Here is a 230,686-nt window from a genome sequence, read left to right on the forward strand (position 1 = left end):
ATCCTAATAACATTGAATTAAATCCATTGGGAGTAAGCAAAGCAAGTGGACTTCAAGCCTTATGTGAGTGGAAGGGGTTTGAAATGTCTGATGTTATAACAATGGGTGATAGTCTAAACGATCTGGCGATGATTCGTGCGGCAGGACTTGGTGTAGCGATGGGAAATGCGCAAGAGGTTGTAAAACAAGAAGCGGATGTTATAACGCTAGCTAATGACGAAGATGGTGTAGCGAAAATAATTGAAGAATATGTTCTAGCAACATAAGATGTTGCATGCCTCACCAACAACAAGAATAATAAACTATCGATCAAAAAACAGGAAGGAAATTTACTTTGGCAAAAAAAGATTCTTTAATTAAAGGTACATTAGTATTGGCTATCGCTGCTTTTACTGCACGATTCTTAGGAATTTTCCAGCGCGTCCCTCTTCAAAACATGCTTGGCGACAATGCAATGGCTACCTATGGTATTGCTAATTCTATTTATTTTCTATTACTCATGATAGCAACAGCAGGTATACCTGTGGCTATCAGCAAGTTAGTCTCAGAACGGATGGCAATGGGGAAATTTGCAGAGGCTCATCGCATTTATGTTGCAGCTGTTAAATTTGCTATTGTTGCTGGATTGGTAATGACAACATTTCTTTGGTTAGCTTCTGATTATTACGCGATATACATCGCAGAGGACAAGGATGCCGGGTTAGCTATTAAAGCCCTTGCCCCTGCTTTATTGTTTTTTCCTGTCATCGCAATTATGAGAGGTTATTTTCAAGGTAGACAACAAATGATGGGGAATGGAATTTCACAAATCATCGAACAAATAGTGAGAGTAATTGTTGCAGTAGGACTTGCTTCTTTATTGTTATTTATAGGTTTTTCAGAGCAATTGGCTATCGCAGGTGCTACATTTGGTGGTGTAGTTGGGGGAATTGCAGCATTGTTAGTCATGTTGTTTTATTGGCGAAGATTAAAAAAACAAGATTTGAAGGTACATAAAGATAACAACCTGCAAACCAATGCTACAGCGTCATTATCTTACAAAAAAATCTATCAGATGATTTTTAAAATCTCAGGTCCTGTTATTCTTATTTCGATCGCTGTACCTGCCATAAATTTTATTGACTCATCAACTGTAATTTCATTGCTGGAAGGGCAGCTAGGTTATGACAGTGCGAAGGAAATGTTGGGGATTTTGCAAAATAGAGCTCAGGCGGTAGCAGGTCTTCCGATCATCTTCTCCATTGCAATTAGTCAGTCCATTCTACCTATTATTTCATCAGCATATGCGAAAAAGGACTTACAAATGTTAAGTGGTCAGACTTCTCTTGCATTAAGATTGTCCGTTCTTTTCAGCTTACCAGTAATCTTAGTGTTATGCATAGCAGCAGAGCCTATAAATGGATTACTATTCAAAGATACTTTAGGAACCGAAGTTATTATATATCTTACAGCAAGTACGATTTTTCAAGTTATGATGATGACTTCAGGTACTATATTAATGGGATTAGGGCAGTTTAAAAGACCTATGATTCACGTTTCACTAGGCATTATTTTGAAAGTAATAGGGAACTACTTATTAGCTCCTTGGTTGGGGATTGTTGGAATTATCTTATCAACCGCAATCAGTTTTTCTATTGTTATGTTTTTAAACTTAATGTATTTGAAAAAAACAGTTTCATACTCAGTTTTAGGAAAAAGGTGGATTGGTACGATCATTACCTCTTTACTTTTGATAGGGATAGGGTATTTGGTTATTCTTTTCAATCACTCCGCCATTCAATTATCCATTGAAAGGTTGAATTATGCAGTTCATTCTATAATTCTTGCTCCAATCATTGGCATCTTATATTTATTATTTATGATTAAGTTTAAGGTAATAACAGAGAGTGATATTCGTCATTTACCTGGTCCAATTCAGAGAGTTATGCAAAAGGTATTTCGTATCATTCATCGTTAATCATTTGCAAACAGCATATTTCCAGCCATGACAGCCAACTCAATTTTATTTAAAGCTTGGCAATAATTTTGTGTCATTTCAATCGTGATGGGTGGTTTTACTTTTTTGAAATATTTCAAGACAGAAAGATCCTTGAACCAATCTTCATGCGAAGTAGGCTGAAAGGGGATATCTGACCATATATGAACTAATTGAGGGCTGAACAAAGGTTCAGCTCCTTTTTTTATATTGCATCCTATAATTCTCTGTTTCTTATAATCTGACTTATTTTTTTTGATTTGTAAAAATAGCTGAGGCCAGTAATCCATACGAGACCCCGTGTGTGGTACTTGTAACGAAAATCTTACGATCGCTTGATGTTGTTTTTGATAACAGAACAATATAACATAGAGTTTTTTACCTACTTCAATTCTTTCATGGAGATTTGCGAAATCTTGTACAGTTAGACCAACTAATTCCACCTTTTTCTTATGTTTAGAAGATATCATTGGGAAGATCACTTGATTTAATTGCAGCAAGGATTGAGCCTTAAAATAAAATTTATCAATTACTTTTTCCTTGAATTGAGGATTTGAAATGACTCTATTCTCAATGTAATTTTGCTCATTGATAATAAGTGCAACGGTTAGCAACGTTGATTGCCCTTCATTCCAATAAAGTTCCCAGAATGGGCGCATAAATTTAGACACGTGGAAAGCATCGAGTAAATGAAATAAGTTTTTTTTCAAATGTTGACTTTCTTCAAACAACAATAGCTGAGGGTAAGCATCTTGAAAAATAAGTGCATTCGCTCGTTCTAACATTAGAAATGTGGCCAGTCTTTTTTCATAGCTTAGTAAATGGGGGAGAAACTCACCTTTTAAATCGGTCATGTTCCAACCACCATTTCTAGATACCATGTGAGCTAGAAGTGCCCAGTGAAGACTTGGGTTTCGTTTGTAGATTTCTAAATAGGCTTGAGTGCGTGTTACGTTGTTAAGATTATTCGCCTTCGTTGTTTGTTGTATTTTATTTATAATTTTTTGCTCTAGTTTATTGTAGTTGGGTTTAGTGTATATAGGATGTCCTAATGCTCGCTTTAATTTTTTTTGGATATTTTGCAAGTCTTTTTGCTCATACCTTAAAGGTGTGTATTGTTTTTTTAGTTCTATGAAGTTAGGAAAATTCTTTATGATATATTTTGTTTCATAGAAAATCTCTTTAAACATTGCACCACCTTCTTTCTCGATATGATTATTCCCCATTGACAAAAAATCATGATTTTTTCATCTTGCTCTGAATAGGTATGTAAGAGTATATGAATATTTGGTAAAATAGGTGTGAATAATTTACATACCAATGTGATAAAAAGGTATAAAGATATATAAATGAATTAGGAGTGAATAGATCATGGAGAAAATAACAAGTCAAAAACAATTTAGTGAATTCATATCCAGGGAAGAGCCGACAATTGCTGTGTTCAAAGCAGATTGGTGCGTAGATTGTCGTTTCATAGACCCATTCATGCCAGAGGTAGTTTCTAAATATGGAGGGAAAGTTCATTTTATTGAAATTGATTCAGAACAATTCCCAGATTTAGTGGATCAGTATAATGTGTTAGGTATTCCAAGCTTCATTGCATTTCATAATCAAAAAGAGCTCATACGTTTCGTAAATAAATTAAGAAAAACACGAGAAGAAATTGAAGCCTTTGCAGATCGAGCTATAGAAGTTGCTGGCGCAATGCAAAAATCATAATTTATCATCTTTATGTTATTTTGTTACGAAGTTCGTCGCTTTTTTTGTGGAAGGGTTCATTTCCACATAGGCGGCGAATTTTTTAAAGTATTCTTTTTTTCTTCACTTTTTAAGATTGACCAATATGGTATTCTCATCTATTAACCGATATAATGATAGTGGTCGTAATAGAAGTTGTTCAAAATGTAGGTACAATCTTCTAGATGCTGAAATCTGAACTTTTTGAACATGCAATTATACATACATAGAGAAGGGTGAAAAAATTGGGTAAAGGATTAAAATGGCTCGCTACGATTACATCGATAGGGATGTTTATTGTTTTGCTTGCAGGGACATTGGTGACGAATACTGGATCGGAACTAGGTTGTGGTCATGACTGGCCATTGTGTAACGGTAAATTCATACCATCATTTACAATATCAACGATGATAGAATACAGTCATCGAGCTGTAACTGGTATTGAAGGAATCTTAGTTTTATTAACACTAGTTTTAGTCATTAGAACGTTGAAACATCGAAAGGATGCATTATTGTATGCATGGGGAACACTGTTTTTTACAGTGGTACAGGCTATCATGGGAGCAATGGCTGTGAAGTGGCCTCAATCAGATCCTGTATTAGCTCTACACTTTGGAATTTCATCCTTAGCATTTGCGAGCAGCTTGCTTCTTGCAATGATTATATGGAAAATAGATAAGGAAGATCAGAAATTATACACTAAATGGGGCGAACCTATTACAATTGATCATAAGCCTGTAGGTAAGAGTTATCGAATATTTGTGTGGTTAACCGTAATATATGCGTACATCGTCATATACACGGGAGCTCTTGTGAAACATACGGAATCAGGTTCAGCTTTTGTACAATTATTCCAAAATACATTCCAAACTTTATTTGGAAAAGTAGGCGTTGCACTTACACATATTTTCTCAGCAAGTTTATTATTTGTATTCATGTTGATCGTCGCTCATTTTGCCTATAGAACATACCATCATATTGAACCTATTCGTAAAGCAGGATTAGTCTCACTTGCCTTGATCGTTGCTCAAATCATTAGTGGTGTGTTATTAGTTGTAGCTATAAGTAATGATACTTGGTATCTAATTGCTATTATGCTGCATACTTCGATTATTTCAGCTTTGTTTGGCGTGCTTTGTTACTTATGCATGTTAGTTTGGCAGTGGAGGGAGAAAATTTAATGATTCAAGATTTAAGATCATTCATTGAGATATTAAAAAAAGAAAATGATGTTGTAGAAATATCCGCACCGGTTGATCCAAATTTAGAGATCGCTGAGATTCATAGACGTGTGATAGATGAAGGTGGACCTGCTTTATTATTTACTAATGTAAAGGGCAGCTCTTTTCCTGTTGTAACAAACTTATTTGGGACAAGCCGTAGAGTGGATTTAGCCTTTGGTCCCAAACCAGAGTTGCTTATGAAACAAATTATAGGAGCAATGGATACACTGCTTCCTCCTACACCAAAAGCGCTTTGGAAAGAGAAAGATTTAATATTTGATATGCTGAAAATTGGCACAAAAACAGTTTCTAAAAGCGAAGCTCCTGTAATGGAGGTATTAAAGAAACAAAAACCGTTAAGTGATCTTCCAGTAATTACAAGCTGGCAGGAAGATGGCGGACCCTTTTTTACTCTTCCACTAGTGTATACAGAGCACCCTGAAACGAAGGATCATAATCTTGGTATGTATCGCATGCAGGTATATGATGACCAAACAACAGGCATGCACTGGCAGATTCATAAAGGCGGGGGATTCCATTATCATGAAGCTGAGAAAAAAAATGAACATTTTCCTGTGACTGTATTTTTAGGAGGACCACCAGCGCTTATTGCTTCAGCTATTGCACCTGTACCAGAGCATTTACCAGAGTTATTACTAACTTCATTGATTTTAGGGAAAAAGTTAAAAACAGCTGAAAATCCTATCGGGGAACATCGCCTGATAGCGGATGCTGAGTTTGCAATCCACGGAAAGGTTCCACCACACTTTCGCAGACCAGAAGGTCCTTTTGGAGACCATTATGGATATTATTCATTAATTCATGATTTTCCTGAGTTAAGAATTGAGCATATATGGCATAGAAAAGATGCTATTTACCCCGCAACCATTGTAGGAAAACCCAAACAAGAAGATTATTACATGGGTGAATTTTTACAGCGATTATTATCACCAGCATTCCCAATGGCAATGCCTGGAGTAAAACAATTGTGGACCTATGCAGAAACAGGTTTTCATCCATTGGCGGCGGCTGTGGTTAGAGAAAGTTATTCTAGAGAAGTTTTAGCAAGCGCTTTTCGTATTTTTGGAGAAGGTCAGCTTACACTAACAAAATTTTTAATATTAACAGACCAAAATGTGGATTTAGAAAAATTTCCACAATTATTTGAATCTGTCTTAGAAAGATTTGAACCAAAAACAGATTTGTTTATTTTTAATAAAACCTCACATGACACTTTGGATTATACAGGGAAAAAATTAAATCATGGCAGTAAGGCTGTACTGATTGGTGTCGGAGAACCAATTCGACAACTACCTGGTGAATACACGAATGGAGATTTAACAGGAATATCGAAAATAGCTCCATACTGTAAAGGTTGTTTAGTTATTTCAGGGAAAAGCTATAAAGATGAACCTGAATTAGCAGCACGAATTTTAAAAGCAAACAAAGAAAAGCTTAAAAAATGGCCAATGGTGATATTGGTTGATGATGCAGATATTACAAAGGATCAAACCTCTTTTTTATGGACAGTATTTACTCGATTTAATCCAGCGACAGATATGTATGCTGATAGCGAAATACGTCAGCATCATCTAAATTATGAACTTCCAATTGTTATTGATGCAAGGATGAAACCTGGATATCCTGATGAATTATTTCCACGGGAGGACATTGTAGAACTAGTGTCCAAACGCTGGGGAGAATATTTTGGATAAAAAAATAAACCTTTTGCCACACATCGTATTTGCACTAGTCTATTTCATTTGGGGGATTAATATTGCCTCTATGAAAATAGGGGGGTTAGAGTGGGACCCTTTGGTTTTTAACGGTATCCGATTTTTGATTGTATTACCCATTCTATGGACAATCACTTATCTATCGTTTAAATCTAACAACATCATATTTTCCATAAAGAAAAATGATTTGTTATTGGTGGCAGGTTTAGGTGTATTAAATGCGGTTGGAATGGAAGCCATGCTTTCTTATGCACTGCAATATTCTACTTCTGCAAATGGAGCGGTATTAGGTAGAGGCTTTATGCCTGTTGTAACTGCTTTATTTGCACTTTTGTTAAAAGAGATTAAATTGACTAATCGAATTTTATTTGGCTTGCCAATTGCTTTTTTTGGTGTAGTCCTGATGATGTTAGGAAATAACTTGCACTTTGGGATTGATACACTTAGAGGTGATGTATTACTTTTGACTAGGGCATTTTTTGGAGCAGCTTATCTAATTGGTATGAATCATCTTTTGAAGAAGTACCCTATCACTCTGATTATTTCTTTAGAGATGACCGCAGGTGCGATGAGTTTATTACCTTTTGTTATTTTAAATGTAGATGTGGTTTATCTTCAGTCCATATCTGTGATAGGCTGGATTAGTTTAATCTATACTTCCATTATAGCTACAGTTATCGCGTTTTATTTACATCATTTCGGTTTAAGGAAACTTGGTTCTTTTAAAGCCTCAGTTTATGGATTTTTACTTCCTATTACTGCAGCAGTAGCTGGGTTTGTTATATTGCAAGAACGTTTAAGTTTAATACAAATTTTAGGGGCAGTTGCTGTGTTATGTTCTATGTATCTTATACAAAAAGAACGTTACAAGATTTCAGTTGAGAATGGGTAGAATAGAAATGAAGTAAACTGTGAACAACTGATATGAAGGAAGTGTTAATATGTATGATCATTCATTTAAATTACCTGATCACAAGAAAGAAGGGGACTTTTTTCATATCAATCAAGCTATTGAAAAGTTTAGTGATTTACTTATCCAGCTAGATGAAATTGAGGATTTACCAGATAGATATATTCGAATTAAACTTTTAGCAGAAGCATTTATTATTTCATTGAATGAATTAGAACAGAGTGTGTTTTCAAGTAAAAAATATAGTGAAAAAATTCACAAACTATACGAAGAGGACATGGATTCGGAGGAATTAAGACATTATTATTTGCATATTTATTATTATAAAAATGCATTTATTCGTATCTTTTCGATTTTAGATAAGTTAGGGTATTTTTTAAACGATTTATTGGAATTAAATACAGAGCAAGTAAAACCAAGGTTTTCTTATTACACTGCTTTAAGACAAATGTACAGCTTAAAAAAACATTCTTCTTTGCAGAAACTGTTGTACAATATCAAAGTAGACTATAAAGAACCCATGAAAATTTTAAAAAAAAGAAGGAATTTAGAGATTCATTATATAAATGTAGAAATGTTGGATGATTTAGTAAAAACAGATGACGTTTCCACAGAAAAAGTAACCATAGAAAATGTGAAAAATAATATTTATATTTTACAACAAGGTTATAAAATGGTGTGTAAATCTTTACTTGAAGTCTTTAAATATTCGACTTTTATGATGCAAAAAAAAATGAAGACCAAAAGATAATGATTGAAAAGTGAGAGGGGGTTGTGTGGATTTTATGTTGGAGAATAAAGTTGCTCTAGTTACTGGCAGTGCTAAAGGGTTGGGGAAAAAAACGGCATTGGCCCTTGCAGAGTTAGGATGCAATGTTGTTGTTAATTTTGTACATAGTAAAACAGAAGCAGATGATCTAGTAAAAGTGATTAAAGATATGGGAGTGAAATCAACAGCAATACAGGCTGATGTATCTAAATTTGAGCAGCTGCAAAACATGATACTCCAAATAGAAGAACAATTTAGCGGTGTTGATATATTAGTAAATAATGCCGGTCCATATATTCATGAAAGAAAGCTGTTTTATGATTACTCCCTTGAAGAAATGAATTATTTAGTTCATGGCAATTTTTTAAGTGTAATGCAGTTGGACCATTTAGTGCTTCCTAATATGAGAAAGAAAAAATGGGGGAGAATTATTCACTTCGGTTTTGGACTTGCCGCAGAGTCAAGAGGGTGGCCTCATAGAGCAGTTTATGCAGCAGCTAAAGTAGGATTGGTGTCTTTCACCAAAACATTGTCTGTAGAAGAAGCAGAGTATGGAATTACAGTGAATATGATTTGCCCAGGTGATATTCGTGGACAAAACAAAGAAAAGGAAATTAAAGATGTTGAGACTGTATATGATGAGAAATCGCCAAGAGGAAGATCAGGGACTGGAGAAGACGTTTCGAGAGTAATCACGTTTTTGTGTCAGCCGCAATCTGATTTTATTACAGGAAATATCATGGATATTTCAGGTGGGTTGGATCCGATTCGACCTTTTAGATGATTCATAAACCATTTTATTGAAAAATAAAGAGCCGTCCGTTAAATGGCGACTCTTTTTAATTGATTATGAAAATAGCACATAGAGCACTTTTAGGTTGAGCTTTGTTCAGGGGCCCGCAAAAGTAATAAGTATAAGCTACTTAGATTCACTTCACTTTGTGATTCTTTCTAGCTATGGGGTCCCCGAAAAGTATTCGGAGTAAACTTCGAAGCTATACTTCACTTTTTGGGGTGTTTCTTAGAATACTTGCTCTACTTCAGTAATACCTTCAACTTCTTCAGTAAGTGCTCTTTCAATCCCTGCTTTAAGTGTAATTGTTGAACTTGGGCAGCTGCCACAAGCACCAACTAATTTAAGCTTAACTATACCATCCTCAACATCTACTAACTCACAATCTCCTCCATCACGTTGAAGAAATGGGCGGAGTTTATCTAAAACTTCAAGTACCTCATCGTACTGCTTTTGTTTTTCTTCTACATTCATTTGATTCATCTCCTTCCTTCTATTATTATATTACAATAAGTAACTATTGCAAATGGTTCCTTTTAACTTTACTAATCTGAGCAAGATTTAGATAAAATCAAAATAAGTGTAAGCTTCTTAAAATTTTTTAACGTATAGTAGGTGATATCAATGAGACCCATTATTGAGTTTTGTACCAATAATATGCATTTTGGCACTGATAAAATTATGAAGGAGTTAGAAAAAAATCCCGAATACGATGTGATTGAATACGGTTGTTTGGGAAATTGTGGAGTATGCTCCATGGAACCGTATGCTCTCGTAAACGGGGATTTAATTACTGCTGAGACTCCAGACCAATTAAAAGAAAAAATTGAAACAGCGATAGAAGAATATTTAAAAATGTATGATCTAGATATTTAATTCATTTTTCTCTTTATCCAAAATGATGTTTAGACATCCAGAGAACTCCGCTTTTTAATACTCTAGGCACTCTGCCAATCATGACTGTTTTTTTGCCCATAACCCCAAATCCTTCTTTTTTACCTAAAGAACCTAAAACTCCTTTTAACTTGATTTTACCAAGTTTGGGAGTTTCATCTTTCCAAATGGCTTGAATAACTTCAGCAACTTGCTTGCCTTGCGCTTCTGCAGCTTGAGCACTTGGTGAAAAAGGTAGACTGGCACAATCACCAACAACATATATGTTTGGATTTGTAGGGACTTGATGATATTCATTTAGTATTACTCTACCTTGTTTATCCTTTTCAAATTTTAGGTTTTGAACTAATTTTACAGGTTGTATTCCAGCAGTCCATACTGTAATATCTGTATTTATTTTTTCATCTTGGTTATGTATAATTGTCGGTTCTACTTCTGTAACACAGATATTTCCACGCATTTCAATTTCATGCTCTTCAAACCATGCTCTTACGTATGATTGCAATTTTTTAGGGAAAGGTGAAAGTATGCTATCGCCTCGATCTATAATCCGAACATTAAGATCAGCTCGGCTTTCTCTTAGTTCAGCTGCGATTTCAACCCCGCTTAATCCGCCTCCTACAATTGTGACATGACCATATGGTTTGATGTCATTCACTTCTTGATACGTTTTTCGAGTTTCCGATAAGGATTGAATACTGTTTGTATATATATCAGCACCTGGAATACCATGGTAACGATCAGTACATCCTAGGGCAATAACTAATTGATCATAAGAAATTGGATCATCATTTTGCAAGTAAACAAGCTGATCCTCTGTGTTTACTTCGATAATTTCTCCGTATTTAAGTGTTAATCTAGAATCAATTGGGAATTGAACCCGAATGTCCATGTCGGAGATGGTACCCGATGCTAAAGCATAATATTCAGTTTTTAAACCTTGATAAGGCATTCGATCTACTAATGTGATATGAGCATCATCTGGAAATTGATCATTTAATAATTCAATAACAGTTGATAAACCTCCATACCCACCACCTAATATTACAATATTCTTCATTGCATTTTTCCTTTCATCCAAATCTTTCTTCATTTTTCTATTTTATATAAAATAGAGGATATTTTGGCCTTATTTTTAATAAAACTTGGTATTTCGTTAAAAATAGAGGAAAATGTTAGCCTTATTTTAAGGAATTGAGCTAAAATTATAAAGATGATATAAATAAGACCTTTAAGTTCCTCTATTTTTTCATTTATTGATCTAAATTGAAGAATAAGACCCTCAAATTCCTCTATTTGTCTCATTCCATCACTCTGTAAATTAAAGGGACTCCGAAGACTTTTCCAGTAAAAAACTACAAAGCTAGATCACACACATTTGGGAAATCACTTCGGGCTCCGCAAAAGTAATTGAATATAGCTCCTTCGTTTTGCATCACTATTTGTGAATGTTTTCTGGGGTGGTCTTAGCTTTTCCCTATTCGTAAACTTTAATCTCGTTATAAAAAGTATCTCTTTCTACAGGGATACGATCAGCACCTTTGATTAACCAGATTAACTCTTCTCGAGTCAAACCTTCCTGAGATAAAGCTCCAGCAGCATGGCTGATTCGTTCTTTAATTAAAGTGCCATGAACATCAGATGCACCAAAAGTTAATGACATTTGAGTTAATTGAGTCCCTATATTAATAAAGTATGCTTTAATATGTGGAAAATTATCTAACATTAAACGGCTGATTGCCATCGTTTTAATATCCTCAAATGCAGATGTACGTCTTTTGATACTTGCATTCACATTCTTAGGTTGAACTGCCAAAGGAATAAATACCATAAAACCATTTGTTTGATCCTGCAGTTCTCTTAAATAAACCATATGCTGTAAACGTTCTTCTAAAGTTTCAATAGATCCATACAGCATGGTTGCATGTGTTTTCATTCCTACTTGATGGGCAGCACGATGAACATCTAACCATTGCTCTGTTGTTGCTTTGTTGACGCTCATTTTCTTACGATATCTTTCAGATAAAATTTCTGCACCACCGCCTGTAAGTGTTTCTACACCTGCTTCTTTTAAAGCAATCAGTACTTCTTTTATACTTAACCCACTGATTCTTGAGAAAAATTCAACTTCAGCAGCAGTGTAAGCTTTCATCGTTACATTTGGGAAGTGGTTTTTCAATCCTTTAATAGAATCTAAATAATACTGAAATGGAACTGTGTGATTATGGCCTCCAGTGATATGGAATTCTCTAACCCCTGGATGGTAATGTTTTTCAGCAAACTCTATTACTTCATCTGGACTATAAGTAAATGCACCTTCTTCTCCAGGATTTCTTTTGTAACCACAGAACGCACAAGTAGCTTCACATACATTTGTAAAATAAAGAGTCATATTTTCAATAAAATATACTTTTTTTCCGTTCTTTTTTAAATTCACATGATTCGCTAATTGACCAATCGTTAAAATATCATCAGACTGATATAAATAAAGTCCATCTTTCAAACTGATTCGCTCACCATGTTGAACTTTTTCAATAATGGATTTCATGCGTGTGTCTGGATGGTCTGCAATTAAGTTCATCAAATTAGTTCTCCTTCCTGTTTTCATAATAAATATATATAAGTTCAAAATTAAAAGGTTAAAAATGCAAAGAATGTTGCTTAAACAACCATTCTCTAGCTTTATTCTAAATAACACCCTATTCATTATAAACTTAGTGTCCATTACGGGCAATACGAAAAATATATCCTAATGTTGTTACCAAATATGTTTCTTAGTATAATATACTTATCAGATGCATTAAATCTGCAATAAAGAGATCATATATAAGCTGTTCCAATAAAGAGAATCTTGCTTTCAGACTAGTGCCGATGCACTGATCCTGCTATTACCACATGGACGTGGTAGTTTTAGAAGGGATGTAAACCAAATTGTTAGCTGTTATCTCCCCCTAGAAGAAGAGGGAGTCTTACAGGATGAGAACGTGATAAATCTTAAAGGAGGAAAAGTTATGATTAATATTTCTAGTACAGCATTTGAAAAAATAAATGAAATGTTATCTGCTGAAGAATCACCTGACTTATTTTTACGTATTGGAGTTAAATCAGGAGGTTGCAGTGGTTTCTCATATGGAATGGGTTTTGACAATGAGAAGGCAGATGATGATAAAGTTTTAGATATTGACGGGCTAAAGGTTGTTGTTGATGAAGATAGCATCAAATATTTGAATGGATTAAATGTCGATTATAAAGAGTCCGCTATGGGTGGAGGATTTACAATTGATAATCCAAATGCTTCAGCAACATGTGGATGTGGAAGTTCATTCAGAACAGAAGCAGATGCAGGACAACCAAGCGAGTGTTAATACTAAAGGAAATGCAGTAACATTCTAATTTAATATGATACTTTAAAAAACCTTTTCGTTAGTAAGGACTACACACAATACTAATGTGAAGGTTTTTTATTACTTTTTTGAGACTAGAAATTAGAAGAGATGTTTAACTAAAGTAGTTTTTGGTGGGATGAATTTCTAAATTATCCATAAAGGAGGTTTTTTGTAAGCGTTGTCATTTAGGCGACAAGATTTAAATTATTTTAATTAAATTAAAAAGGAGATGGGGTTCATGATCGCATTTTTAGTCATTATTATTTTATTTTTAGGTTTTTGTGCAGTTTCAGCATATTTATTGATGTTAGGAGTAATCAAGGATACAACAGAATATGATCACAAATATCTTTGGAATGATCATAAAAATATAAATCATTAGAAAAAGATTTCTCTTTGCTTCATATACATATATTACTCACTTAATAAAGGGGGAGTAATATAATGTGGCCTTTTTTGATTATTATTACTTTGTTTTTATCTTTTTGTTGCTACGGTGCCTATCTGCTTATGTTAGGAGTGAAAAAAGATACTGCATTGTACGATCAAACATACCTATGGCATGAATTTAATATAAGCTTGGAAGAAATGAATTTAAAGAAGAATAAAGAGAAGTAATTACACAAATGCTCAAAAAAAGAAGAGGGAAACCACTGTAGAAGCTGATGAAGCAATATAGATTCATCAGCTTCTTTTGCGGAAAGCACGTCTTTCAGCATATTCAGTACAATGTCTGCAGACGACGACAGGTTCATTATGGTCGTTAAAGTATTTTCTTGCATCCACGGCCTGTTTTCCACAAATTGCACATCTTTTGGGTTTGAAAAAATTTTTAAACCATTGAAACATTTCATCACCCTCCCCAATAACAAGAACACTTGTTCTTGTATGTGTTATTTGTTATTATTATCATAAAGAGAATCTTACTCTCAGTTGTAAACCATTTTGTTAGTTTCTACATGCTGTATATTTTGAAGAAATGGGCGTCTTACAGAATGTTGAACATAAAAAATTTATTTTACAGGTGATTTCAATGAAGTTGTTAACTGATGAAAAGTTGTTAAAGACCTATGCGTTAGCTTTAAAGTTAAAATTAGATCAAGATTTTATTCAACTATTGTTGGAAGAATGCACCAGAAGAGGTTTAACAGTTAAGGATGGAAGCAACCAAAAAGAAATTAATGAGAGCAGTGTACTATATTCTATACGCCTGAATTACTAATATACTGTCTCACTAACGATTTTATGAAATTCAGAATCACATAATTCACAATAAGCAAGATGCACACATTGATGATTTTTCAAATCTGGATAGCCATTTGCAGTTTTTAATTCGTCAATATTCAAATAAGCGGAATATGGTCCCATAAAGTCTCCAATTCGACCATAATCTTTGGCTTCTTGATTACATTTAGAGCAAATTGCATTTAAATTTGATAAACCATTGCAAACTGAACAAAAAGACATAGGGTATCCCTTCCTTTTAGAATTAATTCTTCAAGAAGTAGGATACCCTATATTTTAAAATTTCATATTACTGCTATGTCCTGGAGACAATTTAGCATCAGGATCAATATATACTTTTGCATTATTGATGGCTGTTGGAGCTTCTCCAAACCCTACTGCGATCAGTTTTAGTTTTCCTGGATATGTTGTGATATCTCCTGCAGCAAAGATTCCTGGAATATTTGTTTCCATTCTTGAGTCAACTACGATAGATCCTTTTTCAATATTTAAGCCCCATTCAGCAATAGGACCTAGGGAAGAAACGAACCCATAATTAACGATAACTGTATCTACGTCTAAATCAAACGCTTCATCTGATTTAACATCTCTAATTGTTACTTTTTCAATTTTATCTGTTCCATGGAGTTTGCTAATTTCTTTAGGTGTAAGGACATTTACTGAAGAATTCATTAAGTTGTCTACACTATGTTCATGTGCTCTAAATTTATTTCTGCGATGAATAATTGTCACTTCTTTAGCAATCGGCTCTAGCATTAATGCCCAATCTACAGCAGAGTCACCGCCACCGCAAATCAATACTTTCTCATCTTTAAATTCATTTAGATCTTGAATAAAATAACGTAGATTCTTTTTTTCAAATTGTGATGCTTCTGGCAGATCTAATCTTCTTGGCTCAAAAGCCCCAATTCCACCAGTAATAATGATGGCTTTTGCCATATGTACTGCTTGATCAGTTGTGATTTCAAACAAACGCTCTTCTTTTTTCTCAACCTGCAGCACCTTTTCTTCTAAACAAACTTCCGTAGGGAAGTGTTTCATTTGTTCCTTTAAGTTGTCAATTAATTCTTGAGCTCTTACTTTAGGGAAACCAGCAACATCATAAATAAATTTTTCTGGATATAATGCTGATAACTGCCCCCCTAATTGAGGCATACTTTCAATGATTTTTACAGAAGCATGTCTCATACCTCCATAAAAAGCGGCGAACATTCCTGCAGGTCCACCACCGATTACGGCAATGTCTACGATTTCATTATTATGTTGTATATTTGACACGAAAATTGCACCTCCGAGAATTTGAACCTTCCGTATTTCATTATAAACTTACCATTATTAAAAGAAAACCTTTTTGAAAAACAGTTTGAGTATTAATCTATACAAAATTTATATGATTATCATAACATATCGTTATTGATTATAAGTGGATAGTATAGTTTGTGATTTATGTTACGAAATTAGACAAATTTCTCTTGCTATTTTTGATTGATCGTTATATTATTACGATTGGATAAGTAAATGAGGTATAATTCACATAAAATTTTATCTGGGTGGGTAAAATAAAATTAATTTATCATGGGATTGTTTGTGCATTTTTTCACAACTCATTTATAAATACGGAAAAATAAAAAGAATGGATGGGAGTATATTTATGAGTCAAATACCTAGAATAGTCATCGTTGGTGCAGGATATGGGGGGATTGTAACATCTATTCGTTTACAGAAAGAACTAAATTATAACGAAGCGGATGTAACATTAATTAATAAACATGATTATCATTATATAACAACACATTTGCACATGCCTGCTGCAGGAACGGATGATCCTAAAAATGCAAGAGTGGATATTTCTAAATTAATCGATGAATTTAAAGTTGATTTTATTAAATCTACAGTTGTTGAAATTAATTCAGAAGAAAAGAAAGTCATTTTAGAGGATGGCGCAGTCTCTTATGATTACTTAGTTATTGGATTGGGTGGAGAACCAGAAACATTTGGGATCCCGGGTCTTAAAGAATATGCGCTTAGCATTCGCAGTATAAATAGCGTAAATTATATTCGTGAACATATCGAATACATGTTTGCAAAATATAAAAATGATGAAAGCCGCAAAGATTATTTAACTTTTGTAGTCGGTGGTTCAGGTTTTACAGGGATTGAGTTTGTAGGTGAACTAGCAGATCGACTTCCAAAACTATGTAATGAATTTAATGTAGACCCTAGTTTGGTTAGAATTATTAATGTTGAGGCAGCACCTACTGCATTGCCTGGATTTGACCCTGATTTAGTGAAGTATGCAATGGATGTTTTAACTGAAAAAGGTGTAGAGTTTATGATTTCAACACCAATTAAAGAATGTACACCTGATGGTGTTATTTTAGCTACAGGGGAAGAGATTAAATCTCAAACTGTTGTTTGGACAGGTGGAATACGTGGAAATAGCTTAGTTGAGAATGCTGGGTTTGAAGCGGTAAGAGGTCGTGTAAAGGTTGATGAATACTTAAGAGCTCCAGGGTTTGATGATGTATTTATTATTGGGGACTGTTCAGTAATGTTTAAAGAAGATGGAAAACCATATCCACCAACTGCTCAAATTGCGATGCAGCAAGGTGCAACGTGTGCATATAATTTGGCAGCCAGCATAAGAGGAGATAAATTAAAAGCATTTAAACCGCAAATTAAAGGAACGGTTGCATCTTTAGGTAAAGGTGAAGCTATTGGCGTAGTCGGAGAGAAAAAAATAAAAGGTTATACGGCTGCTATTATGAAAAAAATCATTGATATCCGTTATTTATATATTATCGGGGGTATCCCACTTGTATTAAAGAAAACACGCTTATAGGTTTGAATCGGCTTTAATAGAGGAGGTTGTACGTAAGTGAAACATTGCAGTGTACAAGTTAGAGGATTATTAACAAGAGATGAATTGGATCGTTACAATGCTTTGATGGACGTAGGGCATTATTTAGAAGATCAAAGCAGGCATGATCTGGCTTATACGGTTCAAAAAGAAATTGATTATCTCGTGCAACCAGCAATTGAACGTTTGAAGGAAAAAAGCCGACAAAGAGATCGTGAAACTGAAGAATATTTAAAACAAAAAGAAGAGCATAGTTAAGATTAAAAACACCGTCTGAAAAATCACAGACGGTGTTTTTTAATGAAAATAGCTACCTTCATTTTATATTGCTTTAGAAAGCGAATTACTTAAGTTTTTTTAAAGCCTCTATTGCTTCTGCTGGTTCCATTCGTTTTGTATAATCTGCACTTGCGAATCCAGCAACAATTTTTTTGTTTGTATCAATGACATAAGTTGCAGGTATTGGCATCGTCCAAGTTTCATCATTATTTCTTTTTCCTAAATCATTTTGAAATACATTTCTGTATATTTCTTTTATATAATCAGGAAATTGAAAAGTCAGTTGGTAATCCCCAGATGTTTTGTTTCCAATATCACTTAAGACTTGAAATGTTAAGTCATGTTTTTCCTTTAAGGTTAATGAGTAGTCTGGTTCTTCGGGACTAATAGCAAACAATTGAGCGTCTTGGTCATTAATTTCATCCATTTTTTGCTGATAAGATCTTAGTTCTAAATTACAATAGGGACACCACTCACCACGATAAAATTTCAGTATAACAGGTCCTTTACTTAATTCTTCATACAAATGAACTTCTTGTCCTACCGCATTCTTCAGGGTAAAGTCTGGTACTATTTCTCCAACTTTTAATCCTTTTGGATGATCTGATTCATCTAATTCGTTTATAGATTGGGCGATCTTCTGTAATACCTCAGGTGGCATATTTTTTAAGTTTTCTTCTTGAAATTGCTTTATATCTTGAGCTAAGGTCATATTTAACACTCCTTTAGAAAATGAATAACTTTTTGAAACTTGCAAATCAATAGTATCATAGTGATAAATAAAAAAATGTTAGATAAATTACATAAGAAGTTTATTTCTAAATATAAAATAAACCCTAACTCATATTGTTTGAAATTAATCTATTTGTATTCAAATCATCTATGTGGCAATTTGTAGTTTAAAATAAAAAAAACGAGCATTTCAGCCCGTTTTATGCATATTTTAAACTTCTAACATCTTCAATAATTTGTCTTTATCCACTAAATTACCTATAAAAAATTCACCAAACTCACCAAATCGAGCACTAACTTCATCAAATCTCATTTCATACACAAGTTTTTTAAATTGCAGTGCATCATCTGCAAACAAGGTAACTCCCCATTCCCAGTCATCAAATCCGACAGAGCCTGTAATGATTTGTTTTACCTTCCCTGCATATTTTCGGCCAATCATTCCGTGACTTCTCATCATTCCACGACGTTCTTCCATACTTAACATATACCAGTTATCATTGCCTTCACGACGTTTGTTCATTGGGTAGAAACATAAGTGGTTCGCCTTTGGTAAAGTTGGCTTCAATCTTGCTACGATTTCAGGATTTTGCATAGGGTCTCCATCACCCTGAGCCATATAGTTGCTTAATTCCACTACAGAAACATAAGAATAAGTTGGAATTGTAAACTGTGCGAATGTTGTTTTATTAAATGCATTTTCTAATTCATTAAGTTCTTCAAGCGTTTCACGCAAGTGCATCACAACAAAATCTGCTTTTTGACCTACGATACTGTAAAGCGCAGTACTGCCTTGTTTCTTTTCCTCTGTAATCGTCCAGTCATGTATAAATGAAAGGTACTCATCCTCAGCTTGTTTTCTTTCTTCTGGTGATAGGCTTTTCCACGCATTCCAGTCTATTGCTCTAAAATCATGCAACGCATACCATCCTTCTAGGGTTGATGCTGCTTCACTCATTCCATTCACTCCTCTAATTTAAACTATATATGTAGAATTGTATTTCTCAGATTTCCCCATTATTTTAAACGAAACAAACATCAGTAGCAAATTTTTAACCTTTAAAATGTACAGGATGATGCATGAAGCTAAGATAGTTCATAAATTGTTTACAAATTTAAAAATAATAAGGGAAAAACAATGATCATATTGACTTTGACTAAAAAAATCTTGTAAAATACTAGATGTTCTTAATACATTGAAATAAGGGGTTAACAAAATGAACGCCGACGTTGATATTATTCAATTGCCTATATTGTTTGCTTTAAATTTTGTTTTGTTTTTTGGTATCGGGTTTATTTTAAACATGTTGTTAAAAACAACTTGGTTTCCAGTTTACGTGTATATATTTGCTGTTCTTCCATACATAGTATATCGGTTTTGGAAAAAAGGAGAGTCTTTGTTAACGAATCTTGCATATTATCAAATTACAGATTACATCACAATTATTGGTGGTTTAATAGGGGCAATTTTAGGTGGATTAGCCATAAAGAAATTAAGAAGTCAAGGTTATAAGATGTTTTAACAAATGTAATCTAATATTTTGAAAAACAGTTCCTGTTTATATAGGAGCTGTTTTTTTATCACGTTCTCATGCTGTAAGACTCCCCCTTCTTCAAGAAGGAGATAACATCATAATTCCACCTGATAAAGTCATCTAACTTTCAGCGTGTGATATAAAATCTCCCACTGAAAGCAAGATTCTCTTTATAACAATGAAAGATTCGAAGTCATTTCCCAATGGTTCCGATATGAGCTAAGTTATTATAGGCATTTATTGGTTAAGTAAAAACGACAGTAAAGGTAAAGATAATCAATAAGAAATCAATGAAGATGGAGGAAGAAAGAAATGCCTTTCAAAAATGTGAATGGAATTAAAATGTATTATCAAGTAAAAGGGACTGGAATTCCTATAATTTTCATTCATCCTCCATTGCTTACTTGTTCCAATTTCCTATATCAATTAGAGCAGTTATCTGAGCAATTTGAAGTCATTACATTTGATGTTAGAGGTCACGGTTTAAGTGAAACCTCAAAGGAGCCTTTAAGTTATTCATTAATCGTTGAGGATATTGTTCAATTATTACATTTTTTAAAAATAAAACGCTGTTATATCAGTGGATATTCGACAGGTGGTTCTGTTGCTTTGGAAGCGATGTTATCATATCCAGAACATTTTTATGGTGGGATATTAATTAGTGCAATGTCTGAAGTAAGTGATATAAAGTTAAAGAGTAGAATAATGATGGCAGTGGGTTTAACTACAATTCGAGCTAAAAATTTGCTTGCCTATGCGATTACTCGTGGAAATGCTGATATTAAACAAACATTTAAACAGTTATTTAGGCAGTCAAAAAGAGGAAACGTACAAAACATGAAACAATATTATCAATATAGTCTTTCCTATAATGTTTCTGAAAAACTTCAATATATTCAATCCCCTCAGCTGTTAATTTATGGAGATCAAGACAAAGGGTTTCATAAATATGCTAAAATACTTCATCAAGGCTTGCCACATAATGAATTGCATTTTCTTGCTGGAAAAACACATCAAATCCCTACAAAGGCGGCTCTTCATATGAATGATTTAATTTCGAATTGGATTATTGAACACCAGAGATTATTATGCACTCAAAACGAAGATTTTGCGGATTTTGATTTTTGCAACACGTTAAAAAATACTGAGAAGGAATTCGATTACCTTCATTAAAAATTTATATTCCTAAAGTTATTCTTAAGTATAGAATTATCCAAAGTTTCACTTCACTCTTACATGTGGATTTATGTTAAAATAAAGGATACTATAATCTCTGCTGATTAGTTTAAAGAGATTATAAATCTCTATTAGATGGTGTGTTTTAAATATATGAAAATATTAAATATATTACATTTTACTGAAAATCACAGATTTTATATTTACCGTGATTTTTCTATGAGTTTAATGGATACTTATATGTTGAATAATATATATCAGCCTATGATTGGATTAAGTGCAATAAGTCTGTATCAATTTCTATATCAACAAGTTCCTCCAGATCGATTAGGATACTCTGATGTAGAGCAGCAAAGAAAGCTATTTTTATTTTTAGGAATTGAGCCTAGTGAAAGAGGAAGAAAATTTTTAATAGATCAGTTTTCAAAATTAGAAGCTATTGGTTTGCTCCAATCTTATCGAAAGTATATTTTAGATAGCGATGATTATGTATATGAATATAAATGTCTTCCAGCATTATCTCCTAAGGAATTTTTCAAAAATCAGCATTTGACATTATTACTGAGAGATAAGATTGGTAAACATACGGTAATTTCCTTAAGAGATTCATTTAAGGAAAAGCTGCCTGCAGAAATCTCTACTGAAGAAATATATTCAGAAAATATATCTGTTCCTTTTTATGAATTGTTTCAGTTGAATACACAAGTGGTAGATGATGAATTAGAGCAAGCTGAGCTAGAAGTTGGAGTATCTTTACAGGTTATACATGATGATGTGGATTCAAATGATGAAATTTCTTACGCAGATTTAATAAGCAGGACTCCACGATCTAACTCAGTTAATCGTCCATATATTGAAAATTTAAAATATGAACCCGAACAATTAAAAGCTATTAATTATGTGATTAAAAAGTTCCATTTGACATTGGAGGAAATTAGCAGCTTGTTAAATGAAGATGGTGTCTTTTCTTCCGATGGCAGTTTAGTGATCGATGAATTGCAAAAAAAAGCGAATTCAAACTACAGACAGGATAAAAAACGTGAAGATAACCGTGAACGTTTTTTAAGTAAGAGCACAGAAAATGAACGTGCTCCTTATGAAGAAAAAATAGTAGATACAGCTTATTTTCTAGATGTGCCAGAACGATTTAATGGCCAATGTGATATTCAACAATATAATATGATGTTATGCAATGCTCCGTATACACATGTACTTAAAAGTGTTTTTCCAGGTTCTATTCCAGATCGGATACTAGATATTTTTGATAAAATAGATATGAACTATAAGCTCAATGAAGAGGTTATTAATGTATTAATCCATTATCTTCTTTCTCATCATTTAGATTGGAATAAAAACTTTATAGATTCAATTGCAGCAGATATGTTAGGTAAACAAGTGAAAAGTTTCGAACAGGCTGTTAAATATATTCGTAATAAAACAGAAGTAAAGGAAAAATTAGAAGCAAATAAAACAAACAAAAACTACAAAAACAGAACATATTCCTCAAGGAATTATCAAAATCAGAAACCTAAAATACCTATCATGACATATTCAGATCAGCAAGATGCAGTATCGACAGAGGAATTAGAAAAGCTTAAAAAGCTAGCTGCAGAATGGGATGGAAAATAACGGAATTCATAATTAGAAGGGAGGAAATAATTTATGCAGTCATTATCTGAGATTGTAAATGTGATTCCAAAGTCTAGAGCACAAGAAGCTAAAGATAAAATGCAAACTTTATTAAATGATCCGTTAATTTTAAAATTCAAAGAAAAACATCCAGAACTTTCAGAAGAAGATCTAAAAATTCATATGAATCGTTTATATGAATTCGTAAAAGAATACAAACAATGTTCAAACTGTCCTGGTTTAGAAAACTGTCCGAATGATTTTAAAGGCCATTATACGAAGCTTACTGTACAATCATATAATGAATATTCCCAAATCACGGATCAAAAAATAGCATGCAAAAAACTAAAGGCTTATGAAGCTCAAGAGAATATTCGTAAAAAAATACGCAGTTTTTATATTGATGAACGGGCTTTAAATGAAGGATATTCTTTAAATGACATTATGCAAAAAGATGCACAGCGATTACCAGCCATCATAGCATTAACAGATTATATGGAACAAACAAAGAGAGAGGGTTTGCAAAAAAAGGGTTTATATTTATCAGGAACTTTCGGTACAGGGAAAACCTTCTTAATGTGTTACATGTTGAATGAATTGGCAAAAAGCGGACACACGGGTGTGATAGTATACGTTCCTGATTTTATAGAAGATTTAAAAGAAATGATGAAGGATAGTGTTAGATTAAAAAATACAATAGAAATGTTGAAAACAACGGATTTATTAGTATTTGATGATTTAGGTGCGGAGAATATAAATTCATGGGCTAGAGATCATGTATTAGGGGCAATCCTGAATTATAGGATGAATCGAAAACCAACTTTTTATACTTCTAATTATGATATGAACGGATTAGAAAAACATTTTAGCTTTACAAGCAAAGATGGAGAAGATGAGCTTAAAGCTCAGCGTATCATGGATCGAATTGAACCATTTGTACAAGTAATAGAAGTAAAGGGTACCAATAAAAGAAGAACTAATGAATTGTAGAGTTTAAAAATGAAGAAACCCTCGTTTTTGATTTGGATTCAAAAACGAGGGTTTTTATATTAAATGGACATAAAATTATGTATCATTTAGCAATTACAGATAAAATGGTTGCAATGATTCCGATAGTAAAGAAAATACCTGCAGATACTGCAAACCCGACACCAACATCTATAAAATCATTTCTTGGCTCTTCATTTACGTGCAATTCAGGTTGTCTTGCTTCGCTCATTTGTAATTCCCTCCTATAATAACTCAATTAGTATTAAGTATACCTAACCCAGTACATACTGTAAAGTTCTTGAAAGTGACAATTATAAGTCAACTCGCATAAAATACCCGATTGTGATTATAATAAGTTTGAGCATTTAGCATAAATTATAATCATTCTAATTTAGATTTGAAATTAACTAACTTTATGTTATAATGTACAAATGATATGAGAAATTATTCATTTAAATAAAGGAGGGAACTGTTGCGAAATATTTATAAATGGTTCAAAGATTTATAATGTTTTGGCAACGGATCAGTCATGGCTATAGTAAATGTAACAGATCAATCATTTAAAGGGGAAGTTGAAAGCACTGGAACTGTATTAGTTGACTTTTGGGCACCTTGGTGTGGTCCATGTAAAATGGTTGCTCCAGTACTTGAAGAATTAGATCAAGAAATTGGCAATGATTTAAAAATCGCAAAAGTGAACGTGGATGACAATCCTGAATCTGCTTCTCGTTTCGGTGTAATGAGCATTCCAACATTAATCGTATTTAAAGATGGGGAACCTGTAGATAAAGTAGTTGGTTTCCAACCGAAAGACGCTTTAAAAAGTGTTGTTTCCAAACATCTTTAATATATAAAACGGATAAATACAAAAATAATCCCTTTCCAAAAGAGGGATTATTTTTTTTGAAATAAGAATACTAGTTGGAGAAAACCCCCCGCTGAAAGTGAATGAACTTTATGCTATGATTAAATAGAAACATATGTACTTAATAGGAATAAACATTTTTTTTTCAATATATAAGTTGTGGGTATTTGAGGGGGGAAACATGGATGAGTGAATTAGAAAAAAGACAAAAGATTCTAGAAAAAATAAAACATAAACTTTCACTGCTTCCTGATCAGCCTGGATGTTATCTAATGAAAAATGGTAATGGGGACATTATCTATGTAGGTAAAGCAAAGGTTTTAAAAAATAGAGTAAGATCTTATTTTTCTGGAAGCCATGATGCAAAAACACAAAAACTAGTGAGTCTGATTGAAGACTTTGAATATATTGTCACATCAAGCAATAAAGAAGCTTTAATCTTGGAATGCAATCTGATTAAAGAACATCACCCACGTTACAATGTCATTTTAAAGGATGACAAAACGTATCCCTATATAAAAATAACAAACGATACACACCCACGGTTAGAGGTAACAAGAACAATAAAAAAAGACAAAGGTAAATATTTTGGTCCATATCCGAGTGCGTTTGCTGCTCAACAAACGAAGAAGTTATTGGATCGGTTGTATCCTTTGCGAAAATGTAAAACCATTCCAGATAAAGTTTGTTTATATTATCATCTGGGGCAGTGTGTTGCACCTTGTGAGTATGAAGTAGATCAGAAGCAATATGAAGATATGGTTCAAGAAATCACGAAATTTCTAAATGGTGGTCATGAGCAAATTAAGATTGAATTAACAAAACAAATGCATGCGGCGGCTGAAGAACTTCAATTTGAAAAAGCAAAGGAATTTAGAGATCAAATTAAACATATCGAAGTTTTAATGGAACAGCAAAAAATTACGATGAAGGATAATGTGGATCGTGATGTGTTTGGTTATGCAATAGATAAGGGCTGGATGTGTGTGCAAATTCTGTATGTCAGACAGGGAAAAATGATTGAACGTCATGCATCCAGATTTCCTTATTACGGTGATGCTTACGAAGATTTCGTTTCATTTATTACACAATATTATAGTGAAAATCCTGCTTTGCCTAAAGAAATTGTATTACCGGATAGAGAAAATATAGAAGAGGATCAAGAAGAAAAAGAGGGCATTAAGGAGGATTTACAATCATGGTTAAATGTAAAGGTTCTTCTTCCTAAACGAGGTTTGAAAAAGCAAGCAGTCATCATGGCAAATGACAATGCAAAAATTGCTTTAGAAGAAAAGTTTAAATTAATTGAACGTGACGAAGAACGTACAACGAAAGCAGTGGAAAACTTAGGAAAATGGTTAGGTACAGATCCAATCCATCGCATCGAAGCCTTTGACAATTCTAATATTCAAGGGGCAAATCCAGTATCTGCAATGGTTGTTTTTGTGGATGGAAAACCAGAACGAAAAGAATACCGCAAATATAAAATTAAAACAGTTAAAGGTCCAGATGATTATGGATCTATGCGAGAGGTTATCAGAAGAAGGTATGAGAGAGTATTAAAGGAAAACTTGCCTTTGCCTGATTTAGTTATTGTTGATGGAGGTAAAGGACAAATATCAGCAGCTATTGAAATATTGGAAGATGAGCTTGGATTATTTATTCCAGTATGTGGTTTAGTTAAAGATGAAAAACATAAAACAGCACAGCTTATGGTAGGAAATCCACCTGAAATCATTCCAATCCCACGAGATCAACAGGAGTTTTATTTATTGCAAAGAATTCAAGAAGAAGTTCATCGTTTTGCGATTACATTCCATAGACAATCAAGAAGTAAATCGATGGTGGCTTCTCAGCTTGATTCCATTCCTGGGATAGGTGAAAAAAGAAGAAAGAAATTATTAAAACATTTCGGATCATTAAAAAAAATCCGAGAGGCATCTATTGAAGATTTCAAACCTCTCGGAATAGGGGATAAACTTGCCGGTGAAATTATGTTGGCTCTTCGACAGGAGCAGGACGGTTCCTCTTAAATCTATGGTGGAACTTAAACATGATATACGCAACAATGGCAGGTAATACGATATAAAATAGTGATAAAAACGCATATTTAGTGAAATCCAAATATAAAAGTTGTAATGAAAATAATATGCTGTCCACTATCGCATGTGCAAATACAGCTGTCATAAAACCGAACTTCAAGAAGATGTATCCAAATATAAGTCCAATAATAGTAACTTCAATAAATCGAGTGTATGCTGGGTATATAGGGTACGCTGTATGCCCTATTGCCCAAATCATACTAGTTATGAAAACGGCAATGATGGTACTTCTAAAGATTTTTTGGAATAGCGGTATTCCAAACCAACGATAAATGATTTCCTCCGATATGGCTGCTGCCCATGCGATGAGCGGCATTAAACCTGGCATCAAAAAGTTATAAGGAGAAAAAGAAGGATCGCTGGCAGACCAAACATCAAAAAAGGTTTCTCCAATAAAATAAAATATACTTTGCACTGCTAATATAATAATAGCAAATAAATAGCCAAATCCCATCGCTTTCAACGCGTGTTGTCCGTAGCTTAAATCTTTTCTATTTGGCCACAATGCTTTGCTTTTGTTGTTCCAAAGACCGTCTGCTGCAACGGACGTAAGATATAAAATGATACTAAGAATCAAATAAATAAGAATAGAAATACACACAATAAAAACAGCATTAAAATTACTGATTTCTATGGGGGACATAGCTCGATAGACAGGATACATATTAATATTTGTGATGGTATAAATGATTAGAAAAATAAGGGTTAACCATATACCTTTAATAAATGAAATTCGTTTTCTAAGAACAATTGCTATTATTAGGGCAATAATCCCAAATAAAATGTTAAATCCAATAGAAAGCCAAGACATAATTGCAGCTTTAAAGTCTTGTTCTTCCATCCAACTTATAAATGAGTCGGGGAGTACAAAGTTCGATTCAAACGATTTCACTTCATCTTGCATGATAGTTAGATGAAGTTGGAGTTTAGCATCCTTAATTCCACCATCATAACTCTCATATATGTAATTGCTTAATTCGTAGTCACTTTGTGGTAAAAGGTAAAAATTATCTATGTTATATCCCTGCTCTGCTATAAACAACTCTGCTATCTTTTGTTTTGCATCATCAGTCATAGTTGCTTTAGCATTCATCTTCCAACTGATGATCTTACCACTTATCATGTCTATATTAACTAGATATTTTTCTAGCACATCATGGTTTGAGATCTGAACTTGAAAATAATCAATAGGGATTGATTCTCCATATAATTCATTGTACTCCGATACCAATTTATTTTTTTGAAGATATCCGCTTAATTGCTTATTAGTTTGAAAAGTAAGTAAGATTTCAACTTGATTTAAGTCCACATCGAATTGCTCATTCACAAACTGCATAGCAATTTCTTCAGCTTGCTGTATACTGATTGTGCTTGCATCTTCATGAAGTACCTCTTCATTGTTTTCGGATGGTAAAACACTCATAGTTAAAAAGACAAATAAACTGATTACAGCAATGATAATGATATTTCGAGTTGAATGCCTTTGCTCCATAGCCCAATCTCCTTTTTGATATTCTGACTTTTAGAATATCATAGATTTCCAATTGTTACTTATTTTTTATAATAATAAAGTACTTTTTGGATATTATGATTTTATGATTTTTATTTCTTATACGTTTGGTATTGTACTTTCACGGTTTGAATCCAATTTTGAGTAGTCGGGTCAAGTAAATCCCAGTTTTTGTAAATTAATGAGGTGGTCCTAACTGTCTGTTTAAGTTCTTTAAAGTTAATAACCATGAGGTCATTATCTTCAATTAAACTATCTCTCAAATAAGAATGCGGCAACAATGTGGCAGCACGTAAAGTAGAGACCAAACGTAATATCGCCTCGAAAGAATCAATTTCCATTTTGATTTCTGGATATACTTTATAATGATGGAATAATTCTTCCATTAATATACGGTACAAAGTACCTTTAGAAAATAGAATCATAGGTAACTTATCCAGATCTTCTGTGTTGACTATTTTTTGTACAGACAACTCATGTTCTTTTGGAATGACGAGTTGTAAATAATCATCAAACAAAGGTTCACAATGAATGTCCTTATCCTCTACTTTTGAAGCAACTAATCCAAAATCAACTCTATCCTTCTTAACAAGGGTTAGGATTTCATGTGTTTTTCCAGTAATAGCCTTTATATCCGTTTCAGGTGAATCCTTTGTAATGAGCTGTATAAGTTCAGGTAATGTAGATTGAAGTGTAGTTAAACTAGCACCGATAGTAACACTTTTTTTAGTCCCATTTTTATAATCGGATACCGCTTTTTGAAACTTTTTATCTAATTCAATCATTTCAAGGGCATACTCATATGTAATGAAACCTATTGGGGTAAGTTTAAGTCGGTTACCTGTTCTATTAAATAGTGAGACACCTAGCTGCTCTTCAAACTTGCTGATTTTTCTGGATAAAGCAGGTTGTGAAATATTTAATTTTTTGGCTGCTTGATTTAGACTGGCTTCCTCAACTACGGTTGCAAAGATATGCATGATTTCCATCAAATCAATTCCTTTATGCAAAATTGTTATAATTAATTATAAAATAAATGCACTTCCATTATAAGCTATAAAGTTGTAATATAATAATTGTGTCTATTTATTTACGATAACATGAATAAAAATTGAAAAGTAAAAAATGAATTATTTATGGCGGCACAACAATGAAAGGGGAACACAGTTACATGAAATTAAATTCATTCTATTCTCGTAAGCTGCATTCACTGTTAGGTGTAATTCCACTAGGCTTATTCTTAGTTGAACATATGCTTACGAATTATGAGGCTTTTAGCGCTGGCAAGGAAGGATTTATTGAGCAAGTAGTATGGCTAAACAGCTTGCCTTTAGTTTTATTTTTAGAAATTTTTGGGATTTGGCTTCCGTTATTGTATCATGGCGTTTATGGTTTGTATATTGCATTCCAAGCTAAACATAACGTGAACAATTATGGATATGTTCGTAATCATATGTTTATGTGGCAAAGAATTACGGGTGTAATTACTTTGATTTTCGTAGTATGGCATTTTTCTGATACTAGATTACAGGTTGCTTTAGGCAATATAGGACATGAAGACTTAGCGGCACATATGCATAATACTCTTTCTAGTCCAATATGGTTTGCGCTGTATATTGTAGGTATTATAGCAGCATCATTCCACTTTAGTAATGGAATGTGGTCTTTCTTAGTTAGCTGGGGAATTACAGTAGGACCAAGAGCACAAAGAGTATCTTCTTACATATGGATGGGCGTTTTTGTGATCTTATCCGTATTATTTGTACTAGCTTTAACAGCATTTACAGATGAATCCTTTGCATTTTCAACATTAGAATCAGTACAGAACCAATTAGGTTAAGAGGGAGTGAACAAGAGTGGCAAATTCTAAAATTATCGTAGTAGGTGGAGGATTAGCAGGGCTAATGGCAACTATTAAAGCAGCGGAAGCCGGAGTTCATGTAGACCTCTTTTCCTTCGTACCAGTAAAAAGATCACACTCCGTATGTGCACAGGGTGGTATTAACGGAGCTGTAAATACAAAAGGGGAAGGCGATTCTCCGTGGGAGCATTTTGACGATACGATATATGGAGGAGATTTCTTAGCAAACCAGCCTCCAGTAAAAGCGATGTGTGATGCTGCACCTGGTATCATTCATTTGATGGATCGTATGGGCGTTATGTTTAACCGTACACCAGAAGGATTGTTGGATTTCCGTAGATTCGGAGGAACCAAACATCACCGTACCGCTTTTGCGGGTGCAACAACTGGACAACAGTTATTATATGCATTAGATGAGCAGGTTCGTCGTTATGAAACAGCAGGTTTAGTAACAAAATATGAACATTGGGAGTTTCTTTCTGCAGTTGTAGATGATGGCGGAGTATGTCGAGGCATTACAGCACAAAACCTGCGCAGCATGGAAATCACTTCTTTTGTTGCAGATGCAGTTATTTTGGCGACAGGTGGACCAGGAATTATATTTGGAAAATCTACAAACTCTGTCATTAATACAGGAACAGCGGCAAGTGCGGTATTTCAACAAGGTGTTGATTATGCAAATGGTGAATTTATTCAAATCCATCCAACGGCAATTCCTGGAGATGACAAGCTTAGATTAATGTCTGAATCTGCACGTGGTGAGGGTGGTAGAGTATGGACATATAAAGACGGGAAACCTTGGTATTTCTTAGAGGAGAAATATCCGGCTTATGGTAACCTAGTCCCAAGAGATATTGCAACAAGAGAAATTTTTGATGTTTGTGTAAATCAGAAGCTAGGTGTCAACGGTGAAAACATGGTTTACTTGGACTTGTCTCACAAAGATCCAAAGGAACTTGATGTAAAACTAGGCGGCATTATTGAAATTTATGAGAAGTTTATGGGTGATGATCCTCGTAAAATTCCAATGAAAATTTTCCCTGCGGTTCATTATTCCATGGGTGGATTATGGGTAGATTATAATCAAATGACGAACATTCCTGGATTATTCGCGGCTGGAGAAGTAGATTATCAATATCATGGTGGGAATCGTTTAGGAGCAAACTCCTTGCTGTCCTCTATCTTTGGAGGTATGGTTGCAGGTCCTAAAGCGATTGAATATATTAAAGGTTTAGAGAATTATGCAGAGGATGTATCATCTAAAGTATTTGACAGAGAAAGTAAGAAACAAACTCAAAAATATGATGATATCTTAAAAATGGATGGTACGGAGAATGCTTATAAGCTTCATAAAGAGCTAGGGGAATGGATGACAAACAACGTTACGGTTGTCCGTTACAATAAAAAATTACAAGAAACAGATGATAAAATTGTAGAATTGATGGAGCGTTATAAAAATATTAATATCAATGATACAGCAGGATGGAGTAACCAAGGAGCATCATTTACGCGTCAGTTGTGGAATATGTTAGAACTTGCACGTGTAGTGACAATCGGTGCATTAAAGCGTGATGAAAGCCGTGGAGCACATTACAAACCAGACTTCCCAGAACGTAATGATGAGAAATTTATGAAAACAACAAGAGCTTCCTTTACTCCAAATGGACCAAGCATTAATTATGAAGAAGTGGATGCATCTTTAATAGAACCTCGTTTACGTGACTATTCTTCAGATAAGAAGAAAGGAGCCAAAAAATGAGTACAGAAACGCAAAATAAAGCGATAAAGTTTGTAGTAACTCGTCAAGAAGACCAAAGTTCAAAACCTTATAAAGAAGAGTTTGAAATTCCTTATCGTCCAAACATGAACGTGATTGGTGCGTTGATGGAAGTGCAAAGAAATCCTGTAAATGCACAGGGTGAACAAACGACACCTGTTTGCTGGGAATCCAACTGTTTAGAGGAAGTTTGTGGCGCATGCTCTATGGTGATTAACGGCAAACCTCGCCAAGCATGTACAGCATTAGTAGACAAATTAGAGCAGCCAATCAGAATCGAACCGATGTCAACATTCCCTGTAGTAAGAGATGTTGTTATCGATCGTGGACGTATGTTTGAATCACTAAAACGTGTTAAAGCTTGGATTCCGATTGATGGTACGTATGATTTAGGTCCAGGACCTCGTATGGCTGAATCAAAACGTCAATGGGCTTATGAATTATCTAAATGTATGACGTGTGGAGTATGTTTAGAAGCTTGTCCTAATGTAAATGAAAAAACAGACTTTATGGGTCCGGCTCCTTTATCACAAGTTCGTTTGTTTAATGCACATCCTACGGGTGAAATGAACCAAGAAGAACGTTTAGATACCATTATGCAAGATGGAGGGCTCGAAGGCTGTGGGAATTCACAAAACTGTGTGATGTCCTGTCCTAAGGGAATTCCACTAACTACTTCTATAGCTGCGTTAAATAAAGATACAACAAAACAATTATTCAGAAAATGGCTTGGAATGTAACACATATAATGAACCCCCTAACTTTACATTGGAGTTAGGGGGTTTATTTCATTCTTGAATAATGAATCTACTTCTTAGCAGTTTCACCTTTATAGAGTATATAGAATCATGCCAACGCTACTTTATTATCCTGCATTGAAAACATGGCACTAATATTGAATTGAACATCATCATGATGCTGATAAGCATTTTTTTTAGGGTCAAATTTATAATCAAGCTTCCATATGTCTATGTGATGGATCGTTTCATTTAATGAGCTGATAAAATAATCGATGCCCTTATTTGTCATTGTAGGATGAATAGAAACTCTTACCCAATCTGGTTTGGCAGAGTTCATTCCAGTATCGATTTTATCCTTGATGATTCTTGATAAGCTTGGGTTATCGTTCTTCCAGTAGTTGTAGATTCAGTGTGGGTATTAGCAACATATGGACCGAATTGGTAAGTGATTTTGCCTTCAATATCTTCATATAGCCTACCACTAGCAGTGAGATATTACGATTTAATGAACAAATAAAATTACACAGAAGCACCATGTAATTTATTATCAATAAACATAATTGTTTTGAATCATTTATGGATTAGTTCTTTATCAAATAGATTTTCTGTAATAGTAGGCTCAAGCAGAGTAGATACTTGTTGAACGAAATTTTTCATTTGTTCATCTTTAAGTCGATAAGACACTTCAAGTCCTTTTCTTTGACCTACGATAATACCTGCTGTTCTTAGCTTCTGTAGATGTGTAGAGACGGAGGACTGAGGGAGGTTCATACAATTTTCCATAAATGAAACATTACAATTACCCTTTTTTAATAATCCCATCACAATACATAATCTAACGGGGTGTCCGATTACTTTCAACATATCAGCAGTGTTTTGAAATTCATTAAATTCCATCTGGTTCGCATCCTTTGAATTAACATTATTATATTTAGATATTACGATGTAATGGATGGGTTGTAAAGATTTATTTTAAAGAAAAAAATTCCAAATAAAGAAACCAAATGAGAATATTAGCGGTGGTATCTTTATGTGATTGATTGAAAATCTCAGAATATATCGTTAGTATATGAATAGTAGCTTAGGAGAGGAATTATGGGAAAAATTTTATCACGTTCTCATGCTGTAAGACTCCCTCTTCTTCAAGGGGAGATAACAGCATAATTTCACCTGATAAGGTCATCTAACTTTCAGCGGGAGATATAAAAACTCCCATTGAAAGAAAGATTCTCTTTATTGGTAGAAGATGATGTTTCTATAAGTGATATGGTTAAAAACTATTTAAATAAAGAAGGATATGATGTAGTTTCCGTTTAGACACTTATTTGTGTCTTTATTCTTTTGTTTATTATAATAGAGGTGAGGTGATGGAGTTGGAAACAACAGAGCAATTAGAGTTAATGCTAAAAGAAATTGAATCCTGGGAAAAAGAACAAGATGATTTGTGGTTCTGGGAAAAGATAGGGAGAATCCCTTTTTTAATTTTAGATAAAATTACACCTAAATTTATACATAAAAAAATAAATTTAATTTTGGAGGAACTAGGAAGTTATATTGATAATGGTGGTAAATACTTAACAAGTCAAAAACAAGTACTAAAGCGATTTTCAAAATATAACATAGACATTGATGTTAATGAAATGAATGAAACTCATTCCACCATACCAATAGAAATCATGGATCGTGTATCACAAGAAATTAGGAAGTCTCACAAAGATATTGCCACTTTGCAAGGTGCTACCACAGGTTTTGGAGGCTTTATCACATTAGCAATAGATATCCCTGCTATTCTAGGTTTATCATTAAAAACATTGCAGGATATAGCAATTTCATATGGTTATGATCCAAGGAATAAAGAAGAACGAATATTTATTATTAAATGTTTACAGTTTGCTTCCTCTGACATTGTAGGAAAGAAAGCAATCCTAAATGATTTAAAAAACTTTAATAGTAGGGATAAGGAAAAAGAAGCCCTTTCTCAAATTCAAGGGTGGAGAGAAGTGATATTGGTTTACAAAGATAATTTTGGCTGGAAAAAATTATTTCAAATGATACCGATAGCTGGAATGGTTTTTGGTGCTTTTATAAATAAACAATCCATCGAAGATGTAGCTGAGGCAGGCATCATGTTGTATAAGAAAAGGAGAATAATAGAAAGATTAACAAGTCATCAGCTTGAAAGTTAAAAAAATGAAAGTACTACACCCATCTAAGCACTTTTTAATAAGGAATACTTCCCTGCTAAACCTGCCACTCCAAGAGGCAAAAGCAGGATCAGTGGATCCTGCTCTAGTCTAAATTCGAACACCTCCATGTGGGTAAATCAAAAACAGTCTCGTGCTGTGACAAACAACTGCACCAGCTCATCCAAGAACCGGTCACTCTGCATGAAATCATCCTGATTTCATAAATAAGAAAAAAAGTATTTTATTTTAAGGTATTTATGGGTTTGGATCAAAATAGGGGAAAATGAGGGTCTTATTTCTCTGATTTGTAGTGTAAAATAAGAGAATCTATCAAATAAGGCTAATATTTCCCTTTTTTTATATAAATATAGTTAAAATTGGTGAAATAAGGGAATCGAATTCCCTTATTTTCTTTTGTTCTATTAAAGCTAGCACATAGTGAAGAATCATAAGGTCCATCACAGGATGTGCTGGTGCCGAAGTAACCACATAGACGTGGCTTATTCGACCTAGTACTTTTTGGAGATCCCCAGAATCATATGATAGGGGTTCGATGATATCTCGGAGAGTGTCGAATATGAGTTTTTGTTCACTTTTAACTTATACTTCTTAAGAATTTCTTCATTTTTATATGAAGAGAAAGTTAAGAATTAACAATTATACTTAATAACAGGTGAATTAGGAAAAGAGGTGTAAAGATTGAGTATACATACCGTTTTGGTTTCTGATGATGACAAGGAGATTAGAGATGGGATAGAAATTTACTTAAAAAATGATGGTTATCGAGTTCTTAAAGCAGCTAATGGAGTTGAGACATTAGAATTACTTAATAATAATGAGGTGCATTTAATCCTACTAGATATTATGATGCCTCAGATGGACGGGATTGCAGCAACCTTTAAAATACGTGAGAAGTATAACATCCCCATCATTATACTTAGTGCGAAAGCAGAAGACTCAGATAAAATTCATGGACTTTCTGTCGGAGCTGACGACTATATAACGAAACCCTTTCATCCCATGGAATTAATGGCACGTGTAAAATCGCAAATGCGTAGGTACATACAATTAGGAACATATAACAATAAGCAAAAAAAAGATGAAGTAGATGGATTAGTACTTGACCAAGAGGCAAAAGAAGTAAGGGTTGACGGAAAATCAATTAAACTTACTCCAATTGAATATAAGATTACAGAGCTATTATTGCAAAATGCAGGGCGTGTTTTTTCCATTAGTGATATTTATGAACGTGTTTGGGAGGAACCAGCTTATAACGCTGAAAACATAGTTGCAGTACATATACGAAAAATACGTGAAAAAATAGAAGACAACCCTAAAACGCCTCGTTATGTAAAAGTTGTTTGGGGAATTGGTTATAAGATTGAAAAATAAAACTGTAATCTCCATGAAAAATAGTGAAAAAGTAACCTTAGGCAGTAAAGGAAGGTGTTTTTATGTTGCGTAAAAACTTTTTTAAAACAATCAGTTGGTGTTTGTTAGTGAGTATTATTTTAGTGACTATGGTCTCAACCATTGAGAAAGCCGACAAGTATCTAAGTTATGATGATTATTTTGAGACGGATGTATTTAAGAGTGACTATTATGACTTTTTAAATATATTAGGTCCAATTGAATTGAATACCATTGATGAGGTTGATAAGGAAAACTTGAAAAGGTTAATCAGTATTTCACCAACACAAATAAGTGATTTTAGAAATTCCAAAGGCAGTTTAAGCGAACAGTTGAACCATATTCAAGCAAAATATGATCAACGTATTACAGAAGCAAAAGCTTCTAACAATGAAATTGTTACAAAAGCGCTCACACAAGAAAGGGATCAAAAAGTAGAAGAAATACAAAAAATATTTTTAGATGATGATTATGTTAAAGAAAAAATAAAAGCAAAGATGGAAGATAGTATTGATTTATATGTAAAAGATTTAAAATCTCGCTATAACAATTTACATTCAGAATATAGTTACTTTGCGTATGAGCTTACGAATGTTGAAACAGGTGAAACATTTTCGAATGGAAAATTTTTAGAGAAGGCAGCATTTGTTAAAGAATATAACAGTGAAAATGGTTATTTAAGTGCTGATAAAGTTTTGAAGTATATTAATGGACATGAAGTTAATGGATATGAAGTTGTAGATCAATTGGTAGGTACATCAATTTTGCAGCATGAGGGGAAAATCACGATCCCAATATCAAATGCACTCAGCATGGATAATTTCCAATATTTTAAAAAAGAAAAATTAATTCTTTTAGTATTCATAGCCACAGGAATCGTTTCATTGTTCATGATATTATTTTTATTCAGGTTCCAAAAATCATGGTTTCTTATAAACAAATCCATTAGAATACTTCTAGAAAAATGGCCATTGGAAATTCCAGTGCTCCTGTTATTAACAAATGCATTATTCATTTATTTGGTTTCTTTTATATTGATGCAGGATTATTTCAGACATTTTCGTTATGGATATTTTAGAGATATTTTATCAACATTGTGTTATCAACTAGTCCTTGTGGGTTCAATTTGGATTGGTGTTTATCTGATTGTTTGGATAATTGAAGAAATGAAAGACAAACCTGCCTTCTCTATGAAAATAAAAAAAAGCTTTACCGTCAAACTGCTCCATTCTATGAAAATGAATTTATTTAAAGTTCCTAGTGTGATAAAAGATGTTTTTTTTAAAACATCTTTAGGTTTTCAAGTCTTTGTAATTTTAGTTATCATTTTTTTCTGGGGTTTTATAACCATGTTTGTCGTTTTGGACAATGAAGATCTAATTTCAATATATAGTATAGGTGTCATTTCCATCGGAATTCCTACAGTTTTTTTACTGTTCAAAAAAATAGCTTACTTAAATCGTTTGATTATCACAACAGAGAAAATGGTTGAAGGCAAATTACTTGAACCTATTCCTGTGAAAGGAAATTCTGCAATTGCGAAACATGCAGCAAATTTAAATCAGCTTAGAGTTGGGTTTAAAGCCTCCATTACAGAACAAGCTAAAAGTGAACGGCTAAAAACAGAACTGATTACAAACGTAAGTCATGATCTACGGACACCTCTGACATCAATTATTACTTATACTGATTTATTGAAAAATCCGAAGTTAGCTGAAGAAGTGAGAAGTCAGTATGTCAAAATATTGGAACGAAAATCACACAGGATGAAAACACTGATTGAAGATTTGTTTGAAGTATCTAAAATGGCTAGTGGTAGTTTAGAGCTTCATAAGCAAGAAGTCGACTTAACACAGTTATTGCAGCAAGTTCTAGGTGAGCATCAAGATGAGATGAGTGAATCCAATACTGAGTTTAGAATAAATACTCCAGCTGAACCTATTATGGCAAATGTAGATGGTCAAAGATGGTGGCGCGTGTTGGATAACCTAATCGTAAATGCAATGAAATATTCATTACAAGGAACTAGAGTATATGTTTCACTAAAACATGAAAATGGACAAGCCGAATTTGTGATCAAAAATGTGACTAAATATGAGTTAGGGGAGAATATTAATGAGTTACTTGAAAGGTTTAAACGAGCTGATACATCAAGACACACTGAAGGTTCTGGACTAGGATTGGCTATTGCTCAATCTATTGTTGATTTGCATGGAGGCCTTCTTAAGATTGACTTAGATGGGGATTTGTTTAAAGTTACCGTTCAAATACAAGCAAGTACTACATATTGGAATAAGGATTAAATTTAGTAATACAATATGTGCAATTTGTAATGAATTAGAATTAGGTACTAAAAAAAGATAGTACTTACCAATAAAACCTGCTGATGATAACATGAGCTTAAATTTAATCTGGTTTCATTTACATTTTTTAAAATGATTGAAGGGTTTCACTAAATGCTTACGTCTAAATGAATAGTTACGTAACAACAAATCTTTCCATTATAAAAAACCGGCAGGTGATAATAAATGAAAAATGTTTTAATTTTATCAGAAGGTTTTGGTGCAGGTCATACACAAACTGCAAATGCGATAGCAAAAGGTTTAAAACAATCTAATTCTAATATACAAACACATGTATTGGAGCTTGGTAGTTCGCTTCATCCATTTCTTGCTCCAGTTATTTTAAAACTTTATAAACAAACGGTTTTTTCTCATCCAAAGTTATATGGAAAACTATATCAAACACAAAATAAAAGGGTTACTAAACGTGCTGCTCAACTAGCACTGCATAAAATTTTTTATACTGAAGCGTATGAACTTATTCAAAAATATAATCCAGAGAAGATCATCTGTACCCATCCATTTCCAACTATGGTCATATCCAGACTCAAACGATTAGGTCTAGATATCCCTCTAATTACAGTTATAACAGATTATAATTTACATCAGGCTTGGCTGACTAAAGAATGTGACACTTATTTTATATCCAATTCAGAAATGAAAGATAAAATGATTCAAAATGGTATACCAGCTAGTAAAATTGTAGTTTCAGGCATCCCAGTAGATCCAGATTTTATGACCTCTTATAGTAAACAAACCATTCGAAAAAACTTTAATTTAGAAAAAATGCCCACTGTATTAGTGATGGGTGGTGGATGGGGAGTGCTCAATTACGAAGACTTATTAAATGAGCTATTGTTTTGGAAGGAAAAAATTCAAATTATTATTTGTTTAGGTAATAATGAAAAGGCACTGAACGAATTATCATCAAATTCTCTTTTCCAACATCCAAATATTAAATTACAAGGTTTTACTAAAAATATTAATCAATTAATGGAAGTCTCTGATTTATTAATTACGAAACCTGGAGGAGTCACTTCAACAGAAGCGATAGCCAAACAATTACCTATGTTATTTTTCAATCCAATTCCGGGTCAAGAAGAAGAAAACTGTAAATTTTTCGTAAAGAATAATTTGGGTATGAGAATTAATACATTTGATCAATTAAATGAACGACTAAGTCAATTGATTACAAATAAAATCAAAAATTCGGAGTTTATTGCGTCAAAATATGAATATAATGCTAATCAATGTATGGATCAGATTAACCATTGTGTGCAGCAAAAAGTCGTTTAAAACTTTTTTCTAATTGTTTTCGTTATAGTATGTGCAGGGTATTGGACAGTGACCTTCGTCTATTAATATGAGAAAACAAAAGGAGCTAGTCAGACATGGTAGTAAAAAAGATACTGATTTTAACAGAAGTCGTTACATTAAGTGTTGCGTTATCGATTATTACTTTTGCAGTATCCTTAAACTAATTCTTAGAAGTGTTCTAAGAAGTAAAGTTTGTTAAAGAAAATGGTATGCAAGGTTGGTATTTACTAGACTTTAAGGCATAAAGGAACGATCATCAATGAATAAAGGACTTAGAATTATAAGATATTATTTTATTCGTTTGTTTCGCTTGAAAAGCGGTACTTCAAAGATTTCTCTTGGGTTTTCGTTAGGTTTTATTCCATGTTGGTTCCCGACCTTTGGCATTGGAATTATGATATCTATTGCTCTAGCAAAATTATTTAAAGTGAATATAGTATCCTCGATGATTGCCGCTTCTTTAGGCGCTTTCGTTTGGCCCGTATTATTTTTCTTAGATTATCAAACAGGCACTTTGATATTTTCAAGCTCATTGAAGGATGCTGGATCTTCATTTGTAGTTGGAGCCATATTGAACAGTTTTATATTTATGTTGATTTCATACGTTGTATTTTATAATATTTTTAAAAAATATCGATTGTTTTTGTTAGATAAATTAAGAAGTAAAACGAAAACGATTAGAAACATAACAAAAGTGAATGTAGCACGGTCCCCCAAAAAAACAAAGGAAACAATGTAAAAAAACACCATTGAATGGTGTTTTTTTATGTATATATACTTGAAGCATTTATTCTTTATTTTGTTGTTTCTGCTGTAAAAACTCCTTGCCATATTCCCCGTGATCATGAATATTGGCATGCTCAACTTGAATGGTTGTATGTGTGATCCCATATTTTTCTTTTAGTGTTTCATTAGCGGCTAAAATAACACAAAATGGCTGGATGTTTTCATCTATGAAAACATGAGCTGTTAAGGAATAATGTTCAGTGGAGATTGCCCATAAATGCATTTCATGAACATCTTCAACCCCTTCGACTTTACTTATTTCTGTACGGATTTCCTCTAAATCAAACTTATTAGGTACAGATTCCATAAGTATAAAATAAGACTCGCGGATAATTTTAGCTCCTCCGGTAAAAATAATACCACCAATAACTAAACTGATTAAAGGATCAAAAAAGACTAAACCTGTAAAATAAATTAATATAGCGGAAACGATAACCCCTAAAGAACTTAACAAGTCCCCAATGAAATGCCACAAAGCACTCTGAACATTTAAGTTTTCTTCTTCTTTAATACTTCTGCTTAAAATAAAAGTTAAAACAACATTCACTATAAAACCGATGATTGCAATGATAAGCATAAGTTGAAAATTAATTGGCTCTGGATTAATAAACCTTCTAATCCCTTCTATAAAAATACCAATGGCAATGACGGCAAGTGCTAATCCATTTAAAAAGGAAGCAACGATTTCAAAACGAAGGAAACCAAAGGTATACTTTGAATTTGGCGGTCTTGTTGCTAAATAAATAGCTGTCATGCTCAAGCCTAGAGCAAATACATCTGAAATCATATGTGCAGAATCAGATAATAAAGCTAGTGAATTCGACCATATGCCTCCGATAATTTCTACAATAGTAAAAAATAAAGTAATGAATAAAGTCGCCCATAATGTTTTTTTAGATTTAGATTGCTCTTTGACATGCGCGAGATGGTGATAATCATACATATAATATCATCTGCTTTCGTAATTTTTTTCAGTGACATAACTATATCATAAGAAAAAAATTAGGGGAATACTTGTTTTATGATATTATTGGGTTAATTTAGGCTAATGTGCCGTGGAAATATTTTCAATTCTTGAATAGAATGATATAATTAATCTTAAATAATAATGATTTAAATTAAGCTTGCATAGGTTGAAATAAGAATTAGTGCTGCTATCTCTATAGATGGCAGCTTTCGTCTTTTATTGGACTGTTTTGCAATTGATTATTCTTCTCATTGATCGAAATGGAGGCGTGAAACAAATGAATGTAGATTTAAAAGCATTATCTGAAAAAAGACAATCAAATCAGCGCAGTAAATTGAAAGCTATATATGTTAATTTAATTCCTCATATTCAATTAATTGCAGCTCTTTTAAGTGGGGTTTTCATTGTTACAGGTTGGATTTTATCTGATTTATTTTCATCTACAGCTATTATGTTCTTTGTAATTGCCTACTTAGTTGGTGGATATCAAAAAGCAAAAGAAGGTATTCTAGATACGATTAAGGACAGAAATTTGAATGTAGAAATGCTGATGATATTTGCGGCAATAGGATCAGCAATCATAGGCTATTGGATGGAAGGTGCAATTCTGATTTTTATATTTTCTTTAAGTGGTGCACTTGAAACGTATACTATGAATAGAAGCAACAGAGAAATTTCAGCTCTGATGGAGCTTCAGCCTGAAGAAGCTTTGATCGTAAAAAATGGTACTGAAACTAAAATTCATGTATCTATGCTAGTTCCTGGTGATGAAATCCTCGTAAAACCTGGGGAAAGAATGCCAGCAGATGGTTTCATTATTCGAGGACAATCCACTGTGGACCAATCGGCAATTACTGGAGAGTCCCTTCCAGTCCAAAAAAAGTTGAATGATGAAGTATTTTCAGGAACAGTAAATCTTCAGGGGTCTATTACCATTAAAGTCACTAAATTAAACAAGGAAACTCTTTTTCAAAAAATTATTCAGCTTGTACAAACTGCACAAAGTGAAAAGTCACCATCACAATTATTTATAGACAAATTTGAAGGCATATATGTAAAAGTAGTGATTGCAGCCGTTTCTTTAATGATGTTCATTCCTCATTATGTATTGGATTGGACATGGAATGAAACGATATACCGAGCCATGATTTTATTAGTTGTTGCCTCTCCTTGCGCCCTTGTTGCGTCCATCACCCCAGCTACTTTATCAGCGATATCCAACGGAGCCAAATTAGGAATACTCTTTAAAGGTGGGGTTCATATCGAAGGGCTTTCAAAAATTAGAGCTATAGCATTAGATAAAACAGGTACCTTAACAAAAGGGGAACCAGAAATTACAGATCTCATTCTTCGAGAAGGGATATCTCAAGCGGATTTTTTAATTTATACTGCTTCCATTGAAAATCATTCTACTCACCCTCTAGCACAAGCGATAGTCAATTATACCAAATTAGAGAAACAGCTTCAGTTATTACAACCTGATTTCATTGAAGATATTCCAGGTCGAGGTGTCACAGGAAAAGTGAGTGATAGAGAATGGAAAATAGGAAATGCTGAATTTGTAGGGGATGATATTTCTAAACAATTTTTGAAAATGAATCATAATAAGTTTACTAAAAGTGGGAAAACACTTGTGTTTATAGCAGATTATCAAGGAATTGTTGGTGTCATAGCTTTAAAGGATCGGATAAGGGAGCAATCTAAAGAAGCGATTCATGAGTTTAATAAGTTGGGAATATATACTTTTATGCTCACAGGCGACGATGAGGATACAGCTAGAACCATATCAAAAGAGATGTCGGTAGATGGACACATTTCAAGATGTTTGCCAGAAGATAAATTAAAACATGTAAAGGAATTAAAAAAACGTTATGAAAATGTGGCAATGGTAGGTGACGGAATTAATGATGCACCTGCGCTTGCTAGTGCTAATTTAGGGATTGCAATGGGAACAGGGACAGATGTTGCTTTAGAGACAGCAGATATTATATTAATGAAAAATGATTTATCTAAAATTCCTAAAGCAATATATTTATCTAAAAAAATGAACAGAGTGATAAAACAAAATATTGTGTTTTCATTGGCTGTCATTGGGATTTTAATATGCTCTAATTTTTTGCAAATCTTAGATTTGCCTTACGGAGTTATCGGACATGAAGGAAGTACAATTTTAGTGATTTTAAATGGATTGCGGTTGTTAAAATTGAAATAACAGTTAGATTAACTTTCCCTTATTTAGTGTAGATAAGCAAACTGGATAAGGGAGAGAAGTAGAATGGACAAATAAAAAATGTTTGTTTTACATATTATCTGAATAGGATTGACAAGAAGAATAAATCTGAATTATGATTATTATATTCTTAATAACAACGTTGTTAATTAAACAATATAGAAAGGGGAAAACAAACAATGCAAAAGCACCAAACTCAAGCAAAATCGAAATTTAGTTCACCACTTGAATGGGGTGAAGCGGCTTGTAACTCTATAATGAAGACCTACCAACCAGAACAACTTCCTCCTGCAAATCGTTGGCATTATCACCAAGGAGTTTTTCTTTACGGAATGTTGAAATTGTGGGAGCAGAATCAAGACTATAACTTGTTTCAATACGTCAAGGGATATGCAGATCACTTAATTGATGCACAAGGGAATTTCTTATTTAACAGAGCTGAGTTAGACTCCATACAAGCTGGGGATATTTTATTTTCTCTTCATAAACAAACAGGTGATGATCGTTATCGCTCAGCGGCAGATAAGCTTCTATCCTTATTTGAAACTTTTAATCGTACATCTGAAGGTGGGTATTGGCACAAGGATAGATATCCGTATCAAATGTGGCTAGATGGTTTGTATATGGGTGGTTCCTTCGCCATGTTGTATGCGAAGTATTATGGTAAAACAGAATTATATGATATGGTCCTTGAACAAGAAAAGTTGATGCGTAAACATACGAAGGATGATCAAACGGGATTATATCACCATGCTTGGGATGAAAGTAAGAAAACACCATGGTCAGATTCAGTAACAGGTAAAGCGGCAGAGTTTTGGGGTAGAGCCATTGGGTGGTACATATTTGCATTAACAGATTTTCTTGATCTATTGCCTGATAATCATACTGGCAGAAGTGAAATTCAACAGACTTTAAAGGATGTTATATCTGCTGTGATAGAGGTTCAGGATGTAGAAACTGGATTGTGGTATCAGGTTGTTGATAAAGGGGGTCACAAAGATAATTGGCTTGAAACGTCGTGTTCTAGTTTGTTTGTTTATGCCATCGCGAAATCTATTAATAAAGGGTATATTGATTCAACATATAGAGAAGCTGCAGTAAAAGGATTTGATGGATTAATTTCTAAAATGTATTTTAATGAAAAAGGCCAATTTATCATGCCTGATATATGTGTAGGTACCGGTGTTGGAGATTATCCACACTATATAGGAAGAGAAAAATGTGAAAATGATTTACATGGTGTGGGCTCATTTGTTTTGTCATGTGTAGAGATGAATAAGTTAACTTCTTCCTAAAAGTATCTCCACTTCATTTTTATGGATGAATATCCCTCAAAAAAGTAGAGTTTTAGAACTTTTTATATACTTTTATGGGATATTCTTTCATTGACACTGTTTTATAATTCTACCTATTATATAATAAGATACATGAAGGAAAATAGATGAAATCGATTTGTAAACGCTAACATAATATTGTACCAAATAGAATAATGGGAAGATTTGATACTATACTTAGAAAGTTAATAACTCAGGAAACAGCTTGATAAACAAATAGAAAAAAGGGGTTTTCATATGAAGAGAAAGAGTTTATTAACGAAGTTGATCATATTCGGATGTATTTTAAGTATAATTCCTGTCCTGTTTGTTGGAACATTTTCATATATACAGTCATCTAAACAAGTTCAAAAACAAATTAACTTAGGTGAAATTCAATACATAAAACAATTAAATTTAAATATAGAACAAATTTTTGTAACCTTAAATCATACATTAAACAACCTGATTGATTCTACAGTGATGGAACAAGCACTGCATAGTGATTTGAATTACAGAGAGTTTCAACTATACAATAATTTAAGAAAAGAGATTAGCCATTTACAATCTTTTGATTCAAAAGTATCGGATGTTGTTATATTAAGTAAAGAAGAGGATTGGCTTGTCAAAAATTCTGGTTTATATCGACTAAAGGATCACGATGATTACAATAAGTACATGGAGTTCTTTGAATTAAATGCAAATTCCAATTGGGAATTGCTTAATTCTAACGATTTTTCGGATAATTTTTTTAATGCTAGTTGTGAATATTCTATTAGTTTAGTGAAAAAATTGCCAGTTAGGGCATCAAATAAAGATGGATTGGCTTTTGCACATATTCCTACTTGTAGTATTTCTGAAATGATTACTAAGGAACGTGAATTTGATAAAGTAATGATAATAGATGATAGTAACCGTATTCTAGTACATGAAGAACAAGATATGATTGGTAAGTCATTAATAGAAACCACTTATTTTAATGAAGAAATTGATTTTGATCAGAACTCTGGACAATTTCATTTGACAGTTGACAATCATGAATATACAGCCACTTATTATAAATCAGATTTCAATGGATGGATTTATCTTTCTGTAGTATCCTTAGATAATTTGACAGTGGAATCGAAGAAAATAGGTTGGTTTACTATATATATCTGTGTTTTTATTATTTTGATTTCTATATTATTCGTTTGGTTAACAACTAGAAAACTGTACTCCCCGATTGGAAAGTTAATTCAATTCGTTCAAGAACGTTTACCTAATGAAAATGAAAAACCGCAAAGTGAGCTTCAATTTATTGAAAAACATATGCAAGAATTATTTTCCTCCAATTCAAAACTTGAAGATGAGATTCGAGATCATAAACAGCAGGTACGTTCCTTATTTATAAGCAGATTATTAACAGGAAATATTCGTTCTTCAGAAATGACTGGTAAGTTAGAGTACTTTGGATTACAGGAGAGGGTACACCTGTGGAAAAGAATTGCGATGTTATCTGTGCAAATAGATTCAATTGAAAATACAAGATTTGAAAATAAAGATGTTGATTTACTATACTTTGCTATTTCAAATATCGTTGAAGAGATTATTTCAAAGGACAATCGTTTACCGTCTGTTTGGATTGATCAAACCCTGTCTGTTTTAGTTGGATTTGAAGTTGAAGATATAAAATTAAACAATGACAGAATATATAAATTAACAGAAACGATACAAGGACATATTTGGGTTTATTTGGGTTTATCCGTAAGTATAGGGATCAGCTTAATGTATGAAGACATAAGTTTCGCTCCAAGAGCTTATCAAGAAGGGCTGGAAGCGTTGAAACATAGGATAAAATTAGGCACTGGTGTTATTATCCGTTATGGTAATGTAAGTTCTACAAATCATTCTATTGTGATTCAATATCCACAGATTCCGGAAATGGAACTTCTAGATGCGATCAAACTTTCTGATCAAGAAGAGGCCATTACACAGTTGAACAGTTGGATGGATATCGTATTTAATCAATCCCAAACTCTAAATGAATATCAAGTATATTTAATGAGATTGTTAAACAATATAATGATTATGATGCAGGAAGCTAGTATCCCATATGAACAAATTTATGGGCGAAGAACCCCACCTCATGAGGAATTATTAAAATTGCAAGTTCGTGATGATGTTGAAGATTGGTTTAAAAATAGATTAGTGCTTCCACTGATACAAATATTTGGAGATAGAAGAGATTCCTTATATCAAAATCTTTCTGAGGAAATGATTGATATGATTCATACACATTATGATAAGGAGCTAACATTAGAAGAATGTGCTTCTAAATTACATTACAATGCGAACTATTTAAGTAGTGTATTTAAAAAAGAAACAAACTCTACTTTCAGTGAATACTTATCTAATTATCGTTTTAGAATGGCAAAGCAGTGGTTATTAACATCTGAGATGACAATTAAAGAAATAGCGGATCGATTAAAATATAATAATTCCCAAAACTTTATACGATCGTTTAAAAAACAGGAAGGAATGACACCAGGACAATATCGTAAAAAGTACAAGGATTAACATTTATCCCGTATCAACAATTCTTAAGGTATAGTAACCATAATCATTTTATTAGATTAGTCTATAAACCATTGCAAATAAGGCGTTTTTACAAGAAAACGAATGTACACATGAGAATGTGATTATATACGAAATGAAAAGAGTGAGATTATGATTATGTTGTAAAATCAAAAAAATGGAGGTCGAAACATGAATAAAGTGAAAAAAATTCTCACTCCAATCAGCGTATTAGCATTATCTGTTGGTTTATTCGCAGGGTGTCAAAGTAGTACTCAAGAAGCTGATCCGTCACCAAAAGAAAGTACAGAAGAAAACACTACAACAGAAAGTAATACAGAAACTGAAGAAGTAAAAGATCCAGTTAGCATTACAATTATGGCTCCATTAAAAGAGCCAGAGACTCCGCCAGATCTACTATTAAATGAGATAGAAAAGATGACAAATACAGAACTAGAATATCAATTTTTCCCTGATGAGAACTATGAGGAAAAATTAAATACTTCCTTAGCTACAGAAAGTTTCCCGCAGGTTGTTTATTTGAAAAACGCAAATTCATTTTTATTATTTAAAGAAGCGATACGTGATGAACAGTTTTGGGAACTAGGACCTTACTTAAGCGAGTTTGATAACTTGAGCAAATTGAAGGAAACAACTTTAAATAATACAAAAGTAGATGGGAAATTGTACTCTCTATATGTAGGCAGACCATTATCACGTGCTGGGGCTATTTATCGTCAAGATTGGGCAGATAATCTGGGGATAGATTCACCTACGAATGTTGATGAGTTATATGAAATGTTTAGAGCTTTTACTGAAGATGATCCTGATGGAAATGGTTTGGACGATACATTTGGACTTACTGACCGAAATGATCTTGTATACGGAGCATTTAAAGCAGTAGCCTCTTGGCATGGAGCACCTAATAACTGGGGAGAAAAAGACGGTCAACTGTTACCTGAATTCATGTTTGATGAATATATCGAAGCAATGGATTATATGAAGAAGGTACATGAAGCTGGTTACATGAATCAGGATTTCCCTGTTACAAGTAAATCGGATCAAAGAAACCTTTTCTATAATGGTACTGCAGGTGTGTATATCGGTACGATGTCTGATGTAAGTACAATCAATAATGAAACAACGAAGAACTTCCCAGATGCAGTGATGGATGTTCAAAACTATATTGAAGGTCCGGATGGTAAGTTCGGTACTTGGTCTGCACCTGGATATGGGAACCTTGTTCTTTTCCCGAAATCATCTGTAAAATCTGAGGAGGAACTGAAAGAAATTCTTGGGTTCTTTGATCAAATGATGTCAGCAGAGATGTCAACGTTGATGTACTGGGGAATTGAAGGTGAACACTATGAAGTAATTGATGGTAAAGCTTCTGCGTATGCTGATAAAAAAGATCAAATTAAACGTGAGGTTAAGGCATTTAAGGACAGTGTGATTGGAGAAGTAGCAACAAGTGGAAGGTTAGATGGATATTATGAGTTACCTGCACGTATTAAAGCTGAAGAAATGATCATTGACAATAACGATTATCTAATATTTGACCCAGCAGCAGCTTTAGATTCCGATACGTACGCTGAAAAAGGTGCTAGACTTCAAGATTCAATTAATGATGCAACGTATAATTATATTTTAGGAGAAATTGACCGTGCTGGTTTTGAACAAATAGTGAATGAATGGAAACAGAATGGCGGAGATGACATCATCCAAGAAATTAATGATGCTCGGAATGCTTTAAATTAATATTAATCTACTAGAAACGAACCTTGCTCTTTTGATGAGTGAGGTTCGTTTTTTTTACTTGCATTTTAAGAATTTATAAAAAATTTAATTGAATAAAGTATAAGTGCAACTACCCCTCTGTCTTCACCTATAAGGCTTTTCAATCGGCGAGTTTTCTTTAAAGGAATCGACTTCATTTTCTAGGGTAATGTTAATGCAACTAATCATTATCTTAGATCACCATGGAATAATTACTCTAAACCCTTGATATAACAAGGTTTATGGGATGATGATTATAGACGTTATTTCTATTTCTAATGTAAATTGATTTGTATAGAGAATAAATATGCAGAAAGGAAGAGGGCAATGAGTGACATCCATTTAAATAGTGATATCCAGTTTAAACAAAAAGCTCCCTTAAAGCAGAGAAAAACAGGTTCAGAACGTTGGAGACGGATAAAGAGAAATAAGCTGCTTTATTTAATGATTTTACCAGGTGCCTTATTTTTTATTACTTTTAAATATGTACCGATGTACGGTTTGGTGATTGCGTTTCAAGATTATAAACCTTATAAAGGGATTTCAGGAAGCGAATGGGTTGGTTTTGAGCATTTTAATACTCTATTTAGTGATCCGCAGTTTTGGCAAATTTTTGCGAATACATTGATTTTGTTTGGATTGAATATATTATTCTTTTTTCCAATTCCGATAATATTAGCATTAATGTTAAATGAAGTACGCCATTCTCTTTATAAACGAACGATTCAAACTCTCGTATACATCCCCCATTTTATGTCTTGGGTTATCATTGTTTCTATCAGTTTTGTAATGTTAACACTGGATGGCGGTCTAATTAACGATTTGATCGTATGGATGGGTTTTGAAAAAATTAATTTTTTATTAAGTCAAGAATGGTTTAGACCGATGTATGTGCTTCAAGTCATATGGAGGGAAGCAGGTTGGGGAACAATTATCTACTTAGCTGCAATCGCTTCAATAGATCCTCAATTATATGAGGCAGCTCGAATGGATGGGGCTAGCAGGTTGAGACAAATATGGCACATCACTTTACCGTCGATCCGCAACGTCATTATTCTGTTACTTATTTTAAAAATTGGAGATATTTTAGAGCTTGGATTTGAACATGTATATTTGCTTCTAAATCCAGTCAACAAAGAAATTGCAGAGATATTTGACACATTTGTATATACTGCTGCATTAAAAAATGGACAATTCAGTTATGGTACTGCTGTTGGATTTTTTAAATCCTTTGTAGGGTTGATTATGGTTATGGCAGCGAATAAACTTGCTAAAAAATTTGGTGATGAAGGTTTATATTAAAGTGGACTTTTTGAACAACGTAAATAAGGAGGATTTAATATGGTAGAGGATAAAAAACTAGGCAGTAGGTTATTTCATATCACAAACTATACTTTATTAGGCTTCATTGGATTAATCACAATTCTCCCTTTTATTCATATTATTGCGGGTTCTTTTACAACAACTGCAGAACTTGCACGTAAACCCTTTGTACTCATACCAACGGATTGGAGCTTGGATGCTTATCGATTTGTTTTTTCTACAGATACGATTTTTAGAGGGTTGGCTAATTCCATTGGTATTACTTTTTTTGGAACTATGTTTAGTATGTTTATCAGTTGTTTAATGGCTTATGGATTATCAAGGAGAGATTTAGACGGTAGAAACGTGATTATGTTTTTTGTGGTTTTTACAATGTTATTCAGCGGTGGGATGATTCCTACCTTTTTAGTAGTAAAGGAACTTGGACTTATAGATTCTTATCTTGCGCTCATTATTCCATATACGATTAATGCATTTAATATGATTATTTTAAAAAGTTTCTTTCAGAATTTGCCTGAAGGTCTTGAAGAATCTGCAAAGATTGATGGGTGTACTGATTTCGGTATTTTCTTTCGAATTGTTCTTCCGTTGTCTATGCCTGTGCTTGCTACGATTTCATTATTTTATGCGGTTACTTATTGGAATACGTATTTGCCGGCTATCCTATATTTAAATGATTCAGATAAATGGCCTGTACAGGTTATTCTTAGACAGATCGTTGTTCTTGCAACTGGATTAAACGTGGATGATTCAGGGTTTGAAGATTCTGCACCACCTTCTCAGGCTGTAAAAATGGCGGTCATTGTAATTGCTACTCTTCCAGTATTGTTGGTTTATCCTTTCTTACAGAAGCATTTTGCTAAAGGAGCATTTGTAGGGTCAATTAAAGGTTAGGTGATATGTATAGATGAATAACAATCAAATGTTAACAGAGCTGTTAAATGAGGTTGATCTCTTATTTGAAGATTTTTTTACTTGGCTTGCAGGACAACACGATGTTGAAAGTGGTGGATTTTATTATGCAAAAAGTTCTGTTTCAAATGAAAGGTTTAAACCAGATATTGAATCTACCGCACAAGCGCTTAATATATTAATTCGAAATGATTTATTAAAGGAAATGCCGGTTCAAATGCAAAATAAAATGATTCACTTTTTTCAATTCAAACAGAACCAACAAACAGGGTATTTTTATGATGAAAATGAGGATATGAAAAAAGATGAGGTCATGGTTCATAGAGCAATAAGTTATTCGGTAGGCGCTTTAAGAAAATTAGGGAATAACCCTTTGTATCCGCTTCTCTTTAGGGCAAATGCAGCACCTAGTTATGTTAAAAGTCCAGAAGCTTATGTGAAGAAATGGGACAGTATTGATATGAGCAACAGCTGGAGAGGTTGTGACCTTTTGGCCAATACCTGCTTCTATATGTTAGATATGCCTGAAACAGATAGAGAGCCATATATTACAAAAGCAATTCAATATCTAGAACAAATCCAAGATCCTAGTACAGGTTTATGGGGAGAAGGTAGTTTGTATGTGAAAATATCTGGAACATTTAAACTTCATACCTTTTATAACAAATTGAATATACCGATGCCAAGAACGGATAAAATTTATGAGAGTATATTGCATTGTTTAAGGTCAGAGGATGCGGTGGATATGTGTTATATCCGCAATCCGATTAATTTATTGTCCTATATGAAACTAAATATCCCAAATAACGAATTGAAAGAAATCATTGAAATTTCAATTAAAAATATAAAAAGGTTAAAACGAAAAGATGGCGCTTTTTCTAGGGAGCTTGAACATTCACCATCAGCTCCAAATGTAGCACAAATCAAACAGGGTGAATATTATCCCAAAATGCCGCCGCCCGTTCATTTAAGTCAAGGTTTGATTGAAGGAGATATGAATGCCAGTACACAAGCTACATTAATTAGACTTCAACTCTATCAATTGTGTCAATTAAATGCAGCAAGATTAAACCAGCAACTCTCATTTTATTCGTATATTTCATGAAGGAAGGGTATACATGCTGAGAAAATTCAGTATTTCAAGTGAGAAGAAATTTTCTAAACAGGCAGTATGGACGTTAACTAATCATGCTGTATATCAATTTGCGAATTCATTATCTCTTATATTTATAAATTTATACTTGTGGCGTTTGACGAATAGTCTTTTGATTAATGGTTTATTTAATCTTTTCACATTGCTTTCAGCGCCAATCGGTACGATGTTAATGGGTAGATTCGCCAAACAAAAAGATCGACTTGTTGTATATCGTTATGGAATATTACTAACGGCCATTTTTTATTTATGCATCTTAATCACACAAGAGAAGATGGTAGATTATTTTTATATTTTCGCGATTTTGAAGGGAATTTCAACTGCTTTTTATTGGCTTGGTTATTTTACCTTAATGTTTGACGTATCAAACAATCAAAATCGACATCGCTATTTAGGATGGAACCTGATATTAACACATATCGCAACTTTAGTTGGTCCCATAGCAGCGGGTACGATTATTAGTCAATCTGATGCATTATCTGGATATTCTTTGGTTTTTATGATTGCATTTTCTTTGTTTTTAATGGCTGCGGTGGGCAGTTTTAAAATGGATAAAAGTGAATTGCATCATAAAAAATACTACATGAAATATTTACCGTTGATGCTAAAAAAACGCCCGACACTTTTAAAAACATTACTCGGTTGGTTTATTATAGGTTTTCCTCAAGGAATTTTAATGTATATTCCTTCTATATTATTGTTTGATGTTATTCAAGATGAAGGTTATATAGGCAGTTTAAATGCCGTTTTTCTTGCAATATCGATTCTCTCAAGTTATACGATAACTAGAATTGCTAAAATTGAATTCACAAAAATGTATTTATTGATTGCAGGTTTAGGCTTTACATTTGCTTCTATGTTTGTTGTTTGGGAGCTTTCGATCTATACGTTGATATTATTTATGTCCGTTCATGCTGTGTTTAAACCGTTACAAGCGAATTCATATGCGGCTCATTATTATCAATGGATCGGAGAATTACCTTTAAAGCAGCATTTCAGAGTGGAGTCTATTGTTATTCGAGAGACAATTATCAATATGGGAAGAGCATTAGGTGTTTTCATTTTTATGATGTTATCTCAGGAGTTAAATTCGGTTTCGCTTCCTTGGGTACTTTGTTTCGTGTTGATGTTTCAATTGATTATACCCAGTTTAGTAGAGGGACCCTATTTTCTAAAAAAAGGAGTGGATTTTCATGATAAAAACAGGCGTGTGGGAGGAAGTGGATGAAGGGGTTTCAAGAAAAATACACCCTCCGGGAAAACATATGATGATGATGGAGGTTCGTTTTCATAAAGGAGCTGAAGGAGCTCAGCACAGCCATCCACATGAACAATACACATATTGTTTAAAAGGAAAAATGGAATTTACAATCGATGGTGAAAAAAAAGTACTGCAACAGGGGGATACACTACATATTCCATCAAATGCATTACATGGAGTCATTGCACTTGAACCAAGTATTTTACTAGATACCTTTTATCCACTAAGAGAGGATCTATTACATCCAGAAAATAATTGAAATGGAGGCAGAAATGATGTCATTTTTTAATATTACAGATTATGGGGCAAAAGGGGATCATACTTTGAATAATACTGAAGCAATTGCTTCAGCCATTGAAGATTGCGCTTCAAAAGGAGGAGGTACGGTTTATATCCCTGCAGGTACTTTTTTGACAGGACCGATTGCACTTCGTAGCCATATCACATTATTTCTTGAAGCAGGAGCAACGCTGCTATTTCAAGATGATTTCAATCAGTATCCTCCTGTAAAAACAAGATGGTCTGGTTATGAATGTTATGGTTTTCATCCATTAATCTACGGTTATGGTTTAACTAACGTAAGCATAAAAGGCAGTGGAATCATCGATGGTCAAGGAGAAGCTTGGTGGAAGGTCAATCGAAAACTGCGTAAAAAAGAACATTATGTATCTGAACGAACAAAGGAAATTGCACAATTAAATCGCAGTTTAACAGATTCCGTGCATAACAACATTGTGGAATGGGAGTCTCAATTTTTCAGACCTCCTCTGCTTCAATTGATGCATTGTGAACAAGTGACGTTGGAAGGTGTAACATTACAAAACTCTCCGTTTTGGAATACCCATTTGGTATATTGCGATAATGTAAATGTTCATGGCGTGAATTTTAAAAATCCTTCAAACACGCCTAATGGAGATGGCTTCGACATAGACTCATGCTCAAACGTAAGAGTTTCCGATTGTCATTTTGATGTAGGTGATGATTGCCTTTGTTTAAAATCTGGGATTAATGAAGATGGTAGAAGAGTAGATAGACCTACAGAGAATATAACCGTTACGAATTGTACAATGCTGCATGGACATGGCGGTGTTGTATTTGGAAGTGAAAATTCTGGAGGAATTCGTAATGTGACCGTTTCAAACTGTGTTTTCATAGGGACAGATCGTGGTATCCGTATTAAAACGAATCGTGCGCGTGGCAGTTATATACAGAATATATTAGTGAACAACATTTATATGGAGGACGTATTTTGTCCACTTGCGATAAATTCCTTTTACAGACATGGGGTAGATGATAGAGATCCAAACATGAACAATCCAGATGCAATTGAGGTTACTGAAAAAACACCTCGAATTAAACATATTCAAGTGAAAAACGTAACTGCAAAAAATTGTCGTGCTGCAGCTGGTTTTATTTATGGTTTGCCAGAAATGCCAGTTGAGGAAGTGACACTGTCTCATGTGCATATCGAGATGACTAAGGACCCCAACGAGATTGGAGGGGAACCTGACATGGTGAAAGAAAAAAAAGTCATGGCAGGCGCGGGGATTTATGGAAAGCATATACATGATATCGTGTTGGATCATGTTCGTGTGGAAACTAGACAGGGAGAAGCGCTATTACTTGAACAAAGTTCGCAGGTAGAATTAAATTACCTCGCTATGAAACATAGACATGAACGGGCCCCAGTTGTTACGTTAAATCATGTAAAAGAAATATATATTGAAGGTAAGGATGCATTTCGTGCAAATAAAGCAGACTATCTTCAATATGATGCGGATACTTGTAAAGAAATTATTTATTGCGGTGAAAAGTTATAAATGGAATAGTCTATCTATTGTTAGCCGTAGAAGTCCGAATAATGAGTTCAGGATCTAAGGAAACAACGTTTGAAATTTCCTTTTTTTCTGAAAGCAGTAATAGCTGCTTGGTGATATGATCCGCAATGGTTTCTAATGGGACACCTACAGCCGTGATAGGAACATCAAGTTCAGCCATTTGTGGTATATGGTCATAACTTATGATTGAAATATCACTAGGTATTTTTAAATGAAGTTCGTTCACTGCTCTTAAGAGTCCACGTGTGATGTCATAACTTCCGCATATGACAGCTGTTGGCCGACGTGACTCATTTTGTAGAACTTCTTTAGCAGAAGAATAACCGCTGTATAAATCCATATCGCTTGTTCTAATTAACATATGATCTTCCACTGTTTTTCCTAAACTGTTCATTGTTTTGATAAAGGCTTCAACTTTTTGTTCCTGCAACGGATCTTTTGTTGAAACATCTCCAATGTACGTAATGTGCTCATGCCCTAAGTGAACGAGGTGGTCTACTGCAAGTGATATGGCTTTGCCACGGTTAGCATCAACGGTAGGATAAATTTGATGATCTGATATACCGTAATATAGAAGGGGAATATTTGAAATTGGGGCAGTGCGTATAAAAGTACCTTCTAAATCATCAAAAACAAGAATGGCATCCACATGAATGCGATTAAAAGCTTCAATTGCAGAATCAACCTTATTAATAGACAGTAAAGTTGTATAGGAGTACTCTTCTAATTTTGTATTTATTTGGGTAATTAAAGCAGATAGTGTCACTCTTTCTACTGATGGCCAAACTACGCCAATGGTCCACATTTTTTTAGATACTAAACTCCTTGCTAAGTTGTTAGGTTGATATCCCATTTCTTTGGCAACATTTAATATCTTTCTTTTGGTTTTTTCTGTAACAAGTGGACTGTTTCTCAATGCTTTTGATACTGTTGAAAAACTGACGCCTGCTTCTTTGGCAACATCTTTTATCGTAACTGACATGTTTTAATCTCCTTATATCTTTCAAATAATTATTTATGAAAACATGATGATCGTTTTATCGGATTTAACGAGTAGTGGGCTTAGAACCGCTATAAAGATGATTATATAAAATAATGCAAGAAATTAAAATAACAACGTTGTGATCCAATCCTGAAATTATAGAATTGTAGAATAATCTTTAGTGAAGATAAATGGTATTGGAGTGTGCTAAACCCTATATTAAACATAGTTCTAAGTAAATGATTGTATGCGTTATCATCATTCTATGAGTATAATCAATTTCTAAAACTACTATTTATATGAATTTAAGGAGGAATCAACGAATCATGATGAAAAAAATCTGCACCATTGGTTTAATTTATTTTATGGCAGTATTTACGGTATTAACATCTTTTGCAGCTCCCATTAGTTTAGTTAACGCGGAAGATGGTACGGAAGAGATTGTTGTTGTGGATGCTAATTTTAATGAAGATGTAGTTGGCGGCGCTCCATCAGGTTTTGATGTCTCAGAAGGAGGAGGTACAGTTACTGTTGTTGAAACAGAAGCTTCTAATCGAATTGTGTTTTTAGATGATACAAGTGATTCAACCAATGTAGCATTAAGCACAAACTTTGAAGCATTGGGAAATTTGGTAACTGTAGATATGAAGTTTATGCAGCCTTCATATACGAGTTCAACAAAGGTAGCTAGATTAAAAGGGAAAGGTCAAGCAGCTGTCATCATTGAAACAAAAAAGGTGGATGATGTAAACAGCATCACTTATCGCCATTCAGGTGATACATATGAGCCATTGATTTCAGTGGAGGACGGTGTTTGGTATGATATTCAGATTGTATCTGATATAGCCGAACAATCAGCAGATGTATACATCAACGGCGAGCTGAAAATCGAAAATGCTCCATTTTATAAAGCAGCAGAACAAATTGATTTCTTTGAAAGTTTTACACCTAATAGTAGTACTAAGGGTCATCAAGTAGATGATATTGTTATTCAAGGTTTTCCAGCAGGATCAGATGATGGAGGAGGAGATGACGGAGGAAATCCACCATCAGAGGAAGGGATTTATGAGGCAGAGTATGCAGTAGGTTCAGGCACAATCGTAGATAACAAACATCCTGGATACACTGGAGAGGGATTCGTTGACTTCAATCCAAATCAACCTGGGGGATATTTAGAATGGACAGTTGAAGTGGCTGCAGCAGATGAATATAATCTTGGTTTCAGATATTCACATGGTAAAGACGATAATCGTCCAGCAGAAATTCAAGTGAATGGAGAAGTAGTTGAAGCAGTTCTTGAGTTTCCTTCCACAGGTGATTATACAAATTATAAATATGTGGGTGTAAATGTAGAACTGGGTGAAGGACAGCATGTCATTCGCTTGACAGGAACTGGTCCAGACGGCGGTGCAAATATTGATCATTTACGCGTGATTGATTCGGATTTAATAGATGAAGAAGAACCGGAAATTGTAACAGAAGAAGTGGAACTATCCGAATTATTGGATGATTCTATGATTACAAAATTGGTTGAAGATAACGTTTTACTTCAAGGAGAAAGAGATCTAACTCAGGATATTACAAGGGTAGAGTTTATGGCTCTAATTAATAATTTATTTGGTTTTTCCGCTGAAGAAACTTATAAAGGAATTGAAGTGAAGGAGCAAGTTTGGGAGATTTCCACTGAAGAATGGGCATCTTATGTATTAGAAACAGCACAGGCTGCTGGATATATTGATAGTGATCAAGATGGTGAGATTAGACCAGATGAACCAATTACGAGAAAAGAACTGGCCGCGGTCATTAATCAATTGCTTGACCTAAATGAAAATTCTCAATCAGATCAAAGCGATGGTTCTATCGGTGTTCTCATTTCTGAAGGAATTTTGGTACCTCAGTCAGGTGGAGGATTCGGTGCGAACAAACCACTTTCCTATCAAGAAGCGTTGGAAATCATAGAGCGAGTTGCTGAGCGATTGATTGTCCCTTATGAAGAGACTGTTGTAGTCGATGCTAATTTCAATGCAGATGTTTTAGGAAGTGCTCCTGCAGGTTTTGATGTTGATGAAGCAGGTGGTACTGTCACTGTAGTGGAAACGGATGATATAAATTATAGTGTGTTTTTAGATGATACGAGTGATTCTACAAATGTAGATTTGAGCACAAGTTTTGAAGCTTTAGGCCATAAGGTTACCTTGGATATGAAATTTATGCAGCCATCCTACACGAGCTCTACGAAGGTTGTTAGGTTGAAGGGGGATGGAGATGTTGCTGTTGTATTAGAAACGAAAAAGGTAAACGATGTAAATAGTATTTCATATCGTCATTCAGATGATTCACATGAGCCTTTAATCGCAGCTGAAAGTGGTGTTTGGTACGATATACAAGTGATCGCAGATATCGGATCACAAACGGCAGATGTATTGATCAATGGTGAGCTGAAAATTGAAAATGCTCCATTTTACAAATCAGCTAATCAAATCGACTACTTTGAAAGCTATTCGCCAAATAGCAGTACAAAAGGACATGTTGTAGATGATATTGTCATTAAAGGAACATTATTATCTGAGCTGAAAGAACCTGAATTTGTGCATATTGCAAGGGCGGAAGCTATTTCAGAAGAATTAGTATTAGTTGCATTGAATGGAACCTTTGAAAACTTTGATGTACAGGATATTAAACTTAGTACTTCTACTGCAAGTTGGAGCAGTCTTTACAATGTATTAGATCATAATTTAGCTGTTGATAAAGCAGCTGTTACAGAAGATATATTCGGTAACACGCTACTTGTCCTTCATACATTGGATCAATTAGGTGAAGGTGCCACTTATTTCGAAGATGAAAGCCAAGTTTTCACTGGGGATCTAGATGCGGCAATATTACAGGCAGATCATTTAATGACGTGGCAGATGGATCATGGCGGTTGGACAAAAAGCATGGAAGATAAATATATTCGTCCTTGGGACGGTGTAGAAAAGCGTTCTACACAGTTAGGTCCAGATGGTGAAACGGAGTTAGGTAGTATTGATAATGATGCTACTGTAAAAGAAATTCGATTCATATCTGAAGTATATAGAGAAACGAATGAAGATCAATATAAAGAAAGTGTACAAAAAGGAATTGATTTCTTATTAACCATGCAGTATGAAACAGGAGGGTTTCCTCAGGTTTACCCAGAACGTGGAAACGAAGGGGAAATTATTCAATATTCTAATGATGTAACCTTTAATGATGATGCGATGGTGAATGTATTGGAGTTGTTTGATGATATTCTGAATGAAGCCTATCCATTTGATAATGGAATTGTAGATGAAGAGGTTAAAATGCAATTACAGGCTTCGTTAGATTCAGCAATAGATTATATATTAAATGCACAAATAGAAGTAAATGGGAAATTAACGGCTTGGTGTGCTCAACATGATCCATTCACATATGAGCCAACAGGTGCCCGTACTTACGAACATCCATCCATATCTGGTTCAGAGTCGGTTGGTATTGTGAAGTTTCTAATGGCTATCGACAATCCAAGTGATGAAGTAACAAATGCTGTAAAAAGTGCATTAGAATGGTTTGATGAAGTGAAACTTGAAGGAATTCGATATATTAGTGCCGATCCTAATGGTGAGTATTTTGTAGAAGATCCTAATGCAGTGACTTGGTACAGATTTTATGACCTTGAGACGATGGAACCCATTTTCTCTGGACGTGATGGAGTGATCAAAAGAACGATTCAAGAAATAGAGCAGGAAAGAAGAGACGGGTATTCTTGGGGAGGCGGTTATGCCAATTCCTTATTGGAAACAGCAACAACAACTGGATATTACGTAGGTAAAGTTTACGCAAGAGTAGATGCATCAGAATCTATTGATGTAAATGGAAGAACATTAAAAGAAGATGAAATTAAGCAAGTGACGGATGGAATGTAATAAACACCCAAAAAAGTGAAGAGAAACATCGTGGCAAATTCCGATTACTTTTTCGGGGCCCATTTGATCCTAGAAGATGGTCTGGAATTGCTAGAAAATGAAGCTCCTCCTATGGGGGGAGGAGCTTTCCACATTTTTAAATGAAATAAGGAGGTAGTATTTATGGCTATAGAAGTAAGGCATGCTAGTCATCCTGAGGATGTGAAGCAATTTGATACGAATAAGTTAAGAGAACGTTTTTTAATTGAGGATTTATTTGTGAGTGACCAAGTTAATATGGTATACAGCCATTATGATCGTATGATTGTTGGTGGTGCTCAACCTGTTGATGAAACACTAACTTTAGATGAAGAAGATACTTTAAAAACAGAGTTTTTTCTTGAAAGACGTGAAATTGGATTTATTAATATTGGTGGTTTAGCTGTACTAGAGATAGATGGTGAGAGTTATGAACTTTCACGTTTAGATGCTCTTTACGTTGGTAAAGGGAAAGAACAGGTGAAATTGAGCAGTATTGATCCGAATCAACCAGCAAAATTATACTTTTGTTCATGTCCTGCACATGAAAAACTTCCAATACAAAAGGCAACAATAGAGAATGCCAACCCTTTGAATTTAGGTTCTAAAGATGCTTGTAATGAACGAACGATATATCAATATATCCATGAAGGTGGATTGCAAAGCTGTCAATTAATGCTTGGTTTAACCATTTTAAAATTAGGAAGCATATGGAATACAATGCCTGCACATCTACATGATAGAAGAATGGAAGCTTATTTATATTTTGATCTAGAAGAACAGGCTAGAGTGCTCCATTTAATGGGGGAACCTAATGAAACTCGTCATATCATCGTGAAGAATGAACAGGCAGTTATCTCTCCAAGCTGGTCTATTCATTCTGGCTCAGGCACTAGCAACTATTCTTTTATCTGGGCAATGGCAGGTGAAAATTATACGTTTAAAGACATGGATATGGTGAACATAGAAGATTTGAAGTAATAATTAGATTGAAACGAGGTGTTCATTTATATGGTTACATATGATTTAACTGGTAAAATTGCAATGGTCACAGGAGCAGGTCGAGGTTTAGGCAAGGCGATGGCGGTTGGTATGGCACAAGCTGGGGCAGATGTTGTACTTTTAACTAATAGAACACCAGCTGAGGTAGTAAAGCAGGAGATTGAGGATTTAGGAAGAAAAGCTTCCATTGTTGTTGCTGATTTGGGGGATAAAGAGAAAACAGAATTAGCAGCTAAGGAAGCGATAGCTGCATTTGGGCAAGTGGATATTCTGATTAACAATGCGGGTATCATCCGTAGAGCACCGGCAGCAGAACATGCATATGAAGATTGGGAAGCGGTTATGAATGCAAATACGAACTCTATATTTTTATTAAGCCAAATCCTGGGTAGAGAAATGATAGATAGAGGTTATGGAAAAATCATCAACATTGCTTCTATGCTTTCTTTCCAAGGAGGCATCACGGTTCCAGGTTATACTGCAAGTAAACATGCAGTAGCCGGTTTGACCAAGGCCCTTTCAAATGAATGGGCATCCAAAGGATTACAGGTAAATGCGATTGCTCCAGGATATATGAGTACAGATAATACGGAGGCACTTCGAAATGACGAAAATCGCAATCGTCAAATTTTAGATCGAATTCCAGCAGGTCGATGGGGAACCCCAGAAGACCTTGTTGGTGCAGCACTTTTTCTTGCATCTTCAGCATCCGGCTATGTGAATGGTCATATTCTTTGTGTAGATGGTGGTTGGATGAATAGATAGAGGAGGTTTGTTATGCGATTGGTTCGTGTAGGCATCATTGGTTTAGGATTAATGGGTACTCGATACGTTAAATATTTTGAGGAAGGAAAAGTGGATGGAGCAACTTTAACTGCAGTAGTAACTTCTCGTAAAGAACAAAGAGATTGGGTGAATGAAACATTCAACAATAATGTAGATGTATACAAAAATCTAGATGAGCTGATTGCAAGCGGAAAAGTAGATGCTATTATCGTTGCAACACCTCATTATCATCATCCTGCTGCAGCAATACAAGCATTTCAAGCTGGATACCATGTGTTAATTGAAAAACCTGCTGGTGTCTATACGAAGCAAGTTAGAGAGATGAATGAAACTGCTTTAAAATCGGGCAAAGTTTTTGGTATTATGTACAATCAACGAACGAATCCGTTGTATATGAAATTAAGGGATATCATTCAGTCAGGAGAACTTGGGGAAATTTATCGAACGAATTGGACGGTTTCGAATTGGTTTCGAACACAAAGCTATTATGATGCTGTGTCTTGGAGATCCAGTTGGAATACAGATGGTGGGGGCGTTCTTATGAATCAAAGTCCTCATCAACTTGACTTATGGCAATGGACAACGGGGATGATACCTAAAAGGATTCGTGCTTTTTGTCATTTTGGTAAATATCACAATATTGAAGTTGAAGATGATGTTACAGCATATGTTGAATACGAAAATGGGGCAACAGGTGTTTTTATCACTAGTACAGGAGAGGCACCAGGGACGAATCGTTATGAGATTTCAGGTACACAGGGTAAAATCGTGATTGAAAACAATAAACTATCCTTTTGGCGATTGAGAGAATCTACCTATGAATTTAATGAACGGTATAAAGATGGAGGATTTAGTAAACCTGAATGTTGGGAATGCGAGATCCCTATTCAGGGAGAAGCTAAGGATGGACATTTAGAAGTGATAGTGGACTGGATCGATTCTATTAGAAATAGAACACCATTACTTTCTCCTGGAGAAGAGGGCATGAAAGGATTGATGATGGCAAATGCAATGTTATTGTCAACTTGGACTGATAACTGGGTTGAACTTCCTATAGATGAGGATTTATTTTATGAATACTTAATAAAAAAAATAAAAAGCTCTGAACAGAAGGAGTGAGTGTCATGGTAGAACCCATTAAGTTTAGTCTAATTGGTGGAGGGTTTCGTGCACAATTTTATTTGAGAATAGCTCAAGCCTTACCTGAACAATTTGTTGTATCGGGAATGGTGGTTAGAGATGAAATAAAAGGAAAGAAAATGGAAAATCAGTGGAACGTTGTTACTTATCGGACCATGGATGAATTACTTCAAAATGAATCTCCAAATTTTACAGTTTTGTGTGTGAACAGAAAGGCTAGTCTAGACTATTTATTTGATTTGGCTCACCGTGAAATTCCTGTACTAGCAGAAACACCCCCTGCACCTGATTTAAATGGTTTAATAGCTATATCAGAGTTATTGAAACGAGGAGCAAAGATCCAAGTTGCAGAACAATATGTTTTTCAACCGATGCATGCAGCTTATTTAAAAGTTATTGAGTCAGGAAGATTAGGGAATGTAAACGAAGCGACTGTTTCTGTATCTCATGCCTATCATGGAATAAGCATGATTCGTAAAATGCTGGGAATTGGTTGTGAAAAAGCAAAAATACAAGCGATGCGTTTTCAATCTCCTTGGATATCTGGCCCCAATAGAAAAGGTCCTCCTGAAACAGAAAAAATCGAGATGTCTAAAAGAGATATAGCTTGGATCAGGTTCGGAGATAAATTAGGGATTTATGATTTTACAAAGGATCAGCACAGGTCATGGATTCGTTCTAATTCTATTTCATTAAGAGGGGAGCGCGGAGAGATATTTGATGATCAATTGAATGTGCTTGAAGATTATAAAACTCCCCTTCATTTAGATTTTAAGAGAGTGAACAAAGGTGAGCAAGGGAATTTAGAGGGATATTTCCTAGATGGTATTATAGCTGGTGAAAAATGGGTGTACAAAAATCCATTTGCGCCAGCACGATTATTTGATGATGAAATTGCGATTGCCACTTGCTTAATAAAGATGGCTGATTATATCTCTGGAGGATCAGAATTCTATAGTTTAGCTGAAGCGGCACAGGATCATTATTTAGGCTTGTTGGTTGAGCAAGCGATTGCGACTGAAAGCGTTGTGATTTCAGCTAAACAGCCTTGGCATGAATATATGAAACATAAAATACTATCAAACAATTCAAGCTTATGATAAAATGAACACAACGAACATTATCAAACATATAAACACGTTTGTTTATGTTCGTTTTTTTTGTAGGGATAGTTAGGGGGATTAATATTTTTTTATGCTTGCAGGTGAAAGACAACAAAAAATATTAGATTTGATACAAACGAATGGTTCAGTAAAAGTTTCTCAAATAAGTACGATGTTTCAAGTGACAGAAAAAACAATTCGTGAGGATTTAGAAAAGTTAGAAAAGAGACAGCTACTAAAGCGAATTCATGGTGGGGCAATATCGATCCATAAACAAATAAATATTTTGACTGAAGAACAGTCTATAAACAACATGTTGAGTGAGAAAGAAGCAATTGCTGAAGCAGCATTGAAGCACATTCGACCAAATGATATTATTGCTCTCGATGCTGGCAGTACCTCGCTTGAAATCGCTAAAAAATTGGAGATATTTCCGTTGACTGTTGTAACAAATGACTTGATGATTATTCGAGAGCTGTGTCTTCGTGATGAGATTCGATTGGTTGTACCCGGCGGTTATAAACAAAGTAATATGTTGATCCATAATGATAACACAGAATGGATTGAACAGTTAAACATTCATAAATTATTTTTAACAACATCAGGAATACATCTAGAGTTTGGATTATCCATTTTCAATAAAAGCTTGATTCCTCTAAAAAAAGCTTTGCTTAAGGCTTCTAAAGAAGTGATTTGCATAGCTGATCATAGAAAGTTTAATAAGGGGGCATTATTTACTTTCGCTGCTTTGGAGGAAGTAAACTTATTCATTACGGATGAAGGCGTGCAACCTTCAGTACATAAAGAATTATTATTTAATCAGAAACTAGAAATTGCCACAACAACATGAAGCAACTCATTATAACAAACAAACTGTAATGATATGAAAAAAAGGAGGAGAATCTATAATGAATAAACAGTTAGAGGTCATCACCTTTGGCGAGAGCATGGGGCTGTTTACCCCTCCATCAGATAAAACATTAGAAACAGCAACACAGTATTTTCGTTCATTCGGTGGAGCAGAAAGTAATGTTGCTATTGGTTTAGCAAGATTAGGGCACTCCGTTGGATGGTTTTCAAGGTTAGGTCATGACCCTCTAGGTGTATCTATAAAGAAAACCTTAAGAGGTGAAAATATTGATGTTTCTAAAGTGAAATTGATTGAAGGAACTCCAACCGGTTTTATGATGCGCCATATCAAAACAGGTAGAGTTGAAGTCTTTTATCATCGAAAATCATCTGCTGCCAGTATGATGGAACCAGTTGATGTAGATGAACAATATATAAAACAGGCACAAGTTTTACATATTACAGGAATTACCCCTTCGCTTAGTTCATCCTGTCGTGAAACGGTATTCCATGCAGTTCAAATTGCGAAACAAAATGGAGTTAAAGTCTGTTTTGATCCTAATTTAAGATTAAAGTTATGGAGCCTAGAAGAAGCTCGCTCAACATTGCTTCCGCTTATGGAAATAGCAGATTATTTTCTTCCAGGGTTAGAAGAGTTAGAGTTATTATTTGAGACTAGCGATTGGAATATGATTCAAGATAGACTAAAGAATTTAGAAGCTACATCGATTGTAAAAGGTGGAAAAGGCATAAATTATGTTGTTTCTAAGGATGACACCAGTGAAGTACCGTATGAATTAGCCAATAAAGTGGTTGATACCATCGGTGCTGGGGATGCCTTTTGTGCTGGGTTTTTATCAGGAATACTAAAAGGATTATCTCCAGAAAAAGCAGTGGAAAGAGCTCATTTAAATGCATCTGTTGTCATTCAAGATCATGGTGATTGGGAACCTTTACCTGAAGCTGAAATAATAGATCAGTTATTATCAAAACAACATTTTGTAGAAAGATAATAAACTTACCCACATTTTGTGGGACCCGAAACAAAATTCGTAGAGTTGGAGCGAACAATAAATGAAAAAATATGAAACTTTAAAAAAGATGAATCAGTATGGTGTTGTTGCTGTATTAAGAGGAAAATCAGCAGAGGATGTATTAAAGATGTCTGAAGCGGCAATTGCGGGCGGAATCAAGAGCATTGAAGTAACAATGACGGCTCCTGGAGCATTAGACATCATTGAAGAGTTATCCAATAAATATAGTCAAAATGCGAATCCAGAGTCGCCAGTCATCGGTGCAGGAACGGTCCTAGATGATGTGACTGCTCGATTAGCCATATTAAAGGGAGCCTCTTATGTAGTTTCCCCATCATTTCAGCCTGAGACAGCAACAATGTGTAATCGTTATCGCATTCCATATCTTCCAGGGGTCATGACAGTTCGTGAAGCACAGACAGCAATTGAAGCAGGTGCTGACATTGTGAAGCTGTTCCCTGGTAATGTCTATAGTCCTTCTACGATCTCTGCGTTAAAAGGACCTCTTCCACAGTTGAATATTATGCCTACAGGTGGGGTGAATATAAAAAACTTGCATGAATGGATTCAGGCAGGTGCATTTGCCGTAGGCATTGGATCAGATTTAACAAAAGAAGCAGAAAAGACAGGGGATATTTCAATAGTGACTCAAAAAGCGGAAGACTATATGGAAGCTTTTTATCGTGCCAAGCAGTAAGCAGATCTTAAGAGTTTTGTGGTTTCAAAGGGTGGATTTACTCCATCCTTTGAAATGTATTGAATTTGTAGATTAAAAATCATATTATCTATAAAAGAGGTGAGGGTATGTTAGACGGCAAAAAAAACAACGTTGTTAAAATTCATGGAAGTGATTCTGTTGCTATCACTTTGAAAGAATTTAATGAAGGTGAACGAATTATTTTAGATGATAAAGTTGTTGAAATCAATGAGACCATTCCCTATGGACATAAGATTGCTATTAAGGATGTTTCAAAGGGTGAAGATATTATTAAATTTGGTTACCCAATCGGTCATTCTACTGAGAATATTGTTGCAGGAAGCTGGATACATAGTCATAACATGAAAACAAACCTACACGGAGAATTAGACTATGAATATGAAAAAGTAGAACAAAGCACAGACAAACAAGTTCGTTCCTTTGATCAAACATTTAAAGGTTATATGAGAGACAATGGAGATGTAGGGATTAGAAATGAAATCTGGATCATTAATACGGTAGGTTGTATAAACAAAACTGCTGAACTCTTAGCCAATATGGCTAATCAAGAATTACGTGATGAATCTTTTGATGGTGTATTTCATTTTCCACATCCATTCGGTTGTTCTCAGCTTGGTGACGATCTAACTTATACTCAAAAACTATTAAGCAACTTAGTCCATCATCCAAATGCAGCAGGTGTATTAGTTTTAGGTTTAGGTTGTGAAAATAACTATATTGAATTGTTTAAAAAAGTTTTAGGTGATTATGACAATCGCAGAGTAAAATTTTTAGAGGTTCAAGCTGTGTCAGATGAGATGGAGTCAGGGTTGGATTTAATAGAAGAATTAGTTCAATATGCTAAAAAGTTTACTAGAGAAGATATACCAGTTTCTAAGTTAAAGATAGGATTGAAGTGTGGAGGTTCTGATGGTTTTTCGGGCATTACTGCCAATCCTTTAGTTGGTAGATTTGCTGATCACCTTATATCAAAAGGAGGGACAGCTGTATTAACAGAGGTGCCTGAAATGTTTGGAGCAGAAACCATCCTTATGAATCGAGCGAAAAATGAAGAAACATTTTCTAAAATCGTAGACCTTGTCAATGACTTTAAGCGTTATTTTATCAGACATGATCAAGTTGTTTATGAAAATCCTTCACCCGGTAATAAAAAAGGGGGGATTACAACGCTCGAAGAAAAATCATTAGGATGCATTCAGAAGGGTGGTTTTGCAGAAGTAAACGATGTTGTTCAATATGGTGAAAGAGTAACTGAGACAGGTTTAAACCTCTTACAAGGTCCTGGAAATGATCTTGTATCTGTAACCGCTTTAGCTGCTTCAGGTGCTCATATCGTGTTGTTTACAACGGGAAGAGGAACTCCTTTTGGTGGACCAGTCCCTACTGTAAAGATTTCTACAAATACTGGCCTCTATGCAAGAAAGAAGAACTGGATTGATTTTGATGCAGGTCAGCTTTTAGACCACAAAGATATGAACCAATTAAGTGAAGAGTTATTTGATTATGTAGTGAATGTAGCATCTGGAGATATTACTGTGAACAATGAATTTTACGGATTTAAGGAAATTGCAATATTTAAAGATGGCGTAATGATGTAGATTATATACATTTAGAGGACTGGAGGATGTTTATGAAAATGAATCAGCTGAATCGTGAATGGATAGAAAAATATCAAAATAAACACAACTTCAAATCATCTGTTCATTTGGAAGAGAAGATTTTACAAATTGGCGAGGGTAATTTTTTACGTGGATTTTTAGATTGGATGATTTTTAAATTAAATCAACAAGGCAAGTTTGAGGGGAAAGTTGTTGCAGTCCAACCGACCAAACATGGCAAGGTAGTTCCGAAGCTAAATCAGCAAGACGGATTATATACAACGGTATTAAGAGGGATTGATGATGGAGAAAAGGTAGAAAAAATTGAAATTATAGATTCTATCAGCCGTGGACTTAATCCATATGAACAGTGGGATGAGGTTTTAAAGGTTGCGGAATCGCCAATGATACAGTTCGTCTTTTCAAACACAACGGAATCTGGTTTAACTTATAAAGAAGAAGTTTATGATCCTTCTCAGTCACCTGATTCTTTTCCGGGAAAATTAACAGCTCTTTTATATCACCGTTTTAATAAACTTGGAATGGAAAAAAACTCAGGGTGGATTATTATTCCATGTGAATTAGTAGATTTTAATGGGCAGCTCTTAAAAGAGCTTGTATTGAAAACGGCTGAAAGCTGGAATCTTTCAGATCAATTTTTGCAGTGGATTGAAACTGAAAATATATTTTGCAACACACTGGTTGATCGTATTGTAACGGGATACCCTAAAGATCAAATAGAGGAATATGAAGAGAAGATAGGCTACGTAGATATTTTATTAACGACTGGAGAACCCTATCATCTTTTTGTCATAGATTCGCCAAAGGATATGAGAAACATTCTGCCATTTCATGAAATTGGATTAAATGTGCATTGGGATGAAATAAAACCGTATAGAGATTTAAAAGTAAAACTGTTAAATGGTCCACATACATTGATGGCTGCTGTTGGATTTTTATGTGGCATCGAAACGGTTAAGGAAGCGATGGAGGATGAGATCGTTGGTTCTTTTATTCAAAATAGTATAAACGAAGAGATGGTACCCACTTTTGATGATGTGAAAAAGGCTACAAATTATGTAAATAGTGTAACGGAAAGATTCATTAATCCTTTCAATAAACATCTATTAAAAGATATTGCTTTAAATACTGTATTTAAATTTAAAACTAGATTGATGCCAACGATCAAGCTTTATGAGGGGAAATTCCATCATCTTCCTAAATACATTGTTTTTTCATTTGCTGCATTATTTGTGTATTGCAAACCTTACAAACAAGAAAACAATGAATTTATAGGCTCTAATTTCTCAAAAGATTATGTAATCAAAGATAAGGTAGAAGTTTTAGAACTATTCTCTAAAGCTTGGTCACATTATGATGGTAGTATTCAAAGTATTCAAAAATTAACAACTGAAGTATTAAGCGATCGTTCGATTTGGGATGAGGATTTAAATGAGATTACAGATTTAAATCATATGATCGTAACTTATATAAACGATATATTGGGACATGGAATGAAGGCAAGTTTAAGCAGGATATGATTGGGTGGTATAAGGAATAAATATTCCCTATCATTTTTTTAAAAATTTATATATGAGGTGATTGGATGACTTTTTTAAGTGAACATATGATGTTGAAAAGTGAAAGTGCTAAATTGTTATTTCATGATTATGCGAAACAAATGCCTATAATTGATTTTCATACCCATCTAAGTCCACAAGAAATCGCTGAAAATAAAACTTATCACAATATAACAGAACTGTGGTTATCAGGAGACCATTATAAATGGAGAGCAATGCGCTGGCTTGGCTTTGATGAGAAGTTGATTACAGGTGAAGCTTCAGATAAAGAAAAGTTTATGACATGGGCTAAAACATTACCCTATACTATGGGAAATCCGATTTATGTGTGGTCACATTTAGAGCTTAGTCGATATTTTGGAATCGAGGAATTATTAACACCAGAAAATGCTGAACATATTTGGGAGGTTTGCAATGAAAAGTTAAAGGACAGCTCATTTAGCACTCAAAACATATTACAGCAATTTAATGTGAAGGTTATTAATACAACAGATGATCCAATTGATTCACTTAACTATCATCGGAATATAATGGAACAGGGTAATATTGCAACTGAAGTTCTTCCAACATTTAGACCCGATCAGGTATTAAATATAGATCAGCTAAGTTTTAAAGACTATATTCATAAAATGGAACAAGTAACTGAGTTATCTATCTCAAATTATAGTGATTTGATCTCAGCTGTAGAAAATAGAATTCGATATTTTAATGAAAATGGGTGTCGTATATCAGATCATGCTTTTACTGAACTACCTTTTAGTTCATGCACTGAGGATGAGGCAGCTACTATATTTAAAAAGGGTATTGATGGACAGCAGTTATCACTTGATGAGATTCACAAATATCAAACAAAAACCATGATGCATTTAGGTCAAATTTATAATTCACTCGGCTGGACGATGCAGCTGCACATTGGAGCCATTAGAAATAATAACTCACGCATGTTATCTTTATTAGGCAAAGATACGGGATATGATTCTATTCTAGACTATAAGCTTGCAGAAAATTTAAATGGATTTTTAAATGAACTGGACAAAGAAAATACGTTGCCAAAAACGATTGTATATACTTTAAATGCAGCTGGGAACGATGTGATTGCTTCAGCCATTGGAAACTTCCAGTCAACAGGCGCAAGAGGTAAGCTGCAATTTGGTTCAGGTTGGTGGTTTAATGATACGAAAGAGGGTATGTTGAATCAAATGAAAACGCTGGCTAATATTGGGGTTTTAAGTACGTTTATTGGGATGTTGACGGACTCTAGAAGTTTTCTTTCTTTTCCTAGACATGAGTACTTTCGCAGAGTTCTATGTGATTTATTTGGAGGCTGGATAGAAAATGGGGAGTTACCAAGGGATTATGAATTTATTGGCAGCATCATTCAGGATATTAGTTATAACAATGCGTTGAACTATTTTTCAAAATAATGATTTAAAATTAATTATGAAATGAACCCTTGGGAAAAATCCAAGGGTTCATTTCTATTTATATATAGTAGGTAATTCTTTACGGATTGATTTTACCAACACCAGCGCCTGCAATAACAATTGATTTCACATCTTCTACTGGGTCTAGATTATAAGTGTATGGCGGTGTGTAGCTGACTGTAGAAGTTGTCGGCTGATTACCGGTATTATTTTGGAATATATTATTGGAAACATCCCAGTATCCAATTTGACTGCTGTATAAAGACACGACTGGATCTTTAGAATTTTCAAAATGGTTATTTTCAATTCTGAGCGTTGCTCCCATTCTGGAATTAATACCTGTATCAATGATGTTATTGTAATAGTTATTATATAGATGCCCTTGACCAAATCTGAATAGAGGTCCTCTTGAATACATGTTTTCCCAACGATTGTGATGATATGTGATCTTGCGGTCGAAATTATCACTGTCAGAAGAACCTACAAGTGCTGTTTTCCAGCTATCATGCACATAGTTGTAGGAGAAGGTAATATATTCAGCATCGTCCTTTACATCAAACAAACCGTCGTAATAATCTTTGTCAACATCTAAACTATTGTATAATTCATTATGATCTACCCAAATGTTATTTGACGGTCCCACGATGCTGATAGCATCTTTATCACCGATATCAACGTGATGAATGGTTAGATTACGGATAATAATATTGTTTGCTCTCCATACTTTAATGCCAATTCCGTTTAATTCTCCATTTGTACCAACGCCAAGAATGGAAATGTCTGAAACATCTTTTACGTCAATTTTATTGTTGGAAGAATTCGCTGGTGTAATCGTTCCGTCTACATAAATAGTTAAGGGTAAGTTTGGATCTTTATTATTGATTGCGTTTTGCAAGTCTGTTCCTGTACTAACCGTGACTACGACTGCATTGTCACCTTCACCACCAGTAGTTCCTCCATTCAATGTTGCAAATCCAACCAAATCATTTGCATTACCAGGTGGATTTCCTCCTCCAGCATCTTGTGGAGTGGCATTTACTTCTATAGAATTTTCACTTTCTCCTATGCTATTTACTGCACTAATGACATAATAATAGGTCGTACCGTTTGTCAACCCTGTATCTGTAAAGCTAGTTGATGTCAACCCTGTTGCAATTGTATTATAAGTACCACCTGCTGTTGTTGAACGTTTTATATTGTAGCTGTCAGCATTTGATACGATATCCCATGATATAGAGATAGTAGAATTGGAAGGATTGATAAGTACATTTGATGGAGCCTCTGGCGATACTTGACCTCCTCCATTATCACCACCTCCGGTACTGCCAACTTCAACGATTTGCCATTGCTGATGATCTCCGTCTCCATAAGTCCATTGCCCAACATTACCGCCATCAGTTAGAGAAGCATTTTGAACTTCTAAAGCTTTTTTACTATTTTTGTTAATTAGTTTAAAGTAGCCACCGCCAACGTCTTCAATTGTCCAAGCGTGAGCCTGACTGCTCCTCTCCCTCATTTGAACAACATCTGCACCATCTTCTTTGGATTTATTTAAAATATAGATTAGTTTTCCACTATTTACATTGACAATATGATAATACCCTTCACCTATGCTTTCTATTTGCCATTGCTGTTCTGGAAGGTCGCTGCGGGACACTTGAACTAAAGTATCATCGTCTTGAGTTCCAGCATTTAGAACCTCAATGGCTTTCCCACTGTTTTTATTGATTATAATGTATTTTTTATTTGGATCAATGCCTGTAGATGCAGCTGGTGTGGCACTGACTTCTGCAGAATCAGCGCTTTCGCCAAATGTATTGCTTGCACTAATGACATAATAGTAGGTCGTTCCGTTAGTTAAACTTGTATCGGTAAAGTTGTTACCAGTTAGATTGTTAACTATTGAAGTATAGGAGCCTCCTAGAACTAATGATCGTTTTACAGTATAAGATTCTGCTTGATTGACAGGATTCCAAGTTAAAAGGATAGAACCATCACCAGAACTTGCATTTAAATTAGTAGGGGGGGTTGGAGGTAATTCGTCTCCGCCACCACCTCCAGTTCCTCCATCAATAACACCAACACCAGCATATTGAAGAACAAGTGCTTTTATATCTTGTACTGGATCTAATGTATAGTTATAAGGTGGAGAATAACTTACTGTAGAAGTTGTTGGTTGATTTCCTGTTGTATTTTCAAAAATATTATTGGATACATCCCAGTATCCAATTTCACTGCTGTAAAGAGATACGATGGGATCTTTTGAATTTTCAAAATGGTTGTTTTCAATTTTGAGCGTGGCACCCATTCTAGAATTAATACCTGTATCTATAATGTTGTTGTAATAGTTATTATAGAGATGACCTTGGCCAAACCTGAAAAGTGGTCCTCTTGAAAAGATATTTTCCCAGCGGTTATGATGGTATGTGATTTTTCGATCGTAATTATCTCCATCTGAAGAACCTACCAATGCTGTTTTCCAGCTATCATGAACATAATTGTATGAGAAGGTAATGTATTCTGCATCTCTTTTAACATCAAAAAGTCCATCGTAATAATCTTTGTCAACATCAAGACTATTATATAACTCATTATGGTCTACCCAGATGTTATTTGCAGGTCCTTCGATGCTAATGGCATCTTTATCACCAGTATCTACGTGATGAATAGTTAAATTTCGTATGATGATGTTGCTTGCACGAATGATTTTTATGCCAATTCCGTTTAATTCTCCATTGAGGCCTTCACCAATGATCGAGATATCAGATACATCTTTCACATCAATTTTACTATTCGATGAATTACTTGGTGTAATTGTTCCATTTACATAAATGGTTAAAGGAAGATTTGGATCTTTGTTTGAAATAGCATCTTGTAGTTGTGTACCCGTATTTACTGTCACAATTACAGCATTACTACCTTCACCACCTGTTGTTCCTCCATTCATAGTTGCGAATCCCACAGGTTGATTTAAATCTGAAGGAACCGAGGTTCCTGATGTTTCAGGTGTTGCACTGATTTCCGTTGAATTGATGCTTTCACCAGCTTCATTCACTGCACTTATGACATAATAGTAGGTTGTTCCATTTGAAACGTTAGAATCTGTAAAGGTGAGGGTTGTCAAATTACTAGTTAATATTGAATATGAACCGCCAGAGGTTGTTGAACGTTTGATATTATAACTATCCGCATTACTTATTTCATCCCAAGATAAAGAAATGAATCCATCTGAAGGAGCAGCACTAATATTAGATGGAGGATTTGGAATGACTATACCACCAGGATCGCTCGTGTCAGTGTTTCCATCATCAATAAATTTCAAGTAATCAATGTTAGCACCCCCTTCAGAGGAAATACCAGTTAAACGTATTGTATTGTTTCCTTCATTAAGTTGAGCGCTTGGAGAAACGAATTGCCAATTTGTCCAACTCCCTGTTCCAGGGAAGGATAAACTAGCCTCAACTACAGCACCATTCACTTGAATTTCTGCTGGACGATCTGTAGAGGCATTTGCATATCGAAAATCTAAAGTATAACTTCCAGTTGTCCCTGCATTGATCACCCACTCTATAAATCCGCCAGCTTCATTTGGATCAAAATTTACGTACCCTTCACCATCATATCCTCCATTTTTTGTTTCAAATATTGCACCTGACATCACATTTGCATCTTCACCTTGATAGAATTCTTCCACTGTATTGGCTTGCAAAGGAGTGGATAAAAATAATGAACTGAATAAACAAAATACCATTAGAACACTTAAACTTTTTTTCAAGATAATCTCCCTACTTTCTAAAAAGTTTTTAACATCAAAACAGTTATTCAATGAAAACGTTGTTATTTAAAAATTTCAAAATACAGAAAATAATAACGTTGTTATTTTGGCTTATATGTAATTACAACGTTGTTATTTTTTGGTATTTAAAGCGCTTTCATTATTGTGAAATAAACCTCCTTCCTTTAAAATGATTATATCACAATCAATTATGATATAATGGAAAAAATGAAACTATACTAAATATATATTAAGTTTTGACTCGAGTTATACTGGGATTAGTACATTAGTTGTAAGAGAAAAAACTGTTTCCGAATAGGGAAACAGTTTTTTGAAGGATTATTAATATAATAATCTCTTTACATCTAATGAAGGTCTCAAATATATTCTTGAGTAACTCCGATAGGAGTTTTTGCTGGATATCTACCAATTTTACTTTATAACTCCACACTTACTCGTCGCTTTTCCTTAAAATACACCCATTCTTTATACCCGATCTTCTTCAGTCTTGCTGCAACCAAGTCCCATTCATCACCTACACGATCTGGAACATGTGCATCTGAACCAAATGTGACGTATACACCATAAAACAAAGCTTTTTCTAAAATGTCGTCAGATGGATACCATCCTCCAACATCTTTTGTTTTACCAGAAGTATTAATTTCAATAGCTGCTTCACATTCAGCAACTACCTTCAATGTTTCATCAATACTTTCTGTTTGAATATTTGAAAACTCAGGATAATAACCTTTCATAGCATCAATATGTCCTAAAATCTGAAACATTCCACTTCGAGCAGATTGTTGAATCAGTTCATAATATTGATCCTTTTGCTCCACTTTTTCTTGATCGCTTAAACCATGCCATCTTTTTTTATTAAAAATACTAACGCCATTGACCCGATGAATAGAGCCTATAATATAGTCAAATGGATATTTTTCATATTCTTTTTGGTAAAGATGAGCGTATTCAGGGAAAAAATCTGATTCTATACCTAACAAAACCTCAATTTGACCTAGATATTTTTTTTTCAGTTTTAATATTTCATTAACATAGTTGGGAAATTCGCTTTTCGCCATTGCAATTTTTGGTTCTGCTTGATCTTTAGAGTGAGCGAAATAGGGTGAATGGTCTGATATGCCAATGACTTTCATTCCTTTTTCAATTGCTTCTTTGATATAGTCCTCTATAGTACCTTCTGCATGCCCGCAACGATAATGATGTGTATGTAGGTCAAATTTCATGCCCTCATCTACTCCGATCCTAAAAATTGTGACTCTGACATTCCTTTTAGATCATCTAAAAATTGTTGAAGTGCAGTACTTAAGTATCGATCTGATTTATATATCACACCTACTGGATGACTAACTGCCTCTAATTCGTCTACTTGAATCATTTTTAATGTACCCAATTTAAGTTCATTTGAAATGGATGATTTAGAAATAATTGCAGCCCCAAGATTAATTTCAACCATTCTCTTCACTTCTTCACTGCTTGTCAATTCCATGACTATTTGTGGCGTGAAATTCAGTTTTTTAAATATTTGATCCATAAACCTTCTGCCTGCAGAACCTGGTGAAATCATAATAAAAGATAAATCTTTTAATGACTCTGCTGAAGTATGTCTTTTATTTGCTAACGGGTGCTCTGGTGCAACTACAAGCTCAAAGGTATCGTAATATAAGACGGATGTTTCAAGCGTAGGTTTTTTGTCAGTTAAATAAGTAATTCCTATATCAATAAGTCCACTTTCAACACTAGACATGATTTGTGAAGAAGGCATGGAATGAATGCTGGTTTTAATGAGTGGGAATTGATTTTGGAAATAGCTAAGTACACGAGGAAGTACTTGCATTGCTATGGAAGTCGTTGTCCCTAGTTGAATATGTCCTTGAGGTGTTTCGTTCATATCTGATAATTTTTGTTTAAGTTCATCAACAATATTTAATATTTCAACAGCATGTTCTATGAAAAGATGTCCGTTGTCAGTTAATGTTATAGGCTGGTTTCTATCAATAAGAACGGTTTGAAACTCATCTTCCAAGCTTTTGATTTGTGCAGATACTGCGGGCTGCGTTAAGTTTAAAAAGTCTCCTGCTTTCCTAAAGCTTTTCATTTTTGATAAAGCTATTAATGTTTCGAGTTGATTGATATTCAACAGTGATCCCCCTCTCTAATAGAAGTAGTTCAAAAAGTCTCTTTTTAATGGAAAACTGAGCTTTTGAACACGTACTAATAGATATAATTTATTAAAAATATAAGCTTTAATAAAAAAGTTGTATATATTTTATTATAAGCAACCTGAGTTCCTGAAGCAAACACTTCATAAACCCTTTATTTTTCAGCCATACCCTCTAAAATTGTATATTTTAGTCGTACTTTGTAAGAAAATTCATGTACTTCGTGCCATTTATTCGATATAATTAGCAATAAACGTCAATATTTCTTCCAAAATAAGGAGAAAAAATATGGATAAAAATTATATTCATCCTTTTTTAGAGTCAGCAAGTAATGTGTTAGAACAAGTGGTTCGTGTTCGCCCAACCTCAGGTGAATTGGAAATTAAAGATGTGAAGTATCTTGACCGTCATATTTGGATTTTGATAGGTATGAGCGGCCATTTAAAAGGAGAAATCTTATTTGGTTTGCCTGAGCAAGTAGCGCTTAAGATTGTATCAGAAATGATGGGCGGATTCCAAGTGAATGAATTAGATGATATGAGCCAAAGTGCGATTTCTGAGCTGGGTAATATGATCAGTGGGAATGCTTCAACATTGTTGTTTGATCGTGGAGTTTCTGTGGATATTACTCCCCCTCAAATTATTCAGTCTATTGAACATTTTCATGCACAAAAGGCATGGACAATACCATTAAATATTAAAGATGTGGGGGAATTCAACATTCAAGTATTAGTTACATAAAAAGAGGTTATAAATCGAGTGAATTACTTTTAAAGCTATCTGTATCCCTCATGTGATAGCTTCATTTTATGTAATCAATAGATTGTTGGTTGTTAAGTTCTAGTATAGATTATCTTATAGAAATGGGTGTGAATAAGGTTAATACGCTGGAGCAAAAGGTTGTGGTCATTACAGGTGCATCTGGTGGAATTGGAGCACATATGGCGATAAAACTTAGTACTTATGGAGCTATTCCTATATTATTGGCTAGATCTAAAGAACGATTAGGAAAAATATCGGACCAAATTCAAGGTCAACATGATGTTTATGTTGTTGATGTCTCTTCAAAAGATCATATTTTTGAAGTTATTTCTTTGATTTTATCCAAGTATGGAAAAATTGACATCTTCATCAATAACGCGGGGTATGCCGTTTTTAATGATTTTTTACAGTTGTCATTGAATGAAATTGAAGAAATGATGATGGTTAATTATTTTGGGGTTGTTTATAGTTGTAAAGCGGTTTTACCTTCTATGATAGAGAGAAATTCAGGACATATCATTAATGTAGCGTCTATGGCTGGGAAGGTTGGTTCTGCCAAATCTTCAGCTTATGCTGCAAGCAAACATGCTGTTTTAGGATTTACAAATAGTTTGCGTCAAGAATTGAATAAAACAAATATTATTGTATCCTCACTTAATTGCGGTCCAATTGATACTCCTCTTTTGACAAAAGCTGATGTTTCTGGAGATTATAAAGCAAATTTGCCAAAGTGGTTTATATTAGAACCAGAAACAGTAACGAAAGCGATATTAGATATTATTGCAAATCAAAAAGTTGAAAAAAACATCCCACTTATTGCAAACATGGGTTCAAAAATATTACAGATTCTACCTAGGTCTCTGGACAAAATAACTGCAAAAATTACAAATAGAAAGTAATTGAATTGATGTAAGTAAAACAAACAACCTCCAACCTTTTTATTATGGGATTGGAGGCTTGTTGTTTCATTATTTATTCAAACATTGATTCACCTGATTAACAACTTCATTCGCAGATAATCCATCCGCGTTTATTATAGAAGCTTGTGTATGTGTATCAGCCATTCCCATCATATTTTGATCTTGCCCTGTGATGACACAACATTGGCAGTTTTGCATATTATTTTCCTCTAAATTCACCACATCATGTCCTTCATTTTCTAGTGCTTGTTTAACATTGGACAGATTTTCTTCTACAGCTACTCTTGCCATGATTTTTTCCTCCATTTATATGAGTTTCCCCCGCATGAACAGTTTTCACTTTCTCATGCTGTAAGACTCCCTTCAAGGGGGAGATAACAGCATAATCTCACCTGATAAGGTCATCTAACTATCAGTGGAAGATATAAAAAATCCCACTGAAAGCAAGATTCTCTTTATAAGATTCCTTATTTAAAAAGGTGGAAATCATCAATATATTATCGGGGTTTATTCCTTTATGTATTTTGAACTATGATGAATGAAAATATTCTCATTATTATAATATACATGCGATATCATATGTGTAATTTTGATAAAAGATCCTACAGGTATTATAATGGATTACATAATAAGGAAAAATTGAGATGAGGTGTTTGGATTGAATCCTGTGTTGCAATTAAAAGAGGTTACGGGAGGATATAGTTTAAAAAAACCGGTTTTACACGGGTTATCTATAAATGTAAATCCAGGAGAAATGGTGGGTTTGATTGGTTTAAATGGTGCTGGGAAAAGTACAACCATTAAACACGTTTTGGGGTTATTAAAACAGCATAAGGGCGAGATTTTAATCAATGGCCATACATTGGAAAGCAAACCAATGGATTATAGAGCATCTTATGCTTATGTTCCAGAAAATCCTTTAATGTACGATGAATTAACGGTGCAAGAGCATTTAGAATTAACAGCAATGGCTTATGATATTGATAAAAAAACGTACACAAATCGTGTAGAGTATTTGGTAGATGAATTTCAAATGAGAGACAAGCTTACTAAATTTTCGGCTCATTTATCGAAAGGAATGCGCCAGAAGATGATGATCATGAGTGCATTTCTTGTCCAACCTTCGCTATATATCATAGATGAACCTTTCTTAGGTTTAGATCCATTAGGCATTCGTTCTTTGCTCGACTTGATGGTTAAAATGAAAGAGGCTGGAGCAAGTATATTAATGAGCTCTCATATTCTATCTACAATAGAACAATATTGTGATAAGTTGGTTGTACTTCATGAAGGACATGTTATTGCAAGTGGAGAGTTAAATGATATTCAGTTGGCTTCTGGTTTGGACAACCCTTCTTTGGAAGATGCTTTTTATGCTTTAGTTAAGGATGGCTTTAAACGATGAATGACTTATGGAATAAAAGGGTGATGGAATTTTGGAAAGAGGTCGCCCCATACTTGAAATTTGTATTGAATGGGGGACTGATTGCTTTCATTGTAATTAGTTTTTCTATAGGAAGCATTTATTACAGGCGGTTTTTAGAAAATCCGCCACCAGATTTTCCGATTCATTTTCTGCTCACTTGCATTATGTTATTGTTTATTGCATTAAATCCAATAAGAACTTATTTGAGGGAAGCAGACTTGATTTATTTAGTTCCTGCTGAACATCAAATGAACAAATATTTTAATAAATCAATCACAGCTAGTTTTATCACTCAAGGTTCGGTTTTGACCTTCATTTGGATATTGTTATATCCATTATATTTAGTAACTAATGAAACGAATAGCATGACGTTTTTTATATTTTTATTGATGTTGTTCATTTTTAAATGGATATTAATGTTAGGAAACTGGCAGGAGCAGCAATTTCAATCGAATGTTCATAGAAAAATCTATTCAGTTCTTAGGTGGTTAATATCTTTTGTAGTATTATATGTTTTACTCACCTTTAATTCATTTAAAGGGTTCGTTTTTATTGGCATTGTATTGATGACTTATTTTATTTCTTTTCGTTTAATACCTAGTTATATGATTCATTGGAATAGACTTATATTTGTTGAACAACAGCACAAAGCTAGAATATATGCATTTTTAAGCTGGTTTGTTGATGTACCACAACTGTCAAAGCGGGTTAAACACCGCAAAATGCTTAGTCGAAGTATAAAACTTGTCCCGTTTCAACAGGAAAACACTTATTTATATTTGTATTTTGTAACGTGGATACGCTCTGATTTATTTGGAATGATTGTTCGAATGACTTTGGTTGGCATTGTGTTAGTAACTTTTTTATCGATTGTATGGATGAAGTATTTTATCTTTATTGCAGTTGTTTATTTATCAGGATTACAAATCTTATCTTTAAGACATTACCATCAAAATATGTTTTGGGTTAATATTTATCCATTGCCAAAAGAGTTAAGAATAGAGGGGGTATTGAAAAACTCTTTTCGGATTCATATCATTATTATTTTAATCATTAGTATACCTTTTATATTAACGATTACAAATTTAATTCTTGGCTTTGTTTTATTAGCTCTTAGTATTTTACTTTCTAAAATATATCACCGTTCATTAGGCAAAAAGTTGTGAAATGAAATAGAAAATGGCCTTATTTTGCTGTTGCTCCTGCTCAGGGGCAACATAATATAAGGCCATCATTATTAAAGCTGTGATGAAATGTTTTTCTTATAACATAAGAATTTATAATTTTTAAAATTCAATGTTTCAACAAAAACTACCTCTAATGAAGGATTCGACGACATCTCCGAGAGACTCCGATAGGAGTTTTTGTTCATGATAGATTTTATTTTATCACGAGGTACTTATTTAACATAACCATATCCAATGCTCGAATACCATCTTCCCAAATTTCTTCAGGATAATTAGCAAAAAAATTACGGCGCACATGTGTGATTCGAAAACCACACTTTTGGTAAAAGGCTAGGTTGTTAATGCTGGAATTTGCAGTTCCAACAGTAATGACTTTAAATCCTTTTTGTTTATACAATTCACATATAAGTTTTATCATTTCCTTGCCGTAACCTTTTCCTTGTTGTGAAGGAGTAACGGCCATGTTTTTAATTTCTATGGTTTCAGTGCCATCCTCAATGATAAGAGAAACTCCAACACAATTTCCTGATAAATCAATGGCTGCAAACAAATGTCCCTCGTATAAATAACTTTTTACAATTTCCTCTGATTCATCAGCTAATACGAGTAGATCTAAATAATGGTTATAATCATCAAATGTTACTTTAGATAAAGTGATCATCATTTCATTCCTATTTCATTATGAGGTGGTGATCTTTTTCTTAGTCAGTTCCTGTATGCTTTGATAGATTTTTTCGAATAAATCTTCAAGGTCACCTTCCTCTATACATGAAAAAGCAACTCTCAGATCGTTTTCACCTAAAGCAATTGTTCCTATTTCATAATTGTCGAGTAGATGAACTCGTAGAGATTCTGCATCAATCGTTTTTAATTCTAAACACATGAAATATCCTGAGTTAAACGGATAGAAGTCCCAAACGGATTGGAATTTTTCATTTTTTAGTATTTCTTTTACTTTGTTTGCTCTACCCTTCATTATGTCGTATTTTTCTTGTTTTTGCTGCTCATAATCAGCAGATTGTAATGCATGTAAAACAAAAGTTTGTGAAGGATGAGATCCGCTGGAAATCGTAGCACGAATAATTCCCATTGTTTTCTGCTCCAAAGCTGTGTTCACAGCTTCACTTTCAGAAGCATAAGTAATGAATCCAACACGGAAACCCCACACATAATCTTCTTTTGTTGCACCATCTACTTTTATAGCTAGTACGTTTGGATGGATGTTGGCTAATCTTCCAAATAAGGATTCTTGAATTGAATCTTCAAAAAACAATCCGTAATAAGCATCGTCAGTTACAACAACGATGTGCATGCCTGCTTCAGCCCCTGCTAATATGGCATTTACAATGTTCTCACTATCCTTTGCATTAGGTGTATATCCTGTTGGGTTATTTGGGAAATTTAAAACAACAATGGCTTTGCCTTTATCTTTTTGGGAAAGTATAGCTTCTTTTAAACCTTCAGCGTTAAATTGTCTTTCTTTATTATAAAGTGGGAAATTGACTTGTTCAGCCCCTCTACGAATCCCAAAAGTCAACTCGTAGTTCTCCCAATTTTTATCAGGGTAAATCACTGGATCTCCAGCGTCCGCAAATAGATCAGCAACAATGCTTATTCCATGAGTTAATGCATTTGTAACAATAGGGTTGCTACACGTTTTATTCTGAAGATCTGGACTTTCCTTCATCATTTTCTCTCGCCAAACCTTACGTAATTCAGGCTTACCAGCCGGTGGTGCATACGGATAAATATCTTTTGGTTCATACTCTGATAATGTATCCTGTATCACATTTAAATGCATCGGCTGTTTATTCTCTAACGCAATACCGATGGTAGCATTATATTTTTTGGCCTTTTTCCCTGCTTCTGCAGATTGGCTTATAATGCCCTCCTTAGGAAAATAAATGTTCTTTCCGAGTGTAGATAACATTTCATAAATATTAGGGTTTTCTTCTTTAATCTTTTTGTTTAATGATTCTGCAAGTGGGTTCATATGGTTCCATCCTTCCAGTAATAGAGGTTGTTCAATAAGTCCAATTTTGATCACGAAGTAAAACTAGGAAGTAAATACGACATAGAATATTGCACTTACATTTAAAGTCCGGTGCTCATGTAACAAATCACTACACTCCGCTCCAGCTTTTGCATGTTCGCACAATCTTCTTGGTGCTGAAAACCGAACTTCTTGAACACATAGTTATACCTATAAATTTTTGTGAATATTATAACACTTCCGATAAAAAAGATGAACCCGCTCTATATGAAAAGAGCGGGTCAAATGTGAAAAAAATAAGTTGATTTACATTATTATTGCGGATCAAGCTCAAGCTCAATTAGTTCTCCTTCTTTTAATACTAGTTTATTCTCAGCTATAAATCGATTTACATGCTCTTCATTATACACACCTGGTGCACCGGTATGTATTGGAATATTCATTTGTGCATTGATCATTGAAGCGGCTTCAGTGGCTTCCTCTGGGTTCATGTTATTATAATTACCATCTATGCCCAACAAAGCATAAGTAATGTTTTTATCTGAAAGCAGGTTCATTTCATCTATTTTCCCAGTATCACCAGCATGATATAGTCGAATGCCATCAAATTCAAGAACATAACCAGTTGAGCTTTCCTTGGAGTGATTATCATTGTATGCAGCTACAGCACTTACAGTGATTCCTGAAATAGAAGCATTTTGTCCTGGCAAATCACTATCTACAGCATATTCTGAGAAATCATAAGATGGGGTAATGATTGTAGTATCTTCTTTTAAAGTTACCTTTTTAATATCGCTGTGATCAAAATGGAAGTGGCTAATTAACACCATGTCTGCAGGCTCTGAATAATTTGAACTCTCCCCAAACCAAGGATCGATATATATGACTTTTCCTTCTGAAGTTTTAATTTTTACACTAGCATGACCGATCCAATGCATAGTAGGTTTAATTTCCGGTTCAGTGCTAGTTGCAGACTCTTCACTGCTGCAAGCTGACAACAAAATAAAACTGATAACAAGAAAACATGCTAATATGGTGTTTTTGTTCAATGTCAAACCAATCTCCCCCTATATTTATAGATGTGATTGATTATAGCTTTAATTATTTTAATTTTCTATATATTCAAAGAATTACACTATATATTCACAAATAATGTTAAAAAAACACAAAAAAAACCACCCCTTTAAGAGTGGTATACCTGTTTCTTTACTTTGTTAGAATCTGACCTAATGCTTCTCCCATTTTTACTTTTTCACCAATAAATTTTCTTTCATTATATTGAAACGAATCTTTTTCAAATAGTAATACGACAGTTGAACCAAATTCAAAATAAGCCATTTCTGCACCAGCATGAATTTCATCAGCTGATGGATCAACTAGTCGAATACTGCTAACGTTCATCGCCCCTACTTTTACAAGAGCCACTTCTGTATTCTCGTGTCTAATATAAGATATTAAACGTTCGTTTCTGCTTAAAACTTTGGGCATATGCGTAAGGCCAAAGTCATTTACAGGATAAACCTTGCCAGGAATAAGTTCTGTTTCAACAACTTTTCCGGAGATAGGGGCGTGTATCCGATGGTAATCTGAAGGACTTAAATATAAGACCATATAAAAACCGTGTTTATAAGTGACAGTTCTTGGTGATTGATTTAAAAGATCTTCTATTGTGTAATCCTGTCCCTTAACATTTACGATTTGTCCGTTTTCAATTGTTCCTATTCCTGTAATCTTACCATCTACAGGACTAATTACCATATTTTCATCTTGATGAATTTTTCTAGCTCCTTTTTTTAGTCGCCTAGTGAAAAAGTCATTAAGTGAAACATATTCATCTAATTGTTTTTCTGCTTCTTTTATATTAATCCCGTAAGTTTTAGCAAAACGAGGGATTAGTTGTTTACTCATTTTTGATTTTGCAAATTGACCTGTAATTTTCGAGATTGTTTTTCTAGAGGATAGTTCAGTCAATAGACGAAAAATTGTTTTCATTGTTTATGTTTTCACCACATTTCCTCAAACATTTTAACATTAATAAAAATGAAAGCGACCTGAAGGTGGCCGCTCATATGAAAATAACAAATGATAACAGATAAGTCTAGTATTATATTATCACACTAAGGATTTCTTTAATAGTGTTAAATTCACTGCTTTTTTATTGGTGAAGGACTGATAAAAAGAGGAAAAAAAAGAACGGTTTGTGACAGAAGTATTATTTGTGACAAATGTCACAGCCGCATAAAAGTACTAATCTTATAATGAATGTATAAACAAACAAGTTACACTAATATAAATAAATTGAACAAATTTAGAGGAGGAGTGGAAATTATGGCAATGAAAGAGAAAAAGGTTCAGGAGCAAGTTTCCGCAAAAAAAGAAGTTGATTTGTTAGTACAGCGTGCTAAAAAAGCACAAGAGGAATTTTTGAAATTAAATCAAGAGCAAGTGGACAACATCGTCCAACAAATGGCTTTAGCAGGATTGGACCGTCATATGGAATTGGCTAAGATGGCAGTTCAAGAAACGGGTAGAGGCGTGTATGAAGATAAAATTACAAAAAATATATTTGCTACTGAATATATATATCACAGTATTAAATACGATAAAACAGTAGGGGTTATTGAAGAGAACCCATATGAAAGCTTTCAAAAGGTAGCTGAACCTGTAGGCGTAATTGCAGGAGTTACACCTGTAACGAATCCCACATCAACTACAATGTTTAAATCTTTAATCTCAATGAAAACAAGAAATCCTATTATTTTTGCTTTCCATCCTTCTGCTCAACGCTGCAGCAGAGAGTCAGCAAAGACCATTTTAGAAGCGGCTGTTCAACATGGAGCACCTGAACATTGCATTCAATGGATCGAAACACCTTCTTTAGAAGCTACCGGATTGTTAATGAATCATCCTGATGTAGCCTTGGTATTAGCAACTGGAGGATCCGCAATGGTAAAAGCGGCTTATAGCACTGGAAAGCCTGCTCTTGGTGTTGGTCCAGGTAATGTTCCTTGCTTTATTGAAAAAACAGCGAATATTAAACAGGCCGCTACAGATTTGATTTTATCTAAATCTTTTGATAATGGAATGATCTGTGCTTCTGAACAAGCAGTAATCATAGAAGAGCCTATTTATCAAGAAACGACTAAATTTATGAAGGATATGGGATGTTATTTCCTTAATCCAGAAGAAATAGCGAAAGTGTCTAAATTAGTAATTAATCCTGAAAAGTGTGCAGTAAATGCAGTCATTGTTGGTCAATCTGCATATAAGATTGCTGAAATGGCAGGGTTGAAAGTACCAAAGGATACAAAAGTATTAGTAGCAGAATTAGACGGTGTAGGAGATAAGTTTCCATTGTCTGCTGAAAAGTTAAGTCCTGTATTAGCTTGTTATAAAGTGAAGGATGCGCAAGCAGGTATAAAACGTGCAGCTGAAGTTGTTGCATATGGAGGAATGGGTCATTCTTCTGTTATCCATTCTGATGACCAGGATGTTATTAATCAATTCTCTCAAGTATTACAAACAGGGCGTGTCATTGTAAATTCTCCTTCTACTCATGGTGCAATTGGAGATATATACAATACAAATCTTCCATCACTAACACTTGGTTGCGGTAGTTATGGAAATAACAGTACAACATCTAATGTATCTGCTGTTAACTTAATCAACGTGAAAAGAGTCGCTCATCGAACTGTAAATATGCAGTGGTTCAAAGTACCAAATAAAGTGTATTTTGAAAAAGGATCAACTCAGTATTTAGCAAAAATGCCTGATATCACACGTGTGATGGTTGTCACTGATGAGATGATGGTGAAATTAGGATACGTTGAAAAAGTTGAATACTATTTGCGCAAGCGACAAATGCCTGTTCACATAGAAGTTTTCTCAGATGTTGAACCAGATCCTTCTGTAGAAACTGTAGAACGTGGTACAGCGATGATGAACAGCTTTAAGCCAGATTGTATCATTGCACTCGGCGGTGGATCTCCGATGGATGCTGCCAAAGCAATGTGGTTATTCTACGAATATCCTGACACTAGCTTTAATTCTTTAAAACAGAAATTTTTAGATATTAGAAAAAGAGTATATAAATATCCGCGTTTAGGTAAAAAAGCAAAATTTGTTGGTATCCCAACAACATCTGGAACAGGCTCTGAAGTGACTTCTTTTGCAGTAATTACAGATAAAAACCAAGGAAATACAAAATATCCACTTGCAGATTATGAATTAACACCAGATGTTGCAATCATTGATCCTGATTTTGTTCTAAGTTTGCCTAAAACGGCTGTTGCAGATACAGGTATGGATGTATTAACACATGCGATTGAAGCTTATGTATCTGTTATGGCAAATGATTATACAGATGGCTTAGCAATGAAAGCAATACAGCTTGTGTTTGAACACTTAGAAGATTCTTATAAAGTTGGGGATGCTTTATCTAGAGAGAAAATGCATAATGCATCTACAATTGCTGGGATGGCCTTTGCGAATGCTTTCCTTGGAATCAATCACAGTTTAGCGCATAAGTGGGGTGGAGAATTCCACACGGCACATGGTAGAACAAATGCCATTTTACTGCCTCATGTTATTCGTTACAATGCGACGAAACCAACTAAGTTTGCATCTTTCCCGAAATATGATCATTATATTGCAGATGAAAGATATGCAGAAATTGCAAGAACTTTAGGTCTGCCTGCAAGCACGACAGAAGAAGGAGTGAATAGCTTAATTGAAGCGATTCGCAAGCTGAATAAAGCCCTAAACATTCCAGAGAAATTCAAGGATGTGAATGTAAATCCTACAGAGTTTGAAGCAAAGGTAAATTATTTAGCGGATCGTGCTTTTGAAGATCAATGTACAACTGCTAATCCAAAGATGCCATTAGTTACTGAATTGGCTGAAATATATAGAAAAGCTTTTTATGGAAAATTTGAATAATTTAGTTTAAGTATAAACATACCCCCGGTATAGGATGAACTGCTTGCAACGAAAAGTTAAAAGTCAGTCTCCTATACTGGCGGGTTATCCTCATTTTAAAATCAATTGTTTTTGGGTAATTAACTTTGGAGGTGTTTTTCATGTCTATGGTGGAAAAAGAACTAAAACCAAAAGAAGCTGAAATCAACCCTTGGAGAGGTTTCCAAGCTGGGAATTGGGAAAGAGAGATTGATGTAAAGAATTTTATTGATTTAAACATTACTTCTTATGAAGGAAATGAACAATTTTTATCAGGGCCTACATCTAATACAAAAGCTTTATGGGATATTATAAGTGAATTGACTAGAAAAGAGCTCGACAATGGTGGTGTGTTGGATGTTGATGTTAATACGCCTTCCACAATTACATCACATGGTCCAGGGTATCTTGATCAAACCAAAGAGAAAATTGTAGGTTTACAAACAGATGAGCCTTTTAAACGTTCTATTCAGCCTTACGGTGGTATTAGAATGGTGAAGGATGCATGTGCAGCATATGGATTTACACTACCTGATGAGATTTTTAATATTTTTACAAATATTCGCAAAACACATAATCAAGGTGTTTTTGACGCCTATACAACAGATATGAGAAAAGCTCGGAAAGCAGGGATCATTACTGGATTACCTGATGCTTATGGAAGAGGACGTATTATCGGTGATTACAGACGAGCTGCTTTGTATGGTGTTGATAAGCTTATTGAACAAAAACAAGAAGATTTGCTTCAATTGGAATTAGATGTAATGAGTGAAGAAGTAATTAGAGATCGAGAAGAGATAAATGAACAAATTCGCAGTTTACAGGAATTGAAACAAATGGCTTCACGTTATGGTTTTGATATTTCTTTTCCGGCTAATAATACAGAGGAAGCTATTCAGTGGTTATATTTTGCTTACTTAGCTGCGATTAAAGAGCAAAATGGAGCAGCTATGAGCTTGGGCAGGGTTTCTAGTTTCTTAGATGTATATATCGAAAGAGATCTACAAGAAGGTACATTATCTGAGGAAGAAGCTCAGGAATTAGTTGATCATTTCATAATGAAGCTGCGTATTGTTAAGTTTTTGAGAACTCCTGAATATAATGAGTTATTCAGTGGAGACCCAACTTGGGTTACAGAGTCTATTGGAGGTATGGGACTTGATGGAAAAACACGAGTAACGAAAAACTCTTACAGATTCCTTCATACCCTATATAATTTAGGTCCAGCTCCTGAACCAAACTTAACCGTACTATGGTCAGAAAAGCTTCCTGAGAACTTTAAAAATTATTGTGCTAAGGTGTCTATCCATACAAGTTCAATTCAATATGAAAATGATGATCTGATGCGTCCGCACTATGGTGATGATTATGGAATTGCATGTTGTGTATCAGCTATGCGCATCGGTAAACAAATGCAGTTTTTTGGAGCAAGAGCTAACCTAGCTAAATGTTTATTATATGCAATTAATGGTGGAATGGATGAAAAATTAGGAGTACAAATTGGACCTGAATATTCATCAATTACATCTGAAGTATTAAACTTCGATGAAGTCATGAAAAAGTATGATGATATGTTGGATTGGTTAGCAAAATTATATATGAACACATTAAATGTGATTCATTATATGCATGATAAATATAGCTATGAACGAATTGAAATGGCTTTACATGATCGTGAAATTGTAAGAACGATGGCTGCAGGCATCGCTGGATTATCCGTAGTAGCTGATTCACTAAGTGCGATTAAATATGCAAAAGTAAAGCCTATACGTAATGAAAAGGGAATAGCCATTGATTTTGAAATTGAAGGTGATTTCCCTAAATATGGTAACAATGATGATCGTGTAGATTCTATTGCTACATCATTAGTTCAGACTTTTATGAACAAATTAAGCAAGCATCAAACTTATAGAAAAGCGATCCCTACGATGTCAATTTTAACGATTACCTCAAATGTAGTATATGGTAAAAAAACAGGAACAACACCTGATGGACGAAGAGCTGGAGAGCCTTTTGCACCTGGTGCGAATCCTATGCATGGTCGAGATACAAAAGGAGCTCTTGCATCCTTAAATTCTGTGGCTAAGCTTCCTTATGAATACAGCTTAGATGGAATTTCTAACACATTCTCAATCATACCGAAGGCTCTAGGGAAAGAAGAACCTATTCGAAAGCAGAACTTGCATGCCTTGTTAGATGGTTATATGATGCAGGGAGCCCATCATTTAAATGTAAATGTGTTTGACAGACAACAATTAATTGATGCAATGGAGCATCCTGAACAATACCCACAATTAACGATAAGGGTTTCTGGTTATGCTGTAAACTTTGTGAAGTTGACAAGAGAACAGCAGTTAGACGTTATTAATCGTACATTCCATGGGTCAGTGTAAAGTTTAAGTTAAAAGAAAGGATGAGAGATGATGAGCACGATAGGTCGCATACACTCTTTAGATACATTTGGAACTGTTGATGGTCCAGGGATACGTTTCGTGCTTTTCATGCAAGGTTGTGCGCTTCAATGTCAATACTGCCATAATCGTGATACTTGGGATCGGGACAAAGGAAATGCCAAAAAGGTAGAAGAGATTTTATCAGAAGTTGAGCCTTATATCCATTATTATAAGAGCTCTAAGGGCGGTATTACGATTACTGGTGGAGAACCAACCTTGCAAGCGCCTTTTGTAAAGGAAGTTTTTGAAGCTTGTAAACAGAAATGGAATCTTCACACTGCTTTGGATACTTCAGGTTTTAATGATCCGAGTAGAATTAAAGACTTGTTTGATGTTACTGATCTACTTTTATTAGACATTAAACAAATGGATGATGATAAACATAAAAAATTAACTGGACAATCTAATGAAAGAATATTAAAAGTAATACAATATGCATCAGAAATGAATAAAAAAATGTGGATTAGACACGTACTCATTCCTGGGATTACTGATGATTATTCCGATTTGTTTGAACTAGGAAAATTCATTGGAAAGTTGAAGAATGTCGAGAAGGTTGAAATCCTGCCTTATCACAGAATGGGAGTCTTTAAGTGGCAGCAGCTCGGATATAGCTATCCGTTGGAGGGGGTAAGAACTCCAACCGATCAAGAACTGAAAAGAGCGATACAGATCGTTGACAAAGGTATTGAAGAAAACACCTTAAGTAAAATAACTTAACACGTTTTCCATGCAGTAAGACTCCCTCTTCTTCAAGAAGAGGGAGCAGCCTGCTTTTCACCTGATAAGGTTATCTAACTTCAAGGAGATATAAAAACGCCTACTAAAAGCAAGATTCTCGTTATTAAATTCTACAAATTTCAACTGGACAGTCGGGACAAGAGACGATGGTTTTTAAATCATTTAGCTTGTGGATGGTAATCAACCCATTTTTCATGCTAATGATACCATCGTCTTTATGTTTGCTTAAAAGTCTGTTTACACTCTCTCTAGTTGTTCCAATTAAATTAGCCAGATCTGTATTAGTAAGTTTCATATCTAAAAGAATACCATCTTCAGTCAGCTTGCCACAGGTATTACTAAGTCGAATTAATGTTGAAGCTAAAGCCCCACTTTTTCCAAATAATAACAAATCTCTAAATTTAGATTCTGTTTTACGGTGCCATAAACTCATCCATTTCAAGAATTCTACAGCAAAATCCCCATGTTGATAAATAAGCATCTCTAAATCACTGTGTTCGATAATACCTATATTTGAATCACTCAAAGTTTGAGCAGAGAATGTGAAGTTCAATTCACCAAATCCTCCAAATTCACAAAACATATCTCCTTCTTGCAAAATATATAAAATAAGTTCTTTCCCATCATCTGTTAGTTTTACAATCTTTACTTGTCCTTCATTTACAAAAAATAACCGCTTAGCTGGTTCTCCTTCGTGAAACAAATATTGATGTTGTAAAAAATGATTTGAGTACATGACGCTCTTTAGTCTATTAATATTCTCTTCAGATAAGAAATGTGATATTTGTCCAGACAATTTACAATTTTGGGTTATATGCTGCATAGTATAACCTCCTTCATCTCTATTACTATTATTATATATCAATTTTTCCAAAAGTGTATGATCTTATTTTGATAGTAACATTTTTCACACATTATCATCGTGATATTTATCACAAACTGAAATTTGTTTGTATATCTGAATTTTTACCAAGGTTCTCTTTATATAGGTATAGGTATATTTTTCTGTATTGTTGTACGTCTAATGAAAAAAATACATATGCTAAATTGAAAATAATAAGAATGTTGGAGGAGATTGGATATGAAAAAACGTAAAAAGAAAAATGTAAAGAGATTGGATGCAAATATTAATGAATTGGATTGGATTGATGAGAAAGATGATAAAGAAGGATTTTTAAAAGATATTCCCATTGAATTGGGTTGGTTTCCAGAATTTCCTTTTTTAAATGACAAACCAAAAAAAAGTATGAAAAAGAAGAAAGTAAAAAGGCCTAAACCTTTACTATATACGAATCCATTTGAATTTAGCATTGAATACAATAGCTCAGAGGACAGAGACAGCCAACAACCAGATTTCTCTTACGAGAAAAAAGAAGAAAAAGAAAAAAAAATCGAAAACATTCAGCAATTTAACAATACAACATTTGAAATGGAAAGTGCAGAAGTAAGTACAGAAGTGTTTATTGAATTTGATGAACCTTTTAATAACAATGAGTACGTTCTTGTAGCGATGACAAATCGCTCCAATTGTTTTACCGCAATAAAAGAAAAAACTGCGGATTTCGCAGTTATTGAAGTCATTAAACTTGAAAGTGAGCATCACAATGAAAATGAAACTATAGAAGAGATGGATTTAACTGGTGAATTATCTTGGATTGCCATCGGGAATTAATATTATCAGAGAATGAACCTGCTATTTTTTTGGATTTGCAGACCATCTTATTAATAAACCGGCATATACTAATCCTCCGCCAAAACCATAAAGCAGTAAGTGATTATCATTTTTTAATTTGTTTTGATTCAAACCTTCTTGAATAGATAATGGTATCGTAGCTGCTGAAGTATTGCCGTAATGTACAAGACTATATAACGTTTTTTCCAATGGGAAATTACTTCTTTGGCAAATAGATTCAATCATACGAAGATTAGCGCTATGTGGAATAAACCAATCCACATTATCCAAAGTCATTTCCGTATTTTCCATTACTCTTAACATGCCTTTAGGAACATGATTTACAGCCCATTTATAAACCTCTCTACCGTTTTGAACTAAAAAAGCTTCTTTTTCAAGCTCTACACCATTTAAATTATTAGATAATCCCTTTTGGTATAAATGAATGCCACCTTCACCATGTGATCCATTATAAGAAGATAAGAAGCTTGGTAGTTCTTTATCTTTTTCCACAAGTACTACTCCTGCTCCGTCACCAAACAATATACAGGTTGTTCTATCGTTATAGTTGGTGATTTTAGATAAGACATCTGCTCCAATAACCATAATTTTTTTATGGAGACCTGCAGTAATTAGTCCATTTGCAACATGAAGGCCATAAGTAAAACCTGCACAGGCTGCTCTTAAATCGATAGCACCTGTATTCCTTAGCTGAAAATGAGCTTGGATTTGGCTTGCTGTGCTAGGAAATGAAAAATCAGCTGTGCTGGTTGCTACAATAATTAAATCGGTATCTTCAATTTCTACATCATATTGATCAACCATATTTTGAATAGCTGCAATACATAGATCACTGGTGAATTCATCTTCTTCTGCAATTCTACGTTCCTTAATTCCTGTGCGTTGTACAATCCATTCGTCATTCGTGTCAACAAGTTGTTCTAAGTCATGATTAGAAAGCACCTTTTTCGGTACATAAGTACCAATAGCGGTTATTCTTGCATTTGAATTTACTTTAAACGTACTCATTGGTTTCACCTCAATTTTTTTAATAACTTAAGAATTTATAAAAATTTTCTCCGAAATACTCCATTAGGATTTTTTGTTCAATCAAAGATAATTAATTAGTCTGAAAATTAATATTAGATATTAGTACCTAGTACTAATTATGAATACATTCAAATGATTTGTCAATCCCTAAACATTATTCGCAAATTGAATATAATTGATTGCAGGAAAGTACAGTCGGAATTACCAAAGCATTCTATGTTTATTTTTCAGTAAAAACTTCATCCTAAGACTGATACAAAAAATTAATCATCAGGATGGAGGCGTAAAATGGTAAATTCAGTTTTTTCTCGAATAATACTTGCTGGTTCACTTATATTTTCATTAAGTGCTTGTACAACTACAGACAACGAAGGTGCTATGGATACTCGGTCTCGAGACAATAATGTTCGTCCATACGGGGTATACGACAATAATGATCGCTTAGGAGTTCGAAATTACAATAACAATCGCTACAATGCAAATCGTTACAATGTATTAAATGGTGGTAAGGGAACTCAAAACAACATTCGAAATACGGATAGGATGACGAATCGAGCAAGTGATCTTCGAGCGAATAATGTTCATCAAAATACGAATATAAGGGAAAGTAAAAAAATTGCTGATGAGCTTGTAAGAATGAAGGAAGTAAAAAGAGCGAATGTATTATTGACGGATAACAATGCCTATATTGCTGTTGAATTAGCAAAAGGAACAACAACGAATCAAATGAAAGGCACTTCTTTAAAAGGCACAACAAACAGTCAGATGAAAGGCACTTCTATAAAAGGTAAAACAAACAATCAGATGAAAAGTTCTTCCCTAAAAGGTACATCAATGCACGGTACTCGTGGAAGTGAATATTATGGTTTAAGAATGAACACAGGTAAAATAGCTGGATCATACTCAAAGAATAATAAAATGGGTACCTATTCCAATAATAAAATGACAACAAAATCTAACAATCAAGTTGGTACCTATACGGATACGATGGAAAACAATGTAAAAAATAAAATAACTGAAAAAGTAAAATCAATGGATAAAAATGTAAAAAATGTATATGTTTCTGCAAATGCTGATTTCGTGGAGAGAGTTAACAATTACATGGTTGATATTGGCGAAGGTAAACCTGTAAGAGGGTTTATGGAAGAATTTAATACTTTTATGGATAGAGTATTTCCAATGAACGTTGATAATAATAACAATAGAACCAATCGTACGATCTTGAATCCAGCTAATCGATAAATTATAGCCTATTTTTTAAAAACACCCGCACCATCGTTCGCTACTTTTCATAAAATAATTTGACTGTATCCCTTGACCTTGTAATTCTAAACCCAAACAAGGAGGGGTGACGATATTGAAGGGTAGCGACGATAAAGGAAAATTTATATTAACAAACCGTGAACGTGAAGTATTCGAATTGTTGGTTCAAGACAAAACAACTCGAGAAATTGCTAAAGAGTTATATATAAGCGAAAAAACAGTTCGGAATCATATCTCCAACGTCATGCAAAAGCTAAATGTAAAAGGTCGTTCACAGGCAGTCGTTGAATTAATAAGGCTTGGAGAGTTGAAAATATAATCATGTGTTTATTTCACATTCATTGAATACCTTCTTTGACACTTCCTGCATAGGATTGGAAAAGAAGGTTTTTGAGTGTTAAAATATAGATTCATTCAAAAAAAGTGAGGAATTGTTTTTTATGCAAAATTGGTACGAGAAGAGTTTTAGTGAAGATTATTTGCTCGTGTATAAACATAGAGATTTAAAAAATGCTTATGAAGAAGTTAAAAATATGATTGGATGGCTTCAATTATCTAAAAATTCATCCGTATTTGATTTATGTTGCGGTATGGGTAGACACTCGCTGGCATTGTCTGATTTTGGATATTATGTTACAGGGATGGATTTATCTGAAGTATTGTTACATGAGGCCAAAAAGTTAGATAAGAATAAAAAAGTGACTTGGCTTCATGGAGATATGCGCGATATACCAACGGACCAGTCTTTTGATGCTGTAGTGAATTTATTTACTTCATTTGCTTATTTTGAATCTGATGATGAAAACAGCAAGGTTCTAACTGAAGTAAATCGCATTTTAAACCCAAAAGGAAAATTTATAATTGATTTCCTTAATTCAAATGTAGTAAAAGAACAATTAGTGCCTTATTCAGAACGATTTACAGAAGGAATGAAAATTGAAGAATATCGCTCTATTGAAGAAGGTTTTGTTCAAAAACGAATTGTGATTAAGGATGGAAATCAAGAACGTACATACTTAGAAAAAGTAAAGTTGTATGATTTACCCTCTTTTGAAAACATGATATCCTTGGCTAACTTGCAGCTTGATTCTGTATATGGCAATTATGATCAATCTACTTTTGAAGAAAACTCATCTCCCCGACTTATTCTAGTTGGTCATAAAAAAGCATAAATCATTCGATATCTCCGTGTTTTGAGTGTGCGATTCGACTGCTGGCAGCAGCAGCAATCGCGCCTATAATATCATCTAAAAATGTATGTATTGGCTGATCATTTTTATCGTTTAATTTTTTGAGTATACCAGGTTTTAGTTTGTCTATATATCCAAAATTAGTAAATCCGATACTTCCATAAACGTTAACGATAGATAAAGCTAATATTTCATCACACCCATATAACCCCTCATCATTTTCGATCATCTCCAGTAATGGAGATTCCAGCTTTTTTTGTTCTGCTAAAATATCTAACTGGATTCCAGTTAAGATCGCATTTTGCACTTCTCTTTTTTGTAAAACCTTATCCACATTTTTTTCACATAATGCAATGGTTAAGTCCGGAAAATAGTCTTTTTGTAAAAATAAAACTAATTCAGCGATATCTTTAGTACTTACACCTCTTTTTTCTAAGCATTCCAGTGTAACCTTTGTAACTTTTTCACTATCCAACTCATATGACATGTGTTTCTATTCCTCCAAATATGAAATGTATACCTGTTATTGTAGTCAAATTGTTCTAGAAATATCACATGTTGGAATAATTAAATTTTTCAAACTGAAATTTGGACAAAATGAAGTATAAATTATAACAAAGCTCGTATACATAGTAGTACAAAACCTAGATGGGGAGGAAAAGTACATGAATCATTACAAATGGATTAAGCAGGTAACCTTAGTGTCACTCCTGATGTTACTAGCATTTACAGCAGGGTGTTCATTATGGGAAGATGCAGGGGAAAGCAATTTGATTGACCCGCCTCCTGAAGATATAATGGCAAGCCTTGAACTCGATGGCGATCAATCGTTTAGTGAAGAAGGGGAAATTGAGAACGTATCTATGTCTTTATATTTTAAAGATCAGAATGGATTTGTGGTACCAGTGACAATGAATGTACCTCTAGTTGAGGGCATTGCAAAACAAAAGTTAAGACACATGGTGAATGATGGACCTATAATGGAAAAGCTCCCATATGAATTTACTCCATTACTTCCTAGCGGTACAGAAATATTAGGTTTGAATATTGAAAATCAACTGGCAATTGTTGATTTCTCTGAGGAATTTCTAACATATGATATGAATGATGAACGTAAGGTTTTGGAGGCAGTTACTTGGGCTTTAACCGACTTTCCAACAGTAGATAACGTAGTTATCAATGTAAATGGAGAGACATTAACAAAAATGCCTGCTCAATATTTTCCACTTGATGAACCTTTGTCTAGAGAGATGGGGATAAATATTGAACAATCAGAAGGAGTACCATTAAGTCAAACAACTCCAGTCACATTATACTTTTTAGATCAGACTAATGATTCACAAAGCTATTTTGTGCCTGTTACAAGGCTGATTCAAATCCCTGATGATATTGTAGAAGCAACGATGAAAGAATTAATTAAAGGGCCATATGGACCTTCAGGATTACATTCAGTGATGATTCCATCAGTTGAAGTTTTAAATACTGATCTATCTGAGGACCTAATTACGTTGAATTTAAGTGATCATATTTTAGGCTTAGATGAGATGGTACCAGAAGAAAGTTTACAGTCCATTATTTTATCATTAACGGAGAACACGGATGCAACCAAATTTCAATTTTTAATTAATAATCAGAGTTATGATTCACCTGTAACAAAATCAACTCAAATGAATGTATTTGAAATGTAAAAATTTCACCCCAAAAAGTGAAGAAAAGCTATGTAGATTAGTCCGAATACTTTTCGGGGACCCCGTGATCTTATGAAAACAATAAAAGTGAAACCAAGAGATTATGTGGAAACTTTAACCGTCAATATGAATGTCATTTGGCGGTTTCATTTTTTTTTAAACCATCTTCAATCATTATGGGTTTAAGTTAACTCAATGTTTTGGTAAAATGAGGTGTATTCTAAATATAAAATTGCATACGATAAGTTCATAACGATATTAGGGGGAACTAAATTGAGAATAGATGGTAGAGCAAATAATGGATTAAGACCTATTAAAATTACAACAGACTTTAATAAATATGCTGAAGGATCTGTATTAATTGAGTTTGGTGATACAAAGGTAATTTGTACAGCAAGCATTGAAGATAGAGTTCCTCCTTTTTTAAAAGGGCAAGGTAAAGGTTGGATCAATGCTGAATATTCCATGCTTCCTAGAGCCACACAAACCCGAAATCAACGCGAAGCATCAAAAGGGAAGTTAAGTGGAAGAACGATGGAGATTCAACGTTTAATCGGTCGTTCACTTCGTTCAGTTGTTAATTTGAAAGCGTTAGGAGAAAGAACCATCACTTTAGATTGCGATGTAATCCAAGCAGATGGAGGAACAAGAACAACTTCTATTTCGGGTGCTTTTGTCGCAACTGCACTTGCAATTAACAAGTTTTTCAAAGGAAAACAGCTTCCACAATTTCCTCTTACAGATTATTTAGCATCTGTAAGTGTAGGTATTGTCAATGAAAAGCCTCTTTTGGATTTAAATTATAAAGAAGATTCCACAGCAAAAGTAGATATGAATGTAGTTATGACAGGCCAGGGTAAATTTGTAGAGGTGCAAGGTACTGGTGAGGATTCACCATTTTCTAAATCAGAATTTACAGAGTTGGTTGATCTAGCTGAGTCTGGAATTCAAACGATTATTCAGCTTCAAAAGGATGCCTTAGGTGATGTAAGCAAGAAAATAGGAGTTTAAATGAAATGATCAATGATGAAATTGTAATTGTAGCTACTAAAAATCAAGGAAAAGTAAAAGAGTTTGCGAGGTTGTTAGAAAAATTAAATAAACAGGTTCGCAGCTTGGCCGATGTTGAACATGTTCCAGATATAGTTGAGGATGCTAACACATTTATTGAAAATGCAGAAAAAAAAGCAAGCATTATAGCAAAACATTTAAACACCACCGTCATTGCAGATGATTCAGGTTTATGTGTTGATGAATTAAACGGGGCTCCTGGTATTTATTCTGCAAGATATGCTGGTGAACATGGAAATGATAGTTTGAACAATAAAAAATTGCTTGCGGAACTGAATAAACTAAGTCTTGAACCTAATCAAAATGGCTGTTTAAGCAAAGCACAGTTTCAATGTGCTTTGGCGCTTGTTAACCCTGCTTCTGATGAAGTAATTAGAGTTGAAGCTTCCTGTGAAGGATGGATTACGAATCAACCAAGAGGTGAACACGGATTTGGTTATGATCCATTATTTTATTTACCGCAATATGAAAAAACGATGGCTGAATTAGATATAGAGGAGAAAAATAAAATTAGTCATCGCGCAAATGCTTTAAAAGAATTATATAAAGTATTAAACTCCAACAATGGGTGAAATGAATCTCCTTGTTAAACTTTCTTTGTTTAAACAAAATAAAAGGATCGTACTTAAAAGTACGATCCTTTTTCTTTTCATTTAATTTGAATTTTTAGGTACATAGTTCGATTTTTTAAGATATTTTTTAGTTTTGTTTTAAAAATTTTTAAATTTTGAGTTGTATACTTTTAAGTGTATAAAAGAACTTTGTTTTAACAATTAGGAAAAAGGAGAGAGGAAATATGAAAGCAAAAAAAATAGCAGCAACAATTGGGTTATCTACACTATTAATTGGAGGTTTATTGTATGGTACATTGTCAAATTCAAGTAATGCTCATTCATTATCAGTAAATAATCCATCATCCCAATTAATTGACGCTAAGCAAGAAGTGTCAGAGGATTTACTAGCGACAGTCGAGGTTACAAGAAATACACCTGATTTAATGGAAGTGAAAACAACCCAGAATAATAGTGTATATACGACTCAATTTAAATTAGTTGAGGCTCATACGTATACCCTCATTAGTACTAATATGTGGTCTGATGGTGAGGAAGATTACGGGAGTGCAATAGTAGAACTGTCACCTGATTTCGAAATAGAAGAGTATGCTTCATTGTTGAAAGATACTTATGATGCCATTTATGAAATCGATCATTCTGTAAGAGTACTAGGTGATGAATATTTTAAAACAGAAAAATATATAGAGGATCTGAAAAGAAATGATGAAACAAATCAAGCCTTTTTTATTTATAAAAGTGAACATATGACTAGTAATGTGTCAGAGGATTTACTAGCGACAGTAGAGGTAACAAGTAATACGCCTGATTTAATAGAAGTAAGAACAATTCAAAATAAAAGTGAATATACTAGTCAATTTAAGCTAATGGAGGATCAAACTTATACTCTCTTTAATACTAATGTTTGGAGTGATGGAGAAGTAGAAGAAAGTGAAGGTGTAAAAGTAGAATTATCACCAAACTTTGATGTATATGAATATGCGGGATTGTTGCAAAATACTTATGATGCCATTTACGAAATCGATCATTCTGTCAGAGTATTAGGAGATAAATATTTTGAAACTGAAAAACATGAAATTGATTTAAAAAATAATGATGAAACAAATCAATCGTTTATCAAGTATAAAACAGAACATATCAACTTGGTTGATTAAATCTAATAAAGAACGCCAAGTTCAAGATTCAGATGAAGTTCCATAAGCAAGAGCACAATTTCAAGGTATTGTACTCACGTCCAGTCAAAACCTAATTTTAACTCATATAATACACTATTAAAAATCTTGCAAGAAGGTGAAATTAATGGGTGTATTTAATGATTCCATATGTAATTGCTGTGTTTGCCCAATGCAATCAGTTTTGAAGCAGTTTGAAGGGCAAAGTTTGATAGGTCTAGCTACTACTAATAACACTTTTTTTGATTTAGTAAATGGCATTCAGGTAGTAAGTGTAGATGAATTTGTTGTTTCTACCTCAATAGGAGATTTTCCTATTTGTCAGTTTTCAGGTTTTGTATATGATTCAGTTGCAGTCCCTATTGAAATTAAATTACAACCAATTAAAAAGAACAAAGGGGAATGCGCTTGTTGTGAGGATCCTATAACAAATGTACTAAAATCGTTTGAAGGAGAGGTCGCATTTGTAGAAGGTATTACTGGTGGTGGTGCATTTCAACCAGCAGGAGATACATTAATTGAACAAGTAGGTGAAGGGATTTTTACTATTAGATCAATTGATCCACTTTTTCCTACTATTTTAGGAGCAGGTTCTAGTTGTGTAATAACTAGGGTTGGACCACCGATGGGGAGCAATTTAAATCAGTCTACATTTTTCTGGTCATTAAATAAAAATTAACTTCCTTGTTTATTTAGTTAATTATCCAGTGGGGGATGCCATTGATGCCATAGAACCCCCACTGAAAAATGGTTTATTTTATACTTATGTTATATTTTCGAAGCCAAAAATCTACTTGAGCTAAATAAGCAAACAGTTGTGGTCCAGACATTAACTGGCCAAACCAAGGGAAATGATATGATTTCACATCTGAATTGGCAATTTCTTTTATTTTATTAACATTAATTAGTGATTGCAATGGGGAGGAGGAATCATCAAGAATTTCCAAGATCCACATTTTAACGGCCTCTGTATAATTCGGATTATGGGTTTTTGGATATGGGCTTTTTTTACGCTGAATAACATCCTCTGGTAATATACCTTTCAATGCTTTTCTTAAGATACCTTTTTCACGATCTCCTGCTGTTTTAATTTCCCAGGGAATATTCCACACATATTCGATTAATCGATGGTCACAGTAAGGAACACGGACTTCAAGACCGACCCGCATACTCATTCGATCTTTTCGATCCAATAAAGTTGGCATAAATCGTGTAATGTTTAAATAAGACATTTGTCTCATTTTTCTTTGCTCAGCAGTTTCACCTTTTAAATGTGGTACTTCCGAAATAGCTTGTGCATATCGATCTTCTACATACTGTTCTGGACGAATCCATTCCTTTAATTCATCAGATAAAATTTCAAGTCTTTTATTCAATGTAAGAGACCACGGGAAAGTACTTGCACTTAAAGAATCTTCTCTATGAAACCATGGATAACCTCCAAAGATCTCATCGGCAGCTTCACCAGATATAGCGACTGTGGCCTGTTTCTTAATTTCACGGCAAAATAAAAAGAGGGAGCCATCTACATCCGCCATCCCTGGGGTGTCACGTGCATCCACAACATCTTTTAAGGACTCAACTAACTCTGGCGTATCAAACTGTATGTTTTGATGATTGGTGTTTAAAAATCCACTCATTCGCCTAATCCAAGGCTGATCTGAGTTAGGTTGGAAATCATTTTCCTTAAAGTGAATATCGTTGTCTACATAATCAACAGAGAAAGTATTCACCGTTCCTTGCTTTGTTTGATTATAATAATTTACTGCAATGGCTGTTAGGGCGCTTGAATCTAATCCACCAGATAATAATGTACAGACTGGCACATCTGAGATTAACTGTCTCTCAACAGTGTCGATTAATAATTCCCTAATTGTTTGCGCTGTTTGATCTACATCTTCTTCATGAGGGTGAGATTCCAATTTCCAATATGGATATTTTTTAAGTCCGTTTTTATTTAATTCTAAACAATATCCTGGTTTTAATTCCTCCATATTTTTATAAATGCCATGTCCTGGTGTTCGAGCTGGTCCAATGGCAAAAATCTCTGCTAAACCTTCTGCTCCAATTTCAGGTTTGAATGAAGGATTTTCCAGTATAGCTTTAGGTTCTGATCCAAACAAAAAGCTGTCGTTTTGATATGAGAAAAATAAAGGTTTTACACCTACTCTATCCCTTGCTATAAATAATTTTTCTTCTAAATCATTCCAAACTGCAAAGGCAAAAATTCCGTTTAAACGATCTACACATTTTGTTCCCCACTCGACGTATGAGATCAACAAAACCTCTGTATCACAAGTGGTTTGAAAGGTATGCCCACGATTGATAAGATCTTCTTTAAGTTCAAGTGCATTATAAAGTTCACCATTATATACAATGACAAAGGTTTGATAATCATATTTACGCCACATAGGCTGTGCACCATTTTCTGGGTCAATTACACTTAAGCGACGATGACCAAGAGAGCAATGAGGTGACATCCAAGTTCCAGAAGCATCAGGTCCACGTGGAGCCAGTGTTTTTGTCATGTCTTCTAGAACAGTTGGATATTTTGTTAAATCATCATTCCAATGAATCCATCCTGTTATTCCACACATAAGGTTTCCTTCCTCTCTATGAAGTCATAATGGTGATATTTATACTTATAAAATAATCACCACGATGTTAAAACATATGCGATAAGGACATTGAAAATGTTAATGTACGACTTTGATGAATGGAAGTAATTTTATCAGGAGATACTGACATTGGGATGGAATCAGTACGAAGGGAGAAATCAATATGTATTCTGTTGCTTCGGTTGAAGATTTACGAAAAGTGGAGCAGAATGGAAATCCATGTATGCAAGCGATTATTAAATTAGAAGGACAAGAGCATCCTTATGCTGTATTATTTCAAAAATCTTCAGAGGGTGCTTATGAAGTGTTGAACTTGTATCGAAATGAAGCGGATTATAAAGTAGATTGGTATGATAATAGTTTACATCAAGCCTATGTGAATGTAGCAGATCAGAAACAGCATTTATTTCAAAATAGGGAAGAAGAAAATCAGTTTGTTGAGCAGATATTAAACTTTCAAAATAAAGGATAAAGAAAACCTCTGATTCAGTGTTTATGGGATTGGAGGTTTTTAACTCACATGAAAATAGAAGGCAGGCAAAGATCAACCACATAGTTGTAACCAAGGTCTTATTTTAGATTTTTTTTGTTATTATTTTATAAAAACAAGGGGAACCGGTTTTTTTTTTAGAAACTACGCCAGACTGATTCTCGTTGTCTTGCATGTAGAGATGGCATTTTTGTCTCCATTTGCTTGTTCTAAAATCACAACTCCTTCTCCAACATCAAAAACTGAACCAGTTAAAGAATTGTCTCCACTTGGACCTAGAAAATCAACAGTTACAATTTGTCCTCTCATTGTATCAAATAGATTAGTTGTGGGATCTTCACAACAAGCGCATTCCCCTTTATTTTTTTTAATGGGTTTTAATATTACATTTCGAAAACCAAGACCAACCTCAGATATATTACATACTGGAATTGTACCTTCCCCAGTCACTGCTAGAAAATTATTAACAGAAAATAATTCTAAAGAACCTTCTGTACTTGTTAGAGTTGTTAACCCAATAAATCCAGGTGCTAGTTGCTCCAAAATGGATTGAATTGGACACACACAACAATCACATATACTATTAGAAAAAAAGCTCATATGAACACATCCTTAGAAAGTTTATAATGTGATATTGTATGATTTTGAACATAAATTTGCTTGGATGGACGTCTATTTTAATGAAAATATATGATTGACTATCTAGATTAAGATGAAACGAACGTGGAATTGAAGTGAAGATTTGTTTAGATAAGATATGTTACAACTATTCACATTTAATAAACAAAAACCCTTGATATATAAGGGTTTTTTTCTTTTTTTAGGGGAAGTGCAACACAAAATAAGTAGATGAAAACAAAAAATGATGATTGTAATTAAAGAGAAATGGAGTGTAAAAACAACATTAGAAGGTTTCTTCCTTTCCAGCTTTCATGATAAATTGATTCCAGCAGTCGGACGCTAATATTACATAATGAGGAAGGAGACTATCGATGAATAATTCAAACACAGCAATAGAACAAACCAGTTCAATAAAACAAGATTCTAAACCTACTAAAAAAAGTAAGCGATTACAAAAAGCTTGGAAGTACATAAAAAGAGATAAATATCTGTATATCATGTTATTTCCAGTTATCGTATATTTTTTAATTTTTAAATATGCTCCGTTATATGGTGAAATTATTGCCTTTAAAAATTATCGATTAGCAGATGGTATTAATGGGAGCGAATGGGTTGGATTTGAGCATTTTAGAAACCTGTTTGCCAGTCAAGAGTTTTACACTATATTCAGAAATACGTTATTACTTAATTTTTATAGTTTAGTTTTTGTATTTCCTGTACCGATTCTACTTGCACTTCTTCTAAACGAATTACGTGGAGAGGGCTACAAGAGAGTATTGCAAAACATCCTCTATATACCTCATTTTATCTCATGGGTTGTAATTGGAGGGATTTTGATTGCATTGTTGTCACCATCTACGGGTTTCATCAATTATGCATTACAATTCTTTGGATTAGAACCAATTTATTTTATGGTAAGTAAATTTTGGTGGACCGTTTCTTTTATCGCATCGTCAGTATGGAAGGAAGCTGGATTTGGTACGATCCTTTATATGGCTGCCATTGCTGGAATCAGTCCTTCCCTATATGAAGCAGCAAAAATTGATGGGGCGAGTAAATTTAGGCAGATTTGGCACGTTACGCTTCCAGGCATTCGGAGTACGATAGCGATATTGCTCATCCTTCAAGTAGGAAAAATTATGGATGTAGGTTTTGAACATATCTACGTTTTACAAAATCCTGCTGTAAGTGAAGTCGCCGAAGTTATTAGTACCTATGTGTATTCAAGAGGAATTATAAATTTACAGTATAGCTATACTACGGCGCTTGGATTATTTCAATCTATTATTGCCTTGATTCTAGTCGTTTCTGTAAACCGTATCGTTAAAGCATTAGGTGAAAGGGGATTGTGGTAATGCAAAAATCGAAAACTGAAGTTTTTTTTACATGGTTTAACATTATCTTTTTAGCTCTATGTGCTTTTGCTACTTTGTTTCCTTTCTTGAATGTCATTGCAGTTTCGTTTAGCAGTGGTAGAGCAATCAATGCTGGAGAAGTATTTCTATGGCCAATTGAATTTAACTTTGATGCCTATAAACAAATTATTGATGATGGACAACTGTTTGTAGCCATGAAAAATTCCATTATTATCACAGTGGTAGGTACAGCGCTTAACATGGTATTTACTATTTTATGTGCATATCCATTGTCTAAAACAAGAGTGAAGGGTAGAAATGTGATACTCATGGGGATCTTGTTTACCATGTTGTTCAGTGGAGGGTTAATTCCTCAATTTTTATTAGTAGGTAATTTGGGATTAATGAATACTTACTGGGCTCTATGGCTTCCCTCTTTGATCAGTGTTTACAATATGTTTGTCATGAAGACGTTTTTTGAAGGATTGCCAGAAGAGCTGGAAGAATCTGCTTCAATGGATGGCGCTAAGGATTTTACAATTTTATTGAGGATCGTGCTTCCGTTATCTATGCCTGTTATCGCTGCATTAACTTTATTCTATGCCGTTGGTCATTGGAACGCATATCAGAGTGTTTTAATTTACATTCAGAGTAGTGAAAAGCTATCCCTCACAGTAAAACTGTTTCAAATGATAGATCTTGTCAGTCCAGAACTGCTAGACAGCGGAGAAGGAACTGAAAATGATGTGGTATTAACTGAGCAAGCAATCAGGTCTGCTGCTATTTTCATCTCTATGCTTCCTATATTAGCGGTGTACCCATTCTTACAAAAGTACTTTATCAAGGGGGTGTTGATCGGTTCGGTCAAAGGTTAAGTTTGATAAATGAAGTGAAACGCTTTATATTAAAATTGGGGAGGAAATATCATGAACAAATCTAGTAAGAAGTGGCTCTTAGTGTTACTTACAATAGTGATGGTGATGGTACCCGTTTTAACAGCTTGCGGAGATAGCAGCTCTGAAGGGGAGGCAGATCAACCAAGTAAAGATGAACCTCAGGCAACTGCAGAAGGAAGTGAAAAGGATCCATATGATGATCTTCCAAAAGAGTTAAGCATTTCCACGTTAGATAGAGGGCGAGTATCCAGTGATGAGGGAACATATGAAGAAAACCGTTGGGTAGATTACATACGTGAGGAATCTGGTATAGATGTATCTATTGTTCCAGTGCCTCGTAAACAGTCATATGAAAAGTTAAACGTGCTGGTTGCTGCGGGTCAAGCACCAGATCTAATTTGGGAATATAGTCGTGATTATATGGGTAACTTGGTAACTCAAGGTGCTATACAACCAATAGGAGAATATATTGAAAAATACAGTACGTCGTATAAAGAATATTTAGAAGAAAACCCTGATTTGCTTCCTCTAATGACATTTGAAGGAGAAATCTATGCTGCAACATCAAGAAGAGCAAATAAAGCAAATCACGGGATGTTTATTCGTCAGGATTGGTTAGATGAACTAGGGTTGGATATACCAAAAACGATGGATGAATTACTTGCAGTAGCAGAGGCTTTCAAAGAAGCGAAACCAGACAGCATTCCTATTGTTGGAAAACAGACCTTTGTTACGATTGAAGCCATGTACGGCATGAGACAAGATAGATGGTTCCTAGAAGATGATAAAATGACCTATGGAGCAACCATGGATCGTTATGCTGAAGTTTTAGATGTATCTAAGACATTATATGAAAACGGATTAATTGATACAGAATTCCTAACAGATACGAATAACCAACGTGCAATACAATTCTGGACGACAGGGAAAGCAGGGATGATCACATATAACTGGGGTAGTGCAGGTGCTCATAACATTATGAAAGACCTATACACTAACGATCCAGATGCTGTAGTAGTACCTTTAGAACCAGTTGAAACACCATATGGCAACAATGGACTTTATCAGGAAACGGATGCCTTCATCTATGTTGCTTTTAATAAAGATATGAAAAATCCAAAGGCTGCGATTGAGTATTTAGATTGGATGATTGATGGTGGCTGGGTACAGCTTGTGAATGGTGAAGAAGGCATTCATAGTGAATTGGTAGATGGCGTGTATAAAGAACTAGATGCCGAGAAATTCAAAAAAGAAGTGTATTATGCACCAGAATATGGAGTGGTGAGAGATCAAACATTTACACCTGAGGAGATCGTAGTCAAAGCTGCAGATGATGAGATATCTCAAAAGGTTGCAAGTATGATAACAGATTCATGGTATGCTCAAACAAAGTATCCTTGGAGAAGAGATTTCCCTTACCAGCCAAGCTTTGCTGAATTTAGTGAGATTGAACCTACTATAGATACGATTGTTGAAGAAGTTCGTACGAAAATATTACTGCAATCAGATAAAGATGGTGCATGGGGACTGGAAGAAATCAGAAATGAATGGGAAAGAATTGGTGGATTGGAAGCAGACAAGGCTGCACAAGAATGGTATAATGCGAATAAAGATAGTTTCTAAACGTATAAACTAATATAACATTTAATATTACAGGAACAGGGGATGACAGCATGCAAAACCAATTGATGAGGAAATTGATCTTGGTCTTGTTGATTCTCCTGTTTCTTTTTGTTTCTGTAACCGCGTTCATTTCCTATTTTTTACTAAATAATAGACTTACAGATGAATTGGAAAATACGAATATGCAGTTATTAAGTCAGATTGATCAAAAGCTGGAACTTGTGCTGCAGCATGTAGATAAATTATCTTTTCAAACGTTGTCAGATGAAGAAGTTAAAGACTTTCTCGATGCTGAGATTACTGGACGGGAAAGACTAGAAAATTCATTCAATGTGACAACATTAATGACAAATATGATTAATAGTGATGAATACATTTTTTCAATAGATTTGTATTCTTTTCAAAATAAACAGAATCTCTCATCTTATTTTTCAAGTGATGATCTAATTAACTTTGAATGGTTGGATCAATTTGAAAAGTATGAAGGATATTTTGATTGGATGACAACTAGAAGGTTAATGATTCAGAGTGGTAATTACCCTATTTATCGTGATGTAGTCACATTAGCAAGAAAATATCCTATCATTTCCCCAAATCCTCGTGGTGTTATAGCTATTAATATTAAAGAAGAAGAATTATATTCCTTATTAGGAAATGATAGAGATGTTCAAATAGAATATACATTTATAGTGGATGATAAAGGACAAGTCGTACTTCATCATGATAACGATAAATTAGGTAAAGATATTAGTGAATACACCTATATTAAATCCTTGTTGAATAGTAGACAAGATCATGGAATTGTTCAGGCAGAAGTGAATGGTACAGAATCTACTGTTTTTTACCTGACTTCTAGTTATACAGATTGGAAGATCATTAGAGTTATCCCGGATGTTAGATATGATGAATCTCTTGTCGCATTAAGGAATACGATCTTTTTTATTGCTATGTTTTTGTTTGCAATTGCAGCTATTTCGGGCGTTTTTGCAGCATTTTGGACGTTTAAACCAATGAATCGTTTCTTTACTTCAATGTCTACGAAGTTAAATATGCATTCACATAACCGTCCTGTGAGTGAGAACTCAAGTGATTTTGCTTATTTTGAATCGATGGTTGAAAATGTTTTAAATGATAGAGCTAGATTGCAAACTCAGATTGTTGAGACTAAACCGATCATGAAATGGCGTTTATTGATGGAATTGCTTTTTAATTATCGTGCTAATTTCACAGAATTGAAAACCTATATGGATTTGCACGGTATACATCTTTACTCAAACCATTTTGTGGTGATGAGTATTGAATTTGATGATAAAGAGAATATAACAAATCTTAAGGATTTGCATCTATATACTTATGCGTTATGTAATGTTGTTGAAGAGTTGATTAATGCAGAAAGCAAAGGTGCAGCGATTGAACTGGAGAATGGACAATGCGCTGTCATTATGAGCTTTGACGATGAAGAAGATACTGAAAAACAAGTTATTAGAGCTGTTTCAGTAGCAGATATGATTAAGAATTTTGTGATGGAATCTTTTAAAAGAACGGTTACGATCGGAATAGGCGGTAGTGTATATTCTATGAAAGATATTCATTTATCATACAAACAGTCACAAGAGGTGTTGAAATATAAATTAATTATGGGGAATAATACCGTCATTACAGCGGATGATACGGTTGGTTACCAATCGCGTGAATACCAAAGGTTGTTGGCCATGTCAGACAGCATCATCGATGCACTCAAAGTGGGAGATGGAGATAAGCTGCGCAAACATTTGCGGAAATGGTTTGATGACATAGCACAACATAAAATTCCACCAGATATGATTAAACATTTAAATACTCAATGTTTAATGAGAGCTGCTACAGTAGCAGATGAAGTAGGAGTTCCTCTTGATGAACTCATTCCATCTCATCATGTTTATGATTCTTTGAATCAATTAGAGAGACTGGATAAAATACAAGCTTTTATGGTTAAAATGCTTGAAGAATTTATGGAACGAATTAAAGTGAAAAGAAATAGCAGAGAGAAAAATGACCTTATAGAAAAGGTACTTAAGTATATTCAAAAACATTATACAAGAAGTGATCTATCTTTAAATTACTTAGCTGATCATTTCCATGTTAGTGTATCTCATTTAAGCAAATTGTTTAAAGAGTATACTTCAAGTAATTTCACTGATTATTTGATGGAGATACGAATTAATAGATCCAAACAATTATTAGCAGAATCGAATAAAAAAGTGAAGGAAATCGCTGAAACAGTTGGATATACGAATGTAAATAGCTTTGTGCGGGTCTTTAAGAAGATGACGGGCTTGACACCAAGTGAATATAGAGAGAAGAAAAGGTTGAAATGACTCGTATAAGCAAAGCTTAAACATTGGGAAATCTGATGTAGATTCTACTCCATCTGATTAGGGAGATACTAGCTATAGAGATGTGAGTCTTTACGCTAATCTATATAGTAGGATAAGGTAGTAAACAATTCAATAAAATTGGGCAGGTTAACCTGCCCAATTTTATATATAGAAAGCCGAAACCTTATATTCAAGGACTGTTGTCATTAATTGTATTTATGTTAAGCAAAAATAGGAATATGACCCTCAAAGTTCCTTATCTTATCACTGTCTAAATGCTGTAAGTCTACCTCTACTAAGAGAGGTAAGATATATGAATGTAATCACTAAGAATTTCTGCATCGTGCGGTTTTTCCATGCATAGTGATTGGCCTCACATGAAGGTAGTCAACCACATGGTTTACATCAAATTGAATATTATACCGCATACATAAAAAAGAAATCAATCAAAAGGAAGAGCTTAAATAATATTAGGGTAAGCGCTTTACTTATTGTGGGTTTTGGAATAAAATTGTATAAAGGAGTGAATTTCATGCAAGAAAGTTCAATAACAAAACATTTGATTGAGGAAAGTGGAGAACGCAAACTGCCAGATCCGTTATATACAAATGCAGGTGAACAAATTATATCGACAGAACAATGGGAATCCAATCGTAGACCTGAATTATTGGAGATGTTTAAAGAACATATTTATGGACGCAGTCCTGTAAATAGACCTGATTCCTTATCTTTTAATGTAGTAGAAACAAAATCCGTGATGGAAGGAAATGCAGTTCTAAAGAAGGTAGATATTTCTTTTGAAGGTCCTGGAGGTAAAGGAATAATTCATTTGAAAGTATTTGTTCCTACAAATCTTAAAAAACCTGCACCTGCATTTGTACTAATCAATAAATTTAATGATGAGCAGGAAAGAAAAGAGATGTGGGGGTACTCCCCAGAGAAGAGTATGATTGAAAGAGGATATGGAGCTGTATTTTATTGTACAGCAGATGTTGATCCAGATGAGCATGATGAGTTCAAAAATGGTGTGCATGGAATTTATGATGAAGAGCAGCGTCCATCAGATGCTTGGGGAACGATTGCAGCATGGGCATGGGGAGCCAGTAGAGTTATGGACTATCTTGAAACGGATACAGACATTGATTCTGACAAGGTTGCAATTGTAGGTCATTCTCGAAGTGGAAAAACGGCATTATGGACAGGGGCTTTGGACGAGCGCTTCGCTTTTGTAATTAGTAATGAAAGCGGTAGCACTGGGGCGGCCATTTCTCGTGGAAAGATAGGAGAAACAATTAACCAAATTAATACGAAATTCCCTCATTGGTTTAACGATAACTATAAATCTTTTAATGATCGGGAATTTGAGCTGCCAGTGGATCAGCATATGCTTTTATCCATGATTGCTCCTCGTCCAATCTATGTTGCTAGTGCTTCAGAAGATCTATGGTGTGATCCAGAATCTGAATTTTTATCTCTATCATTTGCGACTTCAGTGTACCAATTATATGGTTTTAAAGGCTTAGGTACTAAGCAGCCCCCACCTATTGATTCACCCATTATTGGCGATCAGATGGGATATCATAATAGATATGGTAAGCATAAATTAAAAGAGTATGATTTAGTGCAGTTCATGAACTTTTGGGATGGATATTTTGAAAAAGAAAATGGACATAAAAAGGGTTAGCGAACTACATTACATTGAGGAGTTGAATTGATGTGAAAGATTCATTAACGGAATATTTAATTGCAGCCAGTGGAGAACGTAAGGTTCCAGATACACTTTATACACAAAAAGGCGAAAAAGTGACTGCTGCAGAACAATGGGAACAAGTTCGTCGTCCTGAAGTATTAGCGCTTTTTCGAGAGCATGTTTATGGGGTGAACCCTGTAGAAAGACCAGATTCTTTATCATTTAATATAGTAGAAACAAAAGAAGGTATGATGGGTGGGAAAGCAACTCGAAAGCAGGTAGATATCTCTTTTGAGGGACCTGGTGGAAAAGGCACAATTCGCTTGTTATTATTTGTGCCTTCAAAACAAAAAAAACCAGTCCCTGCATTTTTATTGATAAATAAACGAGGGCTAGATCATATGGATCCTGAAAGAGAGAAAAGGTCTGGATATTGGCCAGCAGAATCCATCGTTGAAAGAGGTTATGCAGCAGCTGTATTTTGGACAAATGATGTGGATCCAGATGAACATGATGAATTTAAAAATGGAGTACATGGGATATTTGATGATAAAGAACGCCCTTCCAATGCATGGGGTACGATTGGTGCTTGGGCATGGGGAGCTAGCAGAGTAATGGATTATTTGGAAGCGGATTCAGATATTGATGCAGATCGAGTCGCGGTTGCAGGGCATTCCAGAACAGGAAAAACGGCATTGTGGGCAGGAGCTGTAGATGAGCGTTTTGCGTTTGTGATTAGTAATGATTCAGGAAACACAGGTGCTGCAATTTCTCGTGGAAAGATAGGGGAAACAATTAACCAAATTAATACAAAATTTCCTCATTGGTTTAATGAAAACTATAAAACTTATAATGATAAAGAATTTGATCTCCCTATAGATCAGCATATGTTATTATCTCTGATTGCTCCACGTTCAGTCTATGTGGCTAGCGCTACAGAAGATGAATGGGCAGATCCCAAATCAGAATTTCTATCTCTTGTTTACGCGACTCCAGTCTACCAATTATATGGATTTAATGGACTGGGGACAAATCAATTTCCACAGCCTGAATCTCCCATCATTGGGGATAAAATGGGGCATCACATTAGAATCGGTAAACATAATTTAACACAATATGATTGGGAGCAATTTATAAACTTTTGGGATCAAATTGATAAATAAAAGAAACACAACTGATATAAAAGTCTTATGAAAGATAAAAATATATTGGGAGTGACACAAAATGAATGCAGAAACAATGGAATTATTTAAAACGTTAACTGAAATGCCTGCAGCACCAGGGTTTGAAAGAGAAATTCGCAAATTTGTTAGATCAGAAATAGAAAAATATACAGGAGAAATTATTCAGGACCGTTTAGGAAGTATATTCGGTGTGATTAGAGGCGATGAAGCAGGTCCAAGAGTAATGGTGACTGGACATTTAGATGAAGTCGGTTTTATGGTGACAAAAATAACGGATAACGGCATGATTCGCTTTCAACCTTTAGGGGGATGGTGGAGTCAGGTGTTATTAGCTCAACGTATGCAAATTATTACAAAAACGGGGCCTGTTATCGGATATATAGGCTTTAAACCTCGACGTATGATGTCTAAAGAACAGCTTGCAAAACCAGTAGATATTGATCAAATGTTTATCGATGTCGGTGCAGATGATCGTGAAGATGCAGAAAATATGGGGATTCAGCCTGGATTGCAAATTGTTCCTATAGGTGACTTTACGGTATTATCCAACCCCAAAAAAATATTGGCTAAAGCATGGGATAATCGTTATGGAGTAGGTTTAGCCATAGAATTGCTAAAAGAAGTGCACAATGAACAATTGCCTAATCTGTTGTTTTCAGGTGCGACAGTGCAAGAGGAAGGGGGAATTAGAGGCGCGGTTACAGCTGCTAATCTAGTGAAACCTGATATTTGTTATGGATTGGATGCTAGTCCTGCTAACGATGCCACAGATAAAGATGGATTTGGTCGGCTTGGTAAAGGTGTTCAGTTAAGGGTATTGAGTAGAGAGATGATCACACATCAAGGAATAAAGGAATTTGTTTTAGATACAGCAGAGTCCAACCATATTCCTTATCAGTATTTTGTAGCAACAGGAGCAACAGATGCAGATAAAATACAATTAAATGGAATTGGAGTTCCTTCAGCAGTCATAGGAGTATGTTCGAGGTATGTGCACTCCTCTTCTTCTATTTTGCATGTGGACGATTATGCAGCGGCTAAGGAGCTGCTAATAAAACTAGTAAAAACAACAGATAAATCAACTTATGAGCAAATCATTAAATATTAGGAGTTGTATATAATCATGCCTATTCTTAATCATATAGAGAATCATCAGGATCTATATTTAAAATTGCTAGAGGAATGTGTGAATATTGATTCTCCTTCAAGGAATAAAAATAATGATCAATTTTCTAGATGGTTCGCAAGTCAATTTGAAGAGCTTACAGGTGGTACAGTTGAAATCATAAAAAATGAAGAGTTCGGTAATTACCTGCGTTGTCAGATTGGAAGTGGTGATAAACAGTTAATGCTTTCAGGTCATTATGATACGGTGTTTCCGTTAGGGGAATCCGCTAAGCGTCCATTTTACATACAAGATGACAAAGCTTTTGGCCCTGGGGTTTTTGATATGAAATCAGGACTGATTGTGGGATTGTTAGCTCTGAAAGCACTTGTTGATGAAGGAGAGTTCCCAACAGACCGCAGTGTCGTATTTTTTATCAATAGTGATGAAGAAGTAGGTAGTCCTCAATCGAGGTCATGGTTTGAAAATGAAGCAAACAATTTCGATGCTGCGTTAGTTTTAGAATGTGGTAACACTTTAGTAACTTCAAGAAAAGGAAGTCTAAGATACAAATTAAAAGTGGAAGGGGTTTCCGCACATTCTAGTGTACCTGAAAAAGGGGTTTCAGCTATCGAAGAACTTTCCAGACAAATCATTCGACTGCATGCTATGAACAACAAAGAATCGGGTGTAACAGTGAATGTAGGTGCTATTAAGGGAGGCATGGGTCCCAATACGGTAGCAAGTGATGCTGAAGCACTGATAGATATCCGCTCAAACTCTTTGAATGATCTTGAAAAAATTCATGCTGAGCTAGAAAGTTTCGAGCCATTTTTAGAAGGAGCAAAGTTAAAGTTTTCAGGTGGTATAAATCGTCCTCCTATGGAGCGAACTAAAGAGATAGAGATATTATATGAACAAGCAAAAGAAATTGGCAACAAATTAGGGATGGAAATCAAGGAAAAAGCATCAAATGGAGGAAGTGACGGCAATTTTATTGCTTCCTTTGGTGTTCCAGTAATAGACGGATTAGGAATGAGAGGGGGATATGCCCACTCTCCTAAAGAGTTTATTTATATTCATGAAGCACCTAAACAAACTTTATTTGTAGCTAATTTAATAAAAAACTTAGAGATCTAAGGTCGTATTGAAATACTAGAATTAATTAAACTACTATACTAGAGGAGGTGTTATTGGGTGTCTATTGAACAACATATTAAGGATCATCAGAATTTATATTTAAAAATGTTAGAGGAAAGTGTAAATATGGATTCTCCATCTAAAAACAAACATAATAGTGACCGAGTAGCCCAGTGGTATGCAAATCAATTTGAAAATTTAATAGCGGGTGGAGCTGTTAAAATGATCAAAAATAAAGAATATGGTGATTTTTTACGTTGTCAAATAGGAGATGGGGATAAACAGCTGCTGCTTATCGGTCATTTTGATACTGTATTTCCTATGGGGGAATCAGAGAAACGTCCTTTTTACATAAAAGAGGATAAGGCTTTTGGTCCTGGTGTTTATGATATGAAATCTGGTATTTTGGAAGGCTTTTTTGCATTAAAGGCATTGGTAGATGAAGGGGAGTTCCCATCAGACCGCAGTGTTGTATTTTTCATCAATAGTGATGAAGAGATCGGAAGCCGAAGTTCTAAACAAATGATTATGGATGAAGCCAGAAAATCTGAAGCTGCACTAGTACTTGAATGTCCAATGGAGCCAGATGGCAGTTTGAAAACCTCTAGAAAAGGGTGTGGAAGGTATAAAATCATAGTGGAAGGGGTTTCAGCACACTCTGGTGTAAATCCACAGGATGGTGTTTCTGCAATTGAAGAGATGGCTGTACAAATCCAACGATTACATGCTTTAAATAACTACGAGACAGGCACTAATGTGAATGTAGGTGTGATTAAAGGTGGGCTCGGACCAAACATCATCGCGAATTTTGCGGAAGCAGAGATTGATGTTCGAGTACAATCATCAGAAGAATTGAATCGTATAGAAGAGATTTTTAAAGAATTTAAACCTGTTTCGGATGGAGCAACACTTCAAATCACAGGTGGAGTCCTTCGCCCACCTATGGAGCGTACGGATGGGATTGAAGAACTTTTTGAACAAGCAAAAAAAATAGGTGAAGTAATAGGTATGGATATAAAAGAAAGTGGGACGGGAGGAGGAAGTGATGGGAATTTTATTGCATCATGTGGGGTTCCATTACTAGATGGCCTAGGGATACGAGGAGGACATGCACATTCTCCTAAGGAATTTATTTATGTTCATGAAATACCGAAAAAGACGTTGTTTTTAGCAAATCTAATTAAAAGCTTGAAGATTTAGATCATGAATTTGTCACGGCAGCACCAACCCTACTTCTTTCAACATAAATCATAAAAAAGGAAATATGAATACAAGTAAAATCATTGAAGCTTCTTCCATAATGAAGAAGCTTTTTTGTTCTATAATTTGAATTCCATTGAAATCGACTTGAATTTAAGGTGGTGATCCAGGTGGTCCAACACTTGTTACAACTAATGTAGAGCCTGCACCAATAATGGTAGGGAATTCTACTGATCTAAAAGTGAAAATTCCTTCTCCCACATCTGTAATTTGTGTAGTTCCACCAGGTTCTCCTCCCATGCCATCGATAAATACAAATTGACCTTTCATTCTATTCATTATTTCTGTCATAGGGGTTTCACAACAAGCACATTCTCCTTTAGTATTCTGTTTTATAGGTTTTAATGGTATTTCAACAGGAATTAAACTTGAGTCATAAAAAAGACCTGAAATATGCTTAATGGCTATACTGCCTACAGAAGTATTTACGATAAAATCTTTAACTTCATTTATAGTAAGGTTATCAAATCTACTTTGATTCGTGACAATAGAAACTCCTTGTTCTCCCTCTAGTGCCTTTAAGATACACTGCATTGGACAAACACTGCAATCACAGATGGATTCATCAAATGCTCCCATTTTAAACAACTCCTTTGTAGTTATTTTGAATAGTATATGATCAAAGAGTTTGTTTTGAATGGACTCGTGTACCGAGCAAGGAAATTTCCGCTAATCTCCCGTTTGTTTACGATTTTAGATTTTGTCATTTCAATTACTGCATCACGTGAGGTAGCTCTTTTTGTCATACTTTTGCCACTATATAGTGAGAGGGTAAATAAAGAGTGTTGATAAACGGCGCTCTTTTTACATTCCAGCCCATAGATAAGAGTCCAAGCAACTTTATTAGAATGTACATAAGATAATGTGAAATGATATTTTAATCTAAGAAGTTGGAGGTAACTGTTATGGGATTGAAAGATGAACCTTTTGTTGTAATTGATACGGTTTCAGTAGTGGGTAATATATATGGCTCTGGAGGAGATTTAATTTTTCTTGAGCCCAATGACCCTACAACAGTAGCTACCGTAGATGTATGCGTTAAACAACCAGAGAAAACACAGGTATGTATTGATTCAATGGTTCAATTTGCAGTAGGAGGTACCGGAGGAGTAGGTTCTGATGTAACATTTCAAGTATTATACGAAATACATCGTAATGGCGATGTTATAGCAAGGATTAATGATGAAATGGATTTTGAATTAGCTGGTGGTCGAGGACAAACAAACTTTCCAAACTTTCCTGTAGTTGATAACGATCCAATTGGTGGTATCAATACGTATGATCTAGTATGTACAAGAGATACAACAAATGAAAATGCTGTAGCTGTAATTAATGCAGCATCACGAAGCCTTAAAGCAACAGTAATAACATTATAGAATTAGAGTTTAAAAATATAATTATATGATTAAACGATTAACAGAAAGGACGTAGAGATACGTTCTTTTTTACATTCCAGCCAATAGATAAGAGTCCAAGCAATTTCATTAGACTATTCATAAGATAAGTTAAAGGATAATTTAGTGAGTTGGGAGGTGAGATTATGGGATTGAAGCAAGACCTTTTTGTGGTGGCTCAAAGTTTTTCGGTATTGAACCCTTATAATATTTTTAATCCAGATCCAAATGTTATTTCTCTTGATGAAAATGTTCCTACAGAAGTCCTTAGTATTGATGTGTGTGTAAAAAAACTGAACAAAACAAAAGTATCTCTAGATTCAATGGTTCAAATTGCTATACTTGATATTATAGGTGATGAAGACTCTATATCCTTCGCAGTGTCATATGATCTACTACGTAATGGTATTCCCATTACATTTATTAATGATCTAATGGATATTGCAACACCTGGTGATGGGAATATATTTAGATATACAAACTTTCCCAACTTTCCCGTTATAGATAATGATCCTATTTTTGGAATGAATAATTACGCACTTGTATGTACAAGGTTTCAAGGTCCAACTTTTGTGTTTGCTGGCTCCCGAAGTCTAAAAGCCACAGTAATAACATTATAGAATTAGAGTTTAAAAATATAATTATATGATTAAACGATTAACAGAAAGGACGTAGAGATACGTTCTTTTTTTTGTTGGGAAAATATCATCCAGTTATTTTATATGGCTATTGGGGTGGGAGCCAAGGATGATAAATGGAATGACTCCTTGGATACTGGTAATTTTCTGTATAAAAGTGGAAGTTATTATACAGAAAATGAGACTGCTAGGGATGGTGTAGATGCAATCACCAATATTCCCCACTGGAATTAGGTAACTAGTGGGGATTTTTTGAGTTGTTGAAAATTTGAAATTCTAGGTGATTCGTTAATTTGTTGTTGGTTAGATGGTGAAATTAGTGTAACCTTACATGAAGAAAAAAAGTAAATTTCCCCATTAAATATTGAAACTATAATTCCTTCTCCGACATCAATGATTCTAGTATCTTCAAAATTGTCACCAATAAAATCTATATCAACTGTTTCACCAATCATTGACTTTGCTAAATTGGTAATAGGGTCTTCACAACAAGCACATTCACCCTTATTTTTTTTATTAGACTTTATTAAATTTATCGGATTTATTGTATCAAAGATTATGGCTATAGAAATTTGGCTAATTGGAAATTGACCAAAATCAGTAAAAGCTATAAAATCTTTAACTTGATTTAAAGTACCGACATCTTGAAAGGTTGGAGTTATTATACCTACTTCTCGATTCACCAACTGCTCCAATACACACTGCATCGGGCATACACAACAATCGCACTTAGACTCATCAAATACACCCATGAAATCACGTCCTTTAGTTTTTTTATATTATATGTCCTGAAAGAGTTTTTTGACTGGACGTGTGTACTGTATAAAGGGATATCCGCTAATGCTAGTGGATTATGGAGTGGTGCTAAGAATATAGTGCAGAAGTAAATTAATTTAATATCCCTACTGGCTTTAGGTAGCTAGTGGAGAAATGGTTCTTCTAGAAGGTCTATCTGGATCATTAATTTGTTCTGTAGTTAACGGGATAACCCTTGTTATTGAGCATGTGGAAAAAGTATTTAAAAATAAGCTAGCTCCAGCTGCACCCTCAAGTCCTATAAGAATCCCTTCACCTACTCCTATGATTTCGTTTGGTAATGGTGATGTAAAAGTAGAAATGAATTCAACATCGAAAGTATTCCCAATTTCAGAACTTAGTAAATTTGTCATAGGGTCTTCGCAGCAAGCACACTCACCTTTATTATTTTTAATAGATTTTAAAGCAGATAATACTTGTGTAATATTCGTATTTGTAGGATCCCCAATATCAACATGAGTAATTTGACATATTGGTATATCTCCTTCGTCAGAAGTTGATACAATAAAATCTTCAACACTTGTAATAATAGTTGTAACACGACTAATAGGTGTATCAATTCCTATAAGCCCCACTCCAACCAACTGCTTCATAACACACTGCATCGGGCATACACAACAATCGCAAATTGACTCATCAAAAACACCCATGGAATCACGTCCTTTTCATTTTTTATTAATGTATTCCATTAAATAGTGTTTTGACTGGACGTGTGTACTGTATAAAGGAATATCCGCTAATGCTAGTGTCAAGGTGTGATTTGACTTAATATAATAAAAGCAAGGTTACGGATATCTAAGCGCTTATTGCAGACACCCATGAAAAAGCTTCTCCCCATAAAAAGGAGAAGCTTTCTTATTGTTTATCATTTTTATTATGTTTCTAGGAGGCTCACTAACAATAAGTTCAGATGGCGAGGGCAAAGGTACAAAAGTAACTTCGACAATAACTAAAAAAAGATTGTAAACATGAAGCAAACTGGATAGGTGATGACCAGATGATAAAAGTGCTACTTGTTGAAGATAGCGAAATGTGGCAAAGAAACTTGAGTGAGGACATTGGACTAGATGAATCGTTTGATTTAGCAGGTATAGCAAGCACGAAAGAGGAAGCTATTGATGCGGTAAAGAAGATGGATATAAACCTTACAGATAATAATTTAGATGGCATAGATGCTGCTGAAGAAATAAAAGATATCAGTGATTGCAAAATAATCATGCTTACTTCATTAGATGAAAAAGAAATAATTGAAGAATCTTTTGCAGTTGGTGCAAAGGAATGACTAAGAATGAGATAGCAAAGGCATTAAATAGATCATTTCATACAATAAAAAATCAATTGAAAATAATACGAGAAAAACTGAGGGGGGGGGACTAATATTTTAGTCCTCCCCATTTTTTTTATTACGTATTATGATTAAATTAACAGATCGATCTAATGGCAATGTTCTTTTTATTAAACCATCTAATTAAGGAGTGAATTAGTTTAGCTATGAATGTATTTACTTACACTGTTGAAACTGAAGAATTTATGAATTTTGAGATACTAAGGGAGATGTTCTGATTATCTCTCCTAGACTAAAATATCACAATGATGATTTAATGATGATAATTGTTTTAGATTCAGAAAGAAAACTTATTAAACATTTTAACGAAGTTGGTTCTAACGAACACGTACTAGGTAGAATTATGTCACGTGAAATGAATGTGTAAAAAATGTGTAAAAAAAAATCAGTTTCTATGTTTTTTAATCGTATTCTTACCAAATAAATAAAAATAAAAAAACCCTTTGAAACACTGTTATATCAACGTTTCAAAGGGCTTGGTATATGTATTTAACTTGACTCACAAATTAGTAATGGCGTCCCAGGAGAGATACAGTAATCTGACTGCGATGTTATGCTCTCGAAGTTTATGCTCCGACGAACTCTTACGTTCGAATTATCTCTGGGTCTCTGCACTTCTATGTAGTTTAAATGGCGTCCCAGGAGAGATTCGAACTCCCGACCGACGGCTTAGAAGGCCGTTGCTCTATCCAGCTGAGCTACTGGGACAAGTTTGTTTTGTTTGAAGCGACAAGAAATATAATATCACATGATTTTTGATTAAGCAATACTATTTTTAAAAAAAATCAAAAAAAATTTAAGCAGACAAAAAAATCGCTCAAATTAAGGAAAAAGAAACCATAATATTCTTATCATTCTAATTATTTGATCGATTCACAACCCATAACATAAAGAAAGAAATGAGTATAATACTAACTACCCACAGCCACACTAGCGTCATATTTCCTGTATCTGCAGCTAAATAAATGGCAGTAGAGATGGTTTGTGTTTTATTAGGAATATTTCCTGCAAACATAATCGTCGCTCCAAATTCCCCTAATCCTCTTGCGAAACCTAGAATATAGGCCGTTATAAAAAACTTAAAAGATAGAGGGGTTGTGATGTAACGAAAAACTTGCCACTCAGATGCCCCGCTATTTCTTGCAGCATTTTCGATTTCCTTCTCAACAGATGAAAAACCTGATTTGAGAGTTTGGTAAACTAATGGGAATGAAACAACAACTGCTGCAACTACAGCAGCCCACCAAGTGAATATGAGAGGTTGATTAAATAACCATTCAATGGTCTGCCCAAACCAACTATTTCTTCCGAAAATAATCAATAGAAGAAACCCAACTACAGTTGGCGGCAGCACCATAGGAAGCATAAAGAATGTTTCAAGTATTGATTTACCAGGAAATTTTTTTCGTGCCATCAAAAATGCTAGCGGAATTGAAAACATGAAAACAACAATACTAGCAGTTAGAGCAACCTTCAGTGATATGATTATAGGTGCGATAAATGATTCCAGTTCAAAGTTTGTCATAAGCTTTACCTTTATTTTTAGTATTAGAAATATAATTCACCCTTATATTGTTGACTGGGTTCCCCATCAATTTACAAAGATGATCTCACAGGTTCACTGTAGTTTGTTAAACCATACTCTTCAAATATAGTTTGTGAATCTTTTTCTTGTAAAAATGAAATGAAGGTACTTGCATACCCATGATTTTTTGAATCTATGGTTATACCAACAGGGTAAATAATTGGTTCATGTAAGTTTGGATCAGACTCATAAATAATTTTTGAGTGATTGGATTTTAATGCATCACTTTTATAAACAAATGCAGCATCTACATTTCCTGTTTCTGTATAATTTAAAGCCTGTCTCACATTTGTTGTGAAAACAACCTTTGATTCCAATTCATACCAAAGCTCTTTTTCAATTAGAAGTTGTTTTGTATAACTACCTGCCGGAACGACAGAGGGTTCTCCACTTGCTATAGATGCAAACTCAGCTTTTAATAAATCATCTAGTGATTGTAGATAAAGATCAGAGTTTTGATGTGTAATAAGAACGATTTGATTTGAAAGCAAATTAACGATATCATTTGTTTCAATTAAACCGAGTGCAGCTAGCTCATCCATATATTTTTTATTAGCTGAAAAAAATACATCTGCAGGTGCTCCTTGTTTAAGTTGAGAAGCTAAAGTCCCTGATGCACCAAAATTATAAATAATTTTAATGTCAGGATGTATTTTTTCGAATTCATTTTTTATTTCGTTTAATGCATTTGTTAAACTTGAGGCAGCAGAAATATGTAATTCAGTTACACTGTGTTTCCTGTCATTTTGCAAGGAACAAGCACTGAGTAGAAAAATGACGAATAAACATATACTAATCTTCAATATTACATTTTTGGTTGTGAATAGCATTTCAGTGTCTCCTTAATAAATATAAGTTAACCTAAAATATATATTACACTTAAAACAAACGTTTAAAAAGCCCCTTAAAACCTAAAAAAGAGAAGAAGCATAATCCTATTTTTTTTCAGGATCTAAAAATTATAAAAATTCAAGTTGTCATGAATGATAAACATCCAATGATTGAGAGGTGAAAGAAATGACACATAAAAGAAATATAGTTTTGTTCCCAGGAACACTGCAAAATTATCAGAATACATTAACGTCTTTGTTGGAGACAGAACAATATGACGAAGCATTGAAACTCCTGCAATACTTGCTTCAGTGTGAAGGAGAAGATGAAGAAACATACGAGGAATGGGAATTACTTTTAGAATGGTTAACAACACACACAAAAGAGCTAAAAAAGGAGGATAGAGTGTATGGAGAAGAATTGGATGAAAATAGGTTGTTAAATGATCATATTCAAACAAAACTGCTAAAGGATGAAGGTTATTCTCAAAAATTATTAGAAATGTTGTTTCACAAATCGTCTCCGGAAAAAAAATGGTTAGCGTTGGATCAGCTGGTACACATAGATGATGTGGAAATAAATCAAAAGATTATGGAATGGCTGCAAAATGAAAAATTGAACCCGATGCTCCAATTTAAAGCATTACAAACGTTAAAACAACGAGAAGCTAAAGGAGAAATTACGTTTGATAGGTTAGGTGAAAAAGTTTCAGTATCCATAGAGAATACACCTATTCATTTTGAGGATTATCCAAAGGTTATTGTTGATGTAGTTGATCGAGTGCGTCATGAAACAGAAGATTTCGATCAAATGATTAGTACGTTTGCAGAACAGACTTGGAAGGAGTATTTATCCTATATATATGGAACGCGTATATACTTGGAAAGTATTGAACTTCAGAATTCAAATCCTTTTGCTTGTGCATTACATAAAATCGCTTTAGAACTAACGATAGGAAACATAGATGAAGAACAATTACTTCAGACTTATGGATTAAGCAAAAATGAAATGGCACTTATGCAAAAAACATACAGGAATATGAAATCCTACATCGAAACGGTATTACAGACTAACTAAAAAAAATCTACAAAGAGTATTGATTTATTAAGGTCATCTTTTGTATAATAAAGTTTTGTAGGAACGGAATTTTTCTATTCGTCCTTCGCATGGACAATATTTAAAGTTTATCTTATAATGTAGTGGTTATAATGGTAGTATAGATAATTACCTATTAAGAGGTTGTTCAAAAAGTCCCCCTTTGATCACGAAGGAATACAGAGTAAAGACTATACCCAAAAAAGTGTAGAAACATTTTGTAGTGTAGCCTAATACTTTTCGGGGCCCAAACATTCAGTGAAGATAGTCGATTGCTTATGTAACAAATCACTACACTTGCTGTACCCAAAAAAGTGAAGAAATTCTGAAACACAGTTCAATTACTTTTACGGGGTCCGGCACTTTGAGAGAAGGGTAAGCTAGAAACGGAACTTTTTGAACACGGATCGTAAATAAGAAACGGTAAATTTTTTGGAGGGGAAAGCATAAAATGAAAGCAAGCTGGGAAAAATTAGAGAAGAACGAAGGAGTTCTTACTGTTGAAGTAGATGAGAGTCAGGTAGCGGAAGCTCTTGATCAAGCGTTTAAAAAAGTAGCTCAAAAAACAAATGTACCTGGATTCCGTAAAGGTAAAGTACCTCGTCAAGTTTTTGAAGCAAGATTTGGTGTTGAAAGTTTATATCAAGATGCATTGGATATAATTTTGCCTGTAGCTTATACTGACGCAATTCAAGAGACTAAGATTGATCCAATAGATCGTCCTGAAATTGACATTCAACAATTCGAGAAAAATCAACCATTGAAATTTACAGCAAAAGTACAAGTTAAACCTGAAGTAACATTAGGTGAATATAAAGGTTTGGAAATTCCAGAGAAGGAATTCTCTGTTACCGAAGAAGCTGTAGAACAAGAATTGAAAACAAATCAAGATCGTCATGCTGAGTTGATTGTTGTAGAAGAAGGCGCAACAGAAAAAGGCGATACTGTGATCATCGACTTCGAAGGATTTGTTGATGATGAGCCATTTGAAGGCGGAAAAGCAGAAAACTACTCATTAGAGCTAGGTTCAGGTTCATTTATTCCTGGGTTTGAAGAACAAGTAGAAGGAATGTCTAAAGATGATGAAAAAGATGTAGAAGTTACATTCCCTGAACAATATCAAGCTGAAAATTTAGCTGGAAAACCTGCTGTTTTCAAAGTGAAATTACATGAAATTAAAAGAAAAAAATTACCAGAGCTTGATGATGAGTTTGCCAAAGATGTAAGTGAATATGAAACATTAGCTGAATACAAAGAAGATATTAAAAAACGCCTTCAAGAAGCAAAGGATAAAGAAGAAGATCAATATAGAGAGAGCACAGTTGTGGAAAAAGCGACTGAAGTATCTCAAGTTGAAATTCCACAAGTAATGATTGACACAGAAACGAATCATATGATTGAAGACTTTCAAAATCGTTTAAAAATGCAAGGAATGACTTTAGAAATGTATTATCAATTTTCTGGTCAAGACGAAGCAGCTCTTAAAGAGCAAATGAAAAACGACGCTGAAAAAAGAGTAAATCAAAGTTTAGTGTTAGAAGCGATTACAACTAACGAAAATATAGGGGTTACTGAAGAAGAGTTAAACGAAGAACTTGAAAAATTAGCGAGCATGTATCAAAAAACAGCTGAAGAATTAAAAAGCATTTTTACAGCAAACGGAAATATAGAATCCTTAAAGCAAGATATTGCTAATCGCAAATCAATTCAACTTTTACTTGAAAATAGTGTGAATGTACCAGCAGTCGAAGAAGTAGCTGAAAAAGCGGAAGAGACTGTAGAAGAATAATCATAACTGACTTGTAGAAGGCACAGCTATCTTAGCGCGTGCCTTATTTTTTACCTTAAAAGGAAAGTAAAGTTGGTAACAATATGACATCGAGGTCAATACATGATAAAATAATTAAAATGAATTTAATTTAGCAAATTCATTTTAAGATTCATTCTGTATAGATAAAAGGAGATGTAAGCATGAATCTTGTACCCATAGTAGTTGAGCAAACCAATCGTGGAGAGAGATCTTATGATATTTACTCGCGTTTACTTAAGGATCGTATTATTTTTTTAGGCAGTGCCATTGATGATAATGTTGCTAATATTGTGATCGCACAATTGTTGTTTTTAGCCGCAGATGATCCAGATAAAGATATACATTTGTACATTAATTCACCTGGAGGCTCTGTTACTGCAGGGATGGGAATTTTTGACACTATGCAATTTATTAAACCTGATGTTTCAACCATTTGTGTAGGATTGGCAGCGAGTATGGGATCATTGTTGCTTACAGCAGGTGCAAAAGGAAAACGTTTTGCTTTGCCAAATAGCGAGGTCATGATACATCAACCGCTTGGTGGTGTGAGAGGTCAAGCAACTGACATAAAAATTCATGCGGATTGGATTATTCGTACAAAGAAAAAGTTAAATCAAATATATGTAGAGAGAACAGGACAACCTATGAGTAAAATAGAGAGAGATACTGATAGAGATTTCTTTATGAGTGCTGACGAATCAAAGGAATATGGATTAATTGATGAAGTTATTGCTCGCACCGATTTAATAACAAAGGAGTGATGGAATGTTTAAGTTTAACGATGAAAAAGGCCAGTTAAAATGTTCTTTTTGTGGAAAATCACAAGAACAAGTAAGGAAGTTAGTCGCAGGTCCAGGTGTTTATATTTGCGATGAATGCATAGATTTATGTACAGAAATCGTTGAAGAGGAACTAGGTACTGATGAAGAGCTAGAAGTACAGGAGATACCCAAACCTCAAGAAATTTTTGGCATCCTCAATGATTATGTTATCGGTCAAGAGCATGCTAAAAAATCATTATCCGTTGCTGTATATAATCATTACAAACGCATTAATTCCAGAAATAAGGCTGAAGATGTAGAATTACAAAAAAGTAACATTGCTTTAATTGGACCAACAGGAAGCGGAAAGACACTTTTAGCACAAACTTTAGCAAAAATTTTAAATGTTCCATTTGCAATTGCGGATGCAACATCTTTAACAGAAGCAGGTTACGTAGGTGAAGATGTTGAAAACATTTTATTAAAACTAATTCAAGCTGCTGATTATGATGTTGAAAAAGCAGAAAAAGGTATTATATACATTGATGAAATAGATAAAGTTGCTCGAAAATCAGAAAATCCTTCGATTACAAGAGATGTCTCTGGTGAGGGTGTACAGCAAGCTCTTTTGAAAATTTTAGAAGGAACAACTGCATCTGTACCTCCACAAGGTGGACGCAAACATCCGCATCAGGAATTTATTCAAATTGATACAACAAATATATTATTTATTTGTGGCGGGGCGTTTGATGGCATTGAACCTATTATTAAACGAAGACTTGGGAAAAAAGTGATCGGTTTTAACAACGAAGCTGCAAAGAATAACTTGATGAAAGATGAAGAAGACTTCTTATCCATGATTTTACCTGAGGATTTATTAAAGTATGGTTTAATTCCTGAATTTGTTGGTCGTTTGCCAGTTATATCATCATTAAATAAATTAGATGAAACTGCGCTTGTACGCATACTTAAAGAGCCAAAGAATTCTTTAGTGAAACAATATCAAAAGCTGCTTGAAATTGATGGAGTAGAACTTGAATTTGAAGATAATGCATTGAATGAAATTGCTAAAGAAGCAATTAAACGAAATACAGGTGCTAGAGGATTAAGGGCTATCATTGAGGGTGTAATGTTAGACGTAATGTATGAAGTCCCATCTAAAACTGATATAACAAAATGTGTGATTACAGAAGAAGTAATCAAGGAAAAAGTCGCTCCTGAGTTGTTAAAGGATAACAACGATAAAGAAGAGAGTGCATAAATATTAAACAATACTTAAATTACCTATCTTTACTGAAGCTGTTTCTTCTTGAATCAGTATATCCCACTTATTGGTATTACAATGTGGATAGTTGGGATAGGTAATTTTTCATGGGAGAGTAGGTTATGTTTTTAAGGGATGAAACGAAGCCTGTTAAGGTTGGGGATTTAACGATTGGTGGAAATAATGAAGTCATTATTCAAAGTATGTGTACTACTAAAACAGCCGATGTTGAAGCAACGGTTGCAGAAATTCACCGATTAGAAGAAGCGGGATGTCAAATTGTTCGAGTTACTGTGAATAACAAAGAAGCAGCTGATGCTATTAAGGAGATAAAAAAACAAATCAATATTCCACTAGTTGCAGATATCCATTTTGATTATAGACTGGCTTTATCTGCTATTGAGAATGGGATTGATAAAGTTAGAATTAATCCTGGAAATATTGGCAAAAGGGAAAAAGTTGAAGCTGTGGTTAAAGCATGTAAGGAACGGGGAATTCCTATTCGAATAGGTGTAAATGCAGGTTCGCTTGAGAATCATTTATTAGAAAAGTATGGTTATCCTACTGCAGATGCGATGGTTGAAAGTGCTGAATTTCATATTCAGATTTTAGAGGAGCTTGATTTTAAAGACATCATTGTATCTTTGAAAGCATCCGATGTTCCTATGGCTATTGAAGCTTATTCTAAATTTGCAGAAAAGTTTGATTATCCAATGCATTTAGGTATTACTGAAGCAGGTACATTAAACGCTGGCACAATTAAAAGTGCTGCTGGTTTGGGGGCCTTATTGGCAAAAGGATTAGGTTCTACTATGCGCATTTCTTTAAGTGCTGATCCTGTAGAAGAAATTAAAGTTGCAAGAGAATTATTAAAGTCGTTTGGGTTGATTTCAAATGCGGCTACATTGGTTTCATGTCCAACTTGTGGAAGACTTGATATTGATTTATTTTCAATTGCAAATGAAGTTGAAGAATATATACAGAATGTTAAGGTTCCAATTAAAGTTTCAGTTCTTGGCTGTGCTGTAAATGGACCTGGAGAAGCTAGGGAAGCCGATATCGGAATTGCTGGTGCTAGAGGTGAAGGGATGTTATTTCGCTATGGAGAAATGATCCGTAAAGTACCAGAAGATGAGTTGGTTAGTGAACTAAAAAAAGAAATTGATGTGATTGTTGAAGCTTATGAGCGAACTGGTGAAATTCCTGGTCGTCACGAAGCCTCAAAAAGCGGAATAATAAAGTAAAATATAACTTACCTCCAAATGAATAATAAATTTTTTTTAAAAAAAGTATATAAAAGCTTCAAAAAAGCCATACTATTTTTGACGGTGAAAGAGAGGTGTGGTTCCGTTGGACAACCAATTCAACGAATCAGCCGAAGTGATTCTTTCTGATTCGATGTAGAAGCATACCCAATGAAAAAGTTTAAAAACTTAGACAATGGGTATATAAATCAACTTTATCAAATATTCAACATTCCATGTTATCTTCTATTATGGAAGTGTATAGGATTGTAGAAGCTAGATAAGTTCAACTTTTTCCAGTTGGATTATCTCCACTGAAAAAAGAATTCGCTTTATTGTACTCACAATAAACTGAAAGTTTCTCCTCGTAGATTGAGTTTCAAAAATCACCGTCGAAAGACCTCTAACTATTAGTTAGGGGTCTTTTTAGCATGACATATTAAGTTTAATACTTCTACCATTGGTATATATGTAAAATATAGACAGAATTAGTTCTTATATGGTAATATATGGACAGAATAAAACATCTTGAATCTAGCATCAATTTTATAGTGAAAAGGAGAGGAATTATATGTCAGAGGAAAAAAAGTTGAATCTTGAGGAAGAAGAATTTAATCTTGACCTTGAGGTGTACGAAGTATCATCAGCTACAGTTTTAGAAGCAATGGGAGCATCAAACGGTCATAATTCTTGTTCAGTAGTAAAAACTAAACACTAAATGTAACAATGAATGCTCAGTTAGGTATGTTAACTGAGCATTCACTTTATTTTAAGTATCTCAATATTACATGATGGAAGAGTGTTGTGCATGAGTATTTACAATAAATATATTGTTAGAAGTCCAGCGATAGAAAAAAATTACATATATGATCTTTTTTATTCAAGTGATCTTCATGATTATATTCTAAACATGATCAATGATCTTTCCTTTATGGAAAGAATTTTGGTTGCAAGCCACGACTTATATCATCAATTGATAGAGATTAAAAACGGAAAACAAATGAATGAAGATGTAGTCGTTTCTGTTATGAAATATATTCTAAGAATGTCATCAAGACCAATGCCTTATGGTTTATTTGCAGGATTATTAGAGAATGATTTCAATTCTAATACAAATTCGACATCAGACTCTTATAAAGAAGTAAGAGTTTCGCTGGATTGGTTAAACCTTCTTGTTAGAAGAATAGAGCAATCTCAAGTTCTTGATTCTAATCTGTTGTTGTATAAAAATAATTTGCTCAGGGAAACGAATGATAAGTTTTATTTGGATATAGCGGTAGACGATAGTCAAAATAGAATAAGTCTTAGAAAAACGAAGTTTCTTCAAGACTTAATGTCAGTATTAGACACTTCTAAAGGAATGAATGAAGTTACTCAATTATTGAGTGGAGGTAATTCACAAAAAGAACATCATATTCTCGAAGCAATTAAACGTTTATTGAACAATAATATGATCCTTAGCCATCTTCGACCACATTCAATATTAAGTCAGGAAGATAGATATGGATTACAATTTATTCTCAAAGAAAAAGCACTCATTAATACAGAACTATATGAGCAATTGTTAGAAATAGAACAATTAATAGAGTCATATAAATACAGTCAGGTTGGTAAGGGGATTCAGACTTATCAGGAAATGATTCAAAAAATGAGCGAAGTTTGCAAAAGTAAAAGGTATGTTGTAGTGGATCAAGTTTCTCATCATGCTTCGTATAAGCTTGATGCAGAAATTGCACAGCATTTTGTTGATGATATTCAGTTTTTAACATCATTTAATGTTTTTAATTCTTTTCATAAATTATGGGAAAATTATGAGTATAAGTTTCTTGATGAATATGGTTTTTTTAATGAAATCAATTTAATAGATTTAATTGATGAGGACACTGGTATTGGTACCCCTAAGTTTAATCAAGATTATAACAGCATGAATTCAGTGAAAGAAGATCAGTTTAATGAATACTTATTAGATCTAATACAAGTAGCTATTTTAAATAATAAAGACCACATTCATTTATCCAAAAGTGATATTCAATTTATTACAGATCTATTCCAAACTCATTTAGAAAAAAAAATAAACGAAGGTTATGATGTTAAGTTTAATATCATTAAAGAAAATGATAAAGAAAAAATCGTTTTAAATGAAAATTCATTTAGTAATACCTCTACTTCATTCAGAGGAAGGTTTAAGTTGAATACGAAGGAGGATAAATCAACACTGAGTTACAATAATTGTAATTATGTGAGTGTGGAGGTAAATGTTGTTGCCAATCATTATAGTGATTTGGGAGTAACTTATGATAAAGATAATATACAATTATTGATCCATACACCAGTGCCTTGCGAGAATAATGCTTATATTACGATAAAGGATATTGTTGTCGGGTTAGATCATAATGGTCTTTATTTGAAAAGTAAGTCTTTAGGAAAAAAAATTATTCCTACCTTTACTCACATGCTGTATTACAGTAATTTCAACGAAGATCCTTCTCTTTTATTTTTACATCAGTATGGAAAATATATTTCTAATACTCCTAGAGATTTTTACTTAGGTGTAGCGGAGAATTTGAACTATATTCCAAGAATTGAATATAAACAAAATATTTTATCTCTAAAACGCTGGAGAATCAAAAAAACACTTATGGAAAGAGAAGTAAACACAACGGGTAAAAGTAAGAGACAGTACCTTTTAGATTTTGTTGAAAATTATAATGTAGATGCTGTTGTTTACATGCTTAAGGGCGATATGAGTTTACCTATCCATGTACATACATCATTAGGTATGGATTTATTGTTGAATGAATTGAACAATCAGAGTACGGAGGAGCATGTCGTTTTAACAGAAGCGCCAGAATTAAATGATCCAAACGATTCTACTATGAATTTAGATTTTATTATAACTGTGCTGCCTGAACTAGATAAATTTAAACAACTTAATGAAGCTGAAAATTGTTATGGTGATTCTGTATCAATCCCTGATCTTAGTTGGATTTATTACCACATTTATTATAGAAAAGGGGAGAGGATAAAGATAAGTTGCAGCTGCATGAAATGGTTAGATGAACAGAAGATCCATCAATATTTTATAGTGAGTTACAGTGATGCTGCTGAACATATTCGTTTGAGGTTTAAACACGATAATCCATTGCTAAAAGAGAAGTTTCATTTGTTTTTACAACAATGGGTGAAAGATAAAACGATAAAAAAATATTCCGAAGAAATCTTTTTTCCTGAATATTCACGATATGGCGGTCATGAATTGTGCAATGTGGCATACGAATTTTTTTGTTATGATACGAAGTTTTTAGGCATAGTGAATGGGTTAAAACAGTTCAATCATAAAAGTAAACTCGAACAAGGGGTTATGGTTTGTCTATATACAGTGATGGATTTATTTGATCGTTATGATACTGCTTTTGAATTTTTAAGAGACTTACGAGGTGAAAAAAATAAATCTGTATTAAAAGAGTTTAGCACGAACAGGCAAAAGTATACTGGTGCAGCAAGAGAAATACTTTTTATCTACGATAGAGAAAACGATGTTCTTTTTCAGAAAAGAAAAATAGCTAGAAAATATAGTGAGCAAGTTCATCGATCATTTCAAAGTGAAAGAAGTTTTTACATTTTTAAAAGCGTAGTTCATATGACAATGAATAGATTTATGGGAATTGATCGTGAGTTAGAGAATAAAGTTTATGAAACAGCCAGTTATACTTTTTACAACCTAAAGTACACATTGGATATACAAGGAGGTTACCATGAACTTCTATGAGGTCACTTGTTATGTCAATGAAGAGAATCCCAATCACCCAGTGTTTAAAACTTTGAAGAATATCGCACAAAATGAACAAAGTTCAACTTTAATTAAGGGTTGGCAGCATGGATACCATGTTAAAATAATTGGTTTTTTGGATGGCGAAAAAGTGGATAAATACTTCAAATTATTATCTTCCATCTTAGAAAATGAACCTACATACATTTACTCTACTGAAAGCTTTAAAAAAAAATATAAAAAGATTTCTGAGATCACGAATCATGTTCAGGCGAATGAAGAAATTTATCAAAACAAAGTGATCATCAAACAAATTACGGACTGTTATCATTTTGAGAATATGAAGCAATTGCAATTATATGTATTTACTCATCAAATATTTGATTCTTTTTATATAGATAATTACTGGAAGGAAAACGATATATTAACAATCGTTCATGATATATACCTGTTCGTGAAATTATTGCCAGATAAGGTGATCAGCGAAAGAGATTTATTATACTCTAATGGTTATACTTCTCATTTATCACATTATATTGGATTCTTAAACTCTCTTAAACAAAATGATAGAAAACGGATTCAGCAAATGTTCAAAAAAAGAGTAACAGATGATATCAGACAGTTAAAAGATGGTACCCAAAAAGGGAATGTAGAATTAGTTTCAAAATTATTTGAGGTTTATCAATTCGTTTCTAAGTATGTAGATGATGGAATGATCAATTTTCACTCTCCACATTCTTCAAAACAATTTAATTCTAAAGTGAATCAATCATCAATAAGACATGCTTCCATTTTTGAAGATGAGGAGTTGAAGGAAGCGGTTTTGAGAGACAAAGTATTATGTACAAATAAATGGATTTTGAATGTATTGTATGAAAAATTAGTGTTATTAAACATAAAGCCCATTGAAAAGTTTTATATGAATTATTTAATCAGTTTAATGCGTTATGAAGAAAAACTATTGGAGGTGAATTAAGTGAATGTTTATATAGAACCAACGTTGCATATTGTTGATATTGATTCTGACTTTATTTTAACGACAAAAGATAAAAACTTAAAAATGAATTTAAGTGATAAACAAAAAGATTTGACTTATAAGTTGTTGCAAAAAATAAAATTGAATTCAAATATTTCTCTTCTTTTAGAAGATAACAAATCCTTTGAGTCTCAAATGTTACAAGTACTGATGAAAAATAACATAGTGAGACTTCATACTGATGAGGAAGAGTCAGTTATCATAAAAGGAATTCATTGTATTCACGGAAAATTGTCATTTCTAAAGTCAATTCAACAACAGATAAGCACAAAAAGTAAAATGATAGAAAGTAATTATGGACAATCATTATGTTTGGACGATGAGGTTTTAAATAAGAAAGAGATATATGTGTATGTATGTAGAGAAAGTCTGTATATCGCAACAAAACCATTAAACAAGTTAAACACATATACGGTAGATAGTGAAATGATGGAGCAATATGCGTCATTTGTTCTTATGGAGAAACTTAGGGATGACGTACTTGATATAAGGGATACTGTTATTATTAAAATTGACTTGACCTTGTACAACAACGAGATTGATTATCTTATTACAGAACAGGTGAACGAAATAAATTACTCCAATAGTTGTTTAGTTGATGACAAGTTATCTGGTTACACAGTTGACTTTAATGTAGAAAACTACTTTCCACTTGTACAATGTAAATACCAAGGTGTAGAGAGTAATAGAAACTTATCCTCCATTGGTTATGACAAAGAAGATGCGATCCGAAACTTATTTATCATTTTAAATGGTTCTGGCATTGATGAACAATACTTCATTAGAGGAAGTCACACAGAGTATCCCTTGAATAGCGAATCATTCCTTCGTAAATTTATCAATATTTATTTCTCAAAAAAGATTTATATTCATCATATTGAAGAAGATCATAAACAGTTTAAGAGCGATAATATGACTATTATTTATAAAGGGAAAAACACGTGTAATGAACACACTCTTTTTTTAACGCTGTTCGTTAATCATCAATTTGAAGGGAAAGAGTTGAAGATAAGTGGAAACGAAATTATTAATGAACAGCTTAAAGAAATTATGTCTTGATATTTTCAGAAACATGGATGTTGATTGTCTTAGTACAATGAATGACTCAATTCAAGTGGATTTTAAGGGGATAGCTTTGACTGTAATTTGTTCGGACGAATGGTTGGAGATTAGAAAATGTCCCGTAGAAGAAACATATAAAGAAGGGTTAGAGTGGCCATGTATGATAGATAAGCACACTGGGAATATGAATTTGAAAAAAATGATAACCTTTTTTTTATTAAATATACATAAATTCGATGCCCTGCTTATTAATTCAACAACGATTAAATTATCGTACACTTATCATCAAGTTCATAATCAGGTTAAACGTAGCCCTGAACAGAAAAGGTTAGAAAATAATATTCCAGTGAAGGATCTTATTTATTTACTTCTTTTCTACAAAGGGGGTTGCATATTTGATGAAAATGATGGGATTGTATCTGTGGCGAACCGAGAAGATTATGCTATACAAGGATTTGGTTATGATTTTAATATTGATCATGCTAAGTTTAAAGCGATAGCCGAATATTTAGAAAGAAGTGCTGCATCAAGTAAACTTCCCCATACATTAAAGGCTAGTTATAGAGAAATTCAGAATAAAGCGGTGTACCCTAAGGTTTTAGGAGTGTACGATGGTGAAGTTGTTGATAAATACAATGATCTTGAAATGTACAATGATGATCTTTCTTTTCATTGGGTTCTAGCAACTTCTTTGTTAAATGATAAAGAGGAATATATCCCTGAACAAATTAGTCAATATTTACGGCAAGATATTAAAAATAGATATGTTTATGAAAGTTCTAACGGCTGCTCAGTAGGAAACAGCATAGAGGAAGCTTCGTTATACTCCATATTGGAAATAGTTGAAAGAGACATATTTATGAATTTTTGGTTTGAGGATGAGCATTCTATTCATTTCATTGAATTTGATCGTGAGAGAAGTAACATACTTGGAAGAGAACTATATTTTGAAGAATTAGGATATCATTTAGAGTTTTATTATATTAAAAATAAGACTGAACTTCCTGTGGTTTGGTGTTTGCTGCGAAGTGTAAATCAAGACAACATTTTTTATTCGATCACAGGTCTAGGTTGTCACATAAATATTCAACATGCAATAGATTCCGCTTTTTATGAAGTTTATAACTCTTTTCAAAAACTTGCTAATCATTCAATGGATAAGGTTATCGAACATTTAAATAGAATAGAGAAAACAAATGAGATAAATGATGTACTAGATCATATTTATTATTTTCTATCGTATCGCTCAAAACCATTAGTGGAGCAAAAGTTGAAAAGTGCTAAATCGTGTAACTACACAGATTTGACATCTAAAAAGAATTTTCAAAGTATTTATGTTGAAGAAGAGTTGTCATATGTGAAGGACAAAGTAAAGAGGGTGTACAAAGACATACTTATTGTGAATCAAACGAATGATTTTATGAGTGCTCTATCATTGTATTGCACCAAAGCGATTTTAATAGGGGCTGCACCTTTAGATTTTACATCTCACTTAATAAGATTAGTAAATGATGAAAAGACAAATCGTCGAATTGAGAATCGGAATGTGCATCCATTAGCTTGAATTAGCAGTGAGGAGGGATACTTTGCAGTATACATCTAAAGATTTTCTTGGTGAAATGGCTCATTACTTTGGTTTAGAATCTAAATTGATAGCACAACAACTGAATATTAGAACAGATAATTATCAATTATATAATGAAGCAGCTGAGCTAGATGAAGATGAGCTATATACAAAGAATATGTTAAGTGTTAACGATCTGGTGAGAATTGAGAGTGATACAACGTATAAAATTCATAAAGGATACCCCTCTCCTAGAAGTATATACCCTTTAAAAATGTTTATTTCTTTAGGAAATCATCAATTCGTTTCGAAGGACGATACACAAGAAAGATATATGTACTATTATAATTCGAATATAAACGCTGAAACAGGTGATATCCTCATAGAATTTACGAATAAGTATCCAAGCTATTATATGAATATAAAAAAATCTTTATTGATTTTAGAAATGGGTCACTTTCTATTCAATATAACAAAAACAGCAGAACTTTTAGGAAGTAAATACAAACTGATTGACATTAATCACCACATTCACTTGAGGCGTATTAAAAAACCTTCGAATCAAGTAGAATACAAAAAATTATTAAATTTTAAAATGAAATGCAAGTATAGAAACAGCGGACCTTTTTTATATCCTATTACGAATGTGAATCCAAAAATCATCCATAAATCCTATTCATTTAAAGACGAAACTAACGATCATTTTAATCATTTAGAACAATTGATTAATATTGATGATATTAGAAATCAGGTAAAGATCATTCCATATATCAACCGAGGTAATGGTATTTTCGAATCACCATCAAATGAAGAAGGTCCGAGGATACATTACATGAAATTAAATAAAACACACCCTTATATTAATTTTATAGGTGTATCGTTTTTTGTTGTATTTCTCATTAACCATAATGTGTTTCAATCAGAAAAAGCAACGCAGTATATTTTATCTTTAGGATATTTGAGTCAAATGATATCTTTGAACCATTCTAGTGAGTCACAGTACTGCCGACCTATAAAAAGTTATGATATTGAACTACTTGAGTCGTTATTGAGTTTAGATACATCTCAATTCACACCATATTACTGTTTAATTTCTGGAACAGTTGAGTAGAAAGGAGAGTAAGATGGAAACGAATTTGAATTGGAAAAAAATAATATCATTTTCTCTTCCAATGACGCTCATAGGTATTGCAGATCTTCTATTGATTGGGATTGATTTTTTCTGGATCTACTATTTTATTGGTGAACCGGAAGCATTATCTGCTTTACGGGTGTCCTCATCCATTATTTTATTGATAGAGGCAGTTTTAGTAGGCGTCATCTCAGCACTATTGGTTTATATTAGTCAACATAATGGAGCAGGTCATATCGATAAGGTCATGCGGGGAGTAAAAGGGACTTTTTCATTTTCAATCTATGCAGGGATAATGACTACATTCATTGGACTGTTGCTTTTACCAGTCTTTATTATGATGTTTGGCGTATCCCAAAAGGTTTCGATTTTTGTCGGAGATTATTTAAGCGTGTATTTAGTTGGTTATATCGCCATTTCTTTAAATAATCTTCTATTATTATTACCAAGATACTTTCAAAAGCTTAATCTGGTTTATAAGGGATTAAGTCTTACTTTATTAACTAACCTTATCATTACACCTATCTTCATGTTGGTATTTACACGATTCGGAATGAATGCTATTTCTGGCGCTGCTACGGGTACTGTAGTTGCGAATTTGGTGTGTTCTATTTATATGATTTGGCAATTATTTTTGAAAGATCATTTGCAAATCGGACTTTCAAAAAAACAACTCTCACTTAAAGTTGATTTTCAACTATTAAAACAAAATATTTCTTATATCGGTTCCCAAATTTTTAATGGACTAACTTATAATGTTTCCATGTTTTTGTATATTCTTATTTTATCGTATTATCCAGAAGATGCGTTTAATGTCTATGCGGTTGCTTCTTATATTTTTGTCTTTTTCGGAGTGTTTGCACAAAATTTTGCAGCCAGTATCATTCCTATGGTTTCTGAGTATATCGGATCTAAGCAAATTAATGCAGTAAAGGATCTTGTCAAAAAAATGGTACTCATTTTATTAGGATATTGTTCTATCGTTGCTTTAATCGTTCTGCTCAGTAAAAATCAGATATCTATGGCTTTATCAACAAATGATATGTTAACTCCTTTGTTTGCAAACTTTTTCACTTTTTATACAATTCCTTGGATTATGAATACAATAGCTATTGTTTTTATATTTGTAGTAGCAGGAGCAGGTGATTCCAAAGGAGGAGTGATATTAACCATTACAAACATGTATGTGATTGTATTGGTTTGTTTATTATTTGTACCCCAACTTTTTCAGGACAAAACCAATGGTGTGTTCATTACGTTGGCATTGATTGAAATATTCACTTTTGTAAGCTCATTTGCCTACTATTTATATGGACGTTGGACAAAAGCAACTTTGGTAAAGGAAAACGAAGTACATCGAGAGGAAGGGTTATCTGTTGAAAACAGTGTTTAATACAAGTGAGGCTTTTGTCAAATGATTTCAATAGATGAATGGTAAATATAAAGTAATAAGGAGGGAAAAGGGTGTTATGTCATGTGTAAATCTTAAAATGAAAATCGCGCTCTTTGCGTTAGGTGCTGGACATCATTTATCTTCATGGAGACTTTCTACAGAAAAAAATCCTTTTAGTTATGAGTACTATTTGGATGTGACAAAATTAGCAGAGAAAGGAAAGCTTGATTTTGTTTTTTTTGCAGATGGATTATACATTGATGAATATTCCCACACTAATGTATTAAATGCGTTAGAACCAACGATTTTACTGTCCTCCTTAGCTGTACATACAAGTCACATTGGTCTTGCTGCTACAGCTTCTACAACCTATAATGAACCGTATAATTTGGCAAGGCGATTCGGTTCTATTGATCATATTAGTAATGGCAGGTCTGCATGGAATATAGTCACTTCTGCGGATCAAGGATCAGCTAAAAACTTTAGTCGTGATGAACATATGGAACATAGTAAGAGATATAAAAGAGCTGAGGAATTTGTTGAAGTGGTTAAAGGTCTATGGGATTCTTGGGAAGATGAAGCGTTTGTATTGAATAAAGAACAAGGGGTTTTTGTAGACTACAATAAAATGCATAAATTGAATCATCGTGGAGATTTTTTTTCTGTTGAAGGCCCATTAAATCTATCAAGTCTTCCTCAAGGGCATCCAGTATTAATTCAAGCTGGAACTTCACCTGCGGGACGGCAATTGGCTGCCAAATATGCAGAGATTGTGTTTGTGAATAATAATAAAGGAATTGAAAATGCGAAAGCATACTATGATGAGTTAAAAGAAAAAGTGGTTTCTTATGGTAGGGAAAAAGAAGATGTTGTTATTACATCAGGAATTCGATTTATTCTTGGACAAACAAAAGAAATGGCTTATCAAAAATATAACGAAATGCAATCACTAATTAATCCCAATATAGGATTGAAGCTTTTAACCACTATCTTACCCCAAATCGATTTTTATGCGATGGATCTTAATGAACCACTAATTGATTTAGTGGAACCTGTAGATGAAGAGCATTCAAAAAAATATGAGATTTATAAAAAATTTACTGCAAAAAGAAAATTCACTTTAAAACAATTAGCACAACATGTAGCTTCTATTACACCACACGATTTATTTATTGGAACTCCCGAGCAATTGGCAATTAGAATGGAGGAGTGGTTTAAAGCAGGTGCATGCGATGGATTTAATCTTATGCCATTAAATATGAAAGAGGATCTAGAAGCATTTCTTCTTGAGACAGTTCCAATCTTACAGCAAAAGAATTTGTTTAAAAAAGAGTACGAAGGTGTTAGCTTAAGAGAAAACTTAGGATTAGTAAAAAATAGTGCTTTCAGTGGGAGGTATTAAACTCCCACTGAAAGCAAACTTCTCTTCATAACATAAGAATTTATAACTTAATAAGGGCTCGACGATAGCTTATTACCTGGCTACAAAATTCAATACATCATTGAATTTCAATTTCCCCCCAAATATGTCCAACGCACTTCCAATTGTGAAATCGATCTTACCTTGTGAGATTCTATAAAAATTCTCAAGATCTTCTATTGAACGAATTCCTCCTGCATATGTTATAGGGATTAATGCATTTTTAGCTATGTGAGTTACTAATTCCTCACTAAATCCAGATTGTTTTCCTTCCACATCTACTGCATGGATTAACAGTTCGTCACAGTAAGATTGAAGTAACTTTAGATTGCTAGAATTAAGCTCAAAATCTGTTGTTGTTTTCCATTTATTTATTGCAACGAGCCATTTTCCATTTTTTTCTTTGCAGCTTAAATCAATGACTAATTTTTCTTTTCCGACTAATGATACTATGTGCTTTAGATTTTCAAGACTGAATCTTCCATTAGGAAAAATATAAGAGGTTATGATAACGTGACTAGCCCCGTTATTTAGAAACAATAACGCATTATCTGCATTAATGCCACCGCCTATGTGAAGACCACCTGGATAAGCTTCTAACGCTTCTAACGCTGCATCGACATTTCCTTTGCCAAGCATAATAACATGGCCGCCAGTTAAGTTATTTTTTTTAAATAAATTAGCATAATAAGAAGGAGAATAGGTTGAGACGAAATTTTCTATGACTTCTTTGTGATCATCTAATGTTTCTCCTACGATTTGTTTTACTTTTCCATCATGAATATCAATACAAGGACGAAACCTCAATGTGCTGTCACTTCCCTTTTTTCGTTTTATGTTATGAAATCATGATACACGAATCCATAAATATCAGTCAAAGGATATGTTGCGAATCAATTCTTTACTTTTATACAGATTTGCGTATGAAGAGATGTAATGCATGGTAATACTAGCTTGTAGTTAGTAGAAAAGGGAGGGCGTTATAACATGAGTTTTATGGTTGTTTTAATGATTATTCAAGGTTTTTTTGCAGTTGTTATTGGACTGTATTTCTGGAATCAATTGAGAAGTCAGCAAAATAGTAAATCAGCTGTAGACAAAGAATCAAAAAGAGAAATGGAAAAATTACATAAATTGAGATCTATTCATCTAACCCAACCTTTATCGGAGAAAGCAAGACCAGTGACAATGGAGGATATCATTGGTCAAAAGGAAGGGCTGCGAGCATTAAAAGCAAGTTTATGCGGTCCAAATCCTCAGCATGTCATTATTTATGGACCTCCAGGTGTAGGGAAAACAGCAGCAGCCAGAGTTATATTAGAGGAAGCGAAGAAAAATATATTCTCACCTTTTTATAAAGAATCAAAGTTTATAGAGATTGATGCCACCATTGCCCGGTTTGACGAAAGAGGGATTGCTGATCCGTTAATCGGCTCCGTTCATGATCCAATATATCAGGGAGCAGGAGCAATGGGTGTAGCGGGTATTCCACAGCCTAAACCAGGAGCTGTTACAAAAGCGCATGGAGGAATGCTTTTTATTGATGAAATTGGAGAATTGCATTCTATCCAAATGAATAAATTGCTAAAAGTATTAGAGGATCGTAAAGTTTTTTTAGAAAGTTCTTATTATAGTGTAGACGATAAAAATATTCCACAATTTATTCATGATATTTTTCAAAATGGGCTTCCGGCAGATTTCCGATTAGTTGGTGCAACGACAAGAACACCTGAAGAGATTCCTCCAGCAATTCGTTCGAGATGTATTGAAGTATTTTTCAAACCGTTATTACCTAAGGAAACAGCAATGATTGCAAAGAATGCAATGAAAAAAATAGGTATGCCTTATGAAGATAAAGCAATAGAAGTTGTAAGCAAATATGCAACGAATGGTCGTGAAGCAGTAAACATTGTACAGATGGCAGCGGGAATTGCCACAACCGATCAAAGGAAAAAAATGACTTCTGAGGATATTGAGTGGGTGATCAACAGCAGCAACATACAGCCTCGCCCAGATAAAAAAATCCCAAAACAGCCTAAAGTTGGGTTAGTAAATGGACTAGCTGTTTTTGGTCCTAATATCGGCTGTCTGTTAGAAATAGAAGCAACGGCTATATTGGCTAAAATCCCAGGCAAAGGGAAATTTACAATCACAGGTGTTGTAGATGAGGAAGAAATGGGGGGAGGAGGTAAAAAAATTCGCCGCAAAAGTATGGTGAAGAGCTCGTTGGAAAACGTACTTACCGTATTAAGGCAAGTGGGAATAAATGCAGATGATTATGATATTCATATCAATTTTCCTGGAGGAATTCCAATGGATGGTCCATCAGCTGGTGTTACAATTGCTACAGCCATAGCCTCTGCAGTTAATAACATCCCGGTGGATAATAAAATTGCGATGACGGGTGAAGTAAGTATTCATGGGAAAGTTAAACCTGTAGGAGGTGTTGTAGCTAAAGTAGAAGCTGCCATTCAGGCGGGTGCAAAAAAAGTTTTTATTCCAAAAGAAAATTGGCAAGATACATTTTTTACGATCAAAGAGGTTGAGGTAATACCGATGGAAACAATTGAGCAAGTACTTAAATATGCAATAGGTATTGAAGCTAATAATTCTACTAAAGAGCAAGATGTGACAAGTGAAGGGATGGATGTAAAAGTGATTCCAGTTTTTCAACCAGGGTCCCCAACTTTAGAACAATAGCATTTTATAAACATACAATATATGATCACCAGATAAAATCCTAAAATATAGAAAAAATGGGCGTCATAAGTCAGAAATTGGTTTTTTAATTAAGCATTTGATAAAATAATAAAAAACAGCTGTAGGATAGAAATCTTTGGGGGTACTAGAGATGAGTCTAAATAGAACAAGTGAAAATCGATTGCCGCTATTGCCATTACGTGGATTGCTTGTTTATCCAAGTATGGTATTGCATCTTGATGTTGGAAGAGAAAAATCTGTCAAAGCCCTTGAAAGAGCAATGGTGGAAAATAACTTGATTTTGCTTTCTTCTCAATCTGAAGTGAGTATTGAGGCTCCAACAGAGGATGAAATTTATAAAATAGGTACGAAAGCAAAAGTAAGACAAATGTTAAAGCTTCCAAACGGTACAATAAGAGTGCTTGTTGAAGCGTTAAATCGTTGTGAAATTGTAAGGTATATTGACAATGATGAGTTTTATGAAGTCTATGCTAGAGATTTGTCAGATGTATTTTCTGGGGAGACAGAGAATAATGCACTGATGAGAAGTGTTTTAAAACAATTTGAGAATTATATCTCATTGTCTAAAAAAGTGACGCCGGAAACTTTAGCGGCTGTGTCAGATATTAATGAACCAGGGAGATTAGCAGATGTAATCTCCAGTCACTTATCTTTAAAAATAAAAGATAAGCAGGAAATTTTGGAAACTTTGGATGTTCACGAAAGACTGGAAAAAATACTGAATATTTTAAATGATGAACGCGAAGTGCTAGAACTCGAAAAGCAAATTAATAAACGAGTTAAGAAACAAATGGAGAAAACACAGAAGGAATATTATTTGCGTGAGCAAATGAAAGCTATTCAAAAGGAATTAGGCGATAAGGAAGGCAGAGCAGGTGAAGTAGAAGAGTTGCGAGCAAAATTAGCTGAAACAGATGTATCAGATAAAATTAAAGAGAAAATTGAAAGAGAAATTGATCGATTGGAAAAAATGCCTTCAACATCTGCAGAAGGAAGTGTAATTCGAAATTATATAGATTGGTTGTTAGCATTGCCATGGAATAAACAAACGGAAGATCATTTAGACATGGCCAAAGCAGAGGGGATCTTAGACGAAGATCATTATGGACTTGAAAAACCAAAAGAACGTGTTCTGGAATATTTAGCTGTTCAAAAGCTTGTCAAGAAGATCAAAGGTCCTATTTTATGTTTAGTTGGACCTCCAGGTGTAGGTAAGACTTCATTAGGCAGATCCATCGCTAGAACATTAGGGCGTAAATTTGTTCGTATTTCGCTTGGTGGGGTTAGGGATGAAGCTGAAATACGTGGTCACAGACGTACTTATGTTGGAGCTATGCCAGGAAGAATTATACAAGGACTGAAAAATGCAGGAACGAATAATCCCGTATTTTTATTAGATGAAATTGATAAGATGTCAATGGATTTTCGAGGTGATCCTGGATCAGCACTTTTAGAAGTGTTAGATCCTGAGCAAAACAGCACTTTTAGTGATCATTTTATTGAACAACCTTTTGATTTATCCAATGTCATGTTCATTACTACGGCTAATGCAGTCCATAATATTCCTCGACCATTATTGGATCGAATGGAAATGTTGTATATATCAGGTTATACAGAAATTGAAAAATTAGAAATTGCTAAAAAGTATTTACTGCCAAAGCAGAAAAAAGAACATGGATTAGCAGAAGATCAATTAATTGCTGAAGATGAGACAATCTTAAAGATTATTCAAGAATATACACGAGAAGCCGGGGTACGAAATTTAGAACAGCAAGTAGCATCATTATGCAGAAAAGTTGTTAAAGAAGTCGTTTCCAAAGAAGAAGATCAGCAAATTACTGTAACATCCAATGAAGTTGAAAAATTCTTAGGACCGAGCAAATTTAAATACAGCCTGGCTGAAAAAGAAAATCAAATCGGAGCTGTGACAGGGTTAGCCTGGACAGAGGTGGGTGGAGATACTTTAACCATTGAAGTGACGGTTATGCCAGGAAATGGTAAGCTGACCTTGACTGGTAAGCTTGGAGATGTTATGAAAGAATCTGCGCAAGCTGCATTCAGCTATACACGATCCAAGGCAGAGGAACTTAATTTAGAACCAGACTTTCATGATAAATATGATATTCATATTCATATTCCTGAAGGTGCAATTCCTAAAGATGGTCCATCTGCAGGGATAACGATTGCTTCAGCTTTAATATCTGCTCTCTCTGAAGTACCTGTATCGAAAGAAGTAGCTATGACAGGAGAAATAACACTAAGAGGTAGAGTGCTTCCAATTGGAGGTCTTAAAGAAAAAGCGCTGGCTGCACACCGAGCAGGAATTAAAAAAGTATTATTTCCTGAAGATAATGAAAAAGATCTTCAAGAACTTCCAGAGGCTGTGAAAAAAGATATCAAATTTATTCCAGTTTCACATATGGATACCGTATTAGAACAAACATTAATTCAGTAGTACAGAATATATACAATTTAACACATTTGTGTTATACAATAAGTGATTGCTTTTTTATTAAAGCAGTCACTTATTCAATTTAAGAGAATGTTCAATATTGCAAAGTCGATTTTTGAACTCATATTTTAAGAAAGAGAAGGTATTTAAGAAGTGAAAGTAAATCAGGCAGAATTTATTATTAGTGCTGTAGGTCCTGATCAATATCCAGAGGATGGCTTGCCCGAAATTGCGTTGGCAGGTCGGTCAAATGTAGGGAAATCCTCGTTAATCAATAAATTGATTAATCGGAAAAATTTGGCCAGAACGAGCTCTCAGCCAGGTAAAACACAAACTTTGAATTATTATCGCATTAATTCCGATTTATATTTTGTTGATCTTCCTGGTTATGGTTATGCCAAGGTTTCAAAATCACGTAGACAAGAATGGGGAGAAATGATCGAAAGATATTTAACGGAAAGAGAGCAGTTAAAGGCAGTAATGCATATTATTGATCTTCGCCATCCACCTACAAAAGATGATCAGGCGATGTATGAATGGTTAGTTTATCAGGAGATTCCTCGACTTGTTATTACTACAAAAGCAGATAAAATATCAAAAAACAAACGAAATAAACACTTAAAAATAATTAAAGATACATTAAACCTTGAAAAAGGAGATCCAATCTTAATGTTTTCCTCTGAGGAAGGATTAGGAAAAGAAGAATTATGGCAGCTTATTCAAGAAAAAACAACACCAAATCATAGTTGACATATGGTTTGGTAAATTTTATGATTAGTAGTGACTGACCAACCAGTCATTAATAATGATAAAGGAGAAATGTCATGAATTTCTTAACAAGCTTTAGCTTGAAAAATCCATTTGCAATACTCATTATTTGTATTTTACTTATTGGTGGCGGCATTTTTTCATTTTTTACATTAAAATCAGATTTGCTGCCAGATATTGAATTTCCTGAATTATCAGTGACAACAGTATATCCTGGAGCTTCTTCTCAAGATGTAAATACATATGTAACGAGTGTATTAGAGACACAGTTAAGTTCATTAACAGGTTTAGAGCAGATGACTAGTCAGTCTATGGAGAGTGTATCAAGAATCCAATTAACATTTCCTATCGATACAGATATGGAAATAGTGATTAAAAATGTTAATGAAAAGATATCAAACACTCAACTTCCTGAAGGGACAACTACAAATGTGGATCTTTTTTCATTCGGTTCACTTCCAGTGGTTAATTTAGCATTGTTTCCAAAACAGAACGAAGATATTTCAGACTGGGCTTTAAACGTTTTAAGAACAGAGCTTCTAAAGATCAATGGCATTAATAGTGTTGCATTATCATCAGTACCTCAGGAGTATCTAGGAATTGTTGTAGATAAACAATTAGCTAGTGCACAGGGCATTGGCTTGCAACAAATTAAAGAAGAAATACAAACTTCATTTTTATCTTTTCCAGCTGGTACAATTCAGAATGATGCTGTTATAGTGCCTGTTCGTGTTGATCAGAAGCTTGAAACCAAGAATGATTTGAATAATTTGCTTATTTCTTCACCCATTACGAATGAGTTGATTCCACTAAGTGAAATTGCTGAATTAGAAGAAGTGGTGCAGCAAAATGAAATCTCAAGATACAATTTACAAAACAGTGTTTCTCTTCTTATTAATAAAAAGCAAGATGCAAATACAGTTGAAGTAGCAGAACAATTTTATGAGGTTTTACAGCGTTATGAAGACAAGATAAATTATGCTGTTGTATTTGATCAATCTGATGAAATACAGTCATCCATATCGGAATTGGTGAATAAAGGAATTTGGGGTGCTATTTTTGCATCCATTGCTGTTCTTATATTTTTACGAAATATAAGAGCAACGATCATTGCGGTTGTATCCATCCCTTTATCTCTATTAGTGGGAATCATATTTTTAAAATGGTTTAATTACACATTAAATACTATGAGTTTAGCAGGTTTGGCAGTGGCTGTAGGTAGAGTAGTAGATGACAGTATTATTGTAATAGAAAACATCTACAGAAAGATACGAATGGAACCAGAAAAGGATCGTTTCCATTTAACTATTTCAGGAACTAGGGAAATGATCAATCCAATTATCTCCTCTACTTTGGCGTCTATTGTTGTTTTTATGCCTTTAGGATTAGTAGGAGGAATTACCGGTGCTTTCTTTATGCCATTTGCAGTTGCTGTCGTAGTCTCTTTATTGGCCTCCTTAGTCGTAGCGATTACCTTAATTCCAGTGTTAGCTAGATTTTCCTTCGTAACATTAAAAGAACATAAAAATGAGCCTTTTTATGTTCGATGGTATGGTAGATCACTACATTATTTATTAAATAAGAAGGTAATTGTCATTTCCCTGTCTTTATTATTATTAATTTCTTCTTTATTATTTGTACCAACACTCGGATTTGTTTTTTTACCTAATGAGAAAGAAAAAATGTTAGTTGCTGAAGTCACCCTCCCAACATCTAATGTAATAGAAAGTACAGATGAAATATCATTAGCTGTTGAAAAAGAACTTTTAAATCATAAAGAAAAATATCCTAGTGTATTTGTATCGATAGGGAATTATGATTATATGACATCAACAAGTTTAGTAAATCGTGCACAATATTTTATTGAGCTTGAAGAAGAGATGGATGTAGATAAGTCTATACAGGACATAAAAGAAATAATGGAGTCCATAGTTTTGAAAAAAAATGAGGAAGCTACGATCAGTGTACAAGAACTACAATCTGGTGGACCTCCTACACAAAATAATGTAGATGTTGATTTGTTTTCTATTAATCAAAATCAATTATTGAAAGCATCAAAGCAAGTTGAAGAAATGTTGTTGAACCGATCAGACTTGAAATATGTAAAAAATAATATGAGCGAAAAGCAAAATCAAGTATCTATAAAATTAAATGTTAATAAATTAGATGAATATGGTTTATCCTCTTTTATGATCTTAGGAGCAATAAGTGATCAAACCGGAACTGCTGAAGTAGGGAGTTATAAATTGGATGGAATAGAACAGGATATAAAAATTGAATATAATCAATTGCTTACAGGAATTGAAGAGCTACAGAACATTACTTTTTTTTCGCAGGTGGGACCTGTTCAATTAAAAGAAATTGCTGAGATAGAGGTTCAAGAGGTGGTGACTTCAATCCAAAAACTGGATGAACAAATATATGCTAAAGTCACAGCTTTAGCTACAGCAAACAATATTGCAACTGTGACTCAAGAAGTTAAAAAAGTGATCCAGGAGATGGATTTTCCAGATGGAGTTACTGTAAAAGTTGGTGGCGGTAATGATGAAACAGTAGAGGTCCTAATAGACATACTTGTTGCCATTGTGATTGCTATTGGATTAGTTTATATAACCATGCTTGTGTTTTTTGGAAAAGCAAGACTCCCATTCGTGATATTAACCTCCATTCTTTTTATTCCAATCGGTGCAATTGTTGGATTGGTGTTAGTGAAGGAGCCGTTATCCATGAGTGCCATGATTGGTTTTCTCATGTTAGTTGGAATTGTTGTAACAAATGCAATTGTGTTGGTTGATCGTATTAATCAAAACCGCAAAAATGGTTTATCTATTCGTGATTCAGTAATTGATGCGGGTAAAACACGGATTCGTCCTATATTAATGACTGCTTTTGCTACTATAGCAGCATTACTTCCATTAGCATTTGCAACACCTGAAGGAGGATTAATTTCAAGAGGGTTAGCTGTAGTAGTAATAGGTGGATTAACCACATCTACGTTTCTCACTTTAGTTTTTCTACCTGTAATTTATGAATTGTCGTTTTACCGTACCTTTAAAAGAGAACAAGATGGTAGAATTTGATAATGTATATCTAAATTATAGTATAAATATCTTTTATACTTGTTGGTATGGTATATTATAAACTAACGGCAGTAGTCACAGCCCTTTGTTATAACATAAGAATTTATAATTATAATATATTTAATGGTGATTTTATGACTTCAACTTCAGAACAAAAACATGATATAATTTTGGATTCAGCATTTTATTTATTCTCAACAAAAGGGTTTTATGAAACAAAAATTGCTGAGATTGCGGAGCACGCAGGTGTTGCTAAAGGTACGGTATATTTATATTTCTCAAGCAAAGAAGAGCTATTTAAAGAAATGACAAGAAGAAATTTCGATGAATTCCTTGATGGATTATCTAACGAATTGACAAGGTCAAGTTCTTTTGCAGAGAAGTTAAATAAAATTGCAGACCATCACTTATCTTACTTTTATAACATGAGAAATCATACAAGAATTTTTTTTCAAGGGTTGAATAATGATCCTGAATTTATGGAAGTCATGTTTCATCATATTGAGAATTATGTAAATCTTGTTACAAATGTGATGGAGAGTGAATCTATAAACGAATCTAAATTACATGCAAAAGCATTTGTAGGCATGCTTGAAAATTACAAGATGGATATTTTATTTACAAAAAGTTTCACAAAAGATCATTTGAACCAAAGAGTTGATTTTGCTGTGAAGCTTTTCATGAATGGGTGTAAAAGGTAATTAATGCGCTTCATATTGTTAATTTTTTTCATTTGTATTTAATTTTTAAAAAAAGTATTGCTTTTCTGCCCAATAGATGTTATTTTTAGATTCGTTGAAATTCTCAAATTAGGAACCAGGATTCACTCAGACATTGAATACGATGGGAGTAATTACCCTCGGGAAGTGAATGACGTAGGTCCTAGCGGATGAAATTCAAAACATTTTATTCCTAGGAAGGAGGACCGGAAGATGGAATACTCAACTTTCGGAAGACACGTTGTTATTGATACTTGGGGAGTAGATATTGATTTATTAAACGATATTAACTTTTTAAAAGAGCATATGGTACAAGCGGCTGAAGTATGTGGTGCAACTGTCTTATCAGTACAGGAACAACAATTTGATCCTCAAGGAGTTACAATTTTAGTCATGTTGTCAGAGAGTCATATCTCTATACACACGTATCCTGAAAAACAATTTGCAGCTATTGATTGTTATACTTGTGGAGTGACAGTTGATCCAGAGAAAGCGATCAACTATCTAGTCTCAAAACTAAATCCTGAACGGGTACACTCTAAAAAAATAATTCGAGGTTTGGGAGAATTAGGTGTAGAATCTCCAAACATAAAAAATATGGAAGCAACAACTTGTTAAGTTAATGAAATAAAAATCATTGAATAATAACCATGGATGAATTCCATGGTTATTTGTTTTGCCCAACCCCCATAAACATAACTATATAGAGGTTGTTTTAAAAGTCCCTTTCCCATCACGAAGAGCAATTAGGTTTAAAAAATGTTGTATAACCCAAAAAAGTGAAGAGAAATCTAAATTGCCTAGTTCAGAAAACAGGATGTTAAGGTGCATCGTTGGACACAGGAAGTATCTGCTTTTAGATGTAAACCTGAACTGGTGTCGAAGTACTCCACATGGAAGTGGAGTGACTTTAGTTGACGATTACTTTTTCGGGACCCATAACAAAGAGAACTTATATTGGGTCTTAACTTTTGGGAACTCAGAAATGGGAGTTGAAGAGAGAAATGCGAAATAGACAAGTGTTGATTTTTATGATTTTTGTTATTTTGTTTGCATGGCCTGTATATCAATTAGTGGATTTGTATTTTACAAAAAAAAGTGAAAAAGACAGCAATATTATGTTGTATCAAGTTTCTTTATTTCAAATAGAATTGTTGAACAATTTAATATCAGACTCCATGAATGCTAATAATACAGAACAGCTTAATGCCTTAAAACAATTTGCATATACAGCTGATTATACGCACCAACATTTAGTGCTTGCATATGGTGAGACTAAGCTGACGAATATACATAGCTTTTTAGAAATTATGCAGTATATTATCCGTTTGCAACTTGGAGGGGATCGATCATTAAAACCAGAAGAAGCAGCGGTTTTTCAAGAAATAAGCAAAGCATTTGTAGAAATCACACAGGTTTATGAAGGTATGCTTTCAGAAGATGGGAAGATCATTGCTTCACAAAATGAAAAACTAATTCAGTTAGATGAAGCAGTATCAGGATATTTAAGAAAAATATTGTTAGAGTAAACGAATTATGGTCATAATATAGAAAACTCGTCGATGCCCCGAAAAAGTAACAGACCTAATCTTTGAAACATATTTTTCACTTTTTGGGAAGGACTTTTAGACTTTTAAATTGAGGGCCCCGCAAAAGTATTCTAATTTTCCATCTAAGCGTTATGTTCACTTTTGTGGGTATTCCCATTTGTTTTAATTTGTTCAATTTTAAAATTTTTTTTGAAGATAAGCATTGTCTAAATATGTTATAATAGTTGGAGTTATGTAATCAATTAGGAAAGCAGGTGAGCACATGCACATTGTAGTAGTTGGATTAAACTATCGTACAGCCCCAGTAGAGATCAGAGAAAAGTTTTCAATATCTGAAGAACAAACACCTGTTGCTTTAAGAATGTTGAAAAATACGAAGAGTATACTGGAATGTGTTATGGTAGCAACTTGCAATCGGACAGAGATTTATGCTGTAGTAGATCGTTTACATTTGTGCGGGCATTATATTAGAAGTTTTATGCAAGACTGGTTTGGAGTTTCTCGAGAAGAGTTTGCTAAACATTTATACGTTTACGAAGACGAAGAGGCTATTGAGCATTTATTTAAAGTCTCAAGTGGATTAGATTCTATGATTATAGGTGAGACCCAGATTTTAGGACAAGTTCGTGATGCCTTTTTATTAGCACAATCGGAAAAAACAACGGGTACTTTGTTTAATCATTTATTTAAACAAGGAATTACAATGGCTAAAAAAGCTCACTCTGAAACCACTATCGGTGAGAATGCTGTCTCTGTCAGTTATGCAGCAGTTGAACTAGGTAAACAAATCTTCGGAGATTTCAATAATAAAACGGTCATGATTATCGGTGCAGGAAAAATGAGCGAATTGACGGTCAAACACCTTCATGCCAATGGGACAAAAAAAGTAATTGTTGTTAATCGGACCATATCAAAAGCAAAGAAATTAGCCGATCAGTTTAATGGCATTGCTTGTTCGTTTGATGACTTTCATAAATATATATCTGAAACAAATATTATTATTAGTTCAACTGGCTCATCTGAATTAATTTTAACACGTGAGCAAGTTGAAGGTTTGATGAAAGCAAGAAAATCTTCAAGTCCATTATTTATGATTGATATTGCTGTTCCTCGTGACTTAGATCCAAAGATTATGGAAATTCCAAATGTCTTTTTATACGACATAGATGATTTGGAAGGCATTGTTCAAAATAATTTGGAACAAAGAAAAAATGAAGCAGCTAAAATAGAAAAAATGATTAGTCAGGAATTATTGGTTTTTGAAAATTGGTACAATACGTTAGGGCTTGGACCAGTTATTCAAGCGCTTCAGGAGAAAGCCGCAGAGATTCACGCTGAAACCATGGAAAGTCTGTTAAACAAATTACCTGATTTAGATGAACGTGAAATTAAAGTCATTCGTAAATTATCCAAAAGCATCGCAAATCAAGTGCTTCATGATCCTATACAACGAATCAAAGAGATGGCTGGAGATCGTAAAGGGGATGCTGCTATTCAATTATTCTCTCACCTCTTTGCCTTAGAAGAGAGATTGGAAGAAAACAAAGAAATTGTAAAGTTGGAGCATCTGGAAAAGAAAAAACAGAAAGCGGCTGAAGAAAGAGCAAACCGTTTGCTTATACAAACACATAAATTAGCAGCGCGTTCTTAGACTAAAATGAATCTAGGAGGCTGCCATGGGATCAAAAACATTTATATATGATATTATTATTTATTTATATACCCTGAGCCTATTATTTTCATTCTCTGATACTATTCATAAAAATCGGAGAGCAAAATGGATAGGTACAGGGTTACTTATTATCGTTTGGATTTTACAATCCAATTTTTTTATATTAAGGATGTTGGAGCACTCTTATTTTCCTATTTTAACGATGTTTGATACTTTATTTTTTTTCTCTTGGATTGTTGTAACGATTTCATTAATGCTTAATATTATCTTAAAGCACGAGTTATTTGTATTCGCAGTGAATGTTGCTGCTTTTACCATTATGGTGATTAGCTTCTTCAGTGATTCGTCTGCATTGCCTACATTGCAAAATTGGGCGATCCACGATGAGTTGTTATTTATTCATATCACACTTGCCATGAGCAGCTATGCTTTTTTTTTAGTTTCATTTATTTTGTCATGTTTATATTTAATACTCTTTCGTATGTTGAAAGAAAAGAAATGGTTTAATTATTTGAAAAAGCTTCCTAGTCTTGAAAAGATAGATCGTTTTGCTTTCTTTACAGTAATTATAGGGCTTCCTTTGTTGTTAGTATCTATTATTTTAATCTTAATTTGGATGATACTGACGGACCACTTATCGTATTTATTAGATTTAAAGGTGCTTAATTCATTTCTGGTATTAGGAGCTTATATATTTTATTTAATTAAAAAGTTAAAGATTCATTCACCAGGTAATAATTTAGCATTTTGGAATATCATTGCTTTTATTATTTTGTTGATTAATTTTATTATATCGAATTATTTGTCTGATTTTCATATGTGGATTTGGATGTGAGAACTATGGAAGCTATAATGCCCATTATGATGAATGTGAAGGACAAGGAATGCGTAGTGGTAGGCGGAGGTCAAGTTGCTGAACGAAAAATCAAGTCACTAATGGATGCAAAGGCTAATATTACAGTCATCAGTCCAATTGTGACAGCTCAAATTAAACGTTGGGAGAAAGAAGGAATTCTTCGAGTTTCATATAAGAAATATCAATTAACTGAATTAGGCTCTGCTTTTGTTGTCATCGCAGCAACAGATCAAAGGAAAGTGAATTTACAGGTTTATGAGGATGCCAAAAGAAGAAGAATACTAGTAAGCGTAGTGGATTGTCCAGAATGCAGCGATTTCATTTTTCCTGCGACAATGAGAAGAGGGAAATTACATATTGCGATTTCAACCTCTGGTGCAAGTCCTTCAGTTACAAAAAAGATTAAAAATGAGTTGGAGTTCTTGTATGGAGAAGAATATGAATTATACCTGGACTTTTTAAGTGATTTTCGAGCTTTTATAAAAAAAGCGGTTGAGGATACAAAACAAAGGCAAGCTATTTCAAAAGACATTCTGAAAATAGATATTATAGGTTTTATACGTACAGGGAAGTTTCAAAGTTTTCGAAAGAGCCTTTTTGCAAGATTAGAAGATCCTGAATTTATATATGAAAAAAAATGGATAGAACGTTATTTAGAGGATAAGGATGAAGGAGATTAACCATGAGAACAATCATAGTAGGATCAAGACAAAGCCAATTGGCATTGACACAAACAAATCATGTAATCGACGCACTGAACAAAATATGCCAAACTCACAATATAAAAGCACAATTTGAAGTGAAGAAAATAGTAACGAAGGGTGATAAAATTTTAGATGTTACCCTTTCTAAAGTAGGTGGGAAAGGCCTTTTTGTAAAAGAAATTGAACAAGCGATGTTGGATAAAGAGATTGATATTGCTGTACATAGTATGAAGGATATGCCGTCTGAGCTTCCAGAAGGATTAACAATAGGGGCAGTTTCAAAACGTGAGGATGTTAGAGATTGCATTGTAACGCGTGATCATACTCCTTTGTCAGAACTACCTAAAGGAGCTGTTATTGGAACAAGCAGCTTGAGACGAGCAAGTCAAATTAAAAACTTCCGTTCTGATTTTGAAATCAAGTTTATTCGCGGGAATATCGGAACAAGAATTAACAAACTAAATGAAGGTGAATATGATGCCATTGTGCTTGCAACAGCTGGGTTAAATCGAGTAGGTTGGCAGGACAAAATAACTGAATTTCTATCAACGGATCTTTGTATTCCTGCCGTTGGTCAAGGGGCGCTAGGAATAGAGTGTAGAAATGATGATGAATTTATACTGAAGTTATTGTCTTACTATAACGATGATAAAACTGCGAAAACGGTTCGAGCTGAACGTGCGTTTTTAGCAACATTAGATGGAAGCTGTCAAATTCCTGTAGCTGCTTATGCGATTTTAGAGAATGTTGAGCAAAATGATGACATATTATTAAATGGTTTGGTTGGTTCTCCAGATGGGCAGAACGTGATTAAAGACAAAATCGTTGGGAGAGATCCAGAGCAATTAGGTGTTCAATTAGCACAAACATTAATTGATCGGGGAGCTAATCGGATATTAGAGGAAGTGAGGGGAGATCATTGACAAAGGGGAAAGTATATTTAGTTGGTGCAGGACCAGGGGATCCGAAGTTGATTACCGTAAAAGGGCTGGAATCTATCAAAAAGGCAGATGCCATTGTGTATGACAGATTAGCTAGTCCAAGGTTGCTTACTTATGCAAAACCTGGAGCCGAAAAAATATATGCTGGTAAACTGCCAAATCTACATACGATGGATCAGGATGCAATCAACCGCCTTTTAGTAGATTTAGCTTTAGAAGGAAAGGTTGTGACTCGTTTAAAAGGTGGAGATCCCAATATATTCGGTCGAGTGGGAGAAGAAGCCTCATTGCTGGTTGATCATGGGATTGAATTTGAAATTGTGCCAGGGATTACTTCTGCGATAGCAGCTCCTGCTTACGCTGGAATTCCGATTACACATCGTGATTTTAATTCGTCCTTTGCAGTTGTAACAGGACATGAACGACCAGAGAAAAAGGATTCTACGATTAATTGGGAAGAGATTTCAACAGCAACGAAAACGATTCTTTTTTTAATGGGTATAACTAAAATTCGACACATACGTGATCAGTTAATTAAATATGGAAAGTCCCCACAAACACCTGTTGCCTTAATCCGATGGGGAACAAGAGTGGAACAAAAAACATTAGTCGGTACGTTAGAAACGATAGCAGAGCAAGTTGAACAAGAAAACTTTAAACCCCCTGCGGTCATTTTAGTTGGCGAAGTTGTAAAACTGAGAGAAAAGCTGAAATGGTTTGAAAACAAACCTTTATTCGGAAAAAGGGTGCTAGTGACTAGAGCTCGTGCTCAAGCTAGTGAGTTGGCTGATCAAATTGATGATTTAGGGGGAGAAGCCGTTGAATTCCCTGTTATTGAATTAAAGCAGCCAGAAGATGAACAAACATTGAATAAATTAGATCAAGCATTGCAACAATTAGAGCAATATCATTGGGTTGTATTCACTAGTGTGAATGGAGTAGATTATTTCTTTAAAAGATTAAGGGACTTGCGAATTGATATTCGAACTATGCAGCATGCTCGTATTGCAGCTGTAGGTCCAAAAACTGCAGGTGCACTTGAAGAACGAGGATTGGTTGTTACCTCTATCCCCAAACAATTCCAAGGAGAGGGATTGTTGGAAGGAATTTTACCCGAATTAGAAAAAAATCAAAATGTATTACTGCCAAGAGCAGATATTGCACGTGAATATTTACCGAAAAAACTGAACGAATTAGGATTAAATGTAACAGAAGTAGATGTATATGAGAACGTGATTAGTGATCATGGACTTGAGGAAGTATTAACCTATATTAATAAAAATCGATTGAATGTGATTACATTTACAAGTTCATCTACAGTTCGAAATTTAGTAGATATTCTAACTAGAGAAGGGCTTGACGCGAAACAATATTTAAATGGTGTAACCATAGTATGTATTGGTCCAATCACAGCTCAAACTGCACAGGAGTATGGGTTAAATGTAACAAAAGTAGCAGAAGAAGCAACAATCGAATCATTGATCGAAGCAATCAAAGAAATTTAAAATCTGCAGCTGAGGGAGGAAATAAAAGTGGCATTTCCAACAAGTCGACATAGAAGATTAAGAAACAATCAAGCCATACGTAATTTAGTAAGAGAAAATCAAGTCACAGTTCATGATTTAATATACCCGCTATTTGTGACAGAAGGAATAGGGATTAAAAATGAAATTCCTTCCATGCCAGGTGTTTATCATTTTTCATTAGATCAATTAGAAGCAGAAATAGCTGAAATATCGGAATTAGGCATCCAATCGATTATATTATTTGGTGTGCCAGATGATAAAGATGATGTGGGAACACAAGCTTATGATGAACAGGGAATTGTTCAGAGAGCTACGCGTCTAGTTAAACAAACGAATCCAAACTTGCTGGTGATGGCAGATACTTGTCTATGCCAGTTTATGGATCATGGTCATTGTGGAATTGTGAATAAAGCGAAAAATGGGAATGATGCCGTGATTGAAAATGATTCCTCTCTTGAACTCTTAGTGAAAACAGCAGTATCACAAGCTAAGGCAGGTGCAGATGTGATTGCTCCATCTAATATGATGGATGGATTTGTAGCTGCTATTCGATCAGGGTTAGACGAGGCAGGTTTTGAACATATCCCGATCATGTCTTATGCAGTGAAATATTCGTCTGCATTTTATGGACCTTTTCGAGATGCAGCACATTCTTCACCACAATTCGGGGATCGTAAAACGTATCAAATGGACCCTGCAAATGTAAGAGAAGGGATTCGTGAAGCAGAATCTGATGTTATTGAAGGTGCAGATATATTAATGGTGAAGCCAGGAATGGCTTATATGGATATCATTCTGTCTCTTAAGCAAAATTTTGATCTACCAATCGCTGCGTACAATGTCAGTGCTGAATATTCCATGATTAAAGCGGCAGCAGAAAAAGGATGGATTGATGAAAAGGCAGTCGTGATGGAGTTGTTAGTTAGCTTCAAACGTGCGGGAGCGGATATGATTCTAACGTATTTTGCAAAAGATGTAGCAAAATGGTTACCCTAGTATAAGATTGAAATTTAACCATCCACAAGTGGGTGGTTATTTCAATCTTTCAGATGACAACAAAGCATTGATTGCGATGATTAAAGAGAAAACAAAGAACATGAAGCACCCTATAAAAAAAATCGCCGCATAAATTGAGATATGATTGATAGGAGCACTTTCTTTAATCACAAACCCCATAAAATAAACACCAATTCCATCGCTATCAATACTTGCTTCAATCATTGACTGTAGACTAAAACCTTTACTTAGCATTAATATAGCAAAAAGTAAAAAAATAAAAGAAATCACCCAGCGCATAAAAACCTCCATTTTATGTAATCGTTGCCGAAAAGTTAGATTCTCTATATATTTTATGTGTCTTAAGAATACTTATACTTTTAAATCAAAGCTTCATACAAGAAATTAAGTTGAAGTAGAAAAGAGTGGAGATGTTAAAATGAGTAAACGTATCGATCATAAGTCCAAGCAAGCTTTTGAATCAGCTAAACAACATATACCTGGTGGAGTGAATAGTCCTGTAAGAGCCTTTAAATCAGTTGGTCTAACCCCTGTTTATATAGAGAAAGCAACTGGATCAAAAGTAATAGATATTGATGGAAATGAATATATTGACTATATTGGCTCCTGGGGTCCCTTGATTTTAGGACATACACATCCAGAAGTCATAGAAGCCATTAAAGCTACCGCTGAAAAAGGAACAAGTTTTGGGGCACCGACAGAAATAGAAACACAAATGGCTCAGCTTGTGTGTGAACGTGTACCATCCATAGAAATTGTTCGGATGGTCAATTCAGGAACAGAAGCTACAATGAGTGCTTTAAGACTTGCAAGAGGCTACACTGGTCGCAATAAAATTCTTAAGTTTGAAGGGTGTTATCATGGACATGCTGATTCTTTATTGATAAAAGCAGGTTCAGGCGTAGCAACATTAGGTTTACCTGATAGTCCGGGTGTTCCCGAATCAGTTGCACAGAATACATTAACCGTACCTTATAATGATATTGAATCAGTAAAACTTGCTTTTGAAAAATTCGGTGAGGATATAGCAGGTGTCATTGTTGAACCGATTGCAGGTAATATGGGAGTAGTTCCACCATTACCGGGATTCTTAGAAGGTCTTCGTGAAATGACAACACAGTATGGCAGTGTATTAATTTTTGATGAAGTAATGACAGGATTTCGTGTTGATATACATTGTGCTCAAGGTCGATTTGGAGTTACACCAGATTTAACTTGTTTAGGTAAAGTAATTGGTGGTGGGTTACCAGTTGGAGCTTACGGTGGAAAGAGAGAAATTATGGAGCAAATGGCACCAACAGGCCCCATCTATCAGGCAGGTACTTTATCAGGAAATCCATTAGCAATGGTGGCGGGCTTTACAACTTTGAAGCTTTTAGGTGAACCAGGAGTATATGAGCAATTAGAAGAAAAGTCTGCAAAATTAGAAGCTGGTTTATTGAAAAATGCAGAAGAAGTTGGAATTGAAAGTACGATTAACAGAGTAGGTTCCATGGTTTGTCCATTTTTCACTGAACAAAAGGTGACTAATTATGAAACAGCAAGCTCCTCAGATTTAAAAAAATTCACTAAGTATTTTGGGAATATGTTGGATTTAGGAGTGTCTATTGCTCCTTCTCAATTTGAAGGTATGTTTGTTTCTTTAGCGCATACAGATGAGGATATTGAAAAAACAATAGAGGCAAATCATGAGGCTCTGAAAGGTTTATAGTATATAAAAAAAACTAAAAGAACTTTGAATGAATCCAGTGATTATTTGCTATAGTCACTGGATTCATTTTTGTTTGTATGTTTTGATTCAGTGGGACGATTGGACTTCTGTTCATTGAAAATGTAAATTGTACGTTTACAACTAAATATGAAGGAGCAAGTGCATCGTTAATCGCGATTTAACCCAAACTCTAATGCTTCAAAAAAACTATTTGCAGGAACTGCAATAAATAATATCTCATTTATTTTAAATTTATTCGAACCCTCGATACAAGCACATTCCCCTTTTTTTACTTTTTTTTAGAGGTTTTAATTAAAACAGTTTCATTAATTAATTACTTCAAAACGTTTTGCATTGGACAAACACAACATTCGCAAATGCTTTCTTGAAAAAATCTCATTCATTTTTCACGCCTTTATCATTTTTTTAATTGTGTAATATACTTTATGTTCATTAATCTCAGTTGATTGGACGTATGTTCCTAACCACCAATTGAAATGTTTTGTCAAACTATTGTCAGAGAAAGTTGAATTTTATCGGTTGTGGCAAACTTAAAAAAAGGGCATAATGATGAGTAGGATATTTTCGGAAAGAGGGAATTACATAATGAGTATTCAAGATCTTTTTATAAAGGCATGTCTTAAACAAGAGGTGGATACGGTACCTGTATGGTACATGAGACAAGCAGGCAGATATGACCCTGAATATAGAAAAATTAAAGAGAAGTTTTCGTTGTTAGAAATATGCGAACAGCCGGAGTTGGCAGCAGAAGTGACAATGATGCCAGTTAAAAAGCTAGGTGTAGATGCAGCCATCCTTTATTCGGATATTATGAATCCAGTAGCTTCCATTGGCATAGATTTTGATATCGTTAAAAATATAGGTCCTGTCATAGATAATCCAATTCGTTCAAAAGAAGATATATTAAAATTAAAGCCGATTGATGTGGAAAAGGATTTATCTCATGTCATTGAAACCATAAAAATATTAGATCGTGAGTTAACAAAACCTTTAATTACTTTTGCTGGAGCCCCTTTTACAATTGCTAGCTATATTATTGAAGGTAGACCATCAAAAAACTATATACGTACAAAAGAACTGATGTACAGTGAGCCTAAAGTTTGGTTTATGCTTATGGACAAGTTAGGAGATATGATTATTACCTATTTGAAATCTCATTTTGCAGCAGGCTCTAAAGCAATCCAGTTATTTGATAGCTGGGTAGGTGCTTTATCTCCTAAAGATTTTGAGATCTTTGTCTTGCCAACGATTGAGCGCATTTTTAAAGAACTAGAAGCATATAATCAACCTAAAATTTACTTCCCAGGTGTAAGTTCAGGTGAATTATTACCTTCATTGACTAAATTGCAAGCTGATGTTATTGGTTTGGATTGGCGTGTATCAATTGAAGAAGGTCGAAATAGATTAAACCATCAATATGCTGTACAAGGGAATTTAGATCCTCTTGTCCTAACAGCACCAATGGAAGTCATTCAAGATTATGCAAAGGAAATCATAGATCAAGGTATACAGGAACCAGGTTTTGTTTTTAATCTCGGTCATGGCCTTTTTCCTGAAGCGTCTTTGGACAAGTTGAGAGAATTAACTGAATTTATTCATGAGTACTCTCATAAAGCCATTAGTCAAATGCAGAAGGGAAGTGAAGTAAGGTGACTAAACAAAAAGTCGGAGTCCTAGTCATGTCTTACGGAACACCTGAAAGTATGGATCAGATTGAAGCATATTATACTCACATTCGTAGAGGAAAACCTCCTGAACCAGAACAATTGCAAGATTTAATAGATCGTTATGAGGCTATTGTCGGAGGTTTTTTCCCTTTAAGAAAAAATACAGATCGTCAAGTAGAAGAAATTGAAAAAACGTTAAATCATCAGGATTCTTCTTATGAATTTGTTTGTTACCAAGGATTAAAACATGCTCATCCATATATTGAAAATGGCGTAACAAAAATGGTTGAGGATGGGATTACAAAAGCAGTAGGTGTTGTGTTAGCTCCTCATTATTCCATAATGAGTGTTGGAAGTTATATTAAACGTGCACAGGAAAAAGCAAATGAATTGGGTCTTGAGATTCATTTTGTGAAAAACTATCATTTACATTCTAAATTGATTGATGCTTTATCTGAAAGAGTAGACAATGCGTTGCAAAAGTTTGATGGGGTAAATAAAAATGAAGTTAGAGTTTTATTTACTGCACATAGTTTGCCTGAAAAAATATTAGAAATGAAAGATCCGTACCCTTCTCAATTATTGGAAACTTCAAAAGCCATTGCAGAGAAATCTGATATTACAAATTGGCAATTTGCTTGGCAAAGTGCTGGTCAAACAGCAATGCCTTGGCTGGGTCCAGATATATTAGAAGTTTTAAAAAATATTAAAGAAGAAGAAAACGTACAAAATGTTTTAGTTTGTCCAATTGGTTTTGTATCTGATCATTTGGAAATCCTTTATGATATAGATATTGAATGTCTGCAGGTTGCACGTGAGCTTGGGATGCACTTAGAGCGAACAAAGTCATTAAATACAGACCATAGGTATATGGAAACAGTAGCGGAAGTAGTCATAGCAAATTTAGATAAGGACTGATCAAAATGGAGAGAACGCCTAAAAAGGTGACCATTGTTGGTGGTGGAATTACTGGTTTAAGCACGGCATTTTATGTGAAAAAAAAGTTTGCTGAACAGGGGATACCCGTTGAAATATCTATCGTTGAAAAAGATCCAAGATTAGGTGGTAAAATTCAAACTTGGCTTCGCGATGAATTTGTGATTGAAAGAGGACCTGATTCGTTTTTAGCTCGTAAATTTCCGATTATTAAAATTTCACGGGAGCTAGGTATTGAAGATCAATTAACGGCAACGAATCCTAAAGCAAAGAAAAACTATATTTTGCACAAGGGTAACTTTCATCTTATGCCACCAGGTTTAATATTAGGAATTCCTACAAAGATGACGCCTTTTATGAAAACTGGATTAATCTCTTTATCTGGTAAATTAAGAGCGGGTATGGATTTAATTTTGCCACGTAGAACGGATTCTAGTGATGAAACCTTAGGTGGTTTTCTTTCAAGAAGACTTGGGAAACAAGTAGCAGAAAATATAGCAGAACCTCTACTATCAGGTATTTACGCTGGAAATCCAAATGATTTGAGCTTAAAAGCGACTTTTCCACAATTTCGTGGCATTGAAAAAAAATATCGTAGTTTGATATTAGGGATGGCAAGTAGTAGAAAGCAGGCTCCTGCAAATGGAACTTCTACGCAACCATTGCCGAAAATTGCACAAAACAGTATGTTTCTAACTTATAAGAAAGGCTTGAATACATTAGTAGATGCACTAGTAAAAGAGTTAGATGATGTAAATTTAATCACAGAGCAATCTGTTACTAATATTACACAAATTGACTCAAAAAAATCTAAGATGAACTCATATGAAATTAAACTTTCTAATGGAGAAATAATAGAATCAAACGTAGTCATTTTAGCGATACCTCCACATTTGACAGCGGATCTTTTTAGAGACCTAGAACAAGTGCAGCAGCTAAAGAAAATTAAGTACGCTTCCGTTGCCAATGTGATTATGGCTTTTGATAAAAAAGATATTGATCATAACCTGGACGGTTCAGGATTTGTTATTCCTCGTAAGGAAGGCAGATTCATAACCGCTTGTACATGGACTTCATCCAAATGGCTGCACACAGCTCCTAAGGATAAAGTCTTACTACGTTGTTATGTGGGTAGATCTGGAGAAGAAGCTTGGAAACAGCTTGATGATGAACAGATTGCTGAAAAAGTGCGACAAGAAATTGATGATTTAATGGGGATTAAAGCGACTCCCATCTTCCATAAAGTGACTAGATTGTATAATTCCATGCCTCAATATCCTGTTGAGCATTTAAAAATTATTGGTGATGCTAGAAAACAATGTACTGAACAATATCCAGGTATCTTTTTAACTGGAGCAGGTTATGAAGGGGTCGGCATCCCAGACTGTATCGGTCAGGGAGAGAAAACGGCAGAACAAGTATTGCAATTTATTCAATAACATATATTAAAAAAACTCCAACTATTAGTTAAATAGTTGGAGTTTTAAGGTTGAATTAACAACTATGGTATAATTTGTATTGTGAAACTATATAGGTCGGCTAGTGGTGGTCAATCCCCTATAGAAATGGGGTGGACAATATGAGTGAATTAGCAGTTTTTTTTGCAAGCTCAGTGCTTACAATTTCTCTAATTATGCTCGTGATTACTTTAATTGATAAAATAAAAAAGTAATCCACCCTGACCAGACAAGTTAGATAGTGGATTACTTCTTTAAATTAGACCGCTATTCTGACGATCTAGTTGTATACTGACCGCAAGGTATGTCCGTACCTGCTGTCTTTCATATTATCTTCATATTATATACTATAATGCGAAAAAATAACAGTTTAAGTATGTGAAATATGTGTTCTCTATAAAAGTATAAGTTACACTAATTTCATAACACAATCTACAAGATTCCCCCTAAATAAACTCCGAAAATAATTCCTGTTAATAAACTTAATAAAATCTCTTTCAATTAAATCCACCCTTCACATAAAAAAAATTCTAAGATTAAATTGTAAAAGAATGATTTGCAAATTAAAAAAGGCTACGAGAAATGTTGCTTTGTAAAACATTTACTCGTAGCCAGAAATTTATGGTTTTCTGTAGATAACCCCGTCCATATTAAGGGTTATACAAATGAAATTTGATGATTCTGTCGACAGTTTGAACGTTCAATTAATAAACGATTTAAAATTAGAAGTCAAGAATCTTAAACTACTAATGGAACATAAGTTCTTGTTTTGTGTTAATATTATAATAAGACAACTTTAAAATTATAAGATATCCTGCATAATGGATATTTTAATGATTATAAAAGTGACATTAGACTATCTGTATCAGTTTTTAGTTATCTTTATCTTTGGGGAGGAAGATGTAAAAATGGAACCAGTTAAAAATACATTTAATGAGGTTTTTTTTGAGAAATTAACAGAAACAATCGCTAAAAATGACTCAAGCTTTTCTAAAAATTTATTTTTGTCAAAGGTATGGATGGATGAGTGGGAAGGATACGAATTAAAAGAGCGTATGCATCATGTCACGAAATGTTTATATGAAACGTTACCACAGGAATATGAAAGTGCTATACAGATCTTAATGAGTGTAGCTCCAGATATAACGTTTAAATTTGGGTTTGCATCCATGATTTTCCCAAATTATGTTGAGATGTACGGTTTAGATCACTGGGATATTTCAATTAAAGCATTGGAGGAGTTCACTAAGTATTCTTCCTCTGAATTTGCTGTACGTCCATTTATTATGAAAAACAAAGAACAAATGATGAAAACAATGACAAAATGGGCAAAGCATGAAAATTTTCATGTGCGAAGGTTAGCTTCTGAAGGATGCAGACCAAGGCTGCCTTGGGCTATGGCCTTGCCAGATTTTAAAAAAGATCCAACCTTGATATTGCCAATATTGAAATTGTTGAAAGATGATCCGGAAGAGTATGTAAGAAGAAGTGTTGCAAACAACCTAAATGATATTTCTAAGGATCATTCGAAGTTGGTTTTAGAAATAACAAAAAGATGGTTAGGAAAATCAAAAGAAACAGATTGGGTTGTAAAACATGCACTAAGAACGTTATTAAAAGCTGGAGATACAGGGGCTTTATTGATGTTTGGATTCAGTGATCCAAAGAATATAGAGGTTGTAGGTTTTCAAATACATACTAAGAACATAAAGATCGGAGATTCACTATCCTTTTCATTCCAACTTCAAAAAAACAAAGAATCAGAAGAGAAGATTCGCATCGAATATGCGATTTATTTTATGAAATCTAATGGGGAATTAACGAAAAAAGTATTTAAAATTTCTGAACGTGTACTAACTAGCAATATTGAAGTTATAAATAGAAACCATTCATTTAAACTCATTACAACTCGAAAATATTATCCAGGCATGCATAAGGTAGCTATTATTATTAATGGTGTTAAGAAGTCTGTTGGTGAATTTGAATTAGTAAGTGAATAGTTTAAACTTTTTAAAACAAAAATGGCAATGCATCAATATTAGATACTTTGCCATTCATTTATATTAAAATTAAAGGGGGTTTAATTAATTATTATTATAAACAAACAACCTTAAAGCAGCATTAAATTAATATTACAGTTATATTACAAATTATTCTTGTATGAAAACGGGGAGATATGTGTGGAAGCAATAAAAACAAACAAACTACTTTTTATAGTATTAAAAAAGCCACCCAAAGGGTGGTCAATTTTATTTCTTACAACATGGTTTATTTAAGAAATATTAGAAGTATTAATCATACATAAAGGGCTCAAGATTCCTGAAATTCTATCAGGTAAGGCTAGGGATACTAGTCCATTTCCTTCAATTGTTTTCGGGTACCCTACAGATACGGTTCTTTTTATTAATTGTGCATAAAGCTCAGCTTCAGATAAATGTCTGCCGAATTCTTTTTCACTAATATTTTTTAAGAGTGCTAATGCTCCTGATACGTGGGGAGTGGCCATTGAAGTACCACTTAATTCGGTGAATTTCCCTCTAGGATATGTTGAGATAACGTTTACTCCTGGTGCAACTACATCCACTTCATTATTGGAATTTGTAAAATAGGCAGATCTTTTTTGAAAATCGATGGCACCAACTGAAATCACTTCATTATAACTTCCAGGATAGGAATATTCATTTGTATGGGAGCGTCCATCTCCCTCATTTCCTGCTGCACAAACTACTAATATATTTTTTTCAACCGCATTCAGTACAGCTTGATGCAACTCCGGTATATTGTGTGGACCTCCTAATGACATGGAGATAATATCTACATTTCTATCCACTGCATAATTGATGGCATTAATAATCCAGTCGTAACTTCCTGAGCCATATTTTCCACCTAAAGCTTTTAAAATTAATAAACTTGCCTCAGGTGCAACACCGACAACCCCACTCCCATTTATACTTGCTGCTATTGTTCCTGCTACATGAGTACCATGTCCGATATAATCGCTAAATTTATTAGGGTTTCCATTATCATCACTTGTAAAATTTCTCCCCCCGATGACTCGGTCTTTTAAATCAGGGTGGTCTCTATCACATCCTGTGTCAATAATCGCAATCACAATGCCTTTTCCTTTTTCACTTTGATCCCAAACATCAGGTGCTTGAATCATTCTAACTCCTTGAGGAATTTCATTCACATCCACATTTTTTTTATCCACTTTATATGGGATAAGTTTAAAATCTTTGTCCATTTTTTTAACCTCCCTATTCATTTTTTATAACTTATGAATTTATAAAATTACAAATTCTAAGTTTCAACAAAAACAACCCTACACCCCAAAAAGTGAAGAAACTCGAGAAGATAATTCCTAGTGCTTTTCGGGGGGCCCGGAATCTACAGAAGTATTCGGCAACATCTCCGAGAGACTCCGATAGGAGTTTTTGTTCTAACTATGAGTAAAAAGATACTACTTGTTCATCATATGAATGAAAGTAAAACGAAGGCACGGTCATAACCTAAAAATGTGTACAAAATTAGCATAGTTCAATAAAAATTGATGCAAATGCAAGGTTCTGCTCTGAAAAAGAATGATTTGAAAATGATATTTAAGGTAAGGTGAGTTCTCATAGAATGGGTTTTTAATTGTGTTTGTAAAACTATTTGAGGTTAGATGTTAAAAATTGGTTTAATAATTATAACATACATGATAAGAGATGAACAATCCTATTACATAGAAAAAGTCTTGTTATTTTTTGTTACCATTTGTCACTACTTTAATCCGTATTCATTGTATAATATCGTTACACAAAAAAGTTCTATTTTAGGGAGGCATTTTGTGAGATACATAATCGTTATAATCATATTGGTTTTTATAAGTTCAGGTTGTCAGGGATTCCAAACAAATGAATCTTTAATGAAGCCTCCTGCACCTTTTTTTAATATAAAGGAAGCTATTCAAGCTTTTGTACCTAGTAATGCTACTATATTAGAAGCAAACACGGGTGAATTTCTAGATCCTTTTACGATTATTGATTTAGATGGGAATGGTACTTTAGAGGCAATTCTATTCTATTCTGGGATCAAGGAAGGCATAGTTCAAGGATTGCTCTTAGAAGAAATAAACGGAAAATGGGAAGTTGCTCAAACGTTTGAAGGTGATGGGAATACACTTTATGAATTGGATTTTATTGATGTAACAAACGATGGATTACTGGATATTATAGCTGGTTTCTCTTTTACAAATCAATATTTCGAAAGAGGTTTATCTGTCTTTCACAATAGTGGAAATGAAATAAGAAACATCTTAAACACTTCTTATACTCATAAAGTGCTTGATGATTTAAACGAGGACGGAGTACAGGATCTTGTTTTATTTTTTCTTAATGAAGCACACTCCTGGAATGAAGCTTTTGTTTACAATTATGATAATGATGAAATGCTATTAATAGATGCTATACCACTACGTTCATATATTATGGGTTATTACAACTTACTTACTGGTTATGTGACTGAAGATTTGCAGAAAGGAATAGTATTTGATATTGCAAATGGGCAGCATTCAGGTTATACGAACATCCTTTTATTTGACGGTATTTCTTTAACAAGTGTTTTTAATGAAGAAGACGAACCTAATGGTAAGTCATTTAGAATATACAGCGAAGATTTGAATGATGATGGAATCATTGAAATTGGTTTTCCAAGAGTTCCTGATGGATATGAAAATCAAGAGGAATGGTTTATTCCGTATCTAGGAAGTTATTACCGGTGGGATGGAGAAGTTGGATTACAATTTGTAGCAGAAAGATACGCTAGCTTTTCTTTAAATTATAGTTTTGACTTTCCATGGGAGTGGCAACAAAACGTAACCATTGAAGGAAGTTTGAATTTTCAAGATGTTAAATTCATCAGTACAGTAGATCAAAGTCTTCTATTTGATATTTATGTGGTCCCGGTCACAGAAAAAGAAGAGAAAATGGAAGGGAAAATAGAATTAGCTAGAACGAATCATTATGTGTACTATACAACCATTGATGATAAACAGTTACACAAAAAGTTTAAATTGTTATAAGAGGATTTAAAGTTACGAAGAACTTGCTTACATGGAGGCGAATCATGAAAAAAGTATACATTTTATTATTTATGATGTTTATATTATCTGGTTGTATTGCTTTTGAAAATAATGAATCATTGATGAAACCTCCAAAACCGGTTTCTAAGATTAATACAGTGATTCAGTCTTTTTTACCTAGTGATGCTTCTATAATTAAAGCTACAACAGGTAATTATGTAAATTCTTATTCTTTAATTGATCTTGATGAAGATGGCCTTTTTGAGCTTGTTGTATTTTACACTGTGCAAAAGGAGGCTAGCGTTCAAGGAATGGTTTTAAAGGAAGAAGATGGAGAATGGGATATTGTTCAAACTTTTGAGGGAGATGGTAATGCCCTTTATGAGTTGGATTTTATTGATGTTACAAATGATGGAATCTTGGATATCATAGCTGGATTCTCATTTTCAGATGCTTATGAAGTCAGAGGATTAGTAATGTATCAATACGATGGATACAAAATCAAAAGAAATTTTTATACGTCGTACACATACAAAGTGATAGATGATGTGAATGAAGATGGTGTGAAAGATATTACGATTATTCTCTTAGATGAAAATCACATTTCAAATAAGGTTACTGTATTCAATTATGTAAATCTTGAAATGAAGCTAGTGGATTCCTTAACACTTAAACCAAATATGATAGAATATTACAACATCACCAGCGGCCTAGTGAGTTTAGAGCAAGAAAAAGGGATTGTTCTTGACGCAGTTAGTGAAACGCAAACAGCCTATACAAACATTCTGTTATTTGATGGTTCTAACTTAAAGAGTGTTTTTAATGGGGAACAGGAAATAAATGATAAGTTGTATAGGCTGAATAGCGAAGACATTAATCACGATGGAATCATAGAAATAGGTATACCTCGTGTTCCTGTTGGATATGAAGACACTGATGATAGATATATACCTTACATAGATAGTTATTATCGCTGGGATGGGGACAAGGGAATACAGTTTGTTAGTGAACGATATATTAATTACGCCTATGATTACCGATATGAACTTCCTTGGATTCCAGAAAACGTGACGATTGAGAGTGATCTTGATTATAAAGAGATACAATTTATCAGTACAGCAGATCAGAGTCTGCTATTTGATATCTATGTGATCCCTATAGAAAAAGGAGATCAACTTGAAGGGAAAATAGTGTTAGCTCGAAAAGGAAACTATGTTTATTGTACTACCGTAAATGATAAAACTTTACAAAGAAGATTTCAATTGCTGTATTGAGAAAGGGAATGGAGGTGTATTGTGAGAAAAATATATGTGATACTCTTTGTGTCTTTTTTAATCTCTGGATGTGAGGTTTTTAAAACTAATGAATCTTTGATTACCCCTCCAAAGCCTGCTTCTTTGATTAATGAAGCGATAAAATCTTATATACCAAGTGATGCTTTAATTGTAGAAGCAGTAATAGGGAAATACACAAATTCCTATACTTTGATAGATCTGGATGGGGATGGTTTGCTTGAAGCTATTGTATTTTATACAAGAGATCAAGAAACATACGTTCATGGATTGGTGCTAAAAGAAATGTATGGGGAATGGAATCCATTTCAGACTTTTGAAGGGGATGGAGATGCACTTTTCGAATTAGATTTTATAGATGTAACAAATGATGGCCGATTAGAAATTATAGCTGGGTTCTCCTTTACAAAAGATAATGCATATTTCAATAAAGGACTGTCGGTTTATCAATATAATGAGGATAAGATCCGTAGCATTTTTAATACCTCATACACAAATAAAGTGATAGATGACTTAAACGGGGATGGACTAGTGGACCTCACTACTTTTCTCCTTGATGAGAATCATACTTCACACGAAGGTTCTGTTTACAACTATGTAAACCATGAAATGAAATTTATAGATACTATATCCCTTAATCCTAAAATATTTGCTGCTAATCCATTTAGTGGTTATGTGACTAAAGGCCAAAAAGGCATCGTGATAGATAATGCATATGGAGCTCACTCTCTTTATACGAATATTCTTCTATTTGACGGATTAAAGCTGAAAAGTGTTTTTAATGATGAAGAACTCCCAAATTATAAGGCTACTATGTTGGATAGTAGAGATATAAATCATGATGGAATTATTGAAATTGGGATACCTAGAATACCTGCTGGATATGAGGATGCACATGCGTATACACCGTATATAGATAGTTTTTATCAATGGGATGGAGAAATGGGACTGGAATTTGTACAAGAGCGTTATGACAACTATGAATATGGTTATCGTTTCGATTTTCCGTGGTCTCATCAGAACGTAACCATTGAAAGTAACCTTGACTTTAAAGAAATTAAATTTATTAATACTGTAGATGGAAGTCTTTTGTTTGACATTTATGTGATTCAAATATCAGAAGAGGACAGACTCGAAGGGATGATAGAATTAGCACGAACAGATACTTATGTGTATTGTACAACGGTAGATAACAAAAGCTTACACAGAAATTTTCATTTGTTGTAATGAAGGGTTAAATACAAAGGTGGTGGAAACATGAGTAAAATATTGATCGTTGAAGATGAAAAAAGCATCCGCAGATTCATTCATATTAATTTAAAAAGACATGGCTTTCATGTTAGTGAAACAGACAACGGTGAAGAAGCACTTAAAATTGTAAATAGAGAAAAAGATATAGATGTTGTTTTATTGGATGTAATGCTGCCTGGAATCGATGGTTTTGAAGTGTGTGATAAAATTCGTGAGTTTAATGAGCACATTGGGATTATCATGCTCACTGCTAAAGTACAGGAGTCAGATCATATCACTGGGTTATTGTCAGGAGCGGATGACTATATTAATAAACCCTTTAGTCCAAAAGCACTTATTGCAAGAATACAATCATTGCTAAGAAGATTAAATGTTGCCTCACGTGGAATCAATGTGGAGGTGCAGAACATGAATCCACCGTTAATCGAGCTTTTTCCAAAAACCAACAAGATAAAAAAAAGCGGGGATCTGATTGATCTTACTCAAACCGAGTTTCAACTATTGAAAATATTAATGGGAAACAAAGAACCTATTAGTAGAAACGATTTGTTAGATGTTATTTGGGGGTTGGATTATGTGGGAGACGCTAAAATAGTGGATGTAAACATCAGAAGACTTAGGAAAAAAATTGAAGATGATCCCTCACAACCTACATTTATAAAAACAATATGGGGCTATGGGTATCAATGGACAGGTGATGAATAATGTCAGGCATAAAAAAAAGAATCGTAACTCATTACATTCTAGTCATATTTTTGACCATTGCATTGCTAGAAGGAATTTTTCTAACTTTTATTCATTTTTATTACTATGATGGAGTAGAAAAAATATTAAAAAATCATGCACAGGTTTCTTCTTCTTATGCGAACCGTTACATGAGCTTAAATTCGTATAATCTAGATGACAGTCTACAATTAATTAAGGATCAATTTTCATATGAAGGAGCAGAACTTCAAGTATTAGATGGGCAAGGTAGAGTTTTATTAACCTCAAGTGGAATTGGGCTTGATGAGGTGATTAAAACGGATGACGTGATGCAAGCTTTGAATGGAGTAGAAACTTCCTGGAGAGGTGATCACTTCTTAACAAATGAAAGTGTTGTCGCAGTTTCTACACCATTATTTGAAGCTGAACAACCATTTGCAGTACTCAGGTTTATTACATCGCTTGAAAATGTAAATCAGACGGTATATAACATTTATGCAGTTTCTATCGGTATTGGTTTGATTATTTTATTCATCATATTTCTTGTAAGTATTACTTTAGCTAAATCCATTGCAAAGCCAATTAATGAACTAACACTAGCATCAGAGAAAATAGCAAAGGGTAATTTTCAAAGTAAAATTAAAGAAACCTATATTGATGAGATCGGAACATTGGCAAAAACCTTTAATACAATGGCAGATGAGTTGACTAAAAATGAAAAAATGAAAAACGAGTTTATATCTTCTATTTCTCATGAAATTAGAACGCCATTAACGAGTATTAAAGGGTGGAGTGAAACCATTTCGTCGGGAGATTTATCAGATAAACAAGAAACAATGGAAGGATTGCATACAATTCAAGATGAAACGGAGAGATTGATAGGTTTGGTAGAGGAATTATTAGATTTTTCTAGATATCAAGCAAATTCCCTCACACTAAATGAGAAACCCTTTAATCTAACCGCACTATTTAAGGATGTCATTTTTCAAATGAAGACAAAAACGAAGGATAAGCATATGAAAATTAGGTTTCATTTTGATCAGGACCTTTTAATGATTGGAGATAAAAACCGATTAAAACAAGTATTAATCAACTTATTAGATAATGCGATTAAATATTCTTTAGAAGAAACTACAATTATTATAGAAATAGAAGAAAATGAGCAAAATGTTAAATTTCATATTCGTGATGAAGGAGTAGGTATTGATCCTTCTGAACTGCCATCTGTTACAAAAATGTTTTATCAAGTGGATGCAAATCAAAGCGGAACAGGATTAGGATTAGCGATTTGCCAAAAAATCATAGAACTTCATCAAGGTTCACTTCATATTGAAAGCAAAAAAAATGAAGGTACTACCGTAACAGTTTCACTCCCTAAGAAGTAATTCTGTAACTATTTGTTACTTATTCGAATTTATTTCCTTTATAATGAAGCTAACTAAAGCTAATTGGATAAATATGTTCATGTAGTCATAGGAGGTTAGATTCTTATGAAAAAACGAATCATTATTTTATTATGTACGTGTTTCCTTTCAGGTTGTCAGCTTGTGATTTCGAATGAATCTTTAATGAAACCTCCTGGATTAGTAAACACTATGGCTAGCTTAGAACAAACTATACTATCTCATCTTTCCAGTGAAGCGGTTTTGATGACACCACTCACTGGAGAGCATCAAAATGTGAAAACGGTAATGGATCTTGATAGGGATGGGACGTTGGAAGCAGTTGTATTTTATAAAGAAAATGAACACGCCATTGTAAAAGGATTGTTATTTTCAGAAAAAGATGGAGAATGGACCAAGGTTCAAACCTTTCTAGGGGATGGCAATACTCTTTATGAGCTGGAGATTAAAGATGTTACAAATGATGGGGTTTTGGACGTAATTGCAGGATTTTCATTTAGAAATGATGGTAAAGATGCTAGAAAAGGGCTAGCAGTTTATCAATATGATCTTGAGAAACTGAATCGAGTTTTTAATAACACTTATACCCATATGTTGATAGATGATTTAAACCAAGATGGTGTTGATGAATTAGTAACCATTTTATTTGATCAATATGATGTTTCAGGGATGTTTGTATTTAATTATACAAACAATAAAATGGTTTTAATGGATAATGTATTGTTAAATACAAGAGTGAATGCATTAAATGTCATAAGTGGTTACGTTGCTTTAGATCAAAAAGCGATCGTGATTGATACATTTTTTGGGAATCAGGAAGGGTTTACAGATTATATTCTCTTTGATGGCACAGAATTAAGTTATGTATTTGATTGGGAACCCATTCATCCTACATATAAATCTTACATGATTCTCAGCGAAGACACGAATCATGATGGTATTATTGAAGCAGGTGTTCCTTATATTCCTGATAATGATGATAAAGAACTTAATTTAAATTTACTTACACATCGTTATTATCAGTGGGATGGGGTTGATGATATGATTCTAATCAATGAAATTTATGACAGCATCGAGTATGGGTATCGATTTGATTTTCCAAATGAATGGACAGAGGGGATTCATATTGAAACTAGTGATGAAAATAAAGAGGTTCGTTTTATCAAAAATAACAAGCTTTTATTTGATATTCATGTCATACCTGCTTCTGATTTCAAGAACATTGAAGGGAAGTTTATTCTAGCTCGAAAAAATAATTTAGTTTATTATACAACATTCAGTGATTCTGAGCTTTATAAGAAATTTAGGCTGTTATAACATGGTAGAAAAGCCCGAGTCCTGTGACCAAATCGACACCAGCGTATCCTTGAGCTGGTAATGATGCATCAAATCAGACTCAAAGAGGATGATCCATGTTAGTCACATCGTTGTGACTAATATCGGTCTCAGCACGTAATTTGAGGAAATTCAGGGGAAATGGAAGGCCTTATTCCTTAATTCCACCCTGTTTAAGTGGATTTATAGGGAATAAGGCTAATGATTTCTTTTATTTACTCTATTGCATATAATTTTCCATCAAAACTTGTCACATAAATGACACCGTTTTGAATGACTGGTGATGAGATGATTTTATCTTCTGTTTGGAACCTCCATAATTCCTCATGTGTATTAACATCAATTGCTCGTAAAGTCCCTATATCATCTTCATAATTTGCACCTGTTCCAAAATATAAAACACCATCAGCATAAATGGGCGAAGAGTGTATCGCATGAATATCACCTGTGGGCAGAACCCATTTTTCATCCCCTGTTTCAGCATCCAAAATGTAGACTCGATGAGAATCAGAGCTTCCGATATAAACAGTATCCTCTACTACTGTGGCAGTAGAAAGATTCCAAGACCCTCCAAAGGTGAAGCTCCATTTATATTCCCCTGTATTGGCATTGATTGCATAAATGCGAGGGTCTCTTGTGCCTATATAAACAGTTCCATCCACTACAACTGGTGATGATTGCACTAATCCATACACATTAAAATTCCACAGTTCTTCACCTGTGTTACGATCAACTGCACGTACAAAACCACTATTGTTCACTGAATCAGCATAAAATAGGACATCTTCAACAATCGCAGGTGTAGTACGTATGACTGCATTTTCTTTATCACTTTTTTTCTTCCACTTTAATTCGCCTGTTTTTTTGTCTATCGCGTAAAGACTAGAATCTCCACCTCCAATGTATACTGTATCCTCCATTATCGTGGGTGATGAAGTAAAATAATCATATTGTTCAATTTCAGCAGGAAATAATTCCATCGTTTCATATAACCATTTTTGCTGTCCAGTTTCTACATCTAATGCATAGATGTTCCCAGAAACATCTGAAAAGTAAACGAGTTTCTCTGAAACAGCAGGGGATGAACTAATGGCACTGTTTGCTTGAAATTTCCATACTTCACTCCCATCTTTTATATCTACAGCATAAAAATGACGGTCGTAACTTCCAAAAAAAGCTCTCCCATTCACAACAGCAGGGGAAGATACAATGAGATCATTGGATTGAAACTCCCACTTTACATCTTTTGGGGCTCTAATAGAAGGAGAGTTATATACTGCATTATTGTTTAAGTCACCATGGAATTTAAAAGCAGAAAGTGGATCTTTTGCTGTGGAATCACCAGACAAAGTTGTATTGGCCTTTGCTGTTTCAGAAACTACAAATCTTGAATCTATTGGAATTTCTAACCCTTCATCTTGGATTTTTTGTTCATCTTCAGAATTTGCACCTGTTTTTTCTACATCTGATTTGCATCCAATTATGAATAAAAAACATGACCATACTGCAATCAAAAAAATTAACCTCTTCTTTGTTTTCATTTCATACATCCTCTCCAATTACTTTATTTATTAAGGAAATCGTGTACTCTGGATGTTCTGATTTATTTTATAATAAAATTAATTTCCTGTTTTTGGGTTACACTTCCATTACAAAAGGTTACAAATGGTAACAAAGGTATTTTTTAATTACACTATTTTGAATCCAATAAAAAGTAGTCATGGTTATCCTTCTTTATCCATATAAATTTACAGAGAGATGATTTATCACGTTATACATGCTGTAAGACTTCCTCTTCAACATAAGGAGAGAGAATAGCCTGTTTTCACCTGATAAGGTCATCTAAGATTCTCTAGAGGAAAAACAAAGCTTCACTTTATTGAAGGGAGGAAATGTTGTGAATGATCAACCAAAAGGATTAAGATTCGATATTTTTGAGAGAGTACACCTACCTGAAGATATTGAGGGTATTCAAGATTTGGACGATATTGAATTAATCCCAGATATACATTTGGAAACAAGAGGAGATCAAGCTAACTTAGTTGGTAAATTAATACTGTCGGGACAATATGTCGGTATTAGAAACAAAAATAATAAAAGAATACTAGAACACTTTATTCCAGTTGATATAACATTACCATTAAATCGTATTCATAGCTTGGAAGAAATTGGTGTTGAGATTGAAAATTTTGATATAGATTTGCTCTCTACTCGTAATTTAAATGTATCAGGCGTTTTATCTTTAGTAGGAATAGAGGTCCAATCGAATCAGGATGAGCATTGGAATAATGTTGAAGAAACGGTTTTTGTTCACCATGCAAACGAAGATAAACCCGAATGGAGTGGTGAAACAGCTGAGCCATTTTTGCAGGAAACAACGGCACAAAATTTTAACCCGATGTCAGCAAAAGGGGATGTTCCTAATTTTGTAACCCCTCGAAAAGAAGAGGAGCCTGTTGTTGAAATGGCAGAAGTAGAAGTAGAACAGCCGATTGAGAAAGTTGAAAAAGTAAAAGCAGCTGAGAAAAAAGAAGAACCAGTGAAAGAAGTAAAAGAAGCAATTAAAGAGTTGGTGAAGGAAAAAAGCAAAGAGAAGCCTGTCGCAGAAAAAAAAGTTGAAATGAAAATAGAACTAAAAAAAGAAACAAAAGTAGAACCAAAAGAAGCAGCAAAAAAGAAAGAAAAAGTAAACGATGTCGCGAGTGAAGAAATAAATGACAAAGTAAACGAAGATGTTGAAGAGAAAGTAAAAAAAGTAGAAGAAAAAAGCAAAATCCCTAACCCAATCAAACCTTTATTGGAGAAGATCGGAAAAGGGAGCGGGAAAAATAGGAAAGAACTAGAAGCAGTAGAAGAAATTGAAGAACCTGTTGTAGAACCAAAAACAGAAATGAAAGAAGAAATCATTAAAGAGATAAAAGAAGCACCAAAAGAGAAGAAACCCGTTTCTGAGAAAAAAATTGAAATGAAAATTGAAATGAAAAAAGAAGTGAAGAAGGATTTAAAAGAAGCAAAAGAAGAAGTTAAGGAAGAGTTGAAAGAGGAACCTGAAAAGAAGACAATCAAATCAAAATTAAAAAAGGCTGAAAAACAAAAGGTGGCCGAGGAAGTTCAAGATGAAGTAGAAGCAGTCGAAGAGAGTACAAATGTTGAGGCCGTTGAAGAAACAGAGGAGAACATTTTACAAGAAGAAGAAACCAAACCTTCAAAGTTCAAATTAGCTTTTTCAAGCAAAAAGTCTTCTAATCAAGAATCTTCTGACAACCAGTTTGTGAATAAATTCAAAAAGTTACTACATAAAAAAGATAAACAAGAAAATTCAGACGAAAATAGAAGCACAACTGAAATTGCAGAAGCAGACACAGATGCGGCAGATGTTAGAGAAGATGGTTTAGAATGGAAAAAGCTTTTTCTAGCTGAAGAAGAGGAAGTTCAGAAGTTTAAAAAAGTTAGAATGTGTATAGTTCAAAAAGAAGAGACGATAGAAACGATAGCTGCTAGATATGAATTAAACCCTAGAGAAATTTTGCTATACAATCGCTTTGACAATCAAGTGGAAGTACATGCTGGTCAAGTTATATACATTCCTCAAAAAAAATAAATTGAACTTTCCATACATGAAAAATCGCCCTTTGATCCTTTTACAGGACCAAAAGGGCGATTTTTGGTTTTTAATGTTTCACTTCACTTTAGTGAGAGTATTAAAGTTCTGGGGTCCCCGAAAAGTAATAGGTTTAAGCTTCTTAGTTTTTTCTTCACTTTTGTGGGCGTAGTTAAACTATATTTAAAAGAAGTGCTAAATAAACGAGGAATAAAATAAATAAAATAAAAACATCTAATGGATTTGGAATAATTAATGTTCGGAAAAATTGTAGGCAAATGAGAGGAAAAAGTACCCCTTTAATTGTGAATCTTAGCTTCCACCATGTTTGTCTCACAACATCACCTCACATTTCAATTATTTATGATTGAATAATTTGTGATCTCAATCTATATTTTTCACTTTGTACTGACTTATATAGGAAATAGGGTATATAAGATGTTTATGAGTAAGGTAAAGTTGGATATGATGATAATATAACAAAAAAGCTAGAAATTATTGACTGATTGATTGAACATAGGTATGATATGAGTAATATAAACAAAAAACGAAGATAGGGAGTAGTAAGTAGCCAACCCTTCAGAGAACGGAACCCTTGGCTGTGAGGTTTCGTAGGAATATAACTGCTGAAGTCGCCCTGGAGTTGCAAATAAAATGTTCAATTTTTTTATTGAACATTTACAAATTTAGCCGGTCACAGCCGTTATCTGTTTGAGTGTCGTTTCACGTTATTTTGAAACGAAACAAAGGTGGTACCACGGAAGCAGAACCTTTCGTCCTTTGAGGACGAGAGGTTTTTTTATTTGTATAAAACTGGACTGCAGAGGGGATTTTTTCTTTTTGCAGGGAATAATTAGGAGGAAAACAAAATGTCAGAGACAAAATCTAATATTGAAATGCCAACAACCTATAATCCGAAGGATGCAGAACAGAAATGGTATGATTATTGGTTGAAAAACAAATATTTTGAAGCAGGTAAACGAAAAGATGCAGAAACCTATACAATTGTGATCCCACCCCCTAATGTAACTGGGATCCTTCATATTGGTCATGCTTTGGATAATACGTTACAGGATATATTAATTCGTATGAAAAGAATGCAGGGTTTTGATACATTATGGCTGCCAGGTACAGATCATGCAGGTATATCAACACAAGCCAAAGTAGTTCAACAGCTTCGAGAAGAAGGTTTATCTACTCAAGATATTGGTCGTGAGAAGTTTTTAGAAAAATCTTGGGAATGGAAAGAGAAATACGCAGCCACCATTCGTGAACAGTGGAGTAAAATTGGTTTGTCTTTAGATTACTCTAGAGAAAGATTTACATTGGATGAAGGTCTTTCAAAAGCGGTGCGTGAAGTATTTGTAAGACTATACGAAAAAGGGCTCATTTACCGCGGGAAATATATTATAAACTGGGATCCTGCTGCAAAAACTGCACTTTCAGACATCGAAGTTGAATATAAGGAAGTACAAGGAAAACTGTATCATTTGAAATATCCGCTTGCAGATGGGAGCGGAACGATTACTGTTGCTACTACACGTCCAGAGACAATGTTAGGAGATACAGCGGTTGCTGTTCATCCTAAAGATGAAAGATATACTGATTTTATAGGTGAAAAGATTCTTTTACCTATTATAGGTAGAGAAATTCCGATTGTTGCAGATGAATATGTTGAGAAGGAGTTTGGAAGTGGTGCTGTAAAAATTACACCAGCTCATGATCCGAATGATTTTGAAATTGGCGGACGTCATGATTTGCCACAAGTTTTAGTAATGGATGAATCTGGAACGATGAATGAAAATGCTGGTAAATACCAAGGGATGGATCGATTTGAATGTAGAAAACAAATCATTAAGGATCTTGAAGAGCAAGGTGTACTTATTAAAATAGAAGAACACATTCATCAAGTAGGTCATAGTGAAAGAAGTGGAGCTGTTGTTGAACCATATTTATCTACTCAATGGTTTGTAAAAATGGAACCTCTTGCAGAACCATCTATAAAACAGCAAAAGGATAATGAAGGTGTTAATTTTATACCTGATCGCTTTGAAAAAATATATTTAGGTTGGATTGAAAATGTACGTGATTGGTGCATATCAAGGCAGCTTTGGTGGGGACATCGTATACCAGCTTGGTACTGTAAAAATTGTGATAAAATTATCGTGTCACGTGAAGATGCAAAAACATGTCCGAAGTGTAACAGCGAAAACTTAAAGCAGGATGAAGATGTGTTGGATACATGGTTTAGTTCGGCGCTATGGCCTTTTTCTACATTAGGGTGGCCAGAGGAAACAGAGGATTTAAAACGTTTCTATCCTACAGATGTGCTGATTACTGGATATGATATCATATACTTCTGGGTAGCTAGAATGATCTTTAGTGGTTTGGAATTTACGGATCAAAAACCATTTAAAGATGTATTAATGCATGGCTTAGTTAGAGATTCAGAAGGTAGAAAGATGTCTAAATCTTTAGGGAATGGTGTGAATCCATTTGAAGTAATTGAAAAGTATGGTACAGATGCTATGAGATTCATGCTTTCTACAGGCAGTACACCGGGTCAAGATCTTCGTTTTCATTGGGAGAAGGTAGAGCAAGCTCGTAATTTTGCCAATAAAATATGGAATGCATCACGTTTTGCACTGATGAATTTAGAAGGATTTACTTATGAGGATATTGATTTATCAGGGAATTTAGATACGGCTGATCAATGGATTCTACATCGTTTAAATGAAACCATTCAAGATGTTACTCGTCTTATGGAAAAATACGATTTCGGTGAAACAGGACGATTGTTGTACAATTTCATTTGGGATGATTTATGCGATTGGTATATCGAAATTGCAAAACTAAATTTGTATGGAGAGAATGAAGTTGCGAAAAAACAAACTCAATCCGTATTAAGTTACGTATTGGATCAAACGATGAGATTAATTCATCCATTTATGCCGTTTATAAGTGAAGAAATATGGCAGCACTTGCCACATCAAGGAGAAACCATTGTATTGGCAGAGTGGCCTCAATATGATGAAGCTAAAGTGAATCCTGAGTCAGTGGAGCAAATGAACTTGTTGATGGAAATCATTCGTGCAGTTAGAAATATTCGGGCTGAAGTAAACGTTCCAATGAGTAAAGAAATTGAATTATTAATTAAACCAAACGATGAGAAAATAATGTCCATTTTAGAAAATAACAAAACATATATCTCAAGATTTTGTAATCCATCCAAGCTGGATCTAAACATTGAACTGAGAACACCTGACAAAGCAATGTCAGCTGTTGTAACCGGCGCAGAATTGTATTTGCCGCTAGCAGGTCTGATTAATATAGATCTAGAAATCAAACGATTGGAGAAAGAAATTGAAACGTTGAATAAAGAAGTGGAACGTGTAGAGAAGAAGTTATCCAATCAAGGGTTTATTGCAAAAGCACCTGAAAAAGTGATTGAAGAAGAAAGAGCGAAACAAAAGGATTATACTGAAAAACGTGAAAAAGTATTAGAGCGTATAAAAGAACTACAAGGTTAAGTGTATAACCACTAAATAGAGGTTATGGTGAATTGTACTTAATGTGAAGGATGGTTAGGATGTTTAATAGTTATATTGAAGCTAGAGATTGGATTAACAGCATTATTCCATTTGGTATTAAGCCTGGTTTAGAAAGAATGAAAGTATTGATGGAAAGGCTAGATAATCCACATCGAAGATTAAAATTTATACATGTGGCAGGTACAAATGGTAAAGGTTCAACTTGTGCCTATCTAAGTCAAGTATTACAAGAATCAGGGTATGATGTGGGGATGTTTACATCCCCCTACATTCAAAAATTTACAGACCGCATACAAATGAATGGTAAGGATATTCCTGAGGAAGTGGTTTTATCACTTGTGAATGAATTAAAGCCTATTGTTGATGAAGTTTCTGAAAGTGAACTAGGTTCACCAACAATGTTTGAAATCACTACAACATTGGCAATACTGTATTTTTCAAGGGTTAGTTATCCTGATTATGTTATATTGGAAACAGGATTAGGAGGATTGTATGATTCTACCAATATAGTTATACCGATAACATCTGTAATTACAAATATAGGACACGATCATATGGATATACTTGGTGACACAATTTCGGAAATTTCTGTTCAAAAAGCAGGTATTATTAAAGCAGGAATTCCTGTAATCAGTGCTGTAGAGCAAGATGAAGCAATAGAGGTTATCAAACATACTTCAGCTGAAAAAAGAAGCACTTTGTATCTGTTGAATGAACAGTTTCAATATGAAATGGTAAGTATGAATGAAAAAGAACAATGTTTTCATTTTCAAGGACCTTTTCGCTCCATTGATTCAGTTGCTATTACAAACTTAGGAGAGCATCAATTCAAGAATGCAGCTGTTGCAATGATGGTTTTAGAAGTGCTAAGGCAATATCAGGCACTTATAGTTGAAGAGGATGATCTTAAGAGAGGATTTAAAAAGACGAAATGGCCTGGGAGGTTCGAGTTCGTTGGCTCCAAACCACGCGTATTATTAGATGGAGCTCATAATCCTGAGGGTGCTGAGTATTTAGCAAAAACAATTCAAGACCTCTACACAGGTACAAAAGTCCATTTAATGGTTGGAATGCTTGATTCAAAGAATCATCGGGGCTATTTAGAACATATACTACCAGTAGTTAAAACTTTAGTGATAACCGAGCCTGATTTTAGAAATAAATGCGATGCTCAAAAATTATATGAAATCACAAAAGAATGTTTAAAAAACAAAAAGTTTGATGTTGAAATTATAGTTGAACCAGAATGGAAAAAAGCACTCGAATATTTAATTAATAAAACTAATAAACATGATTTAGCAGCTGTTTCAGGAACTTTATATTTAATTTCTGATGTTCGCTCTAATTTACTACACTATTCAGACTCTGAAAAAGGTTGGTGAAAATACATTGAATAACTCTTCTGAACATGTTCATTTTATCGGGATTGGCGGTTATGGTATGAGCGCTATTGCGCGAGTTATGCTGGAAATGGGGTATCGTGTTACTGGATCGGATGTGGCCAGTAAAGATTTAACGGATAAATTAATAGCTAAAGGTGCGGAGGTATTTATAGGTCATAAAGCGAATAATGTCCAAGGTGCGGATATGGTTGTATATTCAACCGCATTGTCAAAGGACAACGTAGAAATGATGGAAGCAGAAAAATTAAAAATTCCAGTATTACACAGAGCACAGATGCTAGCAAAGTTAATGAATGAAAAGAAAGGGATCGCCATCGCAGGTGCACATGGAAAAACTACAACCTCGTCAATGATTGCTCTTGTTATGGAAAATAATCAACTTGACCCCACTTACATTATTGGAGGAGAAATTGTAAACGTCGATAGTAATGCAAAAGCGGGTACTGGTGAATTTGTTGTTGCAGAAGCTGATGAAAGTGATGGATCATTTTTACAATATCATCCGTCAATTGCAATTGTTACAAATATTGAAGCTGATCATTTAGAAAACTATGACGGGGATTTTAAGAAATTGAAACAAGCATATGCTCGATTTTTAAGCCAAGTGAAAGATGGTGGAAAATCGATTGTTTGTTTGGATGATCCATATTTAGAGGAAATGATACAAGAATTAAATGGGGATATCATCACTTTTGGAATTCATACAGATGCGGATTATAAAGCAACAAATATTCAATTGGGTGATCGTAAAATAAAGTTTGACGTTGAATACAAAGGGAATTTATTAACAAATGTAGAGCTTCCAGTTCCAGGAAAACATAATGTGTATAATGCTATGGCTACGTTTATTGTCTGTACCCTTGCTGGTCTATCACCTGAACAAATAGCGAATGAAATTAAGTTTTTCCGTGGAGCTAAACGTCGTTTTCAAGTTTTAGGAGAAGTCAATGATATTTTAGTCATAGATGATTATGCTCACCATCCTACAGAGATTCAAGCGACTATCTCTGCTGCTAAAGCTACAGATAAACGTATTGTTGCAGTATTTCAGCCACAAAGGTATACTCGAACCTACTTTTTATTTGAACAGTTTAGCAAGGCATTTCATGAAGCGGATGAAGTCATTATTACAGATATTTACTCACCTGCTGGAGAAAAGCAGATTGAAGGAATTAATTCTGAAAAATTAGTTGAGCTTATTGGAAAAAATAGCAATTCTAACGTTAAGCATATTGCTTCCAAAGAGGAAGTTACAGCCTATTTGAGTCAAAACGTCTCTAAAGATGACCTTGTCATTACTATGGGGGCAGGAGATATATGGAAAGTAGCGGAACAACTGGTGAAAAAATTAAATGGAATAAATGATTTATACTAAAATATTGCTTTCATAATACTAGTCCTATGGAGTAGTATTTTTTTTTGATTTTTTTATATTTCTAAAGAATACATTATTTACTTGTAGATTATTTTTTTGCCATTGTGTTATTTTATATATATTCTGTTTCTTTATACATATTTATACATAACCTAAGGGAGTTAATAAGTATATTATATTATCACGTTCTCATACTGTAAGACTCCCTCTTCTTCAGGGGGGGAGATAACAGCATACTTTCACCTGATAAGGTCATCTAACTTTCAGCGGGAGATATAAAAACTTCCACTGAAAGCAAGATTCTCTTGAATAAAATTCAATTATAAATAAGCTACTAATTCATAAGCGAGTTTTTGTTCCTCACATACGAACAATCACTTCATAGAATTCAGTAATAATGAAAACTTGGTTGGAATAAAGTCTTTATTAGGTAAAATTGCAGGATCATAATTTGGATTAAGAAAGTAGGTGATCAATCGAAAATTAATATGGCTTATTTGAATTTAATAGTGTATGGTATAGAATATCATACATAATTTACAGTAAGTGTAATTTTGCTAGTTTATTAGAAAGGAAGTTGGGTTTTGAAAAAAATTAGTTTTTTGTTATGTTTAGTTATGTTATCCACATTATTTTCAGCAGTTGCATTTGGAGCAGAGGAAACAAAAATAGAAGTATGGATTGACGAGGAAAAAGTAGAATTTGAAGAAGAGCCATTTAGTGATAATGGTACAACACTAGTTCCGTTTCGAGTATTATTCAGCGAGTTGGGATTAAATGTGAAATGGGACCAAGCAACAAAGACTGTAACAGGAATAAATGACACGATTACGGTTGAATTAACATTAGAAAGTAATGAAGCTATTATAAATGGAGAAACGATAGAATTGTTAGTAGCTCCACAATTGGTAAATAATCATACGTTCGTACCTTTGCGTTTTGTAGGAGAAGCTACAGGTGCAAGTGTACAATGGGATGGTGCAACGAAAACGATTTCTATTACTAGCCCTGAACCTGAAGTAAACGATGAAGAGTTGATCTTGGAGTTGTTTGATCGCTATGTTGCTGCTACAAATGATAGAGATTTAGATGGTTTTTTAGAAGTCTTTAATGAGCAGTATGAAATGCATAGAGATATAGACCTAGAAGAAATATCCTCTCATTTTTTTGAAGAGTATGATATTGAAACAACGATGGAAGAATTAGAGATTATTGAAATTGACAATGATGAAGCTATCGTTTTTGCGATTGAAGTTTATGAAAGAGTAAATGGTGATTTTTATATAGATAATAAGCAGGAAATCATCTATACATTACATAAAAACAAAGATGGACTATGGCAGATTTCAGAAGATGAAATTCTAGTATATGAAAAAATAAATTTAGATAAATTAAAAGAGATCAATGCTGAAATCTCAAGTAAAGATGAAAAGAAAATATTAGATACATTAGAAAAATACTTCCGTGCTTTAGAAGATGGTGATGCAGCGTTATTGGCGTCTACTTTTCATGAGGATTCTATAGTGTTAGAAGAAGATGGAGTATTTGAGGAGAGTATGGAGTTTTTATTTGAAATTGCAGAATTTGAAGATATTGATTTAGAACATGCTTCTGTAGTTTCCATATCTGATGAGGAATATGCTAAATTGTATGTAATTCGTGATATTGAGATAAGTTATTATGATTATGAAAATGACGATACAATATCCGAAAGTGTGGAAGGTTTACATGAAATCTTTCATTTTAAAAAATCAAAAAATGGAAATTGGAAATTAATGGAATTAGAATCACTATTTGATGAATCTAATATTTTAGAATAATACTAACATTTGAATTTACTAATACTGGAGGATTATATTTTGAAAAAGACACGTATTATATTCAGCATGATTATACTTTCTCTTATCTTTTCAGCGACTGCAATCGCAGAAGAAGATACAAAGATTCAAGTATGGATTGATGGAGAACAAATCCAATTTGAAGAAGCACCGTTTTCAGAAAATGGAACAACACTAGTCCCGTTTCGAGTATTATTTAGTGAGCTAGGGTTGAATGTGTTATGGGATCAAGAAACAAAAACAGTAACAGGTATTAATGATAATATTAAGGTTGAATTAACGCTAAATAGCAATGAAGCCATTGTAAATGGAGAAACCATCCAATTGTTGGTTGCACCTCAATTAGTGAATAACTCTACATTCGTACCGTTGCGTTTTGTGGGTGAATCCACTGGAGCTAACGTGCAGTGGGATGGAGCAACAAAAACGATTTCTATTATTAGCCCTCTACCTGAGGTCAATGATGAAGAGCTGATTTTGGAATTGTTTGATCGCTATCTTACCGCAACAAATGATAGAGATTTAGATGGTTTTTTAGAAGTTTTTAATGAGCAGTACGAAGTGCATAACGATATGGACCTTGAAGAAGTATATTCTTATGCTTTTGAAGAAAAGGATATAGAAACAACGATGGAAGAATTAGAGATTATCGAAATTGACAATAATGAAGCTATTGTTTTTGCGATTGAAGTGTATGAAAGAGTAGATGGTGGATTTTATATAGATAATAGACAGGAAATCATCTATACATTACATAAAAACAAAGATGGACTATGGCAGATTTCAGAAGATGAAATTCTAGTATATGAAAAAATAAATTTAGATAAATTAAAAGAGATCAATGCTGAAATCTCAAGTAAAGATGAAAAGGAAATCATGAAAGTTTTTGAATCTTTCACTCTTGCATATGAAAAAGGGGATGCTGAATTATTTGTATCAAATTATCATGAGGATTCAATCATTTTTGATGATTCAATTGATATTGAAGCATTTATGGAAATGATTTTTGAGAATGTGGAATACAGTTATGATATTGATCATACTTCCATTGTTCAAAAAAGTGATGAAAACAATATTAAATTTCTTGCTATTTACAATTTTGATATGACATTTTATGATGATTCAATAAATGAAACTGTAACCGAAGAAGTAGAAAATGTATATGAGTTATTCCATTTTAAAAAAGCAGATGATGGAAGTTGGAAAATTTATTTTGTTGAAACCATTCACGCTGAATCTGATTTGATTGAAGAATAATGTGAATGTTTAATAAACAGTGGGGGTATAGAAAATTGAAAAAAACTTTAATTTTATTATGTTTCATTATGTTATCTGGTCTATTTTCTTCAGTTGCATATGGTGAAGAAGAATCAAAGATCCAAGTGTGGATTGATGGAGAACAAATTCAATTTGATCAAGAGCCTTTTTCAGAAAATGGCACAACATTAGTTCCGTTTAGAGTATTATTTAGTGAGCTAGGGTTGAATGTATTATGGGATCAAGAAACAAAAACAGTAACTGGTATAAATGACAATATTAAGGTTGAATTAACGCTAGATAGTAATGAAGCTATTGTAAATGGAGAAACCATCCAATTGTTGGTTGCCCCTCAATTAGTGAATAACTCTACATTTGTACCTTTGCGTTTTGTAGGAGAATCTACTGGAGCTAGTGTAAGATGGGATGGAACAACAAAAACGATCTTTATCACTAGTCCTGAGCCTAAGGTAAATGATGAAGAGTTGATTTTGGAGTTTTTTGATCAATATGAGGAATTTTATGATGATGAGGATATGGAAATTTTAAGTCTGTTTGAAGAACAGTATATAGAAGAGTGGTATATTGATGAAGAAATTGAAATGAATTTTGAGATCTTTAATGATGATTTTGAAATAATAGATTTTGAAATTTTAAACATTGATGATAACGAAGCGATTGTATTTACTGCAGAAACGTTTGAAAGAAAAGATGGATCATTTTATTTAGATCAAATGTATGAACAAGTTTATACATTAATGAAGCATAAAGATGACAAATGGCTGATAAATGATATAGAAATTACCTCATTTGAATACTTCAATTTGGAAGAGTTGAAAGATTCAGATGTAGAGATATCAAACAAAGACGAAGACCAAATATTAGCAACATTTGATAAATATTTAGATGCTTTTAAAGAGGAGAGTTTCTCCAAACTAAAGACTACTTTTCATGAAGATTACCTAGAAATGTTAGATGCTGAATTTATTGAATCCTATTACAAAGAGCTTTTATTTGCTTACTATGATTATACTTATACTAAGGTTGAAGAGGCAAAAGCAGTGTATGTATATGAAGATGAGATTACTTTTTATATTGAATACACCACAAAATCAACTTATGAGGAAACTGGAGAAGTTGAGATAGAAAGCTACGAGGAAGTAGTTACATTTAAAAAATCCAAAAGTGGAAAGTGGAAAATAGTAAGCTTTGAAACCGTAGATTATAATATTGAATATGAATAATAATTAAATAATATTAAGAGGTGCTAATTTTGAACATTAAAAACAACAAACTAACAGTATTAAAATTTGGCTTTATATTTGCAATCGCATTTTCTATGATTTTATCACCATTGAATGTTTTAGCAGAAGAAGATGAAACTGAATACGAATATGAACTATATCCATCGGATGCGTTATATGAGGCAGTGGATTATATTGAATACTTTCATTTGGATACACCATCACAAGAAGAATTAATAGATCAAGCCATTGAAGGAATGGTTGAGAATTTAAGTGATCCTTACTCTACTTATTTTTCACCAAGTGAGTTGGAAGAATTAGATTTATTTAATTATGAGTATGTTGGATTAGGCTTTGAAACTGTAGTTAAAGGTCAAGCTCTCATTATTGATAGAATTTATCCAGATTCTCCAGCATTCAATAATGATTTAGTAATAGGAGATATCATCAGCGAAGTTGATGGTACATCAGTAGAAGGACTAACTCAGGAAGAAATGAAGGAATTATTTGAAGGCGAAGAAGGCAGCGCTATTGAGTTAACCATTGTGAGAGATGGTAAAACAATAAAAGTAGATTTAACAAGAGAACTTGTTTCTTATCCATTAGTTATTAGTGAAGTGGTTGCCGATGGTGTTGGATATATGAGGCTCTTCGAATTTGCTGAAGGGGCAGACGTTCCATTTGGTGAACAGTTAGATGAATTAGAAGAGACAGGGTTAGAAACTTTAATTTTGGACTTAAGAGACAACCCAGGTGGTTTAATATATACACTAGAAAATATTGCTAGTCAATTTATGGATAAAAAGATATTAATGTTTACAAAAGACAATGTAAAAGATATGGATCCAATTGTTATTTTAGATGGTGAAAAGGTTGATTATGAAATCATTATTTTAGTAAATGAAAATACGGCTAGTGCTTCTGAGGCGCTTTCTGTGGCATTGCAAGAACATGATTTAGCAACTGTTGTAGGACAGCAATCTTATGGTAAAGGCCACATTCAAACTTGGGTTCCTTTATCTAATGGTGGAGTTCTATCTGTTACATCCTATGAGTATTTCAGTCCAGAAAAAAATACTGTGGATGGTGTAGGTGTGATTCCTAGTGTCGAAGTAAAAGAACAAATACCACAGCTAATTACTGCTCTACAAATGTCAGGAGTAGAGAATATAGAAATCATTAAAAATGATTTCTCCGTATTAGTGAATGATATTGCCTTTTATGATGATTTTGAATTTGTTCAAAAAGAAAATGAAGTATTTGTTCCATCTAGAATCTTAGCTGCTTTGGTCAATGGAGAAATTAGTTGGAATCAAACAGAAAGAGCAATTGAAATTAAAACGGATGAACAAGAATTGTTACTTCCATCTACGGCGGAATATGTTATTTTACAAGACGGAATTACGTACGTAAATGTTGATTATTTTAAAGAGTTTTTTGCACAAATGGATTGGAATTTAGTAGATGGTGAACTTACTATTTCAAATTAAATCATATTTAGAAAAGAACCTTTCCAGGACAACTAGATTTGAACTGGAAAGGTTTTTTGATTTTTCAGATAAATGATTTACCGATTTCGTTCTTGAACTCATTTATTATTCCAGTTAGTATGGAAGAAAAGAGATAAGAATTGATTCTTAAGGAGGATATATATGAGTTGGTTAATTGAACAAGAAATGAGTCAAACAGAATTATCAAAGAAAATGAAAGCGTTTATAAATGAACAAGAAATATTGAAACTACCAGGTACACATGATGCAATGGCAGCGCTTATAGCAAAAAAAATTGGTTTTAAAGCTTTATATTTATCAGGTGCTGCATATACTGCAAGTCGGGGTTTGCCTGATATAGGCATTGTAACATCAACAGAGGTTGCAGAGCGGGCACGTGAATTAGTTAGAACTACAAACCTACCAATATTAGTTGATATTGATACAGGTTTCGGAGAAGTAATCAATGTAGCACGTACAGCTAAAGAAATGGTTGAGGCCAAGGTGGCAGCAGTTCAAATTGAAGATCAGGTTTTACCTAAGAAATGTGGACATTTAAACGGGAAAAAATTAGTATCACCAGACGAAATGGTACAAAAAATTAAAATGATTAAAACAGCGGCTCCTACTTTGCTAGTAGTTGCTCGAACAGATGCGAAGTCAGTTGAAGGTTTAGATAGTGCTCTTAAACGTGCCAATGCTTATGTAGAAGCGGGTGCTGATGCCATATTTCCGGAAGCTCTGAGCTCAGAAGAGGAATTTATAAAAGCATCAAAATGGATCAAAGCACCGTTGCTGGCAAATATGACAGAGTTTGGAAAAACCCCATACTATTCAGCGAATCAATTTTCTGAAATGGGTTACAACATGGTCATTTATCCAGTCACTTCATTAAGAGTAGCTGCAAAAGCTTATGAAAAAGTATTTACAGAAATATTTGATACTGGGACCCAAGAAGCATCTCTTGATGAAATGCAGACGAGAAAAGAGCTATACAAAACAATTGGTTATTATGAATATGAACAACTGGATCAGAACATAGCAAAAACTAAACTTCCTAACATTGGAGAGAAATAATATATAAAGAATTACATTCTCTATATTTCGAACTATACATTTTATTCAAAACACAGCTTTACTATTAAATATTATTCATAATCTATCAGCATCTATCATATTCTGTTCATATATAAGATTGGGACAAGGAGGGAATGTGATGGATAAAGCAAGATTAACCTATCGATTTGATAAAAAGGATCATAAATTAAATAAAAAAAGTGATGAAGACAAAAAGGAAATTATATCTTTACACGAAGATGAATTTACAGTTGTAGAGGAGCCAGACAAAACGGTTAAAAAAGAGCCTCTCTCTGAACCTATCTTAGATTCTCAACCATTAAATCAGTTCACGACAGATTATGGGGCATGGAGCAGTCCATTTGATGCAGAAACTGCTAAATTAGAACAGCTTATACGAGAAACAGATTCTTATCAAAATACTGGTTATAACAAAAGGAATCGGAGCCAAGATGATAATCAGAGGGATTCGTATCATGATTCTCAAACGGAATACTCAAGTTTGAATCAACAAGATTTATATCAACAACCTTATGATAAAAACTCATTTGATCAAAATGCATATGATCAAAACGCATTTGATCAAAATTCTTATCAGCAGAGTTCTTATGGTAATAGAAATCCTTATGGTTATGTAAAAAAACCACGGCGCCCATGGTTTAAAATCATCTCTTCTTTCACTGGTGCTGTAATTGTAGGAATTGCTTTTGGTTTCTTTGTATTATCATTTTTTTCAGATAGTCAAGAAACGGCAAGTACCAAAGATGATAATCAAACTGAAATACAATCAAATTTAACAGAATCTGATGAAGTGTTGAATGAGAGTGACCAGACGACAACACCACAGCCTGTTTTAAATTTAGATGGAACATTACAATTAAATTTACCTAAACAAACTTATTTTATGTTGCAAAACGGTATGTTTGAAAATAAGGAAGGAGCACAAGAAGCAATAAGATTGTTGGATACTAACGGATATGCTGCTGTAAGTGAATTAAACGAAAACTTTTTTGTATTTGCAGGAATGACTACAAATCGCGATGATGCACTTCTATTGAGCTATAAACTGCAGCAAGACAATTTGGAGGTTTATGTAAAATCCTATGAAATTCCTTCTATTCAACAAATTAAATGGAATGGGAATGAGGCTGAAGCTGTTCAATCATATTTTTCTCAAGGGTCTGAGCTTGTTGAGATCATTAGTAATTTGACATTAACACATTTAAAGGATCAGACATTCACAACCTTTGAAAATAATTCTTTGGAAACGATTAAAAACATGCATCAAACTTGGATAGGAATCACTCCTGAAATAAATGCAGGTTTTCCTGAAGAAGTAAAATCAAACTTCGAAAAGATGAATAGTGCTCTAACCACTGCTATGATATCTTTAGAAGAATATCAAAAAAATCCATCTTCCTCATTGTTATGGCAGACTCAAACTGCTCTGATGCAATATACGATATATACAAAGGATTTACTTCAAAAGATTTCAGTATAAAAGCTTGATAAAGAACTCCTATCGGAGTATCTCGAAGATGTCGTAGAATCGTAAAGAGGCTGGGACATAAGTTGAAATCTAGCTGATTTTTGTACAATAAGCATAATTAAAACCGCATGAAATCAAGGTTTATAAATTTGATTTCATGCGGTTTATTCATTTTTGCTGGGTTTTGTCCCAGCCTCTATTTAATTATTTGAATTTTATATAATCTGTTATTTTTGAGTTAAAAATCTGTCCACCATAACGGCTAATTCGGCACGGGTCATATTACGCTCAGGTTCAAATGTGCTTTCTGTTATACCATTTAAAAGAGAGAACTCCTTTAACAGATATACAGCTTCAGTGTACCATTTTTCAAGAGGAATATCCTCATATTGAAACTCCTCATCTAGCAAAATAGGTTCACCTTTATTCCAGATCCGTTCAAAAACAACTGCAACCTCGGCTCTTGAAATAGGTTCATTAGGTCGAATCGTTTCATCGGGATAACCGAGAATATATCCTTTATTTACGGCTTCTGTTACAACTGCATATGCCCAATGGTCGGGAGATAGATCCTTAAAATTCGTAATCTCTGTATTTGTTTCTTTAGTAGTGCTGAAATCGTCTGTAACATTTGCTGTTTCATTTTCATTAGATGATGTTTCATTTTGCAAATCATTACTGCTGTTCTCTTGCTCTGAAGGGTCATTTTCTTGAGATGTTTCGTTTTCTGTTATAGAGGTTTTCTGTTCATCTTCATCTCTCAAGTCTTCAAGTGGCTCATTCTGTTCATTTTCATCTTCTGAGATGTTCTCGTCTTGATCACTAGTAAAATAAAAAATACGATCCATCATGGCTAAGAATTCTGCTCTTGTTAAACCTCTATTAGGTTCGTAACTGTTGTTATAACCACCGATTAAACCAGCATCTTCAAGTCGAACAATGGAATCCATCGCCCAGTGATTTAAAACATCCCAAAAAGTGATAGGTTCAAATGATTCGATGCCATTAGCGATTCCTAGTGCCATTTTTTGCCTCTCATTATCATCAAACAATCTAGCAGCATCTTCTTGATTGCTTAAAAATGCAGTTTCTACTAAAATGCTGGGGATAGTTCCCATTCGAGCGACATAAACGGCTTTGGACATTAAACCAAGATCTTTTGTTTCTGCTTCGGTTACCAGTCCGTCTAGTACTGATAGTGCTAACGATCTGCTATAAGGTGATAGAGTAGACATGGCTTTGCTTGCAGGGTATTTTTTATCTGGGTATCTATCATTATAATAAATAACCAAGCTACCTTGAATAGATGGATCATGATGGGCATTTGCATGTATAGATACAAATAAATCTGCATTTTGCTGATTTGTAAATTTCACTCTATCTTGCAAGCTGATATATGTATCACTGTCCCTCGTTAAAATCACTTCATGTCCGCGTTCCTCTAAAATATTTCTCAGTTTAAACGAAATATCTAGATTCACATCCTTTTCATTCAGTTCATTCACACCTATTGCACCTGGATCACTACCGCCATGACCTGCATCAATTACCACTTTTAAAGCTTGAGCATAATTTGGAAAAACAACAAAAAGAATCATCAAGAAAACGACGAAGTGTTTCCATTTTTCCATTAAGCTAAATCTCCTCCCTATATTATATTTTAATAGGAAAAGAGTGGAATGTAATCAGGTAATATAAGGTATTTAAAGTTTTTTTTCATAGATTGTGTAAATTCGACTAAACTCGTATAATAGAGTATAGAGAATGATATAAAATCATAGCGAATGATGAGATAAAAAGTAGAAAGTAGTTATTTTTTGGAGGTAGGGTTGTGATGAAAAAAAATAGTTTTGTGTTAATTATTTTTTTGTTAATAGGATTGTTGACTGGCTCGATCATATCTCAGCTACTAGAGCCTGTACCTGCATTGTTTTTTTTGACTAAATCCTCACATATCACATGGCAACCTTCAGCTGACTTAGGTTTTTTATCATATGATTTTGATTTCCAGGTTAAACTAAATATTGCAAACATTTTAGGACTTGTTTTCGCTTTTTGGCTGTATCGTAAATTATGATATTTGAAAGGAACAATACATTTTGAATAAAACAAATCTAATTTTAGCCTCTTCCTCACCTCGAAGACAAGAATTAATTCGTTCTCTTAACTTACCTTATACAATTTGTGTTAGTGATGTTGATGAAACACTGACAGAAATTGTAACACCTGCTGAAATGGTAAAGGTTCTTTCTGCAAAAAAAGCTGTGGCTGTATACGATAAAATTCGATCTGAACAAAAAGATGGAATTGTAATTGGAGCAGATACAATTGTTGTGAAAGATGGAAAAATTCTAGGGAAACCTAAGGATAAGAACGATGCAATTTCTAAGTTGCAGCATCTTCAAGGAGCTGCACATGAGGTATTCAGTGGTATTGCATGTATAGATTTAACTACAGGAAAAAAGATTGTCAAATCTCAAACAACAATCGTACATATGAAATCTCTTCAGACTGATCAAATAGAACGTTATGTAAACACGGGTGAACCTATGGATAAAGCGGGTGCCTATGCTATCCAAGGTCTAGGTGCAACTATGGTCGACTCGATTGAAGGCTCCTATACTAATGTGGTTGGATTATCATTATCGTTGTTGAGTGACATGCTGTTAGAGTTTGGTATAGAAGTGATTTGATTATGCACGAATTTTAGGTTCTGTAATAGGACATGCGAATTAGGTAGCAAAGTATATCTTGTATGCATTCCTTTAGACATTGTGTATCCATATTTTATAGAAATGTCAAAGGAGGAGTATGTGAGATGATACATCAATTTCTTAGAGATGTACCTGAAAATGAGCGACCTCGTGAACGTATGTTACAATATGGTGCACAAGTATTGAGTAACGCTGAGATAATAGCCATATTGTTAAGGACCGGTTCTATTGAAGAATCAGCAGTTTCATTAGCCCAAAAAATACTGAAGGAATTTGGGGGCTTGCGTCATTTAGTAGATGCAAGTACGGAGCAATTAATTGAAATTAAAGGGATAGGACCAGCAAAAGCATTGCAAATTCAAGCGGGAATAGAGCTTGGTAGAAGATTATCAAAAAGCTCATTGGAACAAACAATTACTGTTCGCTCCCCAGAAGATGCCGCAAATTACATGATGGAAGATTTACGTTATTTACAAAAAGAACATTTCATATGTTTATTTTTAAACACAAAAAATCAAATCATTGCACAAGAAACGTTGTCGATGGGAAGTCTAAATGCGTCTATTGTTCATCCTAGAGAGGTTTTTCGTGCAGCGATTAAAAGAAGCAGTGCTTCAATTATTTGTATTCATAATCATCCAAGCGGTGACCCGACCCCTAGTCCAGAGGATATTGAAATTACGAATCGTTTATCAGAAGCTGGGCTAGTCATAGGTATTGAAATTCTTGATCATATCATTATTGGTGATCAAAAATATATTAGTTTGAAAGAAAGAGGTCTTATGTAATACAATGATATAAGTTTCAAATAAATTCATTTTCGTTTTTATTAAACAAAATTAGAAAATTTAAGATAATTCATAGCGTGATTGGAACGAGGAAGGGGATTTGGCATGTTTGGCAGCTTTGTTAAAGACTTAGGAATTGATTTGGGTACAGCGAATACTCTTGTTTTTGTAAAGGGGAAAGGAATAATTGTTAGGGAGCCTTCAGTAGTGGCCGTAGATACGGAAACTAAACAAGTGCTTAAAGTAGGAGATGAAGCAAAAAGAATGCTTGGTAGAACTCCAGGCAGTATTAGAGCAGAACGTCCTATGAAAGATGGTGTCATTGCAGATTTTGATACTACAGCTGCGATGATTAAAGAATTTATGAAAAAAGCTCAGAAACAACGTTATTTATTCCCAAAACACCCTAATGTCATGATATGTGTACCATCTGGCGTAACTGCTGTTGAAAAAAGGGCTGTAGAAGACGCAGCACGTCAAGCAGGCGCAAAGGATGCATATACGATTGAAGAGCCATTTGCAGCTGCTATAGGAGCAGGATTACCAGTGATGGAGCCAACTGGGAGTATGGTAGTAGATATTGGTGGTGGAACAACGGAGGTTGCGGTTATCTCCTTAGGGGGTATTGTAACTGATCGTTCAGTTCGAGTAGCTGGAGATGAAATGGATAATTCCATTACACAATATATTAAGAGAAAGTATAATTTAACGATAGGTGAAAGAACAGCTGAGCAAATTAAGATGGAAATCGCTACAGCTACGGATGAAGAAAATTCTGAATCTATGGAAATTCGTGGTCGTGATTTAATCACTGGGTTACCTAAAACCATTACAGTTACATCAAATGAAGTAACAAAAGCTTTAAAGGATACAATTGAAAAAATTGTTGAAGCAGTAAAAGGAACTTTGGAAAAATGTCCGCCTGAGCTAGCAGCTGATATTATGGATCGAGGTATCATATTAACTGGCGGTGGAGGTTTATTAAGAAACCTAGATAAGAAATTGACCCAAGAAACAGGAATGCCCGTTATTGTTGCTGATAATCCACTTGATTGTGTAGCCATTGGTACAGGTAAAGCATTAGAGGATATTCATATCTATAAAGATAAGAAAAAAGGACGTAATAGAAGATAATTGTTGAATGAATAGAAGGTGTTCGTTTGTTTAAGCTTTTTGGGAATAAAAAACTTATCTTATTATTGCTGGGTCTTATTTTTTTCACAGCGCTTATGGGGATTAGTTCAATTGAAAAGAGGGATAACTTCATCTGGCCTGAGAAATTTTTGAAAGACTCTGTATCATGGATGCAAGGATTGATTTATAGGCCCGCTGGATATATAGCGGGTTTTTTTGAGAATATAGTTGATTTAAAAGTCATTCATGAAGAAAACAAAGCTTTAAAATTAACTCTATCTCAATATGCAAGGGATAGAGCGAAGTTGAATAGACTGGAAGAAGAAAATGAGAGATTGATGGAAGAACTTCAATTTACAGAGGAACAAAAAAAAATAAACGACTATAAGTTTCACATCGCACATGTTGTTTCTATAAATCCAGATGCATTTAACGATACAATTACGATTAATTTAGGATCTGAGCATGGGATGGAATTAAATATGCTTGTAACAACAACCGATGGCTTAATAGGAAGAATTAGTGAAGTAACACCTTTAAACGCAACGGTTCAGTTGTTGACAGATTTTAATGACCAGTTTAATAATAGTATAGGAATATCAGCAACGGTGTTAGGCAGTGAAGAGTCTTTTGGCATAATTCAAAGTTATGATGAGAAGGAAAATGTACTGATTATGAGTCAGATCAATCAGAATGATATCTTAAAAGAAGGTGATGTCATTATTACTTCAGGTTTAGGTAAATTGTTTCCTGAGGGAATAGAAGTCGGTACAGTACTTTCAAGAGAGGTTGGAGATTTTGGTCTCACACATATAGCAAAAATTAAACCAGCAGCTAAATTTGAGAACTTAATGGAAGTTTTCGTTGTTGAAAAGCCTGGAATGTGAGGTGTGATATGCTTCGCACTTGGATTTGTATTATTCTTTTTATATTATTTTTAATTGAAGGTGCTTTGACTCCTTGGTTACCGTTAAAATGGAATGAAGGGTTACACATAACTCCACATTTTACTTTTATCATTATTTTATATACTTGCTTTTACGTGCAAAGATCATTTGCAATTATAATCGCTTTTTTAATAGGATTTTTTTACGACATCATTTACTCTAACCAACTATTTGGCTTGTACGCGTTTTGTTTAGGGTTTATTGTATACTTTATTTCCTATATGATTAAGCGCTCTTATCTTGGTTTTTTTACTTTTACGTTAGTTGCAACTTTATCGTTATTTTTACTGGATAGTATGATTTATGGCATTTATTATTTATTTAAACTCACTGAACAATCTTACATCTGGGTAATTGCACACCAAGTTTTACCTAGTTTATTTGTCAATGTATTATTTTCAATGATGCTTTATTTGCCTTTTCGTTCTTTAGTAGTTCACATCTCCTTTAAACAAAAAGGCTGATATTCATTCATCATATTGGATAAATAGAAGGAAATTATTTTACTTATATCGAACTTTATATATTTAAGGAGGAAGGGATTGTATGACTGCAACGAAGGAACACGTGACTATAAAAGGGAATAAAGATGGTCTTGTTTTTCTATTTAATGATCATTGTGAATTTCCTGATTTACTCAGTGAGTTGCAGTATAAACTTGAGAAATCACATCAACAAATACTATCTGGTCCAACGATCGATGTTCACATTAAGTTAGGTGAACGTGAATTAGATGTTCAACAAGAAGAAGAAATAAAAAAACTAGTAGGTCATCATGGAAATTTGTTGATTCAATCGATTGAATCTACTCCAAAGGAACAAATTGAAAAAAATATCCATCAAGATCTAAAAATAATGAATGGGATTGTTAGATCAGGACAATCCATTCATGAAGATGCCCCAATTTTATTTATGGGAGATGTTAATCCAGGTGGAATGATTTCTTCGAATGGAGACATTTATGTAATGGGGGCACTTAGAGGACTTGCACATGCTGGGAAAAATGGTAATAAAGATGCGATTATAGCAGCTTCATATATGAGACCCACTCAATTAAGAATTGCAAACATCGTTAGTAGGTCACCTGATGAGTCTGCTAATGAAGGTGCATATATGGAATTTGCTTATCTAGATGAAGATCATATGCAGGTAGGGAAAATAAGTGAGCTACATAAAGTTCGTCCTGTTGCGTTACAATTCTAATGGAGGTGATTATTCATGGGAGAAGCAATCGTAGTAACATCTGGTAAAGGTGGTGTCGGTAAAACTACATCATCTGCTAATATAGGAACTGCTTTGGCGATTTTAGGGAAAAAGGTGTGCTTGGTTGATACAGACATTGGATTAAGAAATTTAGACGTTGTGATGGGATTGGAAAACAGAATAATTTACGATTTGGTGGATGTGATTGAAGAAAATTGCAGACTAGCTCAAGCCTTAGTTAAGGATAAAAGATTTGAAGAATTATACTTTCTTCCAGCAGCTCAAACGAAAGATAAAGATGCTGTGCAGCCAGAAGACATAAAAAAAATTATAGAATCTCTAAAACCAGATTTCGATTACATCATTATAGATTGCCCAGCAGGTATTGAGGGTGGATTCAGAAATGCTGTTGCTGGAGCAGATAGAGCAATCGTAGTATCTACACCAGAAATCTCTTCTGTTAGAGATGCTGATCGTGTGATTGGATTACTAGAAGGTGCGAATATCAAAAACCCTAAGCTGATCATAAATCGTGTGCGCCCCAATATGATGAAGTCTGGAGACATGATGGATATTGATGAAGTTTGTGCAATACTAGCCATTGATCTGCTCGGCGTTGTACCTGATGATCAGCAAGTGATAAAATCAGGAAATATAGGAGAGCCTACGGTTATGAATCCTACTTCTAATGCAGCTGTAGCATATCGAAATATTGCTCGCAGAATTTTAGGAGATTCAGTACCACTTATGAATTTGGATGGAAAAAAGGGAGTTTTTAATAAATTAAAAAAGATCATGGGGATAGGATGATCATAGCGTGTTAGAAAAGCTGAAAAAATTAGATTGGGCTGTTATTTTTATATTGTTTTGTCTTATGGTGATAGGTACTTTGTTGATTAACAGTTCTAACAAGCCAGCAGCGAACTATGACACAAGACATATCATATTTTTCTGTCTCGGATTTGCTGTTATGATTTTCTTTTCCTTGTTTGATTACCGAGTACTAATTAAAGGGGCCTATTATTTATATGGTTTTGGAATTCTTTTACTAATTGGACTGATCTTTTTTGGAATTAAATTAAATGGTGCAAAAAGCTGGTATGATTTACAATTTATTCTCTTTCAGCCAGCAGAATTAGTTAAAATTATTTTGATTATTATGATTGCATATTTATTAAAAAAGCGGGATGGAGAAGTGCTGACCCTTGTCGATGATTTAATTCCTATTGGATTAGCGGTCCTAGTTCCTTTTATTATTGTAATTTTGCAGCCTGATTTAGGTAATGCCATTATATATATTGTTATATTTATAGGAATGCTTTGGATTGGAAATCTGAAATATACCTATGTATTGATTAGTATTTTGTTGATTTCAATTATCGCGTTTGCTTCTTTTTATTTATACCAAACTTTCCATGAGGAAATTGTTGTTTTTTTAGATGAGAATGAGAAGGGTCATTGGAGTAAAAGAATTGACGCAATTTTGTTTCCAGAAGCTGGTGGAGATAGATATCATCAAGATCAAGCTATCATGGCGATTGGATCTGGTGGTTTATTAGGTGAAGGATATAATCAAGGTATCGTAACTGTGCCTTATGATTATTCAGACTCTATTTTTGCGATTGTAGGAGAGGAATTTGGTTTTATAGGATCCTCTTTGTTACTATTATTGTACTTTTTATTAATATATCGACTAATTCTTATAGCTATTCAAACTACTGATCGTGCTGGAGCTTATATTATTGTTGGGATTACCTCTATGTTTATTTTTCAAGTTTTTGAGAATGTAGGGATGTTGATCGGTATTATGCCTTTAACTGGAATCACCCTGCCGTTTATTAGCTATGGAGGCACGTCCTTATTAATTAATATGATGAGTATAGGGATTGTCATGAGTATTAAGGTACATCAAGAAAGTCCTTGGATGTACGATGATGAATATTAATTAAATAAAGAGCATTTGAGAGTCAGGAGGAAAGTTTAACTTTTCATCTGGCTCTTTTTAGTTCTATCTATGAGACAAGCAACATAAATATTAATCATAAAAGATATGGACTAGCCTATTTGGGGTGATCAATTTGAAAATCAAGAATAATGTAAAACAAAGAAGAAATCAACGTTTACATGAATTGATGCAAAAACAGAAGCAGAATCTAAACCAGAATCAGAAGCAAAATCAAATTCAGAATCAACCCTTTGACAGGAATGAGATTGACACTAAAAACAAATACATTCAGGAATATGATCCTCGTAGATTAGAGGACCCTGAATTTGTCTGGAAACATAGACAAGATCCATGGATGCATTTGAAGCAAGAAGAGAGTAAAACAAGTTATTTGCAAAAATATATCATGACAACTGTTTCAATAAGCTTCGTTTTATTTATGATGGTATGGCTTTTGTTTCAATTGAATACACCATGGGCAGAAAAAGGGAAGTTATTAATCACACATGCTATGAATGAAACTACAATAGATAACAATGTAGTAGTATCCGCATACAATCGATTATTTGATGGTTTTCCATCCTTTATCCCAACCTTTAGCAATGATAATGGATTGAATACAGCTGAAAAAGTGAATAGTCCCATTAAAAATATTCATTTTCCAGCGGATGGAGAAATTATTTCAACGTTTGATACTACTAAGTCGGGCGTCACAATTAAAACAAAGAAAGATGAGCCTATTATCGCTTTAGATACAGGAAGGGTTGTTTCTGTAGAAAATACAGAATTCACTGGTTTAACAGTGGTTATTCAACATGAAAATAAACTGCAATCTATTTACGGCTATGTTACTTCTACATCAATACAGGAGAATGATTGGGTAGAGGGAGGAGACCAGATTGGCATTGTTTCAGAACTGAAAAATGATGATGCTGGAATCCTTTATTTTGCTTTGAGGAAGGATGAACAATATATTGATCCAGCGGAAGTGATTCAATTTGATTAATATTTATGGAACCAGATATCACTTTCATCCATTTTTCATATTTATTATATTCACTTCAATTTTGGCAGGGAATGTTGGAGAGTTATTAACTCTATTCTCTATTGTTTTTATTCATGAAATGGGACACGTTGTGGCAGCAAAATTCTTTGGTTGGGATGTGAAGTCAGTTCAACTACTCCCTTTCGGAGGGGTAGCAGAAGTTGAAACTCATCGGAATACCTCTGCAAAGGAGGAAATTATAGTAGCCATCGCAGGTCCATTTCAAAATTTTTGGATGATTGGTATTGTGTTTTTTTTACAAAAGATTGAAATTGTTGATCCCATTTGGTCATCATATTTTATTGAAGCAAATTTAATGATTGCTTTGTTTAATTTATTACCGATTTTACCCTTAGATGGAGGTAAAATCGTGCAGGCAATGCTCAGCTTCAAACTCAGTTTTCATAGATCATTAAAGTACTGTGGATGGCACAGTTTTATAATGAGTTTATTGCTTATTGGTTATGCTTGTATGCATATGATTAGTTCAGGCGTTCATTTAAATTTAATGATGATAGGCATATTTTTATTATATACAAATTGGTATTACTTGCGAAATTCACCCTTTTATTTTATAAAGTTCTTAATGAGACGTGAATTCACCTTTTCATTAAGAAAAACGAAACCCTCAATAAAACCAATTACTGCCCAACCTTCCTCTTCACTTTCTGAAATCGTAAAAAGCTTTAAAAGAGATCAATTGCATGTTATTTATGTTATAAATGATTTTGGAAAAATCCAAGCGATGATACCAGAAGAACAAATTATAAAGACTTATCTGAGTAATCCTAACTCTAAGAATCGAAAATAATCCTATTCTTATGTATTATATTGAGATTGGAAACATTGTTAGTGATTGTAGCTTATTGTAAAATAAGAGATAGGATATAAGTCTTTTATGAAAACATAGAAAATTCGATGACATCACCGAAAAGTCACCCATAGTGGATTATCTTAAATAGGAGTGTAATGATGAAAAGAATCGTTATTCACTACGAGAATGATTTGACCGAAGTTGTCTATATGGAAGATGGAGAATTGATAGAGTATTATTCTGAAAAATCTCAGGATAGGCAGTCGGTTGCGAATATATATAAAGGTAAAATTGTGAATGTGTTGCCAGGTATGGAGGCAGCTTTTGTTGATATTGGAAAAGGCAAAAATGCTTTTTTACATCGTGATGATTTGTTACCTATACATTTAGAGAAAAAGCCTAAAATTAAACCTCCTATTCAAGAGTTGGTTCACTTAGGTCAAGAACTTATGGTCCAGATTTATAAAGAACCAATTGGTAAAAAGGGTGCTAAAATTACTACCCATTTCAATATACCAGGCCGATATGTGGTTTACATGCCTAATGGTAATTATGTAGCAGTTTCTCGAAAGGTTGAATCTGAAATTGAAAGAGAGCGTTTGAAGTCTATAGGAGAAGAAATTAGGTTAGATGAGGAAGGGCTGATTTTACGTACGGTTTCTGAGAATGTAAAAGCAGATGTCTTAAAGAAAGATATTGATGAAATAAGAGAAATTTGGAAAGAAATTAAAAATGGATTTGAAGCATACTCAGCTCCGGCAGAGCTTTATCATGAATTAGGTATCTCTTTGAGAATTATTAGGGATTTATTTACACAAGATGTGCAGGAAATTATTATTGATAATGCGCATAAAGCAAAAGTAATCCGTAAGTTTGTTCATCATATCTCACCTTCTCTTGTTGATAGGGTGAAAGTATATGAATCTAATGCTCAATCCATATTTGAGTTCCATAACATCATCAAAGAGGTAGAACATTTCTTTAAGTCCAAAATCTGGCTAGATAATGGAGGATACATCGTTGTTGATGAAACAGAAGCGTTAACTGTAATTGACGTAAATACAGGTAAATATATAGGGAGTGTAGATTTAGAGGAAACTGTATATAAAACAAATCTAGAAGCTGCGGAAACGATTGCAAAATTGATAAGGTTACGGGACATTGGCGGTATCATTATTGTTGATTTTATTGATATGCAAATTCAAGAGCACAGAAATGAAATTATACAAAAGCTGAATAACCTGATTCAGCATGATCGTACCAAAACAACTGTAATAGGGTGGACTAATTTGGGGTTATTAGAAATGACTAGGAAAAAAGCAAGAAATATAACTAAGTCACCTATAAAAGTTTGCCCAACATGTCATCGGATGATTAAATAAATAATTGCTTTATGACTATAAGTGTGATAACATTCTAATGATGTGTGCTTATGACACATGTTATAACCGCTCAAACAAGGTAAATAACCAAAGTATACGATTGAAGGATTCAGTATCCAAGAAGATTGTATCACCTTTCATTTGGCGAGTCTGAGACATGAGGAGGTGCGACTAAATGTACGCAATTATTGAAACTGGTGGAAAACAATATAAAGTTCAAGAAGGCGATGAGCTTTACATTGAAAAGTTAGATGCAACTGCAGAAGAAACAGTTACTTTTGACACTGTATTAGCTGTTTCCAATGAATCTGGATTAGTAGTAGGTACTCCTACTGTATCAGGAGCTAGTGTAACTGGAAAAGTGGAGAGACACGGTAAAGGTAAAAAAATTATCGTTTACAAATATAAGCCTAAGAAAAACTACCATCGTAAACAAGGTCATCGTCAGCCTTATACAAAAGTAGTTATCGAAAAAATTCAAGCATAAGAGGAATCAAACATGATTACGATTACCATTGAAAGGGATCATGAAGAGAAAAAAATTGTCAGATATCTTGTAGATGGACATGCTGAATTTGCTGATCCTGGCGAAGATATCGTATGTGCAGGAGTATCAACCATCACTGTTGGAACTGTAAATGCGATCGAGTCATTATTAAATATTGAGTTGCCCGCAACAATGGAGAAAGGTCTACTTGATGTGCAGATACCAATAATTGATAAGAAGGAAACTTCTGATCAAACTCAATTGCTTCTTGAATCAATGGTTGTTATGTTGAATTCAATACAGGAATCTTATGAAGATTATGTAAACATAATTAATAATTTCGTAAAGGGGAGGTAGATACAATGTTGAAGTTAGATCTTCAGTTATTTGCTTCTAAAAAAGGAGTAGGTTCTACAAAAAATGGTCGCGACAGTATTTCAAAGCGTTTAGGTGCTAAACGTGCTGATGGTCAGGCTGTAAGAGCTGGAAACATCCTTGTACGTCAACGCGGAACAAAAATTCATCCTGGAACTAATGTAGGAATTGGATCCGATGATACTTTATTCTCTAAAGTTGACGGAGTAGTTAAATTTGAACGTTGGGGACGCGATCGCAAAAAAGTGAGCGTATATCCAGCAGCTGCTGAAGCTTAATAATTTACTTGAAATATGATCCTGGCGTAGCAATGCGCTGGGATTTTTATTTGTAGTGTGATTTGTAGATTTTCTGAAAATGGGGAATGTAATATGAGAAACTGGAAACGAATGAGTTTCTTTATCGAGATTCTTATTATTTTATTATTGTTGATTTTGTTTGTCATCTCGTCTGATAGGCTAAGTAAAATCCTCATCATGATTTCTGTCATTCTCATGTTCAGTCACCTATATGCTATTAAGAAACAATCAGCAAATGAAAAAAATCAATCAATAACTTCAACATTAAACTTTATACATCATTATCAGCATGATTTAATGAATGAGCTTCAACTCATTTTTGGATATTTAAAGCTGAAAAAGTTTGATAAATTAGTTCATATTGTGGAAAAATTAAAAGAAAACATGACACATGAAAGAGATATTGTAAAGTTGAACTCTCCACAACTTGAATATGCATTGCTTCAAATGAAAATGAGCAGCAAAAAGTTTCAACTGCATGTTGAACAAAACTTGTATTCACCTGACTTATACACTAATAAGTTAAATGATCATGCAGAATTATTGATCGATTTGATACAAGTGTTTGAAAATAATAGTGAAATTTCTGAAGGTTTTAATCATTCACTTACAATTGATTTTTTTGAAGAGCAGAAAAAATTACATGTTGCATTTGAATTTGCTGGAAAAGTGAAGTTGTCAAAATTTAAAAATGAGTTGAATCCTATTCTAATAAAATTTAAATCAAAGAACTTTAAAATGAAACAAGAATTAGAAGAGAAATGGGTTACGATTGAGATTGAATTCGATTAAATACATAATTGAGGTGTTTTTATGTTTGTAGATAAAGCTAAAGTGTACGTGAAGGGCGGTGACGGTGGAGATGGCATGGTATCATTTCGCCGTGAAAAATATGTTCCTGAAGGTGGACCTGCTGGGGGAGACGGTGGTAATGGAGGCGACGTCATCTTAAAAGTAGATGAAGGTTTAAGAACATTAGTTGATTTTAAATACCAACGGCATTTTAAGGCAAAACGTGGAGAAAAAGGGAAAATCAAAAAACAGCAAGGTGCAAATGCGGACGATATGATCGTCAGAGTTCCACCGGGGACTGTGATCCATGATGATGATACAAATGAAGTTTTGGCTGATTTGACGACACATGGACAAGAAGTAATCATTGCTCATGGAGGTAAGGGTGGACATGGTAATGTCCGTTTTGCAACAGCTAGTAATCCAGCACCATACATTGCAGAAAATGGTGAAGGAGGAGAAGAGCGTTGGATAGTGCTTGAATTAAAAGTGATGGCCGATGTGGGGTTGGTAGGTTTTCCGAGTGTAGGGAAATCCACGTTCTTATCTAGAGTTTCTGCAGCAAAACCTAAAATTGCTTCTTACCATTTTACAACGTTAACACCTAATCTTGGTGTAGTTGATGTAGGTGATGGTCGAAGTTTTGTATTGGCTGATCTTCCAGGATTAATTGAGGGTGCTAGCGAAGGCACAGGGTTAGGACATGAGTTTTTAAGACATATTGAAAGAACAAGAATTATATTGCATGTCGTTGATATGTCATCTGCAGAAGGTAGAGATCCATATGAAGATTGGTTAAAGATCAATGCTGAGCTTTACCAATATAGTGAGAAATTAAAGGAACTCCCACAAATTATAGTAGCAAATAAAATGGACATGCCTGAATCAGAGGAGAATATCAAAAAATTCCGTGAACAAATTTATGAAAGTCATGGTCAATTGGAGATTTTTGAGGTGTCTGCGGTTTCTGGAAAAGGAGTTCAGGAATTATTATATAAAACGGTGGATGTTTTAGATTCAATTCCAAAACAACCTGTAGTTGAAGAGGTTTCTGAAATCGAAGATCGGAAAATTTATACAATTGATAATGAGAATGAAAAAGAGCCCTTTACTATTCGCAGAGAAAATGAAGTATTTATTATTGAGGGAGAGCGGATTGATAAACTTCTCAAGAAAACACAGTTTGGCACATATGATTCTGTCATGCGTTTTTCAAGAACTTTACGCAATATGGGGATTGATAAAGCATTGCGTGAAAGAGGAGCACATGATGGGCAGACAATCCGTATCGGAGACTATGAATTTGAATTTGTAGAAAAAGAATAATATTAATACACCCCAAAAAGTGAAGTGAAGCTCTGTGACAAATTCCGATACCTTTTCGGGGGCCCCTTAGCCAATCCAATAATAATTTATCTTACCATCTTAGAAAATACTAAGATGGCTTTTTTGTATTAAATAACATTGGGGGATTTCACTATTGAATTTTTGGTAGTATTCCGATATAATGTCCACTATACAAAAACATAAGTCTTTGACAGGGGGACGTATGGAGAAATTTTATTTAGTAAAAGAAAATATATTGCCGGAATCATTGCTTAAAACGATACAAACGAAAGAGCTCCTAGCTAGCGGAGAGGTGAAAACCGTTCATCAGGCAGTTGAAAAAGTAGGTTTAAGTCGTAGTGCATTCTATAAATATAAAGACGGTATTTTTCCTATAAATAAATTACAAACTGAAAGTATCGTGACTATATCAATGGATTTACAACACCGTTCTGGTGTTCTTTCCAAAGTGATTGCTATGGTGGCTGAGTATAAAGGAAATGTGCTTACAATAAACCAAACCATACCGCTGCAAGGAATGGCGAACGTAGTTATGTCGGTAGACACCTCATCTGTTGGAGAACATTTTACAGAATTATTAACATCATTAGAGTTTGAAGGCGTTAAACGTGTGCAAGTGATTGGGCAAGGATGATATCATAATGGGAGGAAGAAAATGAAACCATTTAAAGTAGGCTTATTAGGATTAGGTACTGTAGGTACAGGTGTAGTACGAATAGTAGAGGGTCATCAAGATGATATGAAAAGACAAATTGGCTCATCTATTGAAATAGAAAAAATATTAGTTCAGAGTAAAAATAAAGATAGAGATATTCACATTGAACCTCATAAAATAACGGATGATCCTTGGGATGTCATCGAAGATGATAATATCGATATTATTATTGAAGTTATGGGTGGGGTAGAGTTAACAAAAAAATATATTTTAGCTGCTCTTGAACAAGGGAAACATGTCATTACGGCAAACAAAGATTTGATGGCTCAGCATGGTCATGAGATCTTAGTCAAAGCAGAGGAGTATGGCTGTGATGTGTTTTATGAAGCTAGTGTTGCCGGTGGTATTCCAATTCTTAGAACAATAGAAGAAGGTTTATCCTCTGATAGAATTACTAAAATTATGGGAATTGTAAATGGGACAACGAATTACATTCTAAGTAAAATGAGCTTAGAAGGTGCATCTTATGAAGAGGTTTTAGAAGAAGCACAGAAATTAGGTTACGCTGAAGCAGATCCGACCTCAGACGTAGGTGGCTTTGATGCAGCTTACAAAATGACGATTCTTGGAACACTGGGTTTCCATACTTATGTAAGTGTTGAGGATGTTGAAATCAAAGGTATTTCTGAAGTATCCTCTGATGACATTCAATACAGCTCACATTTAGGATACGAGATTAAATTATTGGGCATAGCAGAACGTCAGGATGATTACATTTATTTAAGCGTTCAACCCACTTTAGTAAAGAAATCACATCCTCTAGCGAATGTGAATGGCGTATTTAATGCTGTTTATGTATATGGGGAAGCAGTTGGTGAAACGATGTTCTATGGACCTGGTGCAGGTGAAATGCCAACAGCGACTTCAGTAGTAGCTGATTTAATTGCGGTAGCTAAAAATTCAATGCTTAAAGTAAATGGATCAAGAGCAAGAACATCTTCATATAAAGAAAAGAAATTGAAACCGTTGAATCAAGTAGTGTATAAAAATTTTATTAGACTTTATGTAGCAGATAAAGCGGGGGTTTTAGCACAGATTACACAAGTATTTACTAAATATGAAGTGAGTCTGGAATCCGTTGTACAGCAACCAAACCCAGAATTGTCAGCAGCAGAAATTATTATTGTGACACACGATGCGAACAAAGAAAGTATGGGACAAGTGTTAAAAGATTTTAAAGAGATGGATGTTATTCACGAAATTAAAAGTGTATACCGTGTTGAAGGATAAAAGAAATGAAGGAGACATCGTTAATGAAATACGAGGGATTGTTACAAACACATAAAGAGTTTTTACCAATAACTGAAGATACACCTATGATTACACTACATGAGGGAAATACCCCTTTAATTCGAGCAGATCAGCTGTCAAAAGAACTAAATTTAAATATATATTTGAAATATGAAGGATTAAATCCAACGGGATCTTTTAAGGATCGTGGCATGGTTATGGCAGTAGCCAAAGCAAAAGAAGAAGGAAGTCAGACGATCATGTGTGCTTCTACTGGTAACACTTCTGCAGCGGCTGCAGCATATGCAGCCAGAGCTGGTTTAAACTGTATTGTCATTATTCCAAATAATAATATTGCACTAGGTAAACTTGCACAAGCCATTATATATGGTGCAAAAGTGATTGCTATTGAAGGAAACTTTGATAGAGCATTAGAAATAGTAAGAGAAATTACAGCAAAGCATCCAATTACGCTAGTAAATTCAGTAAACCCTTATCGTATTGAGGGGCAGAAGACAGCAGCGTTTGAAGTATGCGAACAGCTGGAAAAAGCACCTGATGTTTTAGCTATTCCTGTTGGGAATGCTGGTAATATAACTGCGTATTGGAAAGGGTTTAAAGAATATTATGACAAAGGAAAATCGAATTCCTTACCTAAAATGGTAGGATTTGAAGCTGAAGGTTCTATGGCTATTGTAAAGGGTGAACCGATTAAAGATCCAGAAACAATAGCAACAGCTATAAGAATTGGAAATCCAGCAAGCTGGGATGGAGCTGTGAATGCAGCGAAGGAATCTGAAGGACAGATTAATTTTGTTACTGATGATGAAATACTAAACGCATACAAACAATTAGCCAATAAAGAAGGTGTATTTTGTGAGCCCGCCTCTGCTGCTTCTGTCGCTGGTGTAATGAAACTACACAAACAAGGGTATTTTTCGAATGATGAAACGGTTGTATGTGTGCTTACAGGTAATGGTTTGAAGGATCCAAATAATGCCATTGATAGTGTGAAAGCAGATCCACTTGTAGTTAATGATTCTGAGGAAGCGGTTATGGAAGCTATCTCAAAACTAACAAATTAAAAAAGGTTGAGTAAGAATGAATTCAAAAACAATACGAGTCAAAATCCCTGCTAGTACTGCAAACTTAGGTCCAGGTTTTGATACCATTGGTATGGCCTTGGACCTGTATACTTGGATAGAAATGAGTTTTTCAGATGAAACAAAAATGAAGTTGTTTGGCGATAATTTAAAAGGTATACCTACAGATAAAAGTAATTTAATCTATAAAGTCGCCCAAAAAGTGTTTCATAAAGCAGGGGTAGAACAACCAAATATAGAAATAAGAATGTATAGTGATATTCCACTAACCCGTGGTTTAGGAAGCAGTGCATCTGCTATCGTTGGTGCACTTGTGGCAGCAAACGCTTTGATAGAATATCCGTTCTCGGATAACGAATTATTTCAGATGGCGACAAGCATAGAAAATCACCCTGATAATGCTGGTGCCTCATTATTTGGGGGTATTATTGTTGCGAATTGGGACGGAGAAAGGGCTGAATACATTCGTGTAGAGCCCAATTCTCATTTAGAAGTATTAGCCGTCATACCAGATTTTGAATTGGCGACAGAAAAATCGCGCAATGTACTACCAGATCAAGTTTTATTTAAAGATGCTGTTTTTAATGTTAGTCATTCCTCATTACTTGTTGCTGCATTATGTACAGGTAATTTAGAGCTTATTAAGCATGCTATGAAAGATGGGCTGCATCAACCTCATCGTGCTTCTCTTATACCTGGTATGAATACGATATTAGCACAAGCTGTTCAGCATGGTGCGCTTGGTGCTGCTTTAAGTGGCGCAGGACCAACACTTCTAGCTTTGGTTCATAAAAATAGCAATGAGAAAAAAGGTTTAGAGCAGTTTGTAATGAATCAATTTAAAATTGAGAATATTAAAGTGAAAACCCTTTGGTTAAAACCTTGTTTAAAAGGCGCACAAGTTGTATCAGATGAGCTTTCTCACCCTTTTCATCATCAAGGGACATCTTTTAAAGGAGAACTTAAGTCGTGAAGCGTATAGCATTTTTAGGTCCAGAAGGTACTGTGAGTGAAGAGAGTTCTCGTTATTTTTTTTCAGATATAACTGTTGAACTAGTACCATATAAATTAATATCAGATGTTTTTCTAGCTACTGAGTCAGGCGAAACAGATTACAGTGTAATTCCTATTGAAAACACAATAGAAGGGTCTGTAAGCCTACATATGGATTGGATTGTTCATGAAGTTGATCTTCCAATTCAAGCGGAATGGACTTATCCTTCAAGACAAAATCTAATTGGTGATGTAAAAGAAATTGGTTCAGATTTATCAAAAATCAAGAAGGTTTTCTCTCATCCTGTAGCGATCGCACAATGTAAACAATTTCTTAGAAAAAATCTCCCTGATGTTGATTTTGAATATATGAGTACTGCAGAAGGAGTTAGAATTGTTAAAAATAATCCTAATCAGGGATTCGCAGCTATAGGCACTGAGTTAGCATGTAAAAAGTATGGTTTGAATGTATTGTCAAAACATATTCATGAACATGACAATAACTTTACTCGTTTCATGTTAGTGGGTAAAAAACCTTTAATTGAAATTAAAAACACAAAACTGATCAAAACGAGCATCTTGGTTACATTGCCAGAAGATTATCCTGGGGCATTGCACCAAGTTTTATCAGCATTTTCATGGAGAAGAATAAATTTATCAAGAATCGAATCCAGACCAACGAAGAAAAAACTAGGAAGCTATTATTTTTACATTGAAATTGAAGAGAGTATGGAAACCGTCTTATTGCCTGCAGCCATTCAAGAAATAGAAGCGATTGGGTGCAAGGTAAGAACTTTAGGATGTTTCCCTAGCTTTTCATATGTGAATGATTAATTGGAGGTGTACGATTGATGGCACAGTGGATTTACTTAAATGGGGAGTTTGTAAACAAAGAGGACGCAAAAATATCTGTGTATGATCATGGTTTTTTATATGGGGATGGCATATTTGAAGGGATTCGAGTATATGAAGGGAATATTTTTAAGTGTAAAGAACATTTGGATCGTTTGTATGATGGTGCTAAATCCATTATGTTGGAAATTCCTCTTTCGTATGACGAAATGCAACAAGCTTTAATTGAAGCTGTGAAAAAAAATGAAATTAAAAATGGATATATTCGATTAGTCATTTCCAGAGGAACTGGAGATCTTGGTTTAGATCCGCGCAGGTGTCCAGTTGCAAATGTGATTATTATTGTGGAGCAGTTGTCTATATATTCAGAAGAGGATTATCTAAATGGTGTGAAGATTGTTTCTGTGTCTACACGTAGGAACATTCCTGATGCATTGAATCCAAAAATAAAATCATTGAATTATTTAAATAATGTATTGGTTAAAATCCAAGCAAATTTAGCGGGGGTTGGAGAAGCTTTGATGTTGAATTCAGATGGTTTTGTTTCAGAAGGGTCTGGAGATAATATCTTTATTGTAAAAGATGGTATGATTACAACCCCGCCATCATATATCGGAGCACTTGAAGGAATTACGAGGGCTGCAATCATGGATATTTGTAAGCAGGTAGGTTATGTTGTGAAAGAAGAACCATTTACCCTTCATGATGTATATGTTGCAGATGAAGTGTTTTTAACAGGTACAGCTGCGGAAGTCATAGCAACGCGTGAAGTTGACGGACGTATAATTGGAGAAGGAAAAGCAGGTCCGATAACAATGCATTTGTTAAAAGAGTTTAGAAAAATTGTAAATAAAGATGGGGTTCAGGTATACGAATAAAAGTAAAATGTGTAACACACTAACCATCCAAAGATTTTTTGGATGGTTTTTTGTTCTGCAAAATTAAGGTAGGGTTTAACATTCTTTCATTTTTGTAAATTATTTTAGATGTCAAATGCCTATTTCTTGCATACACTGTACTAATATACTTGTATGGAGGAGGTACGTTAAGTGAAAATCCACATTATCAAAAAGGGAGAATCGTTAGATCAGCTATGTAAAAAATATGAAGTGGATATAGATAAAATTCTTCAAATGAATACATCCATTACTAGAGGTGAAGAGCTTACTCCAGGTAAAAAGTTGAAAATTCCTTCAAAAGCAAAACATATTAGGTTTGAACGCCGTGAACAATCCAATCGTAAAGCACAACAAATGAAAATAGAAACAAAACCTAAATCAAAAGAAGAAGCTGTTCAAACGGGGAAACATAAAGATTTATTTGATGAGTTTAATGTTCCAGCTGCAGAAGTAGGTAACTTTTATGATGTTCCACAAGTACCTGAATTAAATGCAATAGAAACAAAACCGTTTAAAACACATGGAGGATTTCAACATGAACAAAACAGTAATTTGTTTCATCCTCAAACACCTTACGATGTAGTGCAGCCAGATGTTCACTTCCATCAATTTCAAGGTCCTGTTCCTAATCAAGAACCCTTGCATCCTTGGAATCAATATGTCCAGCCTGCAACTGTAGAACCTAATACGATGATCAATCCGTATATGTCTTTTGTGAATACTCATCATTATATGCCATCATATGAAAATGCAATGCACCCTAATCAGTTCCAAGTTGGTCAACCAGCTTATAAACCAGCTACTAGAGCAGCTGCTAAACCTAAACAAGAACAAGCTAAAAAGGAAACTTTAAAAAAAGAGACAATTAATGAAAATCTTAATGAGAGCAAAGCAAATGCGGATAGCAGTGCATTCATTGAAGAAATAGAGCCTATTGCTCCTATTCCTCCAAAACAAAAAACGCAAGCAAAAGTAAAACGCACAAATAAGCGAAAATCTGCAAAAAATAAAAAAATGAACAAGAAAAACAATAAACCTTGGATTAACTTATAGTACTGGAAGTATAAACCCTTCTTTATTTGGTTAAAATAGGAAAAAAACCAATCTATCTCTAATGATATAAAGAAGGGGATCAATGTGAGTTTTACTAAATTTCTTAAACAATTGAAAAAACAGCTTCGCATGAAAAGAAAATGGTTGACTTTAGCGATATTTATCATTTTGATAGGTGCAGCTTCAGCGGCAGTATTGTTTAATGAGAACAAAATTTCCAATATGACTTCCACATTTTTAGATAGTGAATTAGATGAATTAACTGAACAGGTTTCAGACCATGTACAGAACGTCAATGCTTTAGAACATTTGTTAACTGATACTCAAAAAAGAGAGGTTATTATTAAAAGAGTATATGTGTGTGGAGAAGAAGTGGAATCACTCGGAAGTTTGAACAGTCATGAAATTTTAGAAATGTATCAAAATAATCCTCAATATAAAACCTTTGAGTTTACAGAAGAAGGGAGTTTAGTGTTTACTGAACCTATTGAAGATCTTTCACCTAAATGTAAAGAAAGTGCGTATTTTGGAATCAGTGAGGACGGAAAATTAACTTTATTTGATGGTTTACCTGTCCACGACAATGTCCTTCGTACTTTTTTTCAGTTAAATATTGAACATTTGGAAAGCAGTCTTCCTGCGGGAACTGTACAGCAGTTAGTGGAAGGGATACGAATTAGAGACTTTGAAGAATTTAACAGTATTTTATCTACGTTTAGTGAATACATCGGAAGAGAAAATTAATTGAAACTTAAAATACAAAAATGCGTAATGAAAAGAGATAGACGTATTTATTTAGGTCTCTCTCTTTTTTTTATTCGCTTCTCATTCATATTTAAAAAATCGGATATATTCACGAGGTTCAAAAGGAACTTCAAAATAGTCGTTAATTAAGTCAAATTGATTTACCTTAGTGTCTTCCTCGTTGAGGTTAATGAATTGATTTTCTTTATTGAAAAATCGATTATATTTATTAACTGTAATAATATCATGTACAATCCATGCTATTGTAAAAATGATTAGAAATATCACTACACTTAATACTAGTTTAATACTGTTGGATTTCATATTTATACACCTTTTCATTCGCAACTATTTTGTAAATAAGACAGTTTTATTATTTAGCTTGGTGTATACATAAAAAATTTATACATCATTAGTGGAGATGCGAAAAGAAAAGTTTTAGTATATAATTCATATGAAGACATTTTAGGGGGGAACATCTTTGTCGTTTTTGCACTATGTAATTATACTGCCATTCATTTTTGTATTGCTCGTTCCATTCTTGTATAAATATTTTAACAAAATACATACAGGTTGGTTTATTCTAACACTTCCAATCGGATTATTTAGTTTATTAATGTCTTATTTGCCTACGATCTCAGATGGTCAAATCATTAAACATGATATAGGTTGGATTCCTTCATTAGATATTCATTTTAGCGTATATTTAGATGGATTGGGATTACTCTTTTCTTTGTTAATTACAGGGATTGGTTCATTGGTAGTTTTATACTCTGTTTATTACTTATCTAAAGAAAGTGAAAAATTAAATACTTTTTATACATACTTACTTTTATTTATGGGAGCAATGTTAGGCGTTGTTTTATCGGATAATATCATTGTTTTATATTTATTTTGGGAATTGACAAGTATATCCTCTTTTCTTTTAATTGCTTATTGGTACAAACGGGAAAAATCCAGATACGGTGCTCAAAAATCAATGTTAATCACTGTATTTGGTGGACTAGCTATGCTTGCAGGTTTTATTCTAATGTACATCATGAGTGATACTTTCAGCATTAGAGAGATGATATCTCAAATAGACACAATGAGTACACAAAGCTTATTTGTACCGGCAATGCTGCTCATTTTATTAGGTGCATTTACGAAATCAGCACAATTTCCGTTTCATATATGGCTTCCGGATGCAATGGAAGCACCTACTCCAGTCAGCGCGTATTTACATTCAGCAACAATGGTGAAAGCAGGTCTTTACTTAGTAGCAAGGTTTAGCCCTATTTTTGCGGGCCAAGGAGAATGGTTTTGGTTAGTCACCGGGTTTGGGATTGTCACATTATTTTGGGGATCGTTTAATGCGGTCAGACAAACAGATCTTAAATCAATATTAGCATTTTCAACAGTAAGTCAATTGGGTATGATCATGAGCTTACTGGGGATTGGCTCACTGTCTGTATTAGCTAATCCGACAGAAAATGCGTATTTTTATGCTGTTGCAACTACTGCAGCGATTTTTCACCTTATTAATCATGCAACCTTTAAAGGTGCTCTATTTATGATGGTTGGTATTGTGGATCATGAAACAGGAACAAGGGACATACGAAAATTAGGCGGATTAATGAGTTTGATGCCTATTACCTTTACCATTGCTTTAATCGGGACTTTTTCAATGGCAGGTTTACCTCCTTTTAATGGTTTCCTAAGCAAGGAAATGTTTTTTACCGGTGTTAAAAATGTAACGCAAGCCGAATTCTTTAATTTGCAAACCTGGGGGATATTAATACCAGTGCTTGCTTGGATCGCGAGTATATTTACTTTTGTATACAGTATGATGATCGTTTTCAAAACATTTACAGGGAAGCACCAACCTGAGAAATTGCAGAAAAAAGCACATGAAGCACCATTTGGCATGTTAATTCCACCCATTATTTTAGTATCTTTAGTGATTGTGTTTGGTATATTTCCTAACATATTAACAGAAACAATCTTACTGCCCACAGTTACGTCAATTTTACCTAGTGTGTTGGACGGTTATGGTGTAGTGAGTGAAATTTCTCATTGGCACGGATGGAATCTTGAGTTATTTATGACAATCGGTGTCATTGCAATAGGTACTTTGTTATATTTAACGATGAAAAAATGGAAAAGTATCTATAAACTGTTTCCTGATCGGTTTTCATTCAATCGTTTTTATGATCGTACCTTGGTCAGAATGGAAAAAAATTCGAATTGGATAATGAGAAAACACATGACAGGATACACAAGGGATTACTTAGTATATATTTTTAGCTTTATTATTATGGTATTGGGGTATGTTTTAATTAAATACACCACATTCATTTGGCCGGCAGAACAGTTCTTGGCACCGATACAAACATATGAATGGATATTGGCAATCAGTACGGTACTAGCCGCTGCAGCCATATTAAAAGCTTCGTCAAGACTAACAGCCATCATTTTAATCGGTGTCGTAGGATACATGGTTTCATTATTTTTTGTCATTTTCAGAGCTCCTGATTTAGCATTAACTCAATTAGTGGTTGAGACGATTTCCGTTGCTTTATTCTTACTGTGTTTTTATCATTTGCCTGAATTAAGAAGGGAAATGAGAAATATACGATTTAGAATTACTAATTTACTTATCTCTATCGGTGTAGGAGTCATTATTACTTTTATCGCACTTTCTGTTCAAGGAGTAAATGGGCTGGAGTCGATCTCTCGTTATTTTGTAGAAAATAGCTACAAGAAAGCAGGAGGAGACAATATCGTAAATGTCATTCTTGTTGATTTTCGTGGTTTTGATACGATGCTTGAAATAATAGTGTTGGGAATTGCATCGTTAGGGGTCTATTCCTTAATAAAACTAAGGTTGGAAGGAAGGGATTCAATTCATGAAAATAAATGATGTTATTTTGCAGACCATTACAAAAGCAGTTTCTTTTATTATTTTAGCTTTTTCTATTTTTATTTTTTTAGCAGGACATAACAATCCGGGTGGAGGTTTTATTGGAGGGCTTATTACAGCTTCCGCATTTGTTTTGCTTTATTTAGCATTTGATATGGAGTTTATAAAAAGTGTAATACCTATTGATTATATTAAGCTGACTGCATTAGGGTTGCTGATCGCTGTATTAACTGGGGTTGGATCATTTATATTTGGACAACCTTTTTTATCCCATACATTTGGATATTTTGATCTTCCATTGTTAGGCGAAAAAACGGAATTGGCTACAGCTGTTATATTTGATTTAGGCGTTTATTTTACTGTGGTCGGAATTACAATGACAATTATTCTAACTATCGGGGAGGATCAATCATAAATGGAAGTTTTAATGTCTGTTGTCATTGGATTATTATTTACCATTGGCACTTACCTTTTACTAACCAGAACTTTATTACGCATCATTTTAGGAACTTCTTTATTAAGCCACGGTGCACATTTGTTGCTCATAACGATGGCAGGTTTAAAAACAGGTGCTCCGCCGATTTTAAACGAAGGTGTAACTGAATATGTTGATCCCTTGCCGCAAGCGCTCATACTAACTTCCATTGTAATTAGCTTTGGCGTAACTTCTTTTTTTCTAGTGTTAGCTTATCGTGCATACAAAGAATTAGGGACAGATGATATGGATCGATTAAGGGGAAATGACCATGAGTAATTTCATAATACTTCCGATATTAATACCAATTTTAACTGGAATCTTACTTGTTTTTTTCCGCACAAAAATAACTCTTCAAAAATGGCTAAGTGTGATTGCATTAATATTAAACACTTTAAATGCGGGCTATCTAATATATATCGTCAATCAAAAAGGAATTCAAACACTTGAAATAGGTGGGTGGAAACCTCCTTTTGGAATCGTTTTTGTTGCAGACATGTTTGCCTTGCTGTTAGTTTTTACGACTAATATCATTGCAATATTTTGTTTGTGGTATGCGTTTAAAACAATTGGAAAAGGGCGAGAGTCATATTTTTTCTATCCTTTTTTTCAATTTTTGATCGCAGGAGTGAGTGGCTCTTTTTTAACAGGAGATATTTTTAATTTATTTGTATTTTTCGAGGTCATGTTAATTTCTTCTTATGTGCTCATTGTATTAGGTGGTCGGAAAATTCAGTTGCGAGAGTCAATCAAATACGTACTAGTTAATATCGTTTCGTCTATTTTATTTGTATCTTCTGTTGCATTTTTATATGGAATTACAGGAACTTTAAATATTGCGGACCTTTCTGTTAAAGTCACACAACTTGGATTGAACGGACCCTTATTAGTTGTAGCATTTTTATTTTTAATCGTGTTTTCTCTAAAAGCTGCTTTGTTTGTTTATTTTTGGTTACCGGGTTCCTACAGTGCTCCTCCGGCTGCTATAGCAGCCATTTTTAGTGCTTTGTTAACGAAAGTGGGGATTTATGCAATCATTCGTACCTTTAGCATTATATTTTATCAAGAGCCTCAAATTACCCATCAGTTTATTGCTTGGATTGCTGCTTTAACGATGATCTTAGGTGTTATTGGTGCCGTTGCTTATAATAATGTAAAACAAATTTTAGCTTATAATGTCATTACATCCGTAGGATTTATCGTTTTTGGTTTTGCAGTATTTTCAAAAGATGCACTTGAAGGCGTTATTTTCTACTTAATCCATGATATGAATATTAAGGCTTTATTATTTTTAGCAGGCGGAGCCTTAATCACTATTGCGGGTTCAAGTCAGTTGAAAGATATGGGTGGATTCATAAAGAAACATGCATTATTAGGGTGGATTTTATTTATTACTGCATTAGCTTTAGCTGGAATCCCCCCTTTAAGTGGTTTCATTGGTAAGCTGCTTATTCTAAAAGGAGCTTTAGCTGCTAATTCTATAACTTTTTATTGGTTTACAGGTATTGCTTTGCTTTCCAGTTTACTCGTTTTATATTCAGTTACTAAAATTTTTATGAACGCATTTTGGAAGGAACCAAATACAAACGTAGAATCAAATGGAAATATTAAAGGTATTCTTGCCCCTTGCATTGTACTGTTATTGTTCTCAGTAATTTTAGGAGTTGGAGCAGAATGGCTTTATCCTTTTGTTGAAAAGGCAGCCGCCCCTTTAATGGATCCGTCTATATACATCGATGCTGTTTTAAAGGAGTAGGGTATTATGCAATTACAAATTTTAATGAATATTACAATCGCATTTATATGGATGTTTTTTTACAATAGTTGGAATCTGGGTACTTTTTTCAATGGATACATTATTGGATTAGGTTTGTTGTTTGCACTCAGGAGATTCATACCGGGTCCATTTTATTTTAAAAAGATCGTAGCGATTGTAAAGTTAATTTTTTTATTTTTGAAAGAACTTGTATTATCAAGTGTGTTTGTTGCAAAAGAAGTGCTTAGACCTAAGCTGAGAATGCGTCCTGGCATTATTGCAGTACCTACCTGTTTAAAAAGTGATTGGGAAATTACAATTTTTGCCTGTTTGATTACGCTCACACCTGGAACCTTAACTTTAGAGGTTTCACCGGAAGGTGATGTTTTATACATTCATTCGATGGATGTACCTGATACAGAGGAATTTATAGATCAAATTAAAAATACTTTTGAAAAAGCGATCATGGAGGTGAGCCGATAATGTCGGAAGTTTTTGAAATGTTGTTATTTATCGTCTTATTCGTTCTTTCCTTGTCATTGTTTGCTTGTTTCTACAGAGTTATTAAGGGACCTTCTCTTTCAGATAGAGTGATTGCACTCGATTCCATCGGCATAAACATCATTTCTATTACTGCAGTACTATCTATTTGGCTGCATACATATGCTTTTCTGGAAATTATATTGTTGATTGGAATTGTTTTATTTATCGGGACTATTGCCTTTTCAAAGTTTATTGAAAGGGGTGTAGTCATTGAACGAAATCGAAATCGGTAAATTCTTGATTGTCATTTTAATGTTATTAGGTGCATTATTTAATTTATTGGGTGCGATCGGTCTTTTACGTTTACCTGATGTATATACCAGGTCTCATGCATCTACGAAAAGTGTAACCTTGGGTGTTATTTGTATTTTATTAAGTGCTTTTATGTACTTTTGGATGACTGAAGGCCACTTAAGCGCACGCCTTTTGTTAGGAATCGTGTTTGTATTTTTAACAGCTCCCGTTTCAGGGCATATGATCGTTAGAGCGGCATATCGTACAAAAGTTCCTTTATGGGATAAAAGTATTCAAGATGACTTAAAAGAAAGGTTGAACGAAAAGGATTATAACCTTTAAATAAATGTTAAAAAGGAGCTTTTCTGATTTGAATTGAGCAGGGAGATGAGAGGAATGGATATAGACATTTGGTTAAAACTTGGTTTAGCCTCACTGTTAGGTTTTATCATCGGTTTGGAAAGAGAATTAAGAAAAAAACCAATCGGATTGAAAACCTGTTTTGTTTTGGCGGTTAGCAGTTGTGTTTTAACCATTGTATCCATTGAGTCTGCTTATTTATTTGAAAAAACGGACGGGCTTGTGATGGACCCGTTGCGTTTGGCTGCTCAAATCGTAACCGGAGTTGGTTTTATTGGAGCTGGAGTGATTTTAAGAAGAAACAATGATGTAATTAGCGGACTTACTACTGCTGCAATGTTGTGGGGGGCTTCAGGACTTGGCATTGCAGTAGGTGCAGGATTTTTTTATGAAAGCATAATAGGGGCATTATTTATTTTAATTGGGGTCGAAATGGTTCCTTTTTTAATGAAATGGATCGGTCCAAAATCATTACGAATGAAAGAGAACAAATTAAGAATTGTTATCGAAGACAATCAAATACTGACTGACATCATAAAGGAAATTAAACAAAAAAAGATTAATATCAAACATGTAAGAGTAAAGGATACCAAAGAAGGTTTATACCAGTTGGATCTCAGAATCATGGTAGACGAAAAAAGATATACGACAGATGTATATTATGAGATTCATAGTATTTGCGGTGTAGTGAATGTAGATTTGGAAGGCTGAATTAGGCGTGTAATATAGATTGTTTTTTGTTACATAAGAAGCTTGATAAATCTGCATGTGATTTCACATCATATAATATTCAGTAGAGATGGGAGAGACAGGATTGCGAATATTGGGGATTGATCCAGGTTATGCAATTGTTGGATTTGGGTTTGTTGATAAAATAGGGAATAAGTTAGTACCAGTTCAATATGGATGTATTCAAACAAAAGCCCATACTGATCCAGCAATTCGTCTAATGGATATATATGATTCATTGATTAAATTGATTGATAAATATAAACCAGATGCTGCGGCAATTGAGCAATTATATTTTAATCGTAATGTAACGACTGCGATTGCTGTAGGTCAGGCTCGTGGTGTATTAATGCTGGCATGCAAACAGAAAGGGCTGGAGATTGGGGAATATACTCCATTACAGATCAAACAAGCTACTGTTGGGTATGGAAAGGCAGAAAAAAAACAAGTTCAAGAAATGGTAAAGATGTTCTTAAGCTTATCAGAAGTACCTAAACCAGATGATGTTGCTGATGCATTGGCTATTGCAATTTGTCACGCTCATTCATCCACTTTGCAGAATAAATTAAAAAATAATGTACCAAGAAGAGGAATAAAATAAATGTTAGATTATTTAAGAGGAAACTTAGCACATATAGAAACAGATTATATTGTATTGGATGTAAATGGTATGGGATATAGAGTATTCTGTTCAAACCCGTATGAATTTCAGATGGATAAAGAGTTGCAGGTGTTTATTCATCAGCATGTTAGGGAGGATGCAATTTTACTATATGGATTTAAAACAAGGGAGGAGCAGACGCTGTTCCGCCGGCTGATTGACGTTTCTGGGATTGGACCAAGAGTAGCTGTAGGTATTTTATCGGGAGCAACCCCTCAAAATATCATTACATCGATTCAACAGGAAAACATCACTTTTTTAACTAAACTCCCAGGTATAGGGAAAAAAACGGCACAAAGAGTTATTCTAGATTTAAAAGACAAGCTGGATCATATTCTTTCAGATACAATATTGGTTGATAATAAAACAGCAGTTTCATTAGACCAGAGTGACATTTCCATGCCTGCACCATGGATAGAAGCAAAAGAAGCATTAATCGGCTTAGGTTACTCAGAAAAGGAAGTCGATAAGGCTTGGGAAGATATACGCGGGAAAGTGGATCAACATGATACCGTAGAAATAATAATGAAAAAGGCATTACAATCCTTGTTTGAGGGGTAAGGAGGGACACCGATGGAAGATGATCGCATTATATCTGCTAATTTAATGATGGAGGATCAAGAAGCGGAATTAAGTCTTAGACCTCGTTATTTAGCAGAATATATTGGACAAGAAAATGTAAAGGAAAATCTTAAAATATACATAGAAGCTGCAAAACTTCGTAAAGAAGCACTTGATCATGTATTATTATACGGCCCTCCTGGATTAGGAAAAACAACCCTCTCCAACATTATTGCAAATGAATTAGGGGTTAATATTCGAGTTACCTCTGGTCCAGCTATCGATCGACCTGGAGATTTAGCTGCAATATTAACGAATCTTCAAGAAGGAGATGTTCTTTTTATCGATGAAATTCATCGTTTAAATCGACAGGTGGAGGAAGTGTTGTATCCTGCTATGGAGGATTTTGCCCTAGATATTATTATAGGTAAAGGTCCTAGTGCTCGTTCTGTTCGATTGGACTTACCTCCGTTTACGCTGATCGGAGCTACGACAAGAGCAGGATTACTGTCATCGCCATTACGAGATCGTTTTGGTGTGTTGTGTCGTTTAGAGTTTTATACGAAAGACGAATTAAGTTATATTGTATCAAGAGCTTCAGAAATTTTAGAGGTGGAGATCATAGGAGAGGCAGCGACCGAAATTGCGAAACGTTCAAGAGGGACACCTCGAATAGCAAATAGACTGCTAAAGAGGGTGCGTGACTTCGCACAAGTCAAAGGGGACGGGATTATCACTTTGGATATTTCGAAAACGGCTTTGAAGCACATTCAGGTAGATGATTTAGGGTTGGATCATATAGACCACAAAATACTAAATACAATTATTAAAAACTTCGCAGGAGGACCTGTTGGTTTGGATACGATAGCCGCAACGATTGGAGAAGAAGGTCAAACCATAGATGATGTTTATGAACCTTACTTGCTTCAAATAGGCTTCTTACAGCGTACTCCCCGCGGAAGAGTGGTGACACCTCTAGCATATCAGCATTTAGGAATAGCAATACCTGAAAATTAATGCACACTTATTAAAACAAATAGACAATTTCATGTAATCAGGTGGAGTAGTGTTTTTCTTCATCTGATTCCTGACGTTTAAGCGTTGCTAAACCTCATCAACACAACGATATTCCGATAGGAGATTTTTTGTTTTTTTTGCAGGTTTATATGAAACTTTTAGATATGAGCTGAGTCTATATTAGTAGAATAGAAACTTGCTGATGAGAGATTAGCATTTACAGGAGGATAATAACGTTTATGGCACTTATTCGTAAGCAAAAGCTATTGAGTTTAGGACTTGTTTTTTTTCTTTTATTAATGGGTAATTCATTTCATTTTACTGGAAAAGTGTATGCAGCAAAAGGTTTAGAAGATATTCGAGTTGCATTGATGATACAATCTTTGCATACTCAGCCAAGTGCCACATTGTTTGCTAGTGGAGGTTTACAAGTAGGAGTAGAGGGTTCTTCTGGTATAAAGGAATGGGTTTCTCAAGATGATTCAGGAAAAATTAGAGTAAGCATTGATCAATATATGATAAAACTATTAGAAACTAGCAATTTCAGTGAAGCTAGTACATTAAGCAATGAAGTTGATCAAGGAAATGGTTTTATCTTTAAAACAAATAAAAATGGAAATACGATATATCAAGTTTATGCAGGTACATTTGCTAGTTTCAATGAAGCAAAGAATGTGAAGTTGTCCTTAGAAAAATCTTTAAATCTTGATGATGTGACGATCACAGGACCAAATTATTTAAGTGCAGGTACATATGATCAGAAAAAAGATGCTGAGAAGCTTGTTTCAGATTTGTTTGAAGCTGGAATAGACGCTTATCTAGTAACCCAAGAAAATAATAATGGAGAAATCGTTTATTCCGTTTGGGTAGGAGAAACAGCAGATCAAGATGATTTAGATGAGATTGAGAGTAAAGTTGAACAATCGTTTTCTGGGGTAGAATTAGAAGAAATCGAAAAAGATAATCCATACCTAGTCCTTAGAAATGGGATATCATCAAGTGACAAAGGGATGGAAATATCACATTATTTCTTTAACTCGAACGGACAAAAACTGTGGATTGAATCCAATAAATCAGATATCCAAATCGATGAGAAATATAGCCGTACATACAGAGGTAATATAGAAATAACACAATATAAGGATCGTTTAGCAGTCATTAACGAACTTCCTTTTGAACAATATTTGTACAGTGTTGTAAGTACTGAAATGGGTGAGGATTGGCCTGAAGAAGCATTAAAAGCACAGGCAGTTGCAGCGCGGACCTATGCATTGCAGCTTGGTTGGAAGTATGATATTGCACATATATCAGATACAACTTATGATCAAGCATATAAAGGGTCTGGCGTTGAAAATTCTAATGTTACGAGTGCTGTAAAAGACACAGAGGGAATGGTTTTACAAGATAAGAACGGGGATTTAATTATACCTTTCTATTATTCTAATGCAGGTGGATTTACAGCATCTCCATCTGAGATTTGGGACTCCTCTATTGACTATATCGAAAGTGTACCTAGTCCAGATAATATCGCTGAAGAAGGGCTTCATTATTGGCACCATGTTGTATTACCTGACGGAACTATCGGGTATATTCGTTCAGATTTAACTTCGAAGACCACTAAAACGAATGAAGCTGGCTTTCCAATTCTCAGCGTTCTAGATAATCAAATTAATGTGAGAGCAGCTCCGTTTGTTGATAATGATATAAATGCTCCAATTGCTAAAGTGAGTACTGGTGATCAGTTGATATTACTTGAAACAGTAAGAGAATCTAATTCATATAGCTGGATCACCGGGCCTTATTCTGGTGATGAATTGTTGGACAGCATCAACAAAGTTGCAGATAATAATATCACTGGAGAGTTGGAATCGTTGGAAGTGACAGACAGAGGTCCCTCAGGTAGAGTTATAGAGCTGGAAGCAAATGGGATAGTAATAGAAGTAAGTTATCCTGATCAATATCGTACAGCATTAAATAGCGTGAAAAGTACTAGATTTGAAATCGACCAAACGAACATTTATACTGTATTAGGCGCGGACGGAGAGGCTTTGGAGTCTGATTCAAATGCAAGTCTACATGTGGTGGATTCAGACTTAACTACCAATCAAACAGATTCAGAAATCATTGTCCTTAATGGTGAAAACAATGTGAGGGTGATTACTGAGGAATCTTACTTTCGTATTATTGGTTACGGATACGGTCATGGTTTGGGAATGTCTCAATGGGGAGCTAGAGATTTAGCTGAATTTGTAGGGTATGATTACCAACAAATTCTGAAATACTACTATAAGGATGTTAACATCGTAAGGATTGATTAGTCATGAATGTGAATTTATATCATTTTGATTTGCCAGAGCATTTAATTGCACAAACACCTTTGAAAAATCGAACTAAATCTCGTCTATTAACATTGGATAAAAACACAGGCCATGTTAAACATCAACAATTTGAAGATTTTATTGAGTATTTACAGCCAAATGATACATTGGTATTAAATAATACAAAGGTGATACCTGCTAGGCTCTTTGGAACAAAAAAACATACTGGTGCAAAAGCAGAGGTTTTATTACTAAAAAATGTATCTGATGATCGCTGG

204 protein-coding genes, 1 tRNA gene, 4 pseudogenes, 1 riboswitch and 2 other annotated features (2 of these 212 running past the window's edge) are annotated in these 230,686 nt (G+C 34.1%); of the genes and pseudogenes, 165 read left to right on the top strand and 44 right to left on the bottom strand.

Annotation, left to right across the window (positions count from 1 at the left end; genetic code table 11):
• Together Q5Y73_RS00410 and Q5Y73_RS00415 are read left to right on the top strand one after the other, a co-directional pair.
• Positions 1–266, top strand: the 3' end of a protein-coding gene (locus Q5Y73_RS00410) for a Cof-type HAD-IIB family hydrolase (RefSeq protein ID WP_305989876.1). 478 nt of this gene lie to the left of the window's left edge; 266 of the gene's 744 nt are visible here — the last part of the coding sequence; the start codon falls outside the window, past its left edge; the stop codon is at positions 264–266.
• A gap of 68 nt (positions 267–334) precedes the next feature.
• Complete coding sequence (locus tag Q5Y73_RS00415) at positions 335–1,957, top strand: putative polysaccharide biosynthesis protein (RefSeq protein ID WP_305989877.1); 1,623 nt, start codon at positions 335–337, stop codon at positions 1,955–1,957.
• Here Q5Y73_RS00415 and Q5Y73_RS00420 read toward each other — a convergent pair.
• Positions 1,954–3,165 (bottom strand): DUF2515 family protein, encoded by a 1,212-nt coding sequence (locus Q5Y73_RS00420; RefSeq protein ID WP_305989878.1) that lies wholly within the window; start codon positions 3,163–3,165, stop codon positions 1,954–1,956. The two genes, Q5Y73_RS00415 and Q5Y73_RS00420, sit on opposite strands and share 4 nt — an antisense overlap.
• Positions 3,166–3,346: 181 nt before the next feature.
• Between Q5Y73_RS00420 and Q5Y73_RS00425 the strand changes: the two genes are divergently transcribed.
• From Q5Y73_RS00425 to Q5Y73_RS00450, 6 genes are all read left to right on the top strand, one after another.
• Positions 3,347–3,694, top strand: a complete 348-nt coding sequence (locus tag Q5Y73_RS00425) for a thioredoxin family protein (RefSeq protein WP_305989879.1) — start codon at positions 3,347–3,349, stop codon at positions 3,692–3,694.
• Positions 3,695–3,957: 263 nt separating this feature from the next.
• Positions 3,958–4,893, top strand: a complete 936-nt coding sequence (locus tag Q5Y73_RS00430; RefSeq protein WP_305989880.1) for a COX15/CtaA family protein — start codon at positions 3,958–3,960, stop codon at positions 4,891–4,893.
• The gene (locus Q5Y73_RS00435) at positions 4,893–6,650 is read left to right on the top strand and encodes a UbiD family decarboxylase (RefSeq protein WP_305989881.1); all 1,758 of its coding nucleotides are present in this window, start codon (positions 4,893–4,895) and stop codon (positions 6,648–6,650) included. Before Q5Y73_RS00430 ends, Q5Y73_RS00435 begins: the two co-directional genes overlap by 1 nt.
• Positions 6,643–7,563: a DMT family transporter gene (locus Q5Y73_RS00440; RefSeq protein ID WP_305989882.1), complete on the top strand. Its 921-nt coding sequence runs from the start codon at positions 6,643–6,645 to the stop codon at positions 7,561–7,563. Before Q5Y73_RS00435 ends, Q5Y73_RS00440 begins: the two co-directional genes overlap by 8 nt.
• A gap of 49 nt (positions 7,564–7,612) precedes the next feature.
• Positions 7,613–8,332, top strand: coding sequence for a Cthe_2314 family HEPN domain-containing protein (locus tag Q5Y73_RS00445; protein WP_305989883.1), 720 nt, complete (start codon positions 7,613–7,615; stop codon positions 8,330–8,332).
• 37 nt (positions 8,333–8,369) lie between these two features.
• The gene (locus Q5Y73_RS00450) at positions 8,370–9,134 is read left to right on the top strand and encodes an SDR family oxidoreductase (protein WP_305990833.1); all 765 of its coding nucleotides are present in this window, start codon (positions 8,370–8,372) and stop codon (positions 9,132–9,134) included.
• A gap of 237 nt (positions 9,135–9,371) precedes the next feature.
• On the opposite strand, the gene Q5Y73_RS00455 is transcribed toward Q5Y73_RS00450, so the two are convergent.
• Positions 9,372–9,617: a NifU family protein gene (locus Q5Y73_RS00455; protein ID WP_305989884.1), complete on the bottom strand. Its 246-nt coding sequence runs from the start codon at positions 9,615–9,617 to the stop codon at positions 9,372–9,374.
• 150 nt (positions 9,618–9,767) lie between these two features.
• On the opposite strand from Q5Y73_RS00455, the gene Q5Y73_RS00460 reads away from it, so the two are divergent.
• On the top strand, positions 9,768–10,019 hold the full coding sequence (locus Q5Y73_RS00460; RefSeq protein ID WP_305989885.1) for a YuzB family protein: 252 nt from the start codon (positions 9,768–9,770) through the stop codon (positions 10,017–10,019).
• A 13-nt stretch (positions 10,020–10,032) separates the two neighbouring features.
• Here the strand turns inward: Q5Y73_RS00460 and Q5Y73_RS00465 are convergent, their stop codons facing one another.
• Together Q5Y73_RS00465 and mqnE are read right to left on the bottom strand one after the other, a co-directional pair.
• Positions 10,033–11,097: an NAD(P)/FAD-dependent oxidoreductase gene (locus Q5Y73_RS00465; protein WP_305989886.1), complete on the bottom strand. Its 1,065-nt coding sequence runs from the start codon at positions 11,095–11,097 to the stop codon at positions 10,033–10,035.
• Between the two features lie 417 nt (positions 11,098–11,514).
• Positions 11,515–12,621, bottom strand: a complete 1,107-nt coding sequence (gene mqnE, locus Q5Y73_RS00470) for an aminofutalosine synthase MqnE (protein ID WP_371320117.1) — start codon at positions 12,619–12,621, stop codon at positions 11,515–11,517.
• Between the two features lie 427 nt (positions 12,622–13,048).
• On the opposite strand from mqnE, the gene erpA reads away from it, so the two are divergent.
• The 4 genes from erpA (at position 13,049) to Q5Y73_RS24750 (ending at position 14,645) form a co-directional block, all read left to right on the top strand.
• Positions 13,049–13,402 (top strand): iron-sulfur cluster insertion protein ErpA, encoded by a 354-nt coding sequence (gene erpA, locus Q5Y73_RS00475; protein WP_305989888.1) that lies wholly within the window; start codon positions 13,049–13,051, stop codon positions 13,400–13,402.
• A gap of 259 nt (positions 13,403–13,661) precedes the next feature.
• Complete coding sequence (locus Q5Y73_RS00480) at positions 13,662–13,805, top strand: hypothetical protein (RefSeq protein ID WP_305989889.1); 144 nt, start codon at positions 13,662–13,664, stop codon at positions 13,803–13,805.
• Positions 13,806–13,867: 62 nt separating this feature from the next.
• Positions 13,868–14,041: a hypothetical protein gene (locus tag Q5Y73_RS00485; RefSeq protein ID WP_305989890.1), complete on the top strand. Its 174-nt coding sequence runs from the start codon at positions 13,868–13,870 to the stop codon at positions 14,039–14,041.
• Between the two features lie 415 nt (positions 14,042–14,456).
• A complete protein-coding gene (locus tag Q5Y73_RS24750) occupies positions 14,457–14,645 on the top strand; it encodes a sporulation histidine kinase inhibitor Sda (RefSeq protein ID WP_371320118.1) in 189 nt (62 codons plus the stop codon).
• Here the strand turns inward: Q5Y73_RS24750 and Q5Y73_RS00495 are convergent.
• Positions 14,642–14,890 carry a hypothetical protein gene (locus Q5Y73_RS00495; protein ID WP_305989891.1) on the bottom strand — a complete coding sequence of 83 codons (249 nt, stop codon included), beginning with the start codon at positions 14,888–14,890 and terminating at the stop codon, positions 14,642–14,644. The genes Q5Y73_RS24750 and Q5Y73_RS00495 overlap by 4 nt on opposite strands.
• A gap of 54 nt (positions 14,891–14,944) precedes the next feature.
• Positions 14,945–15,946, bottom strand: a complete 1,002-nt coding sequence (locus tag Q5Y73_RS00500; protein ID WP_371320119.1) for an NAD(P)/FAD-dependent oxidoreductase — start codon at positions 15,944–15,946, stop codon at positions 14,945–14,947.
• A gap of 373 nt (positions 15,947–16,319) precedes the next feature.
• On the opposite strand from Q5Y73_RS00500, the gene Q5Y73_RS00505 reads away from it, so the two are divergent.
• Both Q5Y73_RS00505 and Q5Y73_RS00510 read left to right on the top strand, forming a co-directional pair.
• Positions 16,320–17,510: an NAD(P)/FAD-dependent oxidoreductase gene (locus Q5Y73_RS00505; protein ID WP_305989892.1), complete on the top strand. Its 1,191-nt coding sequence runs from the start codon at positions 16,320–16,322 to the stop codon at positions 17,508–17,510.
• A 36-nt stretch (positions 17,511–17,546) separates the two neighbouring features.
• A complete protein-coding gene (locus Q5Y73_RS00510) occupies positions 17,547–17,786 on the top strand; it encodes a hypothetical protein (RefSeq protein WP_305989893.1) in 240 nt (79 codons plus the stop codon).
• A gap of 85 nt (positions 17,787–17,871) precedes the next feature.
• Here the strand turns inward: Q5Y73_RS00510 and Q5Y73_RS00515 are convergent, their stop codons facing one another.
• Together Q5Y73_RS00515 and hemQ are read right to left on the bottom strand one after the other, a co-directional pair.
• Entirely contained in the window at positions 17,872–18,519 is a 648-nt protein-coding gene (locus tag Q5Y73_RS00515; RefSeq protein WP_305989894.1) for a peroxiredoxin-like family protein, read from the bottom strand.
• Between the two features lie 231 nt (positions 18,520–18,750).
• Entirely contained in the window at positions 18,751–19,497 is a 747-nt protein-coding gene (hemQ, locus tag Q5Y73_RS00520; RefSeq protein WP_305989895.1) for a hydrogen peroxide-dependent heme synthase, read from the bottom strand.
• 259 nt (positions 19,498–19,756) lie between these two features.
• Here hemQ and Q5Y73_RS00525 point away from each other — a divergent pair, with 259 nt between their 5' ends.
• The 4 genes from Q5Y73_RS00525 to dnaI all read left to right on the top strand — a co-directional run bounded on the left by Q5Y73_RS00525 (position 19,757) and on the right by dnaI (position 23,869).
• Complete coding sequence (locus Q5Y73_RS00525; RefSeq protein WP_305989896.1) at positions 19,757–20,062, top strand: YuiB family protein; 306 nt, start codon at positions 19,757–19,759, stop codon at positions 20,060–20,062.
• A 324-nt stretch (positions 20,063–20,386) separates the two neighbouring features.
• On the top strand, positions 20,387–21,247 hold the full coding sequence (locus Q5Y73_RS00530) for an alpha/beta fold hydrolase (RefSeq protein ID WP_305989897.1): 861 nt from the start codon (positions 20,387–20,389) through the stop codon (positions 21,245–21,247).
• Positions 21,248–21,403: 156 nt separating this feature from the next.
• Complete coding sequence (locus Q5Y73_RS00535; RefSeq protein WP_305989898.1) at positions 21,404–22,879, top strand: DnaD domain protein; 1,476 nt, start codon at positions 21,404–21,406, stop codon at positions 22,877–22,879.
• A 33-nt stretch (positions 22,880–22,912) separates the two neighbouring features.
• Positions 22,913–23,869, top strand: a complete 957-nt coding sequence (gene dnaI / locus Q5Y73_RS00540; RefSeq protein WP_305989899.1) for a primosomal protein DnaI — start codon at positions 22,913–22,915, stop codon at positions 23,867–23,869.
• An 82-nt stretch (positions 23,870–23,951) separates the two neighbouring features.
• Here the strand turns inward: dnaI and Q5Y73_RS00545 are convergent, their stop codons facing one another.
• Complete coding sequence (locus Q5Y73_RS00545; RefSeq protein ID WP_305989900.1) at positions 23,952–24,098, bottom strand: YqzM family protein; 147 nt, start codon at positions 24,096–24,098, stop codon at positions 23,952–23,954.
• A gap of 300 nt (positions 24,099–24,398) precedes the next feature.
• On the opposite strand from Q5Y73_RS00545, the gene trxA reads away from it, so the two are divergent.
• Both trxA and uvrC read left to right on the top strand, forming a co-directional pair.
• A complete protein-coding gene (gene trxA / locus Q5Y73_RS00550) occupies positions 24,399–24,716 on the top strand; it encodes a thioredoxin (RefSeq protein WP_305989901.1) in 318 nt (105 codons plus the stop codon).
• Positions 24,717–24,919: 203 nt separating this feature from the next.
• The gene (uvrC, locus tag Q5Y73_RS00555; RefSeq protein ID WP_305989902.1) at positions 24,920–26,767 is read left to right on the top strand and encodes an excinuclease ABC subunit UvrC; all 1,848 of its coding nucleotides are present in this window, start codon (positions 24,920–24,922) and stop codon (positions 26,765–26,767) included.
• Here uvrC and Q5Y73_RS00560 read toward each other — a convergent pair.
• The gene (locus Q5Y73_RS00560) at positions 26,727–28,328 is read right to left on the bottom strand and encodes a CPBP family intramembrane glutamic endopeptidase (RefSeq protein ID WP_305989903.1); all 1,602 of its coding nucleotides are present in this window, start codon (positions 28,326–28,328) and stop codon (positions 26,727–26,729) included. The genes uvrC and Q5Y73_RS00560 overlap by 41 nt on opposite strands.
• Before the next feature lie 110 nt (positions 28,329–28,438).
• Positions 28,439–29,335: a LysR family transcriptional regulator gene (locus Q5Y73_RS00565; RefSeq protein WP_305989904.1), complete on the bottom strand. Its 897-nt coding sequence runs from the start codon at positions 29,333–29,335 to the stop codon at positions 28,439–28,441.
• A gap of 182 nt (positions 29,336–29,517) precedes the next feature.
• On the opposite strand from Q5Y73_RS00565, the gene Q5Y73_RS00570 reads away from it, so the two are divergent.
• From Q5Y73_RS00570 to sdhB, 3 genes are read left to right on the top strand one after another with little or no spacing between them, the layout of a single operon-like run.
• Complete coding sequence (locus tag Q5Y73_RS00570) at positions 29,518–30,186, top strand: succinate dehydrogenase cytochrome b558 subunit (RefSeq protein WP_305989905.1); 669 nt, start codon at positions 29,518–29,520, stop codon at positions 30,184–30,186.
• Between the two features lie 16 nt (positions 30,187–30,202).
• Positions 30,203–31,966 carry a succinate dehydrogenase flavoprotein subunit gene (sdhA, locus tag Q5Y73_RS00575; protein ID WP_305989906.1) on the top strand — a complete coding sequence of 588 codons (1,764 nt, stop codon included), beginning with the start codon at positions 30,203–30,205 and terminating at the stop codon, positions 31,964–31,966.
• Complete coding sequence (sdhB, locus tag Q5Y73_RS00580) at positions 31,963–32,724, top strand: succinate dehydrogenase iron-sulfur subunit (protein ID WP_305989907.1); 762 nt, start codon at positions 31,963–31,965, stop codon at positions 32,722–32,724. Before sdhA ends, sdhB begins: the two co-directional genes overlap by 4 nt.
• Before the next feature lie 106 nt (positions 32,725–32,830).
• Here the strand turns inward: sdhB and Q5Y73_RS00585 are convergent, their stop codons facing one another.
• A complete protein-coding gene (locus tag Q5Y73_RS00585) occupies positions 32,831–33,061 on the bottom strand; it encodes a hypothetical protein (RefSeq protein WP_305989908.1) in 231 nt (76 codons plus the stop codon).
• Positions 33,062–33,294: 233 nt separating this feature from the next.
• Positions 33,295–33,621: an ArsR/SmtB family transcription factor gene (locus tag Q5Y73_RS00590; RefSeq protein WP_305989909.1), complete on the bottom strand. Its 327-nt coding sequence runs from the start codon at positions 33,619–33,621 to the stop codon at positions 33,295–33,297.
• 470 nt (positions 33,622–34,091) lie between these two features.
• Between Q5Y73_RS00590 and Q5Y73_RS00595 the strand changes: the two genes are divergently transcribed.
• The 5 genes from Q5Y73_RS00595 (at position 34,092) to Q5Y73_RS00615 (ending at position 40,718) form a co-directional block, all read left to right on the top strand.
• A complete protein-coding gene (locus tag Q5Y73_RS00595) occupies positions 34,092–34,910 on the top strand; it encodes an EcsC family protein (RefSeq protein ID WP_305989910.1) in 819 nt (272 codons plus the stop codon).
• Between the two features lie 699 nt (positions 34,911–35,609).
• Positions 35,610–36,302 carry a response regulator transcription factor gene (locus tag Q5Y73_RS00600; protein WP_305989911.1) on the top strand — a complete coding sequence of 231 codons (693 nt, stop codon included), beginning with the start codon at positions 35,610–35,612 and terminating at the stop codon, positions 36,300–36,302.
• Between the two features lie 62 nt (positions 36,303–36,364).
• On the top strand, positions 36,365–38,623 hold the full coding sequence (locus Q5Y73_RS00605) for a sensor histidine kinase (protein ID WP_305989912.1): 2,259 nt from the start codon (positions 36,365–36,367) through the stop codon (positions 38,621–38,623).
• Between the two features lie 225 nt (positions 38,624–38,848).
• Positions 38,849–39,958 carry an MGDG synthase family glycosyltransferase gene (locus Q5Y73_RS00610; protein WP_305989913.1) on the top strand — a complete coding sequence of 370 codons (1,110 nt, stop codon included), beginning with the start codon at positions 38,849–38,851 and terminating at the stop codon, positions 39,956–39,958.
• Positions 39,959–40,238: 280 nt separating this feature from the next.
• On the top strand, positions 40,239–40,718 hold the full coding sequence (locus tag Q5Y73_RS00615) for a DUF2062 domain-containing protein (protein ID WP_305989914.1): 480 nt from the start codon (positions 40,239–40,241) through the stop codon (positions 40,716–40,718).
• A 48-nt stretch (positions 40,719–40,766) separates the two neighbouring features.
• Here Q5Y73_RS00615 and Q5Y73_RS00620 read toward each other — a convergent pair whose 3' ends face one another.
• Positions 40,767–41,708: a cation diffusion facilitator family transporter gene (locus Q5Y73_RS00620; protein ID WP_305989915.1), complete on the bottom strand. Its 942-nt coding sequence runs from the start codon at positions 41,706–41,708 to the stop codon at positions 40,767–40,769.
• Between the two features lie 301 nt (positions 41,709–42,009).
• Between Q5Y73_RS00620 and Q5Y73_RS00625 the strand changes: the two genes are divergently transcribed.
• The 10 genes from Q5Y73_RS00625 to Q5Y73_RS00670 all read left to right on the top strand — a co-directional run bounded on the left by Q5Y73_RS00625 (position 42,010) and on the right by Q5Y73_RS00670 (position 56,073).
• The gene (locus Q5Y73_RS00625) at positions 42,010–43,944 is read left to right on the top strand and encodes a heavy metal translocating P-type ATPase (RefSeq protein ID WP_305989916.1); all 1,935 of its coding nucleotides are present in this window, start codon (positions 42,010–42,012) and stop codon (positions 43,942–43,944) included.
• Positions 43,945–44,141: 197 nt separating this feature from the next.
• Positions 44,142–45,257 (top strand): glycoside hydrolase family 88/105 protein, encoded by a 1,116-nt coding sequence (locus tag Q5Y73_RS00630; protein ID WP_305989917.1) that lies wholly within the window; start codon positions 44,142–44,144, stop codon positions 45,255–45,257.
• Positions 45,258–45,533: 276 nt separating this feature from the next.
• Entirely contained in the window at positions 45,534–47,831 is a 2,298-nt protein-coding gene (locus Q5Y73_RS00635; protein WP_305989918.1) for an AraC family transcriptional regulator, read from the top strand.
• Between the two features lie 189 nt (positions 47,832–48,020).
• Positions 48,021–49,586 (top strand): extracellular solute-binding protein, encoded by a 1,566-nt coding sequence (locus Q5Y73_RS00640; RefSeq protein ID WP_305989919.1) that lies wholly within the window; start codon positions 48,021–48,023, stop codon positions 49,584–49,586.
• A 345-nt stretch (positions 49,587–49,931) separates the two neighbouring features.
• A complete protein-coding gene (locus tag Q5Y73_RS00645; RefSeq protein WP_305989920.1) occupies positions 49,932–50,906 on the top strand; it encodes an ABC transporter permease in 975 nt (324 codons plus the stop codon).
• 39 nt (positions 50,907–50,945) lie between these two features.
• A complete protein-coding gene (locus tag Q5Y73_RS00650) occupies positions 50,946–51,821 on the top strand; it encodes a carbohydrate ABC transporter permease (RefSeq protein ID WP_305989921.1) in 876 nt (291 codons plus the stop codon).
• A gap of 13 nt (positions 51,822–51,834) precedes the next feature.
• Positions 51,835–52,944 carry a hypothetical protein gene (locus Q5Y73_RS00655; RefSeq protein WP_305989922.1) on the top strand — a complete coding sequence of 370 codons (1,110 nt, stop codon included), beginning with the start codon at positions 51,835–51,837 and terminating at the stop codon, positions 52,942–52,944.
• Positions 52,945–52,957: 13 nt separating this feature from the next.
• Positions 52,958–54,220, top strand: coding sequence for an MFS transporter (locus Q5Y73_RS00660; protein ID WP_305989923.1), 1,263 nt, complete (start codon positions 52,958–52,960; stop codon positions 54,218–54,220).
• On the top strand, positions 54,186–54,512 hold the full coding sequence (locus Q5Y73_RS00665; protein WP_305989924.1) for a cupin domain-containing protein: 327 nt from the start codon (positions 54,186–54,188) through the stop codon (positions 54,510–54,512). Before Q5Y73_RS00660 ends, Q5Y73_RS00665 begins: the two co-directional genes overlap by 35 nt.
• 16 nt (positions 54,513–54,528) lie before the next feature.
• Positions 54,529–56,073, top strand: coding sequence for a glycoside hydrolase family 28 protein (locus Q5Y73_RS00670; protein WP_305989925.1), 1,545 nt, complete (start codon positions 54,529–54,531; stop codon positions 56,071–56,073).
• Positions 56,074–56,083: 10 nt separating this feature from the next.
• Here the strand turns inward: Q5Y73_RS00670 and Q5Y73_RS00675 are convergent, their stop codons facing one another.
• Positions 56,084–57,073, bottom strand: a complete 990-nt coding sequence (locus Q5Y73_RS00675) for a LacI family DNA-binding transcriptional regulator (RefSeq protein WP_305989926.1) — start codon at positions 57,071–57,073, stop codon at positions 56,084–56,086.
• A 326-nt stretch (positions 57,074–57,399) separates the two neighbouring features.
• Between Q5Y73_RS00675 and pelA the strand changes: the two genes are divergently transcribed.
• From pelA to uxaC, 11 genes are all read left to right on the top strand, one after another.
• Positions 57,400–60,999 carry a pectate lyase gene (pelA, locus tag Q5Y73_RS00680; protein ID WP_305989927.1) on the top strand — a complete coding sequence of 1,200 codons (3,600 nt, stop codon included), beginning with the start codon at positions 57,400–57,402 and terminating at the stop codon, positions 60,997–60,999.
• Positions 61,000–61,167: 168 nt separating this feature from the next.
• Positions 61,168–61,998 carry a 5-dehydro-4-deoxy-D-glucuronate isomerase gene (gene kduI / locus Q5Y73_RS00685; RefSeq protein ID WP_305990835.1) on the top strand — a complete coding sequence of 277 codons (831 nt, stop codon included), beginning with the start codon at positions 61,168–61,170 and terminating at the stop codon, positions 61,996–61,998.
• 30 nt (positions 61,999–62,028) lie between these two features.
• Complete coding sequence (gene kduD / locus Q5Y73_RS00690; protein ID WP_305989928.1) at positions 62,029–62,784, top strand: 2-dehydro-3-deoxy-D-gluconate 5-dehydrogenase KduD; 756 nt, start codon at positions 62,029–62,031, stop codon at positions 62,782–62,784.
• Positions 62,785–62,796: 12 nt separating this feature from the next.
• Positions 62,797–63,924, top strand: a complete 1,128-nt coding sequence (locus Q5Y73_RS00695) for a Gfo/Idh/MocA family protein (RefSeq protein ID WP_305989929.1) — start codon at positions 62,797–62,799, stop codon at positions 63,922–63,924.
• A 5-nt stretch (positions 63,925–63,929) separates the two neighbouring features.
• Positions 63,930–65,045, top strand: a complete 1,116-nt coding sequence (locus Q5Y73_RS00700) for a Gfo/Idh/MocA family protein (RefSeq protein ID WP_305989930.1) — start codon at positions 63,930–63,932, stop codon at positions 65,043–65,045.
• A gap of 94 nt (positions 65,046–65,139) precedes the next feature.
• Positions 65,140–65,898 (top strand): DeoR/GlpR family DNA-binding transcription regulator, encoded by a 759-nt coding sequence (locus Q5Y73_RS00705; RefSeq protein WP_305989931.1) that lies wholly within the window; start codon positions 65,140–65,142, stop codon positions 65,896–65,898.
• 58 nt (positions 65,899–65,956) lie between these two features.
• The gene (locus tag Q5Y73_RS00710) at positions 65,957–66,910 is read left to right on the top strand and encodes a sugar kinase (protein WP_305989932.1); all 954 of its coding nucleotides are present in this window, start codon (positions 65,957–65,959) and stop codon (positions 66,908–66,910) included.
• A 61-nt stretch (positions 66,911–66,971) separates the two neighbouring features.
• Positions 66,972–67,628 carry a bifunctional 2-keto-4-hydroxyglutarate aldolase/2-keto-3-deoxy-6-phosphogluconate aldolase gene (locus Q5Y73_RS00715; protein WP_305989933.1) on the top strand — a complete coding sequence of 219 codons (657 nt, stop codon included), beginning with the start codon at positions 66,972–66,974 and terminating at the stop codon, positions 67,626–67,628.
• Positions 67,629–67,735: 107 nt separating this feature from the next.
• Positions 67,736–69,247, top strand: a complete 1,512-nt coding sequence (locus tag Q5Y73_RS00720; protein WP_305989934.1) for a UxaA family hydrolase — start codon at positions 67,736–67,738, stop codon at positions 69,245–69,247.
• A 32-nt stretch (positions 69,248–69,279) separates the two neighbouring features.
• Positions 69,280–70,788, top strand: coding sequence for a tagaturonate reductase (locus Q5Y73_RS00725; protein ID WP_305989935.1), 1,509 nt, complete (start codon positions 69,280–69,282; stop codon positions 70,786–70,788).
• Between the two features lie 65 nt (positions 70,789–70,853).
• Positions 70,854–72,251, top strand: coding sequence for a glucuronate isomerase (gene uxaC / locus Q5Y73_RS00730; protein WP_305989936.1), 1,398 nt, complete (start codon positions 70,854–70,856; stop codon positions 72,249–72,251).
• A 79-nt stretch (positions 72,252–72,330) separates the two neighbouring features.
• Here the strand turns inward: uxaC and Q5Y73_RS00735 are convergent.
• The 6 genes and pseudogenes from Q5Y73_RS00735 to Q5Y73_RS00760 form a co-directional block, all read right to left on the bottom strand.
• Positions 72,331–73,233 (bottom strand): annotated as a pseudogene (locus Q5Y73_RS00735) (pectate lyase family protein); the annotation flags it as partial.
• 111 nt (positions 73,234–73,344) lie between these two features.
• Positions 73,345–74,325 (bottom strand): annotated as a pseudogene (locus Q5Y73_RS00740) (RICIN domain-containing protein); the annotation flags it as partial.
• Positions 74,320–75,210: pseudogene (locus Q5Y73_RS00745) on the bottom strand (pectate lyase family protein); the annotation flags it as partial. The pseudogenes Q5Y73_RS00740 and Q5Y73_RS00745, both read right to left, overlap by 6 nt.
• 366 nt (positions 75,211–75,576) lie before the next feature.
• Positions 75,577–76,002, bottom strand: a pseudogene (locus tag Q5Y73_RS00750) (carbohydrate-binding protein); the annotation flags it as partial.
• Between the two features lie 461 nt (positions 76,003–76,463).
• Positions 76,464–77,270 carry a histidinol-phosphatase gene (locus Q5Y73_RS00755; RefSeq protein ID WP_305989937.1) on the bottom strand — a complete coding sequence of 269 codons (807 nt, stop codon included), beginning with the start codon at positions 77,268–77,270 and terminating at the stop codon, positions 76,464–76,466.
• An 8-nt stretch (positions 77,271–77,278) separates the two neighbouring features.
• Positions 77,279–78,184, bottom strand: coding sequence for a LysR family transcriptional regulator (locus tag Q5Y73_RS00760; RefSeq protein WP_305989938.1), 906 nt, complete (start codon positions 78,182–78,184; stop codon positions 77,279–77,281).
• A gap of 310 nt (positions 78,185–78,494) precedes the next feature.
• Between Q5Y73_RS00760 and Q5Y73_RS00765 the strand changes: the two genes are divergently transcribed.
• Together Q5Y73_RS00765 and Q5Y73_RS00770 are read left to right on the top strand one after the other, a co-directional pair.
• Positions 78,495–78,947, top strand: coding sequence for a chemotaxis protein CheX (locus Q5Y73_RS00765; protein WP_305989939.1), 453 nt, complete (start codon positions 78,495–78,497; stop codon positions 78,945–78,947).
• 89 nt (positions 78,948–79,036) lie between these two features.
• Positions 79,037–79,867, top strand: a complete 831-nt coding sequence (locus Q5Y73_RS00770) for an SDR family NAD(P)-dependent oxidoreductase (RefSeq protein ID WP_305989940.1) — start codon at positions 79,037–79,039, stop codon at positions 79,865–79,867.
• Positions 79,868–79,936: 69 nt separating this feature from the next.
• Here the strand turns inward: Q5Y73_RS00770 and Q5Y73_RS00775 are convergent, their stop codons facing one another.
• Positions 79,937–80,179, bottom strand: coding sequence for a YkuS family protein (locus tag Q5Y73_RS00775; protein ID WP_305989941.1), 243 nt, complete (start codon positions 80,177–80,179; stop codon positions 79,937–79,939).
• A gap of 367 nt (positions 80,180–80,546) precedes the next feature.
• Between Q5Y73_RS00775 and Q5Y73_RS00780 the strand changes: the two genes are divergently transcribed.
• The gene (locus Q5Y73_RS00780; protein ID WP_305989942.1) at positions 80,547–81,293 is read left to right on the top strand and encodes an ABC transporter ATP-binding protein; all 747 of its coding nucleotides are present in this window, start codon (positions 80,547–80,549) and stop codon (positions 81,291–81,293) included.
• Positions 81,290–82,480: an ABC transporter permease gene (locus Q5Y73_RS00785; protein WP_305989943.1), complete on the top strand. Its 1,191-nt coding sequence runs from the start codon at positions 81,290–81,292 to the stop codon at positions 82,478–82,480. Before Q5Y73_RS00780 ends, Q5Y73_RS00785 begins: the two co-directional genes overlap by 4 nt.
• Before the next feature lie 214 nt (positions 82,481–82,694).
• Here Q5Y73_RS00785 and Q5Y73_RS00790 read toward each other — a convergent pair whose 3' ends face one another.
• The 4 genes from Q5Y73_RS00790 to asd form a co-directional block, all read right to left on the bottom strand.
• Complete coding sequence (locus tag Q5Y73_RS00790) at positions 82,695–83,162, bottom strand: GNAT family N-acetyltransferase (RefSeq protein ID WP_305989944.1); 468 nt, start codon at positions 83,160–83,162, stop codon at positions 82,695–82,697.
• A gap of 18 nt (positions 83,163–83,180) precedes the next feature.
• Positions 83,181–84,494: an aminotransferase class I/II-fold pyridoxal phosphate-dependent enzyme gene (locus Q5Y73_RS00795; protein WP_305989945.1), complete on the bottom strand. Its 1,314-nt coding sequence runs from the start codon at positions 84,492–84,494 to the stop codon at positions 83,181–83,183.
• 314 nt (positions 84,495–84,808) lie between these two features.
• On the bottom strand, positions 84,809–85,549 hold the full coding sequence (locus Q5Y73_RS00800; protein ID WP_305989946.1) for an MBL fold metallo-hydrolase: 741 nt from the start codon (positions 85,547–85,549) through the stop codon (positions 84,809–84,811).
• 151 nt (positions 85,550–85,700) lie between these two features.
• Positions 85,701–86,486, bottom strand: a complete 786-nt coding sequence (gene asd, locus Q5Y73_RS00805; RefSeq protein ID WP_305989947.1) for an archaetidylserine decarboxylase — start codon at positions 86,484–86,486, stop codon at positions 85,701–85,703.
• Positions 86,487–86,822: 336 nt separating this feature from the next.
• Here asd and adhE point away from each other — a divergent pair, with 336 nt between their 5' ends.
• The 3 genes from adhE to pflA all read left to right on the top strand — a co-directional run bounded on the left by adhE (position 86,823) and on the right by pflA (position 92,623).
• Positions 86,823–89,432 (top strand): bifunctional acetaldehyde-CoA/alcohol dehydrogenase, encoded by a 2,610-nt coding sequence (adhE, locus tag Q5Y73_RS00810; protein WP_305989948.1) that lies wholly within the window; start codon positions 86,823–86,825, stop codon positions 89,430–89,432.
• A 140-nt stretch (positions 89,433–89,572) separates the two neighbouring features.
• Entirely contained in the window at positions 89,573–91,843 is a 2,271-nt protein-coding gene (pflB, locus tag Q5Y73_RS00815; RefSeq protein WP_305989949.1) for a formate C-acetyltransferase, read from the top strand.
• 27 nt (positions 91,844–91,870) lie between these two features.
• Positions 91,871–92,623, top strand: a complete 753-nt coding sequence (pflA, locus tag Q5Y73_RS00820; RefSeq protein ID WP_305989950.1) for a pyruvate formate-lyase-activating protein — start codon at positions 91,871–91,873, stop codon at positions 92,621–92,623.
• A 124-nt stretch (positions 92,624–92,747) separates the two neighbouring features.
• Here pflA and Q5Y73_RS00825 read toward each other — a convergent pair whose 3' ends face one another.
• On the bottom strand, positions 92,748–93,467 hold the full coding sequence (locus tag Q5Y73_RS00825) for a Crp/Fnr family transcriptional regulator (RefSeq protein WP_305989951.1): 720 nt from the start codon (positions 93,465–93,467) through the stop codon (positions 92,748–92,750).
• A gap of 258 nt (positions 93,468–93,725) precedes the next feature.
• On the opposite strand from Q5Y73_RS00825, the gene Q5Y73_RS00830 reads away from it, so the two are divergent.
• A complete protein-coding gene (locus Q5Y73_RS00830; protein ID WP_305989952.1) occupies positions 93,726–94,316 on the top strand; it encodes a WIAG-tail domain in 591 nt (196 codons plus the stop codon).
• A 21-nt stretch (positions 94,317–94,337) separates the two neighbouring features.
• Here Q5Y73_RS00830 and Q5Y73_RS00835 read toward each other — a convergent pair whose 3' ends face one another.
• Positions 94,338–95,345, bottom strand: coding sequence for a ketoacyl-ACP synthase III (locus Q5Y73_RS00835; protein ID WP_305989953.1), 1,008 nt, complete (start codon positions 95,343–95,345; stop codon positions 94,338–94,340).
• A 309-nt stretch (positions 95,346–95,654) separates the two neighbouring features.
• Between Q5Y73_RS00835 and Q5Y73_RS00840 the strand changes: the two genes are divergently transcribed.
• From Q5Y73_RS00840 to Q5Y73_RS00850, 3 genes are all read left to right on the top strand, one after another.
• The gene (locus Q5Y73_RS00840; RefSeq protein ID WP_305989954.1) at positions 95,655–96,608 is read left to right on the top strand and encodes a YhcN/YlaJ family sporulation lipoprotein; all 954 of its coding nucleotides are present in this window, start codon (positions 95,655–95,657) and stop codon (positions 96,606–96,608) included.
• A gap of 115 nt (positions 96,609–96,723) precedes the next feature.
• Entirely contained in the window at positions 96,724–96,948 is a 225-nt protein-coding gene (locus Q5Y73_RS00845; protein WP_160645613.1) for a helix-turn-helix domain-containing protein, read from the top strand.
• Between the two features lie 121 nt (positions 96,949–97,069).
• Positions 97,070–97,801, top strand: coding sequence for a class I SAM-dependent methyltransferase (locus Q5Y73_RS00850; RefSeq protein ID WP_305989955.1), 732 nt, complete (start codon positions 97,070–97,072; stop codon positions 97,799–97,801).
• Between the two features lies 1 nt (position 97,802).
• Here the strand turns inward: Q5Y73_RS00850 and Q5Y73_RS00855 are convergent, their stop codons facing one another.
• Complete coding sequence (locus Q5Y73_RS00855) at positions 97,803–98,306, bottom strand: phosphatidylglycerophosphatase A family protein (RefSeq protein WP_305989956.1); 504 nt, start codon at positions 98,304–98,306, stop codon at positions 97,803–97,805.
• A 178-nt stretch (positions 98,307–98,484) separates the two neighbouring features.
• Here Q5Y73_RS00855 and Q5Y73_RS00860 point away from each other — a divergent pair, with 178 nt between their 5' ends.
• The 5 genes from Q5Y73_RS00860 (at position 98,485) to Q5Y73_RS00880 (ending at position 103,001) form a co-directional block, all read left to right on the top strand.
• Entirely contained in the window at positions 98,485–99,507 is a 1,023-nt protein-coding gene (locus Q5Y73_RS00860) for a GerMN domain-containing protein (protein WP_305989957.1), read from the top strand.
• Positions 99,508–99,780: 273 nt separating this feature from the next.
• On the top strand, positions 99,781–100,518 hold the full coding sequence (gene rph, locus Q5Y73_RS00865) for a ribonuclease PH (RefSeq protein ID WP_305989958.1): 738 nt from the start codon (positions 99,781–99,783) through the stop codon (positions 100,516–100,518).
• 5 nt (positions 100,519–100,523) lie between these two features.
• Positions 100,524–101,150 carry an XTP/dITP diphosphatase gene (locus Q5Y73_RS00870; protein ID WP_305989959.1) on the top strand — a complete coding sequence of 209 codons (627 nt, stop codon included), beginning with the start codon at positions 100,524–100,526 and terminating at the stop codon, positions 101,148–101,150.
• A 224-nt stretch (positions 101,151–101,374) separates the two neighbouring features.
• The gene (locus Q5Y73_RS00875; RefSeq protein WP_305989960.1) at positions 101,375–102,304 is read left to right on the top strand and encodes a hypothetical protein; all 930 of its coding nucleotides are present in this window, start codon (positions 101,375–101,377) and stop codon (positions 102,302–102,304) included.
• Between the two features lie 145 nt (positions 102,305–102,449).
• A complete protein-coding gene (locus Q5Y73_RS00880; protein ID WP_305989961.1) occupies positions 102,450–103,001 on the top strand; it encodes a hypothetical protein in 552 nt (183 codons plus the stop codon).
• A gap of 73 nt (positions 103,002–103,074) precedes the next feature.
• Here Q5Y73_RS00880 and asnB read toward each other — a convergent pair whose 3' ends face one another.
• Complete coding sequence (asnB, locus tag Q5Y73_RS00885) at positions 103,075–104,919, bottom strand: asparagine synthase (glutamine-hydrolyzing) (protein ID WP_305989962.1); 1,845 nt, start codon at positions 104,917–104,919, stop codon at positions 103,075–103,077.
• Positions 104,920–105,103: 184 nt separating this feature from the next.
• Between asnB and Q5Y73_RS00890 the strand changes: the two genes are divergently transcribed.
• Entirely contained in the window at positions 105,104–105,412 is a 309-nt protein-coding gene (locus tag Q5Y73_RS00890; RefSeq protein WP_305989963.1) for a hypothetical protein, read from the top strand.
• A 162-nt stretch (positions 105,413–105,574) separates the two neighbouring features.
• Here the strand turns inward: Q5Y73_RS00890 and Q5Y73_RS00895 are convergent, their stop codons facing one another.
• Entirely contained in the window at positions 105,575–106,030 is a 456-nt protein-coding gene (locus tag Q5Y73_RS00895) for a hypothetical protein (protein WP_305989964.1), read from the bottom strand.
• A 392-nt stretch (positions 106,031–106,422) separates the two neighbouring features.
• On the opposite strand from Q5Y73_RS00895, the gene Q5Y73_RS00900 reads away from it, so the two are divergent.
• The 9 genes from Q5Y73_RS00900 (at position 106,423) to Q5Y73_RS00940 (ending at position 118,601) form a co-directional block, all read left to right on the top strand.
• A complete protein-coding gene (locus Q5Y73_RS00900; protein WP_305989965.1) occupies positions 106,423–107,406 on the top strand; it encodes an ABC transporter permease in 984 nt (327 codons plus the stop codon).
• The gene (locus Q5Y73_RS00905) at positions 107,406–108,281 is read left to right on the top strand and encodes a carbohydrate ABC transporter permease (protein ID WP_305989966.1); all 876 of its coding nucleotides are present in this window, start codon (positions 107,406–107,408) and stop codon (positions 108,279–108,281) included. Before Q5Y73_RS00900 ends, Q5Y73_RS00905 begins: the two co-directional genes overlap by 1 nt.
• 51 nt (positions 108,282–108,332) lie before the next feature.
• Positions 108,333–109,925 (top strand): extracellular solute-binding protein, encoded by a 1,593-nt coding sequence (locus Q5Y73_RS00910; protein WP_305989967.1) that lies wholly within the window; start codon positions 108,333–108,335, stop codon positions 109,923–109,925.
• A gap of 50 nt (positions 109,926–109,975) precedes the next feature.
• Positions 109,976–112,282: a helix-turn-helix domain-containing protein gene (locus tag Q5Y73_RS00915; RefSeq protein ID WP_305989968.1), complete on the top strand. Its 2,307-nt coding sequence runs from the start codon at positions 109,976–109,978 to the stop codon at positions 112,280–112,282.
• A gap of 532 nt (positions 112,283–112,814) precedes the next feature.
• Complete coding sequence (locus Q5Y73_RS00920; RefSeq protein ID WP_305989969.1) at positions 112,815–113,966, top strand: glucuronyl esterase domain-containing protein; 1,152 nt, start codon at positions 112,815–112,817, stop codon at positions 113,964–113,966.
• 32 nt (positions 113,967–113,998) lie between these two features.
• Entirely contained in the window at positions 113,999–115,135 is a 1,137-nt protein-coding gene (locus Q5Y73_RS00925) for a dienelactone hydrolase family protein (protein WP_305989970.1), read from the top strand.
• 61 nt (positions 115,136–115,196) lie between these two features.
• Positions 115,197–116,264, top strand: coding sequence for a M42 family metallopeptidase (locus Q5Y73_RS00930; RefSeq protein ID WP_305989971.1), 1,068 nt, complete (start codon positions 115,197–115,199; stop codon positions 116,262–116,264).
• Positions 116,265–116,279: 15 nt separating this feature from the next.
• Positions 116,280–117,401, top strand: coding sequence for a M20 family metallopeptidase (locus Q5Y73_RS00935; protein WP_305989972.1), 1,122 nt, complete (start codon positions 116,280–116,282; stop codon positions 117,399–117,401).
• 57 nt (positions 117,402–117,458) lie between these two features.
• Positions 117,459–118,601 carry a M20 family metallopeptidase gene (locus tag Q5Y73_RS00940; protein WP_305989973.1) on the top strand — a complete coding sequence of 381 codons (1,143 nt, stop codon included), beginning with the start codon at positions 117,459–117,461 and terminating at the stop codon, positions 118,599–118,601.
• A 153-nt stretch (positions 118,602–118,754) separates the two neighbouring features.
• On the opposite strand, the gene Q5Y73_RS00945 is transcribed toward Q5Y73_RS00940, so the two are convergent.
• Positions 118,755–119,240 carry a hypothetical protein gene (locus tag Q5Y73_RS00945; protein WP_305989974.1) on the bottom strand — a complete coding sequence of 162 codons (486 nt, stop codon included), beginning with the start codon at positions 119,238–119,240 and terminating at the stop codon, positions 118,755–118,757.
• A 326-nt stretch (positions 119,241–119,566) separates the two neighbouring features.
• On the opposite strand from Q5Y73_RS00945, the gene Q5Y73_RS00950 reads away from it, so the two are divergent.
• Together Q5Y73_RS00950 and Q5Y73_RS00955 are read left to right on the top strand one after the other, a co-directional pair.
• Entirely contained in the window at positions 119,567–120,037 is a 471-nt protein-coding gene (locus Q5Y73_RS00950; RefSeq protein WP_305989975.1) for a hypothetical protein, read from the top strand.
• 164 nt (positions 120,038–120,201) lie between these two features.
• Positions 120,202–120,675: a hypothetical protein gene (locus Q5Y73_RS00955; protein WP_305989976.1), complete on the top strand. Its 474-nt coding sequence runs from the start codon at positions 120,202–120,204 to the stop codon at positions 120,673–120,675.
• Positions 120,676–120,923: 248 nt separating this feature from the next.
• Here Q5Y73_RS00955 and Q5Y73_RS00960 read toward each other — a convergent pair whose 3' ends face one another.
• Positions 120,924–121,445, bottom strand: a complete 522-nt coding sequence (locus Q5Y73_RS00960; protein WP_305989977.1) for a hypothetical protein — start codon at positions 121,443–121,445, stop codon at positions 120,924–120,926.
• A 159-nt stretch (positions 121,446–121,604) separates the two neighbouring features.
• Positions 121,605–122,159 carry a hypothetical protein gene (locus Q5Y73_RS00965; RefSeq protein ID WP_305989978.1) on the bottom strand — a complete coding sequence of 185 codons (555 nt, stop codon included), beginning with the start codon at positions 122,157–122,159 and terminating at the stop codon, positions 121,605–121,607.
• Positions 122,160–122,506: 347 nt separating this feature from the next.
• On the opposite strand from Q5Y73_RS00965, the gene Q5Y73_RS00970 reads away from it, so the two are divergent.
• Entirely contained in the window at positions 122,507–122,791 is a 285-nt protein-coding gene (locus Q5Y73_RS00970) for a response regulator (RefSeq protein WP_305989979.1), read from the top strand.
• A 694-nt stretch (positions 122,792–123,485) separates the two neighbouring features.
• Here Q5Y73_RS00970 and Q5Y73_RS00975 read toward each other — a convergent pair.
• The 3 genes from Q5Y73_RS00975 to modA form a co-directional block, all read right to left on the bottom strand.
• Positions 123,486–123,562: transfer RNA gene (locus Q5Y73_RS00975), tRNA-Arg, on the bottom strand.
• Between the two features lie 148 nt (positions 123,563–123,710).
• Positions 123,711–124,379, bottom strand: a complete 669-nt coding sequence (gene modB, locus Q5Y73_RS00980; RefSeq protein ID WP_305989980.1) for a molybdate ABC transporter permease subunit — start codon at positions 124,377–124,379, stop codon at positions 123,711–123,713.
• A 71-nt stretch (positions 124,380–124,450) separates the two neighbouring features.
• On the bottom strand, positions 124,451–125,269 hold the full coding sequence (modA, locus tag Q5Y73_RS00985) for a molybdate ABC transporter substrate-binding protein (RefSeq protein ID WP_305989981.1): 819 nt from the start codon (positions 125,267–125,269) through the stop codon (positions 124,451–124,453).
• Between the two features lie 187 nt (positions 125,270–125,456).
• Between modA and Q5Y73_RS00990 the strand changes: the two genes are divergently transcribed.
• From Q5Y73_RS00990 to Q5Y73_RS01050, 13 genes are all read left to right on the top strand, one after another.
• The gene (locus Q5Y73_RS00990) at positions 125,457–126,347 is read left to right on the top strand and encodes a HEAT repeat domain-containing protein (RefSeq protein WP_305989982.1); all 891 of its coding nucleotides are present in this window, start codon (positions 125,457–125,459) and stop codon (positions 126,345–126,347) included.
• Between the two features lie 469 nt (positions 126,348–126,816).
• The gene (gene tig / locus Q5Y73_RS00995) at positions 126,817–128,154 is read left to right on the top strand and encodes a trigger factor (RefSeq protein WP_305989983.1); all 1,338 of its coding nucleotides are present in this window, start codon (positions 126,817–126,819) and stop codon (positions 128,152–128,154) included.
• Positions 128,155–128,336: 182 nt separating this feature from the next.
• The gene (clpP, locus tag Q5Y73_RS01000; RefSeq protein WP_305989984.1) at positions 128,337–128,936 is read left to right on the top strand and encodes an ATP-dependent Clp endopeptidase proteolytic subunit ClpP; all 600 of its coding nucleotides are present in this window, start codon (positions 128,337–128,339) and stop codon (positions 128,934–128,936) included.
• 4 nt (positions 128,937–128,940) lie between these two features.
• Complete coding sequence (gene clpX, locus Q5Y73_RS01005; protein WP_305989985.1) at positions 128,941–130,197, top strand: ATP-dependent protease ATP-binding subunit ClpX; 1,257 nt, start codon at positions 128,941–128,943, stop codon at positions 130,195–130,197.
• A gap of 125 nt (positions 130,198–130,322) precedes the next feature.
• Entirely contained in the window at positions 130,323–131,444 is a 1,122-nt protein-coding gene (ispG, locus tag Q5Y73_RS01010; protein WP_305989986.1) for a flavodoxin-dependent (E)-4-hydroxy-3-methylbut-2-enyl-diphosphate synthase, read from the top strand.
• A gap of 571 nt (positions 131,445–132,015) precedes the next feature.
• Positions 132,016–132,162, top strand: a complete 147-nt coding sequence (locus Q5Y73_RS01015) for a thiopeptide-type bacteriocin (RefSeq protein ID WP_162038103.1) — start codon at positions 132,016–132,018, stop codon at positions 132,160–132,162.
• A 90-nt stretch (positions 132,163–132,252) separates the two neighbouring features.
• Entirely contained in the window at positions 132,253–135,213 is a 2,961-nt protein-coding gene (locus Q5Y73_RS01020; protein ID WP_305989987.1) for a thiopeptide-type bacteriocin biosynthesis protein, read from the top strand.
• The gene (locus Q5Y73_RS01025; protein ID WP_305989988.1) at positions 135,200–136,189 is read left to right on the top strand and encodes a hypothetical protein; all 990 of its coding nucleotides are present in this window, start codon (positions 135,200–135,202) and stop codon (positions 136,187–136,189) included. The genes Q5Y73_RS01020 and Q5Y73_RS01025 overlap by 14 nt, the downstream gene beginning before the upstream one ends.
• A complete protein-coding gene (locus tag Q5Y73_RS01030) occupies positions 136,190–137,308 on the top strand; it encodes a hypothetical protein (RefSeq protein ID WP_305989989.1) in 1,119 nt (372 codons plus the stop codon).
• Positions 137,262–138,875, top strand: a complete 1,614-nt coding sequence (locus Q5Y73_RS01035) for a YcaO-like family protein (protein ID WP_305989990.1) — start codon at positions 137,262–137,264, stop codon at positions 138,873–138,875. The genes Q5Y73_RS01030 and Q5Y73_RS01035 overlap by 47 nt, the downstream gene beginning before the upstream one ends.
• A 22-nt stretch (positions 138,876–138,897) precedes the next feature.
• On the top strand, positions 138,898–139,986 hold the full coding sequence (locus Q5Y73_RS01040) for a hypothetical protein (RefSeq protein ID WP_305989991.1): 1,089 nt from the start codon (positions 138,898–138,900) through the stop codon (positions 139,984–139,986).
• 13 nt (positions 139,987–139,999) lie between these two features.
• Positions 140,000–141,400: an MATE family efflux transporter gene (locus Q5Y73_RS01045; RefSeq protein ID WP_305989992.1), complete on the top strand. Its 1,401-nt coding sequence runs from the start codon at positions 140,000–140,002 to the stop codon at positions 141,398–141,400.
• 76 nt (positions 141,401–141,476) lie between these two features.
• Complete coding sequence (locus Q5Y73_RS01050; RefSeq protein WP_305989993.1) at positions 141,477–142,802, top strand: LLM class flavin-dependent oxidoreductase; 1,326 nt, start codon at positions 141,477–141,479, stop codon at positions 142,800–142,802.
• Positions 142,803–142,874: 72 nt separating this feature from the next.
• Here Q5Y73_RS01050 and hisA read toward each other — a convergent pair whose 3' ends face one another.
• Positions 142,875–143,627 carry a phosphoribosylformimino-5-aminoimidazole carboxamide ribotide isomerase gene (gene hisA / locus Q5Y73_RS01055; RefSeq protein WP_305989994.1) on the bottom strand — a complete coding sequence of 251 codons (753 nt, stop codon included), beginning with the start codon at positions 143,625–143,627 and terminating at the stop codon, positions 142,875–142,877.
• A 180-nt stretch (positions 143,628–143,807) separates the two neighbouring features.
• Here hisA and lonB point away from each other — a divergent pair, with 180 nt between their 5' ends.
• The 14 genes from lonB to hemB all read left to right on the top strand — a co-directional run bounded on the left by lonB (position 143,808) and on the right by hemB (position 160,805).
• Entirely contained in the window at positions 143,808–145,520 is a 1,713-nt protein-coding gene (gene lonB, locus Q5Y73_RS01060) for an ATP-dependent protease LonB (protein WP_305989995.1), read from the top strand.
• Between the two features lie 151 nt (positions 145,521–145,671).
• Complete coding sequence (gene lon / locus Q5Y73_RS01065; protein WP_305989996.1) at positions 145,672–147,996, top strand: endopeptidase La; 2,325 nt, start codon at positions 145,672–145,674, stop codon at positions 147,994–147,996.
• Between the two features lie 150 nt (positions 147,997–148,146).
• Positions 148,147–148,743 (top strand): ribosome biogenesis GTP-binding protein YihA/YsxC, encoded by a 597-nt coding sequence (gene yihA, locus Q5Y73_RS01070; protein ID WP_305989997.1) that lies wholly within the window; start codon positions 148,147–148,149, stop codon positions 148,741–148,743.
• 74 nt (positions 148,744–148,817) lie between these two features.
• On the top strand, positions 148,818–151,841 hold the full coding sequence (locus tag Q5Y73_RS01075) for an efflux RND transporter permease subunit (RefSeq protein ID WP_305989998.1): 3,024 nt from the start codon (positions 148,818–148,820) through the stop codon (positions 151,839–151,841).
• Positions 151,842–151,975: 134 nt separating this feature from the next.
• Positions 151,976–152,542, top strand: coding sequence for a TetR/AcrR family transcriptional regulator (locus tag Q5Y73_RS01080; protein ID WP_305989999.1), 567 nt, complete (start codon positions 151,976–151,978; stop codon positions 152,540–152,542).
• Positions 152,543–152,773: 231 nt separating this feature from the next.
• Positions 152,774–153,178: an adenosylmethionine decarboxylase gene (speD, locus tag Q5Y73_RS01085; protein ID WP_305990000.1), complete on the top strand. Its 405-nt coding sequence runs from the start codon at positions 152,774–152,776 to the stop codon at positions 153,176–153,178.
• Positions 153,179–153,356: 178 nt separating this feature from the next.
• Positions 153,357–153,575 carry a hypothetical protein gene (locus Q5Y73_RS01090; RefSeq protein ID WP_305990001.1) on the top strand — a complete coding sequence of 73 codons (219 nt, stop codon included), beginning with the start codon at positions 153,357–153,359 and terminating at the stop codon, positions 153,573–153,575.
• Positions 153,565–154,089 (top strand): hypothetical protein, encoded by a 525-nt coding sequence (locus Q5Y73_RS01095; protein ID WP_305990002.1) that lies wholly within the window; start codon positions 153,565–153,567, stop codon positions 154,087–154,089. The genes Q5Y73_RS01090 and Q5Y73_RS01095 overlap by 11 nt, the downstream gene beginning before the upstream one ends.
• 283 nt (positions 154,090–154,372) lie before the next feature.
• Positions 154,373–155,761, top strand: a complete 1,389-nt coding sequence (hemA, locus tag Q5Y73_RS01100) for a glutamyl-tRNA reductase (protein WP_305990003.1) — start codon at positions 154,373–154,375, stop codon at positions 155,759–155,761.
• A 25-nt stretch (positions 155,762–155,786) separates the two neighbouring features.
• Entirely contained in the window at positions 155,787–156,617 is an 831-nt protein-coding gene (gene ccsA / locus Q5Y73_RS01105) for a cytochrome c biogenesis protein CcsA (RefSeq protein WP_305990004.1), read from the top strand.
• 5 nt (positions 156,618–156,622) lie between these two features.
• Positions 156,623–157,318 (top strand): precorrin-2 dehydrogenase/sirohydrochlorin ferrochelatase family protein, encoded by a 696-nt coding sequence (locus Q5Y73_RS01110; protein ID WP_305990005.1) that lies wholly within the window; start codon positions 156,623–156,625, stop codon positions 157,316–157,318.
• A gap of 2 nt (positions 157,319–157,320) precedes the next feature.
• The gene (gene hemC, locus Q5Y73_RS01115; protein WP_305990006.1) at positions 157,321–158,265 is read left to right on the top strand and encodes a hydroxymethylbilane synthase; all 945 of its coding nucleotides are present in this window, start codon (positions 157,321–157,323) and stop codon (positions 158,263–158,265) included.
• Positions 158,262–159,788 (top strand): uroporphyrinogen-III C-methyltransferase, encoded by a 1,527-nt coding sequence (gene cobA, locus Q5Y73_RS01120; RefSeq protein WP_305990007.1) that lies wholly within the window; start codon positions 158,262–158,264, stop codon positions 159,786–159,788. The genes hemC and cobA overlap by 4 nt, the downstream gene beginning before the upstream one ends.
• Before the next feature lie 27 nt (positions 159,789–159,815).
• Positions 159,816–160,805 carry a porphobilinogen synthase gene (gene hemB / locus Q5Y73_RS01125; protein WP_305990008.1) on the top strand — a complete coding sequence of 330 codons (990 nt, stop codon included), beginning with the start codon at positions 159,816–159,818 and terminating at the stop codon, positions 160,803–160,805.
• Between the two features lie 36 nt (positions 160,806–160,841).
• Here hemB and Q5Y73_RS01130 read toward each other — a convergent pair whose 3' ends face one another.
• Complete coding sequence (locus Q5Y73_RS01130; RefSeq protein ID WP_305990009.1) at positions 160,842–161,105, bottom strand: hypothetical protein; 264 nt, start codon at positions 161,103–161,105, stop codon at positions 160,842–160,844.
• Positions 161,106–161,244: 139 nt separating this feature from the next.
• On the opposite strand from Q5Y73_RS01130, the gene hemL reads away from it, so the two are divergent.
• The 5 genes from hemL (at position 161,245) to Q5Y73_RS01155 (ending at position 168,618) form a co-directional block, all read left to right on the top strand.
• On the top strand, positions 161,245–162,537 hold the full coding sequence (hemL, locus tag Q5Y73_RS01135) for a glutamate-1-semialdehyde 2,1-aminomutase (RefSeq protein WP_305990010.1): 1,293 nt from the start codon (positions 161,245–161,247) through the stop codon (positions 162,535–162,537).
• Between the two features lie 606 nt (positions 162,538–163,143).
• Positions 163,144–164,211 carry a uroporphyrinogen decarboxylase gene (hemE, locus tag Q5Y73_RS01140; protein ID WP_305990011.1) on the top strand — a complete coding sequence of 356 codons (1,068 nt, stop codon included), beginning with the start codon at positions 163,144–163,146 and terminating at the stop codon, positions 164,209–164,211.
• Positions 164,208–165,143: a ferrochelatase gene (hemH, locus tag Q5Y73_RS01145; protein ID WP_305990012.1), complete on the top strand. Its 936-nt coding sequence runs from the start codon at positions 164,208–164,210 to the stop codon at positions 165,141–165,143. The genes hemE and hemH overlap by 4 nt, the downstream gene beginning before the upstream one ends.
• Before the next feature lie 5 nt (positions 165,144–165,148).
• Positions 165,149–166,600: a protoporphyrinogen oxidase gene (gene hemG / locus Q5Y73_RS01150; protein WP_305990013.1), complete on the top strand. Its 1,452-nt coding sequence runs from the start codon at positions 165,149–165,151 to the stop codon at positions 166,598–166,600.
• Between the two features lie 606 nt (positions 166,601–167,206).
• A riboswitch (purine riboswitch) is annotated at positions 167,207–167,303 on the bottom strand.
• 223 nt (positions 167,304–167,526) lie between these two features.
• Positions 167,527–168,618: a DNA alkylation repair protein gene (locus Q5Y73_RS01155; protein ID WP_305990014.1), complete on the top strand. Its 1,092-nt coding sequence runs from the start codon at positions 167,527–167,529 to the stop codon at positions 168,616–168,618.
• A 272-nt stretch (positions 168,619–168,890) separates the two neighbouring features.
• On the opposite strand, the gene Q5Y73_RS01160 is transcribed toward Q5Y73_RS01155, so the two are convergent.
• Positions 168,891–169,862 carry a S8 family peptidase gene (locus tag Q5Y73_RS01160; RefSeq protein ID WP_305990015.1) on the bottom strand — a complete coding sequence of 324 codons (972 nt, stop codon included), beginning with the start codon at positions 169,860–169,862 and terminating at the stop codon, positions 168,891–168,893.
• Positions 169,863–170,447: 585 nt separating this feature from the next.
• Here Q5Y73_RS01160 and Q5Y73_RS01165 point away from each other — a divergent pair.
• The 6 genes from Q5Y73_RS01165 to Q5Y73_RS01190 all read left to right on the top strand — a co-directional run bounded on the left by Q5Y73_RS01165 (position 170,448) and on the right by Q5Y73_RS01190 (position 177,648).
• A complete protein-coding gene (locus tag Q5Y73_RS01165) occupies positions 170,448–171,680 on the top strand; it encodes a hypothetical protein (protein ID WP_305990016.1) in 1,233 nt (410 codons plus the stop codon).
• 44 nt (positions 171,681–171,724) lie between these two features.
• Positions 171,725–172,954, top strand: a complete 1,230-nt coding sequence (locus Q5Y73_RS01170; protein ID WP_305990017.1) for a hypothetical protein — start codon at positions 171,725–171,727, stop codon at positions 172,952–172,954.
• 21 nt (positions 172,955–172,975) lie between these two features.
• Entirely contained in the window at positions 172,976–174,199 is a 1,224-nt protein-coding gene (locus Q5Y73_RS01175; RefSeq protein WP_305990018.1) for a hypothetical protein, read from the top strand.
• A gap of 30 nt (positions 174,200–174,229) precedes the next feature.
• Positions 174,230–174,928, top strand: a complete 699-nt coding sequence (locus Q5Y73_RS01180) for a response regulator transcription factor (protein ID WP_305990019.1) — start codon at positions 174,230–174,232, stop codon at positions 174,926–174,928.
• Positions 174,928–176,313, top strand: coding sequence for a sensor histidine kinase (locus tag Q5Y73_RS01185; protein WP_305990020.1), 1,386 nt, complete (start codon positions 174,928–174,930; stop codon positions 176,311–176,313). Before Q5Y73_RS01180 ends, Q5Y73_RS01185 begins: the two co-directional genes overlap by 1 nt.
• A gap of 105 nt (positions 176,314–176,418) precedes the next feature.
• Positions 176,419–177,648, top strand: coding sequence for a hypothetical protein (locus Q5Y73_RS01190; protein ID WP_305990021.1), 1,230 nt, complete (start codon positions 176,419–176,421; stop codon positions 177,646–177,648).
• Between the two features lie 233 nt (positions 177,649–177,881).
• Here Q5Y73_RS01190 and Q5Y73_RS01195 read toward each other — a convergent pair whose 3' ends face one another.
• A complete protein-coding gene (locus Q5Y73_RS01195) occupies positions 177,882–179,207 on the bottom strand; it encodes an outer membrane protein assembly factor BamB family protein (RefSeq protein ID WP_305990022.1) in 1,326 nt (441 codons plus the stop codon).
• Between the two features lie 356 nt (positions 179,208–179,563).
• On the opposite strand from Q5Y73_RS01195, the gene Q5Y73_RS01200 reads away from it, so the two are divergent.
• The gene (locus Q5Y73_RS01200; RefSeq protein ID WP_305990023.1) at positions 179,564–181,267 is read left to right on the top strand and encodes a LysM peptidoglycan-binding domain-containing protein; all 1,704 of its coding nucleotides are present in this window, start codon (positions 179,564–179,566) and stop codon (positions 181,265–181,267) included.
• Positions 181,268–181,439: 172 nt separating this feature from the next.
• On the opposite strand, the gene Q5Y73_RS25020 is transcribed toward Q5Y73_RS01200, so the two are convergent.
• Positions 181,440–181,604: a YszA family small membrane protein gene (locus Q5Y73_RS25020; protein ID WP_503366719.1), complete on the bottom strand. Its 165-nt coding sequence runs from the start codon at positions 181,602–181,604 to the stop codon at positions 181,440–181,442.
• Between the two features lie 204 nt (positions 181,605–181,808).
• Positions 181,809–182,051: a binding site (T-box leader), on the top strand.
• 85 nt (positions 182,052–182,136) lie between these two features.
• Here Q5Y73_RS25020 and Q5Y73_RS01205 point away from each other — a divergent pair.
• The 9 genes from Q5Y73_RS01205 to Q5Y73_RS01245 all read left to right on the top strand — a co-directional run bounded on the left by Q5Y73_RS01205 (position 182,137) and on the right by Q5Y73_RS01245 (position 196,003).
• A complete protein-coding gene (locus Q5Y73_RS01205; protein ID WP_305990024.1) occupies positions 182,137–184,797 on the top strand; it encodes a valine--tRNA ligase in 2,661 nt (886 codons plus the stop codon).
• Positions 184,798–184,856: 59 nt separating this feature from the next.
• Entirely contained in the window at positions 184,857–186,200 is a 1,344-nt protein-coding gene (locus Q5Y73_RS01210; RefSeq protein ID WP_305990025.1) for a bifunctional folylpolyglutamate synthase/dihydrofolate synthase, read from the top strand.
• A gap of 58 nt (positions 186,201–186,258) precedes the next feature.
• Positions 186,259–187,596, top strand: a complete 1,338-nt coding sequence (gene murC / locus Q5Y73_RS01215; protein WP_371320152.1) for a UDP-N-acetylmuramate--L-alanine ligase — start codon at positions 186,259–186,261, stop codon at positions 187,594–187,596.
• A 584-nt stretch (positions 187,597–188,180) separates the two neighbouring features.
• Positions 188,181–189,416, top strand: a complete 1,236-nt coding sequence (locus Q5Y73_RS01220) for a stalk domain-containing protein (protein WP_305990027.1) — start codon at positions 188,181–188,183, stop codon at positions 189,414–189,416.
• A 39-nt stretch (positions 189,417–189,455) separates the two neighbouring features.
• Positions 189,456–190,691, top strand: coding sequence for a stalk domain-containing protein (locus Q5Y73_RS01225; protein WP_305990028.1), 1,236 nt, complete (start codon positions 189,456–189,458; stop codon positions 190,689–190,691).
• Positions 190,692–190,726: 35 nt separating this feature from the next.
• The gene (locus Q5Y73_RS01230) at positions 190,727–191,935 is read left to right on the top strand and encodes a stalk domain-containing protein (protein ID WP_305990029.1); all 1,209 of its coding nucleotides are present in this window, start codon (positions 190,727–190,729) and stop codon (positions 191,933–191,935) included.
• Between the two features lie 29 nt (positions 191,936–191,964).
• Complete coding sequence (locus Q5Y73_RS01235) at positions 191,965–193,425, top strand: S41 family peptidase (RefSeq protein WP_305990030.1); 1,461 nt, start codon at positions 191,965–191,967, stop codon at positions 193,423–193,425.
• A 186-nt stretch (positions 193,426–193,611) separates the two neighbouring features.
• Positions 193,612–194,502, top strand: coding sequence for a methylisocitrate lyase (gene prpB / locus Q5Y73_RS01240; protein ID WP_371320153.1), 891 nt, complete (start codon positions 193,612–193,614; stop codon positions 194,500–194,502).
• Positions 194,503–194,641: 139 nt separating this feature from the next.
• Positions 194,642–196,003, top strand: a complete 1,362-nt coding sequence (locus Q5Y73_RS01245; RefSeq protein WP_305990032.1) for a hypothetical protein — start codon at positions 194,642–194,644, stop codon at positions 196,001–196,003.
• A 215-nt stretch (positions 196,004–196,218) separates the two neighbouring features.
• On the opposite strand, the gene Q5Y73_RS01250 is transcribed toward Q5Y73_RS01245, so the two are convergent.
• Entirely contained in the window at positions 196,219–197,622 is a 1,404-nt protein-coding gene (locus Q5Y73_RS01250; protein WP_305990033.1) for an N-acetylmuramoyl-L-alanine amidase, read from the bottom strand.
• A 203-nt stretch (positions 197,623–197,825) separates the two neighbouring features.
• Between Q5Y73_RS01250 and Q5Y73_RS01255 the strand changes: the two genes are divergently transcribed.
• From Q5Y73_RS01255 to Q5Y73_RS01375, 25 genes are all read left to right on the top strand, one after another.
• On the top strand, positions 197,826–198,068 hold the full coding sequence (locus Q5Y73_RS01255) for a DUF4321 domain-containing protein (RefSeq protein WP_305990034.1): 243 nt from the start codon (positions 197,826–197,828) through the stop codon (positions 198,066–198,068).
• Positions 198,069–198,087: 19 nt separating this feature from the next.
• Positions 198,088–198,684 carry a Maf family protein gene (locus Q5Y73_RS01260; RefSeq protein ID WP_305990837.1) on the top strand — a complete coding sequence of 199 codons (597 nt, stop codon included), beginning with the start codon at positions 198,088–198,090 and terminating at the stop codon, positions 198,682–198,684.
• A 125-nt stretch (positions 198,685–198,809) separates the two neighbouring features.
• Entirely contained in the window at positions 198,810–199,493 is a 684-nt protein-coding gene (radC, locus tag Q5Y73_RS01265; protein ID WP_305990035.1) for a RadC family protein, read from the top strand.
• A gap of 105 nt (positions 199,494–199,598) precedes the next feature.
• Positions 199,599–200,627 carry a rod shape-determining protein gene (locus Q5Y73_RS01270; RefSeq protein WP_305990036.1) on the top strand — a complete coding sequence of 343 codons (1,029 nt, stop codon included), beginning with the start codon at positions 199,599–199,601 and terminating at the stop codon, positions 200,625–200,627.
• 26 nt (positions 200,628–200,653) lie between these two features.
• Positions 200,654–201,514, top strand: coding sequence for a rod shape-determining protein MreC (gene mreC, locus Q5Y73_RS01275; protein ID WP_305990037.1), 861 nt, complete (start codon positions 200,654–200,656; stop codon positions 201,512–201,514).
• An 8-nt stretch (positions 201,515–201,522) separates the two neighbouring features.
• Complete coding sequence (mreD, locus tag Q5Y73_RS01280; protein WP_305990038.1) at positions 201,523–202,038, top strand: rod shape-determining protein MreD; 516 nt, start codon at positions 201,523–201,525, stop codon at positions 202,036–202,038.
• Between the two features lie 82 nt (positions 202,039–202,120).
• On the top strand, positions 202,121–202,777 hold the full coding sequence (gene minC, locus Q5Y73_RS01285; RefSeq protein WP_305990039.1) for a septum site-determining protein MinC: 657 nt from the start codon (positions 202,121–202,123) through the stop codon (positions 202,775–202,777).
• Positions 202,778–202,792: 15 nt separating this feature from the next.
• On the top strand, positions 202,793–203,587 hold the full coding sequence (minD, locus tag Q5Y73_RS01290; protein WP_305990040.1) for a septum site-determining protein MinD: 795 nt from the start codon (positions 202,793–202,795) through the stop codon (positions 203,585–203,587).
• A gap of 7 nt (positions 203,588–203,594) precedes the next feature.
• On the top strand, positions 203,595–204,722 hold the full coding sequence (locus Q5Y73_RS01295) for an FtsW/RodA/SpoVE family cell cycle protein (RefSeq protein ID WP_305990041.1): 1,128 nt from the start codon (positions 203,595–203,597) through the stop codon (positions 204,720–204,722).
• A gap of 133 nt (positions 204,723–204,855) precedes the next feature.
• A complete protein-coding gene (locus Q5Y73_RS01300; RefSeq protein WP_305990042.1) occupies positions 204,856–205,728 on the top strand; it encodes a M23 family metallopeptidase in 873 nt (290 codons plus the stop codon).
• On the top strand, positions 205,721–206,578 hold the full coding sequence (locus Q5Y73_RS01305; RefSeq protein WP_305990043.1) for a M50 family metallopeptidase: 858 nt from the start codon (positions 205,721–205,723) through the stop codon (positions 206,576–206,578). The genes Q5Y73_RS01300 and Q5Y73_RS01305 overlap by 8 nt, the downstream gene beginning before the upstream one ends.
• A gap of 161 nt (positions 206,579–206,739) precedes the next feature.
• Complete coding sequence (locus tag Q5Y73_RS01310) at positions 206,740–207,963, top strand: Rne/Rng family ribonuclease (RefSeq protein WP_305990044.1); 1,224 nt, start codon at positions 206,740–206,742, stop codon at positions 207,961–207,963.
• A gap of 54 nt (positions 207,964–208,017) precedes the next feature.
• Positions 208,018–208,125: a sequence feature (ribosomal protein L21 leader region), on the top strand.
• 13 nt (positions 208,126–208,138) lie between these two features.
• Positions 208,139–208,450 carry a 50S ribosomal protein L21 gene (rplU, locus tag Q5Y73_RS01315; protein ID WP_305990045.1) on the top strand — a complete coding sequence of 104 codons (312 nt, stop codon included), beginning with the start codon at positions 208,139–208,141 and terminating at the stop codon, positions 208,448–208,450.
• Between the two features lie 12 nt (positions 208,451–208,462).
• Positions 208,463–208,807 carry a ribosomal-processing cysteine protease Prp gene (locus Q5Y73_RS01320; protein ID WP_305990046.1) on the top strand — a complete coding sequence of 115 codons (345 nt, stop codon included), beginning with the start codon at positions 208,463–208,465 and terminating at the stop codon, positions 208,805–208,807.
• Between the two features lie 5 nt (positions 208,808–208,812).
• Complete coding sequence (rpmA, locus tag Q5Y73_RS01325) at positions 208,813–209,103, top strand: 50S ribosomal protein L27 (protein ID WP_305990047.1); 291 nt, start codon at positions 208,813–208,815, stop codon at positions 209,101–209,103.
• 93 nt (positions 209,104–209,196) lie between these two features.
• Complete coding sequence (locus Q5Y73_RS01330) at positions 209,197–209,916, top strand: Spo0B domain-containing protein (protein ID WP_305990048.1); 720 nt, start codon at positions 209,197–209,199, stop codon at positions 209,914–209,916.
• A 21-nt stretch (positions 209,917–209,937) separates the two neighbouring features.
• Positions 209,938–211,242 (top strand): GTPase ObgE, encoded by a 1,305-nt coding sequence (gene obgE / locus Q5Y73_RS01335; protein ID WP_305990049.1) that lies wholly within the window; start codon positions 209,938–209,940, stop codon positions 211,240–211,242.
• Between the two features lie 223 nt (positions 211,243–211,465).
• A complete protein-coding gene (locus Q5Y73_RS01340; RefSeq protein WP_305990050.1) occupies positions 211,466–211,897 on the top strand; it encodes an ACT domain-containing protein in 432 nt (143 codons plus the stop codon).
• A 21-nt stretch (positions 211,898–211,918) separates the two neighbouring features.
• Positions 211,919–213,208 carry a homoserine dehydrogenase gene (locus tag Q5Y73_RS01345; RefSeq protein ID WP_305990051.1) on the top strand — a complete coding sequence of 430 codons (1,290 nt, stop codon included), beginning with the start codon at positions 211,919–211,921 and terminating at the stop codon, positions 213,206–213,208.
• A gap of 23 nt (positions 213,209–213,231) precedes the next feature.
• A complete protein-coding gene (gene thrC / locus Q5Y73_RS01350) occupies positions 213,232–214,293 on the top strand; it encodes a threonine synthase (RefSeq protein ID WP_305990052.1) in 1,062 nt (353 codons plus the stop codon).
• A gap of 16 nt (positions 214,294–214,309) precedes the next feature.
• A complete protein-coding gene (gene thrB / locus Q5Y73_RS01355) occupies positions 214,310–215,284 on the top strand; it encodes a homoserine kinase (protein ID WP_305990053.1) in 975 nt (324 codons plus the stop codon).
• Entirely contained in the window at positions 215,281–216,138 is an 858-nt protein-coding gene (gene pheA, locus Q5Y73_RS01360; protein ID WP_305990054.1) for a prephenate dehydratase, read from the top strand. Before thrB ends, pheA begins: the two co-directional genes overlap by 4 nt.
• Before the next feature lie 17 nt (positions 216,139–216,155).
• The gene (ilvE, locus tag Q5Y73_RS01365; RefSeq protein ID WP_371320120.1) at positions 216,156–217,034 is read left to right on the top strand and encodes a branched-chain-amino-acid transaminase; all 879 of its coding nucleotides are present in this window, start codon (positions 216,156–216,158) and stop codon (positions 217,032–217,034) included.
• Positions 217,035–217,205: 171 nt separating this feature from the next.
• On the top strand, positions 217,206–218,108 hold the full coding sequence (locus tag Q5Y73_RS01370) for a LysM peptidoglycan-binding domain-containing protein (protein WP_305990056.1): 903 nt from the start codon (positions 217,206–217,208) through the stop codon (positions 218,106–218,108).
• A gap of 84 nt (positions 218,109–218,192) precedes the next feature.
• On the top strand, positions 218,193–218,852 hold the full coding sequence (locus Q5Y73_RS01375) for a BofC C-terminal domain-containing protein (protein WP_305990057.1): 660 nt from the start codon (positions 218,193–218,195) through the stop codon (positions 218,850–218,852).
• An 81-nt stretch (positions 218,853–218,933) separates the two neighbouring features.
• Here the strand turns inward: Q5Y73_RS01375 and Q5Y73_RS01380 are convergent, their stop codons facing one another.
• Positions 218,934–219,176 (bottom strand): hypothetical protein, encoded by a 243-nt coding sequence (locus tag Q5Y73_RS01380; protein WP_305990058.1) that lies wholly within the window; start codon positions 219,174–219,176, stop codon positions 218,934–218,936.
• A gap of 157 nt (positions 219,177–219,333) precedes the next feature.
• Here Q5Y73_RS01380 and Q5Y73_RS01385 point away from each other — a divergent pair, with 157 nt between their 5' ends.
• The 13 genes from Q5Y73_RS01385 to queA all read left to right on the top strand — a co-directional run.
• Positions 219,334–221,754: a Na+/H+ antiporter subunit A gene (locus Q5Y73_RS01385; protein WP_305990059.1), complete on the top strand. Its 2,421-nt coding sequence runs from the start codon at positions 219,334–219,336 to the stop codon at positions 221,752–221,754.
• Complete coding sequence (locus tag Q5Y73_RS01390) at positions 221,741–222,169, top strand: Na(+)/H(+) antiporter subunit B (RefSeq protein ID WP_371320121.1); 429 nt, start codon at positions 221,741–221,743, stop codon at positions 222,167–222,169. The genes Q5Y73_RS01385 and Q5Y73_RS01390 overlap by 14 nt, the downstream gene beginning before the upstream one ends.
• Complete coding sequence (locus Q5Y73_RS01395) at positions 222,170–222,508, top strand: Na(+)/H(+) antiporter subunit C (RefSeq protein WP_305990060.1); 339 nt, start codon at positions 222,170–222,172, stop codon at positions 222,506–222,508.
• Complete coding sequence (locus Q5Y73_RS01400; RefSeq protein ID WP_305990061.1) at positions 222,501–223,985, top strand: Na+/H+ antiporter subunit D; 1,485 nt, start codon at positions 222,501–222,503, stop codon at positions 223,983–223,985. Before Q5Y73_RS01395 ends, Q5Y73_RS01400 begins: the two co-directional genes overlap by 8 nt.
• 6 nt (positions 223,986–223,991) lie before the next feature.
• A complete protein-coding gene (locus Q5Y73_RS01405) occupies positions 223,992–224,468 on the top strand; it encodes a Na+/H+ antiporter subunit E (protein ID WP_305990062.1) in 477 nt (158 codons plus the stop codon).
• Between the two features lie 17 nt (positions 224,469–224,485).
• Positions 224,486–224,761, top strand: a complete 276-nt coding sequence (locus Q5Y73_RS01410; RefSeq protein WP_371320154.1) for a Na(+)/H(+) antiporter subunit F1 — start codon at positions 224,486–224,488, stop codon at positions 224,759–224,761.
• A 19-nt stretch (positions 224,762–224,780) separates the two neighbouring features.
• Positions 224,781–225,104: a monovalent cation/H(+) antiporter subunit G gene (gene mnhG / locus Q5Y73_RS01415; RefSeq protein WP_305990839.1), complete on the top strand. Its 324-nt coding sequence runs from the start codon at positions 224,781–224,783 to the stop codon at positions 225,102–225,104.
• 54 nt (positions 225,105–225,158) lie between these two features.
• Positions 225,159–225,833 carry an MgtC/SapB family protein gene (locus Q5Y73_RS01420; protein ID WP_305990064.1) on the top strand — a complete coding sequence of 225 codons (675 nt, stop codon included), beginning with the start codon at positions 225,159–225,161 and terminating at the stop codon, positions 225,831–225,833.
• Between the two features lie 103 nt (positions 225,834–225,936).
• Positions 225,937–226,452 (top strand): crossover junction endodeoxyribonuclease RuvC, encoded by a 516-nt coding sequence (gene ruvC / locus Q5Y73_RS01425; RefSeq protein ID WP_305990065.1) that lies wholly within the window; start codon positions 225,937–225,939, stop codon positions 226,450–226,452.
• Positions 226,453–227,073 (top strand): Holliday junction branch migration protein RuvA, encoded by a 621-nt coding sequence (gene ruvA / locus Q5Y73_RS01430; RefSeq protein ID WP_305990066.1) that lies wholly within the window; start codon positions 226,453–226,455, stop codon positions 227,071–227,073.
• A 12-nt stretch (positions 227,074–227,085) separates the two neighbouring features.
• A complete protein-coding gene (gene ruvB, locus Q5Y73_RS01435; protein ID WP_305990067.1) occupies positions 227,086–228,090 on the top strand; it encodes a Holliday junction branch migration DNA helicase RuvB in 1,005 nt (334 codons plus the stop codon).
• 239 nt (positions 228,091–228,329) lie between these two features.
• A complete protein-coding gene (locus Q5Y73_RS01440) occupies positions 228,330–230,408 on the top strand; it encodes a SpoIID/LytB domain-containing protein (protein WP_305990068.1) in 2,079 nt (692 codons plus the stop codon).
• Positions 230,409–230,410: 2 nt separating this feature from the next.
• A protein-coding gene (queA, locus tag Q5Y73_RS01445; RefSeq protein ID WP_305990069.1) for a tRNA preQ1(34) S-adenosylmethionine ribosyltransferase-isomerase QueA crosses the window boundary here: on the top strand, positions 230,411–230,686 show its start. Its footprint extends 765 nt past the window's final position; the window shows 276 of its 1,041 coding nt (coding positions 1–276); the start codon lies at positions 230,411–230,413; the stop codon falls past the right edge of the window.

Origin of the sequence: Chengkuizengella axinellae (genome assembly GCF_030730905.1) — a bacterium.
Lineage (GTDB): Bacteria > Bacillota > Bacilli > Paenibacillales > KCTC-33759 > Chengkuizengella > Chengkuizengella axinellae.

Bases quoted from the DNA above. Each gene is read 5' to 3' on its own strand.
- Q5Y73_RS00420 (WP_305989878.1), bottom strand. From the start codon at position 3,165: ATGTTTAAAGAGATTTTCTATGAAACAAAATATATCATAAAGAATTTT.
- Q5Y73_RS00425 (WP_305989879.1), top strand. From the start codon at position 3,347: ATGGAGAAAATAACAAGTCAAAAACAATTTAGTGAATTCATATCCAGG.
- Q5Y73_RS00435 (WP_305989881.1), top strand. From the start codon at position 4,893: ATGATTCAAGATTTAAGATCATTCATTGAGATATTAAAAAAAGAAAAT.
- Q5Y73_RS00445 (WP_305989883.1), top strand. From the start codon at position 7,613: ATGTATGATCATTCATTTAAATTACCTGATCACAAGAAAGAAGGGGAC.
- Q5Y73_RS00455 (WP_305989884.1), bottom strand. From the start codon at position 9,617: ATGAATGTAGAAGAAAAACAAAAGCAGTACGATGAGGTACTTGAAGTT.
- Q5Y73_RS00460 (WP_305989885.1), top strand. From the start codon at position 9,768: ATGAGACCCATTATTGAGTTTTGTACCAATAATATGCATTTTGGCACT.
- Q5Y73_RS00465 (WP_305989886.1), bottom strand. From the start codon at position 11,097: ATGAAGAATATTGTAATATTAGGTGGTGGGTATGGAGGTTTATCAACT.
- erpA (WP_305989888.1), top strand. From the start codon at position 13,049: ATGATTAATATTTCTAGTACAGCATTTGAAAAAATAAATGAAATGTTA.
- Q5Y73_RS00480 (WP_305989889.1), top strand. From the start codon at position 13,662: ATGATCGCATTTTTAGTCATTATTATTTTATTTTTAGGTTTTTGTGCA.
- Q5Y73_RS00485 (WP_305989890.1), top strand. From the start codon at position 13,868: ATGTGGCCTTTTTTGATTATTATTACTTTGTTTTTATCTTTTTGTTGC.
- Q5Y73_RS24750 (WP_371320118.1), top strand. From the start codon at position 14,457: ATGAAGTTGTTAACTGATGAAAAGTTGTTAAAGACCTATGCGTTAGCT.
- Q5Y73_RS00495 (WP_305989891.1), bottom strand. From the start codon at position 14,890: ATGTCTTTTTGTTCAGTTTGCAATGGTTTATCAAATTTAAATGCAATT.
- Q5Y73_RS00505 (WP_305989892.1), top strand. From the start codon at position 16,320: ATGAGTCAAATACCTAGAATAGTCATCGTTGGTGCAGGATATGGGGGG.
- Q5Y73_RS00515 (WP_305989894.1), bottom strand. From the start codon at position 18,519: ATGACCTTAGCTCAAGATATAAAGCAATTTCAAGAAGAAAACTTAAAA.
- hemQ (WP_305989895.1), bottom strand. From the start codon at position 19,497: ATGAGTGAAGCAGCATCAACCCTAGAAGGATGGTATGCGTTGCATGAT.
- Q5Y73_RS00525 (WP_305989896.1), top strand. From the start codon at position 19,757: ATGAACGCCGACGTTGATATTATTCAATTGCCTATATTGTTTGCTTTA.
- Q5Y73_RS00530 (WP_305989897.1), top strand. From the start codon at position 20,387: ATGCCTTTCAAAAATGTGAATGGAATTAAAATGTATTATCAAGTAAAA.
- Q5Y73_RS00535 (WP_305989898.1), top strand. From the start codon at position 21,404: ATGAAAATATTAAATATATTACATTTTACTGAAAATCACAGATTTTAT.
- dnaI (WP_305989899.1), top strand. From the start codon at position 22,913: ATGCAGTCATTATCTGAGATTGTAAATGTGATTCCAAAGTCTAGAGCA.
- Q5Y73_RS00545 (WP_305989900.1), bottom strand. From the start codon at position 24,098: ATGAGCGAAGCAAGACAACCTGAATTGCACGTAAATGAAGAGCCAAGA.
- trxA (WP_305989901.1), top strand. From the start codon at position 24,399: ATGGCTATAGTAAATGTAACAGATCAATCATTTAAAGGGGAAGTTGAA.
- uvrC (WP_305989902.1), top strand. From the start codon at position 24,920: ATGAGTGAATTAGAAAAAAGACAAAAGATTCTAGAAAAAATAAAACAT.
- Q5Y73_RS00560 (WP_305989903.1), bottom strand. From the start codon at position 28,328: ATGGAGCAAAGGCATTCAACTCGAAATATCATTATCATTGCTGTAATC.
- Q5Y73_RS00565 (WP_305989904.1), bottom strand. From the start codon at position 29,335: ATGGAAATCATGCATATCTTTGCAACCGTAGTTGAGGAAGCCAGTCTA.
- Q5Y73_RS00570 (WP_305989905.1), top strand. From the start codon at position 29,518: ATGAAATTAAATTCATTCTATTCTCGTAAGCTGCATTCACTGTTAGGT.
- sdhB (WP_305989907.1), top strand. From the start codon at position 31,963: ATGAGTACAGAAACGCAAAATAAAGCGATAAAGTTTGTAGTAACTCGT.
- Q5Y73_RS00585 (WP_305989908.1), bottom strand. From the start codon at position 33,061: ATGAACTCTGCCAAACCAGATTGGGTAAGAGTTTCTATTCATCCTACA.
- Q5Y73_RS00590 (WP_305989909.1), bottom strand. From the start codon at position 33,621: ATGGAATTTAATGAATTTCAAAACACTGCTGATATGTTGAAAGTAATC.
- Q5Y73_RS00595 (WP_305989910.1), top strand. From the start codon at position 34,092: ATGGAGTTGGAAACAACAGAGCAATTAGAGTTAATGCTAAAAGAAATT.
- Q5Y73_RS00605 (WP_305989912.1), top strand. From the start codon at position 36,365: ATGTTGCGTAAAAACTTTTTTAAAACAATCAGTTGGTGTTTGTTAGTG.
- Q5Y73_RS00610 (WP_305989913.1), top strand. From the start codon at position 38,849: ATGAAAAATGTTTTAATTTTATCAGAAGGTTTTGGTGCAGGTCATACA.
- Q5Y73_RS00615 (WP_305989914.1), top strand. From the start codon at position 40,239: ATGAATAAAGGACTTAGAATTATAAGATATTATTTTATTCGTTTGTTT.
- Q5Y73_RS00620 (WP_305989915.1), bottom strand. From the start codon at position 41,708: ATGTATGATTATCACCATCTCGCGCATGTCAAAGAGCAATCTAAATCT.
- Q5Y73_RS00625 (WP_305989916.1), top strand. From the start codon at position 42,010: ATGAATGTAGATTTAAAAGCATTATCTGAAAAAAGACAATCAAATCAG.
- Q5Y73_RS00630 (WP_305989917.1), top strand. From the start codon at position 44,142: ATGCAAAAGCACCAAACTCAAGCAAAATCGAAATTTAGTTCACCACTT.
- Q5Y73_RS00635 (WP_305989918.1), top strand. From the start codon at position 45,534: ATGAAGAGAAAGAGTTTATTAACGAAGTTGATCATATTCGGATGTATT.
- Q5Y73_RS00640 (WP_305989919.1), top strand. From the start codon at position 48,021: ATGAATAAAGTGAAAAAAATTCTCACTCCAATCAGCGTATTAGCATTA.
- Q5Y73_RS00645 (WP_305989920.1), top strand. From the start codon at position 49,932: ATGAGTGACATCCATTTAAATAGTGATATCCAGTTTAAACAAAAAGCT.
- Q5Y73_RS00650 (WP_305989921.1), top strand. From the start codon at position 50,946: ATGGTAGAGGATAAAAAACTAGGCAGTAGGTTATTTCATATCACAAAC.
- Q5Y73_RS00655 (WP_305989922.1), top strand. From the start codon at position 51,835: ATGAATAACAATCAAATGTTAACAGAGCTGTTAAATGAGGTTGATCTC.
- Q5Y73_RS00660 (WP_305989923.1), top strand. From the start codon at position 52,958: ATGCTGAGAAAATTCAGTATTTCAAGTGAGAAGAAATTTTCTAAACAG.
- Q5Y73_RS00665 (WP_305989924.1), top strand. From the start codon at position 54,186: ATGATAAAAACAGGCGTGTGGGAGGAAGTGGATGAAGGGGTTTCAAGA.
- Q5Y73_RS00670 (WP_305989925.1), top strand. From the start codon at position 54,529: ATGTCATTTTTTAATATTACAGATTATGGGGCAAAAGGGGATCATACT.
- Q5Y73_RS00675 (WP_305989926.1), bottom strand. From the start codon at position 57,073: ATGTCAGTTACGATAAAAGATGTTGCCAAAGAAGCAGGCGTCAGTTTT.
- pelA (WP_305989927.1), top strand. From the start codon at position 57,400: ATGATGAAAAAAATCTGCACCATTGGTTTAATTTATTTTATGGCAGTA.
- kduD (WP_305989928.1), top strand. From the start codon at position 62,029: ATGGTTACATATGATTTAACTGGTAAAATTGCAATGGTCACAGGAGCA.
- Q5Y73_RS00695 (WP_305989929.1), top strand. From the start codon at position 62,797: ATGCGATTGGTTCGTGTAGGCATCATTGGTTTAGGATTAATGGGTACT.
- Q5Y73_RS00700 (WP_305989930.1), top strand. From the start codon at position 63,930: ATGGTAGAACCCATTAAGTTTAGTCTAATTGGTGGAGGGTTTCGTGCA.
- Q5Y73_RS00705 (WP_305989931.1), top strand. From the start codon at position 65,140: ATGCTTGCAGGTGAAAGACAACAAAAAATATTAGATTTGATACAAACG.
- Q5Y73_RS00710 (WP_305989932.1), top strand. From the start codon at position 65,957: ATGAATAAACAGTTAGAGGTCATCACCTTTGGCGAGAGCATGGGGCTG.
- Q5Y73_RS00715 (WP_305989933.1), top strand. From the start codon at position 66,972: ATGAAAAAATATGAAACTTTAAAAAAGATGAATCAGTATGGTGTTGTT.
- Q5Y73_RS00720 (WP_305989934.1), top strand. From the start codon at position 67,736: ATGTTAGACGGCAAAAAAAACAACGTTGTTAAAATTCATGGAAGTGAT.
- Q5Y73_RS00725 (WP_305989935.1), top strand. From the start codon at position 69,280: ATGAAAATGAATCAGCTGAATCGTGAATGGATAGAAAAATATCAAAAT.
- uxaC (WP_305989936.1), top strand. From the start codon at position 70,854: ATGACTTTTTTAAGTGAACATATGATGTTGAAAAGTGAAAGTGCTAAA.
- Q5Y73_RS00755 (WP_305989937.1), bottom strand. From the start codon at position 77,270: ATGAAATTTGACCTACATACACATCATTATCGTTGCGGGCATGCAGAA.
- Q5Y73_RS00765 (WP_305989939.1), top strand. From the start codon at position 78,495: ATGGATAAAAATTATATTCATCCTTTTTTAGAGTCAGCAAGTAATGTG.
- Q5Y73_RS00775 (WP_305989941.1), bottom strand. From the start codon at position 80,179: ATGGCAAGAGTAGCTGTAGAAGAAAATCTGTCCAATGTTAAACAAGCA.
- Q5Y73_RS00785 (WP_305989943.1), top strand. From the start codon at position 81,290: ATGAATGACTTATGGAATAAAAGGGTGATGGAATTTTGGAAAGAGGTC.
- Q5Y73_RS00790 (WP_305989944.1), bottom strand. From the start codon at position 83,162: ATGATCACTTTATCTAAAGTAACATTTGATGATTATAACCATTATTTA.
- Q5Y73_RS00795 (WP_305989945.1), bottom strand. From the start codon at position 84,494: ATGAACCCACTTGCAGAATCATTAAACAAAAAGATTAAAGAAGAAAAC.
- asd (WP_305989947.1), bottom strand. From the start codon at position 86,486: ATGAAAACAATTTTTCGTCTATTGACTGAACTATCCTCTAGAAAAACA.
- adhE (WP_305989948.1), top strand. From the start codon at position 86,823: ATGGCAATGAAAGAGAAAAAGGTTCAGGAGCAAGTTTCCGCAAAAAAA.
- pflB (WP_305989949.1), top strand. From the start codon at position 89,573: ATGTCTATGGTGGAAAAAGAACTAAAACCAAAAGAAGCTGAAATCAAC.
- pflA (WP_305989950.1), top strand. From the start codon at position 91,871: ATGATGAGCACGATAGGTCGCATACACTCTTTAGATACATTTGGAACT.
- Q5Y73_RS00825 (WP_305989951.1), bottom strand. From the start codon at position 93,467: ATGCAGCATATAACCCAAAATTGTAAATTGTCTGGACAAATATCACAT.
- Q5Y73_RS00830 (WP_305989952.1), top strand. From the start codon at position 93,726: ATGAAAAAACGTAAAAAGAAAAATGTAAAGAGATTGGATGCAAATATT.
- Q5Y73_RS00835 (WP_305989953.1), bottom strand. From the start codon at position 95,345: ATGAGTACGTTTAAAGTAAATTCAAATGCAAGAATAACCGCTATTGGT.
- Q5Y73_RS00840 (WP_305989954.1), top strand. From the start codon at position 95,655: ATGGTAAATTCAGTTTTTTCTCGAATAATACTTGCTGGTTCACTTATA.
- Q5Y73_RS00850 (WP_305989955.1), top strand. From the start codon at position 97,070: ATGCAAAATTGGTACGAGAAGAGTTTTAGTGAAGATTATTTGCTCGTG.
- Q5Y73_RS00855 (WP_305989956.1), bottom strand. From the start codon at position 98,306: ATGTCATATGAGTTGGATAGTGAAAAAGTTACAAAGGTTACACTGGAA.
- Q5Y73_RS00860 (WP_305989957.1), top strand. From the start codon at position 98,485: ATGAATCATTACAAATGGATTAAGCAGGTAACCTTAGTGTCACTCCTG.
- Q5Y73_RS00870 (WP_305989959.1), top strand. From the start codon at position 100,524: ATGATCAATGATGAAATTGTAATTGTAGCTACTAAAAATCAAGGAAAA.
- Q5Y73_RS00875 (WP_305989960.1), top strand. From the start codon at position 101,375: ATGAAAGCAAAAAAAATAGCAGCAACAATTGGGTTATCTACACTATTA.
- Q5Y73_RS00880 (WP_305989961.1), top strand. From the start codon at position 102,450: ATGGGTGTATTTAATGATTCCATATGTAATTGCTGTGTTTGCCCAATG.
- asnB (WP_305989962.1), bottom strand. From the start codon at position 104,919: ATGTGTGGAATAACAGGATGGATTCATTGGAATGATGATTTAACAAAA.
- Q5Y73_RS00890 (WP_305989963.1), top strand. From the start codon at position 105,104: ATGTATTCTGTTGCTTCGGTTGAAGATTTACGAAAAGTGGAGCAGAAT.
- Q5Y73_RS00895 (WP_305989964.1), bottom strand. From the start codon at position 106,030: ATGAGCTTTTTTTCTAATAGTATATGTGATTGTTGTGTGTGTCCAATT.
- Q5Y73_RS00900 (WP_305989965.1), top strand. From the start codon at position 106,423: ATGAATAATTCAAACACAGCAATAGAACAAACCAGTTCAATAAAACAA.
- Q5Y73_RS00905 (WP_305989966.1), top strand. From the start codon at position 107,406: ATGCAAAAATCGAAAACTGAAGTTTTTTTTACATGGTTTAACATTATC.
- Q5Y73_RS00910 (WP_305989967.1), top strand. From the start codon at position 108,333: ATGAACAAATCTAGTAAGAAGTGGCTCTTAGTGTTACTTACAATAGTG.
- Q5Y73_RS00915 (WP_305989968.1), top strand. From the start codon at position 109,976: ATGCAAAACCAATTGATGAGGAAATTGATCTTGGTCTTGTTGATTCTC.
- Q5Y73_RS00920 (WP_305989969.1), top strand. From the start codon at position 112,815: ATGCAAGAAAGTTCAATAACAAAACATTTGATTGAGGAAAGTGGAGAA.
- Q5Y73_RS00930 (WP_305989971.1), top strand. From the start codon at position 115,197: ATGAATGCAGAAACAATGGAATTATTTAAAACGTTAACTGAAATGCCT.
- Q5Y73_RS00935 (WP_305989972.1), top strand. From the start codon at position 116,280: ATGCCTATTCTTAATCATATAGAGAATCATCAGGATCTATATTTAAAA.
- Q5Y73_RS00945 (WP_305989974.1), bottom strand. From the start codon at position 119,240: ATGGGAGCATTTGATGAATCCATCTGTGATTGCAGTGTTTGTCCAATG.
- Q5Y73_RS00950 (WP_305989975.1), top strand. From the start codon at position 119,567: ATGGGATTGAAAGATGAACCTTTTGTTGTAATTGATACGGTTTCAGTA.
- Q5Y73_RS00955 (WP_305989976.1), top strand. From the start codon at position 120,202: ATGGGATTGAAGCAAGACCTTTTTGTGGTGGCTCAAAGTTTTTCGGTA.
- Q5Y73_RS00960 (WP_305989977.1), bottom strand. From the start codon at position 121,445: ATGGGTGTATTTGATGAGTCTAAGTGCGATTGTTGTGTATGCCCGATG.
- Q5Y73_RS00965 (WP_305989978.1), bottom strand. From the start codon at position 122,159: ATGGGTGTTTTTGATGAGTCAATTTGCGATTGTTGTGTATGCCCGATG.
- Q5Y73_RS00970 (WP_305989979.1), top strand. From the start codon at position 122,507: ATGATAAAAGTGCTACTTGTTGAAGATAGCGAAATGTGGCAAAGAAAC.
- modB (WP_305989980.1), bottom strand. From the start codon at position 124,379: ATGACAAACTTTGAACTGGAATCATTTATCGCACCTATAATCATATCA.
- modA (WP_305989981.1), bottom strand. From the start codon at position 125,269: ATGCTATTCACAACCAAAAATGTAATATTGAAGATTAGTATATGTTTA.
- Q5Y73_RS00990 (WP_305989982.1), top strand. From the start codon at position 125,457: ATGACACATAAAAGAAATATAGTTTTGTTCCCAGGAACACTGCAAAAT.
- tig (WP_305989983.1), top strand. From the start codon at position 126,817: ATGAAAGCAAGCTGGGAAAAATTAGAGAAGAACGAAGGAGTTCTTACT.
- clpP (WP_305989984.1), top strand. From the start codon at position 128,337: ATGAATCTTGTACCCATAGTAGTTGAGCAAACCAATCGTGGAGAGAGA.
- clpX (WP_305989985.1), top strand. From the start codon at position 128,941: ATGTTTAAGTTTAACGATGAAAAAGGCCAGTTAAAATGTTCTTTTTGT.
- ispG (WP_305989986.1), top strand. From the start codon at position 130,323: ATGTTTTTAAGGGATGAAACGAAGCCTGTTAAGGTTGGGGATTTAACG.
- Q5Y73_RS01015 (WP_162038103.1), top strand. From the start codon at position 132,016: ATGTCAGAGGAAAAAAAGTTGAATCTTGAGGAAGAAGAATTTAATCTT.
- Q5Y73_RS01020 (WP_305989987.1), top strand. From the start codon at position 132,253: ATGAGTATTTACAATAAATATATTGTTAGAAGTCCAGCGATAGAAAAA.
- Q5Y73_RS01025 (WP_305989988.1), top strand. From the start codon at position 135,200: ATGAACTTCTATGAGGTCACTTGTTATGTCAATGAAGAGAATCCCAAT.
- Q5Y73_RS01045 (WP_305989992.1), top strand. From the start codon at position 140,000: ATGGAAACGAATTTGAATTGGAAAAAAATAATATCATTTTCTCTTCCA.
- Q5Y73_RS01050 (WP_305989993.1), top strand. From the start codon at position 141,477: ATGTCATGTGTAAATCTTAAAATGAAAATCGCGCTCTTTGCGTTAGGT.
- lonB (WP_305989995.1), top strand. From the start codon at position 143,808: ATGAGTTTTATGGTTGTTTTAATGATTATTCAAGGTTTTTTTGCAGTT.
- lon (WP_305989996.1), top strand. From the start codon at position 145,672: ATGAGTCTAAATAGAACAAGTGAAAATCGATTGCCGCTATTGCCATTA.
- Q5Y73_RS01075 (WP_305989998.1), top strand. From the start codon at position 148,818: ATGAATTTCTTAACAAGCTTTAGCTTGAAAAATCCATTTGCAATACTC.
- Q5Y73_RS01080 (WP_305989999.1), top strand. From the start codon at position 151,976: ATGACTTCAACTTCAGAACAAAAACATGATATAATTTTGGATTCAGCA.
- speD (WP_305990000.1), top strand. From the start codon at position 152,774: ATGGAATACTCAACTTTCGGAAGACACGTTGTTATTGATACTTGGGGA.
- Q5Y73_RS01095 (WP_305990002.1), top strand. From the start codon at position 153,565: ATGCGAAATAGACAAGTGTTGATTTTTATGATTTTTGTTATTTTGTTT.
- hemA (WP_305990003.1), top strand. From the start codon at position 154,373: ATGCACATTGTAGTAGTTGGATTAAACTATCGTACAGCCCCAGTAGAG.
- ccsA (WP_305990004.1), top strand. From the start codon at position 155,787: ATGGGATCAAAAACATTTATATATGATATTATTATTTATTTATATACC.
- Q5Y73_RS01110 (WP_305990005.1), top strand. From the start codon at position 156,623: ATGGAAGCTATAATGCCCATTATGATGAATGTGAAGGACAAGGAATGC.
- hemC (WP_305990006.1), top strand. From the start codon at position 157,321: ATGAGAACAATCATAGTAGGATCAAGACAAAGCCAATTGGCATTGACA.
- Q5Y73_RS01130 (WP_305990009.1), bottom strand. From the start codon at position 161,105: ATGCGCTGGGTGATTTCTTTTATTTTTTTACTTTTTGCTATATTAATG.
- hemL (WP_305990010.1), top strand. From the start codon at position 161,245: ATGAGTAAACGTATCGATCATAAGTCCAAGCAAGCTTTTGAATCAGCT.
- hemE (WP_305990011.1), top strand. From the start codon at position 163,144: ATGAGTATTCAAGATCTTTTTATAAAGGCATGTCTTAAACAAGAGGTG.
- hemG (WP_305990013.1), top strand. From the start codon at position 165,149: ATGGAGAGAACGCCTAAAAAGGTGACCATTGTTGGTGGTGGAATTACT.
- Q5Y73_RS01155 (WP_305990014.1), top strand. From the start codon at position 167,527: ATGGAACCAGTTAAAAATACATTTAATGAGGTTTTTTTTGAGAAATTA.
- Q5Y73_RS01160 (WP_305990015.1), bottom strand. From the start codon at position 169,862: ATGGACAAAGATTTTAAACTTATCCCATATAAAGTGGATAAAAAAAAT.
- Q5Y73_RS01170 (WP_305990017.1), top strand. From the start codon at position 171,725: ATGAAAAAAGTATACATTTTATTATTTATGATGTTTATATTATCTGGT.
- Q5Y73_RS01180 (WP_305990019.1), top strand. From the start codon at position 174,230: ATGAGTAAAATATTGATCGTTGAAGATGAAAAAAGCATCCGCAGATTC.
- Q5Y73_RS01185 (WP_305990020.1), top strand. From the start codon at position 174,928: ATGTCAGGCATAAAAAAAAGAATCGTAACTCATTACATTCTAGTCATA.
- Q5Y73_RS01190 (WP_305990021.1), top strand. From the start codon at position 176,419: ATGAAAAAACGAATCATTATTTTATTATGTACGTGTTTCCTTTCAGGT.
- Q5Y73_RS01195 (WP_305990022.1), bottom strand. From the start codon at position 179,207: ATGAAAACAAAGAAGAGGTTAATTTTTTTGATTGCAGTATGGTCATGT.
- Q5Y73_RS01205 (WP_305990024.1), top strand. From the start codon at position 182,137: ATGTCAGAGACAAAATCTAATATTGAAATGCCAACAACCTATAATCCG.
- Q5Y73_RS01210 (WP_305990025.1), top strand. From the start codon at position 184,857: ATGTTTAATAGTTATATTGAAGCTAGAGATTGGATTAACAGCATTATT.
- murC (WP_371320152.1), top strand. From the start codon at position 186,259: ATGAGCGCTATTGCGCGAGTTATGCTGGAAATGGGGTATCGTGTTACT.
- prpB (WP_371320153.1), top strand. From the start codon at position 193,612: ATGAGTCAAACAGAATTATCAAAGAAAATGAAAGCGTTTATAAATGAA.
- Q5Y73_RS01245 (WP_305990032.1), top strand. From the start codon at position 194,642: ATGGATAAAGCAAGATTAACCTATCGATTTGATAAAAAGGATCATAAA.
- Q5Y73_RS01250 (WP_305990033.1), bottom strand. From the start codon at position 197,622: ATGGAAAAATGGAAACACTTCGTCGTTTTCTTGATGATTCTTTTTGTT.
- Q5Y73_RS01255 (WP_305990034.1), top strand. From the start codon at position 197,826: ATGAAAAAAAATAGTTTTGTGTTAATTATTTTTTTGTTAATAGGATTG.
- radC (WP_305990035.1), top strand. From the start codon at position 198,810: ATGATACATCAATTTCTTAGAGATGTACCTGAAAATGAGCGACCTCGT.
- Q5Y73_RS01270 (WP_305990036.1), top strand. From the start codon at position 199,599: ATGTTTGGCAGCTTTGTTAAAGACTTAGGAATTGATTTGGGTACAGCG.
- mreD (WP_305990038.1), top strand. From the start codon at position 201,523: ATGCTTCGCACTTGGATTTGTATTATTCTTTTTATATTATTTTTAATT.
- minC (WP_305990039.1), top strand. From the start codon at position 202,121: ATGACTGCAACGAAGGAACACGTGACTATAAAAGGGAATAAAGATGGT.
- minD (WP_305990040.1), top strand. From the start codon at position 202,793: ATGGGAGAAGCAATCGTAGTAACATCTGGTAAAGGTGGTGTCGGTAAA.
- Q5Y73_RS01310 (WP_305990044.1), top strand. From the start codon at position 206,740: ATGAAAAGAATCGTTATTCACTACGAGAATGATTTGACCGAAGTTGTC.
- rplU (WP_305990045.1), top strand. From the start codon at position 208,139: ATGTACGCAATTATTGAAACTGGTGGAAAACAATATAAAGTTCAAGAA.
- Q5Y73_RS01320 (WP_305990046.1), top strand. From the start codon at position 208,463: ATGATTACGATTACCATTGAAAGGGATCATGAAGAGAAAAAAATTGTC.
- rpmA (WP_305990047.1), top strand. From the start codon at position 208,813: ATGTTGAAGTTAGATCTTCAGTTATTTGCTTCTAAAAAAGGAGTAGGT.
- Q5Y73_RS01330 (WP_305990048.1), top strand. From the start codon at position 209,197: ATGAGAAACTGGAAACGAATGAGTTTCTTTATCGAGATTCTTATTATT.
- obgE (WP_305990049.1), top strand. From the start codon at position 209,938: ATGTTTGTAGATAAAGCTAAAGTGTACGTGAAGGGCGGTGACGGTGGA.
- Q5Y73_RS01340 (WP_305990050.1), top strand. From the start codon at position 211,466: ATGGAGAAATTTTATTTAGTAAAAGAAAATATATTGCCGGAATCATTG.
- Q5Y73_RS01345 (WP_305990051.1), top strand. From the start codon at position 211,919: ATGAAACCATTTAAAGTAGGCTTATTAGGATTAGGTACTGTAGGTACA.
- thrC (WP_305990052.1), top strand. From the start codon at position 213,232: ATGAAATACGAGGGATTGTTACAAACACATAAAGAGTTTTTACCAATA.
- thrB (WP_305990053.1), top strand. From the start codon at position 214,310: ATGAATTCAAAAACAATACGAGTCAAAATCCCTGCTAGTACTGCAAAC.
- ilvE (WP_371320120.1), top strand. From the start codon at position 216,156: ATGGCACAGTGGATTTACTTAAATGGGGAGTTTGTAAACAAAGAGGAC.
- Q5Y73_RS01380 (WP_305990058.1), bottom strand. From the start codon at position 219,176: ATGAAATCCAACAGTATTAAACTAGTATTAAGTGTAGTGATATTTCTA.
- Q5Y73_RS01390 (WP_371320121.1), top strand. From the start codon at position 221,741: ATGAAAATAAATGATGTTATTTTGCAGACCATTACAAAAGCAGTTTCT.
- Q5Y73_RS01395 (WP_305990060.1), top strand. From the start codon at position 222,170: ATGGAAGTTTTAATGTCTGTTGTCATTGGATTATTATTTACCATTGGC.
- Q5Y73_RS01400 (WP_305990061.1), top strand. From the start codon at position 222,501: ATGAGTAATTTCATAATACTTCCGATATTAATACCAATTTTAACTGGA.
- Q5Y73_RS01405 (WP_305990062.1), top strand. From the start codon at position 223,992: ATGCAATTACAAATTTTAATGAATATTACAATCGCATTTATATGGATG.
- Q5Y73_RS01410 (WP_371320154.1), top strand. From the start codon at position 224,486: ATGTTGTTATTTATCGTCTTATTCGTTCTTTCCTTGTCATTGTTTGCT.
- mnhG (WP_305990839.1), top strand. From the start codon at position 224,781: ATGTTATTAGGTGCATTATTTAATTTATTGGGTGCGATCGGTCTTTTA.
- Q5Y73_RS01420 (WP_305990064.1), top strand. From the start codon at position 225,159: ATGGATATAGACATTTGGTTAAAACTTGGTTTAGCCTCACTGTTAGGT.
- ruvA (WP_305990066.1), top strand. From the start codon at position 226,453: ATGTTAGATTATTTAAGAGGAAACTTAGCACATATAGAAACAGATTAT.
- ruvB (WP_305990067.1), top strand. From the start codon at position 227,086: ATGGAAGATGATCGCATTATATCTGCTAATTTAATGATGGAGGATCAA.
- Q5Y73_RS01440 (WP_305990068.1), top strand. From the start codon at position 228,330: ATGGCACTTATTCGTAAGCAAAAGCTATTGAGTTTAGGACTTGTTTTT.